This is a genomic window from Parabacteroides sp. ASF519 (genome assembly GCF_000364265.2).
Lineage (GTDB): Bacteria > Bacteroidota > Bacteroidia > Bacteroidales > Tannerellaceae > Parabacteroides > Parabacteroides goldsteinii.
Genome location: NZ_AQFV02000006.1, coordinates 2,249,187 through 2,479,872 on the forward strand (window position 1 = coordinate 2,249,187; position 230,686 = coordinate 2,479,872).

The 230,686-nt window shown below is 42.6% G+C and carries 187 protein-coding genes, 3 tRNA genes and 2 pseudogenes (2 of these 192 only partly in view); 153 read left to right on the top strand and 39 right to left on the bottom strand.

All coding sequences use genetic code 11. From position 1 onward, the window contains the following. The 10 genes from C825_RS08675 to C825_RS08720 form a co-directional block, all read left to right on the top strand. Positions 1 to 991, top strand: partial view of a sigma-54-dependent transcriptional regulator gene (locus tag C825_RS08675; RefSeq protein ID WP_010802192.1) — the 3' portion only. The gene continues 308 nt to the left of window position 1, outside the view; 991 of the gene's 1,299 nt are visible here — the last part of the coding sequence; the start codon falls outside the window, past its left edge; the stop codon is at positions 989 to 991. Between the two features lie 196 nt (positions 992 to 1,187). Then, on the top strand, positions 1,188 to 1,817 hold the full coding sequence (locus C825_RS08680; protein ID WP_010802193.1) for an RteC domain-containing protein: 630 nt from the start codon (positions 1,188 to 1,190) through the stop codon (positions 1,815 to 1,817). 112 nt (positions 1,818 to 1,929) lie between these two features. Further along, on the top strand, positions 1,930 to 2,136 hold the full coding sequence (locus C825_RS08685; RefSeq protein ID WP_010802194.1) for a hypothetical protein: 207 nt from the start codon (positions 1,930 to 1,932) through the stop codon (positions 2,134 to 2,136). A gap of 111 nt (positions 2,137 to 2,247) precedes the next feature. Beyond that, complete coding sequence (locus C825_RS08690; RefSeq protein ID WP_010802195.1) at positions 2,248 to 3,282, top strand: DUF6047 family protein; 1,035 nt, start codon at positions 2,248 to 2,250, stop codon at positions 3,280 to 3,282. A 5-nt stretch (positions 3,283 to 3,287) separates the two neighbouring features. Continuing rightward, positions 3,288 to 3,464 (top strand): hypothetical protein, encoded by a 177-nt coding sequence (locus C825_RS08695; RefSeq protein ID WP_010802196.1) that lies wholly within the window; start codon positions 3,288 to 3,290, stop codon positions 3,462 to 3,464. Continuing rightward, the gene (locus tag C825_RS08700) at positions 3,465 to 4,181 is read left to right on the top strand and encodes a DUF6047 family protein (protein ID WP_016213027.1); all 717 of its coding nucleotides are present in this window, start codon (positions 3,465 to 3,467) and stop codon (positions 4,179 to 4,181) included. An 11-nt stretch (positions 4,182 to 4,192) separates the two neighbouring features. Beyond that, positions 4,193 to 4,522, top strand: coding sequence for a hypothetical protein (locus C825_RS08705; RefSeq protein ID WP_010802198.1), 330 nt, complete (start codon positions 4,193 to 4,195; stop codon positions 4,520 to 4,522). 57 nt (positions 4,523 to 4,579) lie between these two features. After that, entirely contained in the window at positions 4,580 to 5,317 is a 738-nt protein-coding gene (locus tag C825_RS08710; protein WP_010802199.1) for a DUF6047 family protein, read from the top strand. A 295-nt stretch (positions 5,318 to 5,612) separates the two neighbouring features. Then, positions 5,613 to 5,777, top strand: a complete 165-nt coding sequence (locus C825_RS08715) for a helix-turn-helix domain-containing protein (RefSeq protein WP_044214773.1) — start codon at positions 5,613 to 5,615, stop codon at positions 5,775 to 5,777. Positions 5,778 to 5,781: 4 nt separating this feature from the next. Continuing rightward, the gene (locus C825_RS08720; protein ID WP_010802201.1) at positions 5,782 to 6,084 is read left to right on the top strand and encodes a helix-turn-helix domain-containing protein; all 303 of its coding nucleotides are present in this window, start codon (positions 5,782 to 5,784) and stop codon (positions 6,082 to 6,084) included. Between the two features lie 78 nt (positions 6,085 to 6,162). Here C825_RS08720 and C825_RS08725 read toward each other — a convergent pair whose 3' ends face one another. Then, positions 6,163 to 7,392, bottom strand: coding sequence for a site-specific integrase (locus tag C825_RS08725; RefSeq protein WP_010802202.1), 1,230 nt, complete (start codon positions 7,390 to 7,392; stop codon positions 6,163 to 6,165). 411 nt (positions 7,393 to 7,803) lie between these two features. Between C825_RS08725 and C825_RS08730 the strand changes: the two genes are divergently transcribed. The 14 genes from C825_RS08730 to C825_RS08795 all read left to right on the top strand — a co-directional run bounded on the left by C825_RS08730 (position 7,804) and on the right by C825_RS08795 (position 31,925). Then, positions 7,804 to 8,799 carry a FecR family protein gene (locus C825_RS08730; protein ID WP_010802203.1) on the top strand — a complete coding sequence of 332 codons (996 nt, stop codon included), beginning with the start codon at positions 7,804 to 7,806 and terminating at the stop codon, positions 8,797 to 8,799. Positions 8,800 to 8,957: 158 nt separating this feature from the next. Beyond that, positions 8,958 to 12,260 carry a SusC/RagA family TonB-linked outer membrane protein gene (locus tag C825_RS08735; protein ID WP_228100012.1) on the top strand — a complete coding sequence of 1,101 codons (3,303 nt, stop codon included), beginning with the start codon at positions 8,958 to 8,960 and terminating at the stop codon, positions 12,258 to 12,260. A gap of 5 nt (positions 12,261 to 12,265) precedes the next feature. Then, a complete protein-coding gene (locus C825_RS08740) occupies positions 12,266 to 13,708 on the top strand; it encodes a RagB/SusD family nutrient uptake outer membrane protein (protein WP_010802205.1) in 1,443 nt (480 codons plus the stop codon). A 71-nt stretch (positions 13,709 to 13,779) separates the two neighbouring features. Beyond that, complete coding sequence (locus C825_RS08745; protein WP_121719521.1) at positions 13,780 to 15,243, top strand: alpha-L-fucosidase; 1,464 nt, start codon at positions 13,780 to 13,782, stop codon at positions 15,241 to 15,243. Between the two features lie 1,041 nt (positions 15,244 to 16,284). Beyond that, complete coding sequence (locus C825_RS08750) at positions 16,285 to 17,493, top strand: hypothetical protein (protein ID WP_010802207.1); 1,209 nt, start codon at positions 16,285 to 16,287, stop codon at positions 17,491 to 17,493. Between the two features lie 521 nt (positions 17,494 to 18,014). Next, positions 18,015 to 18,611, top strand: a complete 597-nt coding sequence (locus C825_RS08755) for a SanA/YdcF family protein (protein ID WP_010802208.1) — start codon at positions 18,015 to 18,017, stop codon at positions 18,609 to 18,611. 75 nt (positions 18,612 to 18,686) lie between these two features. Then, positions 18,687 to 20,234 (top strand): PD-(D/E)XK nuclease domain-containing ATP-binding protein, encoded by a 1,548-nt coding sequence (locus C825_RS08760; protein ID WP_010802209.1) that lies wholly within the window; start codon positions 18,687 to 18,689, stop codon positions 20,232 to 20,234. A 320-nt stretch (positions 20,235 to 20,554) separates the two neighbouring features. Continuing rightward, positions 20,555 to 22,387 carry a dihydroxy-acid dehydratase gene (gene ilvD / locus C825_RS08765; RefSeq protein WP_007654497.1) on the top strand — a complete coding sequence of 611 codons (1,833 nt, stop codon included), beginning with the start codon at positions 20,555 to 20,557 and terminating at the stop codon, positions 22,385 to 22,387. A 26-nt stretch (positions 22,388 to 22,413) separates the two neighbouring features. Beyond that, positions 22,414 to 24,114 (top strand): biosynthetic-type acetolactate synthase large subunit, encoded by a 1,701-nt coding sequence (gene ilvB / locus C825_RS08770; RefSeq protein WP_010802210.1) that lies wholly within the window; start codon positions 22,414 to 22,416, stop codon positions 24,112 to 24,114. 12 nt (positions 24,115 to 24,126) lie between these two features. Then, positions 24,127 to 24,681, top strand: coding sequence for an acetolactate synthase small subunit (ilvN, locus tag C825_RS08775; RefSeq protein ID WP_010802211.1), 555 nt, complete (start codon positions 24,127 to 24,129; stop codon positions 24,679 to 24,681). Positions 24,682 to 24,717: 36 nt separating this feature from the next. Next, entirely contained in the window at positions 24,718 to 25,449 is a 732-nt protein-coding gene (locus C825_RS08780; protein ID WP_010802212.1) for an acyl-[acyl-carrier-protein] thioesterase, read from the top strand. A 41-nt stretch (positions 25,450 to 25,490) separates the two neighbouring features. Further along, positions 25,491 to 26,537, top strand: coding sequence for a ketol-acid reductoisomerase (ilvC, locus tag C825_RS08785; RefSeq protein WP_007654491.1), 1,047 nt, complete (start codon positions 25,491 to 25,493; stop codon positions 26,535 to 26,537). A 501-nt stretch (positions 26,538 to 27,038) separates the two neighbouring features. After that, positions 27,039 to 30,317 (top strand): SusC/RagA family TonB-linked outer membrane protein, encoded by a 3,279-nt coding sequence (locus C825_RS08790; RefSeq protein WP_010802214.1) that lies wholly within the window; start codon positions 27,039 to 27,041, stop codon positions 30,315 to 30,317. Between the two features lie 18 nt (positions 30,318 to 30,335). Beyond that, positions 30,336 to 31,925 (top strand): RagB/SusD family nutrient uptake outer membrane protein, encoded by a 1,590-nt coding sequence (locus tag C825_RS08795; protein WP_007654482.1) that lies wholly within the window; start codon positions 30,336 to 30,338, stop codon positions 31,923 to 31,925. 89 nt (positions 31,926 to 32,014) lie between these two features. Here the strand turns inward: C825_RS08795 and C825_RS27710 are convergent. Next, positions 32,015 to 32,290: pseudogene (locus C825_RS27710) on the bottom strand (helix-turn-helix domain-containing protein); the annotation flags it as partial. A gap of 1,269 nt (positions 32,291 to 33,559) precedes the next feature. On the opposite strand from C825_RS27710, the gene C825_RS08800 reads away from it, so the two are divergent. The 9 genes from C825_RS08800 (at position 33,560) to leuB (ending at position 45,558) form a co-directional block, all read left to right on the top strand. After that, a complete protein-coding gene (locus C825_RS08800) occupies positions 33,560 to 34,723 on the top strand; it encodes a purple acid phosphatase family protein (RefSeq protein WP_010802215.1) in 1,164 nt (387 codons plus the stop codon). Between the two features lie 150 nt (positions 34,724 to 34,873). Continuing rightward, positions 34,874 to 37,051: a glycosyl hydrolase gene (locus C825_RS08805; RefSeq protein WP_010802216.1), complete on the top strand. Its 2,178-nt coding sequence runs from the start codon at positions 34,874 to 34,876 to the stop codon at positions 37,049 to 37,051. A 16-nt stretch (positions 37,052 to 37,067) separates the two neighbouring features. Continuing rightward, positions 37,068 to 38,492, top strand: coding sequence for an L-fucose/L-arabinose isomerase family protein (locus C825_RS08810; RefSeq protein ID WP_010802217.1), 1,425 nt, complete (start codon positions 37,068 to 37,070; stop codon positions 38,490 to 38,492). Between the two features lie 351 nt (positions 38,493 to 38,843). Next, positions 38,844 to 40,340, top strand: coding sequence for a 2-isopropylmalate synthase (locus C825_RS08815; RefSeq protein WP_007654474.1), 1,497 nt, complete (start codon positions 38,844 to 38,846; stop codon positions 40,338 to 40,340). A gap of 18 nt (positions 40,341 to 40,358) precedes the next feature. After that, positions 40,359 to 41,756, top strand: coding sequence for a 3-isopropylmalate dehydratase large subunit (gene leuC / locus C825_RS08820; protein ID WP_007654472.1), 1,398 nt, complete (start codon positions 40,359 to 40,361; stop codon positions 41,754 to 41,756). A gap of 148 nt (positions 41,757 to 41,904) precedes the next feature. Next, positions 41,905 to 42,495, top strand: coding sequence for a 3-isopropylmalate dehydratase small subunit (gene leuD, locus C825_RS08825; protein ID WP_007654471.1), 591 nt, complete (start codon positions 41,905 to 41,907; stop codon positions 42,493 to 42,495). A gap of 1 nt (position 42,496) precedes the next feature. After that, on the top strand, positions 42,497 to 44,008 hold the full coding sequence (locus C825_RS08830) for a hydroxymethylglutaryl-CoA lyase-like TIM-barrel protein (RefSeq protein ID WP_044214770.1): 1,512 nt from the start codon (positions 42,497 to 42,499) through the stop codon (positions 44,006 to 44,008). An 18-nt stretch (positions 44,009 to 44,026) separates the two neighbouring features. Beyond that, a complete protein-coding gene (locus C825_RS08835; protein WP_007654467.1) occupies positions 44,027 to 44,473 on the top strand; it encodes a methylglyoxal synthase in 447 nt (148 codons plus the stop codon). Between the two features lie 14 nt (positions 44,474 to 44,487). Then, complete coding sequence (gene leuB, locus C825_RS08840; RefSeq protein WP_010802220.1) at positions 44,488 to 45,558, top strand: 3-isopropylmalate dehydrogenase; 1,071 nt, start codon at positions 44,488 to 44,490, stop codon at positions 45,556 to 45,558. Positions 45,559 to 45,603: 45 nt separating this feature from the next. On the opposite strand, the gene C825_RS08845 is transcribed toward leuB, so the two are convergent. The 3 genes from C825_RS08845 to C825_RS08855 form a co-directional block, all read right to left on the bottom strand. After that, positions 45,604 to 45,882 carry a Txe/YoeB family addiction module toxin gene (locus C825_RS08845; protein WP_007654453.1) on the bottom strand — a complete coding sequence of 93 codons (279 nt, stop codon included), beginning with the start codon at positions 45,880 to 45,882 and terminating at the stop codon, positions 45,604 to 45,606. Then, positions 45,879 to 46,181, bottom strand: coding sequence for a hypothetical protein (locus tag C825_RS08850; protein WP_007654451.1), 303 nt, complete (start codon positions 46,179 to 46,181; stop codon positions 45,879 to 45,881). Before C825_RS08850 ends, C825_RS08845 begins: the two co-directional genes overlap by 4 nt. A gap of 151 nt (positions 46,182 to 46,332) precedes the next feature. Next, positions 46,333 to 47,154, bottom strand: coding sequence for a tetratricopeptide repeat protein (locus tag C825_RS08855; protein ID WP_010802221.1), 822 nt, complete (start codon positions 47,152 to 47,154; stop codon positions 46,333 to 46,335). 159 nt (positions 47,155 to 47,313) lie between these two features. Between C825_RS08855 and C825_RS08860 the strand changes: the two genes are divergently transcribed. Then, on the top strand, positions 47,314 to 48,156 hold the full coding sequence (locus tag C825_RS08860) for a mechanosensitive ion channel family protein (protein ID WP_010802222.1): 843 nt from the start codon (positions 47,314 to 47,316) through the stop codon (positions 48,154 to 48,156). Between the two features lie 231 nt (positions 48,157 to 48,387). Here C825_RS08860 and C825_RS08865 read toward each other — a convergent pair whose 3' ends face one another. Further along, positions 48,388 to 50,601 carry a RelA/SpoT family protein gene (locus C825_RS08865; protein ID WP_007654446.1) on the bottom strand — a complete coding sequence of 738 codons (2,214 nt, stop codon included), beginning with the start codon at positions 50,599 to 50,601 and terminating at the stop codon, positions 48,388 to 48,390. 176 nt (positions 50,602 to 50,777) lie between these two features. On the opposite strand from C825_RS08865, the gene C825_RS08870 reads away from it, so the two are divergent. Continuing rightward, the gene (locus C825_RS08870) at positions 50,778 to 52,298 is read left to right on the top strand and encodes a DUF4301 family protein (RefSeq protein WP_007654443.1); all 1,521 of its coding nucleotides are present in this window, start codon (positions 50,778 to 50,780) and stop codon (positions 52,296 to 52,298) included. A 79-nt stretch (positions 52,299 to 52,377) separates the two neighbouring features. Here C825_RS08870 and C825_RS08875 read toward each other — a convergent pair whose 3' ends face one another. Continuing rightward, positions 52,378 to 53,691: a Gfo/Idh/MocA family protein gene (locus tag C825_RS08875; RefSeq protein WP_007654442.1), complete on the bottom strand. Its 1,314-nt coding sequence runs from the start codon at positions 53,689 to 53,691 to the stop codon at positions 52,378 to 52,380. Between the two features lie 192 nt (positions 53,692 to 53,883). On the opposite strand from C825_RS08875, the gene C825_RS08880 reads away from it, so the two are divergent. From C825_RS08880 to C825_RS08890, 3 genes are all read left to right on the top strand, one after another. After that, positions 53,884 to 54,978, top strand: coding sequence for a PCMD domain-containing protein (locus tag C825_RS08880; protein WP_007654441.1), 1,095 nt, complete (start codon positions 53,884 to 53,886; stop codon positions 54,976 to 54,978). 12 nt (positions 54,979 to 54,990) lie between these two features. Then, positions 54,991 to 55,776: a porin family protein gene (locus C825_RS08885; protein WP_007654440.1), complete on the top strand. Its 786-nt coding sequence runs from the start codon at positions 54,991 to 54,993 to the stop codon at positions 55,774 to 55,776. A 124-nt stretch (positions 55,777 to 55,900) separates the two neighbouring features. Then, a complete protein-coding gene (locus C825_RS08890; RefSeq protein ID WP_007654439.1) occupies positions 55,901 to 57,250 on the top strand; it encodes a Gfo/Idh/MocA family protein in 1,350 nt (449 codons plus the stop codon). A 166-nt stretch (positions 57,251 to 57,416) separates the two neighbouring features. Here the strand turns inward: C825_RS08890 and C825_RS08895 are convergent, their stop codons facing one another. Further along, positions 57,417 to 61,385, bottom strand: coding sequence for a hybrid sensor histidine kinase/response regulator transcription factor (locus C825_RS08895; RefSeq protein WP_010802223.1), 3,969 nt, complete (start codon positions 61,383 to 61,385; stop codon positions 57,417 to 57,419). Between the two features lie 274 nt (positions 61,386 to 61,659). Here C825_RS08895 and C825_RS08900 point away from each other — a divergent pair, with 274 nt between their 5' ends. From C825_RS08900 to C825_RS08910, 3 genes are read left to right on the top strand one after another with little or no spacing between them, the layout of a single operon-like run. Next, positions 61,660 to 64,857, top strand: coding sequence for a SusC/RagA family TonB-linked outer membrane protein (locus tag C825_RS08900; RefSeq protein WP_010802224.1), 3,198 nt, complete (start codon positions 61,660 to 61,662; stop codon positions 64,855 to 64,857). A gap of 12 nt (positions 64,858 to 64,869) precedes the next feature. Continuing rightward, a complete protein-coding gene (locus C825_RS08905; RefSeq protein ID WP_007654436.1) occupies positions 64,870 to 66,735 on the top strand; it encodes a RagB/SusD family nutrient uptake outer membrane protein in 1,866 nt (621 codons plus the stop codon). 25 nt (positions 66,736 to 66,760) lie between these two features. Next, a complete protein-coding gene (locus tag C825_RS08910; protein WP_007654434.1) occupies positions 66,761 to 68,347 on the top strand; it encodes a sulfatase family protein in 1,587 nt (528 codons plus the stop codon). A 695-nt stretch (positions 68,348 to 69,042) separates the two neighbouring features. On the opposite strand, the gene C825_RS08915 is transcribed toward C825_RS08910, so the two are convergent. The 5 genes from C825_RS08915 to C825_RS08935 form a co-directional block, all read right to left on the bottom strand. Continuing rightward, positions 69,043 to 70,152, bottom strand: coding sequence for a hypothetical protein (locus C825_RS08915; protein ID WP_010802225.1), 1,110 nt, complete (start codon positions 70,150 to 70,152; stop codon positions 69,043 to 69,045). Between the two features lie 12 nt (positions 70,153 to 70,164). After that, positions 70,165 to 70,632: a hypothetical protein gene (locus C825_RS08920; RefSeq protein WP_010802226.1), complete on the bottom strand. Its 468-nt coding sequence runs from the start codon at positions 70,630 to 70,632 to the stop codon at positions 70,165 to 70,167. After that, entirely contained in the window at positions 70,629 to 71,195 is a 567-nt protein-coding gene (locus tag C825_RS08925; protein ID WP_007654431.1) for an RNA polymerase sigma factor, read from the bottom strand. The genes C825_RS08920 and C825_RS08925 overlap by 4 nt, the downstream gene beginning before the upstream one ends. A 199-nt stretch (positions 71,196 to 71,394) precedes the next feature. Next, a complete protein-coding gene (locus C825_RS08930) occupies positions 71,395 to 71,622 on the bottom strand; it encodes a hypothetical protein (RefSeq protein ID WP_007654430.1) in 228 nt (75 codons plus the stop codon). Between the two features lie 78 nt (positions 71,623 to 71,700). Continuing rightward, complete coding sequence (locus C825_RS08935; protein WP_007654429.1) at positions 71,701 to 72,117, bottom strand: hypothetical protein; 417 nt, start codon at positions 72,115 to 72,117, stop codon at positions 71,701 to 71,703. Between the two features lie 143 nt (positions 72,118 to 72,260). On the opposite strand from C825_RS08935, the gene C825_RS08940 reads away from it, so the two are divergent. From C825_RS08940 to C825_RS09085, 30 genes are all read left to right on the top strand, one after another. Beyond that, positions 72,261 to 72,536 carry a hypothetical protein gene (locus tag C825_RS08940; protein ID WP_007654428.1) on the top strand — a complete coding sequence of 92 codons (276 nt, stop codon included), beginning with the start codon at positions 72,261 to 72,263 and terminating at the stop codon, positions 72,534 to 72,536. Then, positions 72,505 to 72,867, top strand: a complete 363-nt coding sequence (locus C825_RS08945) for a response regulator transcription factor (RefSeq protein WP_010802227.1) — start codon at positions 72,505 to 72,507, stop codon at positions 72,865 to 72,867. The genes C825_RS08940 and C825_RS08945 overlap by 32 nt, the downstream gene beginning before the upstream one ends. A 12-nt stretch (positions 72,868 to 72,879) precedes the next feature. Next, complete coding sequence (locus C825_RS08950) at positions 72,880 to 73,131, top strand: hypothetical protein (protein ID WP_007654425.1); 252 nt, start codon at positions 72,880 to 72,882, stop codon at positions 73,129 to 73,131. 6 nt (positions 73,132 to 73,137) lie between these two features. After that, the gene (locus C825_RS08955) at positions 73,138 to 73,443 is read left to right on the top strand and encodes a DUF7352 domain-containing protein (protein ID WP_007654424.1); all 306 of its coding nucleotides are present in this window, start codon (positions 73,138 to 73,140) and stop codon (positions 73,441 to 73,443) included. Positions 73,444 to 73,631: 188 nt separating this feature from the next. Then, positions 73,632 to 73,871, top strand: a complete 240-nt coding sequence (locus C825_RS08960; RefSeq protein ID WP_228100011.1) for a hypothetical protein — start codon at positions 73,632 to 73,634, stop codon at positions 73,869 to 73,871. Then, entirely contained in the window at positions 73,864 to 74,049 is a 186-nt protein-coding gene (locus tag C825_RS08965) for a hypothetical protein (RefSeq protein ID WP_007654417.1), read from the top strand. Before C825_RS08960 ends, C825_RS08965 begins: the two co-directional genes overlap by 8 nt. A 6-nt stretch (positions 74,050 to 74,055) precedes the next feature. Further along, positions 74,056 to 75,732 (top strand): DNA cytosine methyltransferase, encoded by a 1,677-nt coding sequence (locus tag C825_RS08970; RefSeq protein ID WP_007654416.1) that lies wholly within the window; start codon positions 74,056 to 74,058, stop codon positions 75,730 to 75,732. Positions 75,733 to 75,759: 27 nt separating this feature from the next. Next, positions 75,760 to 76,020: a hypothetical protein gene (locus tag C825_RS08975; RefSeq protein ID WP_010802228.1), complete on the top strand. Its 261-nt coding sequence runs from the start codon at positions 75,760 to 75,762 to the stop codon at positions 76,018 to 76,020. A 13-nt stretch (positions 76,021 to 76,033) separates the two neighbouring features. Next, positions 76,034 to 76,174 (top strand): hypothetical protein, encoded by a 141-nt coding sequence (locus C825_RS08980; RefSeq protein WP_007654414.1) that lies wholly within the window; start codon positions 76,034 to 76,036, stop codon positions 76,172 to 76,174. A gap of 156 nt (positions 76,175 to 76,330) precedes the next feature. Further along, positions 76,331 to 76,723 (top strand): hypothetical protein, encoded by a 393-nt coding sequence (locus tag C825_RS08985; protein WP_007654410.1) that lies wholly within the window; start codon positions 76,331 to 76,333, stop codon positions 76,721 to 76,723. Positions 76,724 to 76,743: 20 nt separating this feature from the next. Next, positions 76,744 to 77,073 carry a Y16D family protein gene (locus C825_RS08990; protein WP_007654409.1) on the top strand — a complete coding sequence of 110 codons (330 nt, stop codon included), beginning with the start codon at positions 76,744 to 76,746 and terminating at the stop codon, positions 77,071 to 77,073. Between the two features lie 17 nt (positions 77,074 to 77,090). Continuing rightward, positions 77,091 to 77,483, top strand: coding sequence for a hypothetical protein (locus C825_RS08995; protein ID WP_007654408.1), 393 nt, complete (start codon positions 77,091 to 77,093; stop codon positions 77,481 to 77,483). 60 nt (positions 77,484 to 77,543) lie between these two features. After that, the gene (locus C825_RS09000) at positions 77,544 to 77,825 is read left to right on the top strand and encodes an HU family DNA-binding protein (protein WP_010802229.1); all 282 of its coding nucleotides are present in this window, start codon (positions 77,544 to 77,546) and stop codon (positions 77,823 to 77,825) included. A 143-nt stretch (positions 77,826 to 77,968) separates the two neighbouring features. Continuing rightward, a complete protein-coding gene (locus C825_RS09005) occupies positions 77,969 to 78,145 on the top strand; it encodes a hypothetical protein (RefSeq protein ID WP_010802230.1) in 177 nt (58 codons plus the stop codon). Between the two features lies 1 nt (position 78,146). Further along, on the top strand, positions 78,147 to 78,332 hold the full coding sequence (locus tag C825_RS09010) for a hypothetical protein (RefSeq protein ID WP_007654404.1): 186 nt from the start codon (positions 78,147 to 78,149) through the stop codon (positions 78,330 to 78,332). Then, complete coding sequence (locus C825_RS09015) at positions 78,325 to 78,660, top strand: hypothetical protein (protein WP_147452900.1); 336 nt, start codon at positions 78,325 to 78,327, stop codon at positions 78,658 to 78,660. Before C825_RS09010 ends, C825_RS09015 begins: the two co-directional genes overlap by 8 nt. Next, the gene (locus C825_RS09020) at positions 78,587 to 79,006 is read left to right on the top strand and encodes a hypothetical protein (protein WP_007654399.1); all 420 of its coding nucleotides are present in this window, start codon (positions 78,587 to 78,589) and stop codon (positions 79,004 to 79,006) included. The genes C825_RS09015 and C825_RS09020 overlap by 74 nt, the downstream gene beginning before the upstream one ends. After that, positions 78,984 to 82,604 (top strand): DNA primase, encoded by a 3,621-nt coding sequence (gene dnaG, locus C825_RS09025; protein ID WP_010802231.1) that lies wholly within the window; start codon positions 78,984 to 78,986, stop codon positions 82,602 to 82,604. The genes C825_RS09020 and dnaG overlap by 23 nt, the downstream gene beginning before the upstream one ends. Further along, the gene (locus C825_RS09030) at positions 82,597 to 82,941 is read left to right on the top strand and encodes a hypothetical protein (protein WP_228100010.1); all 345 of its coding nucleotides are present in this window, start codon (positions 82,597 to 82,599) and stop codon (positions 82,939 to 82,941) included. The genes dnaG and C825_RS09030 overlap by 8 nt, the downstream gene beginning before the upstream one ends. 563 nt (positions 82,942 to 83,504) lie before the next feature. After that, complete coding sequence (locus C825_RS09035) at positions 83,505 to 83,975, top strand: hypothetical protein (RefSeq protein WP_007654394.1); 471 nt, start codon at positions 83,505 to 83,507, stop codon at positions 83,973 to 83,975. Positions 83,976 to 84,081: 106 nt separating this feature from the next. Beyond that, a complete protein-coding gene (locus tag C825_RS09040) occupies positions 84,082 to 84,528 on the top strand; it encodes a hypothetical protein (RefSeq protein ID WP_010802233.1) in 447 nt (148 codons plus the stop codon). A 54-nt stretch (positions 84,529 to 84,582) separates the two neighbouring features. Beyond that, on the top strand, positions 84,583 to 85,467 hold the full coding sequence (locus C825_RS09045) for a S49 family peptidase (RefSeq protein ID WP_010802234.1): 885 nt from the start codon (positions 84,583 to 84,585) through the stop codon (positions 85,465 to 85,467). A gap of 6 nt (positions 85,468 to 85,473) precedes the next feature. Beyond that, a complete protein-coding gene (locus C825_RS09050; RefSeq protein WP_010802235.1) occupies positions 85,474 to 85,881 on the top strand; it encodes a hypothetical protein in 408 nt (135 codons plus the stop codon). A gap of 5 nt (positions 85,882 to 85,886) precedes the next feature. Then, positions 85,887 to 87,152 carry a hypothetical protein gene (locus C825_RS09055; protein WP_010802236.1) on the top strand — a complete coding sequence of 422 codons (1,266 nt, stop codon included), beginning with the start codon at positions 85,887 to 85,889 and terminating at the stop codon, positions 87,150 to 87,152. 61 nt (positions 87,153 to 87,213) lie between these two features. Then, a complete protein-coding gene (locus C825_RS09060) occupies positions 87,214 to 87,879 on the top strand; it encodes a hypothetical protein (RefSeq protein ID WP_052334418.1) in 666 nt (221 codons plus the stop codon). After that, a complete protein-coding gene (locus tag C825_RS09065) occupies positions 87,879 to 88,817 on the top strand; it encodes a hypothetical protein (RefSeq protein ID WP_010802238.1) in 939 nt (312 codons plus the stop codon). The genes C825_RS09060 and C825_RS09065 overlap by 1 nt, the downstream gene beginning before the upstream one ends. Next, entirely contained in the window at positions 88,817 to 89,317 is a 501-nt protein-coding gene (locus tag C825_RS09070) for a phospholipase D-like domain-containing protein (protein ID WP_010802239.1), read from the top strand. The genes C825_RS09065 and C825_RS09070 overlap by 1 nt, the downstream gene beginning before the upstream one ends. After that, the gene (locus tag C825_RS09075; RefSeq protein ID WP_010802240.1) at positions 89,302 to 89,589 is read left to right on the top strand and encodes a hypothetical protein; all 288 of its coding nucleotides are present in this window, start codon (positions 89,302 to 89,304) and stop codon (positions 89,587 to 89,589) included. Before C825_RS09070 ends, C825_RS09075 begins: the two co-directional genes overlap by 16 nt. Then, a complete protein-coding gene (locus C825_RS09080; RefSeq protein ID WP_010802241.1) occupies positions 89,589 to 90,188 on the top strand; it encodes a hypothetical protein in 600 nt (199 codons plus the stop codon). The genes C825_RS09075 and C825_RS09080 overlap by 1 nt, the downstream gene beginning before the upstream one ends. Beyond that, a complete protein-coding gene (locus C825_RS09085; protein ID WP_228100009.1) occupies positions 90,172 to 91,869 on the top strand; it encodes a hypothetical protein in 1,698 nt (565 codons plus the stop codon). The genes C825_RS09080 and C825_RS09085 overlap by 17 nt, the downstream gene beginning before the upstream one ends. Here the strand turns inward: C825_RS09085 and C825_RS09090 are convergent. After that, the gene (locus tag C825_RS09090) at positions 91,866 to 92,006 is read right to left on the bottom strand and encodes a hypothetical protein (RefSeq protein WP_154278280.1); all 141 of its coding nucleotides are present in this window, start codon (positions 92,004 to 92,006) and stop codon (positions 91,866 to 91,868) included. The genes C825_RS09085 and C825_RS09090 overlap by 4 nt on opposite strands. Before the next feature lie 191 nt (positions 92,007 to 92,197). On the opposite strand from C825_RS09090, the gene C825_RS09095 reads away from it, so the two are divergent. The 10 genes from C825_RS09095 to C825_RS09140 all read left to right on the top strand — a co-directional run bounded on the left by C825_RS09095 (position 92,198) and on the right by C825_RS09140 (position 98,451). Next, entirely contained in the window at positions 92,198 to 92,728 is a 531-nt protein-coding gene (locus tag C825_RS09095) for a phage holin family protein (RefSeq protein ID WP_010802243.1), read from the top strand. Next, positions 92,694 to 93,107, top strand: a complete 414-nt coding sequence (locus C825_RS09100) for a hypothetical protein (protein ID WP_010802244.1) — start codon at positions 92,694 to 92,696, stop codon at positions 93,105 to 93,107. Before C825_RS09095 ends, C825_RS09100 begins: the two co-directional genes overlap by 35 nt. Positions 93,108 to 93,150: 43 nt before the next feature. After that, positions 93,151 to 93,663: a hypothetical protein gene (locus C825_RS09105; RefSeq protein WP_010802245.1), complete on the top strand. Its 513-nt coding sequence runs from the start codon at positions 93,151 to 93,153 to the stop codon at positions 93,661 to 93,663. Further along, complete coding sequence (locus tag C825_RS09110) at positions 93,638 to 93,916, top strand: hypothetical protein (protein WP_010802246.1); 279 nt, start codon at positions 93,638 to 93,640, stop codon at positions 93,914 to 93,916. Before C825_RS09105 ends, C825_RS09110 begins: the two co-directional genes overlap by 26 nt. Further along, the gene (locus C825_RS09115) at positions 93,916 to 95,334 is read left to right on the top strand and encodes a hypothetical protein (protein WP_010802247.1); all 1,419 of its coding nucleotides are present in this window, start codon (positions 93,916 to 93,918) and stop codon (positions 95,332 to 95,334) included. Before C825_RS09110 ends, C825_RS09115 begins: the two co-directional genes overlap by 1 nt. A 3-nt stretch (positions 95,335 to 95,337) precedes the next feature. Continuing rightward, complete coding sequence (locus tag C825_RS09120; protein ID WP_010802248.1) at positions 95,338 to 96,270, top strand: DUF6712 family protein; 933 nt, start codon at positions 95,338 to 95,340, stop codon at positions 96,268 to 96,270. Further along, positions 96,267 to 97,070: a hypothetical protein gene (locus C825_RS09125; RefSeq protein WP_010802249.1), complete on the top strand. Its 804-nt coding sequence runs from the start codon at positions 96,267 to 96,269 to the stop codon at positions 97,068 to 97,070. The genes C825_RS09120 and C825_RS09125 overlap by 4 nt, the downstream gene beginning before the upstream one ends. A gap of 156 nt (positions 97,071 to 97,226) precedes the next feature. Beyond that, entirely contained in the window at positions 97,227 to 97,406 is a 180-nt protein-coding gene (locus tag C825_RS09130) for a hypothetical protein (protein WP_135033529.1), read from the top strand. Positions 97,407 to 97,464: 58 nt separating this feature from the next. Then, the gene (locus C825_RS09135; RefSeq protein ID WP_010802251.1) at positions 97,465 to 97,902 is read left to right on the top strand and encodes a DUF5053 domain-containing protein; all 438 of its coding nucleotides are present in this window, start codon (positions 97,465 to 97,467) and stop codon (positions 97,900 to 97,902) included. Positions 97,903 to 98,109: 207 nt separating this feature from the next. Continuing rightward, positions 98,110 to 98,451: a hypothetical protein gene (locus C825_RS09140; protein WP_121719523.1), complete on the top strand. Its 342-nt coding sequence runs from the start codon at positions 98,110 to 98,112 to the stop codon at positions 98,449 to 98,451. On the opposite strand, the gene C825_RS09145 is transcribed toward C825_RS09140, so the two are convergent. After that, positions 98,445 to 98,627 carry a hypothetical protein gene (locus tag C825_RS09145; protein WP_010802253.1) on the bottom strand — a complete coding sequence of 61 codons (183 nt, stop codon included), beginning with the start codon at positions 98,625 to 98,627 and terminating at the stop codon, positions 98,445 to 98,447. The two genes, C825_RS09140 and C825_RS09145, sit on opposite strands and share 7 nt — an antisense overlap. 90 nt (positions 98,628 to 98,717) lie before the next feature. Between C825_RS09145 and C825_RS09150 the strand changes: the two genes are divergently transcribed. The 16 genes from C825_RS09150 (at position 98,718) to C825_RS09220 (ending at position 119,358) form a co-directional block, all read left to right on the top strand. Continuing rightward, entirely contained in the window at positions 98,718 to 99,206 is a 489-nt protein-coding gene (locus C825_RS09150) for an HIRAN domain-containing protein (RefSeq protein WP_010802254.1), read from the top strand. A 21-nt stretch (positions 99,207 to 99,227) separates the two neighbouring features. Further along, positions 99,228 to 100,010: a hypothetical protein gene (locus C825_RS09155; protein WP_010802255.1), complete on the top strand. Its 783-nt coding sequence runs from the start codon at positions 99,228 to 99,230 to the stop codon at positions 100,008 to 100,010. Between the two features lie 100 nt (positions 100,011 to 100,110). After that, complete coding sequence (locus tag C825_RS09160) at positions 100,111 to 100,683, top strand: hypothetical protein (RefSeq protein ID WP_044214767.1); 573 nt, start codon at positions 100,111 to 100,113, stop codon at positions 100,681 to 100,683. Positions 100,684 to 100,780: 97 nt separating this feature from the next. Then, positions 100,781 to 101,989: an HIRAN domain-containing protein gene (locus tag C825_RS09165; RefSeq protein WP_010802257.1), complete on the top strand. Its 1,209-nt coding sequence runs from the start codon at positions 100,781 to 100,783 to the stop codon at positions 101,987 to 101,989. 258 nt (positions 101,990 to 102,247) lie between these two features. Then, a complete protein-coding gene (locus C825_RS09170) occupies positions 102,248 to 102,499 on the top strand; it encodes a hypothetical protein (RefSeq protein WP_010802258.1) in 252 nt (83 codons plus the stop codon). Between the two features lie 190 nt (positions 102,500 to 102,689). Beyond that, positions 102,690 to 102,821, top strand: coding sequence for a hypothetical protein (locus C825_RS27625; RefSeq protein WP_007654346.1), 132 nt, complete (start codon positions 102,690 to 102,692; stop codon positions 102,819 to 102,821). 70 nt (positions 102,822 to 102,891) lie between these two features. After that, a complete protein-coding gene (locus tag C825_RS09175) occupies positions 102,892 to 103,383 on the top strand; it encodes a hypothetical protein (protein ID WP_010802260.1) in 492 nt (163 codons plus the stop codon). 10 nt (positions 103,384 to 103,393) lie between these two features. Next, positions 103,394 to 103,972 (top strand): hypothetical protein, encoded by a 579-nt coding sequence (locus tag C825_RS09180; RefSeq protein ID WP_228100008.1) that lies wholly within the window; start codon positions 103,394 to 103,396, stop codon positions 103,970 to 103,972. 2 nt (positions 103,973 to 103,974) lie between these two features. Continuing rightward, entirely contained in the window at positions 103,975 to 108,012 is a 4,038-nt protein-coding gene (locus C825_RS09185; RefSeq protein WP_010802262.1) for a phage tail tape measure protein, read from the top strand. Then, entirely contained in the window at positions 108,009 to 110,027 is a 2,019-nt protein-coding gene (locus C825_RS09190; protein WP_007654339.1) for a hypothetical protein, read from the top strand. Before C825_RS09185 ends, C825_RS09190 begins: the two co-directional genes overlap by 4 nt. A gap of 52 nt (positions 110,028 to 110,079) precedes the next feature. Further along, positions 110,080 to 115,083, top strand: coding sequence for a hypothetical protein (locus C825_RS09195; RefSeq protein WP_010802263.1), 5,004 nt, complete (start codon positions 110,080 to 110,082; stop codon positions 115,081 to 115,083). 26 nt (positions 115,084 to 115,109) lie between these two features. After that, on the top strand, positions 115,110 to 115,430 hold the full coding sequence (locus C825_RS09200) for a hypothetical protein (protein ID WP_010802264.1): 321 nt from the start codon (positions 115,110 to 115,112) through the stop codon (positions 115,428 to 115,430). A gap of 5 nt (positions 115,431 to 115,435) precedes the next feature. Next, a complete protein-coding gene (locus C825_RS09205) occupies positions 115,436 to 115,732 on the top strand; it encodes a hypothetical protein (protein WP_010802265.1) in 297 nt (98 codons plus the stop codon). Next, positions 115,729 to 118,551 (top strand): tail fiber domain-containing protein, encoded by a 2,823-nt coding sequence (locus C825_RS09210; RefSeq protein WP_010802266.1) that lies wholly within the window; start codon positions 115,729 to 115,731, stop codon positions 118,549 to 118,551. The genes C825_RS09205 and C825_RS09210 overlap by 4 nt, the downstream gene beginning before the upstream one ends. Before the next feature lies 1 nt (position 118,552). Beyond that, positions 118,553 to 118,978 (top strand): hypothetical protein, encoded by a 426-nt coding sequence (locus tag C825_RS09215; protein WP_010802267.1) that lies wholly within the window; start codon positions 118,553 to 118,555, stop codon positions 118,976 to 118,978. Between the two features lie 2 nt (positions 118,979 to 118,980). Further along, positions 118,981 to 119,358 (top strand): hypothetical protein, encoded by a 378-nt coding sequence (locus C825_RS09220; protein WP_010802268.1) that lies wholly within the window; start codon positions 118,981 to 118,983, stop codon positions 119,356 to 119,358. Between the two features lie 117 nt (positions 119,359 to 119,475). Here C825_RS09220 and C825_RS09225 read toward each other — a convergent pair whose 3' ends face one another. Further along, positions 119,476 to 120,636, bottom strand: coding sequence for a site-specific integrase (locus C825_RS09225; protein WP_010802270.1), 1,161 nt, complete (start codon positions 120,634 to 120,636; stop codon positions 119,476 to 119,478). A gap of 152 nt (positions 120,637 to 120,788) precedes the next feature. Next, positions 120,789 to 120,862 (bottom strand) — tRNA-Ala (locus tag C825_RS09230). A gap of 82 nt (positions 120,863 to 120,944) precedes the next feature. Between C825_RS09230 and C825_RS09235 the strand changes: the two genes are divergently transcribed. Then, positions 120,945 to 121,259: a DUF4286 family protein gene (locus C825_RS09235; protein WP_007657297.1), complete on the top strand. Its 315-nt coding sequence runs from the start codon at positions 120,945 to 120,947 to the stop codon at positions 121,257 to 121,259. Continuing rightward, complete coding sequence (gene ruvC, locus C825_RS09240; RefSeq protein ID WP_007657299.1) at positions 121,256 to 121,816, top strand: crossover junction endodeoxyribonuclease RuvC; 561 nt, start codon at positions 121,256 to 121,258, stop codon at positions 121,814 to 121,816. Before C825_RS09235 ends, ruvC begins: the two co-directional genes overlap by 4 nt. A 73-nt stretch (positions 121,817 to 121,889) precedes the next feature. On the opposite strand, the gene C825_RS09245 is transcribed toward ruvC, so the two are convergent. Together C825_RS09245 and gdhA are read right to left on the bottom strand one after the other, a co-directional pair. Beyond that, entirely contained in the window at positions 121,890 to 122,372 is a 483-nt protein-coding gene (locus C825_RS09245; protein WP_007657301.1) for a ferritin, read from the bottom strand. Positions 122,373 to 122,436: 64 nt separating this feature from the next. After that, the gene (gdhA, locus tag C825_RS09250) at positions 122,437 to 123,771 is read right to left on the bottom strand and encodes an NADP-specific glutamate dehydrogenase (RefSeq protein WP_010802271.1); all 1,335 of its coding nucleotides are present in this window, start codon (positions 123,769 to 123,771) and stop codon (positions 122,437 to 122,439) included. A gap of 260 nt (positions 123,772 to 124,031) precedes the next feature. On the opposite strand from gdhA, the gene C825_RS09255 reads away from it, so the two are divergent. Continuing rightward, a complete protein-coding gene (locus tag C825_RS09255) occupies positions 124,032 to 126,989 on the top strand; it encodes a PEP/pyruvate-binding domain-containing protein (protein WP_010802272.1) in 2,958 nt (985 codons plus the stop codon). 635 nt (positions 126,990 to 127,624) lie between these two features. Here C825_RS09255 and C825_RS09260 read toward each other — a convergent pair. From C825_RS09260 to C825_RS09295, 8 genes are all read right to left on the bottom strand, one after another. Continuing rightward, entirely contained in the window at positions 127,625 to 128,620 is a 996-nt protein-coding gene (locus tag C825_RS09260; protein WP_010802273.1) for a metallophosphoesterase family protein, read from the bottom strand. Between the two features lie 13 nt (positions 128,621 to 128,633). Further along, positions 128,634 to 129,536 (bottom strand): alkaline phosphatase family protein, encoded by a 903-nt coding sequence (locus C825_RS09265; RefSeq protein ID WP_007657316.1) that lies wholly within the window; start codon positions 129,534 to 129,536, stop codon positions 128,634 to 128,636. Positions 129,537 to 129,619: 83 nt separating this feature from the next. Then, complete coding sequence (locus C825_RS09270) at positions 129,620 to 130,690, bottom strand: metallophosphoesterase (protein ID WP_007657319.1); 1,071 nt, start codon at positions 130,688 to 130,690, stop codon at positions 129,620 to 129,622. A 24-nt stretch (positions 130,691 to 130,714) separates the two neighbouring features. Then, entirely contained in the window at positions 130,715 to 132,760 is a 2,046-nt protein-coding gene (locus C825_RS09275; protein ID WP_010802274.1) for a BNR-repeat neuraminidase N-terminal domain-containing protein, read from the bottom strand. Between the two features lie 11 nt (positions 132,761 to 132,771). After that, the gene (locus tag C825_RS09280) at positions 132,772 to 133,803 is read right to left on the bottom strand and encodes an endonuclease/exonuclease/phosphatase family protein (protein WP_044214764.1); all 1,032 of its coding nucleotides are present in this window, start codon (positions 133,801 to 133,803) and stop codon (positions 132,772 to 132,774) included. A 90-nt stretch (positions 133,804 to 133,893) separates the two neighbouring features. Next, a complete protein-coding gene (locus C825_RS09285) occupies positions 133,894 to 135,456 on the bottom strand; it encodes a SusD/RagB family nutrient-binding outer membrane lipoprotein (protein ID WP_010802276.1) in 1,563 nt (520 codons plus the stop codon). Between the two features lie 11 nt (positions 135,457 to 135,467). Beyond that, a complete protein-coding gene (locus C825_RS09290) occupies positions 135,468 to 138,785 on the bottom strand; it encodes a SusC/RagA family TonB-linked outer membrane protein (RefSeq protein WP_016213026.1) in 3,318 nt (1,105 codons plus the stop codon). A gap of 247 nt (positions 138,786 to 139,032) precedes the next feature. Further along, positions 139,033 to 140,049, bottom strand: coding sequence for a FecR family protein (locus tag C825_RS09295; RefSeq protein WP_010802278.1), 1,017 nt, complete (start codon positions 140,047 to 140,049; stop codon positions 139,033 to 139,035). A gap of 179 nt (positions 140,050 to 140,228) precedes the next feature. Here C825_RS09295 and C825_RS09300 point away from each other — a divergent pair, with 179 nt between their 5' ends. Continuing rightward, complete coding sequence (locus C825_RS09300; RefSeq protein ID WP_010802279.1) at positions 140,229 to 140,813, top strand: RNA polymerase sigma-70 factor; 585 nt, start codon at positions 140,229 to 140,231, stop codon at positions 140,811 to 140,813. A gap of 52 nt (positions 140,814 to 140,865) precedes the next feature. On the opposite strand, the gene C825_RS09305 is transcribed toward C825_RS09300, so the two are convergent. Both C825_RS09305 and C825_RS09310 read right to left on the bottom strand, forming a co-directional pair. Next, entirely contained in the window at positions 140,866 to 141,600 is a 735-nt protein-coding gene (locus C825_RS09305; RefSeq protein WP_010802280.1) for a nucleotidyltransferase family protein, read from the bottom strand. After that, the gene (locus C825_RS09310) at positions 141,597 to 143,027 is read right to left on the bottom strand and encodes a RapZ C-terminal domain-containing protein (protein ID WP_044214763.1); all 1,431 of its coding nucleotides are present in this window, start codon (positions 143,025 to 143,027) and stop codon (positions 141,597 to 141,599) included. Before C825_RS09310 ends, C825_RS09305 begins: the two co-directional genes overlap by 4 nt. A 458-nt stretch (positions 143,028 to 143,485) precedes the next feature. Here C825_RS09310 and C825_RS09315 point away from each other — a divergent pair, with 458 nt between their 5' ends. Beyond that, positions 143,486 to 145,996 carry a DUF6383 domain-containing protein gene (locus C825_RS09315; RefSeq protein ID WP_010802282.1) on the top strand — a complete coding sequence of 837 codons (2,511 nt, stop codon included), beginning with the start codon at positions 143,486 to 143,488 and terminating at the stop codon, positions 145,994 to 145,996. Between the two features lie 78 nt (positions 145,997 to 146,074). Here the strand turns inward: C825_RS09315 and C825_RS09320 are convergent, their stop codons facing one another. Further along, positions 146,075 to 146,911 (bottom strand): hypothetical protein, encoded by an 837-nt coding sequence (locus C825_RS09320; protein ID WP_010802283.1) that lies wholly within the window; start codon positions 146,909 to 146,911, stop codon positions 146,075 to 146,077. A 79-nt stretch (positions 146,912 to 146,990) separates the two neighbouring features. Between C825_RS09320 and C825_RS09325 the strand changes: the two genes are divergently transcribed. After that, positions 146,991 to 148,424, top strand: coding sequence for a CCA tRNA nucleotidyltransferase (locus tag C825_RS09325; RefSeq protein ID WP_010802284.1), 1,434 nt, complete (start codon positions 146,991 to 146,993; stop codon positions 148,422 to 148,424). Positions 148,425 to 148,522: 98 nt separating this feature from the next. Here C825_RS09325 and C825_RS09330 read toward each other — a convergent pair whose 3' ends face one another. Continuing rightward, a complete protein-coding gene (locus C825_RS09330; protein WP_007657339.1) occupies positions 148,523 to 148,858 on the bottom strand; it encodes a helix-turn-helix domain-containing protein in 336 nt (111 codons plus the stop codon). 558 nt (positions 148,859 to 149,416) lie between these two features. Between C825_RS09330 and C825_RS09335 the strand changes: the two genes are divergently transcribed. The 9 genes from C825_RS09335 to C825_RS09375 all read left to right on the top strand — a co-directional run bounded on the left by C825_RS09335 (position 149,417) and on the right by C825_RS09375 (position 164,343). Then, positions 149,417 to 152,560 carry a SusC/RagA family TonB-linked outer membrane protein gene (locus C825_RS09335; protein WP_229061287.1) on the top strand — a complete coding sequence of 1,048 codons (3,144 nt, stop codon included), beginning with the start codon at positions 149,417 to 149,419 and terminating at the stop codon, positions 152,558 to 152,560. A gap of 13 nt (positions 152,561 to 152,573) precedes the next feature. Further along, positions 152,574 to 154,442 (top strand): RagB/SusD family nutrient uptake outer membrane protein, encoded by a 1,869-nt coding sequence (locus C825_RS09340; protein ID WP_010802286.1) that lies wholly within the window; start codon positions 152,574 to 152,576, stop codon positions 154,440 to 154,442. A 174-nt stretch (positions 154,443 to 154,616) separates the two neighbouring features. Next, complete coding sequence (locus C825_RS09345; protein ID WP_007657342.1) at positions 154,617 to 155,783, top strand: Gfo/Idh/MocA family protein; 1,167 nt, start codon at positions 154,617 to 154,619, stop codon at positions 155,781 to 155,783. A 29-nt stretch (positions 155,784 to 155,812) separates the two neighbouring features. Beyond that, complete coding sequence (gene lacZ, locus C825_RS09350) at positions 155,813 to 158,911, top strand: beta-galactosidase, LacZ type (protein ID WP_010802287.1); 3,099 nt, start codon at positions 155,813 to 155,815, stop codon at positions 158,909 to 158,911. 158 nt (positions 158,912 to 159,069) lie between these two features. Next, the gene (locus tag C825_RS09355; RefSeq protein WP_007657344.1) at positions 159,070 to 160,653 is read left to right on the top strand and encodes an SUMF1/EgtB/PvdO family nonheme iron enzyme; all 1,584 of its coding nucleotides are present in this window, start codon (positions 159,070 to 159,072) and stop codon (positions 160,651 to 160,653) included. A 47-nt stretch (positions 160,654 to 160,700) separates the two neighbouring features. Then, complete coding sequence (locus C825_RS09360) at positions 160,701 to 162,089, top strand: Gfo/Idh/MocA family oxidoreductase (protein WP_010802289.1); 1,389 nt, start codon at positions 160,701 to 160,703, stop codon at positions 162,087 to 162,089. 4 nt (positions 162,090 to 162,093) lie between these two features. Then, positions 162,094 to 163,035 carry a sugar phosphate isomerase/epimerase family protein gene (locus C825_RS09365; RefSeq protein WP_007657351.1) on the top strand — a complete coding sequence of 314 codons (942 nt, stop codon included), beginning with the start codon at positions 162,094 to 162,096 and terminating at the stop codon, positions 163,033 to 163,035. A 24-nt stretch (positions 163,036 to 163,059) separates the two neighbouring features. Next, a complete protein-coding gene (locus tag C825_RS09370) occupies positions 163,060 to 163,749 on the top strand; it encodes a helix-turn-helix transcriptional regulator (RefSeq protein WP_173011878.1) in 690 nt (229 codons plus the stop codon). 9 nt (positions 163,750 to 163,758) lie between these two features. Continuing rightward, positions 163,759 to 164,343 (top strand): response regulator transcription factor, encoded by a 585-nt coding sequence (locus tag C825_RS09375; protein ID WP_010802290.1) that lies wholly within the window; start codon positions 163,759 to 163,761, stop codon positions 164,341 to 164,343. Positions 164,344 to 164,402: 59 nt separating this feature from the next. On the opposite strand, the pseudogene C825_RS09380 reads toward C825_RS09375, so the two are convergent. Next, positions 164,403 to 164,833 (bottom strand): annotated as a pseudogene (locus C825_RS09380) (AAA family ATPase); the annotation flags it as partial. A 416-nt stretch (positions 164,834 to 165,249) separates the two neighbouring features. On the opposite strand from C825_RS09380, the gene C825_RS09385 reads away from it, so the two are divergent. The 9 genes from C825_RS09385 to C825_RS09425 all read left to right on the top strand — a co-directional run bounded on the left by C825_RS09385 (position 165,250) and on the right by C825_RS09425 (position 178,107). Beyond that, positions 165,250 to 167,121 carry an OTU domain-containing protein gene (locus C825_RS09385; RefSeq protein WP_010802291.1) on the top strand — a complete coding sequence of 624 codons (1,872 nt, stop codon included), beginning with the start codon at positions 165,250 to 165,252 and terminating at the stop codon, positions 167,119 to 167,121. Positions 167,122 to 167,339: 218 nt separating this feature from the next. Continuing rightward, the gene (locus tag C825_RS09390; protein WP_010802292.1) at positions 167,340 to 169,655 is read left to right on the top strand and encodes a TonB-dependent receptor; all 2,316 of its coding nucleotides are present in this window, start codon (positions 167,340 to 167,342) and stop codon (positions 169,653 to 169,655) included. A 126-nt stretch (positions 169,656 to 169,781) separates the two neighbouring features. Continuing rightward, positions 169,782 to 171,854, top strand: a complete 2,073-nt coding sequence (locus C825_RS09395; protein ID WP_010802293.1) for a TonB-dependent receptor — start codon at positions 169,782 to 169,784, stop codon at positions 171,852 to 171,854. Between the two features lie 175 nt (positions 171,855 to 172,029). Then, positions 172,030 to 173,235 carry an MFS transporter gene (locus C825_RS09400; protein WP_044214761.1) on the top strand — a complete coding sequence of 402 codons (1,206 nt, stop codon included), beginning with the start codon at positions 172,030 to 172,032 and terminating at the stop codon, positions 173,233 to 173,235. A 2-nt stretch (positions 173,236 to 173,237) separates the two neighbouring features. After that, positions 173,238 to 174,605: an oxygen-independent coproporphyrinogen III oxidase gene (gene hemN, locus C825_RS09405; protein ID WP_010802295.1), complete on the top strand. Its 1,368-nt coding sequence runs from the start codon at positions 173,238 to 173,240 to the stop codon at positions 174,603 to 174,605. A 1-nt stretch (position 174,606) separates the two neighbouring features. Then, positions 174,607 to 175,980, top strand: a complete 1,374-nt coding sequence (gene hemG / locus C825_RS09410) for a protoporphyrinogen oxidase (protein ID WP_010802296.1) — start codon at positions 174,607 to 174,609, stop codon at positions 175,978 to 175,980. A gap of 35 nt (positions 175,981 to 176,015) precedes the next feature. Further along, positions 176,016 to 176,414, top strand: coding sequence for a putative signal transducing protein (locus C825_RS09415; protein ID WP_010802297.1), 399 nt, complete (start codon positions 176,016 to 176,018; stop codon positions 176,412 to 176,414). A gap of 13 nt (positions 176,415 to 176,427) precedes the next feature. Next, a complete protein-coding gene (locus C825_RS09420) occupies positions 176,428 to 176,610 on the top strand; it encodes a hypothetical protein (protein ID WP_007657367.1) in 183 nt (60 codons plus the stop codon). A 162-nt stretch (positions 176,611 to 176,772) separates the two neighbouring features. Beyond that, a complete protein-coding gene (locus tag C825_RS09425; protein ID WP_007657368.1) occupies positions 176,773 to 178,107 on the top strand; it encodes an NADP-specific glutamate dehydrogenase in 1,335 nt (444 codons plus the stop codon). Between the two features lie 99 nt (positions 178,108 to 178,206). Here the strand turns inward: C825_RS09425 and C825_RS09430 are convergent, their stop codons facing one another. The 4 genes from C825_RS09430 to C825_RS09445 form a co-directional block, all read right to left on the bottom strand. Continuing rightward, positions 178,207 to 180,063, bottom strand: coding sequence for a glycoside hydrolase family 127 protein (locus tag C825_RS09430; protein WP_010802298.1), 1,857 nt, complete (start codon positions 180,061 to 180,063; stop codon positions 178,207 to 178,209). 286 nt (positions 180,064 to 180,349) lie between these two features. Further along, complete coding sequence (locus tag C825_RS09435; RefSeq protein WP_010802299.1) at positions 180,350 to 181,534, bottom strand: class I SAM-dependent rRNA methyltransferase; 1,185 nt, start codon at positions 181,532 to 181,534, stop codon at positions 180,350 to 180,352. 2 nt (positions 181,535 to 181,536) lie between these two features. Next, positions 181,537 to 182,121 (bottom strand): 3'-5' exonuclease, encoded by a 585-nt coding sequence (locus C825_RS09440; RefSeq protein ID WP_007657374.1) that lies wholly within the window; start codon positions 182,119 to 182,121, stop codon positions 181,537 to 181,539. Further along, a complete protein-coding gene (locus tag C825_RS09445; RefSeq protein ID WP_007657376.1) occupies positions 182,118 to 182,663 on the bottom strand; it encodes a DUF5063 domain-containing protein in 546 nt (181 codons plus the stop codon). Before C825_RS09445 ends, C825_RS09440 begins: the two co-directional genes overlap by 4 nt. A 378-nt stretch (positions 182,664 to 183,041) precedes the next feature. Here C825_RS09445 and C825_RS09450 point away from each other — a divergent pair, with 378 nt between their 5' ends. The 26 genes from C825_RS09450 (at position 183,042) to C825_RS09575 (ending at position 223,837) form a co-directional block, all read left to right on the top strand. Beyond that, a complete protein-coding gene (locus tag C825_RS09450; RefSeq protein ID WP_010802300.1) occupies positions 183,042 to 183,641 on the top strand; it encodes an HU family DNA-binding protein in 600 nt (199 codons plus the stop codon). A gap of 1 nt (position 183,642) precedes the next feature. Then, positions 183,643 to 184,035, top strand: a complete 393-nt coding sequence (locus tag C825_RS09455) for an A1S_2505 family phage non-structural protein (RefSeq protein ID WP_007657380.1) — start codon at positions 183,643 to 183,645, stop codon at positions 184,033 to 184,035. 230 nt (positions 184,036 to 184,265) lie between these two features. Further along, positions 184,266 to 184,853 carry an RNA polymerase sigma factor gene (locus C825_RS09460; protein ID WP_010802301.1) on the top strand — a complete coding sequence of 196 codons (588 nt, stop codon included), beginning with the start codon at positions 184,266 to 184,268 and terminating at the stop codon, positions 184,851 to 184,853. A gap of 87 nt (positions 184,854 to 184,940) precedes the next feature. Next, positions 184,941 to 186,116, top strand: a complete 1,176-nt coding sequence (locus C825_RS09465; protein ID WP_010802302.1) for a FecR family protein — start codon at positions 184,941 to 184,943, stop codon at positions 186,114 to 186,116. Between the two features lie 147 nt (positions 186,117 to 186,263). Next, complete coding sequence (locus C825_RS09470) at positions 186,264 to 189,701, top strand: TonB-dependent receptor (RefSeq protein WP_007657392.1); 3,438 nt, start codon at positions 186,264 to 186,266, stop codon at positions 189,699 to 189,701. A gap of 135 nt (positions 189,702 to 189,836) precedes the next feature. Next, positions 189,837 to 191,564 (top strand): RagB/SusD family nutrient uptake outer membrane protein, encoded by a 1,728-nt coding sequence (locus C825_RS09475; RefSeq protein ID WP_250690575.1) that lies wholly within the window; start codon positions 189,837 to 189,839, stop codon positions 191,562 to 191,564. A gap of 27 nt (positions 191,565 to 191,591) precedes the next feature. Then, entirely contained in the window at positions 191,592 to 194,741 is a 3,150-nt protein-coding gene (locus C825_RS09480; RefSeq protein ID WP_010802304.1) for a SusC/RagA family TonB-linked outer membrane protein, read from the top strand. Positions 194,742 to 194,754: 13 nt separating this feature from the next. Next, the gene (locus C825_RS09485; RefSeq protein ID WP_007657395.1) at positions 194,755 to 196,575 is read left to right on the top strand and encodes a RagB/SusD family nutrient uptake outer membrane protein; all 1,821 of its coding nucleotides are present in this window, start codon (positions 194,755 to 194,757) and stop codon (positions 196,573 to 196,575) included. A 26-nt stretch (positions 196,576 to 196,601) separates the two neighbouring features. Then, positions 196,602 to 197,573, top strand: a complete 972-nt coding sequence (locus C825_RS09490) for a DUF1735 domain-containing protein (protein WP_007657396.1) — start codon at positions 196,602 to 196,604, stop codon at positions 197,571 to 197,573. A 44-nt stretch (positions 197,574 to 197,617) separates the two neighbouring features. After that, positions 197,618 to 200,008: a glycoside hydrolase family 88 protein gene (locus tag C825_RS09495; protein WP_010802305.1), complete on the top strand. Its 2,391-nt coding sequence runs from the start codon at positions 197,618 to 197,620 to the stop codon at positions 200,006 to 200,008. 175 nt (positions 200,009 to 200,183) lie between these two features. After that, positions 200,184 to 200,735: an RNA polymerase sigma-70 factor gene (locus C825_RS09500; RefSeq protein ID WP_007657398.1), complete on the top strand. Its 552-nt coding sequence runs from the start codon at positions 200,184 to 200,186 to the stop codon at positions 200,733 to 200,735. 76 nt (positions 200,736 to 200,811) lie between these two features. Then, positions 200,812 to 201,795 (top strand): FecR family protein, encoded by a 984-nt coding sequence (locus C825_RS09505; RefSeq protein ID WP_010802306.1) that lies wholly within the window; start codon positions 200,812 to 200,814, stop codon positions 201,793 to 201,795. A gap of 210 nt (positions 201,796 to 202,005) precedes the next feature. After that, the gene (locus C825_RS09510; protein ID WP_228100007.1) at positions 202,006 to 205,392 is read left to right on the top strand and encodes a TonB-dependent receptor; all 3,387 of its coding nucleotides are present in this window, start codon (positions 202,006 to 202,008) and stop codon (positions 205,390 to 205,392) included. A 17-nt stretch (positions 205,393 to 205,409) separates the two neighbouring features. Then, positions 205,410 to 206,891 (top strand): RagB/SusD family nutrient uptake outer membrane protein, encoded by a 1,482-nt coding sequence (locus tag C825_RS09515; protein WP_010802308.1) that lies wholly within the window; start codon positions 205,410 to 205,412, stop codon positions 206,889 to 206,891. Positions 206,892 to 207,147: 256 nt separating this feature from the next. Further along, positions 207,148 to 209,583: a family 43 glycosylhydrolase gene (locus C825_RS09520; protein WP_228100006.1), complete on the top strand. Its 2,436-nt coding sequence runs from the start codon at positions 207,148 to 207,150 to the stop codon at positions 209,581 to 209,583. A 34-nt stretch (positions 209,584 to 209,617) separates the two neighbouring features. Beyond that, a complete protein-coding gene (locus C825_RS09525) occupies positions 209,618 to 211,711 on the top strand; it encodes a beta-galactosidase (RefSeq protein ID WP_010802310.1) in 2,094 nt (697 codons plus the stop codon). A gap of 206 nt (positions 211,712 to 211,917) precedes the next feature. Further along, a complete protein-coding gene (locus C825_RS09530) occupies positions 211,918 to 214,434 on the top strand; it encodes an FtsK/SpoIIIE family DNA translocase (RefSeq protein ID WP_010802311.1) in 2,517 nt (838 codons plus the stop codon). Positions 214,435 to 214,458: 24 nt separating this feature from the next. Further along, positions 214,459 to 215,133, top strand: a complete 675-nt coding sequence (gene lolA1 / locus C825_RS09535) for an outer membrane lipoprotein periplasmic chaperone LolA1 (protein WP_010802312.1) — start codon at positions 214,459 to 214,461, stop codon at positions 215,131 to 215,133. Between the two features lie 54 nt (positions 215,134 to 215,187). Then, a complete protein-coding gene (trxB, locus tag C825_RS09540; RefSeq protein WP_007657412.1) occupies positions 215,188 to 216,141 on the top strand; it encodes a thioredoxin-disulfide reductase in 954 nt (317 codons plus the stop codon). Between the two features lie 42 nt (positions 216,142 to 216,183). Beyond that, a complete protein-coding gene (locus C825_RS09545; RefSeq protein ID WP_010802313.1) occupies positions 216,184 to 217,662 on the top strand; it encodes a glycoside hydrolase family 10-like protein in 1,479 nt (492 codons plus the stop codon). A 47-nt stretch (positions 217,663 to 217,709) separates the two neighbouring features. Next, positions 217,710 to 218,147: a hypothetical protein gene (locus tag C825_RS09550; protein WP_010802314.1), complete on the top strand. Its 438-nt coding sequence runs from the start codon at positions 217,710 to 217,712 to the stop codon at positions 218,145 to 218,147. A 318-nt stretch (positions 218,148 to 218,465) separates the two neighbouring features. Then, complete coding sequence (locus C825_RS09555; RefSeq protein ID WP_010802315.1) at positions 218,466 to 220,676, top strand: TonB-dependent receptor; 2,211 nt, start codon at positions 218,466 to 218,468, stop codon at positions 220,674 to 220,676. A gap of 37 nt (positions 220,677 to 220,713) precedes the next feature. After that, entirely contained in the window at positions 220,714 to 221,046 is a 333-nt protein-coding gene (locus C825_RS09560) for a cation transporter (RefSeq protein ID WP_007657419.1), read from the top strand. A gap of 187 nt (positions 221,047 to 221,233) precedes the next feature. Further along, positions 221,234 to 221,761 carry an RNA polymerase sigma factor gene (locus tag C825_RS09565; RefSeq protein WP_007657421.1) on the top strand — a complete coding sequence of 176 codons (528 nt, stop codon included), beginning with the start codon at positions 221,234 to 221,236 and terminating at the stop codon, positions 221,759 to 221,761. A 9-nt stretch (positions 221,762 to 221,770) separates the two neighbouring features. Further along, positions 221,771 to 223,027, top strand: coding sequence for a porin family protein (locus tag C825_RS09570; protein ID WP_010802316.1), 1,257 nt, complete (start codon positions 221,771 to 221,773; stop codon positions 223,025 to 223,027). Between the two features lie 42 nt (positions 223,028 to 223,069). Continuing rightward, positions 223,070 to 223,837: a BFO_2992 family lipoprotein gene (locus tag C825_RS09575; protein ID WP_007657423.1), complete on the top strand. Its 768-nt coding sequence runs from the start codon at positions 223,070 to 223,072 to the stop codon at positions 223,835 to 223,837. A 71-nt stretch (positions 223,838 to 223,908) separates the two neighbouring features. Here C825_RS09575 and C825_RS09580 read toward each other — a convergent pair whose 3' ends face one another. From C825_RS09580 to C825_RS09590, 3 genes are all read right to left on the bottom strand, one after another. After that, positions 223,909 to 224,568, bottom strand: coding sequence for a suppressor of fused domain protein (locus tag C825_RS09580; protein ID WP_010802317.1), 660 nt, complete (start codon positions 224,566 to 224,568; stop codon positions 223,909 to 223,911). A gap of 55 nt (positions 224,569 to 224,623) precedes the next feature. After that, on the bottom strand, positions 224,624 to 224,938 hold the full coding sequence (gene trxA, locus C825_RS09585) for a thioredoxin (protein WP_472464446.1): 315 nt from the start codon (positions 224,936 to 224,938) through the stop codon (positions 224,624 to 224,626). A gap of 584 nt (positions 224,939 to 225,522) precedes the next feature. Beyond that, entirely contained in the window at positions 225,523 to 225,816 is a 294-nt protein-coding gene (locus C825_RS09590) for a hypothetical protein (RefSeq protein ID WP_010802319.1), read from the bottom strand. A 40-nt stretch (positions 225,817 to 225,856) separates the two neighbouring features. Here C825_RS09590 and C825_RS09595 point away from each other — a divergent pair, with 40 nt between their 5' ends. The 6 genes from C825_RS09595 to hisH form a co-directional block, all read left to right on the top strand. Then, positions 225,857 to 226,609 carry a GNAT family N-acetyltransferase gene (locus tag C825_RS09595; protein WP_010802320.1) on the top strand — a complete coding sequence of 251 codons (753 nt, stop codon included), beginning with the start codon at positions 225,857 to 225,859 and terminating at the stop codon, positions 226,607 to 226,609. Between the two features lie 114 nt (positions 226,610 to 226,723). Continuing rightward, a complete protein-coding gene (locus C825_RS09600; RefSeq protein ID WP_010802321.1) occupies positions 226,724 to 228,802 on the top strand; it encodes an NHL repeat-containing protein in 2,079 nt (692 codons plus the stop codon). Between the two features lie 27 nt (positions 228,803 to 228,829). Then, on the top strand, positions 228,830 to 229,867 hold the full coding sequence (locus C825_RS09605; protein ID WP_010802322.1) for an NHL repeat-containing protein: 1,038 nt from the start codon (positions 228,830 to 228,832) through the stop codon (positions 229,865 to 229,867). Between the two features lie 181 nt (positions 229,868 to 230,048). Then, positions 230,049 to 230,122 (top strand) — tRNA-Asp (locus tag C825_RS09610). A gap of 37 nt (positions 230,123 to 230,159) precedes the next feature. Continuing rightward, positions 230,160 to 230,236, top strand: a tRNA-Asp gene (locus C825_RS09615). Positions 230,237 to 230,449: 213 nt separating this feature from the next. After that, positions 230,450 to 230,686 carry the 5' end (the start) of an imidazole glycerol phosphate synthase subunit HisH gene (gene hisH / locus C825_RS09620; protein WP_007657442.1) on the top strand. 354 nt of this gene lie beyond the right edge of the window, so only the first 237 of its 591 coding nucleotides appear in the window; its start codon is at positions 230,450 to 230,452; the stop codon falls past the right edge of the window.

Sequence of the window (230,686 nt, forward strand, 5' to 3'; positions counted from 1 at the left end):
CGTGCAGACGGAAAAGGTACTCGGTATCATCCGTGAACTGCTGGGTCGCAAGGAGAAAAAGAAAAGGCCGGAAGAGGCTTTTTACGTCTGCAAGAGTCCGTTGGCGGTAAAACTTCAGGAGCTTGTGCGTGTGGTAGCCCCCGCCGATAGCATATCCGTACTGATACGTGGCGCGTCGGGCACGGGTAAGGAATGGGTGGCACGGCAGATACACGCACTTAGTGGGCGCTCCGATGCTCCTTTCGTGGCGGTGGATTGTGGAGCATTGTTACGAGACTTGGCAACATCGGAACTGTTCGGACACAAGAAAGGTTCTTTTACGGGGGCGGCAGAGGACAAGACGGGCATGTTTGCTGCCGCCAATCACGGAACACTGTTTCTGGACGAGGTAGGCAATTTAAGTATGGAAACGCAGGTATTGCTATTGCGTGCGTTGCAGGAAAAGCGTTACAGACCTCTTGGCGGAAAAGAAGAGATACGGGCAGACATACGGCTACTGGCAGCGACCAACGAGAATTTGGAAAAGGCGATAAGCGAAGGGCGGTTCAGGGAAGATTTATTCCATCGGCTGAACGAGTTTCCGGTTCATGTTCCGCTGTTGACGGATTGCGAAGAGGATATTTTGCCGCTGGCCGGATTCTTCCTTTCCTTTGCGAATGAGGAATTGGAAAAAGAAATAAAGGGATTTGACCGGGACGTGAGAAAGGCTTTCAATACTTATTCATGGCCGGGCAATATCCGTGAGTTAAAAAGCGTGGTGAGACGTGCGTGTGTATTGGCACAGGATGACTGGATTACCCTTAAAGACCTCAGCCTTCCGGTGGACGTAAAACCCTCGGACGATTATAGATTGGATATGGAACGCACAGAATTGGAAGCGATAATAAAAGCGTTGGAAACTACGGGTAATGACCGGAAAGCAGCTGCCCGGCTGCTGGGTATATCCCGTAGTACGCTTTATTTGAGACTGAAAAAATACGGCTTGATCTGAATGTGTCTGGAAATATGGACACATCGTGTTTAATGGGGATAATAAACACGGACACGCATTTGGAACGGTGTATTGTAATTTTCTTGTTTTCAATAGATTACCATTTTTGTTTTTCATGGCACATCACTTGCCCTTCATGGTTATGATAAGTGACGGTAGAAACCGGAAACAGTTTCAAACTTTAAATTTCAATACCATGAAGACATTAACAAATACGCCGCTATTCGATATGTTCACCTTTTACGTGTCAGGCTCGGAACTTGTGCCGGAAGGACTGCCTGCCGCTTATGACGATTTCGCAAACTTGCTTGCCGGATTGCCGCAGGACGGGAACAGAATGAAGCAATTAAGGCGGTTGAACTACACAAGGATAGAACTTTCTTTTATGCAACAGACCTGCAACGCCATGAAGGAAGGGCGACATATACTCTATGATGTGTTTATCAACAAGACTCTTTCCTTATTGGAAGCGGAAATAGAAATGACGAAAGATTATTTTCGTCACCATGCAGGTGATGCCGGTATGAAAATGGAAATTCACCGACAGGACAATAAACGGAAATCTACGCTTCGCTGGAACGGTACGGATAATGACCTGATAGAATTAGTGGCTGCATTGATGGCTGCCGGGGTTGTGGACTGTGCAGAAGGGAAGAAACTTACCATTGTAGATGTCATCAGAGTGTTCGAGGACGCTTTTAATCTGAAAATAAATGCCTTATACACCAAACGGGGAAAGGTGTTTGACCGCTGTACAGCTTCTACTCCTTTCATTGACTCTATTCGTAAAAGCTATATCAGGATGCTGGACGAACGGCTGGCGTAAAGTTTGCCCGCCAACAGCCGCCAACGGGCGACTTGCATGACTCCGGTGTTGTGGTTTGGCAGTCAAAGTGTTTTCTTTGCAACTATAAAACTTCTGTAAACAAATCAAAGTTATGGGACTACTGAAAGATTGGACGGCCCGCTGGATGGCCCGTTTATCCGGGCAGGCAGCAGAAGGGCCGGGCAGCGTGTTCATTACGCTGGACGAGAAGAACACTCCGGTGGATGTGCGCACGGGGGATGCCACGCCGAAAGCGTATGAAGACTATATCAAAAAGACGGTGAAGGATTTCGACAAACGGGGCTACCTACCCGGCTGAACGGTTCTGAAAGCGGATTTCGCGGACAAAGGGAAGATACCTTCCCGACGGGGAGAACTGGCGGACTGGTATTTCCACAAGCTGGTTCCGGCTATCCATAAACACAAGGCGGTGACAGAAAGGCAGATTCCTTTGCCGGATGCGGCCTATACGCTGAAAGCGGGATTGAAACTGTTCAGCCGCCGGACATCGCCTGCGGCGCTGCAAAAAGACAAGCAGTATAAAGAGTTTATCCGGCATAACGAAGCGGAAGGCTGGAATAATGAAAAACTGTCGGGTGAGAAACAGCGGATGTATGCCGTGGCGACGGATGAGGGCGTACTGTTCTTCTCGGACAGTGAAAAGGGAATGAAAGCACGTAACAGCTACCTGCAACATCTGGCAGACGGATTCTTCAACTTCTCCAAAGGAGCGGAAACATTGAAACTGTATGAGATAGAGGCTCCCATGCGCCAAGTGGCGAAACTGGCGGATAACTGCATCGACAAGCTGGCGAAAAGCGATTTGCGCAGTGCCGGTATGCAACTGCGTAAATCGGAGTTCAGCTTTACTGAAGAGAAAATGGCAGGAAAAGAGATGCTGGAAGGTGCTGTCTGCACGGACAAATACGACCTTCGCCCGGATTACAACAACTTTGACCGATTAACCAAAGATTTCAATTTGGGCATTTCTCCACGCAATTATGATGTGGCCTCTCTGCTTTATATTTCAGAAAACGGATATGCCGGTCATGTGGCGGCAGATTATTTTCATCCGTTCAGTTATGAGTATGAGTTCCGAGATTTGGCAGAAAAGCTGGGTGACAGCATCAAGGCGCGGCAATCGGCGCCGATGTCGGCACATGATTTCGGCTATGCGGCCTTGCAGACGGAAGCGAAGGTTATGGCAAGGGATATTCTACAATCGGAGTTCCATATAACGGACGGGGAGTTTAAGTTGAGCAGAAGTATAAATCAGGTGGAAAAAACAGAAAGAATGCAAACTGCTTCCTATCAACATTCTAAAGAACAAAAGACAGGTAAATCATTCGATACAGACCCCATAGGGGAAACTCCTGTACAGAAACGGAATAACGATCAACGGCAAGCGAAGCATGTCGTCTCCATTACTCCCGACAAAAAGGAAAAGAAACAACTAATCATATAGAATTTATGGAAAAGAAGAAAATGCAAGCGGTGGAAAGCGGCAGTCTGTATATGACGCTGGATGCTTTTTACCGCCCCGTTTATTTAAGTATGCGGGGACAGGGAGAAGAAGGATTCTCCCGATATATCAGCAATAACGTACGGTTTCATACCGCAAGCAGGGAATTTGTACCCGACCACTGAATGTTCCGTTTCGACTTCAGAGACAAAAGTCTGATTCCCCCCATATTCGGAACGGATAATGCGGATTATCTGGAACGGCTCACGCCGATATTGGAACGAGAAAGGATTCATCCTTCGGGTGTGGTAAGACTGAGGGATGCGGCATTCTGTGAGGAAAGGGGCATCGTACAACTGTCATCATCGGCAGAACATACGGCCTTATTGGAGAATGATGACTACAAGCGGTTGGGGCACCGTTTCGGAATGAACGGGGACGTGATAAGGAACGGACTGGCCGTTTTTCCTACTTGTACGGCAGTGGAATACGGACAGAAGGTGTTGCTGCTGGGAAAAACGGACAAAGGGGACAAGGCATTGGAAGAATTTCTGAACGATTTGACCGGACACTTTTTCGACGGAAAACGAAAGCCGGAGGAATTGAGATTCCATGAGGTGGCACCGTTGGATGCAGAATTTCGGGCGGAAATCGGGGATTGCAAGACTGCTTCACCGGATATACTCCGATACGGGATTTGCACGAAGCGGTGCGACATGGCACCTACACTGAGAAACTTTAACCGGCTAAGAAACTTGCAACTGATGCGTGCGCCACTCTCAAAGGAGCAGGAACGGATTGTCTCGCTGCTGGTTACACAACCGGATAATGCACGGTTCCCGGAGACGGAAGTGAAGACGAGGATACCGTTTAAAAAGAAAGGACAGATTATAAACATTTAATTCTTTGATTTATGGAAAATGAACAGAACGGAACGATAAAAGGCGGCAGCGTATATATAACTGTGGACAAATTTTTCAATCCCGTGCATATCAGCATGAAAGGTACGGGAGAGGAAGGTTTTCAGGAGTTCATGCAGGAGGATGTGGAAAAGGCATTGAAAAGCGAGGAAATGCCGGCTATGGGCCTGATGTATTATAATGTGCCCGATATGGGTATCGTACCTCCCTTGCAGGAAGGAAACAATGAGGATTACCTGAAAAGGTTGGAAAAGACAATGGATGAGCATGGGATAGAGTTGCAGAGGTATCAGCGGTTGTCGGAAGTGGTGTATTGCCTGTGAAATGAAATAGACCCGTTCTCAAAGGATGAGACTTATACCCGTCTGCTTACGCCGAAAATGTGGAAAGAAATAAAGTCATCACCCGTAGCAGTGGCGGATATGTTGGATGACTTGGAACACGGGAACAAATTTTATACGGGCGTTGAAACAGACAAGGGGGTATTGCTTTTCGGCCGGGATTACAAGGGAAACCACCAATACGGTGCCTTTATGGAGGCGAATATCGAGAGGTGTTTCTTTGATCCGGACTTTGAAGGCAGGTCGCTGACGGTATATGAGCTTCGAGGATGGCCTTCGCTGATGGCGGGGAAAATAAACCGTTGTTATGATAATTACGACAGTTTGCTGCCATTGGAAAAGATTCCGGCGGATGCCTTTCTGGATAAATCGGCTCTTAAAAGTGTTACGGACAAAGAGGTGTATGACCTTTCGCCCACATGGGAGAATTATGCCCGATTGACGGACAATGAGAAAGGGCTTGGCTTAGCCCGGAGCGTGGATAACTATGATCGGATGACACTGCTCCATATCATGGACAAGGGATATCCAAGAGACGGACTTATAGACGAGTACCCGGACAATTTCAGTTTTCATGAGAAATTTGAAAGGATTGAAAACAAGCTGCTGGGTCGGGACAGATGGGATGTGTATGACGAGATGCAGGAGAAAGCGAAGAAACTGGCCGAAAAACTGTTGTATGAACATTTTCCCGATACACGGCAGAAAGAAGATGCCATTCCGAAAATGAAGGTTGAAAAAGAAATACCGAAAAAGAGTAAAGGCAGAAAGATGTAGGAAAACGAAAGACAAGGAAAAGGATGGAAGGCCCGTTGCTGCGTGGATGAGGGACGGCCTTTTGTTTTATCAGGCCAATGCACGCCAACGGGTGACTTTGATTTCAGAGGTTTGGAAGTTATGTAAGATGTGCCTTATTTTGCCACATATTTAGAAACTTAAAAGTGATTTTAGTATGGAACTGACAATTATTGAAACAAGTGCGTATCAAGAGTTGAGGAAGCTGGTCAGTACGCTGGCCGCACAAATGGGTGACTTTCATAAAAGGATTGCCCCGCCCGCACCGGACAAATGAATGGATGCGCAGGACGTGTGCCTGGCACTGGGCATATCGAAACGGTGCCTGCAAAACTATCGGGATAATGGACTTATCCCTTATTCGAATGTAGGAGGAAAATTCTTCTACCGAGAAACGGATATTCAGGAGATCTTGGAAAGCGGACTAACCAAAAGAAAATAAAGGTATGGCGGAGATTATCACAAAAGATTCGGAAGAGTTTAAGGAATTAACCGGTTGGATCAGGAGAACGGGAAAAGCGGTGGAGGATGCCACGGTACGGATACGCCCGACAATTGCGGATGAACATTACCTGACCGGGGACGATGTATGCGCCATGCTGCATATCTCACGGCGCACGCTGCAAACGTTAAGAGATGAAAAGACGATACCCTATACCACTATCGGGGGAAAGCTGCTTTATCCGGAAAGCGGATTGTATGAAGTGCTAAAAAAGAATTACAAGGATTTCAGACGATTTAGGAAATAAAGTAAGGTAAGAATAAGAAAAGAAACGTCCTTTCAGCGAGTGGCTTGGGAGGACGTTTCTTTTTATTGTCATGCTATGCTACATGGCAAGTTTGTAAACGTGGCCGATTCTCTCGCACAGCTTGTCTGTATCCTCACCGACTTTCGGGTTGATAAGTTCGGCATATATCTGTGTGGAGAGAATGGAATTATGCCCTAAAACTTTTTGCAGGGTTTCCAGCGGCATCCCTTTGAGAATCGCAAGGACAGCGAAAGTATGGCGGCCGATATGTGGGGTAACTTCGACTCGGCAATCGCATTTCTTGCCTATAATTTTGAGACTGAGGAACATGGTATTATATTCACCTACCGGGAAAACACAATCGGGGGAATCCTTCTTTTCATCCACACCTCTGTATTTTTCTATCAGTTCGATGGCAATCGGCAGCAATTTTACAACATATGCAACTCCTGTCTTTATACGGTTTCCCATCAACCATGTGCCACCGTCGGAATCGGTATGGATATTGTCATAGGTTATGGCTTTCAGGTCAGCATAAGCAAGACCGGTGAAGCACATGAATAGGAACATATCGCACATGGCACGCTGGCGCTTGTATTTCAGTTCTACATGAATTATTCTTTGCAGTTCTTCTTCTGAAAGAAAGGAACGTCTTTTGTATTCGGGCACACATTCGAAGGATACAAACGGATGGACTCTTATCCAGCCTCTTTCCTGTGCGATGTACAATAACCATTTCAGAGTGTTGACACGGCTAAAAGCCGTAGCGTTTGCATTTCCCGCTGTTCCGAGCATCCATGTGTAATAATCCTCAATGAACGGCTTTTCAAGTTCATCAATAGCTATATCTTCGATATTCTTTTTGGTTTTCATGAAAAGCAGAAGGCTTTTATAATCGGCAACCAGTCCACGGTAAGTGCTTTCCGCCTTTCCTTTACCTATCTTTTCCTTATACGATTCAAGTTGCTCTTTAAAAAGTGCCATAAGCGTGTGATAGTCCTCACCAAAACCGACGTAACGGTTATAGACCTTCTTAGCCGTGACAAAACTGTCATGGTCGCAAATATACTGATAGTGCTTGGTAATTTGGGCCTTGATATTATCAAGTTCCTGATTGAGAGTACGGGCTTCTTCGGATTTACCTTTTGCCCGGTTGGCTTTGACGTCCCACAACGTAAGGGACACTTCTTTCTTACAACTGAAACCTGCCTGGGTTCCGTTAATGGTGATACGGCCCATAATAGGTACTTTACCGTTTTTCACTGACTGGTTCTTTGTGTAAAATAACACTTTGAATGTACTTCTCATAACTCAACTTTTTTTAGTTACAAATTTAATTACTGTTGAGTTATTTGAGGTTATGCAAAAGTAGGCAACCTATTGAAAATTAATCTATTATATTCCTTTTAGGGGACTTTGGAGGTGAGTTACGATTTGGTAACGTAACTCCCTTCCAAATATGCTTTCCTTTGCTTTCTTTTCCGACCTCGCTAAAAAATATGTTTTATAACTATTTGATTTTTAGCATGGTTGCGTTATCTTTGCGCATCTTTTTAAAACACTTTGTTTCACACCGAAGAAACAACTGTTTCATTACTATGAAACACATTCAACGATAGCACCCGTTAGTACCGGAATCAAACTATTTTCAAAAAAAGTTGATTTTTGATTGTGTGTATTGTTGTCATAAACCTACATCCATATAAAGACGGATATTTTATGGAAGAGAACAACAAGATAAAACAACTCATGCAGCTCTACTTCGGAAAGCACTTTTCCCGATATGGACGTATCTTGTTTGGACGTTGGTTGAGGGCGGACGATGCAAAAGCTGAGAAAGAAGAAATGTTGCAGGATTTGTGGAAGAAATCTCAGCCGGAGGTGACGGATTCTACCCATAGTGATTGGAAGGCTTTGCAAAGGCATCTTTCCGTGCTCCCCGTTCGTGAACGTTCGGTGCCATTCTATCGCCAGTGGTTGAAATATGCGGCCGTTATTGTCTTGATGATTATGACTGCCGGAACGACCTATTGGGCAACCGACCGTTTTAAACCGGTCCGTCATGTGGAAATGGCACAGGTATTCGTCCCTTACGGAGAAAGTGAGCAGGTGGTATTGCCTGACGGTTCGAAGGTGTGGGTAGATGCCGGTACGCTGTTGGTTTATCCGAAAGATTTTACCGATACTGATACACGAACGGTTTACCTGACCGGGCAAGCATCCTTCTCTGTCCGTAAGAATCCGGAGCAACCCTTTGTTGTGAAGACGACTTACCTTGATGTCCAGGCGTTGGGTACTGTCTTTACCGTGGAGGCTTATCCGGGCGACTCCTGTTCCATGGCAACATTGGAGGAAGGAAGTGTACTGGTATCTGTTAGGAATGAAGACATTCAGCCGACTGTGCTAAAGCCTGATCAACAGTTGGTTTATTCGCATTCAGAACATACCGTGATGGTCCATTCTATCGACGCTTCCTTATATAATATGGAAAGAAACGGCTATCTGATATTTGAAAATACATCTTTCAGCCGTCTGATGGCCTCTTTGGAACGTAAGTTCAATGTGACGATTCATTATAATTCCCAAAAGTTTGCGGGAGAATATTATAATGTCAAATTCTCGCCGGATGAGAAGCTGGAAGATGTGCTGAACATTCTGCAACAACTGATTGGTATACATTATAAAATAAAAGGAAAGGTGGTATTTATAAACTAAAATATAGGAGTAAACAAATATGAACAAAAGAAAACCGGAAAGACAGAAAGTGCGAAAATCCCTCTTTCCGGAATTCGAAATCGAATCTTGAACATCTTTGGATTGACGAGTAAATCGTCATGGTTTTATTAATATTCAATTTTCAAATGTACAAATATATGAAATTAACTAATCTAATACGTATAAATAACGGAAAAAGTGTATCCAGGCTGTTGTTTATTACAGCTTTATCTTCCATCAGTTTATTTTCTTATGCGCAACATCAACAAGTGCGCCTGACCGGAAGCAATGTAACACTGAAGACAGCCTTCAAACAAATCGAGCAACAGACCAAACTGTTTGTCGATTATAACACGCAGGAAGTAAACGATTCTCGCGTCCTGACAAAGTTACCAAAGAACAGTAATGTGAAAGAGGTTATGGAACAGTTGCTGGAAGGTTCCGGTTGTTCGATAACGTTCAGTAACGGACATATTATTATCAACAAGCAAGCCCGGACTGTTTCTTCAACGAAAAATATATCAGGAGTTGTGAAGGATGAAACCGGTGAACCCGTTATTGGTGCGAATGTAGTCGTAAAGGGAACAACGAACGGAACAGTTACGGATATGAACGGACGGTATAGTCTGGAAGTCCCGGAAGGTGGTGTGTTGCAGATATCTTATATTGGTTACAACACCCAGGAAGTAAAGGTTGGAAGCGGAGATGTCGTTAATGTTTCACTTCGCGAGGATTCCGAAGCCTTGGATGAGGTTGTGGTTATCGGTTATGGTACGGTAAAGAAGAGCGACTTGACGGGAGCTGTCGGTTCCGTGCAGATGAAGGACGTGAGCCAGGTGGGTATAACCAGTGCCGACCGTGCGTTGCAGGGGCAAATAGCCGGTGTGCAGGTTAATGCCAGAACCGGTCAGCCGGGTGAATCGATGATGATTCGTGTCCGTGGAAGTAACTCCCTGGCAGGTGGTAACGAACCGCTTTATGTCATTGACGGTATGCCGGTAGAAAAGATGAATTCGGATATTAACCCGGAAGACATTCTGTCGATGGAAGTATTGAAAGATGCATCTTCTACGGCTATCTACGGTTCACGTGGTGCGAACGGTGTCGTTATGATTACGACGAAAAGAGGACGTACCGGCGATACGGTCCTTGAATATAATGGATATGTCGGTGTTTCTTCTTTAAGAAAGAAACTGGATTTACTGGGAAAAGATGATTATATCGCCATGGTAAATGAAGTTTCCCAAAATGACGGGAACGGTATTGCCATCACACCGGAGCAAGCAGCTATGCTGCCGAACAATGACTGGCAGGACCTGGCTTATCAGACTGCCTTGACGCATAGTCATCAGGTGTCTGTCTCGGGCGGTACGGATAAAACGAAGTTGTACTCCTCTCTGAACTATATGAACCAGGAAGGTATTATCAAAGGTTCTGATTATAACCGTTTTGCATTGCGTATTAATGGCGACCAGAAGCTGGCGAGAAATTTGTCGTTGAATGCCAGTATCGCTTATTCATACGGAACTCAGAATACAGCGAACAGTAATGCGGATGGCTGGGGAGCGATTGCTTATACGGCAATGGTCATGGCTCCGATACAGGAAATCAGAGATGCCGATGGCAAGTACACCAATTTCTCGGGAACTCCCTGGGGAGGAACAAACCCTGTCGGTATGGCTGAATTGTATAAGAATAAAACCGTTAATTCCCGCTTACTGGCGAATATGTCGCTTATCTATGAGATTATCGACGGATTGACTTTCCGGGTGAATGCCGGTGCTGAAGTCAATGCGGGTAGTTCCGACCGGTACATTCCGATTGGTTTGTCTGCCGGAGGTAAATTGGATGGTGATGCGTCTAAGTCAAAATCTAATTATTATACTATTATTAATGAGAATATTTTGACCTACGACAAGCGGTTCAATAAGAATCATGCATTGAACCTGATGGGTGGTGTTACTTTCCAGACCTATCAGTATAATGATTTGGGCGGCTCAGGTACAGGATTTCTGCGCGATGTCTATGAAACGAATAATTTGGGAGTAGCTTCTACACCCGGAACTCCGTCTTCCGGTTACAGCGATTACCGGATGGCTTCTTTCCTGGGACGTGCCAATTATAACCTGATGGAAAGATATCTGTTGACTGTCACCGCACGATATGACGGTTCGTCTAAATTCAGTAAGAACCATAAATTCGCTTTCTTCCCTTCCGCCGCATTGGCCTGGCGTTTGTCGGAAGAGAATTTTATGCAAGATATTGATTGGCTGAGCAATCTGAAACTGCGTGCCAGTATCGGACAGACCGGTAATCAATCTATTAGCCCGTATCAGACTTTCGCCCGTCTGGGAACTTCCGGTCCTATTTTCGGTGATGGAAAAGATATTGGTTTCGGTTTATCCTCCATGGCAAACGACGACTTGAAATGGGAAACAACTACACAAACGGATATAGGTGTCGACTTCGGATTCTTTTCCAACCGCCTGAATATCGGTTTTGACTATTATTGGAAACAAACGCGCGATTTGCTGTATAATGCGACTCTTCCCCCGTCTTCCGGATATTCTTCTATGCTGAGAAACTTAGGACGTATTGATAATAAAGGTTTTGAAATATCTATCAATACAATCAATATGAAAGGAAAAGTGAACTGGACGACTAATTTGAATATTACATCCAATAGATCAATCGTGAAAGATTTGGGTTCGGATGTGTATGGAAATAAGATTCAGCGGATAGATGCTCCTATCGGTGGCGGAAACTGGTTCCCTCTGTTTGTCGGTAAAGCTCCGTTCCAATTGTATGGCTACGAAATAGAAGGTATTTATCAGACGGATGAAGAAGCTCGTTTGAATGGCGAAGCAACCAAGAAAGCAGGTGATTACCGGTATAAAGACACGGACGGGAAAGCTGGTATTACAACAGGTGATAAAACGATTATTGCAAATACGCAGCCTAAGTTTACTTTCGGTCTGACGAATATTATCAATTGGAATAACTTCGAGTTATCATTCCTGTTAATAGGTAGTGTTGGTGGTGATATCGTTAATGAATTTAATAAAAGTATCACTAATATCGGTGGCACATGGAATATCCGCAAAGATGTCTGGGAAAACCATTGGACTCCTGAAAATCCGAATGCCAAATATGCACGTGCTTCTGTTGCGACCAAGGATTATCTGGCCTTCGGTGACCCGAGTTCGGTTTGGGTGGAAAACGGTTCGTATCTGCGATTCAAAGATATCAAACTGGCTTATACGTTGCCGTCTCAATGGTTCGCGGGTTCCCGTAAACCTAATATCTCGGTTTATCTGAGCGGACAGAATCTGATTACGATTACAAGCTATTCTCATTATGACCCGGAAGCATCCTGGACGTCTTCTGCCGTGAACGGATGGGACAGAGGGGTTTACCCGTCTGCGAAATCATTTACTTTGGGTTTACAGGTTAAATTTTAATACGTATGAAAAGAATGAAAACACTGATTAAAAATATATTGCTGGCTGTACCGGTTATTCTGTCTGCTTCTTGCTCCGATTGGCTGGAAGAAGACCCGAAAACATTTATTTCTCCCTCTTCCTTCTATCAAACGGTGGAAGATTTTGACGGAGCTTTGAAAGGGTTATATCCTCAGGGACAAAATCTGAATCTGACGGAAGTTTTTGCCGACTATAATGATAAGCCTGAATCGGCTGAACAGGTCGGGGATATCTGGGCAAATAATCCGGGATATGGTTTTTATGCCTTTAGAAATGCCTGGTCCGGCCCATACAGTACGATAAAGAATGCGAATATGATATTGGAGTCGATAGAAGATAAGGATTTTACTGCCGAAACCAAGAATCGTATTATCGGTGAGGCGAAATGTTTGCGTGCCTGGTCTTATTTTACATTGGTCCAGTTCTTTGGAGATGTCCCTTTGCGGGATAAAGTCGTGACCAGTGATGCCGACGTGGCAATAGACCGTACGCCGCAGGCTGATATCTATCAGTTTATTTTTGACGATATTCTGGATGCGGAACAAAAACTTCCGGAAGAAGCGCAGGATATGGGACGTGTAAATAAATGGGTCGTAAAAGCGATTATGGCACGTATCTATCTGACATCAGCCGGCTTCCCGATGAATCAGAAAGAAAATTATGCGAAAGCCAAAGAGAAAGCGCTTGAAGTAATCAACAGCGGTCAGTATTCTTTGATGCCTACCTTCGATAAAGTCTTTAAGACGGAACGTTATACGGCTGAAACTATCTGGGCTCAGTTGTTTTCCGCTCCCGATAGCTATAGCGGTATGCATAATGAATCTTCACCGATTGGCAGCCAGACAGCCTTGTATCTTCCGACAGATGCTTTTATCGCCAGCTTCGATAAAGGTGATATGCGTAAAGAATGGGGAATTAAACCTGAATATGTAAATGCGAAAGGAAATAAAGTCATCGCGCGTACATATTATAATAAGTATATCAATGAAGAGTATCTGGAACAGGAGTTGCCAGCATCTAATACCAATATTTTGACCTGGCAGACTCAATTGATTCGTTTGGCTGAAATGTATCTGATTGCCGCCGAAGCTGAAAATGAGATAAACGGACCGGCCGGTGCTTATCAATATATCAATGCTATCCGTAAACGTGCCCGTGTCGACCAGAACGACCCGACAAACGTGCCTGACTTGAGCGGACTTTCTCAGGACCAGTTCCGTGAAGCCGTTCTGCTGGAACGTCAGCATGAATTGTATGAAGAGGGTTTTGCCTGGTACGATTTGAAACGTACCCAGACATTCGATAAGGTACAGAAAGCGCGTGGCAGCAGATTGAATGTCCCCATCGGTGCTTACAACAATACTTGGTTGATTCCTGATACCGAAATTCTGAATAACAACATACCTCAGAATCCGGATTACAGATAATTAATGTAGAATACATGAAGGGCCGGTCTGAGTTATTATTGATTGGCCCTTCCTATATCCGTAAAATACGAATGAAAAAGCAATTTATTTATTTTTTGTCTTTGTTTGTTATGTGTCTGGCCGCTTGCAGTAATCCGGTTGATCCGACGGCATTAAACCTGGATTCGGCGAACATAAACCGGTTGATTCCTTTTCGTGGAGAACTGAATAATGGTGTGAAACAACTTTATCCGGAAGAACCTTATAAAGCATTCTGGGCGGAGAACTGGAAAACTCCCGAGCAGTCAATATCCTGGAAAGTCAATACGGACGGTGAAGACTACATGGCTGAAATGATCGTTTCTGTCAACCGGATGGGAGATGGGGAAGAAACGGAGTTGGTATTATCCAATGGAACGGACAGTGTTATTTGCCGGATAAATACAACCGGATGGCAGCGTTGCCGGTTCCCCCGTCCTTTACATTTTAATAAGGGGACTTCCGTTTTATCTTTAAAGATTGGCAAACCCGGTAAGCAGGATGATTTTAATGTGTATCTGTACTCGTTGGAAGTCACCCGGCCGGAGACTTATGAGCAGCTGCGGGCGGAAGCTACATCACTTCGCAGTAATACATCCTGGATGGCGGATTTGCCTTATGGCTTTTTCTTCCACTGGAATTCAAAGAGTATGCCTCAGTCAGGAGAGCCGTTAGCCTATGAGGATGCGGTCAATAACTTTGATGTGGACCGCTTTGCACGAACTGTTTACGAATGTGGCGGGAAGTTGATATTTTTTACAACGTCGTGGGCGGAATATTATTTCCCGGCTCCGATACAGGCAATCGATTCTATTTTGCCGGGGCGTACCACAAAGAGAGATTTAGTGGCTGATTTATCTGATGCGTTGGGTAAATACGGCATTCGTCTGATTCTGTATTACCATGTCGGTCATGGAGATAAAGAATGGTGGGACAAGCAGCATTATACACGTGATAATGCAGGAGATTTGTTTACAAATGTGGAAAAGATAGTGGGAGAGATTAGCCAGCGGTATGGAAATCGTCTGGCCGGTTTGTGGATGGATGACGGTATCGGTTATTATCCTAACGGCGCTTCGTTTGAAAAGATTGCTAAAGCCGCCAAAAGTGGAAATAAGGAGTTGGCGATTTGTTTTAATTCCTGGATATTGCCGAAACTGACGGACTTTCAGGATTATTATGCTGGCGAACTGGGTTTGTCTTTGGCCAGTGCCGGTGTTAACGATCCTTCTCTTCCGTTGGATGGGGACGGATTGTTTCACGGTGGCCCTCAGGATGGCTTACAGGCAACTTTCTCCGGAACATTGGAGCCGGGTGACTGGACGCACATTTATAAAGATTCCATTATCGGTGATCCTGTTCTTTCCATTGACGAATTGACGCAGGTAGTGAAAGAATCTAACAAACGAAAAAATCTTCCGATGATTAATGTCCGGATTTATCAGGATGGAACGATTTCTCCGAAATCGTATGCTTTGTTGAAAGAACTGAACAATCGTATCAGTAAAGGAGAATGACCGGAAATTATCGAATATGAAGCGAATGGAGGCTCAGAAATAAGAATTCAATTGATTGGGTGATGTGTCAAAATAGTAATTACTGAACGCTAACGACTCAGAACACGCAGACAGGCACAAACTTTTATTAAAAAATAATTATTGTCTGCGCTCCGTCTGCGTTCGGTAATAGTGTTTTGACACACCTTCTCGTTTTTAGGGGAAAAAATCAATCTCCCAATGGAGTTTTATAAATTTGATTTCATCTTTCAGTGTTTGTAACATATTATAGGACAGTTGTTTGCTGTGAAGGGAGATAAAATATTGTTCGAACAAAAGCGTACGTCTTTTCCCAAGAATACGTACGATTTTCCCCTATAGTCCGGCAGATTATACCCTGTAAAGTAGCGTCCGGTACCCTATACCCTATTGGTATGTACGTTATAGGGTAGGTGTACCGTCATACCGGTACTGCTATCCCATCCGGCCGGCATCGTAGTGTCAGCACTACTCACATGACTGTGTGAAGACGAGTGGTTCTTCCCCAACGGATAACTATCCGTGTCCACATAGATAACTATCTATTTCCCCACAGATGCCTACTCATCGGAAGGGTTCCTGTTACGGTTCCAAAAACAATAGTGAAAAGGCTGGTTTCACCACAAAAGGATATAATACAGTGTGTTACGAGTGTGAAGGCAGAGGTATGAAAACCATGGAGGGGGAAGATTGTTTCCGTCGCGGACTTTCTCATTGATTTTAAACTACCATTTCAATTATGTAAAACGGTGTTTTGTGTTGGCAAAAATGGCACTTATCAAAAAAAGAACATTTCCCCATCCGTTTTCTTTCGGGCGAGAACTATTTTGGTGCGGTTGCCCTGTATTTTCGCTTTCTTTCTTGCAAGTTCAAGATTTTCTTGATAACTTGCCACTGTGTTTCTTCTAAATCCGTACAATACATAATTATTTGAAACTTAGTAATTAAAAATAATTATTTTAGCAGAAAGAGGAAACACTTTATTTATTTCAAACTGTGAAATTTAAACAGGCTCTAATTATTATGGAAAAGTTGGATGATATGAAATTAACTGTATTATATATTGAATATAGAAATTTTTTTATTGATGTATTAAGTAGATTTTATGGTTTTGAAAAATATGATATATATCATTATAGTGAAATTTTGAATGTTGATGAATTGTGTAGAAATGAAGCTTTAAATTGGGATATGTATCTGATAGAATTTTGGGGTAAAGAAAAAATTAATTGGGAATATTTGAGTGGAAATAAGTGTTTGTCATGGACAGCAGATCTTTTTGATAAATATTATGATTATTGGGAATGGGATATCTTGTCTTCTAATGAGGGAATATTCTGGAATGAGTTGCTGCTTAATAAGTATAAATCTAAGTTAAATTGGAATTTGTTGAGCTTAAATAAATCGTTACCGTGGTCAATTGATTTTATAAATCGCTATGTTGATAGATTAAATTGGGTTAATTTAAGTGCTAATCTGTCATTGCCTTGGTCTGACTATTTGTTGGAATATTATGAGAATTTATGGGATTGGAACTTGATAAGTGCCAATCCATCGTTGCCTTGGACTGATGATTTAATCATTAAATATATGGATCGTTTAAATTGGGCTGGATTAAGTATGAATCCAGCGTTACCTTGGAGTTCTGAGTTTATACAAAAGTATAAATATAACTGGATCTGGGGATATTCATCAGATTGGGTAATGACCGATGATATAGGTTTATGTGGCAATTCGGGTATTCACTGGAATGAGGAATTGATAGAGATGTTTGATGGTTTTATTGATTGGGGAGAGCTTAGTTTAAATACAGGAGATATGTGGAATGAATGTTTGATTGATAAATATTTATGTAAATTGCATTGGGAAGAATGCTGGTGTCCTCCTTTGGGTATGGGAGGTCTCAGTAGTAATCCTTCATTGCCTTGGAGCTTGGACTTTGTGGATAAATATAAACCTTATTTAAATATAAAAGAAATTTGTTCTAATATGTCTTTCCCTTGGCGTGAAGAGGATTTTAGAAATAATAATGGTGGAATAATAAATGATTGTGATAAATCTTACTGGAAATTATTGAGTATGAATGAAGGTTTACCTTGGTCTGTAGGAGTACTATATGATAATAGATGTTGGTTTGATTGGAATCTAATGAAAGGAAATGTGAAAGTATACGATAACTGTTTAAGTGTTTTAGAAAAAGAAAAGATGAAATTTTTACTTGAATTAGTTTGATTGAAGTATCAAAAAATGGTCGTGGATGATTGGGTAGGATAGTTATATAAGTGACGAAGCTGAAGAAAAGAATATGCGCCTATATTTTATAGAAAAGTCTATTGCTATGCTAATACAAGTAAAGATCGTGTGTTGAAAAATATGACATCGTATTTTGGGGACAGTGAAAATATTATTAGTTAATACAGTCTGCAAAATTTATATTACTCTGATAGGTTGGAGCAATCGTTCTTTGCAGGGATGATATGTTTTATCCGGTAATGATTGGTGAAGACGGAAGCTTTCCTGTCAAATGAAATATGACATGCTTATGGCTTTGGATATGTCTGGAAATAATACCTTTGCTATATGCCTTTTACAAAAATATTCCTAAGAAGAAATAGATTGTTTTATTAGGATTGTTATTTTGTTGGTGACAATCCTTTATAATAAAAGAGCAAGTCTGTGAAAAAAAGTAATTCAAAGTAAGAAGAAAATCATACAATTAACCATTATTTCTGCTCATTTCTGTCATAAACATAGTGGTTGTAGTTTGTAACGTGTTGGTGGCAGGTTGTGCCTCAGGTAAGGTATTTGACAGGGTGGAAAAGATACCACATCGTAAAGTCGGTTTGTTGTTGGGGACTGCTCCGGTTACTCCTTGGGGAACGAAAAATCTTTATTTTACGTATCGTATTGATGCGGCAGTCAAATTGTTTCATGCAAAAAAGGTTGATTACTTTATTGTAAGTGGTGATAATCATTCAACAGATTATGATGAGCCGACTTGTATGCGTGATTCGTTAGTTGCCTGTGGTGTACCGGATGAGCGAATTATTTCGGATTATGTCGGTTTTCGAACGCTTGATTTGGAAGTGCGATGTAAAGCCATTTTTGGACAGGATAGCGTTACTGTTATTTCGCAGTCTTTTCATAACGAGCGTGCGATCTATTTGGCGGGTCATAATCAAATAGATGCGATTGCATTCAATGCCCAAGATGTGACTTCTGTGTGGACAACCTGGTTGAGGGGACATAGTCGTGAGCTTTTGGCTCGGGTTAAAATATTTATAGACTTGATTATTGGTAAGCAACCCCGTTTTTGGGGGGAGAAGGTCAAGATTCCGGAAATCCGATGAAAATGTAATATAATAAGATACTTATTGATAAAAAATAAGTTACCTTTGTCTTGATAGATAATATAAAAACGGTTTATGGCTGCACTTTATCCTATTGGCATACAAAATTTCGAGAAGATTCGTAAGGAGGGGTATCTCTATGTTGATAAAACAGCGTTGATTTATCAAATGGTGAAGACCGGGAGTTATTACTTCCTGAGTCGTCCGCGCCGTTTCGGCAAATCGTTGTTGGTTTCGACTTTGGAGGCCTATTTTCAGGGTAAGGAGGAGTTGTTCGAGGGATTGGCGATGGAGAAGCTGGAACAGGATTGGTTGGAGTATCCGATATTGCATTTGGATTTAAATGCGGAGAGGTATTCGGAGGCTTCGTCCTTGGATAGTATTTTGCAACGTCATTTGAACCTGTGGGAAGATACATGGGGAAAAGATGAACGGGAAAAGACTTTGTCCGATCGTTTTATAGGGGTGATCCGCCGGGCAAAAGCTCGATCGGGAAGGCGTGTGGTCATTTTGGTGGATGAATACGACAAACCTTTGTTGCAGGCTATTGGGGATGAGCTGTTGCAGGATGAATACCGTTCTATATTAAAACCGTTTTATGGGGTGTTGAAGACGATGGACGGTGATATCCGTTTTGCTTTGCTGACAGGTGTGACAAAGTTCGGTAAAGTAAGTGTGTTCAGTGATTTGAACAATTTGATGGATATTTCGATGGATGATCGTTATGTTGAGATTTGTGGTATGACCGAGACGGAAATCCATGCGTATATGGAACAAGGGGTGTTGGATTTGACTCGTAATCTGCAAATGGATTATGAAGAAGTTTGCATGGAATTGAAACGCCGTTATGATGGTTATCATTTTACTCATAGGTCGCAAGGCATGTACAATCCGTTCAGTTTGTTAAACACATTTGCGAAGTCTGACTTTGGAGATTACTGGTTTGAGACAGGTACCCCCTCTTACTTGGTCGAGCTGTTGAAGCATACCGACTATGACTTGTACAATATGGCACATACGGAAACGAATGCAGATGTGTTGAACAGTATCGATGCCGTTTCGCGTAACCCGATACCGGTTATTTACCAAAGTGGTTATTTGACGATCAAATCCTATAATCCTAGATTTAAAATATATACATTGGGCTTTCCAAATCAGGAAGTAGAAGAGGGGTTTCTGAATTATTTGCTTCCATATTACACTTCTGTCAATGTTATTGATACTTCCTTCCAGCTTTTTAAATTCATTAAAGAAATCGAGTCTGGGGATGTGGATGCTTTCCTTAGCCGGTTGCAAAGTTTTTTTGCCGATACGCCATATGAATTGATTCGAAATCTGGAAGTGCACTACCAGAACGTCCTGTTCATCGTCTTCAAACTGGTCGGTTTCTATGTGAAGGTGGAATATCGTACTTCCCGTGGTCGCATTGACCTGGTGTTGCAAACCGATCATTACATTTATATAATGGAGTTTAAGTTGGATGGCACGACAGAGGAGGCGATGAGGCAGATCGAAGAGAAGCAGTATGCCTTGCCTTTTGCCTCGGATGAACGGAAACTTTTTAAGATAGGGGTGAACTTTGATAATGAAACACGGAACATAGCCGGTTGGTCGGTCGATTGATGTAGATTTTAATAATACTGTTAAAATGCAAGATGAACCGCCCTCTTTTATTGATAAATGAAAGAAAAAGTAAGATTTTTCTTTTAAATCCTTTGCTCGTACAAATTATTATTCTACATTTGCAGCGTCAAACAAAATAAAGACGATAAGAAAAGATGATGAACAATGTATTACATATTATTCTCGTGGTGGTCCTTCTAGTCATTAGTAGGTAAGGAGAAAGGTGTGTAAGAAGTTGTGAAGTCGTAAAAGATATTTCTTAAGCCTTTCTCCATATAGAGAAGGGCTTTTTTATTGACTAAAAGATAAAAACAGATATGATGAAGAATCCGTTAAGAAGCTCCTATAGCACAGAAGGCAGACGTATGGCCGGAGCCCGTGCATTATGGCGTGCCAACGGCATGAAAGAAGAACAGTTCGGTAAACCGATCATTGCCATTGTGAATTCATTTACCCAGTTTGTACCGGGCCATGTGCATCTACACGAGATCGGACAGCAGGTAAAAGCGGAAATCGAAAAGCTCGGTTGCTTTGCCGCAGAATTTAATACGATCGCTATTGATGACGGTATTGCTATGGGACACGACGGAATGCTTTATTCTCTGCCTTCCCGCGACATCATTGCTGACAGTGTGGAATATATGGTGAATGCGCATAAGGCTGATGCAATGGTTTGTATCAGTAACTGCGACAAGATTACTCCGGGTATGCTGATGGCCAGTATGCGTCTGAATATTCCGACAATCTTTGTATCCGGCGGTCCGATGGAAGCCGGTAATCTGGACGGACGTGCACTCGATTTGATCGACGCCATGATTGAAGCGGCTGACGATTCTATCAGCGATGAACAAGTAGAAAAGGTGGAACGTTCCGCTTGCCCGACCTGCGGTTGCTGTTCTGGTATGTTCACGGCTAACTCTATGAACTGTCTGAACGAAGCGATTGGATTGGCTCTTCCCGGCAACGGAACAGTTGTTGCAACACATGCCAACCGTACCCGCCTGTTCAAAAAAGCCGCGAAGATGATTGTTGATAATGCCTTTAAATATTATCGTGACGGCGATGATTCCGTATTGCCTCGCAGTATTGCCACCCGTCAGGCCTTTCTGAATGCTATGTCGCTGGATATTGCCATGGGGGGATCGACGAATACAGTCCTTCACCTGTTGGCCGTGGCTCATGAAGCGGAAGTCGATTTTACAATGAAAGACATCGATATGCTTTCACGCAAAACACCGGTTATCTGTAAAGTGGCTCCGAGTTGTTCTTATCATGTGGAAGATGTGAACCGTGCCGGAGGTATTATCGGTATTATGAATGAGCTGGTAAAAGCCGGTCTGGTGGACGGTTCCGTGAAACGTGCGGATGGTCTGACTTTGAATGAGGCTATCGACCAATACTGCATTACCTCTGTAAATGTAACGGAAGAAGCAATCAATATTTATAAAAGTGCTCCGGCCCACCGTTTCAATCTGGTGCTCGGATCGCAGGAAAGTTATTATAAAGAACTGGATACCGACCGTGCAACCGGATGTATCCGCGATGTGGAACATGCTTATGTGAAAGACGGCGGTCTGGCTGTTCTGTATGGAAATATTGCACAGGACGGTTGTGTGGTTAAAACAGCCGGGGTAGATGAAAGTATCTTCCGTTTTGCCGGCCCTGCCAAAGTATTCGATTCGCAGGATGCCGCTTGCGAAGGTATCCTGAAAGATCAAGTCGTCTCCGGCGATGTCGTCGTTATCACCTATGAAGGTCCTAAGGGTGGTCCGGGTATGCAGGAAATGTTGTATCCTACCTCTTATATAAAGAGTAAACATCTGGGTAAAGAATGTGCGTTAATCACAGACGGACGCTTCAGCGGTGGAACATCGGGTTTGTCAATCGGACATATTTCTCCCGAAGCGGCTGCAGGCGGAGCGATTGGCTTAGTGAAAGACGGCGATATTATCGAAATTAATATTCCCGAAAGAACCATACATGTAAAGGTGACAGACGAAGAACTGGCCAAACGCCGTGAAGCGGAAGAAGCCCGCGGAACAAAAGCCTTTACACCTCCTTTCCGCCAACGTACGGTATCGAAAGCACTGAAAGCATATGCAAAGATGGTTGCTTCGGCCGATAAGGGCGGTGTACGAATAGTAGAAGATTAATAAACACCAAATACTATATTTTAGAGATGGACAAACAAAAGATAACCGGTTCGGAAGCTTTGCTGAAAGCGCTGATCGCTGAAGGAGTAGATACTATCTTCGGTTATCCGGGTGGGCAGGCGATACCAATTTACGATAGTTTATACGATTACAGAGATCAGTTAAAACATATTCTGGTGCGCCACGAACAAGGTGCAACACATGCTGCACAGGGATATGCCCGTGTTTCCGGAAAAGTGGGAGTAACGGTGGTTACTTCGGGTCCCGGGGCAACCAATACCATCACTGGTATTGCCGATGCGCTGATGGACAGTACACCGATGGTGGTGATTGCCGGCCAGGTTCCGTCTCCGCTGCTTGGAACAGATGCTTTCCAGGAAGTTGATGTGATCGGTATCACACAACCGATTACCAAATGGGCTTACCAGATACGCCGCCCGGAAGAAATTGCTTGGGCCGTTTCCCGTGCTTTCTATATCGCATCGACCGGTCGCCCGGGACCTGTGGTACTGGATTTGGCGAAAGATGCACAGGTGGGTTTGGTAGATTATGAGTATCAGAAAGTGGATTATGTTCGTAGTTACCAACCTGAACCGGATATCAGGGAGGAACGTATCGAGGCGGCTGCTTCATTGATAAATAATGCCAAAAAGCCATTCTGTCTGGTAGGGCAGGGGGTTATCCTGGGAGGAGCTGAAGAAGAACTGAAAGAATTCTTGTTGAAAAACGATATACCAGCCGGTTCTACCGTATTGGGCTTGTCTGCATTACCTTCGGACTTCCCATTAAATAAAGGTATGTTGGGGATGCATGGAAATGTCGGACCGAACCGCAAGACAAACGAATGTGACGTGCTGATTGCTATCGGTATGCGTTTCGATGATCGCGTAACCGGCGACCTGAAGACTTATGCCAAGCAGGCAAAGATTATCCACCTGGATATCGACAATTCGGAGATCGGAAAGAATGTGCCGGTCGACGTGAAAGTGCTGGGAAATGCCAAGCATACGATTCCGATGATTACGGCTTTACTGGAAGAACGGAAGCGTCCGGAATGGAATGCTGAATTCGAACCGGATGAAAAAGAGGAATATAATAAGGTAATAGAAAAAGAACTCTATCCTACCGAAGGCCAACTGAAAATGGGCGAAGTAGTCCGTAAGGTTTCCGAAGCAACCGATAATGATGCGATTCTGGTTACGGATGTAGGTCAGAACCAGATGATGGGTGTTCGCTATTTCAAATATAAACAAACACGCAGCGTAGTTACTTCAGGAGGTTTGGGAACGATGGGCTTTGGCCTTCCCGCCGCCATTGGAGCGAAGCTGGGAGCGCCTGACCGTACGGTCTGTTTCTTTACCGGCGACGGTGGTATCCAGATGACTATCCAGGAGTTGGGAACTATCATGCAGGAAAATCTGAATGTAAAGATCATCGTTCTTAACAACAATTTCCTGGGAATGGTACGCCAGTGGCAGGAGCTGTTCTTCAACGAACGGTATTCGAATACCATCATGAAGAATCCGGATTTTGTAGCGATAGCCAAGGCTTTTGGTATTGCTTCCCGTGCGGTAGATAAACGGGAAGACTTGGATGAGGCGATTGCTGAAATGTTGAATCACGATGGTGCCTATATGTTGGTTGCCAATGTGGAAACTTGTGGTATGGTATATCCGATGGTTCCGGCCGGAGGAAGCGTGACAAACATGATTTTGGGTGATAAGTAAGGAGGAGAAACTATGAATACAAAACAATTATATACCGTTATTATCTTTTCGGAAAACACTGTTGGTCTTCTGAATCAGATAACTGTTATCTTTACGCGCCGGCAACTGAACATTGAGACGCTTTCTGTTTCTCCCTCTGCTATAAAGGGAATACATAAGTTTACAATTACTACCTTTGCCGACGAGGATACGATCGACAAGGTCGTAAAACAGATCGACAAGCGTGTGGATATCCTGAAAGCCTATTATAATACGGATGAAGACCTGGTTTACCAGGAAATCGCTCTTTATAAACTGAGTACCGAACTCTTTATCAAGATGGGGACGGTTGAGGATCTGATCCGTAAGTACAATGCCCGTATCCTTGAAATGAATGAGGATTGTGTGGTGTTGGAAAAGAGTGGTCATTATGATGAGACACAGGCTTTGTTTAAAGAATTGAGTGAGACGATCGGTGTCCTGCAATTTATCCGTTCCGGACGCGTTGCTATAACGAAGAGTAAGGTAGAACGTCTGAGCGACATGTTATCTGCAATGGAAAAGAAGTTGCAGGAAAAACATGTCTGAGAATAATAAGGAAACATTTTGTAAATAAAGTAAATTATGGAGAAGAACAAAGTAGGAGAATTTCATTTCGTAACAGAGTCTTATCTGACGGACTTCCGGGGACGTATTACAATCCCTATGATCGGAACTTATTTGTTGCATGCTGCTTCTTGCCATGCCGCCGACCGTGGATTCGGATATAACGATATGACCGAAAGGCATACCGCCTGGGTTCTTTCCCGTCTGGCTATCGAGATGACTTCTTATCCTGCCATGTCTGAATCCGTAACTTTATATACCTGGGTGGATGAGGTCGGTAAGTTGTTTACCAGCCGTTGCTTTGAACTGGTGAACGGCGAAGGCAAGACCTTTGGCTTTGCCCGCTCTATCTGGGCGGCTATCGATATGGAAACCCGCCGCCCGACCTTGCTCGATGTGGAGGGCCTGAGTGCTTATATCACCGACCGTCCCTGTCCGATTGAAAAACCGGGTAAAATTGCTCCGGTGGAAAACAACACTTCCGGCGAACCTTACCGTGTGAAGTATAGTGACCTGGACGTAAACGGCCACCTGAACAGTATCAAATACATGGAACACCTGCTCGACTTGTTCGATATCAGTCTGTTCCGAGAAAAAGAGATAAGCCGTTTCGAAATAGCTTATCAGTCCGAAGGAAAGTATGGGATGGAGCTGACTCTCCATAACCAGGAAGTATCCCTCGATAAATATAATATGGCAATCTGTAACGACGGCAAAGCCATCAGCCGCGCTGCCGTTACCTGGATCTGAAAAACAAATTATTTTATATACATTTTAATAGTAAAAAGAAAATGGCAGTAATGAATTTTGGCGGCGTTGACGAAAACGTAGTAACCCGCGAAGAATTTCCGTTGGAAAAGGCAAGAGAAGTATTGAAAGACGAAACAATCGCTGTAATAGGTTACGGCGTACAAGGTCCTGGCCAGAGCCTGAACCTGCGCGACAACGGTTTTAACGTAATTGTAGGACAACGTAAAGGTGGTAAGACCTGGGAAAAGGCCGTTGCTGACGGTTGGGTACCGGGCGAAACACTGTTCGATATCGAAGAAGCATGCGAAAAAGCAACTATCATCCAGTATCTGCTTTCAGATGCTGCTCAGATTGAAGTTTGGCCGCGCATCAAAAAATACCTGACTCCGGGTAAGGCTTTGTATTTCTCTCACGGATTCGGTATCACTTACAAAGAACGTACAAACATCATCCCTCCTGCTGATGTAGACGTAATCCTGGTTGCTCCGAAAGGTTCAGGTACTTCACTGCGCCGTATGTTCTTGCAGGGTCGTGGTCTGAACTCAAGCTACGCAATCTTCCAGGATGCAACAGGCAAAGCATGGGATCGCGTGATTGCACTGGGTATCGGTGTTGGTTCTGGTTACTTGTTTGAAACAACATTCAAGAAAGAAGTTTATTCTGACCTGACCGGCGAACGTGGTACTTTGATGGGAGCTATCCAGGGATTACTGTTGGCTCAGTACGAAACTTTGCGTGAAAACGGTCACGAACCTTCTGAAGCATTCAATGAAACAGTAGAAGAACTGACTCAGTCATTGATGCCGTTGTTCGCAGAAAACGGTATGGACTGGATGTATGCAAACTGTTCAACAACTGCACAGCGTGGTGCTTTGGACTGGATGGGCCCGTTCCACGATGCTACAAAACCGGTGTTCCAGAAGTTGTATAGCGAAGTTGCCTGCGGTAACGAAGCACAGCGTTCTATCGACACAAACAGCAAGCCTGACTATCGTGAAGGTCTGGAAAAAGAACTGGCTGCTCTTCGCGAAAGTGAAATGTGGCGTGCAGGTGCTGTTGTTCGTAAACTTCGTCCTGAAAACAACTAATAAATGGTGATACATTAATAGTTAAACATTTTGTGATATAAAAACGGCAATCCGGCTTTTCGGGTTGCCGTTTTTTTATGGTTTATGTAATGCGTTAATGGTTAAAAAATGTTTTTGATTGCAACTGTTATTGATTTTTCATCCCAATATGTATGTCATTGTTTGAATGTGGATTTTAGATAAAAAAATCAATTAAATGGTGGTTAAAATATATTTATTAGAGCAATAAATATACATAATTATGCTTGTATTAAATAATGATAAGTTATATTTGCTGATGGAGATACTGTAGTTTGTAGAGTGGAAATATAGAAGGATGTTGTGTGTAATGATCAGTATATCTTTGTTTTAGTTAACTTTATTTTATTGAAATGTATGCCAGTCACTTTTATCTTAGAAAAGTGTAACCTCTAATGAAATGAACGCTATTGTGATTAATTTTATTTAATTAAAGACTTGAATTTAGCTATGTGGACCAACTCAAAACTAATTAGATCACTAATGATTTCTGTATTATTAGGTGCGGCAGGTGCGATTGCTGCCAATCCTACAGGTCCGGAAACGATGGTAGTACAACAGGGTAATAAGGTAACCGGCCTGGTAGAGGACCAGATGGGACCTGTCGCCGGAGCTTCTGTTGTAGTGAAAGGAACCACTATCGGTACGATAACCGATATCGATGGAAAGTTTACGCTGGATAATGTTCGGCGGGGAGCGGTTATTGTTATTTCCTTTGTCGGCCTGGCCACTCAGGAGATCACTTGGAACGGACAATCTATTTTAAATGTAAAATTAAGTGATGCGACACAGGACCTGGATGAAGTCGTTGTCGTAGCCTATGGAACGGCTAAGAAATCAACCTTCACCGGATCGGCCTCCGTTGTAAAAGCTGAAAAACTCGAAAAGATCATGGGCTCCGGCTTTGCGGAAGCATTGCAGGGGATGAGTGCCGGTGTGAATGTTGTGAATGTACAGGGTAACCCCGGAGCTGATGCCCGTGTGGAGATCCGTGGTATTGCTTCCATGTCCGGAAAGGCCGATCCGTTATATATTGTGGACGGGATGCCTTACGATGGAAAACTGAATCAGATCAATCCTACGGACATAGAATCGATGACGGTGCTGAAGGATGCGGCGGCCACTTCGCTCTACGGTTCGCGTGCAGCAAACGGCGTCGTAATGATTACAACCAAGCGGGGTAAATCAGAAAAACCGCGTATTAACTTCCGCGGAGGTTGGGGTACTTCGGATAATGCTGTCAAGAATCCGAAAAAAGCCGATCCGTACCAGCAGCTGGAAAATACCTGGTATGCCTTGTATTATGATGCCCTTCTTTATGACGGCATGAATATGCAACAGGCGGGCGATTATGCTTCGTCGCAGGCATTGACCAAACAGGTAAAGGCTACAAAAGATTCGAATGGTAATCTGATTTATGTCACTCCGTTCAGACATATCAATGAAAATTACGTATTGCATGACGGCAATGGGAATCCTTACATGAATCCTAATCTGGAATATGTCTGGGATGAAGATGATTGGGATGTCTACAAAGCTATCTTCTCCCGTAAACTGCGCCAGGATTATAGTGTGGATATAAGTGGTCAGGCCAATGGTGGAAAAACAGCCTATTTCTTCTCCGGCGGTTATCTGGACGACCAGGGATATGGTAACCGGCAGTATTATAAACGTTATTCTTTCCGTACCAACCTGAGTACAGAGTTGTTCGATTGGTGGAAAGTGGCCGGTAGCCTTTCTTATTCGCGTCATCGCCAGAACCTTTCCGGTGGTGCCAGCCGTGCGGCTAACTTTACGACGACTTTGTCTTCACCCTGGTTACGTAATGAAGATAATACCGGTTGGGTCGTTTCTGAAAAAACAGGGGAACGGATGTACAGTTACGGTAAATATACCAATAACTTCTTTGGTGCCCATATCCTGAATAACTCGGGTGATTATTGGGATAATCCGAACGATGACAGTTTCGATAACAATATGGGGCATATCCTGTCTGCTCAGGTAAATACAGAGTTTACTCTTCCTTTCAACCTGAAATTCCGTTCGGCTTTGAATATTGACGATTACTGGTATCGTACCATGCAATATACTTCCGCCGTACATGGCAGCGGACAGACTGCACCTTATGGTATTTCTATACTGGCAGACGGTGGTTATGCCAGCCGTTATAATTTCAATAAACGTTCCACCACCTGGAATAATGTATTGTCTGGTGAATGGATGATTGGTGACCATACGATTTCAGGTCTGGTCGGACATGAGTGGTATACCTGGGACTCCCACTACGAACAAGGTTGGGGTGAAGGTATCATGGAACTGGGTAAATATGAATTATCGAATACCACCAAGAACTTCGGTGTTTCCGGCGGACGTGATAAATACTCTCTGCTTTCGTTCTTTGGTAAGGTCGATTATAACTTCTTGAATAAGTATTACTTGTCCGCTTCACTTCGTGAGGATGGTTCTTCCCGTTTCAGCTCCGATCATCGCTGGGGTACATTCTGGTCGACAGGCGGTTCATGGCGAATATCGAAAGAAGGTTTTATGGAAGACCTGAAATGGATTGATAACCTTTCGTTGCGTGGTAGTTACGGTACGACTGGTAATGATAAGCTGATCGTGCGTGAATCGAATGGTAAGGCAGGGGATGAAGTCCTTTACGGATACCAGGGTACTTATGAAAGTGATGACCTGTATCTGAAATCCGGTTTAAAACCATCTACCTATCCGACACCGGACTTGAAGTGGGAAAGTAATCAGCAATGGAATATCGGTTTAGATTTTTCCGTATTCAACCGACTTAGCGGTACAGTGGAATATTATTCCCGTACTTCCCATGACTTGTTGTATTATAAGGAACTGCCTCTCTCTGCCCAGGTTGGTAGTGCATCCGGGTATAATATGAATATCGGTGACCTGCGTAATAGCGGGATTGAAATCACATTGAATGCGAATATCCTTACAACGAAAGATTTCAGATGGGATATCGATGCCAACATGAGTACGCTGAAAAATGAGGTGACTTATTTGCCTACAGGTCCTTACACTTATTCTGGTACCGCCTGTACCTACAAGATGGAGGAAGGCAAGTCTCTGTATGAATTTATCGCTCCCCAGTACGACGGTGTTAATCCGGAAACCGGAGTACCCGGCTGGTTGATCCGCGATGGTAACGGCGGTTGGAAACGTACGGAAAAGCAGGAAGAAGTAACGACAGACGATTTTGTGTACTGTGGCTCCGCGATTCCCAAAGTGTTCGGTGCTATCACCAATAACTTCCAGTTCAAAGGGATCGACCTGTCGTTCATGTTCTATTATTCTTATGGTTCCAAAATATCGGACTATACATATAAAGAACGTATCATGAACCGTCCGGGTGTCGGTGTGATACAGGAGTTGGTTGAGGACAGATGGCGTCAGCCGGGCGATGCGGATGTGCTTATCCCACGTTGGTCGTACAACCAGTATGGCGCGACGGTAAAATATGCAGATAACTTCGTATTCGACAACCACTACTGGCGTCTGAGAAACCTGACATTAGGCTATACGCTGCCTAAGAGCCTTACCCGCAAGGCCCTGGTAGAAAACCTGCGTGTTTATGTAACCGGTAATAACCTGTTGACTTTCGGTCCTGCCAAAAAACGCTACACAGACCCCGAAACAGGTATAATGGGTAACAGTTATAACGGTAATGCTGAAACCGATAACGGTATTCAGGGTTCGAGAAGACTGTATATGGTCGGTATTCAAATCACATTGTAAACGTAAAAAATGATATTTATGAAACGATTTATAAATATATCCTTCCTGTCCCTGGTTTTTGCTGGTATGGCCCTGACCGGATGTAACGACGACCTGACAACCAGCTCCTACGTGAAAGTAAACGATGAAGATGTACTGGGGAATGTCTCCCAGTTGGAAAAAGTATTGACTTCAGCCTATAAGCAGCTGTATTTTAATACTGATAAAGGAGACCGTGTGTATGCCGGTCTTCCCGGATTCCAGATGTATGTCGATGCGAGTGGTGCCGACGTGATCAGCCATACCAATATGGGAGGTGATCAGGTAACAGCATACCAGTATTCCAACTCAAAAACACAGGCTGACGGAAATGCCTCAAAAATCTGGTCGATGTGCTATAATGTGATCAACCGTGCCAATATCATCCTGACCAATGTGGATGCCGCCGCCGGTGATGAAACACAGAAAAAACATATCAAAGGCCAGGCGTTGGCGATGCGTGGAATCCAGTATTTCCATCTGATCCAGAATTACCAGCAGACGTATGCGATAGCTAAAAGCAAGCGTGGGGTGATCCTGCGTACCTCTTCCGATGATGAATCCCATAAAGGTTTTTCTACTGTAGAGGAAGTCTATACCCAGATTGTGTCCGACCTGACGACGGCTAAAACATTGCTTGCCGATTATAATCCGGACGATATGTGGCTGATCAACTCCAAAATATGTTCGGGAATCCTGGCCCGTGTTTATCTGGTGATGCAGAACTGGGACGGCGCTTACAATGAAGCCAAGATCGTCTACGACCAGCACAGCCAGTTGATGACCCGCGAACAATACCGTTCCGGTTTCGACGATATGATCTCCGGCAATTATGCGGAAGTGGTATGGGCCATGAAATATACCGCCGATAATAACCTGGGCGGTAGTACGCAGTTCAATTTCTGGTATAACCAGGATGCCAGCTACGGCGAGGGTTATGCCGATGGTCCTATCTACTCGTTCCTTGACTACTTCGTGGATGAGCAGTTTGTGAAACTATTTGAAGAAAAAGAAGACCGTTACCAGTTCTGGAAACGTACGAACAATGCGAATACGGAAATCAATACAAAATGGGCTTTCGACAAATACAAGCATTATGGTGAAGACGGCGGAAGCGTTATTCAAAGCGCCACCCGTCCGGAAGTCTGCCTGATGCGCGGAGCCGAAATGCTGCTGATTATGGCGGAGGCTGCTGCCCAAAAGGGTAACTCCGGCGAGGCTCTGAATCTGCTGAACCGTTTGCAGGTGGCGCGTAATGCTACCCCGACAACCAATGCCGGAGGCGAAGCTTTGCTGGAAGACATCTATGTGGAACGCCGTAAAGAGTTGATCTGTGAAGGACAAGCCGGTTTTTATGACCTGGTGCGCCTGCAAAAGAGATTGGTTCGTATCGGTGAATCAACTACCAATCCTGCCGGACATTACGTATGGGGCATGCAGTATCTGAACGGATATAATGCGCTCGATCCGCAACCGATAGGGACGCTGGAGTCGAACGATTACCGTTTCTTCTGCCAAATCCCGCAAATGGAAATCCTGAATAATGATGCGATCTCCGAATCAGATCAGAATCCGTGGAGCGGGCAGTAAGTTTCATCTGTTGTAAATAAATAAAAGAGAGGGAGGTGTTTATTACATGCCTCCCTCTCTTTTATTTGTAACATTTGATGTTCACTGTTTTACTTTTTGTCCTTTAGCACTTCCTGTAACATGGCCACCTTCTCCTGCTCCGCTTTCAATAAACGTTCGTATAATTCAACGACTTTTTCTAAGGGGTTAAATGTAGGATTATAATTCTGGCAATTAGCATTATCTTGCCAGGTGCCGGAAAAGATATTAATGGAAGTGGCTTCGCCTAGTTCCGTAATTGCTTCTTCGGGTATATCTAATGCTTTGGCAATCTTTTCGATTACTTCCGGCTCCAGATTACTTCTTTTTTCGTATGTCGAAAGGGTTAGTAGAAAATAAATCCGGTTTATCTCTCATAATAAATATCGGAAAGAGTTGCCTGATAATATTTGTACCACAGAAAAAACACATCAAAGGTCAGGCGCTGGCGATGCGTGGAATCCAGTATTTTCACCTGATCCAGAATTACCAGTAAACGTATGTCATTGCGAAAAATAGTTTCTCTTTCAACCGATAATAGTGGACATGATATCAGTGAAACGGTTGATGCAAATCAGTGTCGTATGGAAACTTCACTTCCTGTAACCAAACAGACGGCAAAATCAAAATGATATAAAAATGAATGATATATGAATATTATGAGTGTAAATGGCCTTTGGAGGAAACAGACTTATTTTTTATTTGTTCATTCTAGAAAAGGGAAGCATACATTTATTAACATAACAGATATCTGATATCGACTTTTTATCTCGTTTAAACCGAAGAAAATTTTAGTTTAAACAGATTTCAATTTCGTTTAAACTGAGATAAATTTCTATTGTAGTGGAGTTTTTATTCGTTTAGAGAAGAAAAACACCTCAATTAGTGCTTTTAAAAAAGAAAATCATATGTTTTTAGACAGTTTTTATTTCCAGAGCAACCGCTTTTTGATGTGTGTGTAAAATAGCAATATGTTAATAAATTATGAATAGATGTGGTATATGGGTAACAATCATAGATAATATACATTTTTTGTGATATGAATATTGCAACAATCAGGTCAAAGCGAACAAAGGTAAGTCGGCGAGATTTCTATAAAAACAGATCGACATTTCCCTTTGCCCGTACAATTCCTTCAGCACATACATAAAATATCATTTTGACAATCCTTTAACTTCCAGGAACTCTCCTGACGCTTTGTATCCAATAGTATGTTCTCCGGATAGGACTTGGCTTTTATATCCCAAAAAGTAAATCATCAATAGTAAACAAGGCAACCGCAGCAAAAGGATGTTTCAATATAGAAATATTTGAACTATCCCGTTCCCGTGCTCGACACGGGATCGCAAAAGCACAAACCGTATCCTATATGTATCTTTTGATACTGCCTGTTCTTCTGCGGCCCCGTGTCAAGCACGGGGACAGGATAGTTCATATCTGATAAGAAATGAATCAAATTCTTTTGGTATAGTTTAATCAGTCATAAAAGGAGAGGCGTGTCTGTGAAGGTGTGCTTCTTTCCTGTAGATAACGGGATTTAATCCCGGTAGGGTTTGCCGGAATAAATGAAGAATGTATCTTTGTAGGAGATCGTTAACAACTTAAAAAGATATACCATGAATAAAATCAGTTTGCTGTTTATTTTGTCTGTATTAATCACTTTTTCTGCTTATGCCCAGGATGATATAAAGATAACGCATGCCCCTTATCTGCAAAATCTGGGAGAAAATGAAGTCACTGTTGTATGGACTGCAAACAAGCCTTCGATCGGCTGGGTGGAACTGGCTCCTGATGACGGAACTCATTATTATCAGACGGAGCGTCCGAAGTTCTTTAATGCGAAGAATGGCATCAAGCTGACCTCTACCGTCCATTCTGTGCATCTGACAGGGTTAAAGCCCGGCACACGTTATCGCTACCGGGTGTATTCGCAGGAAGTGTTAAGCCATGTCGGCTGGCGGGTGATTTACGGGAATGTGGCGGCAACGTCTGTTTACGGCAAGCAACCGCTGACGTTCCTGACCAGCGATCATGGCAGGCAATCCGTGAACTTTGCCATGGTCAACGATATCCACGGAAAAAGTGATGTGCTGGAAAAACTGGTTTCCCATTGTGATCTGAAAAAGACCGATATGTTTCTGTTCAATGGCGATATGGTCTCTATTTTCAACAATGAAAAGGAAATATTCGAAGGCTTTATGGATAAGGCAACCGAGCTTTTCGCCTCCGAGATACCGATGTACTATACCCGTGGAAACCATGAAACCCGCGGTTCCTTTGCTACCGCATTCCAGGACTATTTCTCTCCGAAACAGGAGCACATCTATTATATGTTCCGCCAGGGATCTGTCTGCTTTGTTATCCTGGACAGTGGCGAAGATAAACCGGATTCGGATCTTGAATATGCCGGCATAACAGTCTATGACCAGTATCGTACGGAACAGGCGGAATGGTTGAAGAAGGTACTTGAAAGCAAGGAGTATAAAGAAGCACCGTTTAAAGTCGTAGTTTGCCATATGCCTCCGTTCGGTGGTTGGCATGGTGAGCAGGAAGTTGCCGAAAAGTTTATCCCCTTACTCAATAATGCCGGTGTCGATCTCATGCTTTGCGGCCACCTTCACCGGTATATGCGGAATGAACCGAAAGACGGTGTTCGTTTTCCGGTTATTGTAAACTCCAATAATACGGTATTGAAAGCGGAAGCAGGCGTAAAAGAATTAAACATCAGGATACTGGACATGGAGGGGAAAGAGGTGGATAAGCTGACAATAACCAAATAAGACATATAGATGGGAGAAACATCCTCCGGCTGAACTATCAAAAATAGGAAGAATAGAATCAGTTTTGAAAATAACCTGTTGAAGCAGAGGTTCTATATTTGTACAATCATAAAAACGGTAATCATTGGTATAACCTAAATAGAATCTTTAATGAAAGGTATTTTCTTTGTCATATGTATGTGTTTTGTCTCGTTTGGAGTATCTGCCCAGGTCAGTGAGTCAGCTTTTGTAAATCCGGAGAATAAATATAAGCCTGTTCCTTTGTGGTTTTGGAATAATGCGACGGTCAATGAAAACGAATTGCTGGACCAATTCCGTCAGATGATCCGAAAAGACGGGTATGGCGGTTGTGCAATCCTTCCTTTCGGGCAAGACTTCAAGCCGGAATATCTGTCAGACGATTATTTCAATCTTTATAGCAAGATTATAGAGGAAGCCAAGAAACTGGATGTGCATATGTCCCTGTATGATGAGTATGGTTTTCCGAGTGGAAGTATGGGAGCCATCAACGCGGATGGGGTACCTCGCTTCATGAACAAATATCCGGATGCCACGATCAAGCGGCTGGACAAAATGGAGTATAAAGTAGCTGTCGGCGAATCATTCGAACAGGTCGTTCCTGCCGGAAAACTGATGTCGGTCGTTGCAATGGACACGCTGACGAAGCATCGGATTTCGCTGGAACAATATATTCGTTCCGGTAAACTCAACTGGAAAGTTCCGGAAGGAGCCTGGAAGATCATGTTTTTCGTCTGTGTGAAAGATGGCGACCCGAATGTGGATTATCTGGACCCTGAAGCCGTCAGGCTGTTTGTAAAAGAAACTCATCAGGCATATTATGACCGTTTCTCTCCCTATTTCGGGAATACGATCATAGAAACTTTTTTTGATGAACCGACCCTGTACCGGGCTAAGGGACGTATCTGGACAGACGCGTTTAACGAGAAATTTATCTCCCGTTACGGGGAATCTCCCGAATTACTGTATCCGGCATTATGGTATGACATCGGGGAGGAAACGCAATCTGCGCGGAACCGTCTGTTTGGCTTGCGTGCCCATTTGTATTCCGAAGGTTTTATGAAAATAATCGGTGAATGGGCTTCTGCCCATGGCATTTACTCTACCGGTCATCAGGATCAGGAAGAGATTGCGAATCCGGTGGGAACTTCTGGTGACTTGATGTTGTGCGGGAAATATATGGGGATTCCCGGTATTGACAAAATTGGCGGAGGCCGTCCGACCGAATTGTTTTATAAAGTGGTTTCTTCTTCTGCCTATAACTGGGACAAACGCCAGGTAATGTCCGAAACATACGGCGCTATGGGGAATATCAGTGTAAAAGAGCTTTACCACATAGCCATGGAACAATATACGAAAGGGGTCAATACGCTTATCCCACATGCTGTCTGGTATAATGATCGGAATGTTACTTTCCTGCCTGAGTTATCCTGGCGGAACGAACTGTACCGCGATTCACTTCCGGCATTTAATAAGTTCCTGTCCCGTCTCAACTATATTTTGCGGCAGGAAGGAAGACATGTCGCCGATATAGCAGTCCTTTATCCGATCGAATCTCTTCAGGGAGAACATGTGATGGATGGGGAACTGGGATTTTATGAAGGCGGGGTAATGATCCCGAATACGGATTATACACATGTCTCGGCTTTATTGACTGATACCCTCGGGCGTGATTTCACTTATCTGCATCCGGAGGTCTTATCTACAAAATGCCGTGTGAAAAAAGGATTGTTGCACCTCGACAATCAGGTGAACAAAGAAACTTTCCGGTTGATTATTATTCCCGGAGTAAAAACAATATCGTTAACGGCTTTACGACAGGTCGAGTCTTTCTTTAAATCCGGGGGGAATGTCATATTTACAACCCAGTTGCCGGAGAAATCGGTAGAACCGGGACAGGACAAGGAGGTGAAAGACATCATTTCCCGTATATTAGGTGTCAATGCTTCCTACGCAACTGCGGGTAAAGCCTTTTTCGTAGAGAAACCTGGACCGGATGCTTTAAAGACTGCAATCGAGGATTCCTATCCTGTTCCTGACGTGGCCTTTGAAGCAGGGCATGAATTGAATTACATTCATAAGGAACTGAAAAATCAGTCTGTTTATTATTTTGCCAATTTGAAAGATCAACCCTATCAGGCAAATGTCGTGTTGCGAGGGAAGCTGAAACCTGTCTTATTGAACCCTCATACCGGACAGCGGATGAAGGTGGCATATGAACATAAACGTGTTTCCGGCATGGAAACGACAACGGTTACGTTACCGGTAGAAAAGCATTCGTCCGTATTCCTTATTGATAACATTTTATAATAGAAAAATAGATACCATGAAAACAGGAAAAACTAAAGTCGGCCTGATTGGGCTGGGCCTGGATACGTATTGGCCCCAATTTGAAGGACTATACACACGTCTTTGCGGGTACCAGGACTGGATCGCATCGGAGATGTCCCGTCCGGACACCGAAGTCGTTAACGCCGGGATTGCTGATAACCCGGTAAAAGCTGTTGAGGCAGCTGAAGATCTGAAGAAAGAAGAGATCAGCCTTCTGTTTGTCTTTATCTCTACTTATGCTTTATCTTCGACGGTCCTGCCGTTGGCCCAGCGTGTGAAGGTCCCGGTTATTCTCTTGAATATCCAGCCTGTTGCGGCAATCGACTATGAATATATAAACGGATTGGGTGACAGGGGGAAAATGACCGGTGAATGGTTGGCACATTGCCAGGCCTGTTCCGTCCCTGAATTTGCCAGCGTGTTCAACCGCGCCGGTATTCCTTATGAAATCGTAAGTGGCTATTTGCAGGAAGAATATGTGTGGAAGCAGATAAACGGCTGGATCGATGCCGCCCGTGTGGTAAATGGGATGAAGAATAACCGCATGGGAATCCTGGGCCATTATTATTGCGGGATGCTCGATGTGTATACCGACCTGACCCGGCAGTCGTCTGTTTTCGGTACGCATGTGGAAATCGTAGAGATGTGCGAACTGAAAGCCTACCGCGACAACGTTACCGATGAAGATGTAAAAGACAAACTGGATGAATTCAATGCTTGTTTTGAGATCGACGAGCAATGCGAAGCCGGTGAGCTGGAACGTGCCGCCCGGACATCCATAGCCCTCGACAGGCTGATCGAGGCGCACGACCTGGGTTCGATGGCCTATTATTATGAAGGCTATGCCGGAAATGATTATGAGAATATTGTGACTTCCGTCATTGCCGGGAACACGTTGCTGACCGGACGCGAGATCCCTGTTGCCGGCGAATGTGAAGTGAAGAATGTACAGGCAATGAAGATCCTGTCTTTGTTGGGCTCAGGCGGCTCTTTCTCTGAATTTTATGCCCTCGACTTCAAGGATGATATCGTTATGTTGGGGCATGACGGTCCGGCTCATTTTGCCATAGCGGAAGGAAAAGTCCGGTTGGTGCCGCTTCCGGTTTATCATGGCAAACCGGGTAAAGGATTGTCTATTCAGATGACGGTCAAACATGGCCCTGTTACTTTACTGTCCGTCTGCGAAGGGAAAGACGGCGTTTTCCTGCTGGCAGCTGAAGGGGAGTCGGTGGAAGGACCAACTTTGAAGATCGGAAATACGAACAGCCGCTATCGTTTTGCCTGTGGTGCCCGTGCTTTTATCGACGCCTGGAGCAAGGCGGGACCTTCCCATCATTGTGCGATAGGGCTTGGACATCAGGTAGATAAACTGGAGAAAATCGCATTCCTGCTGGATATACCGATTATCAGGGTAGGATAGGTGGGAGACTGTTATAGGAAGGAAGTCTGAGTAATGATTTATTAATTCGAAAGCCTTTCCTCTTTCAGTTTATAAGAGAATATGTATAAAAAATATCGTTTTATATTTGGTGGTTTAGAAAAAGGCTGTATCTTTGCAGCGTTAAATAAAAATGACAATGAAACAGAACATAGCAAATAGTCTCATTATTTCTCTAAACATTATTCTACTCTGGGAACGGGATAGGAAGTGAGACTGTACGTGCTTTTCTGATGCATGAAGATATAAAAGAGCCTTTCTCACTTCCTTGTGAGAGAGGCTTTTTTTATGAATGAACAAAAGAATATTAACAAATTTAAGATGATAAAAACTATGTCAGACAGATTATTTATTTTCGACACCACATTACGGGATGGTGAGCAAGTGCCGGGTTGCCAGTTAAACAGTATTGAAAAGATTCAGGTTGCCAGAGCACTCGAAGAACTGGGCGTCGATGTGATTGAGGCAGGATTTCCTGTATCGAGTCCGGGCGATTTCAACAGTGTGGTTGAAATATCCAAGGCCGTTACCTGGCCGACTATCTGTGCTTTGACCCGTGCGGTTGAAAAAGATATAGATGTGGCTGCCGAAGCATTGAAGTTCGCCAAACGCGGACGTATCCATACCGGTATCGGTACTTCCGATTACCATATCCGTTATAAGTTCAACTCCAACCAGGACGAGATACTGGAGCGTGCCATCGCTGCCACCAAATATGCCAAAAGATATGTGGAAGATATCGAATTCTACTGCGAAGATGCCGGACGTACGGACAATGCCTATCTGGCACGTGTCGTGGAGGCGGTGATCAAAGCGGGTGCAACCGTTGTGAATATCCCGGATACGACCGGTTACTGTCTGCCCGACGAATATGGTGAAAAGATCAAATATCTGATGGAACATGTGGATGGTATCCAGCATGCAATCATCTCCACCCACTGCCATAATGACCTGGGTATGGCAACAGCCAATACCGTGCAGGGTGTCCTGAACGGTGCCCGCCAGGTGGAAGTGACCATCAACGGTATCGGTGAACGTGCCGGTAATACTTCGCTGGAAGAAGTAGCCATGATCTTCCGTAGCCACAAAGAACGTGGTATCGAAACCAATATAAACACAACCAAAATCTATGGCATCAGCCGTACGGTTTCCAGCCTGATGAACATGCCGGTTCAGCCGAACAAGGCGATTGTCGGACGTAATGCTTTCGCCCATTCTTCCGGTATCCACCAGGACGGTGTATTGAAAAACCGTGAAAGCTATGAGATTATCGACCCGAAGGATGTCGGTATCGACGATAACGCAATCGTATTGACCGCCCGTAGCGGACGTGCCGCATTGAAACACCGCCTGAGTGTTTTAGGTGTGGAACTGGATCAGGAAAAACTGGATAAGGTATATCAGGAATTCCTGAAACTGGCTGACCGCAAGAAAGATATCAATGACGACGACGTGTTGATGCTGGCCGGAAAAGACCGTACTGCCATGCACCGTATCAAACTGGAATATTTGCAGGTTACATCGGGGGTCGGCTTACAGTCTGTTGCCAGCGTCTGCCTGAATATCGCCGGTGAAAAGTTTGAAGCAGCCGCTTCCGGCAACGGTCCGGTGGATGCAGCCATCAAAGCCGTGAAGTCGATTATCCACCGCACGATGACCATCCAGGAATTTCTCATCCAGGCTATTAATAAAGGTAGTGACGACATGGGTAAAGTCCATATGCAGGTGGAATACGACGGAAACAATTATTACGGTTTTGCCGCCAATACCGATATCATCGCTGCTTCCGTAGAAGCCTTCATCGACGCAATCAACAAGTTCGTAAAATAACATAATACATAATTAGCAATGAGCAAGACATTATTCGAAAAGATTTGGGAGAAACATGTGGTGGATACCCTGCCCGACGGAACGATCCAGTTTTATATCGACCGTCTGTATTGCCACGAAGTAACCAGTCCGCAGGCTTTTGCGGGGTTACGTGCTCGTGGTCTGAAGCCGTTCCGACCGGAGCAGATCACTTGTATGCCGGACCACAATATCCCGACATTGAATCAGGAAAAACCGATCGAAGACCCTGTCTCCAAGAATCAGGTGGATACATTGGAAAAGAACGCGAAGGATTTTAATCTGACTTATTACGGTCTGCAGCACCCTAAAAACGGTATCATCCATGTAGTAGGACCGGAAACAGGTCTGACTCAGCCGGGTATGACGATCGTTTGCGGTGACTCTCATACCTCTACCCACGGTGCCATGGGCGCGATTGCTTTCGGTATCGGTACCAGCGAGGTAGAAATGACATTGGCTACTCAGTGTATTATGCAGCGCAAGCCGAAGACGATGCGTATCACCATCGACGGCAAACGCAAACCGGGTGTAACGGCAAAAGATTTCGCCCTATACATTATAAGTAAGATGACGACAGGCGGTGCTACCGGTTATTTCGTTGAATATGCCGGCGAAGCGATTCGCAACACGACAATGGAAGAACGTCTGACCATCTGCAACCTGTCTATCGAAATGGGTGCCCGCGGTGGTATGATCGCTCCCGACCAGGTCACTTTCGACTATCTGAAAGACCGTGAATTCTCTCCCCGTGCCGAAGCCTGGGAAAAGAAACTGGCTGAATGGCGCGAACTTTACAGTGACCCCGATGCCAAATTCGACAAGGAAGTCGTTTTCCATGCAGAAGACATCGATCCGATGGTTACATACGGAACCAATCCGGGAATGGGAATGGGTATCCGCGAAAACATCCCGACAATGGAGAGCGTAGACGAGGCCGGCCGTATCTCTTACAAGAAATCTCTGGACTATATGGGCTTCACTGCCGGTGAACCGGTATTGGGCAAAAAGATCGACTATGTCTTCCTGGGAAGTTGTACGAACGGCCGTATCGAGGACTTCCGTGCTTTTGCCTCCCTGGTGAAAGGAAAGAAGAAAGCCGACGATGTGATCGTATGGCTGGTTCCGGGTAGCTGGCAGGTGGAACGCCAGATCCGTGCGGAAGGTATCGACAAGGTATTGACGGAAGCCGGTTTCGAACTGCGTCAGCCGGGTTGCTCGGCTTGCCTGGCCATGAATGAAGATAAGGTTCCGGCAGGCAAATATGCCGTATCTACTTCAAACCGTAACTTCGAAGGCCGTCAGGGACCGGGTGCACGTACTATCCTGGCCGGGCCGTTGGTGGCAGCGGCTGCGGCAGTAACGGGTAAGATCACCGATCCCCGGGAGTTGATGTAGTCTCCGATGCGGTAACCAGGGACGGTCTCCGGTGCGGCGACAGAGGTGTCGTTGATGTGGAGACAGTGGTGTCGCCGGTGCCGCGAAAGGGCTTTCGCGGGTAGCGCGAATAATTACAATAAATAAACCGATAAATTAAGAGAACGAAATGAAAGAAAAATTCACGATAGTAACATCGACCTGTGTCCCTCTTCCTCTGGAAAATGTCGACACAGACCAGATCATCCCGGCCCGCTTCCTGAAAGCAACCACACGCGAGGGCTTCGGCGATAATCTTTTCCGCGACTGGCGTTATGACAAAGCCGGTAACCCTAATCCCAACTTTGTATTGAACCAGGATACTTATAAAGGTCAGATTCTTGTTGCCGGGAAGAACTTCGGTAGCGGTTCCAGCCGCGAACATGCTGCCTGGGCGATTGCCGGATATGGTTTCCGGGCGGTAGTCAGCAGTTTCTTCGCCGATATCTTCAAGAACAATTCGATGAACAACGGCCTTGTTCCGGTTGTTGTTTCTCCAGAGTTCCTGGCGGAGATATTCGCTTCTGTCGAAGCCGATCCGAAAGCAACGTTGACAATCGACCTGCCCGCGCAGACAATCACCAACAACGCAACCGGCAAAAGCGAATCCTTTGACATCAATGCCTATAAAAAAGATTGCCTGGTAAATGGCCTGGACGATATCGATTACCTGCTGGCTAATAAGTCGAAGATAGAAGCGTACGAAGCAAATAGAAAGTAAGATGGTAGAAATAATGGATACAACCCTTCGGGACGGGGAACAAACATCGGGTGTCTCTTTTGCGGCTCACGAAAAGCTCAGTATTGCACAGATGCTGCTGGGGGATCTGGGAGTAAACCGCGTGGAGATTGCCTCTGCTCGCGTATCGGACGGAGAGTTCGAAGCCGTGAAGCGAGTGGCTGCCTGGGCCGAACGTACCGGAAATCTGCATAAGCTCGAAGTATTGGGCTTTGTGGATGGCGACGCCTCGCTCAACTGGATCGAATCGGCCGGTTGCCGCGTGGTAAACCTTCTCTGTAAAGGTTCGTATAAACACGTAACCGAACAACTCCGCAAATTGCCCGAACAGCATATTGCAGATATCCGTTCTGTTGTATCGCTGGCTACCGAAAGAGGTATTGAGGTTAATATATATCTGGAAGACTGGTCGAACGGGATCAAAAACTCTCCCGATTACGTCTTCCAGCTGATCGATGCGTTGAAAGACCTGCCGATCCGACGTTTTATGCTGCCCGATACGTTGGGCATCCTGAATCCGGGCAATACGTACGAGTTCTGCAAACAGATGCTTGACCGTTATCCCGAACTGCATTTTGATTTCCATGCCCACAACGATTACGACCTGGCGGTAGCCAATGTCTATTCGGCAGTCCGGGCAGGAATACACGGTGTCCACACCACGATCAACGGCCTGGGCGAACGGGCGGGAAATGCACCGCTCAGCAGCGTGATCGCCGTGATAAAAGATCATCTGAACGGTCAGACCAGCGTGCGGGAAGAGAAGATCAACGCCGCAAGCCGCCTGGTCGAGACCTATTCCGGCATCCATATCGCCCCGAACCGCCCGATCATCGGCGAACATGTCTTTACGCAATGTGCCGGCGTTCATGCCGATGGCGACAGCAAAAACAACCTGTATTGCAACGACCTGATCCCCGAACGTTTCGGCCGTGTCCGCGAATATGCCCTCGGAAAGACTTCCGGCAAGGCGAATATCCGCATGAACCTGGAATCGTTGGGAATCGACGTGGACGACGAGTCCATGCGTAAGATCACCGAGCGTATCATCGAACTGGGCGACAAGAAGGAAATGGTGACGACGGAAGACCTGCCATATATTATCAGCGATGTGCTTCATCACGATGCAATGGCGGACCAACGTATCCGTATATTAAATTATTCCTTATCTTTGGCGCAGGGACTGAGGCCGGTAGCCACGCTGAAAATAGAGATCGACGGCGAGGCATACGAAGAGTCGGCATCCGGCGACGGCCAGTACGACGCGTTCGTCCGTGCCCTTCGCAAGATCTATTCCGACCTGGGTCGTCCGTTCCCGATGCTGACGAACTATTCCGTATCCATTCCCCCCGGAGGTCGTACCGATGCCTTTGTGCAGACGATCATCAGCTGGAATTATGCCGGGATAGATTTCAAAACCCGCGGCCTCGATGCCGACCAGACGGAAGCCGCCATCAAGGCGACGCTGAAGATGCTGAATAAGATTGAACAATAAATATAGGAGGTATTAGTTATGAACAGAAAACTGACCATTGCGCTGGTAGCGCACGACAATCGTAAAGCTGACATGGTAGAATGGGCTGTACACAATGCAGAATTCCTTTCCCACCATCTTTTAGTATGTACCGGTACAACCGGCGGACTGATACGTAATGCTTTCGACGAGAAAGGTATTGCTGCCGAAGTAATCTGTATGCATTCCGGGCCGTTAGGCGGTGATGCAGAAATTGCTGCCATGGTGGTACGCAAGGAGGTGGATCTGGCGGTTTTCCTGATCGATGACCTGAACGCGCAACCGCACGAAGCTGATATTCAGATGTTGCTTCGCCAGTGTCGTGTTCATAATGTGCCTATTGCTTGTAACCGTTACAGTGCCGACCTGATGATTACGAGCACCCTGTGGGACGATGATAGTTACGTCCCTATGGAACCCAAATATGTGCTATTTAAAAGAGACTAAAATAACAAACTGAAATGAAATTAAACATCGCAGTCCTTCCCGGCGACGGTATCGGTCCCGAGATTGTAGAACAAGGCATGAAAGCCGTTAAAGCCGTATGCGAAAAATATGGCCACGAACTAAGTTATAAACACGCTCTGGTGGGAGCGGTTGCCATCGATGAGACCGGTAACCCGTATCCGGATGAAACGCACGAACTTTGTATGCAGAGCGACGCCGTTTATTTTGGTGCGATCGGTTCTCCGAAATATGATAATAACCCTTCCGCAAAGGTACGCCCCGAACAAGGACTGCTGGGAATGCGTAAGAAGCTGGGACTTTTTGCCAATATCCGTCCGGTAACAACGTTCCCGTCGCTGTTGCATAAATCTCCGCTTCGTGCCGAACTGATCGAGGGAGCAGACTTTATGTGTATCCGTGAATTGACGGGTGGTATGTATTTCGGTCGTCCGCAGGGTAGAAGCGAAGATGGGAACACGGCTTACGATACCTGTGTTTATACCCGTGAAGAGATCGAACGTATCGTTCGCCTGGCTTACCAGTATGCACAGAAACGCCGCAAGAAAGTAACGGTAGTCGATAAGGCGAATGTGTTGGCTACTTCTCGTCTGTGGCGTCAGGTAGCACAGGAGATTGAAAAGGAATATCCGGATGTGGAGACAGAATATATGTTTGTCGACAACGCCGCCATGCGTTTGGTTCAATGGCCGAAGAGTTTCGACGTGATGGTTACCGAAAACATGTTCGGTGATATCCTGACAGACGAGGCTTCGGTAATTACCGGTTCATTGGGCATGCTGCCTTCTGCTTCTATCGGTGTGCATACTTCCGTATTCGAACCGATCCACGGTTCTTATCCGCAGGCTGCCGGAAAGAATATAGCCAATCCGCTGGCTACTATCCTGAGTGCCGCCCTGATGTTCGAATATGCTTTCAACGGGATGGAAGAAGGCGCATTGATCCGCGAAGCCGTTGCCGCTTCCATGGATGCCAATATTGTAACCGAAGATATCGCTGAAAATGGCAAAGCCTACAAGACCAGCGAAGTAGGGGACTGGATTGCTGAATATATTGCGAAGAAGTAATTTGATTAAAACATCCGATGGGGCGAAACATTTTTCGTCCCATTTTTATTTATCGCCATAATGACTTTTTACAGAAACGACTTCAACAGTTACAATCTCTTCATGTATGGCGTAGATGATACGATAATGTTTGTCTATACGTCTACTCCAAAAACCGGAAAGGTTGCCTTTTAATTGCTCTACCTGTCCGGTTCCGGTGGTCGGATGCTCTTCTAACTCCTGGAATAGTGAAAAAATTTTGGCTAGATCTTTCTTCTTTCCTGATTTCTTCCATTGGAGTAGCTGTTTTTGGGCTTCATCCGTTAACTTCAGTTTATAGCTCATACGCCTAACAAATTTTTGATATCATCTATTGTATAAGCTGTAACTCTGCCCTGTTTTGCATCTTCAATGCCACGCATGACAGATGCCATATTCTCCGGATCATCAAACCACGGGTCACCGCTTGGGCTCGGATTTGTTGAAACTTCTATACTCAAAGAATTTGCTTTGGTTTCCAACAGATTTTCTATGAAAGCCTTTACGCTTTTACCTTGTGAAGCAGCCATAATGGACAGCTTTTTCAAAGTGTCTACAGACAAATCTATATTTTTCCTTTTCTTTTCGATTGCTATTGTTGCCATAATCTTTTATATTTTCCACAAAGGTAGAAAATATACATCATATATACAATGTATACATATTGAGCCACTCAATATCTTGCGAAGAAATAGGTTGTAACCCATTGGAACTGACATAAAAAGTCGGAATGAAGGAATGCTGATTGTGAGTTTATCATTTTGTCATCTTCATCAACTCGTCGATGATTGTCTGGTCATAGCCCATCTCCTGTGCTTTCAGGAAATCTTTTGCGGCGGATTCTTTTTCATACTGGGCCAGCTTCACTTTTCCTCTCAGCACATATAGAGAAGCGCTGGGAGTACTTTCAATAAATACCTTGTTAATATCTGCCATGGCACGGGCGTTCTTGCCCATCATGAAATACACATCGGCACGACCTTCATACAATAGCCAGTCACGGGGCATCTGGCTGATCAGGTAGTTGAAGATTCTTTCACTTTCCTCATAGTTACCACGCATCTTTTCAAGAATGGCATGTCCCAGACGGGCACGGACGGACTTTTCGTTCATCTCGAGTATTTTATCGAAATCCTGTTCCGCCCAGATATAATTCTTTTTTTGGATATAGATCAGTCCGCGGCAGTAAAGAGCCTCTTCGTTTGTCGGTTCCACGATCAGTAAGGCATCGTAATCATTCAGCGCTTTCTCCGTTTCTCCCAGCTCGGAGTAGAGAGAGGCGCGGTTCTCCAGGATAGTCGGATTGTTGGGACGTCCGCTGAGTGCGGCCGTATAGGAAAGCAGCGCATCCTGGAGCTTGCCCTGGCGGCGTTGGATACTGCCGAGGTTTGTCAACAAGGCATAGTTCATAGGATTTCCCGGTTCCAGGCGCATGGCGGCCCTCAGGCTTTCTTCGGCAGACACCAGGTCTTTCTTATCCAGAAAGTCGTAACTTTTTTCAATCAGTTCCTCATACGATTGGGCAAAACAGTTAGCTGTTGCCAGGATAAAAGTGATGAATATTAGCAGTAATCTCATTCTCTTGTTTTTATCTGTTATTTGATCGTCGCAAAGCTACGCAAATATCTTGTTCTGTCGCCGGATTAAAAAAACTTTATACCTTTGCCACATTTTATAAGACTTTTCGATGCTTTGATTGTTATAAGATAAAAGTGTTTAATTAAAATAGATAGAAATATGATATTATTAGATGTGTTGGCTTCCAATCCGAAATTGGAAGGTTTTATCAATTCCCTGATAGAGCAGGGTAGTCATTTAGGGTGGACAATTATTAAAGCGATCATTGTTTTCGTTGTAGGACGGTTTATTATCCGCGTGATTAACAAACTCGTTCGCCGTATTTTAACGAAACGTGATTTTGATCCGTCTGTTAAAACATTCGTAGGAAGTCTGGTGAATGTTACGTTGATGATCCTGTTGATCATTTCCGTTGTAGGGGCGTTGGGAGTACAGACGACTTCGTTTGCTGCATTGCTTGCTTCTGCCGGTGTCGCTATCGGTATGGCGTTGAGCGGAAACCTGTCGAACTTCGCCGGCGGGTTGATTATCCTTTTGTTTAAACCGTATAAGGTCGGTGATTATATCGAATCGCAGGGTGTAGGCGGTACGGTGAGGGAGATTCAGATCTTCCATACTATTTTGCTTACGGCAGACAATAAAAATATCTTTATTCCGAACGGCTCATTGAGCAGCGGCGTGGTAACCAATATCGGTAATGAGCCGACGCGTCGTGTGGAATGGACTTTCGGTGTGGAATACGGAAGCGATTACGAGCATGTAAAGAGAGTGATCGAATCCGTTCTTGCACAGGATGCACGTGTTTTGAACGAACCGGCTCCTTTCATAGCCTTGAGTGCGCTGGCTGATAGCAGTGTCAATGTCGTTGTGCGTGTATGGGTAAAAAGTTCCGATTACTGGGGCGTTTATTTTGATACCAATAAAGCTATTTATGCAACCTTCAATGCTGAGGGTATCGGGTTCCCGTTCCCGCAACTGACGGTGCATCAGGCAAAAGACTGATTTTGTCCTTAAAATAAATCTTTTTGTTCAATAACCGTTGGGGTTCGTCTGACGGGCGGTAATACGTTTAATAGTTGAACAAAAAGATTTATCTTTGTCTATCAATTTAAAAGTGAATAACAGAAAATGTTTTTAAGGTAAAAATACAAAGAACTTTATTTTATTACTTTAGTATTAATTATTTGATTATAAAAAAAGAAAAAGGCTCGACCGTTATGGCGAGCCTTTTTCTTATGAATTCAGACGGTCTACCGTCTTGACTCCTTTGACTGATTTTATTTTCTTGACCAGCATATTCAGCGAATTGGTATCTCTCACCAGTACGGCAAAGTTACCCTGGAATATCCCGTCTACCGAATCTATGTTCAACGAACGGAGCGTGACGCCATTCTCTTTTCCGATCACCGAGGTGATGTTGGTGACGATCGCGATATCGTCCCTGCCGACAACGCGAAGGGTTACCACATATCCGTTGTCACCTTTTCCGCTCCATTTTGCACGGATGATACGGTAACCGAAACGGCTGAACATCTCCTGCGCGTTCGGGCAATCCATCCGGTGGATCTTGATGCCCTGGGTGGAAACGAATCCGAATACTTCGTCGCCGTAGATCGGGTTACAGCATTTTGCCAACTTGTATTCAATCCCTGTCAGGTTCTTGTCGATGACCAGAACATCCTTGTTGGTGGATATTTCCTCCACTTCGGTGGTCGTGATGTATTCGCCGGCACTACGGGTTTCCGAACGGTCGTTGGTCTCGGTTTCCTTGCGGACAAACTCCTGATATTCGTCGATCACATTGTTCGGGTCGAGGCGTTCTTCGGCTATTTCGATGTAGAAGTCGGTGACGGTCTTGAATCCTTTCTTCTTGATGTAACGCATCAGATGAGGTTCTTCCATCTCGATCTTCCGGTTTTTGAAACGGCGTTGGAGCATCTCCTTGGCAAAGTCGACCGCCTTGGCTGTCTCTTCACGGAGGGCCTGTTTGATCTTTACACGGGCTTTGGAGGTGACGACGATGTTCAGCCAGTCGCGTTTAGGCGTCTGAGTTGGAGAGGTGACAACCGAAACCGTATCCCCGTTGTTCAGTACATATTTAATAGGTACGTTCTTTTCATTTACCTTGGCGGAAACGCATTTGCATCCCAGCTTTGAATGGATGGCAAAGGCAAAGTCGAGCACGGTGGCCCCTTTCGCCAGTTTGATCAGTTCGCCGGTCGGTGTGAAGACATAGATTTCGTCCTTATACAGGTCCATCTTGAAGTCCTGCATCAGGTCGAGCGGGTTGTTCTCCTTCTCTTCCAGGGCGGCACGCACGGTATTGAGGAATTCGTCCAGTCCGCTTTCGGCTTTCACGCCTTTGTATTTCCAGTGGGCTGCCAGTCCGCGTTCGGCGATCTCATCCATCCGGCGGGTACGGATCTGCACTTCCACCCATTTGTTTTGCGGGCCCATGACCGTGATATGCAGACTCTCGTATCCATTCGTCTTCGGAATGGAAATCCAGTCTTTCATACGGTTGGGGTTAGGCTGGTACATGTCGGTAATGATCGAATATACCTGCCAGCATTCCGAACGTTCTTTTTTAAGTGGAGTATCCAGCACGACACGGATCGCGAACAGGTCGTATATGCCTTCAAACTCGATCTTCTGCTTTTTCAGTTTGTTGTTGATCGAGTGAATGGATTTGGTACGTCCTTTGATATCGAACTGTAAGCCGGCTTCCTGCAACTTTTTCTTGATAGGTGCGATGAATTCGGCTATATAAATGTCACGTGAACGTTTGGTCTCATTCAGCTTTTTCTTGATGAAATCATACTGTTTGGGATCGGTATACTTCAGCGACAAGTCTTCGAGTTCGCTCTTTATTTTGTATAGACCCAGGCGATGAGCCAGGGGAGCATACAGATATGAGGCTTCGGTGGCTAGCCGCAGGCGGTCGTCTTCCTTCAACTGTTTGCCCAGGCGCATCAGGCAGAGGCGGTCGGCAATCATGATCAGTATCACCCTGACATCTTCTGCAAAAGAGAAGAGCAGGTGATGGAAGTTCTCAGAATTGACGGCCGTATTGCGGGCATACAGATCGGAAGTCTTCAGCAGGCGCTGAATGATCAGCGTGACATCTGCGTCGAACGTCTTTTCGACCTCTTCCAGTGTAATGACCTTTTTCAGCACCGGGCGATAGAGCAGGAGGGCGATGACCGAAGTCCGTTTCAGTCCGATCTCCGTTGTTGCGATCAGTGCAGTATTAATATTGCGAATCAATCCGTTGATGCCGTTCTTGTCTCTTCCGTAACAGTCGAGTGCGACAACGCGCTGCATCAACTCTCTCATTTTCCGTATATCCTCTCTATGTAAAAAGGAGTAGAGGCTACGTACCAATTGTCTGTATTTAGAGAAGAAATCTTTTCTTTCTTCTTCCGTAAAGAATGGTTGTATGTCCATAGTTGCATCTTCTTTTTTACTGCCCATTTGAGGACAGGCGGTAAAACATACTGTAAAAGTATCTTTTTTCCTCGAATATCAATGCTATTCTAACAGTATTTTTATACATTTGCGAGAAGCATAGACGGAAAATGCTATGCCACAATGCGAAGAGTACTAATTTTAAAAGATATACTATGTTAAACGCAAACGATTTAAAGCAATTGGCTGATAAAGGAATCAGCGAACAGCAGATTGAAGAACAACTGGCTTGCTTCGTCAAAGGTTTCCCTTATCTGGAAATAGCCGCATCCGCATCGGTAGAAAAAGGTATAATGGTTGTATCGCAGGAGGACCAGGCAACTTATATGGATGCATGGGATGCCTATCTTGCTAAAAATAAACGGATCCTGAAATTTGTACCTGCTTCGGGTGCTGCCAGCCGTATGTTTAAGAACCTGTACGAGTTTCTGTCAGCCTCTTACGATGTGCCGACCAGTGATTTTGAAAAGAAATTCTTCAGCGAGATTACCCGTTTCGCTTTTTATAATGCATTGAATGCGGTTTGCCTGGCAAACGAAGAGAAAGATATCCCGGCACTGATCGCTGCCGGCAATTATAAGGCGGTGGTTTCCAATTTACTGGATGCCAAAGGGTTGAATTACGGACAGTTGCCTAAAGGTCTGTTGTTGTTCCACCGGGCAGGTGAAACGATCCGTACTGCCATGGAAGAACATCTGGCTGAAGGTGCCATGTATGCCAAGAACAATGCCGGTGAAGTAAATATCCATTTTACCGTATCTCCCGAACATAAGGCATTGTTTGAACAGTTGGTGTCAGAAAAGAAACAGGCATACGAAGAAAAGTTCTCGGTAGGCTATGATCTTTCCTTCAGTGTACAGAAGCCGAGTACGGATACGGTTGCCGCCGATATGGAGAACAATCCTTTCCGCGACAAGAATGGAAAATTGTTGTTCCGTCCGGGCGGTCATGGTGCTTTGATCGAGAATCTCAATGATATCGATGCAGATGTCGTTTTCGTAAAGAATATCGACAATGTCGTTCCCGACAGTTTCAAATGTTCGACTGTTATCTTTAAGAAAGTGATAGCCGGTGTACTGGTTACTTTGCAGGAACGTATATTCAATTATCTGAACCTGATCGAAACAGGAAAATATTCACATGACCAGGTAGAAGAAATGATTCATTTCCTACAGGATGACCTGTGTATCAAGAATCCGGATACGAAGTTGCTGGAAGATGCCGAACTGATTCTCTATATCAAGAGCAAACTGCTCCGTCCGTTGCGTGTTTGCGGTATGGTGAAGAATGTAGGCGAACCGGGTGGCGGTCCGTTCCTGGCACAGAATCCGGATGGCACTGTCTCTCCGCAAATCCTGGAAAGTTCGCAGATCGACCTGAAAGATCCGGCAAAGAAAGCGATGTTCGAACAAGGTACCCACTTCAATCCGGTTGACCTGGTATGTGCATTGAAGAATCATAAAGGAGAAAAATATAATCTGCCTGATTATGTAGATAAAAATACCGGTTTCATCTCTTACAAGAGTAAAGATGGCCGCGATTTGAAGGCATTGGAACTTCCCGGTTTGTGGAATGGTGCAATGAGCGACTGGAATACCGTATTTGTAGAAGTTCCTATCGAGACTTTCAATCCGGTAAAGACGGTAAACGACTTACTACGGTCCGAGCATCAATGATCGGATCGATATCATAGTTAGTATTTAAATTAAACATTCGAAAAGGCGGACTTGTGAGAGCCCGCCTTTTTCATTCTGCTTATATTTTCGGTAACTCCCAGGGGGCGCGATACTCTTTGCAGAGATATTTATCAGCTTCTGCATCATGGAAACTTGTTCCGTCCCACGAAAGTTTCTTTCCGGTCCGGTAAGCAATGTTACCCAATTGAGAGAATTTGGCGATATGTGCGCCGATCTCGATGCTAGCATTACAATTACGGTTGCGCGATTTGATACATTCCAGATGGTTCTTGACGTGCAGGTTCAAGCCGCCTTCTCCGTAAGCCTTATTCAGGGCGACTGCTTCCATGCGGGCCTTGCCGTTCACCTTTTCAGGGATGACTTCCCAACCGCCGCGGTCGATAACCAGTGTGCCGTTTTCTCCTACAAAACCGAGTCCGTGGTTACGTCCGTAAGCACCGTCGTCGATACCGATGGCATGGTCCCACATCACGGTGAAGTCATCGAATGTATAGATCGTTTGCAGAAGGTCGGGTGTTTCGCAGGCATCGTCCGGATAACCGAATTTGCCGCCCGAAGCCATGATAGAGTTCGGTGCCGTCACATTCATGCCATAGAGGGCGTAATCGAGCAGGTGGACACCCCAGTCTGTCATCAGTCCTCCGGCATAGTCCCAGAACCAACGGAAAGTGAAATGGAAACGGTTACGGTTGAACGGGCGTCTGGGTGCCGGACCAAGCCACATGTCATAATCAACACCTGCCGGAACCGGTTCGTCGGCAACAACCGGAATGGAAGGACACCATCCCTGATAAGAGAATACACGTACAGTACGTATCTTTCCCAACTGCCCGCTATGTACGAAAGCCATTGCGTCCTGCCAGTGAGGGTCGCTGCGTTGCCATTGTCCGACCTGTACGACACGGTTGTATTTCTCGGCAGCACGTACCATGATATTACATTCTTCGATACTGTTTCCCAGCGGTTTTTCGCAATAAACATCTTTTCCGGCTTCGCAGGCGGCAACCATCTGGAGGCAGTGCCAATGGTCGGGAGTACCGATGATAACGACGTCCACATCTTTGTTGTCGATCAGCTTCCGCCAGTCTTTATAAAGGTGTTTTACCTTCTTTCCGGTTAGTTTTTCCGTCTCGGCAGCCCTGTTATTTAACACATTTTCATCAATATCCGCTAAAGCGATACATTCGACTTCCGGATTGCGGAGGAAAGCCTGTAGGTCGGAATACCCCATCCCTTTGCAACCGATCAGTCCGACCCTGATCTTATCGTTTGCACCGACTGAGTTACTACTAGCTTTAATAAAGAAAGGGTTCATCGAGAGGCCGGCTCCCAGAAGGGCGGCCTGCCGGATAAAATCTCTGCGTGTTGTCATGGTCTGAATGAATTAATGGTGATGATACACAATTGTTTGTAAAACACCAAAAATAGGAAGAAAGCCTGGGTTTGCCCAATAAAATATGTAATAAAAACATAATATTGCAGACAAATCCGAAAAAGGGAAGTAAATTTGCAGTCACTTTATGGAAAAAGTAATTATTGGATTATTCACTAAAAAAGAAACAAAATGAAGCTGACACGCTTATTAACCTGTCTTTTTTTAAGTATTATGGGAATGTCCTGTATCCAGGACGAGGCGCCGAATGCAGAAGCTGATATTCTGACTTGTACAGTACCAGCCGACATATTGCGTCGCGATCCTATTATTACAAATGATAAGATTACATTGATGGTTAAATCAAATACTGATTTGTTGAAACAATCGCCTGAATTTACCCTGACGCCAGGGGCCTCTATTTCACCGGCTAGCGGAACGACGCTCGATTTCAGCGAACCGCAGTATTACACTGTCGTTTCGGAAGACGGACAATGGAAGAAACGCTATGAGGTGAGTTATGTGATAACCGGTATCGGTACACAATATAGTTTTGAAAAGGTCAGACATGAAGGTAAAGCTGGCTATGATGTTTTCTATGAAACAGATGACAATGGAAACACTATAATGGATTGGGCAAGCGGTAACCCCGGATTTGCTCTGACAGATGTAAATGCCCCCCGTGATACCTTTCCGACACTTTCTTCAGATAAAGGCTATAAGGATAATTGTGTAAGATTAGTAACCCGCTCAACCGGTGACTTTGGAAGTCGGTTAGGTATGCCGATTGCTGCCGGAAACTTGTTTATGGGGACATTCGATATTCTCAGTGCTGTAACAAATGCCTTGAAAGCAACTAAATTCGGTATGCCGTTCGAGTATGTACCGACTTATCTGACCGGATATTATAAGTACAAGGCAGGACCGGATTTCTCCGAATCAGGAAAGATCGTTCCCGGTAAAAAAGATATGTTCGATATCTATGCGATCTTTTATGAGACGACCGATGATGTGAAGATGCTGGATGGAACTAACAAATTCAGCCATCCCAACTTGATCTCCGTCGCACGGATCGAAGATGCAAAAGAGACGGATGAATGGACACAGTTCTATCTGCCGTTTAATATGCGACCAGGTAAAACTATCGACCGGGATAAGTTGAAAGCAGGAAAATATAATGTGGCGATTGTGTTTTCTTCCAGTATAGAAGGTGATTTGTTCAACGGAGCAGTTGGCAGTACATTATATATAGATGAAGTCGAACTGATCCATTCAGTGGAAGAATAAACATAAAACAGTATGAAAAAACAATTAATTATAAGTATCCTGGGTTTATTATTGCTGACTAGCCATAGTCTGTTTGCCCAGAAAGACCGGAATGCCGGTATCATCAATTCATATCTGATCGGGTTGGAATATGAGGTAAAAGCCGGATTCAGTATCGGAGGTACGTCTCCATTGCCATTGCCGAAAGAGATACGTTCTATTGACAGTTATAACCCGACATTGCAGATTGCTATCGAGGGGAATGTAACGAAGTGGCTTAATCCGGCGCGTACCTGGGGTATTATGCTTGCTTTACGCCTTGAAACGAAAGGTATGAAAACAGATGCCCGTGTAAAGAATTACAGCATGGAGATCATCGGTGACGGTGGTGAACGTATGAAAGGCTTTTGGACCGGACAGGTAAAGACAAAAGTAAATAACTCGTATCTGACTGTTCCTGTGCTGGCTGCCTGGCGGGTTTCTCCACGTTGGAAGTTGAATGCCGGACCGTATGTTTCCTATCGGATGGAAGGCGATTTTACGGGTGATGTGTACGACGGCTACTTGCGTGAACTCGATCCGACCGGTAACAAAGTCGTATTTGAAGACGGTAAAAGTGCTCCTTACGATTTTTCCAAAGACCTGCGTCGTTTTGCATGGGGGCTACAGCTGGGAGGCGAATGGAAAGCCTTCAAACACTTGAATGTGTATGCCGATCTGACTTGGGGTATGAACGATATATTCAAGAAAGATTTTAATACGATTACTTTCGCCATGTATCCGATCTATCTGAATATGGGGTTCGGTTATGCATTTTAAGTTATAATACAATATCATATCAGCGGGAATATTTCATCAAATATTCCCGCTTTTTTTTTATTTATTTCAATAAATTCTATACATTTGCAGTATTGATTTTTTAAGACCAATATAATTTAATACCATGAAAGAGAACGAGAAGAAAGGAATTTCCCGAAGAAAATTCCTCGGCTTGTCCGCACTGGGACTAGCCAGTTTTACAATCCTTCCCAGCTGGTCGATCAATGGAGTGCGCATCGCACCGAGTGATCGGGTTGTTTTAGGCTTTATCGGACTGGGGCAGCAAGGTTTATCCGATTTTACCAGTTTTTCCAATTGTCCGGGCGTGCAGGTCGCTGCCGGTTGTGACGTAGATTCCATGAAACGCGAGCGTTTTGTGCGTAGAATTACGGCCTGGCAGAAGCAACAGGGCGTAGCGCCGCGTTGCGACAGCTATGAGTTTTATGAGGAAATGCTGGAACGTAAGGACATCGATGCGATCGAGGTGGCAACTCCCGACCACTGGCATGCTTTGACTACTATTCATGCCTGTCAGGCGGGAAAAGATGTTTATTGCCAGAAACCGCTGGCTTATACAATTGCCGAAGGTCTGGCGATGGTAAAAGCCGTCCGCGATAACAAGCGGGTGCTACAGGTGGGAAGCCAGCAACGTTCGAGCGAAGAGTTTCAGAAAGCGATCGAGTTGGTTCGTAATGGAGCGATCGGTCATGTAGAGAAAATATATGCCCGTGTCGGTGCACCTCCAAAACCGTTGGATCTGCCGGAAATGCCTGTGCCGGGAAATCTGAACTTCAATCAATGGATGGGACCGCTGAATGATCCGAAGGTACACTATCATCCGGATCTTTGTCCTCCGATCTCTCTCGATCCGGAGCAGAACGAACAGTTGTGGGGAGCCTGGCGTTGGTATCAGGAAACCGGTAATGGCTTTACGGCCGACTGGGGTGCCCATATGTTTGACATCGCTCAGGCTGCTATCGGTATGGACGGTTCCGGCCCGGTAGAATTTACTCCGGCTGGTTATAACGGACAGAAATATGCATCCATGAAATATGCTAACGGTATTGTGATGACCGAACAGCCTTATCGGGAAGATAATGAGAATGCTCAGGGTATCCAGTTTATCGGTGATAAAGGATGGCTGAAGGTAGCACGCGGTTATATCGAATGTTCGGATCCTTCCTTGTTGAAAGCTAAGAAGAAAGAAGTCGGTAAAGGAGAGTATGAAGTAAGTTCGCCTCATATGCAGAACTTTATCGATTGCGTTCGTTCACGTGAGAATCCGATTGCTCCGGTAGAGGTAGGTTGCAGCACTAATACGCTTTGTTGTCTGGCAAATATTTCCCGCGAACTGAACCGTCCGGTAAAATGGGATCCGGCTACATTAAGTTTCGTGAATGATAAGGAAGCCGCTGCACATCGGTTGTACTGGTATCAGTATCGCAATCCTTATACATTGCCTTACTGGAAATAAATGGGGGGTAATTATAGAAAAAGGTGAGCTATCCCGTTCCCGTGCTTGACACGGGATCGCAAAGGCACAAACCGTATCCTATATGTATCTTTTGATACTGCCTGTTCTTCTGCGTCCCCGTGTCAAGCACGGGGACAAGATAGCTCACTTTTGATAAATATCGAATCTAATCTTCTCTTTCGCTATCGCATTCTTTTGTTGTAGCCTTACTATTCCTGTATTGCGATGGCGGCATGCCTTTGAGCTGTTTGAATAGCGTGCTGAAATGGCGGGGATACTCGAATCCTACAGTTTCGGATATCTCTGTGATATTCATGGAAGAGCCAACCAGTAGCTGGCAGGCTTTATCTATGCGGATCATATTGATATAATCGTTAACTCCCATATTGGTTAAGGCCTTTAGCTTGGCGTAGAGTGGCGTACGGCTCATTCCCATCTGCGTGGTAAGGAACTTGACATCGAGTTCACGCGATGAAAGGTTGTCGTAAATCAGCTTGTTCAGTTTCAGCATGAACTCCTCGTCCAGGTTGTTTGTCTGTAAAGGGGTTGCTTCCGGAGGAAGTAAATGGCTTTCTTTATACTTCTGCCTGATCGCTTCCCTGTTTTTTAGCTGGTTACTGATGACTGCCAGTAATAATTCCATATCGAAAGGCTTTGCCAGATAAGCGTCCGCTCCCAGTTTGTATCCTATTGTCGTGCTGTCCAGATCACCCCTGGCAGTTAAGAGTATAACGGGAATATGGCTGGTTGCTATATCTTCCTTGATCTTTTTACACAATTCATAACCGTTCATCTTCGGCATCATAATGTCGCTGACGATGATGTCCGGATGCTTCTGGTTAATTATTTCAATGGCCTCTTCTCCGTCGCCTGCCACATAGACATTTTTGAATGATTCCTGTAAGGACTCTTTCAGGAACGAACTTAATTCCTTCTTGTCTTCTACGATGATGATAGAATAATGGTTTGTAGAGAATGTCTCCGCTTCGGATGGTGTTTCAACCGGGAACCATACGTCTTGCTGGTTTTCCTTTTCTATGTTTTCATTCTCTGCATCGAGTGGCAATTCAAAGAAGAAAGTGGCTCCGCAGTCTTCATTGTTCATGGCTCCGATCGTTCCCTTATGCCTTTCTATCAGTACTTTGGAGAAAGAGAGCCCTATCCCGCTTCCCGACTGGTCGTGGTTACCCTGATAGTAGCGGGTAAAGAGTTTATTGGCATCGAGATTGCCCAGACCGATTCCCTGGTCGGCTACGCTTACCCGGATTTTATCATTCAGTAATTCGCTGGATACGGTGATCGTTGTGTCCGAAGGGCTGAACTTCAGCGCATTCATTAATAGGTTCGATAAGACGGTCGTACATTTGGGACCGTCGAACGAAACTTGTCCGATATGTTCATCCAGTTGGTAGTCTATCCGGATATGGCGGGCTTCCAGTTCGCTTTCAAAATCTTTGGCGACGGAAATAATCCATTCGTTCAGTTGATGGGGCGTTTTATGCAACGTATTCTTCGCCTCCTTCAGGCTGCTCATATCCAATACCATATTGATGGTGTTCCGCATGTCCAGCACCTGTTTGTATATGCCGGATAATTGTCCTTTCAGATTTTCCGGTTCATTCCAGCTGTTTTTGTCGAGTATCCTTTTCAGAGGTGCGTAAATCAGTGTTAGCGGGGTACGCAGTTCATGGCTGATGTTGATGAGGAAGCGTACCTTTTCTTCATTCATCTTATTGGTGTGCTCTTTCATCTGCCATTTCATTTTCCGGTTTCTGCGCCGCCTTGCTATGCGTTCGGACCAGAAAAGAAAGAGGATTAACAGGATGATGAAAATGACAAAGACGTAGGGGCGTTGATACCAGGGAGGTGTTACCGTGATATGAAGTACTTCGACCGATTCGCTCCATTCCCCGCTTTTTGAGTTGCAGGACACCAGGATGGAGTAGTTGCCCGGAGCCAGCATACGCAGTGAAAGGACATGGTTGTATGTTTCGGTGTATTGTTGATCGGTTCCGTTAATCATATAACGGTATAGTTTGCTGCGGAACACATCTTTTTCCATCGAGATGACTTTTATTTCAATGGAGCTGTGCGTATGAGGAATCGTTATCCGGTTACGGCCGTTTTCCAACTGGTCGATACAGGAGTTCCCGTTCAGCAACACATCCATCAGCCTGACTTCGGGCAGCGGCTCTTCTTTGGTCGGTATGTTTTTATTGATACGCAGCAATCCGGAGGCGCCACCCAGATAGATATAATCGGAGATGGACGAAACCTGGTATTTATAGATGAACTCATTCGTCGTATAACCGTCCGATTCTCCCCAGGAGGCGAAACGTTTCTTTTTGAGATCGTATGAGAATAACATGTTGCGGGCACCGATCCAAAGACGTTCCTGTTCGTCCAGTAGTAAGGTAGAGACACTGTTGAACAGTTTGGTTTCAATCTTGGTGAATTCCTTTGTGTTAGAATCGAAATAACCGAAACCATACTCCGTCCCGATCCAGAAAATACCGTTCTTGTCGCGTGCTACCGCTTTGATCGCTTCATGTCCACCGATACTGAGGAGGACATGAAGCGTGTCGCTGCCGTGATATACTTCATACAGGTTGTTGCTTTGGATGATAAAGGCTGATTTATCGTCGGCACAAACCATTTTCATCGGACCTACGGCCAGCTTCTTCCCGTCTATCTTCAGGAAAGAGAACTTCCCGGTCCGGAAACTATGGCTGACTGCATTTTTACCCAGAAAATAAGCCCATTCGTCGGTAACCCTATAAGCCAGTGAGGCGTTTCCTCCGTGAAACTGGTCGACCGTCGTGGCTTCGTCGATCAGATAGAAAGGACGGTGATAGTGTCCTGTTTCTTTATTAAAGAGATACATACCTTTGGTATATAGGGAAACGAGCAATTCTGAGTCCGAATAATCTGTAATAGATACGACTTTATCTCCGTAAGTGGATGGATAATGTTTGAAGGTATCGGTATAAGGATCATATTGGTTGATACCGCCTCCGTCTGTCCCCAGCCACAAGCGTCCCCGTTTGTCTTCGTGGATACTGATGACTGATATATCGCTCAATCCGTTGGTATTGTTGCGCGGAACATCCGTATATGTTTTCATGAAAACTTCTTTGATACCGATCATACCGCCTCTGACTGTCCCTACCCAGATATTATCCTGTTTGTCTTTATAGATGCATTTGACGGAATTTACCGGAAGCGTGTTCCTGTCTCCCGGCGTATGGACAATGGCTGTAATATCGGAGGTGTTTTCCAGATCCATAATATTGATTCCTCCGCCATCGGTCGTTATCCAGAGTTTGTTATTTATCTCCAGAAAGTCAAGTACCAGGTTATTATTTAATTTGGAATTTCCCGTATGGATATGGTAAAGCTTTTTTCCATCCGGAGCGTAACAAACGAAGCCTTTATTATAGGAGGAAAGATAAAGCCTTTTCTTACTATCCAGATAAACCGCATTCAGGTCTCCCGTTTGGATCGGATAATCGGTAGGAGTTATCTGATCGGTAACCGGGTTGTATCTGAGGATACCGTTTCTGCGTGAGATAAGCAATACTTCGTCTTTGTCCCAGGGACGAATATAATAAGGTATAAAATCGGATGAGTCTTTTTGAAGGACGGGCCTTTTATGAAGAGTCCGACTTTTGCCGTCATAGATATATACTCCTTCATCAGCTGTGAAAAGGATGGAACCGGAGAATGTATGGAATGAATTTGTTGTGATTATCTTATCTTCGAATTTGACAGGGCGGAATGAGTCGCTGCTTTTATCGTATAAGGTTAATCCGTTATTGGTGGAAACCCAGATATTGTTCAATGAATCTTCCGCAATGAAATAAATCGTATTTCCCGGCAGGGAATAAGGGTTATCCTTTTCATGGAAATAACTTTTCATACCGTAACGGTCGAAACAACTCAATCCGGAGGCCGTCCCGATCCATATCAATCCTTTATTGTCTGCCAGGATACAATTCACTGTTGTTTGCGATAAACCTTTGTCCAGATTCAGCTGCTGGAAAAAATAGCTGGGGGTTGCTCCTTTTGTATATCCTATACAGAAGTAAAACAAAAACAGGAATTGTAATAATTTTATAATAGGGATGCTTCTCATCGTACTTTATTTCTAATAAGTGCAAATGTAATAAAACCGATCTAAAATAGAAAACATTCAGTGTAAACAGAACTTTGGGATGGTTTTTGACATGAAAAGTACGATTGTTGACATCGGTATGTCTCGGAAAGTGCAACTTTGCCTTTGCAAATATTAACTAAACAGAGCGTGCTTATGAAATAGGGTTAATTCGATGTTATTGGATATAGGTGAATTTGAAAAAACTTACCTGTCTTGAGAATTAAATTATGTTGTTTACTAAATTTATTGTTTTATGAAAAAATCTTTTCTAACATTCTTACTGATGTTGTTTTGCTTGGCAGGTTTTGCTCAGCAGACAGTAACGGGGGTTATCCTCGAAGAGGCAACTTCCGAACCTTTGGCCGGAGCAGCTGTTCAGGTGAAAGATTCACAGAACGGTACGATTGCCGATGCCGATGGCCGTTTTTCTATCTCGGTATCACCCGGACAAACATTATTAATATCTTATATTGGTCTGATCCCTCAGGAAATCCTGATAAAGGAAGGCATGAAGGATTTAACGATCAAGATGCTTAGTGATGCGGTTGATATTAATGAAGTAGTTGTTGTCGGTTATGGCGTGCAGAAGAAAGTGAATCTGACCGGTTCCGTATCTTCCGTTAAGGGAGATGTGCTGGAACGTCGTCCTGTTGCCGATGCCGTACAGAGTTTACAAGGGATGGTTCCGGGTTTGCTGGTAAGCAATTCCGATGGTGGCCGTCCGGGTGGAGCCGGTACTTTGACATTACGCGGACAAGGTAATCTGGATAATAATGCGGCCCCTTACGTCCTGGTCGATGGTGTGGAAATGAGCCTCACCGATGTAAACCCCAGTGATATTGAAAATATATCCGTATTAAAAGATGCGGCTGCTTGTGCTATCTACGGTGCACGTGCCGCTTACGGTGTGATTCTTGTCACGACAAAGAAAGGGGAAGAAGGTAAAACGCGCATCAACTACCAGGGTACGGTCGGTTGGAGTACACCGACTGTTCTGCCGGATATGGTCAATTCGTATGATTTTGCACAATACTGGAATGCCGGTGTAACCAATGCCGGTTCTCCGCGTTTGTACAGCGATGAGAAACTAGTTTTGTTACAGCAGTATATCAATGATCCGAGCAGTGTCGATCCGTGGTTCGAACTGCCTGCCAATTCCAATATGAACCCGGCTTTCGAAAACTCGGAGTCTGGTGTCGGTAATGTGAACTATTTTGATTTGCATTATAAGAACTGGGCGTTTAAACAGAATCATAATATCAGCCTGAGCGGTGGTGGTAAGGCTGCACAATATTATATTTCAGGTGGTTACTATTCGGAAGACGGAATCCTCCGTTATGCCGATATGGATTATAAACGGTATAATTTTGCTGCCAATGTTACTTCGCAGCTGACTAGTTGGATGAAGTTGAAAGTGAATACCAAATTCATGCATTCCGACCAGAATACTCCGTTTGGTGACGGTGGTATCAGCGAAGGTTTCTATCATTCACTGGCTCGTTTCCGTCCCACAGTTTCTCCGGTCGACCCGAACGGTCATTTCACGGAACTGACAATGATTCCTTATCTGCAGAGCGGAACCTATACAAATACACAGCGTGATAATATGAATATCACTGCCGGTTTGGATATTCAACCTGTTAAGAACTGGTTTATATTCTTCGACTATACCTATAAATTAGGAAATAAAGAATACGAAGCACTAAATGTCAGTCCGCTTATTTATGGTGCCGACGGTGTCAGTACTTCAAAAGGTGTTCGTGCGGAATTGGGTATGTCTCCTGATGGTAAGTTTACCCGTAGCTATGACCGTACACGTTATCAGTCGATCAATTTGTATACAAATTATCTTTTCAGCTTGGCTGAAAAGCACAACTTTACAGTAATGGCTGGTTTTCAGGAAGAAGATTATGAGTTCAGTCTGATGAAGAACTCCATTACCGGCCTGTATTCGACCAGCAATCCGAATGTCGGTATGGGAACCGGCGACAAGACTGTCATCGATACCCGTAACGGTTGGGCAACCCGCGGTTTCTTCGGACGTATCAATTATGATTATGACGGACGTTATCTGGTTGAACTGAACGGACGTTATGACGGCTCTTCCCGTTTTGCCTCAGGCAATCGTTGGGGATTCTTCCCTTCCGTCTCTTTGGGATGGAACATTACCCGCGAACAATTCATGAGTTCTGTGACTGATGTACTGTCAAACCTGAAACTGCGTGCTTCCTATGGTTTGCTGGGTAACCAGGCCGGTGCTGCCTTATATACTTTTGCCGCAACAATGGAGTTGAATAATAAGTTGGGCAATTATATTTTTTCTGACGGACGTCATATCTTTACCCGGGCTCCGGGTGTTGTGAATCCGACTACTACCTGGGAAAAGGTGGAAAGTAAGAATATCGGTCTCGACTTTGGATTCTTAGGGAACTCTTTGACCGGTACACTCGATGTTTTCCAGCGTGATACAAAGGATATGTTAGGGCCCGGCGTCGACTTTCCGGATATTTTCGGAGCAGATGCACCTAAGACCAATAATGCACGGATGAGAAACCGCGGTTGGGAGCTTGCCCTGAATTATCGCGGACAGATCGGTAGCGATATTCAGTATACGATCGGTGGTTCATTGTCGGATGCAACTTCAGAAGTAACGGAATATGCCAACCCGACCGGAACAAATCCGAAAGAAAACTGGTATACCGGTAAAAAGGTTGGCGAAATCTGGGGGTATCGTGCTGACGGTCTGATCCAGACACAGGAAGAAGCAGATGCTTATAATGAAAAGTATGACTTGTCATTTATTAGTGGTAAACCCTGGACTCCGGGTGATGTGAAATATCGTGACCTGAATAATGATAATAAGATCAATAACGGGACAAATACATTGGATGATATGGGCGATATGACGGTAATCGGTAATACGACTCCGCGTTATCAGTACACAGTTAACGGTTCTATCAGTTGGAAAGGCATCAGCCTGAGCATGATGTTCCAAGGAGTTGGCAAACGTGATTGGGATCCGGGAACAGGCGCTTACTTCTGGGGAAGCGGTCCCTATGCACAGGTAACTGTGTTTAAGGAACATCTGGATTTCTGGAGTGAATCGAATCCGGGAGCTTATTATCCGAAGCCCTATATCCATACGGCAGGCGGTGTTGTTCCGTTCCGTGATAAAACAATGACTACCAGCGACCGGTATATTCAGAGTGGTGCTTATTGCCGTTTGAAAAACCTGACAATCAGCTATGACCTTCCTGCTATCTGGACGAATAAAGTAGGTATGCAGAAAGTTCAGGTATTCTTCTCTGGTGAAAACCTGCTGACCTTTACAAAACTGAAAGGTATGTTTGACCCGGAAGCGATCTATACAAAGAACGACTACACCAGTGAGGGGGGTAAGAACTATCCGATGAACCGTGTAGTATCTGTAGGTTTGGTTGTTAACTTATAATTTAGAGATCATATGAAAAAAAGAAATATATTTTTAGGCGTGATTCTGGCTTTCAGCCTAACATCCTGCTTCGATATGGATAAAATGCCGGAAGGCGTACTTTCGACTGCGCAGCCTTTCAGCAGTACAGGTGAAATGAGAAATTATCTGGACATGTTTTATCAGATAGGCAATCCGAAATATGAAGATGATAAAATAAAAGTAAATTTTGGTAACGGCTTGCGGGGACAAGACTTCGGTGCCGGTGGTAGTGGTGACGGTATTGCCGGTTCTGATATAAATAGTGATAATATGTCATCCAGTTCTGTTAGCTCGCGTCTGGTAGGGGAGACTACTTTGAGCGGTGCAGCCAAACTGACCAATTATACGGCTATCCGTAATTTGAACTTTTTATTAGCCAATTTAGATAACTGTGTGGAACAGGGAAGTCCCGATTATGATCAGTATGTCGGCGAAGCCTATTACTTCCGGGCCTGGTACTATTACAGGATGTTTGTGGATTATGGGCCATTGACATGGGTAAGTACTCCGCTTGACCCTAATGAAGAAGAGATGCAGTTACCTCGGGATAGCCGGACCGTAGTGGCGGATAGCATTTTGGCCGACCTGGACAAGGCTATTTCTTATTTGGGTATACAGAATAATAGTGCTTCCATGCGTGTCCATAAGGATGTTGCCCGTGCATTGAAGAGTGAAGTGGCTCTTTTCGAGGGTACCTGGGAGAAATATCATAAGGCAAAAGGCGATAAGTTTTTTGATCCTTCCGTAACGGATGAAAAGATTCGCGGGTACTTTACACAGGCTGCCGATGCCGCCAAAGATGTAATGGATCGCGGAGTATGGAAAATATATTCTACTGGTAACGAACTGGATGACTACCGCCAGATGTTTCAAACCACCGACTTATCGGCTAATTCCGAAGTACTTTGGTTTAAAATGTATGATGGCGATCAGGTGGGTAACAGTGTAAATCGTTATCTGAACCAGGGAGGAGGTAGCATCGGTGTTACTGCTTCTTTGATCGATGATTATCTGACAAAAGATGGCAAACCGTTTATCGGTGCAGCATTGGTAAATGCAAAGAAGGTGTTTGGTGATGAGTTATTGCCTACCGTACGTGATCCGCGTTTGTCGCAGACGATCTGTACGCCCGGACAACAACTGCGTCCGGATGATTTGCCTCCTTACTATGTCGTTCCGCCACTGATTGGTACTTCGTCTTACAATCAGAATATGACAGGTTATTCTTTACTGAAATATGTACAGATCGATTATACCGGTAGCCTGGATGCTGAAGCTAAAGGAGCAACCCCGGCAATCCAGTTCCGTTATGCCGATATCCTGTTAAATTATGCCGAAGCGTTGGCCGAGTTGGACGGAGCGGCCAATTCTCAGAAAATAATTGTAGCTTTGCAACCGTTACGTGACCGTGTTGGTATGCCTGCCGTAGATTTTGATCGGGAGTATAATCAGGAGGCTGATTATCCGTTCCGTCATCTGGATAAATATATTCAGGCTGTCCGTCGTGAACGTCGTATCGAGAAAGCCTGTGAAGGCCGTCGTCTGGAAGATATTCTTCGTTGGGCTGCTGCCGAAGAACTGATCGTTGGCAAATGGCCGAAAGGTGCCTTATTTACTGGAAGTAACCTGGAAAACCATCCCGCATTTGGCGGTAAGTTGGTTTACGACCAGGCTTCCGGAAACAATCTCTTCCTGACAGGTAAACCGGGTGACGCACTTCGTTATGTTGTGCCCAGCAATCCGGCAGGTTATGAGCAGGGATGGCGGTTTAATGTAGGTCGCGACTATTTGTTGCCTATTCAACCTCGTATGTTGTCTTTGACAGGAGGTAAATGGGAACAGAACCCGGGATGGTAATCTAATTTATACAAGTATATAGAATATGAAGAACATTAGGTCTAAAGTATTATTCTCATTAACAGGAGCAGCGGTGTTAGCATCGCTGCCTTCCTGCAAAGAGAAAAAAGCAGGGGCAGAGGAGGCTAAGAAGCCAATGAATATCCTCTACATTATGTGCGATGATCATTCGTTTCAGACAATCAGTGCGTATGATCATCGGTTCATCGAGACTCCGAACATCGACCGCATCGCCAAAGAGGGAGTCCGTTTTACCAACAGTTTCGTTGCCAACTCGTTGAGTGGTCCCAGCCGTGCCTGTCTGCTGACCGGTAAGCATAGCCATGCAAATGGCTTTACCGACAACACGAAAACATTCGACGGCGGACAACAGACGTTCCCGAAACTATTGAAGCAAGCCGGTTACCAGACCGCTATTGTCGGTAAATGGCACCTGACATCCGAACCTACCGGGTTCGATTACTGGAACATATTGATAGGACAGGGCGATTATTACAATCCTTATTTTATCGATAACGGAGAAAAGAAACAAATAGAAGGATACGCCACCAATATAACAACCGATCTGGCTATCGACTGGATGGACCAGAAAAGAGATAAGAACAAACCGTTCTGCCTGCTCCTGCATCATAAGGCTCCGCACCGTACCTGGATGCCGGATACCTGTGATCTGGAATTGTATAAGGATGTTGTTTTCCCGATACCGGAAACTTTCTACGACAAATATGAAGGCCGTATTGCCGCTTCGCAGCAGGAAATGAGTGTCATTAAAGACATGGATCTGGTGTATGACCTGAAACTGGCAGACAAAGAAAACGAGATCCACTCCAATCCGGGATTGGAAAAAGCCGGACGTAATATGTACAACCGGATGACTCCGGAACAGAAAGCCGCCTGGGACAAGCATTATGACCCGATCATCAAAGAGTTCAAGGAAAAGAAACTTTCCGGCAAGGCGTTGGCTGAATGGAAATACCAGCAGTATATGCACGATTATATTCGTGTCATCCATTCGGTAGACCGTAATGTAGGTCGTGTATTGGATTATCTGGAAAAGAACGATCTGCTGGATAATACGATTATCGTTTATACATCCGATCAGGGATTCTATATGGGTGAACACGGTTGGTTTGACAAACGTTTCATGTATGAAGAGTCTTTCCGCACACCGATGTTGGTTCGCTATCCGGGTGGCATAAAGGGTGATATTCCTGAAATGGTTCAGAATATCGACCATGCCGCTACCTTCCTCGAACTGGCAGGCGCTCCGGTTCCTGAAGATATCCAGGGTGATTCTTACCTGCCGTTGCTGAAAGGCGAGCATCCGAAAGACTGGCGTACTTCCTTGTATTACCATTATTATGAGTTCCCGGCCGAACACATGGTAAAACGTCATTATGGCGTACGTACAGACCGTTATAAATTAATGCATTTCTATAATGACATCGACGTATGGGAACTTTACGACCTGCAAAACGACCCGATGGAAATGAATAACATTTATAATAAACCCGGTACGGAAGAAATCACCAAACAGTTGATGGACGAACTGCACAAATTGCAGAAACAATATAACGATCCTATCGAATCGGAATTAGCAAAGAAAAGCTAACAGAATAAGTGAAATAGGTAAAGGAGATGTGGATAGTTGAACCCCTGGAGTCGAACAAAAAGGCTTCAGGGGTTCTTTTTATATATATCGTATAAATGCTTTATTCGCTTAAACATCTCAATAAAAGTTTATCAAAATAAATCCTTCATTCCTTCATCTATATGATATTTTGTTGGTTATCTTTATGTTACTGATAATAAATGATGAACAAGATGAAGGAAATGGCTTTGTTAACAGGTAGAAAAGAAGTAGGAGTCCGGTAATAGATAATTAGGTATATCCTAATAGTCTGCTATTCTGTAGGTTATATATGCGTTGTTGTTTGTCATATGTCGAACGCTTATCGCACAATTATCGAACAAGCGTTCGACAGATGGCAAACAAGTGTCAGATAATTGAAAAACAAGAAAGAAGAAAGCATATCAGGACTAAGGGTTCACTGGCTCTGTATTAGAATAAGATATGCTGACAGATAATCTTCCGGTAGATATTTACTTTTTTATGGTATTGGAAGCTATCAATTATTAGCTAAAAATCAGGGATTGAAAAGCGTTTCCTTCATTTTGTTCATTATTTATAAGTTGTAACACAAAGATAACCAATAAGATATCATATAGATGAAGGAATGAAGGATTTATTTTGATGAACTTTTATTGAGGGAATATGTCAATATTTATGATATGACTCACTTCTTATCAAAAGTGAGCTATCTTGTCCCCGTGCTTGACACGGGACCGCAGAAGAACGGGCAGTATCCCAAGTAGTCCCGTGACAATAAATGCCCAGATATTAGGTACACGCGATTGGGCTTCCAAAGTATAATCACCAGGTAACAGCCGGTAGGCGTCTATCTTCCAATAAGGAGTTTCTCCTTCATGTAGGGTGGTATTGGTTGTTATCAACTGGCCTGGCATATTGAGTTCGTATTTTATCTGGTGGTTGAATAATTCTATCGGACGGCATTTCTCTTCAAATAACCGGTTTATCTGATCTTTGTCTTTCTGCTGATATGCAGTGGTGAAATGGTCCGTCTGGTAGAAAGTGTCGAGTAGCCGATACATATCTATCGAGTCAAGGTCTGTATCTTCTCCTTTACTCATGGCTGATTTTTTGATGGCATCTTTGTCTGCCTTCAGCTTTGAGATAAAGGTTTTATTACCGGACTTAGCTTCCCATTCCTCAATAGTTTCAAGGCGGATTTCAAACAAACTCTCATTATACCATTTCACGAAACGATCTGTCAAGTCATTCAGCTTATCGTTTAGCTCAAGTCCGTTCATTCCCCTGACTTGAGTCAGGTCACCTTGAAAGAGCAGTTCTTGTTCTTGTTTACTCAGGTAATGTTCAAGGGGGATGGGGCCTCTTTCTTCAATTTGACGGTAGTTGCAGGTGAATGTATAATAGGTATAAAACCATCTGAAATGTTTTTCCAGCTTTTCCTGCGGAACGGCTAACGGTTCCATCCATTTCTTTTCAGGAGTGAGCCGGAGAGGGGTATCCCATATTTTCCATGTGCGTTTGACTTTTACATTCAATTGCTCCTCTTTACCGAATGAGTCGCTTTTCTTTCCTAAGATGACAAAAGGGATGTTGGGATTCAAAGGAATCTGTTGCCAGTCCTGGATGGAGAACAGGAAAGGAGAGTGTGAGCCGTCGCCCGCCATAAAAGCGGAATCTCCGTGTGCATATACTTCACGGTCAATTTGTCCGTCCGGATAAATATGGGTCACCATCCGGTGGTTGGAAGAACAGGAGGCCATAAGAAGCAGTCCTGAAATGATTGATATATATCCTTTAGTTTTCATCTTTTGTTCGTTTTAGTGAATGATGGTTTCTATAGAAATTCTCTTGGACAGGAAGGAGGCTTTTCTTTTTGATAGTTTCTCTATATATTCCTTCCATTGTTCGGATAGATAGCGGCTTTTTTCGAGTAAGCTACTTTCTGGGTTCCAACTATCGGGTAGGGAGTAGGCTTTTCCTTGCCAGATAGCATTATTCGCATAAGATTGCTCCGGATACTGTTTGTCTTGTGAAAAGAAAATGGTTTCGCTTATCAGAAAACAAAGCAGGAGAGCTGCTGCAATACCGGATATTTTGCTGACCGATAGTAATATCCTGTTTGTTTTACTTTTTCCTTTTGCTTCTTTCAAAAGGGACGTTCCGGAAGGTAAGGTCTTTATTTTGTTCAAAATATCATTTGTCAGCTCTTCCGGAGCATTCAAGACTGGTTCGGTATTTTTTAGTTTGTCCAGCCATTTTTCGTATGTTTGATCTTCTCTTTTCATAGGTTGTTCTCCATCTGATTTATTTTCATTCGTATCTGTTTGCGTGCCTGGTAAAGATTGCTTTTGATCTTTTCGGCAGACATACCGGTGATAGCTTCTACTTCGGATACTTCAAGACCCTCGACTTCCCTTAGGGTAAACACCAGTTTTTGTTTCGGAGTGAGTTCCTCAGTGAACCGAAGTATCAGGTTCTTTAAGTCTTTGTTTATAAGACTTTGTTCCATGTTCTCATCAGAAGATAAGGAGAGATTGTCGACGGATGGCCCTTGCATACTTCCCGAAGGGGTATGTTGCAGAAAGCGCAGGCGGTCGTAACAAATGTTTCCGGTAATTTTATAGAGCCAGGTTGAGAAACGGTATTCCCGGTTATACTTGTCTAGATTCAACCAAACTTTTATAAATGTTTCCTGTACCATGTCTCTAGCCTCTTCTTCATTACAGAGTAAGCGAAATGCCAGTCGGAATACAAGTTGCCGGTATTCTGTGACTAATAGGGCAAAAGCGGTCATGTCCTGCTTTTTGCTTTTATCTATTAGTACTTGTATTTCTTCTTCATTCATCATACTTCTTGTCCGTTTATAATATGATACGTAAAAAAGGGGAGATGGTCGAATTATTTTAAATAAAAAAAGAGACCCACTTCTAAAGTGAACCTCTTTGCCTTTGTGTGGAGCATATCGGACCGCATTGCTTATTTGTATATTAGTTGTTTATATGAGTCTGTTCCCTACATTTTCCCTACATACAGGGAACAGACATATATTATTCCTTATAAAAAGATGCATCTTCAGCTATATGAAGAAGCTCATTGATTTCGTGTCGTTTTTCTAAATCAAGCATGTAGGTTTCTACGACCTTATAGAGATCAAAACCACCAACTGATCCTGCGGCCATGTGTAAATTATCTACTACCTGTTTCATCTCTTTTTGAATATCTGATTGCTTCAGCATATGATATTCGTTACTGTGAATAAGTTTTTTATTTTCCATAAATTGCATTAATGTTTAAATTGAAATTTCAATCAATATCATCCCCGCCTGTATTCCACTTCCCTCCATAAGTAATCGTCATACTGCTTGATCTGCCTTTGCTGATGGTTCGTACTTATCTAATCGTTCCTTATATCGGCCTAGCTCCACAAGAACTTTTTCATATCTTTCTTGTAGCTCTAGATTTGTTTTGTTAAGCCTTTTTAACTCATTGACAAGTTCTTGTTCTGGCTTTTCTTCATTGGTCAATAACATATTACCATCTCCTTTTATAATCCATGAAGGATTTAATTCAGTATGGTGTGTAAGAATTATAACTACATCACCGAGAGTGAAATTTGCTTTTTTCCTTTTTATATCACTAAGCTTAGTTCTAGCGGTAGCCAATCCAAGTTTTTTGATAAAGTCAGCTTCAGACCTATACTGGTTAGACTGTATTGAATAATCTATCCAATATAATATACGATTGTTGATATTTGTTAAATCAATAGTCATGTAGTAAAAAATCTTACCAAATGTTTTGTATGTTGGATAAAATCCAGCATATTTGCACCTGTATTAAACATTCAATGTTTCAAAGGTAGCGAAAGCAATTTTATAAATCAATAGGGTAAACACCCTATAAAATACACACTAGTATGGCAGTAAAGAATTTAAATTACTCTTTTTTAAAGGGAATTCGTAAGGTTAAGTATGAAGATTATATGCCTCTGCAGAATGAATTAATAGAGGCTTTAGGTATTAAAACCAAGCAACACTATTACCAAAAGCGAAAGCGTATCCCGAATATTTCTGTACAGGAGAAGGAAGCAGTAGAGCAGGTGTTTTCAAAATATGGTATAACTGATCCTAATGAGATATGGGATATAACAGAAGTAAAAAATGAATCCACAAGCTCATTTATCCCCTCGTGAAATACAACTTGCAGAAAGATTAGCCTGGGGAGCATCCGTAAAAGAAGCTGCGTATGCATTATCTATGACATACAAAACAGCAGTTAATCATGTACAAAATATTTATCAGAAAACTGGTTGTAATAAGATAAATCAACTTTCTGCTTGGTGGTTTTGTACTCGTTTTAATATATCGTTGGATCTTTCACCAATGGCCCGTTCTGCTATAGCCTCTGTTTTGTTATGTATTTTCCTCTCAAATGAAATACTATGTGCAAAAGATTTTTGCCGATACAGAGCTCGTATGACGAGGAGATATCGAGTTGAGTGTGTAAGGCTGAGAAGAATTTAAATAGAGAAAACTATGATTGATGATAAAATAGATGTGGATGTATATCCCAATAAAAAAGGCTGGAATGTCGTGGTGTCTTATTGGTATTATAATAGAAACAAGAATAAAAAGCGACTTAGTTCTTCAGTTACATACACTTGGTTTACGGATTGCTTAGAAATAGTAGAGTTTTTGCAACGGAAGCAAACTAAGGTATTTTATTCTCAAGTGAAAGCATTAGCAAGACAATTTGGGGAAAAGGAAAAAATCAGTTATAAAAAGTGATGAATCATGGAGAAAATTTATAAATATCCTCTTGCACTAGAGGATAAACAAACGATAGAAATGCCGATAGGCTCTCAAATATTATGCGTCCAGACACAATTCAACCAACCTTACATCTGGGCCATGGTCAATCCCAATTTGCCTCCAATTGGGGTAAAGATCGAAATCTACGGGACAGGTGAAAGTATCACAAATCCATTTCCTAGCTATCTGAAATATATAGGTACATTCCAAATTAATAACGGACATGAAGTGTATCATGTGTTTTTGAATGAATTAGTGTCGGTTCCTATCAACCCAAATAATAGTTGAGTCATGAAACCTCAAAAAATGTGGATGCTTTTTGACCCTCAGGACAGACCTAATTATCTTACTTTAAGATATTGCAAGAAAGATAGTATTGCTGCTTTCTTTAGGTATGAATATTGGTCAGAAGCTCGGAAATTTGGATGGAGATGTAAGAAAGTACTTATTACAGCAACTTTAATAACTAAAAACACATGAAAACTATGGTAGACCTGATAGAATATCTCAACCAGTCCGGATTTACAGATTTGATACGCATGTTTTTGATAATAGGAGGACTTTTGTCTTTGGTCGTATTTTTCCTGTCAATATGGTTTTTTATTAAAATATCACGTAGCATTTTTAAGCATAGGGAACAATCCATGCAGTATTATTATCAACGTAAAGAAGAAAGAAAACAAACATTTAAAAAGAAAGGAGCTAAAAATGGCTAAAGAGTATGCAATAGGTGAGACATTCTTGCATGAAGAAGTGAAGCTAAAAGTAGAGAAGGGCTATTGTCCAGACTGCTATTTCTTGGATAAACCGGGTTGCCATTTATACGAATGCCATCCTGATGAACGTGTGGATGAAGAAGGAGTTATGTTCGTAGAAGAAATGATTAACAATTAAAAAGGTATGAAACATAGTTATCTAACAATAACAGATCAATTCTGTGGTGCTGGTGGATCATCACAAGGTGCCAGAAGACTCTCTCGTAAGATGGGAGGTGGTCTTGAAATTGTACTGGCAATGAACCATTGGCGTTTGGCCATTGAAACACACAACACCAATTTTCCTCAGACGGATCATGATTGCGCCGACATTTCAGCTTGTGATCCTCGGAGATATCAAAGTACAGATATTCTCATCACTTCTCCAGAGTGTACAAATCATTCACTGGCTAAAGGGGTAAAGAGAAAATATCAACAGACAAATAATCTGTTCGGTAATTTGACAATTGATCCTGCTGCAGAGAGATCACGCGCTACAATGTGGGACGTTCCTCGGTTTGCGGAAATCCATAAATACAATCTGATTATTGTCGAAAATGTAGTAGAAGCCCGTCAGTGGGTGATGTGGGATGCCTGGTTACATGCGATGCACAATTTGGGATATGATCATAAATGTGTGTACCTTAATTCTATGCACGCATTACCCACACCTCAAAGCCGGGATAGGATGTATGTAATGTTCTGGAAAAAAGGTAATAAGTCGCCTAATTTGGATTTATGTCCTAAAGCGTACTGCTCGTGTTGTGGTCAGGAAGTAGAAGCGATTCAGAGTTGGAAGAACCCTAAAAAGAAATTTGGGAAATATCGCCAACAGTATATTTACCGATGTCCGAGATGTACTAATGAGGTTGAACCATATTATTATTCAGCATTCAATGTAATTGACTGGTCGAAGCCTGGAGAGAGAATTGGTGACAGAAAAAAGCCATTGGCCGCAAATACAATGAAACGGATAGAATGGGGCTTAAAACGATGTTCAGACTCCAGTTTCGTTATCTATACAGATAATTCAAGTATTTTAAATCGAGCTTCTGGAATCTCTGATCCAATGTATACTCAAACTACCCGGCAAGTTGCAGCATTGGTAACGAAAGGTTCTTATGGTGGTGGTATTGAGCCTGTAACTTCTCCGGAATATACCATGACTACCCAGCACAATTATGGAGTCGTGGGAATGCCTATGCTGATTGATGAACAAAACAAAAACGGAAAAAGCCGACCTTTATCAGAATATGTGTCGACTGTTCTTTCTGGTGGAAATCATCATGGATTTGTTGGTATTCCAATGCTAATAAAGAACTATGGAGGTGGTTTTGATCCAAGAAATGCGCCTATACCGATTGAAAAAACATTAGGAACACTAACAACTGTAGACTCTCATGCTCTATTAGGGGTTCCCTTTGTAGTTGAAAACAGAGGACAGTCTAATACAAGAGCTATCGACCAGGCAATGAGCACGCAGACATCCATGATAACTCACGGAATTGCATCCACAGAAGCAGTGAACGCTTTCCTGGCTTATTACTACGGCAATAATCAGGCATCAGGAATGTTTGATCCTGTAGGGACAATTTCGACAAAAGATCGAATAGCTCTCGTTTTATCGGCCCCCAAAAACATAGATATAAACGATTGTACGTATCGGATGCTTTTCCCTCATGAAGTACAAGCGGCTATGGCTTTCGAATCGGATTACATAGTATGCGGAACCGGAAAGGATAAAGTGAAGCAATTAGGAAACGCAGTTACTCCGCCGGCAATGGAATGGTTACTAGAGAGAGGTATGGCAACATTTAATTAGACTCAAACACTAAAAAATACTGAAGATATGGATGAAGAAAGGTTTGAACAGTTATACAATAAAATACTGGATGGAGAAAATTGGGATTATTCAACTCTTGATGAACTCATTTGCTTGTCAGAGTCAGGTGCCCGTGAAGAAGGTAGGCAAGAAATGAAAGTCAAAGCAATAAAAGCACGTATAGCAACATGCCCTTATCAATCAGGTGATAAACAAGGTATTTGTGTTAATGGCATACATTGTGACGAATGCTGCGATGAAATAAAAAAGTTTATAGCACAAATTTAAATAATAACGAGTTATGACAGTAGAAGAACTTATAGGCGTATTGGAAGAATATAATCCTAACGCCACAGTCTTGATGGATTCAGGGGACATAAACCAAGTAGAGGTTGATGATGCTTCGCAGACGAAAGATAAACGGTATGTAGTAATTAGCTAACAATTAAAAAAAGGTGAGCTATCCCGTTCCCGTGCTTGACACGGGATCGCAAAGGCACAAACCGTATCCTATATGTATCTTTTGATACTGCCTGTTCTTCTGCGGCCCCGTGTCAAGCACGGGGACAAGATAGTTCACTTTAAAAAAGAAATGAGTATGATAAAAGAAATAATCAATCAATGGGAGGACAGAAAGGAAGTCCTAAGAAACTATTTTAGAACTACACCCCAGTCAGAATATGGAGAATATATAGATATAGTTAAGGCGATATTTAGGTATGTTATTGAAGGATATAATATAGATAAGATTACTGTGGTAGATGATGGTGATTGGCAAGGAACCCAATTGTTTCTAATACCTCTTAAAACTTATCAACCTTGCGCCAGCGAATATTTGATCACACACACCTATTATGGCTCATGTTCAGGATGTGATACATTGCTGGGTATACGGGATTTTGGCCATGGTTTACCAAGTGAAGCTCAAGTAAAAGAGTATATGACATTAGCTCTTCATTTGGTTCAGAAGCTACAAAGAATACAAGACTAATAACTAAAAAAATGTGAGTCATGGACAAGAAGAGATTGGAAGCTCATATGAATGATGGGAAAACAGAATACGTGATGTGCGCAGCAATTCATGTGAATGATGAAGAATCTTATTCGTATCAGCCATACAATATTGATACTGGCATTGTGCTATGTGGGTGGAGGCATCCTGGAATATTCCAACAGGCAGCACTTTTAAAAATGCCAGATAGCAGTAATGTGGTACAAGGATTTCTTACTACTAAGAATAGATTTTTAACCAGAAAAGAAGCTTATGCGTTGGTTAAAGAAACGGGACAATTAAAGCAGCCTCTTATAGGTGGTATGTTAACTTCAGAGGATTTGTGGTAACAAATAACTTAAAAAACATGATATGTAAAAAATGCGGTCACGAAAACAGTGATATTAAAAGATGTTGTGAATCTTGTGGTTCTATCCTCGAAGGATGGACTATCAATAACACAACGGGGAAATATGGGTATAGAACAAGTGCAGGAGAGTTTCTTCCTTCTGACAAAGCGAAGGAAAAAGAAAAGTTACTTGACGACACCAAGCTGCAGATAGAAGTATTTGTCAATAAAAAGCATTTTGAATTATTTGATGAGATTATAAAAGAGTGTAATATACAGATTATAAAGCAAAATACTTGCGTTGATGATATTGGTATCTTCTATACCCTGCAATTGGTAAATGCTGATGAAGTATATTGGTTCGGCAGGAACTTTCAAGAAGCAATTAGCAAATATCATAAAACAGTATGATCTTACTTAGAGGGATACATTATTATTAAATACATTATTAATTATCAAACAATTAAAGTTATGAACAAAGCAGAACTAATTGAAGCCTTAGCAGATAAGGCAGGTGTACAGAAACAGAGTGCTAAACAGTTGTTAGATGCCTATATTGACATCGTAACCGAAAAAATATCTCAAAAAGAAGAAATTGTAATCGTTGGTTTCGGGACATTAACACCTAGATCGCAGAACACACGCCTTGCGCGTAATCCTAAGACCGGGACACCGGTTCAAATCCCTGCTAGGACAACGGTAAAATTTAAGCCTGGCAAGTTCTTATTGCAAGCAATGAACGGAAAGAAGTGAGACTGGGCGTTTCGGCAGAGCCGTCAGGCTATTCGTTCCAATCGCTATGCGGATTTCCTCTGCTATCCCTTCCTATCAAGGGGCAACTTTAAAGCCTTGTAGCTTATAAGGTAAGTATGTACGATTAAATTAATTAGGTAAATATGTATGCAGAGAAGGATAAGGATGGAAATATCATCATCCAACAAATAACGGAAGAGGAAGCGTCATGGTTAGATGACTCTATTTGTTGTTACCTGGCTGGTAAACAGGCTTGCGATCGGACGGATATTGATAAGAAGATGATGAGTTTAAAACGACAACTTGAAACTCTATTTTAGTATGATAGCAAAATTGACTTATGAAGTTGAATGCCCGATGGACTGTGATAAGGAAGATTTTCTGAAGTGGCTGGAATTTCATTTAGGGGTTCCCGGTGCTTGTATCATGGAAGATAATCCTCTTTATGATAAAATGTTTAATCTGGATAGTTCTGAATTTGATAATCTGGAGGTAGTAGATGGATAGTTATGCTTCGTTTCGGTTGACGGATTGGGATTGGATCTCCAGATATAAAGAAAAGATGGGGACTGATCATTTTCGTGATTATGTAAATGGTGTTTACAGCGAATTGATGAAAATGAGAGTAGGGGGTGTGTTTTCTCTTGACAATGAAGTGAGAGAGGAGAATCGGGAACTCTTTATTAAGATTGTCTGCATGTTTATCTTAGAGGGTAACAGCGATTATGATTTTAGTTCGGATTATAAAACAATTAGGCGACATGAAAAAGCAACACTGGTCAGAAAGCCAAGAAAGCTTCCTTCGGGAGAACCTGGGGAAAAAGACATTGAATGAAATAGCTAAGGAGTTGGGTAAAACGGAACTTGCTGTTAAGTTATACATACATCGTAAGAATATTGTTTATCGTCCTTCTGTAAAACGTAATCTTGTCTTAGAATTGTTCCGGATTAAGCTAGTAAACCCGGAATATTTTGCTGTGACAAAGGAATTTCTTCGCGCTGTAAATATTAATCAGGTACGATTTTGGAAGTTATATCGAGGGGAGGAATCCCCTACTGATGCGGAGTATCTAAGACTAGCTACAACTTTGAAAGTTTCTTTACAAGAGGCATTTGAAGCCCGGCAACTAAGTTTGTTTAACGATAATATTAAAATAGATGATACCTCAAAATGTGATTGAAAGCATTATCAGTGCTACTGATATTGTCGATGTGATTAGTGATTACGTAAAACTGCGTAAAGCCGGTGTAAATTATAAAGGCGTATGTCCGTTTCATGGGGATAAAGATGCGAGCCTGGTCGTTAGTCCTGCTAAAAATATTTGGAAATGTTTTGGTTGTGGTAAGGCTGGAAATGTGATCGGGTTTGTCATGGAGCATGAAGCACTGTCTTTCTTCGAAGCGGCTAAGTTGATCGCATCCAAATATAATATAACAGTTCCGGAACGAGAACTGACAGATGAAGAAAAAGTAAAGGCTAAAGAACGTGAAGCACTGCAGATCTGTTTGTCGTTTTCCGGAGAATCCTTTATTTCACAATTAAAAGAAAAGGCACCGGCGGAGTATCTTAGAACTCGACATATTGATCCGGAGATACTTTCTATGTATGGTGCAGGATATGCACCGGCCGGTTATTCTTGGTTGGCTAATGAGGCAAGGCTAAAAGGTTATGATCTATCAATTTTGGAAAAGGCAGGGCTTGTTTCCATTAAAGAGAACGGGAAGGTGTATGACCGTTTTGTGGATCGGATAGTGTTCCCCTTTTACTCTTTGTCCGGACAAGTAATAGGCTTTACCGGTAGAGCTCTTGGGACAGACCCACAGTGTAAGTATCTTAATTCTCCGGAGACCTCTCTTTTTCATAAAGGCAAAACGCTATTCGGCATATATCAGGCACGGCCCGAGATCTCAAAGGCTGATAAATGCTATTTGGTTGAAGGGCAATTTGACGTTTTATCCTTTGTTCAGTACTCGCTTTCTAATACAGTATGCGGAAGCGGTACGGCATTAACATTGGATCAGGTACGGATGATTAAAAAATTTACCCGTAATGTCACGGCAATTTATGACGGGGATGCTGCTGGAATGAAAGCATCTGTCAGGAATATGGATATTCTTCTGGCTGAAGGAATGAATGTTCGCGCCGTATTGCTTCCGGATGGAGAAGATCCCGATAGCTTTGCTCATAAAATGGGTAAGGATAAACTGACTAAATATATCAAGAAAAATGAAACAGATTTCATATCCTTCATATATAAGGCTTTTGAAGGTGAAATGGATGATCCGATACGAAAGACAGAAGTACTTCGTGTTATTGCCCAGAGTATTTCTGTTGTTCCGAATAAACTGCAACGGCAAGCATTTATAACATCGCTAGCTGAAAAGTTTAAGGCTGATGGTGAGCTGATCACTTCACTAGTGGGAGAGTTGCAGGCGATGGGAAAGAAAGAAGCTCCGAAGCAGTCGGAAGATGTCGGTTTTACCGGTTTGGAGGATGCTGCCAAATTGATCGGTACAGATGGCAAGCAGATAACAATCACCTGGTCGATCGAACGCTTTACTGAGAGTTGGGGAGAGCGTCCAACAGTTTTAGTAACCGGAATACCCGGAGTACCGGAAATACAGGAACTTCGTAGAGTCTCCTCTGTGATCCGCTGCCGTGATCGTTTTACAATAGATAAAGATACTGTTCAGGAACCGGTAGAACTTACATTTATCCGATCCCTCACTTGTACCGGCTTTACAGTTAGTATGAGCCGATATATAAAATCGACAGAAATGTATGTTGATGATGAAGGAAAGGATAGGAGGAAAACAGTAGAGACGGAAAAAGAAATTGGTTTTAATGAATACTATGTCGGTCTGTACAGTGCTTTCAAAGATGCTCCGGAAAATCAAAAGAAGATTGCACTTGAACGATGTGCTGAATTGATCTCTTATGCCGATGCGACAACGCGGGCGTTCCAAGCTACTGACTATGCTCGATTGTTAGGGGTTACAAAAACCGCCCTCGAACATGTACTAAAGCCTTATCTGGATATTCGTAAATCAGCTGCTCGATTTAATAGTGATGCCCTGCAGGTAGATGGTGCCTCATTAATGTTTGATCCTTCCAAATTGCCTGATTATGTAGAAGATGATCCGGAGATAAACCGTTTATGGAAAGCTTATCAGTTCTTCCCTTATGTTGATAGGGGTGGGAGAAAAGTTGCCTATATATTTGCAAATGGAAAGAAATCATTCATGCGAGTCGGAAACTTTTATATTGAACCCTTGTTGCATGTGTATGATAAGGAGAGCCAGGCTAATAAGCGTATCGTCCAACTTACTCAAGCAAATTATCCATACCCGGTCTTCATGGAGTGGATTAGTGCGGAAATGATTACATTGCAAACATTTCGGAAGCGGTTGTGGGAGGAAGGAGATATAAATTTCAGTAATGGAAACCAAAATCATTTGGATCTGATCATGGATAGCTGGGCCGGTAAATTCAAAAAGTGCTATGAGCTCCGTATGTTTGGCTGGTATGACGAAGGCTTTTTCGCTTTTAGTAACGCGATTGTGCATGAGATCGACGGGAAGCAACAGTTACAGTATGTCTCTGATTTAGGGCTTGTTGAACATAATAAGCAATATTATTATATACCTGCTTTTTCAAAAATCTATGCCAGCGAACGTCGGGATAGTGACCGTTACTTTTTGGATCGCTTCATTAAATATCGGGAGCCTAAAAAGAAAATTGACTTTAAACGCTGGTCTACCTTGATGAATGAAGTTTATACATTGAACAACAACGGGAAATGGGCTATCTTGTATTCTATTATGAGTGCTTTCCGTAGCGATATTTATAATGTTCGCAGAACATTTACCGCTTTGTTCTTTATCGGGCCTACCGGTTCCGGTAAATCTCAGGTCGGTTATTCGATTCGGTCGCTGTCAATGCCGCCGGATACACCGACATTTAACCTAAATTCCGGTACTCCCGCCGCGCTGTTTTCTTGGCTTGAACGTTATCGGAATATTCCAATAATGCTTGAAGAATACAATGACAGGGATATCAATCCGGTAATCTTCCAAGCGTTGAAATCTGCTGTCTATGACGGAGAGGGAAAGCAGAAGCGTAAGGATGCTGTAAGCAAGGAGATTGACAGTAGTCAGGTAAACGCAGCACTGGTTATAATGGGGCAGGAGAGTCCCCAGCAGGATGATAATTCACTGGCTAACCGTTGTATCATTTGTGATGTCCCGAAGCGTGACGATCGAACGGAGCAAGAAGAAGAAATCTTCAATGAATTGAAAGCCTATGAAGAAAGCGGACTACATAGCGTGCTACTTGAAATACTTGCCTGCCGGCAATCTCTGCTTGATAATTACGTAAAAGTCTATGGTGAAGTATTCAAAGAGTTGAAAGATAATGTTCGTGTATTAGTGACGAACACCGATGGATTATCTCGTATCTTAGAAACTGTATCAATGTTCCTGGCTGTATGCAAAATAGTAGAAGAACATACTGTATTACAGCTACCATTTACGTATGAAGAGTTCTTCCGGATCGCGGTAGAAAAAGTAGCTAAACAGGTGGAATCGATCAGTACATCAAATAGAATGTATAATTTCTTCAGTAATATTAATTATCTTATTGATACAGGTAGTATTATGCCTGGTCGAGATTACAAGATTGAGGTACCGGTTAAACTTACTCTTAAAACAAAGGGTAAAGATACAGAAATAAGAGTCCTAGATCCGGCCGATACTCGCGTTTTATATTTATATGACTAATATTTATCCGATGTACGCTGCACTGGCAAGAAATGAAGCCTTGTCACAGCAATCGTTGAATACTTATTTTGAAAGTAATGAGTCTTATATCGGTCGTGTCCGGTCTACCCGTTTTCGGTGGCAGGAAGTGAAAGAAGTTCCGAAAGGTGATATCGCTACCGGGATAGATGGGGAAATGATCACAGATAATACCATGAAACGGATCATGACCAACAAAGAAAGTAATACTTCCGCTGTCACGTTTAATTATGACAAACTGAAGGAACTGTTGGATATTGATTTTGAGAGAGAAGAAAGGATTGAAGAAAAGGAGGAAACGCCTTCTTATCGTTTTTAGATACTGATAGTATTTTAAAATCCGGAGAACCGGCTTTATGGGATAGAACTGTCTTTGTTGGATGAGACAATACGGATCGATCAACCCTGGGAAGCCGGTTCTCCCTTTTTATATATTTCCCCCCGCACCCCCCTAACCTTGAAAAAGAAATAAAGGAAGTTTTGCGATTTTGAAATGAAATCTTTGTTTAAAAAGCGACCAACAGACCAACAGACCAACAAGCGCAAAACGATTTTGAAATACATAGAATATAAATATATAATAATCAATAATATATATAATAATAAACAGGATTGTTCTCTGTTGGTCGTTGTTGTTTTAGTTCTATTTTTGTTGGACGCTGTTGGTCGAGTAGGTTTTGTTGGTCGTTGACGCCATGACCAACAAAAGTATTTTTCTGTTGGTCGCTTTTTTCTAATTATAATTTGTTATATGGTTGAAAATTAGTAAATTAGCGTTGTTTTTGCTCATCCTTGTTGGTCTGTTGGTCTGTTGGTCGCAAAAACATACATATTTATAGAGTAAAAAATAGCGAATTGACGGTCTAATTCTTCAAAATTGATATGGTAACTATAAAGATAAACATAAAAAAACACTTGGAACAGTATCTTCGTGGAAAATTCAACGGTTGTCGTGATGGGGCTATTGTTTTACCCGATCACTTAGATTTGTACCATGTGCTATTTGATTTGATGTCACGACGGCCGGAGGAATGCCCTTTGGATTGTGGTACGTTTGAAATTGCTTTGCCAGACCGGAGGTGTGGTAAAGATCCTGCCTATTATAATTATTTGAGCGAACGATCTCAGAGAATATTTGAACGTAAGGTTGAAGTGATGTTTTTTGCAGAGATACATGATTATGCAGATGCTAAGAAACACATCGAAGGAGTTGAGTATGCTGAAAGTATTTTTCGTTTTATGCGAATTTATGATATTACGGAGATTTCTGAGGATGCCCTGCTTAAGAATTATTATCGGTGGCGGAAGAAGGTACGAAGGGATAGTAAGAAACGATCGTATAATAGATGTTAAATCTATCTGTATTTTACTCCGACCAAATGCATTGATTTGTCCACTTTGGTGACAAAATGTTGACAAAAATGGCTAATGATTGATTATCAATTAATTATAGTTTGTTATGGCTGATAATATGGGTGGCATTTCAAATGCCTGGTTTATTTTCTCTACGAAAGTGGAAAGAGTAGTTGAAACAGAGCTATCTGCTTCTGTTATTTTAAAGTCCGGAAATGATTGGATGCAGATTAAACCGGGACGTTATGGAGCGACAGTGAAGGTTGATCCGCAGGATTCCGAATCAGGTATGCTCTATAATATTACTGTAACAATCCAGATTCCAAAGCAGAATCTGGATAATGATGGTATTGAATATTGTAAACGATTGAATCGGTTGACTGCTGTAATGAAGTATCAAAATTATAATGGGGACATTTTTGTACTCGGTTCCCCGCGCTTTCCTCTCAGATGCCGGTTTGAAATTTTACATCCATCTAGCCCGGGGGGATTTTCTGGGTATAAATTAACAGTAACGGGAAAACAGCTTTCGCCACAACTACTTTTGAGCTAACAAGTCCTTTATACCTTATATATATAGGTATATCATTGCACAAAAAACAGTGATATGCTTTATTTGCACAATATTTTAGGGGGAGTTTGGTTTGTCGAAGAAACCTTCGCTGCAAACTATCTTCCCCTTGTTACATCTTATCTCACTACTCCGATTGCTCTTACCGGCCATCCGCGTAACGCTCTTCAGGAAGAAGAACGCACTGGTGATAACTCTGTACAGTTTGCTGCCGTTAAGAACGGAGCCTACCAAATCAGCGATTATGGTGGATGGAGTGCTCCGGAGGATGCCCCGAAGAACTCAATAGCCATCATAAGTATTAATGGTGCAATCACCAAATACGATCAGGATTGTGGGCCTTCGGGTATGTTAACCAAAGCGAATCTGTTGGCGCGTTGTTATGCCGAGGATAATATCAAGGCCATCGTTTTGAACATTGATTCGGGCGGTGGTGAAGGTATGGGGTGCCGGATATTGCAGGAAGCGATCAGCCAGCGAAACAAGCCGGTAGTTGCTTTTTGTAACGATTTTGTAGCATCTGCCGCCTATGGTATTGCTGCCTCATGTGATCGGGTGGTAGCAAATTCGACTGTTTGCCGAATCGGATCTGTTGGTACTTATATGACGATTGTGGATGCTAGTAAGCGATTGGAAAATATGGGTGTCAAACTGGTTGAAGTGTATGCAACCAAATCGACTGACAAAAATCAAGAATTTTACAAAGCTATACAGGGTGATACAGCCCCTCTCAAAAAGGTGTGTGATACCTACAACGAGAATTTTATCTCCAGTATCGCGAATGCGCGTGCTGGAGTGATTGACGAAGATCAGAGCACCTGGGCTACCGGTAAGATGTTTTTTGCTCCTGAAGCGATCAGCCTGGGGATGATTGATGAGATAGATACTTTTGAAAATGTACTTAATTATTTTAATACATAGTAATTTATGAAGTGGTTGAAAGATGATGCGTATAACGCAATGAAACAGGCTGCTGACAACTGGAACAAGCTTCTTAATCAGGTTCTGGGGGATGCTCCGGAAATGAAAGTGGAAGAAGTCACAGTTGAAGTATTGCTTGAAGCATTTGAGAAAGGCAGTGCGGATGCCGGGTTGCAGGAACAACTGGCTACTGCACAGAATGAATTGAAACAGAAGAACCAGCAGGTTGAACAGCTTCAATCTGATCTGGCAGAACTAAAGGGGACACCGGTTACAAAACAATCGGAAGCTAAGGTTAATAATGAACCGGGAGCCGGAGCAGAGGACATCAAAGACTTTGCGGAAAAGCACGACGGAGATACGCTTGCTATCATGGCTAAAGCGCAGGAAACAGGATTTTTTACACATAAGTAACAGACATGGCAAAACAAGGATTGTTAGATATTGAAAAGCTGAAACGTTATGCTATTGATTATGACGGCGTACTTCGTACGTTGCCGTATTTCACGTTTCAGAAGTTCGCGGCAGACATGAAGCTGAACGTGATTGAAATAGAGAACGAGGATGTAATTACGAACGCCCGTCGCAAAGCCGGACATACTGGCCCATACAAAGCAGGTGCAGAAATTAATTATCCGAATGAGATCGGTAAGATTGTAGAAATGTCCATCAAACCGGAACTGACAGTTGCCCGTCTGAAAGATAATATTCTGAACTACTCAGAAAAGAAAATTCTTTCTAACGCTGGACAACGTGTAGATCACACGACGAAAAAACATCCGATGGAAAAGTTTGTAGTAGATAGCCACATTATCAGTCATTCTGAAGATGTGACTTTCTCCGCTTTTTTCGCTGAACGTAATGATAATGTATTCAGTCCGATGACATCATTTACCGGCTTCTTTCCGTGGATTGATCATTTTAAGACGACGAATGATATTAATATGGCTAATCGCAACTTAGTACGAACTGGCTTTTTCGCCGGTGGTGATGGGGTGAATGATTATGATCGCCTTGTTAACTTCCTTCGTGCAGCGCATCCGTTCCTGAAACGCAGTGCGATACTTTATTATTCCGATCAGGTCGAAATGATTTGTAAGGAAGCCTATCGTCAGAAGGTCGATGCTTTTGCCCGTCCATCGACAGAAGATTTCTGGAAGGCAGTCAAGGATGATGCAAAGTTCCCTGGTTTGCAACCCATTACGCATGAAGCTTATGGTACCGGTCATGCATTAATTCTGATCCGCCCAGGCATGATGGACTTTGGAGCAAACACACAAAAGGCAACCCGGTTTGTTCAGATCCGTGATATTTTCGAAGATCCGAACGAACTTCAGTTCTGGCTTCAGGCTGGTTATGGTACCCGTTTCCAGGATATTCATCAAAAAGTATTCCAGGTAAATGAATTTACCAATGAGGGAGTAGACTTAGCAGGTGATTATGTAACCGGTGCAGCTGTAACTGTAACCATTACATCTGCAGAAGCAGTTGAAGCTGGTGCCGAATGGAAATTGGGAGAGAATGGTGAATGGATGAAGAGTAATGATACTTTACTTGGTGTTCCGGATGGTACACATACCATCTACTATAAAGAAGTGACAGGCTATACAAAACCAGAAAACGGTAGTGTGACAGTTGCTGAAGGTAAAGACTTTACTGCGTCTGGTATTTATACCAAGTCCTGATAACTAATAAGGAAGGGCATTCGTGCCCTTTCGTTTGTTTTACATAATATATACATATACAATGAAAAATATCAATAAGATTCTAGCGTTGTTGTTCTTTATCGTACTGATATGTGCCTTTTGTGTGCCTGATATGTCAATAGAGGGTGTAATGTGTGCCGCATTTGCTCCGGTATTCTGGCCGGCTGGATCAGATAATATGGGGGGATATAAAGGACGTGTAGCCTTTATACCTGAAAGTAGTGTAACAAAAGTACCTGCTTTACCGAAAGTGCCAAAAGAGGTGGCCGATTTTGTAACGGCAGAAGGTGCTTTTACTTTCGTTAAGAGTGGTGATAAACCTACACCTATCTATGCAACTCGTGCCACGGTAGGTTATAAAGCAGAAATACAGGGAGAAACGGACTGTAAAAGCTATAAGATTACCGGCGAGTTCTTCCATCCGGGTAGTAAAATCGATGCGGCCGCTTTTGCCCGTCAGATTTGTAATACTCCGGGTTATCTGCTTATTGAGAATGATGAACATCAGCAGTTGATCGGTCAGGAAGGTTATCCCTGTATGGTTACAGCTTCTTTCGATGGGGGGAAAGCTCCTGCCGATAAACGCGGTTGGTCTTTCACCTTTGAGGCTGACAGTGTAGCACCAATGATCGTGATGGGTACTCCTGTCGACCTTTCCGAATTGTTTACAGGAGTAGCTTCTACTCCGGAAAATCCTGGTTCTTAATGGAAAAGATAACATTACAAAACTGGTTAGCCAACCGTCAGCGTAGATATGCAGACGGTGTGGCTCTCTTCCGTTCTTTAGCTCCGGAAGAAATGAAAAGTAAATACCTTTCGTTTTTTAGTGAAGTTTCCGACGCACCTCAGTTTGATAACCATTACACAGTACTGGTTAATAAACTGACATCCATTACCCGCATGGCAGGAGCTAGACCGCAAATGATGGCGGTTGAAGTAGCTGCAAAAACGATGGTCACGGCTGTTGCCGTTGCGAAAGCTGCTGATGCAAAGGCGAATGAAGTACTAGGTGACAAAGTGCTGAAGGAAATACTGGTAAAAGAAACAGAATTGTTTGCCCTTCAGGACAAAATCACTGCTTTGGAAGATGATAACGAGGATAAATCGGAGGAAATAGCCGCTTTAGAATCCGATTTGGAAGAAGCACAAGAGGAACTACAAGAGTTGCAGGATCGTTTGGCCGTACTTCGTCCGGGTGCAAAGATTGTAACTTATACATCCTTGCCGGATAATATTCGTTTGATCTTTGATCGTGTTCGCTATATTACCCCGCTTTATGCTTCTCTTTTTACTGAGATGCAAAATGAATCACTCACTCCGGAACAACGGGCACCTATTGCCAATCAAGTACATGATCTTTGGATAGAGCGCGCCGGTTTATGGGATCAGATTGATGCCTGGGCAGAAGGTAAACATGTTGCTTTGAAACTTCAAGAGAAACGGACTGAAGAATTACCGACCGATCAAGTTCTAAAGGGGATGCAGATTGCAAACCGTATCGAGCGACTGAAAGAAAATATACGTCGTACGGAGGTGTCTATTTCCAATCATGACAAGAATGGAAAAAAGAACCTAAAGCAAAAAGCAGAGCAGCGTCTGGAAGTGTATCGCAAAGAACTGGCTGAACTGGAAGGTATGAAATAATGAGTGCTAAGGCTTTTGAAGAACTGCTCACTGCTGGATTAGATTTAGGAGTGAAAGGTTTTCATCATAAAGGAGAATGGGCAATACATGAAGCATTGACTGTTCTCCTTTCTCGTACAGGGCCAGCCTGCGTGATGATGGAGACGTTTAATGTGTCTGAAGATGTACTTCGACCTATGTTCTTTGAGGTTGAAAAAGGGAATATCACAGATTTACGGATGATCCTGGATATGAATGTGAAAAGGCATAAGCTTGAAATGTTGCTTTTTGCTGCCGGAATAACAACCGATATTCGCCTTGCTTCCTGCCATGCAAAAGTTTTGTTGATTAGTAATGAACGTTACCGTATAGGTATAGTAGGTAGTGCAAATGCAAATCAACCTGTTCGTTACGAAGCGGGTTTCTTGTTTTCTGATCCGGGATTATTCTCGTTTTTTGAATCACAATTTAATCAGGTGTTTAACGAAGATTCGATACCATTTGAATGGAACTCACAGTAGAACAATTAAAGGAACTGGAAGAAATGTCGTCCGCACTGTTACCGCCTTCGGAGATTGCAATTTTAATTAATATCCCGGCTGATCAGCGCGGTTTGTTTTGTGAAATATGCAAAACACATAAGTTATCTCCTATTTATTCAGCTTATCAAAAAGGTAAACTGAAGACAAAATATGAATTGCGTAAAACGGTTGTCAAATTGGCAAAGGCGGGTTCACCTGCAGCCGAACCACTCGCAGACAAGTATATACTTGAACAATTATCAAAAGAATAATGGCAAAGGAACTTACATCATACGATAAGATTGAAATGGTCTTGTTCAAAGGTCGGGAAGATGCAGCTCAATTTCTTTCCGATCGAGAGATGCAGCAAAAGGAACGCTGGATGCTGTGTGTGTCAAAGTTATTGGAAGATCCGGTTACTCAGGATAAAGATCTGGTAACATTTCTGACCGGCGGGTGTGGTGGTTCTTGTTATCCTGTTTCGCCGGCTACTGCTTATCGGGATATTGCAGCTATTAAACGACTAGTTGGAAATATTCAACTAGCGAGCAAAAACTGGTATCGCCATATAATTATTGAGTCGGCAAAAGAAGGTATTAAAATAGCCAAAGATGCAAAAGATCCGAAGGGCATAGCCGCCAATGCAGACAAGATTGGTAAATATACCAGGGCTGATAAAGAAGATGATGAAATTGATCGTACCGGCTGGCAGCCGCCAGTGTTTGAACCTTCAGATGATGTTACCTTATTAGGTGATGAATTTAAACCTATCCCGAACTTGGAGGATGAACGTAAAGCATTCCGGGCCTTATTTAAAAATGATCGTGATATAATTGATGTAGAACCGATAACCGATGGTACTAATGACTGAAGCTTTTGTCAGGAAAGGACAGGACATACAACAGAAGTTCTTTAACCGTATGCAACGCATGGGAATGGCTATTGCTGCTCATGATGAGTATTGGGTATGTTCACGCGGTACAGGTAAATCTGAGGGACTGGATGCGCGATTTATACTCCGAAATGTTTGGGCTATGCCTGGCAGTACTGGAGCGTTGATATCCCCGTCTTATGCTAAAGCTTGGGGCAATACCTTACCTGCTATCATTCACGCTTTAGCGGAATGGGGATATGTCGAAGGTGTACACTTTTTTGTAGGTCGTAAAGCTCCTCAATCAGTCAATTTTGGTAAACCAAAACGATCACCACTCCGTGATGCATGGGGAAACTGTATACATTTTTGGAATGGAACAGTCATGGTTGTTCTTTCTTTTAGTCAGGGAATGTCAGCTAACTCCATGTCGCTTGATTGGGTTATAGGGCCAGAAGCTAAGTTTTTAGATTATGACAAAATCAAAACAGAGGTCAATCCGGCCAATCGTGGTAATGTGCAAGATTATGGTCATTGTCCCTGGCATCACTCTGTAATGTATAGTACTGATATGCCGACTGTGAAATCTGGTCGCTGGATATTGGATAAGATAAACGAAATGAACCCGGTTCATATCAACCTGATCCGAAATCTATACCGAGAAATGAAACTCACAGAATGCTTTCCGGAGCAGAATGAATATACAAGACGTAAGTATAAAGAATTACGACGTGACTTGATGCTTGCAAGAAGATATCAGCCGCCAGTAAAGCAAACCAGAGGAAAGACACGTGAATATACTGTGTATTATGGAGAATACGATATATTCGATAATATGGAGGTTGTAGGTAAAGACTATATCTGGCAAATGTACCGTGACTCTCCAACATTGGTATGGCGTACTGCCTTTATGAACGAGCGCCTGTTCCGCGTGGCCAATGGCTTTTATTCTGGATTGGGAGAACACCACTTCTATACACCAGGTGACACGCGGTATATGGGGAGTATGGGAGCGGACTGGAATAAGCTACAAACAGCCGGTTGCCTGGCCGATGGTGATCTCGACATGGATGCCCCGCTTATTATCGCCTTCGATAGTAACTCCGCTATCAATACCGCTTGTGTGTGTCAGGTGCAAGGTCGCCAGCTGCGAACGTTGAAGAGCTTTTTTGTTAAGACACCTGCAAAACTGGAAGAGTTGGTGCGCCAGGTATGTGAGTATTATAAATACAAAATCAAGCGTGATATTATATTCTTCTATGACCATACATTTGTCTGGACTACCGGTAATAATGCTGAGTCCTACAAAGACACTATCATTCGTGTGCTGAATGAATATAGATGGGATGTGACAGATGTTTATATAGGTCAGACCAGCCGCCATGACTGGCGACATGAACAGATAGACCGTGCATTAAAGAATGATCCGGATCTACTCTATCCTGTATTCAATATGTACCACAACGAGTTTTTAAAATTGGCAATGGAACAGACAGCCGTTAAGGTTGGTAAGAACGGCTTTGAAAAAGATAAGAGCCCGGAAGCCACCGAAGATAGTCCTGATGCACCGGACGAATACAAGACACACGTTACTGATGCCTGGGACACGGCTTTTGTTGGTGCAAACTTCTTTATGCCGGATCTAGCGGTTGCAAGTGGTGGCATCATCTTTTTACATTAAATCGGTAGGCGCAATTCATGCGCGATCCGTTTGAGGGCGGCAGCAGATAAGGTGAAAAATCGAATCTGCTGCCGCATTTTTTTTGGAGGGCGTCGCGTGGTCTGTTGCCAGACAATGAGAAAACTACGTTTTCCCATACCCCCTTTCCTTTTAAAAGTCAATTTATTGACTTTTTTCTTGTGAGAATACCGAGAGAAACTGCCTGAATTTATCGTTATTGATATAGGCTCTAAGGTAGCTTGTTTCTCTTCGGCTCCACTGGGGGAAAGGACTTTGTCCTTTATATCAATCAAACATCCCGGCATCTTTGCAGAAAATATTGATCACGATGATAATAGAAACATTTGCCCCGATCGTGGAGCGTATTTTGGTGAAGCTTCAGGGAGTTCTTAATTCTTCCTGGGGATGGCTGATGAGCTTTGCTGCTTTTTTGTTGAACTTCATGGCACCGGTTAAATATGCTTTCGCAGCTATGGGGTTGGCTATATTGATGGATATGGCTTTCGGAATGCTTTCGGCCAGAAAACAAGGTAAATTCCTGCTTTCTCAGAGTGGGAGAGATACACCGGCAAAGGTTATCGTATATGGTGGTTTTATGCTGGTTGTGTATGCCACTGAACGGATATTTGGTGATGATGCTTCGCTATTAACAAAAGGAGGGTGCGCTCTGGCTTGTGCATGTGAACTGTGGAGTATGTTAGGGAGTGTATTGATTATTTGGCCCAAAATGTTGTTTCCGAAGTTACTGAAACTACAACTTCGGGGAGAAATAGAATCGAAATTAGGTAAGAACATCAGTAATATTTTAGATAAGGAGGATAAAAATGACAAAACAAGCCAGGGGAATCCGGAACAATAATCCGGGTAATATCCGTAATTCGGAACGTAACGACTGGAAAGGCGAAGTATCAAAAGCTGATAAGAAAGATCAAGTTTTTGAAGAGTTTGAAACAATGTCAGATGGTGTACGGGCCATGATGAGACTGTTACAGAAATATCAGCGTTCGTATAATCTGCATACAGTTAAAGAGATCGTGGAACGCTGGGCACCACGAAATGAGAATGATACAGCGGCATATGTGCGTACAGTTTGTAAGGAAATGCAGATGCCGGAATGTTGCGGACTGGATCTTACTGATAAAGGAACCATGTGTGCTTTAGTGGATGCAATGTGTTATGTGGAGAATGGAGTGCATATTGATATGGCTGATATTGAAGCCGGTTGGGAGAAAATGTGAATGAGGTATTGTATTTATGAACTTCCTTTTGGATGGTAATAACATGAAATATGTACGAATACTTACGATTTCCGGAATTTTGGTTGCTTGTTTGCTGGGTTGTGCTGTTCGTCGTTCTGACGGTGTACACGATAGTGAAAAATCGCAGGAACGAAATGAGCTTGTTTGGCTTACAGCTCGAACTGATGCGAAGATTACCGCCACCACCACCGTCGTCGACCGGTGGAGAAATCTTCGGATACACTGGAAGGATTACGATCTTAGCAAGCCCCCCGATCAGAACGGGAACTATCCCGTTAAAAATGAAGGATGGGCAGAAGGTAGTGAGCAGGAATCTCAAAATGAAAAGTCCGATATATCGGAAAATACGAAAGAGGACTCGAACGGTAAGGTTAAAACGGATCGGGAGACAAGCTATGAGAAAACAGAGAATACGGATCTGGATATTAAAGCCGGAACGCAGCCGCTCTGGTGGTGGCTGATCGGCGTGTTGATGGCAGTGGCTGGTTTAATTTATCTGTGGTGGAAGTATGGAAAAAAGGATAAAACAAAGTGATGTCTGGGATGTGATGCAAACGAAGGATGAACGGGGACGCTACAAGATGTTTTCTTTCTCGTATGTGCGGTTGAATGAGAGTCGGGAGGGCAATGGCTCACCCGGCTCTATTGAACACTATGAAGCGGCTGTATTCAGCTCGATACATGCAAAAGGAAGTACGGTGAATATCCGAATAAAAGGAGAACGGTTCCCGCGTAAATTTGTGCGTTGTATGATCATCCGGATTAATGGTAAAAAAATATATGCGTAATGGCTCGGAAACATGTATATGAGTTTGGCAATACCGCATTCCTTCAGGGAGCCGGTGCTGCTGTCGTAATGACGGAAGATGTCGGGTTTCTGGAAGATAAAAAGTTTACGGTTACTACCGTAATTCCAGCGAAAGGTTCGACAGTAGCCAAGAAAGAAATAGATTTTGTTCCGTTCGGTCATGATAATAAATTACCGCTTATTATCATGAAGAAAATACACGAGAACACGATCGTGGGAAGTAATATTGAGTTTAAATCTAACATGGCCTACGGCGATGGCCTTACAGTATTTCGCAGAACGAAAAGCGAAGGAGAGATTAAGATCGACGAATTGCTACCTGACGACGCTCCGGAAATATTTCAATTCCTGTCTGATAGCAATTATATGAGAGTCATGCAGGAGGTTGCTGCCGACCTGGTCGTGTTTGGAGATGCTTTTGTACACTTATCCTTTGGAAAACGTTTAAAAAACGATAAACCGCGGGTTGTACAGATATGGCACCGAGAAATGTGTTTCAGTCGGATAAGTAAGCAGGATGATGTTACAAAACGTATCGAATATCACGGTTATTCGTCGCAATGGGGAGAGCAGAGTGCTCCGGATGATGTGATAGTAACCCGGTTGCTTGATCGAAAATCACCTCTTTATGATTTGAAAGTTCGTACAGGACTGGCAATTAATCCTGATACCGGTGAGAAGGATGATGAAGGAGAAAGCGGTTATACTGTCAGCCTAAATATGCCGGTTCCCGGTCGATATTATTACAATCGACCGTACTGGTGGAGTATTTTCCTGGATTGGTACGAGTTCAGTTGTGCTATACCGAAATTTAAGAAAGCCCTTTTGAAGAACCAGATGGTATTGAAATATCATGTGTCGATCAATATGAGTTTTTGGCCGAAACTCTATAAATCTGAAGGTATTACTGATGCAGAAGCTGATAAACAAGTTGCTTGTAAAAAGAAATTTTTGCAAAACCTGAATGACTTTCTTTCCGGAGAAGAGAATGCGGGCAAGAGTTTTGTTTCGCATTTCCAGTATGACCGGATCAATAAATATGAGGAAAATGATATTATTATCAAACCGTTGGAGTCGTTTATTAAAGGAGGCGAATACATTGAGGACAGCGAGGAGGCTACAAACGTGATTTGCAACACTATGGCGGTACATCCGTCGCTAAAAGGTGCATCACCCGGCAAGTCAAAGAATATAAATGGTACTGAGACCCGTGAGTTATTTATCATCGCACAGGTGTTGTTTAAACCGCTTCGGGATATGATGTTATTGCCGCTTTATTTAGCCAAAGAGATCAACGGATGGGATAAAAACATTGAGTTCGGGGTTAAGAATATCATGTTGACCACGCTGGATAAAAATACGGGATCGGAAAAGAGTATTGGAAACGAAAAAGTCTAAACCATGATACAACAATTTATAAAGACGATTGATGATTTGAGACAGACTGTAAAAGTAAATGCTTCGCTTACTTTTACGGTCATGGTCCCCTATCTGGATGATGCTTATGATAAGTATATTCTTCCTTATTTGGGTGAAGCATTAGTTAAAAGGTTATCTGGTAACTCGGATAATACCAGCGATTTAAAGCTTTTCGTCTTGGTCGCCCGTGCATTAGGTCCATTAGCTTTATCGCTGGCCAGTCCGGAACTGGGGGTGTTAATTGGTGACAGTGGCCATACTGTAACACGCAATGATAAATTGACTGTTGCCAGCGACCAAAAGATTGCCAGGTCTGAACAAAGTATGCAGGAACGTGGGTGGAGAAATCTCGATCAGTTGCTCGAATATTTGACCGGTCATTTAGAAGAATATCCAGAGTGGAAGGATAGCCGGTATTATAGCCGAATGGCTACCGGCAGGTATCTGAACACTGCAAAAGAGTTTCAGGATTTTGGAAAAGTAAATATCAATTACTCACAATTGACATTTGAACACTTTCGGCCGTTGCTGGATGCGCTTGAAATGAAGTTGCAGCGGTGGATCGGCCGGGCATTGGATAAATCGTTACGTGAAGAGTTGATAACGCCGACTGATCCGGTACGGCAGGAGCTTATAGAATATATCCGTGTCTGGCTGGCCATGAATGTGGCGAAACTGCATACCAGCCAGACGACCCGTGTTCAGCGTACAGCAGCCGGACAACTGGAGTTTAATCCGTTTATCTATCCGCTTTATGCAGATCCGGTAGATAACGGCAATTTCTATGCTGAACAGGTGACCGCGATGGAAGCAATGATAACGGATTTTATGGTTGCAAATGCTATTGATTTGGGTATACCGGCACCGATGACGTTCGATTTTAATTCAAAAGACAAGCACATATTCGTATTATGAGAAAGATTACAATTAAAGGAAAAAACTATTTTGTTCCTGGGGATTGGAACGAAATGACGGCGGAGCAACTTTGTTTTCTTGCTGTCATATTAACGCAACGGTGTACGGTGCAGGAAGCTAAACTGAAAATGTTGCTGTTCTGTCTGAGGGGGCGTATTCGTGCATATCGTAGAGCGACCGGCAATGGTTATGCTGTTTCTCTTCCTGGCATGAATGTTTATCTAACTCCTGAACAACTGACAGTATTAAGTGCTGTGTATGATTTCCTATTTTGTGAGACTGATAAAGGGTGTGACCTGGATATCCGTTTAACCCGGAATCCGTTCCCTGTCTATGTTTTGAAAGATCGGACACTGGCCGGTCCGGAGGATGGTTTGACAAATGTTAGTTACGGTCAGTTTATCATGTTGCAGAGCTGGCAGCAACAAATGAAGAGTGATTTCAATACGGCACTGGATAATTTTCTATCTGTGATTTGGAAAGATGGCAATTTCACTATATCTGAGGATGGACCGGCGGACCTTTTCAAAGAGGTAGATCCGGCAGTGAAAACCGTTATGTTTTGGTTTTTTCTGGGTAGTATGCGTTTTATTCAAGAGAAATTTTCCCGTGTGTTTCCCGGTACTGGCGATAGTGGCGGGGGAGATATATTCGATATACAACAGCGTATTGTTGATGAAATGGCATCCGGCGATGTAACCAAGAAAGAACAGGTAAAGCATTGTTTGCTTTACGATGCGCTTTACACACTTGAAATGGCGATCGAGAGAGACGAGAAGATGAAACAAAGAAATAAATAGTTTGAGTTACTTTTTCGTGTTTTGGTTTATAGATTGGTTTAATCAACCGCTTTGCCTGTGATAGGTGGAGCGGTTTTGCTTTTATTAACTAATATAAAGCTCTTATTTGTTGTGTAATATACAAACGTATATTATATTTGTGGTGTCAGTTAAACAATGATGAACCAAGAACAAGAGCTAAAGGCTCAAATAAAACAAATAGATAGGAATCTATTGTTTTATTCTTCTTACTGGGATCTTTTGTCAGAACAGGGGGTACGGAAAGAAGAACTCTTTAGAAGATTAGATGTTTTGTTAGACAAGCGTTTATCCTTGACAAAAGAGTTGAAAGGTTAATCAAGCTCCCCCATTGTGGGGGAGCAAACTGACTAATTTTTATCAAAAAGGAGGTTATATGGCTAATTATGAAGAGTTAAAGAAAGAGTTCCTTTCACAGCGAGCAGAGTTTAATCAAAGTGAAGAGATCGATGAAAGTGCTTTCCAGGAACGCATCAGGCGATATTTGGCCACGAAAACGCCGGAAGAGGCTCAGATGTTAGCTGATATCATGCTGGAATGTGTGAATGAAGATATTGAAAAGACTGATAATCTAATTCATGAGGCTCGGTTAAGAAAGGTGCTGTCAAAAGTTTATGATGCGGTTTCATGGTCTTATATAGCTAAGGCTTATTTTGGGAAAAGCCGTTCCTGGCTGAATCAGCGTTTGAATAGTTTTATTGTAAATGGGAAAGAAGCTCAATTTACTCCGGAAGAATTAAAGCAATTACAAAGAGCTCTACTGGATCTAAGTGGAGATATAAAGAATACCGCTCTTGAATTGGGCGTTCATTGATAACTGACATTATCAATCTGGAGAAGGCTTGGCAGTTTGTCAGGCCTTTTTTTTGTTATATCAGAAACTATCCTCATATTTGCTGTACGATAAGAAGCTGAAAGGATCTGAGGGCATGCAGTGAGTTTCAGAAAAGATATACCAATTGGTCAAAAATGCCTGCAAAGTACGGGAATGCCCTCCTGGAAATGTAGGCTTTGTTTATTTATGGAACTAAAAGAATTTATTAAGTCTACGATAACTCAGTTATCTGAGGCTGTATATGAATTAAATGATGAATTGAAAGACAAAGGAGTAGTGGTAAATCCATGTTCTGTGGCAAATTCAAGCTTTGATACACTTGATTTTGGTGGTGGTATTATTGTTTCATCTGTTGATTTTGATTTACAAGTTAACACTTCTGAGGTGAAGGAAAATAGTGGCAAGATTGGTATATTAGCCAGTGTAGTTGGTATAGGTGCTTCAACCAAGGAGGGTAGTAATGGAAATGAAGCGAGCCGAATAAGGTTCAAACTTCCTGTGGTGTTGCCTTATAAGATACCTTATTGACGCATTCTTTCTTGAAATATAATACCTTTTTTTATATACAATTCAATATCTTGGGCGGATGAACTGACTGTAAATCCTTTTTCTTTTCCTTCATGGGCTTTAATGGCATACTTTACACAACGCTCGTGAAGGTGTTGCTCTCTGAGGGTACGGATATAGTTGAAGATTGATTTCATATTTCAGTTCTTTTTTACAAAGATACATGGTTTCTTGGCTATCTCAAAAAACTTTTATCTAATAGTGTTAATATTAAATCTATAACTTGAATGGATGTTCTGATTGTTATTTTTGAAATGAATAATTGTTTGTTTACTTTGAGAGAGTATATCTCCAATAGTGAAAGCAATGAAGAATTGCAAGATAGAGTAAACTTGAATGTAATAGCTAGGAAAGAAGAAAAGGAGCAATATGAGTCAAGATATGAAAATAAAGATTCATCCAATTACTGTTCTTTCAATGTTGCAGGGTTGAGATATTTTAATGCTAAGACTAAAAAGTTAATTGCTGAATTGGTTCCCGGTGATATTTTGTTTTTAGAGCGAGACTCTGATGATGAGTATAATAATATGATAAAGGTTACATTTTTTGATATTATAAAAAGTGATGAGATTTTGTTAGGATATGTTCCAGCTGATAAAACTCTTTCAATAGGAGAAATAATTGATGACAATCCTCAATATCAATGCTATGTAGATGATATATCCTGTAACTTTGCTGATGATGATTTTTCAATATTTGCAGAAATAAGGTATTAATAATTTTATTAAAACAAAAAGATGAAGGCATTCCCTCAAAAAATAGGAGTAGTTGTTATTTTGTTCTTGCCAGTACTTCAACAACAGTATTTTGCAAATCAAATACTAGGGTATAATGTATTTAAAAAGGGATCGATCCCGGTCGATTTGTATTGTGTTCAAACTAAAAATGAATTTTTAAAACTTTTGGAATTATTGACGGATAGAATTGTAAATGAACAGTATTATTTTTTTCTCCATCTTGTAACACATGGGAATAAAGATGGTCTTGGATCGAGCCTTTCTGAATTTATATCTTGGAATAAACTCTTTTCTTATACACGTAAAATGAATATACTGTTTAAGGGAGGGTTAATGATGTTGTTAGGTATTTGTGTCGGTAATTCAATGATTCAAAGTATTGATCCCTCTTTACGTGCTCCATTTAAAACTATTATTGGTTCTTTTGAGCCTCTTTATATCAAAGACGCAATAAATGCTTTTCGTGAGTTTTATGCTTCTCCATTTCCTGATCCTATTTTTTTACATGATTGTGTGGATAGAATGAATATCGTAGTGGGAAAGACTGATCCTCATTTATTTCATATGATAACTGATAAGTTTTGTTTTGATAAAATCTGTGATCCTGATAGAGATCCTGCTTTTTATAAGAATATGGTCTATCAACATGTTCAGCGTATTACTATTCAAGGAAAACAAGGTAATCGTTCTTTTGCGGAGTTATTTAACGATGTAGATCGAAATATCAGAGGGTTGTTAAAGTATGCTCGTAGCCGTGAAGATTATTTTTTATTTAAAAAATAGTAGTGTTATTATTAGTTGATAATCTTGATATATTTTTATGTATAAATCAGAAGATGGGTATATTCGATATTTTTATCGAATAATAGGACAATGGGAGTCAATGGAGACAACTTTTAAAAGTTATGTTCGGGTAGGAGAGTGGTTTATAAATAACAAAAAAATAGAACTATCTCGGATTCCTGAGGAACATAGAATTGGTGATGAAGAGGTGGATATTATGTTTTTGGAGAAAGCAGTTTATAATAGTTCTTTAATTTATCTGTTCTCGCAATTTGAATATTATATTAATAACTTAAGAATAGAAATTGAAAAATTATATGCTAAACCATATGAGAAAAAAGATTGTCGAGATATAATAAAAGGAGAACTAGGAAATATCTATAGAATATCTAAGGTTTCTACAGATAGTTCAAAGCTACTTAAAACGAAATGGCATAAAATTAGCTTATATAAGAGGATTAGAAATAAGTTTGTTCATTCAAATGGACTTACAAATGAGATCGATTTAGTGAATGAGGTGTTAGAGCAACTTGAAAATGAAATTAAAATAATACGATCCAATGATGAATATTTTGAATTTTTACTGTCAAAGGATTTTTTATTTAAGATTGTTGATGATATGAGAATATTTCTAAATGAGTTGATGAAGCTTGTATATGAAAATAAGAAATAGAATGTTTGTCTGGGGACATTGATGTTTTACCATGCTTTTTTGCCATCTCGAAAATTTCGCCTACTTGCGCTCGTATTAATGTTAAACTTTATATGATATGAATGTACTTGTCATTATAATTGTGGTTGTTACTGTTTTTGTTGTTATCAGAGCTTATGCTTTAAGAAACGATGAACAAAGAAAACAAGTAAGGTCTGAAATAGCTGATCGAATAGAAGAAAGAGATAATTTAAATGTTGAAGTTCAACCGAAAGAAGAAATATCGACTTGCAATTCACTGTTTAATCGAAGTTCCTCATTGGAAGAATATAATTTTATAAATGAATTAGGGGGCAGTATAGAAGTTGAGATAAAAGGTCTTTCATATAGAATGCTACAGGAAAGACAACGAGCTAAATTATTAAGATCTGGAGAAAATTTAATGTTAAAAAGAGAATATAATAACCCTGTTGATAAACATGCTGTTGCTATATACAGCAATGATAATTATCAATTAGGGTATATTCCTGCAAATTTGGCAGAAGGAGTTTCTAACCTTCTTGAAAAAAAATATGATTTGGAGTGTATGGTTAGTTCAAAAACAAACCATGAGTTACCCTATGTTCATATACAATTGTCATACACATCCGACAAGAGAATAAAGATAAATGAAATATTTAATGAGAAATGGAAAAAGCTGGATTTGAAGGAGACATTTAGACGAAGATTAGGAAATGCTTGGAGTAAACAACTTAATGATTCGTATTTGGACACTATATCCATTTATGGGGAATATGTAAATGTAGAGTTATTTCTGGTAAAGGAAGTTGTTAGAACAAAAGCCAATGAAGAAAAAGAATTACAATACTATTATAACAATAATATTTCATATGAAAATATCGAAATGGCTAAAGAATATGAAAATTGCCGGATGTATGATGAAGCCATACAATTATATAAAACAAATATTTCACTAAAAGAGAGTTTGTCCAAATCTGCTTTAAGATTAAGTGTACTATACAACAAGAGACATCAATATGACGAGTCAATCAATGTTCTTCAGGAAACCATTTCGTTGTTAGACATTATTAGAGAACAATATGATAACACAGAGAAGCTAAAAGATCGATTAGATAGATTGAAAAATAAAGAACATATCAAAGTGAATGAACATGTGAAATATAAAGTGGAAAGACTAAAAGAAAACATTAAGCGAACAGAAAGGGCTATTGTGTCTTTAGAAGAAAAAGGGAAAGATAGTCTTGCTGAAAAAGCGAGATTACGTCTTCAACAATACAAGAGCGAACTGATTGAAATCGAAAAATGAACATTAATTTTTGTCATATCAAAAACTTTCCCCATCTTTGCAATGCTAAACACGTGGCGCAAGCTACAACACCGGGAGCAACGGATAATGCTCAACTTTTGTTAGGGCTTTTTTTATGCCCAAATTGTACGATATAGGCGGCTGCCATTTCTTTGTGATTTTTGCTCCTCGGAGTAGCTCACGTGTTTAGCGACGGGAAATGTGTGGCCGTCTTTCTTTTTAGAAAAACCACACTATAAAAGCTAAACACGTGATTTTATGAAAACAAATTCATTAACCGTACCTGTATCTGGAAGCCGGAAGCATGTACAAGTATCTAATCCATCAGCCTGGGAATCAATTGCCCGTATGTATAATTACTTTCCGAAGGCTGTTACTCCCTGTAAAAATGTTTATGAAGCAAAGATGTACACGGCCTCTTTATTGGCTGTTCTCTCTATGTGCTTTTTACCGCTTGTGATCGCGGCTTGTTGGGTGTATTTCTCTGCAAAGAAAGGAGGCCAGGCATGACCCAGGTTAATAATTTGGAAGAAGCTATGGTTGAAATCAGAAATCTCGAAAAAAACTTAATTGAATGTACAAAGCGTTGTGAAAGAGCGTGGGAAGAAGTAGGGCGATTGCAATATAGATTATCGAATTATGAGAATAAATATTCTGTAAGTGCTCGACATTTAACTGTTTCGAAAGGAGGAAAGGCCGTATGACACAGAAAGAAGCTATTGATTTGCTCGATATCGTAACCGATGTGAATGAGCAATATGCGAAAGAAGAGCGCATCCGTGCCGCGATGCGATTGGAAGAGTTGCTTCGTTTACTCCTTCCGGAAGATTGAACCTACATAAATGTCCTTTAGAAGCTCCCTTCGGGGGCTTTTTTTGTATCCGTAAATTAACGGATGCTGTATGTATAAACATTTTGAATATTCCGAATTTCTAGCCCGGCACTTGGCTCCGATCAGGCACACAGATACCGACTGTCACTTTTTACGAAGCGATGAAGTAGAAGAAATCTCCGATCTGGAAGCGCGGATATCTTCCATCCGGGACTATGTGCTTGTTGCCATCGACGGGCACAACTCCGATTTTTCGTGGATCAATAGTGATAATCTGGTGAATATCCCTCAGTACTTTATTGCTGTACTCAAACAGAGTGAGACAGGGAACATTGACGCTGTACATAAGTCGAAGGCTGACTGTAAAGAAATCCTGATGCAGATCGTTTGCCGGATGATGGTAGACCGGGAAGAAGAACGAAACGAACTCCAGTTCTTAGAGGTTGACAGTATGACCATGCGCGGCGTGGGCCCCATGTCGGAAAACTTCTATGGTGTGATGTTGGGCTTCAATCTCCGGAGGCCGGTACAGTATTTTATCAACGAATCGATGTGGGTGTGATATGGGGGTGATGAAGAAACTTAGCGATCAGATGCGGACACCTAAACGGAAAAACTCCCTTTTAGGTGCCCGCGAAGGGTTGCCTTTTGAAATATCGCTGGAGTCGGTCAGTGCTGTTGCCCGTTACGAACGACGGCAGGACAAAGAGAAGTTGAAGCAATTCAATGATGATGTGAAGGCCTGGAGTATTGATGTAACCCGACAATTGCGGAGTAATGTCCGTATGCTGGTGAAGCAGGATGAACAACTATCAGAATCAATTGAACCGAATGTGTATTCTCGGAACGGTGAAGCTGAACGGATTGGTTTTAGTTTTGCCCGTGAAGGAGTTTATATACATAAGGGGGCCGGTCGTGGTCAGGGTGGTTTTCGTGGTGGATCGCGATGGACTGATAAACATGGAAAATTAAAGGAGACGAATCCGCTTTCTTTCTTTAAAATGGGAACCGGGAACCGGAAGCCGATCCGGTGGTTTGATCCGGTGATTGATAAGAACTTGCCGTTTTTGGCAGATGTGGTAGCGGAATATGCCGCTGATATGCAGATCGATGCGACGCGAATTTTTGTAGACAAGGAGGATAGAGAATAGGTATGGCGAATGATTTGAACAGGAGTATAAAGATTTATCTGGATAATAGTGCGGCAATGACCAGCGCGGACGAACTCCAGAAGCGGATCGGTGAATTGGAAGGTAAGTTGTTGGATTTGCAGACGGCAGGAAAAGGCAATTCCGACCAGTCCAAAAAGATCGAAAAGGAACTAACGGCTCAGAAGAAAAAGTATGAAGATTATAAACGTGAAGTAGCGGATACAGAACGTGTGCTGAAGAATCTTAGTGGTGCGACATATAATGAATTATTGCGTGCAAAGAAGGAAGTAGATAAACAATTACGATCTTCTACCCGGAACACAGATTTGTATAATAAAAGGTTAGAGGTTCAGAAAAATATCAGCCGTGAGCTTTTGGTTGCACAAAAGGAAATGCGGCTGGAAATTGCTAGCCAGGCATCGGTTTTTTCTCGTGCCAACGATTTCATTGGTAAATACATGGGACTGATCGGAACGGGTATTGCAGCTATTACCGGTATCACGATGGCATTTTCCAAGTTCCGGGACGAACGGGATAAATTGGAATCTTCATCTGCGAACCTTAAAGCCTTGACGGGGTTGGATGATGATAATGTAAAGAAGCTGGAAGATGGTGCAAAACGGTTATCGACGACTGTAACAGAGGAAGGTGTTCGGATCAGGCAGAGTGCCGTGGAAATTGATGATTCGTTTGCGATCATTGGTAGCCAGCGACCGGAATTGCTCAAAAATGCAGAAGCGTTGGAAAAGGTTGCTCAGGATGCCATATACCTTTCGATTGCCGGTAAGGATAAGCTAGAACCGGCAGCTAAAGCTCTTACTACTGTCATGAATCAAATGAACCTCGGTGCAGAGAACAGCCGACGGATCATTAACGCCATTGCTGCCGGTAGCCAGGCTGGTGCAGGTAATATCCAGTATATTACGGATGCTTTTGAAAAGTCGGGAACAACTGCCAAGCTTATGAATATTGAACTGGAACAGCATATAGGTTTGATCGAAGCGGTTGCGCCGAAGTACTCCGAGGCTTCTATTGCCGGTAACAGCTTAGACAAGGTGTTACTGAAGATGAAAGAGAAGGGGATCGGTTATAAGAATGGAGTGTTCGATCTTTCCCTGGCAATTAGTGAACTGGAAACTAAATTCAAGAACGGGGAGTCGGCTGCAACCTTGTTCGGTGCCGAACATGCGAAGATGGCTGAGATCCTTGTTATGAATAAAAAGGAGATCGAAGATTATACGGCCGCCGTGACTGGTACGAATAAGGCTGTCGTACAGGCTCAGATCAATTCGGATACGAATGAAGCGAAACGCGCTCAGGCTCGTAATAAAATGAATTTGCTCGCTATCGACCTAATGGAAAAACTTAACCCGGCGATCATTGGAGCCATGAACCAAACGGTACACTGGACGGGAAAGCTGGTCACATTAGCAACATGGGTAAGCGAAAATACAACTGAAATACTGGCTGTTGTTATAGGCTTATCGGCTTACACTGTGGCTGTAAAGTCTGCAATTATAGTTGATAAATTACAGGTATTGTGGAATGAGAAGATTATCTCTTCTTTGAAAACAATGTATGCAACTATGTTGAAAAATCCTTATGCACTGATGGGAGCCGTGGTACTGACCTGGTTGCTTTATATGCGCAAAGCAAATCAGGAATTGACAAAGATGGAGGTTGTTCAGAGGCGTTTGAATAAGGTTGAAACTGAAGCTGCTCAAAATATTGCCGAACAAAAGACCGAATTGGAGCAATTTTTACGTGTCGCTCGTGATGAGTCGGAATCGAAAGAACGTCGTTTGTCTGCCTTAAAAAAGATCAATGAATTATCACCTGAATACCTGGGGAATTTGACATTGGAGGAGATCAATACAGACAAGGCAACGACTGCTATCAACAGATATATTGATAGTATATATGCGATGGCGAAAGCTCAGGCGGCTAAAGAACAGCTTGTCGAAATTGAAAAGGAGAAAATCAGACTGGATACTGATCCGGAGGCTTTTCAGGAACAAATATCCTGGTTGGAAGAAATGGAAGTCGGTTTTGCCGGTTTATTCAGCAAAGATAAGTCTGATAGAATGTTAGCTGATATGGTTGCTCGCGGAAGGGAAAGACGTGATAAAGCTAAAGAGTTACTAGATGCTCAGGCGGAGGCTCTACGTGGAATTGTAATGGATAGCAGTAAGACTATCAATGATATATTAGCCGACGATACTTCAGAGTCGGGTGGTTCCAGTAAGAATATGAAGGACTCCGAATTTAAAGCGGCGATGGATTTGAAGTTGAAAGAAATGGAGAATACCCATTCGTCGGAGCTTGCCCTTTTGAAAAAACAGAAGCTGGAGTCTGAACAGACTGAACAGTTCTACAATCTTCAGGTACTTTCTTTCGATGCTATTTATTACCAGAAGCGTCTTGAACAGTTGCAGGACTATTTGAAGAAAGCCGGTAGCAAGAAGATGCAGGCGGAGATCAATAAGCAAATCGTTGACGTACAGACGAAACAGTTAGAGATAGAGCAGAAGCGGGATAAAGAAGTTATTGCCGCTTTGCAGGATAACCGGGATAAGCAATTGAGAATAGTCGAGAATGGTTATACCCAACAGAAAACGGTATTGGAGAAGGCCGTGGCAGAACAGAAGATGACACGTGAGCAGGCAGATGCTTTATCTCTTTCTTTAGATGCGGAAACGGCTGAAAAACGACTGGATATTTATCTGGCTTATCAGAACGACATTCTTTCTCTTGAACTGAATAATGGGCCGGAAAAGGCCAAAGCGATCGAGGATGCAAATAAAGCTGTATTGGATGCTGATTTGAAAGCTTCACAATCCCGTGCTAATCAGCAAAAAGCTTTACAGGATTTGCTGAAGGATTTCAAAGGACAATTCAATCTAACAACAGTTGGTGAAGATACTGAATTACAGCTGAAAGTACTGGAAGACGTTTATAACGCCAAGAAGGAAATGGCTATTAAAGACGGATTGGATACGACAGAACTGGATGCTGCCTATGAGAAAGCAAAAACCAATATCCTGCAACAGGAAGAGGATAAGCGTTATCAGATCCGTCAGCAGTACGGCTTGGTTTCTCTGCAAGAAGAGTATGAAAAGGAAATGCAATGGTTACAGCAACAACGTGATCAGGAGTTGCTGAGTTTAGAAGAATTTGAAAAAGCCAAAGTCCAGGTAAAAATCAAATATCTGAAAAGTAGTTTTGATTACTATTCGGATATGTTTTCCGGCGCTGTATCAGCTTTGCAGGAGGCAGAACTGGCGAATATTGATGCAAAATATGACGCGGAGATCCAACGGGCAGGGGATAACTCGGAAGAGGTTGCCCGGCTGGAAAAGGAGAAAGAGAATAAGAAACTTGCCGTACAGAAAAAATATGCCAATGTTCAGTTTGCTATTAAAGTTTCAGAGATCATTGCAAATACGGCTGTAGCAATCATGCAGGCTTTTGCTCAGATGGGTCCCATTGCCGGGGCTATTGCTGCTGCTGTAATGACAACGACAGGGGCGGCTCAGATTGCGGTTGCTAATGCTGAACGCAAGAAAGTAATGAACATGACTGTGGACGGTTCCGGAAGTAGTGGTGGTAGTGGAACGCGGGTTGCTACCGGTAGTAGCTCCAATGCCGGGTACTATGTCGGAGGCTGGTCTGGTGATGGCAGTCCGTATGAGGTGGCTGGTCCGGTTCATAAGAAAGAATATGTTGTACCATCTTTTGTCATGAGTGAACCGGCGGCCATGAACCATGTTGTTGCTCTCGAAGCTATGCGTAGGCAGAAAACAAATGCTAACCCGTTACCCGGTTCTGTCGTGGGAATGGCAACCGGTGGTTATAGCGGCAATACGCCAAAGGAACCGGATGATACGTCTGTTGGTATCCCTCTGTCAATAATCAAGATGCTAGTATCATTACTTACACAGTTGAATAAGGGGCCGCTGAAAGCATACGTTGTGCAATCTGAATTACAGGCAGAGCAAGATAAGTTAAATGAATCCCGTAAAATTGGTAGTAAGTCATGAAAATAGTGCATTCATCCGGGCAAGAACTGAAACTGAATCCCGGTACCGTGTTGGAAATGGAACGTAGTAATCCGTTTTTTAATGAATATGGAGAGCAATCGCTTCCGGTAAAACTTCCTTCGGATGAGTATAATCGTAAGATACTTGGTTTTCCAGATGATATGGCGGGAGTAAATAAAATGCCCTCACGGGCAGATGCGACGATTCAGGATGGTCTTTTCTCAATCCGTTGCCGGCAGGCTATATTGTCTGCCAGCCGGAAAGATGGGATTGATACATCTTTTTTCCTTAACATCGGATCTTTTTATGAGAAAATGAAAGATGTACAATTAACAACTGTCTTTAAAGATAAAGTCGTTAAATTTTCATCACTTACCACTGCGATCAACTTTGTCCGCTCGTTAATGATTACTCCAGATCCTCGCTTTTCCTGTTTTCCAGTCTTGGCAGAAAGTCATGATAATGGCGAGATAATTTGCCTGAACAGGGTTGGTGGCCCTATTAAGCCGGACGGTTATTATACCCTGTGGAATGAACAGTACCGGGAAGAGACTGTTGATGATAAGACTGTCTCAACTCCGGCCGGGTATTATATTACTCCGTTTATTAAAGCAATGCATTTATTGGAGGAGGTTTTTAAGTATTTGGGGTATACGCTTGAAGAAAGTTTCTTTTCTCGGACAGAACCGTTTAAGTCGATGGTATTTTTGAATAACAACATTGATACTATAGTCAATGCCGAAATACGTTACGATCAGATTGTTCCGAGTTGTAATATTTCGACGATATTAGATATATTTCGTTACAAATTTTGTTGTGAGTTTATTCCGGACGAAGCCCGGCGAAGTGTCAGAATTGTACTGTTTAACGAGATCGCTGACGGTAATGCAAGTCAGGACCTAACAAGATTGCTGACGGCTCCGATTAGTATCAACCACGGAGGAAAATACAAGCAGGTGAAGTTGTCGGCAGAGAAAGGCCCTGTATTATCATATAGTAATGATGAAGGAAAGTTGGTTTCTTTAACTCCTGATTATCTTTCGAAGTCAATGTATGAAATAGCGGCTATGTATCCGGAAGCCTTTATTGATCTTACACGGGGATGGATTATTCGGGAAGGCTTTTCTGCGGTTGATTACGTGATAGAAAAAGTAGGAACCTTAAATTGTGGTTATTATGCCGGTGGCACTCTGGAGGCTGAAAAAAAGGAGTCTCCTGATACACTTGTCAGCATAGAATTTGAAACGCTATCAAGTGGTGTTGCACCTTACATTGGTACGACCAGAGCAATAAATTCGAAAATAGTCTGGAACAATGATCCTACACAAGGTAGTAATACTGAAAACTCGACTCAGGAAAAATCGGAATTGAAACCTATGCTATGCTTTACGGCTCATAGAACTTCACGGTTTGACTCTGGAACGATCTATGCCTATCTTGATACACGAGAAAGGATATGGGATTATTCACTGGCATATAACGGTCCGGATGGATTGTATGAAAAGTTTTGGCGTAAATATGATGATATGCTCCGTAACTCGATGCGCCCTGTTACAACGAAAATGCTTTTGTCGGATATTGACAAACTCAATATATCGGCCCATGAAAAAGTAATAATAAACAATCAGGAACTATTACCAAATGTAATCAAATATAACATAGGTAAGAATGTTCCAACTGAATGTACTTTTTTGACAACAAAATTGTATAACCCAGTTTCTTCTGCTAAATCTGAATCAGAACATTTTCCATCCTCTAAGTATCGCTGGAACCGTCGCTGGTCGAATAGCGTAGGAAGTCAATACAATTGGATGCAGTTGAAAGAACAAGCTCCGATATCGTTTTTTCCACCTCCCACAGAAGAAGAATACAGGCGCGGAGGAAGGTACCATGTGGAGACGCATGCCTGTTGGTTTGCTATAGAGATTCGTTTAGCAGGGAAAATTCCTATTCTGGTTGATAAAATAGAAGGAACATTAACTGTATGGTTAGAGCCTGTTCTAAGGGAGTGGTAATTGTCCTTTACCTATCTGTTAGTCACAAATACATTTGCTGAAAAAATGAATAATGGCAGGAGTTTTAAATAAACCTGATGCGCTGAATCTCTCCGGTAACATGAATCAATTTCTGTTATCCTCGACCGGTTTGATATCCTTTATTTTGAAAAAAGGGAATCAAACTTTATTGGAGCAGAGTTATGAGCCAGGTCCCGACCTCATGGTCCGGATTGATTTGAAAGAGGTTATCGAAGGACAATTGAGTTACAATCTGGATGCCGGATCGTTATTTTATGTTCAGCCAAACTTGGCAGAAACATTTACAGCCGTAATTGATGGAACAGAATATAACTTTAGGGTTGTTCGTGGTGGTGTGGCCAATCTGGCGGATACGGCATCGAACTGGTTGAAGCTACATTTTCTGACTTGGCAACCGCGTGTTAAGCCTGTTACCTATTATTCACCTGAATGGCTGACCTATTATGCTGTAGAAGAATGTACCGCGAAACTCAAAGCGACGTATCCGGACAAATCAACAAAAGTAATTTCGCTGGGAACTTGTGTTGCCGGTCATGTTACGACAATGAACCTGCAATACTCGGTAATAGCCGGTAAACTTGGAAACACCTATCCGTCTTATTACGAAGTATGGATAGAGAGGTCCGGTACAAAATTGTCCGAATCTCAGGTATATGCTTTTTCCGATCCTATATCTGATGATGAACAGTGGTATCTTTTTGAAAATAGCTTAGGAGGTTTAGATACTTTCCGGGCGACAGGAACAAACAGCCTGAATGCCGAACATGAACATAATATAGCTGAATTTGGCGATGTGCGGGAGGAGTATCAGGTAGACACCCAGCGAAAGTATACGAAAAATACTGGCTACCTGGATGAATACTCTCGCCGTTGGCTGCTTGACTTTTTTCCCAGCCGTGCAAAATACGTATATGAAGCAACTGCTATCCGGAAGATTGTTGTAACAGAGAGCAATGCGACATATGTTTCGAACGAATTACCAAGCAGTTATACTTTTACCTGGCAGCTGGCCGAAATATCGACCTATTTAAACCTTGTTAAAAACGAGAACGATATCCCGGACAACTTAGTCGCTCCCGATCTGTCATCGCCGGATTTTATTTTACCCCCTCGGTTAGCTGAGTTTCCGAGGGTACAACTTACTGAGGGGGTACTTATTCCGGCCTTCGATCCGAATAATCCAAAACCGACTGTCACGACCTATGGAGCGATCCATAATACAATCAAAAATGCCGTAGTTAAAGAACTGGAAGAAGAGATCGGAAATATCGGAACTGGTCCGGGCGGCGGTGATTGTATTGAAATAATTAAACTAAATGATCTAACTTTACCTACAGATGAAAATGTTTTTTCGGCTTCTCGAACTTTAGATGAAATTAGAAGGAAGATAGAGGACAACACCGTTACACTTGATGCCCGTTATCTCCGTAAGGATATAGATGATACTGGAGAGGGGAACTATGAATTTATGAAAAATATCTTCGTTCATGGTGAAGCCGGTTTGACCAATGCTTTGATTGTCGAGGCTCTCTACTCTGATATCCATGCCGCCGATTTTGATGTTGTAGGTTTTCACCTGTCAGCCGAAGGTGATGCTTGGTTGAATAACATCTATGCTAAGAAGGATTCTTATTTCGCAGGAAATCTATCATCTCCAAACTTTTCGTCTGGATTCCCGGCCGGCTACGGATGGGCAATTACCTGGCGCGATGTAGTTAATGCAGCTGGTGTGATAGCAAAGAAAACACATCTTGAGATTGACGATGCGACTTTCCGTGGTGTTTTACGCGTGTATGAGATGGTAATCTCTCAATTGTTAGGTGAGAACGGAACTCATTTGACTACCGATATGATGAAGATCAAATCGGTAGACATTGCGAATAAGATCATTTATCTGGACACAGAAGAAAACGTGTTGTATAATCCGTTTTGGACAGACGATGTATTAATGGTACAGCGTTTTAATGGAATGCCGACACCGGAGAATGACTATTATGTCACGAAGCAGTACGAATTTGCTGTTGAAGAAACGCATATCGGTAGTGTTGATGAAGAAGGGAATCGGGTTGACTGGATTAAATACAAGAATTTTGTCGGTGACGAATCTCTCATGGAGGCCCGTGATACATTGGTCCGAGTGGATAATCTAACCAATCCGGATCGTAAGGGGATCATTAAACAGACAAGTGTGGAACCTGGCAGTCCGTACATGGATATTATCTACGCGATGAAGACGGACCCTGAAAACGCAATCCGTGCTCGTTATGGCATGTTAGATGGACTTATAACATCTTATTGGGGACAGCTATATGGACCTGGAATCATGTGTGACAACGCCTATCTGAAGGGGCACTTTATGTTACACACTGGTGAAGACGTGAAGACAAAGTTTGAGATCATGGAAGGTTTGTTCCGCTCCGAAATCTCTTCGATCAAGACTCAGATATCAACTAAGGACAACTACCTGTCTAATGCTTCATTCGCGACCAATACTGATAAATGGTCGACGGTCAACGAACAGAATGTATTCGCTGTGAACGGTCGGATACTGATGTTTAACAACAACCTGTATGCGAATAAGAAAAAGATAGCCGCTATCGTCTCCGATGCCGGCCAGCGGGTATTACGTATTAAAAACAGCGTGGTCCGGCAGGCTAACGCAGATCTGGCGAACAAACCTTCGCTTGACATAACCGGTGAGACAGTAGTGATTCCGACGTTTTACGTGTCGTTCAAGTACCGTTGCCTGGTTCCCGGCTTGCTGAAGGTCGGTTTTGCGGGCAAGGAACTGTATACCGAGGAAAACGTGTCGGTGTCGAACGATTATGTTTTGAAAGAGTTTAGCGGCAAATGGGACGGAACCGGTGACTTTATCGTTGAATGTACCGGAGATATCTACGTCACCATGCTGGCTCTTACTACGGATGCCCTGGCTGATTTTAAGCTGGAGATGAAAACGATCATCGAGCAGACCGACGAACATATTAAGCTGCTGGGTGAGAAGATAGACAAGAATGCCGGTACGATCACCAATCTGGGTATTGAACTTGATAACGTCAACGAATCACTGATGCTGTACGCGACCAAAGCAACAGTTAATGATTTAGAGAGTCGTTATCAGTCATCCATGCTTGAACTGACTCCGGCAAAGATTAATGCGACGGTTAGCGAACAGATCACCCGCGTCTCCGAATCGGCCAAAGCAGCTGCGATCGCGGTAGCTAACAAGGCTCAGGAGTCAGCGAATAAAGGTATTGCCGATGCTAAGGCTGCCAGCGACCGGTTGACCGGTTGGGCTAGCGATGGCGTAATCTCTCCGCCAGAGAAGTTGACATTGAAACAGGAGGCAAAAGATTTAGCCTCTGAAAAGGTAGAGATCATCGCCAATGCCGGCAAGTACGGAATCGCTACGACTGGTTATGTGAATGCTTACAACGCTTATCTAGGCGAACTCAATTATCATAGTACCGCTACACCGGAGAACATTGCGATCCGGACCACATTTGCAACCTATCAGACGGCTTATTATAATGCCCGTCAGTCTATCTTGGATCAGATCGCAGCTAAGACTAAGCAGTCAGCTCAGGACTATGCAGACAATGTCGGTAAGACGATAAGTGCTAGCCTAAACATAGAGAAAGGTAGAATTGACGCTCTTGCCGGTAAGTTTGACGCGAACGGCAAATTGATAGAGGGGGCCGGTTGGATCACAACAACCCAGGGTAATACGCTGTGGGCTAACAAATCCGCCTTTGACTCTTTAACTCAGACCGTTTCTGATCATTCCTCCAAATTCAATGTCAATTCATCTTGGATTTCAGGTCTTGTCTCTCGTGTTACAGTGGCAGAAAACGGAATCAGAAGCCTTAATAATGCAGGCTTCATAACAAAATCTGACGGTAATAATTGGTGGGTAGCTTCAACGGATTATACCGGGACGTCTATTGTAAATAAGATAAATCAAAGTTCTACTACAACGAAAATATTAGCTTCAAAAGTAGACATTCAGGCTTATAATTTGAATCTGATCAGGAACTCTGGTAATTGTCGAAATACAGCTTACTGGCAGGCCGATGGTAATGCATCTAATTTGTCAGTATCCAACGGTTCCATATCAATCAACTTTTCAAATTCTTATGGACGACTATACAATCGAAGTCTGGCTGGCATAAGGTTAATGGGAGGTCGAAAGTATACATTAAGATTTAGTCTGTATTCATCAATTACAACAAGCGTTCCTATTTGGATAGGCTCGTATCAAAAAGATATATCGGTTGTATCAGGTGATAGAGAGTATACTTGGACATTCACTGTATCTAGTAATACAGATGCACAATTCTTTTGCTTGTATTGCCAAACATCTTGCCGAATGATGATCAACTGGATAAAATTAGAAGAGGGCGAGTATGCAACAGCTTGGACTCCTAATCCGAATGACTCTATTTATTCTCTTGATTCAGATTTGGTCGCCGCTTTGAATGGGACTACTATTTCCGGAGGACTACAGCTTACAACAAAAATAAAATTAGGGTTACTATCCGGTGGGGCTTGGACGGAACAGGGTGGTATCTCTGCTAACATTGATAATATCATGTTATGGGCAGGTGGAACCTATGATCAGGCGAAGACAGGAACGGCTAAGACTATTCTATATCATGATGGATCAGGTAAGTGGACTGGAAAGTTAGAAAGTAATTCAGATGGTAATAGAATAATTATTGATCCATTAGAAAGAGGGCTTAAAATGATGTCGTCTACTTTAGAAGTCGCAAAATTACACTGGATGGATACGGGAGCTGTAAGCGTACCATTTTTAACTATGGCACAATATGTCAATGGACAGGAAACTTATAGAGCAGGTTTAAGTCCGGCTGGATTGTCTATTACTTATGAAGGAACTGAATTCGCAACCTTTATGGCTGGAAGGACACAACTCAAACTTGGTAGATCTATTTTCAATTACGAGCCACAAGGTACAGTTTATCAGGGTACATTATGGTATGATTCTTCTGGATATGTACGAATAAAATTATAGTGACTAACAATTAAAACAACACAATCATGAAAGTAAATTTTAATCAAGCATTTAAGAGTTTCGATGGAACGACGATCACCGAAACAGTCGAAGACGATAAGGGTGTAAAAACTAAGGACAAGATGATTTCTACGATGGTAGCATCATTTCTCTTTTTGGGTGAGGGGTTAACCTCGGTAGAAGAAAAAATGATGGCTGCAAATTTGTCCCAACGTATTTACACAGCTAAAGAGCCGATCGAAATCAGTTTAGAAGAAGCGGCCCTTATCAAAAAATTGGCAGGAAATCTCATCGCCGGGGCATATGCTCAGGTTGTAAACCTATTAGAAAATAGCTCTAAAAAATAAACGACATGCAAATCAGTAGTGATAAAAGAGAACGAATAGGGGTAACAGAGGTGTCAGCTGGAGTAATTAACACCTATACATTTACCCAGGAAGCCGGGCAGGAAGTGACAGATATCAATATCGTTTCGTCCAAATCTGGAAATAAAGTAGCTGGAACTCATTACATGGGTACCTCCAACCGGTTGTTGATTGACGTGACGGATTATAAGTATCTGACGAAAGACGAGCGTAAAGCTATCATATCCACCTTGCTGGGTGATATTGATAATATCCTGGCAGAGAATAAAACAAATGAAGAATGATGAATCTAACGGACAACGAAATACAAGAGCTGGGCCGGTTGATCCTTGATTGGCTCCAAGCGCAAGCGCAGGGCGTAGGAGATGGCGATGTTGAAGTGGTCGGTACCCTGGCAAACATTAACTCTCTGCTAGCTTATCAGAAAACCGGTACGCTGGTTAAAATCGTCGAGGCGCCGCTATCCCTGTTAGGCGTCGGCATGCAACGAACGGAAACACATCTTCAGTGGAAATTGGGGGCGGGTGCCTGGCAGAACATTATTCCACTCTCTGACCTGATGGGTAAGGATTTTAAGTTTTCAGACTTTACTCCGGAACAATTGGCTTTGCTTACGTTGACCTTCGAAAAGCTGACTCCGGAAGAAAAGGAAAGTTTGAAACTGAAATTTGCCGACCTGTCAGAAGCCGACATTGCTCTGCTCCAGAAGCCGGCTACCGATGCCGCCAAAATTGTCACCGACAAGATGGCTCAGATCGAGCAAACCGCTGATCGGAAAATAGCAGACTTGACAACCTTTGAAACTACGGCCAAAGAACAGGAAGCTGATCGTGTTGACGCAGAGAAGAAACGAAAAGCCGAGGAAGGAATACGGAAGACCGACGAAGCTACCCGTAAATCAGACTTTGAGAAGATTAAAACGGATGCTGGAGAAGCGACAGAAAATGCTAATGCCTCTGCTGCGAATGCCGATGAAAAAGCAGGATTGGCGAATACCGCTGCTGATTTGGCAGATAAAGCAACAAAGAACGCTGATGATGCTGCCGGAGCCGCGAATAGAGCCGCCGAACAGGCTATTACTGAAGCCGGGAAAGCTACCGACGCTGCTGAGTTAGCCGAAGAAAAAGCTGGATTGGCGAATACAGCTGCTGAGCTGGCGAAAAGGTCCGCTGTGAATGCCGATGAAAAAGCGAAAGAAGCTGAAAAACAGGCAGATTTAGCAAGTAAGGCTACAGAGAATACGGAGAAAGCAACAAAGAATGCCAACGACGCTACTGGAGTCGCAAATGATGCAGCGGAATTGGCTAAAACTGCTGCCAGGAATGCCACAGATGCCGCTGTTCTAGCGGAAGAAAAAGCGGGAGTCGCGAATGCCGCTGCAGAATTAGCTACTTCGTCTGCCGTGGCCGCTCAAGAAACCGCTGATCATCCGACTTATGTCGGTGACAATTTCTATGTCTACAAATGGAACAAGGAGACAAAGGCTTATGATAAGACAAATGTCTTTGTAAAGGGAGATGGTTTCTCAGTCAAGAAAGTGTATCCTTCCATTTCAGTCATGAACGCTGACCTGGATAATCCTGATATCAAGGAAGGCGACTTCGTCCTTATCAATACCAATGATGTAGAAGATCCGGATAACGCTCAATTGTACAGTCGTACCGAAACGGGGTTCAATTTTCTCGTTGATATGTCAGGGCCAATAGGGTTTACCGGTAAGACACCACAGTTCTCGATCGGAAATGTATCAAAAGGTGATGATCCTGCAGTATCCCTATCTCTTGACGGAACCGATCCGGATGGTAATCCCAAAAACAAATTGAATTTCGTATTACCGAAGGGAGATACTGGTAATGTCGGTCCCGTTGGCCCGGTAGGCCCAGAAGGCAAACAAGGGCCAATAGGTCCGAAAGGTGATACCGGTGCCGCATTTACCTATGACATGTTTACTCCGGAACAGCTAGCCTTATTGGTAGGTCCTGTCGGTCCAATTGGCCCGAAGGGTGAAAAGGGTGACAAAGGTGATAAAGGTGACAAGGGAGATCAGGGGATACAAGGTATTCAGGGGCCAATCGGTCCCAAAGGTGAGATCGGCTTAACTGGCTCGGCAGGAGTAAAAGGCGATAAAGGAGATACTGGTGCCCAGGGTCCGCAGGGCTTACGCGGTGAAAACGGTATATCCTGCGACTGGCAGTGGTCCGGCACCAGTTTGCGTATCTACGGAGCTTCCGGGTGGAGTAGCTATGTAAATTTACTTGGCCCTCAAGGTCCGAAGGGCGACACTGGAGCGACTGGACCCGCTGGCGCTAAAGGAGCAACCGGAGCAACTGGTCCGCAAGGTCCTGCCGGTGCTCGTGGAGCGACTGGTCCAGCCGGGTCAAATGGCTCTAATGGAGTTTCCTGCGACTGGCAGTGGTCAGGAACCAGCTTGCGGATTTACGGTGCATCCGGTTGGAGCAGCTACGTAAACCTTAAAGGCGCAACGGGGGATAGAGGCGCTACAGGTGCAACCGGTCCTCAAGGTCCCAAAGGAGATACAGGTGCACGCGGTGCAACTGGAGCAACCGGACCGCAAGGCCCTAAAGGGGATTCTGGTGTATTTGATGGGGGTACGGTAAGTAGTACTATCTATTTTAACTTTTCGGGAGCTATGATTTATAGCCGGTATACAAATGGAGGATGTGGTGTTCAGGCAACACAGACATCAATGCAGTTATATACGGGGCAAGGATCGGCTAAAGTCTCAATGGTAAATGGTGGTACTGAAATGTTTTATACGACATCATCTATTGTAGCTGCTGCCAAATCCGTTACGGTAGTATCTGATATGCGGTACAAAAACATGATACGTCCGTTCGAATCCGTACTGGATAAGATCAATAGGCTTAATCCATTTTACTTTTACTATAAAGGAGATGAGCCAGACAATGTGTATGGAGGTTTGTCGGCGCAAGAGTTGTTGACCGTTTATCCTGAATTTGTCAGACACTTAGACGATCATTATTCGGTCGATTATGGGAGCCTCACAACCTGTATAGCCATTAGGGGGATACAGGAACTACTTGAAAGAATAGAAAGTTTAGAACAAAAAATATCAGCGTAAAATGAAGAAAGAAGAAATTGTGAATTTGAATCGTACACTATTGTATGTGTCGTTCGGAAACATGAGTAAGGCTGGCAAATCAGCCATGATGCGTAATTTGGTCCGGTTGGGAAAACACTCGAAGGAAATCGAGGAAGCTATGAAGATCGCTTTCGATAAGTTCAAACCGGCCGGCTTGGATGATCTTATGAAGAAGAAAGATCGGTCCGAAAAAGAACAGAAAGAACTTGATGGCCTGACAAAGAAATTTGACAATGATATCAGGGAATACACATCTGAGTTTCTGGCCGAGGAGGTTGAGATCGAGATGCACTATATTTCAGAGGTTGACTTCGATGACCTGGTTGATGCCACTTCTAAAGCAACGAAAGAATTGACTGCCGGTAATTTTATGTACTTACACGAATATTTAGTAAAGGAGGGATAACGATGGAAGATAAAGATAAAAGATACGCGTATTTCGTGATGTCTCATACAGTTGATACGGATAGAGGACGTCAGTTTATTTGGCCGATTGAACCTGATCCGGCCATGGGTAAAGATTTTTGTGAAAAGATTAAGCAAGAACATGATGATATTCGTAAGTGGATGAGAGATAATCCGGACAAAGTAACCTTAGCAGAACATGGTTTTTATCTGAATAAAATTCAGAAGTGCTGTTGGTTACATAAATGCGCTAGTCACCGTTGTTTCTCATTGAATGAGTGCTACGGTGACGGAAATCATCCAGGGTGTTATGCTGGTCCCGGTCCAGAGGGTCCAGCAGGACGAGTAAGTGGTCCTGGTTTAAAAGGATTAGCAGAATGATCTTAGGCTTTATCATATTCGAAATAGTATTCTGGGTACTGCACTATATAGGTACCCGGAATATCAAATCTGATGTTGATTTGTGGAATGATGAACAAGAATAACGTAATACTTGTATTAAGCAAAAGAATCAAACACCTTGATTCCTTGTTGTCGATCTTGATCAAGAACATGGGCATAAACTAATGTTTGTCTGATATTACTATGTCCCATGATTTCTTTTAAAGTATTGATATCTTTCGTTTTTCGTAAAAAAATGGTTGCGAAAGTATGACGTCCGAATTTTGCACAAAGTTCTCTTTTTATACCGGCAGCAGAAGCTATAATCTTTAATTTCTCGTTTATTTTTTGGTCAGAGATCATGCCTTCCCATAAAGTTCCGGATTTTCTGTTCTTGCGTTTATGGTTAATTATTTGTCGGAGTGGTTCTGAAATAGGGACTCTTACTACTCGTGGTCGTATGTTTACCATTTTACCGCGCATGTACCAAAATTCAGAATCCCCAATCTGATCAATCTGTAAGGATTTAGCATCAGATATATGTAATGAACTGAAGCACATGAAAAGGAAAAATTCTAATACATCGTGAGTTGTTCCTGTAAATATATGTTGATGATACATCTTAACAAGTGTAACTAATTCTTGCTCTTCTAAGGATTCTGCATTGGTGTCCATTGCACCTCGGAGTTTAACATTTTTGATAGGACTCTCTTTTATGATCTCTTTTTTTATGGCTTCATTGATATATACAGCAATGATTCCGATTGTTTTATTAATAGTGATTTCTTCATTACCTCGTTTGTTTCTAAGGTAAAGAACAAAACGGCGAAACAGGTCAGTTGTTAGTTGGTCGAATGATAACTCTTGTTGAAATGCTTTTAGTTTATTTATACTGGAACGATGTTTCTTTTGTGTGGCACTGGCTACTTCCTGAAACCGTAATCGTTGATATTCCTCACAAAATTCATAAAAATCCTGATGATTTCTGGGAGAGTTATATTCTTTCCAGAATAAATCAGGTGTTAAGCGTTCTTTCCGTAAACGATAGCAGACGAGTATATCATTGATAGTTGCTTTTATGTTTGATATGATCAGGTTCTTATCAGATGCAAATTCATATGATTTTTTGATTATACCGCTCTCCTTATCGAAATAAGTAGGGGGGACACTAATGCGTGTCGGAACCTCTATTTTTTCACGATTGATATAAAAACTAATGTAAACAGGAGCTTCTCCATGTTTGTTAACTCTTTTCTGTGATACGTTAAATGTTGCCATATATTTACCTACAATATTAGTTTTACCTACATTGAATAATGAATATTTGTGAATTTATTTTATGAACATGCTTGTATGTGATTGATATGCCATAAAACAACAAGGGCGACATCCCTTGCGGAATGTCGCCTTTGTGAATAGCTGTTAAATTGTGGAGCATATCGGACTCGAACCGATCACCTTTAGACTGCCAGTCTAACGCTCTAGCCAGATGAGCTAATGCCCCGTTGTTTTATTTTCGAGTGCAAATATAGAGTTTTTCCTGATATTAGCACTATCTTTGTGTAAGAAATTTAGAGAAAAAGAATATGATCGTTTATAATACAACATTTAATATAGAGAATGATATCCTTGCCGAGTGTATTGAGTATCTGAAAAAGAGTTATATACCCCGTGCGGCAGCTAGCGGGTTTCTGCGGACACCTTATCTGCGTCGTATTTTACAGGACGAGACGGAGGATGCAACCAGCTATTCGGTTCAGTTTCATGTAAAGAATCCGGAAACGCTGGAGTATTGGATGCAGTCCGAAGGCCGTGACCTGCAACAGGAGCTAGTGAACCGTTTCGGAACAAAGCTGGTGGGCTTCAGTACCTTATTGGAGGAAATAGACCTGGAGTCATGACGAAAGACCGTGTCATATTGGGTATCGACCCCGGAACAATCGTGATGGGATACGGCGTTCTGAAGATTGAAGGAAATAAACCGAAGCTCGAAGCCATGGGCGTTCTTCAACTGAATAAGTACGAAGACCATTACTTGCGTTTGAAAAAGATATTCGAACGGGTACTGGCCCTTATCGACCAGTATCACCCTGACGAATTGGCAATCGAAGCACCGTTCTTTGGGAAGAACGTACAGAGTATGTTGAAGCTGGGAAGGGCGCAAGGTGTTGCTATGGCAGCAGCATTGGAACGCGAAATTCCTATCTTTGAATATGCACCGTTGAAGATCAAGATGTCTATTACCGGTAACGGAAATGCAGCCAAAGAACAGGTGGCGGGAATGTTGCAACGTTTTCTGCATATCCCTCAGGAGTCGATGTTGCCTCAGCTGGATGCAACCGACGGATTGGCAGCTGCTGTTTGTCATTATTTCCAGACAAATAATCCGATTTCGGAGAAGAAGTATAGCGGATGGAAAGATTTCATGGCAAAGAATCCCGGTAAAGTACGGAAGTAAGTAGAGATTACAGCATAAAAAAACTCCGGTCCTTGGTTAACAGGAACCGGAGTTTTTTTATTGGGGAAAGAAATTATCTTTTGCCAAGTTCATGATCCAGAAGGATGGCATGATGTTCGCCGTACATCTTCAACTTGTCGACGATTGCTTTTGCTGTCGATTCTTCTTCTACCTGTTCGCGAACGAAACCATATAAAAAGTCTTTAGCTGCATGATCGTTGTCTGCTTCAGCAATATCGACCATCTTGTCAATCAGTTCTGATACATGTACTTCGTGTTTGTAGACATGTTCGAATACTTCCAGTGGAGTACCCCATGCAGTCGGAACGACATTGATCTGGTTGATGACGATGTCGCCTCCGCGGTCGATAGCGAAATCGATCATTTTGTGGGCATGTTCCATCTCTTCTTCAGCCTGTTTCCGCATCCAGTGTGCACAACCGTTCAGTCCTGCTTTCTGGAAATAGATCGACATCGACAGGTACAGGTTTGAAGACCACATTTCAGCTTCTACCTGTTCATTGAAAGCCTTTGATAAGTTCTTACTTAAGATCATAATATTTTACTTTTATTGAGTTGTATTTGTATAAAATTGGTCACAAAAAGTGTGCCAGACTATTTTATACAATACCTTGTGCCATCATGGCTTTGGCAACTTTCATGAAGCCGGCAATGTTGGCACCTTTCACATAGTTCACATAATTACCGTCTTTACCGTGGGCGACACATTGTTCGTGGATGGCGCCCATGATCTGATGCAATCTGGCATCCACTTCATCGGCAGTCCAGGAGATATGCATGGCATTCTGTGTCATTTCCAGTCCAGAAGTAGCTACGCCGCCGGCATTAACCGCTTTGCCCGGGGCAAATAGTTGTTTGTGTTCGATAAACAGGTCGACTGCTTCGGCTGTACATCCCATGTTGGAAACTTCGGCAACGCATAATGTTTTGTTCTCGATCAGCTTACGTGCATCGTCGGCATCCAGTTCGTTCTGTGTGGCGCAGGGTAGGGCGATATCCACTTTCTGTTCCCAGGGCTTCTTACCGGGATAGAAAGTAGCGTTGGGATATTCGTCGGCATAAGGAGCTACGATATCGTTGCCACTGTTACGCAGTTCCAGCATGTATTCGATTTTATCACCCGAAATACCGTCCGGATCATAAACATATCCGTCCGGACCGGAGATGGTTACGACTTTGGCTCCCAATTCGGTCGCTTTCTTCGTTGCTCCCCAGGCCACATTTCCGAAACCGGAAACGGCAATTGTCTTACCTTTTATATCTATGCCGTGAGTTTCAAGCATTTGATGTACGAAATATAAAGCACCGTATCCGGTTGCTTCCGGACGAAGGATCGAACCTCCGAACTCCATGCCTTTACCTGTAAAAGTACCGGTGTTTTCGCGGGCCAGTTTTTTGTACATGCCATACATATAACCGACTTCACGTCCGCCAACGCCAATGTCGCCTGCCGGAACATCGCGGTCCGGTCCCAGGTTACGCCACAGTTCCATGATGAAAGCCTGGCAGAAACGCATGATTTCTGCGTCGCTCTTGCCACGGGGAGCAAAATCGGAACCACCTTTACCGCCGCCCATCGGCAGAGTTGTCAGCGCATTTTTGAATGTTTGCTCGAAGCCCAGGAACTTCAGGATAGATAAGTTTACCGACGGGTGGAAACGGATTCCTCCCTTATACGGGCCAATCGCATTATTAAATTGTACGCGATATCCTAAATTAACTTGCACTTCACCTTTATCGTCTACCCAAGGTACACGGAAAGTAAAAATGCGTTCGGGTTCAACCAACCGTTCGATGATTTTGGCTTTCTCGAACTCTGGATGCTGGTTATAAACCTCTTCTATTGATAAAAGAACTTCTTTCACGGCCTGCAAGTACTCTTTTTCACCCGGGTGCTTTGCTTCCAGTGCAGATAAAATAACTTCTGTCTTCATAGCGTTTCTTGCTTTTAGGAATAACAATGTGTAGGCAAATGTAGCGAATCCTATGGAATGACCAAGTGTTTTGCTTACTTTTTGATAGTGAAAATTATGTTTTTGATGCATATTTTGGAATAGAGAGAGGAAGTAGAGCTTCTGAAAGTGGTTGTTCGTTTGAAGTTTTTCGGTTATTTGTGGTGATTGGGATATGATTATGTAACCTACCTAGCATATTTTTCCTTATTTTTGGGCGCATATAATTCTATGAAATCATTATGAGCGGAATACCGGACTTTCAGAACCTTGTGTTTAAAGACACATCATTCGCCAATCTAATGAATAAGCGTATATATAATGTACTGCTTATCGCTACAAAATACGACGCCTTTATGCTGGAAGACGACGGACGGGTAGATGAACAGATATTCAATGAATATACCTCACTCAGCCTGCGTTATCCTCCCCGTTTTACTCAGGTGACAACGGAAGAAGAGGCGCTTGCCGAACTAAAAGATCGTAATTTCGAATTAATCATCTGCATGCCGAATATGGATAACCGCGATATTTTTGCGGCGGCAAAGGAGATAAAGATACATTATCCGAATATCCCGATCGTGGTGCTCACGCCTTTCTCGAAAGAGGTCTCCAAACGTATTGCCAATGAAGACCTGAGTGCGATAGATTACGTATTCAGTTGGCTGGGTAATGCCGAGCTGCTGTTGGCTATTATCAAACTGATTGAGGATAAGATGAATGCACCCGACGATACGGCAAGTGTCGGGGTACAGATCATCTTGCTGGTGGAAGACTCCATCCGTTTCTATTCGTCCGCTTTGCCCCATCTGTATAAATTCGTCTTGGAACAGAGCCAGATGTTTGCAAAGGAAGCGCTGAACGGTCATCAGCAGACGCTTCGTATGCGTGGTCGTCCCAAAATCAAGCTGGCCCGTACTTATGAAGAGGCTGTCCGTATTTTCAATCAATACCGGGATAATATGCTCGGTATCGTTTCGGATATGAGCTTTATGCACGACGGGGTGAAAGATCCCTATGCCGGGTACAAGTTCGGACAGTATGTCCGCAAGACCGGATTGATCATTCCTTTTGTGCTGGAATCGTCCGAGTCGAGTAATAAAGTATATGCCAAAGAGTTGGGAGCCTCGTTTATCGATAAGAATTCAAAAAGCTACCCGCAGGATTTGCGTAAGAAGATCATGCAGCGTTTCGGGTTCGGTGACTTTGTGATCCTGAATCCGCAGACGAAGGAAGAGATTATGCGTATCAAAGATTTGAAGGACTTGCAAAAGAAAGTGTATCAGATTCCCGACGATTCGCTGGTCTATCACCTTTCGCGCAACCATTTCTCCCGTTTCTTTTATTCGCGTGCCATGTTTCCGCCGGCAGAAGTGTTGAAGCGGGTCGATGTAAGCGATTATAAGGATATGGATGAAGCACGTAAGCTGATATTCGACCTGATTGTACAGTACCGTCGCATGAAGAACTCCGGTGTCGTGGCTATTTATCAGAAAGACCGTTTCGACGAATACAGTAACTTTGCCCGTATCGGTGACGGTTCGTTGGGAGGAAAGGGTAGAGGACTGGCCTTTATGGGCGCTATGGTCAAGCGTTATCCCAAACTGGAGACGGAGAACTTTAACACGAATATTCCGAAGACCGTTGTGATCTGTACGGATATTTTCGATGAGTTCATGGAGACAAACGAACTTCTGCCCGTCGCCCTGAGTGATGCGGATGACGAAACGATACTGAAATACTTTCTCCGTGCCAGTCTGCCGGCCAGTTTGATCGATGATCTGATGGCATTCTTCGATGTGGTGAAAAGCCCGATAGCCGTCCGTTCGTCCAGTTTGCTGGAAGATTCGCATTATCAACCTTTCGCCGGGATTTATTCTACCTATATGATTCCCCGGTTGGAAGATAAATATGAAATGCTCCGCCTGCTGAGCGATGCGATCAAGGCGGTTTATGCTTCCGTCTTTTACCGTGACAGTAAGGGATATATGACTGCTACGTCCAACCTGATCGATCAGGAAAAGATGGCGATCGTTTTGCAGGAAGTGGTGGGAAACCGTTACAACGATCATTTCTACCCGACTATCTCCGGCGTGGCCCGTTCGCTGAATTTCTACCCGATCGGTAACGAAAAGGCGGAAGACGGAATTGCTAATATTGCCCTCGGTCTGGGTAAATATATCGTAGATGGCGGACAGACGTTGCGTTTCTCTCCCCGTCATCCGCACAATATCTTGCAGATGAGTACGATGGATTTTGCTCTCCGTGAGACGCAAACCCGTTTCTATGCACTCGACCTGAAGAACCTGGCAGAACAGTTCTCTATCGATGATTCGTTTAACTTGCAACGATTGGGACTGAAGGAAGCCGATGCGGACGGTTCCCTGAAATATATTGTTTCCACTTATGATCCGTATGACCAGATTATCCGTGACGGTTATTATCCCGGTGGTCGTAAGATCCTGTCGTTCGTAAATATTCTCCAACACGACGTTTTCCCTCTGGCGAAGACGTTGGATGAGTTACTTCGCATCGGGCAGGCCGAGATGGGACGTCCTGTTGAAATAGAGTTTGCGGTAAATGTCGATCCGAACAACCACGACAAGGCAACTTTCTATCTCCTTCAAATTCGTCCGATTGTCGATAATAAGGAAATCATGGATGAAGACCTGACGCAAGTCGGTAATGAGGAAACGATCCTTTCGTCTACCAGTGTGCTCGGTCATGGCATCGTGACGGATGTGCAGGATATTATCTATGTAAAGAGCGGTGCTTTCAACTCGTCGAACAACCAGTTGATTGCCTATGAAATAGAAAAACTGAACCGTCGTTTTACGGAAGAAGAGAAGAATTACGTGCTGGTCGGTCCCGGACGTTGGGGAAGCAGTGATCATTGGCTGGGGATTCCGGTGAAGTGGCCGCATATCAGCAATGCCCGTGTAATCGTGGAGTGTGGTTTGGAAAATTATCGTGTCGACCCGAGCCAGGGAACGCATTTCTTCCAGAACCTGACATCCTTTGGTGTCGGATATTTCACCATCAACCCGTTCAAAGGAGACGGCTGGTTTGACGAGGAGTATCTGAATGCCTTGCCGGCTGTCGAGGATACCGAATATCTGCGGCATATCCATTTCGACAAGCCGATCGTCATTAAGATGGACGGGAAGAAGAGTTTGGGTGTGGTACTTAAGCCGGAATGATAAAAGGAAGACGGAGCTTTGCTATAAGGCTCCGTTTTTTATCGTATTTTGACTACTTCGTGAAGAATAGGAGTCTCACAAGTCTCAAGAGTCTCACCCCCATTTTTGAAAATGCGTCTTTTTTCGAAATGATGCGTAATTTATTCATATATAATAATATAAGGTCTATTTTGAGGATGAAAATCAAGCATGGAAATCTTTTTTTACTGTTTGCTCCGGACATTTTCAATGAGTAGTTACCCGTTCTTTCACCGATGCCTATCCGTTATCTCACCGGTGCCTACCCGTTTTGTTTCCGGTGCTTATTCGTTCTTCATACTATGCTTACTCAATATGACTGTAATAACCATATTCCAATAAAAGAAATTTGTCCAGGACTTTAATAAAAAAAGGAACAAATTGAAGAGGTAAAGAAAGAAAAAGTGAATGTAATATATTGTGTTTTAGGAGTATAAGTAAATTTGTGTTTGTGCGGACGAGAATGCGTAAAAAGAAAAAGGGGGGGTGAGACTGATGAGACTTGTGAGACTCTTTTCAATTACTCCTTTGTTTTTGTAACGAAGAAAGTGTGTCATCTGTGTGCATGTTTAGTGCATTTTTGACACAATTCCTTCGTTGAATATAATGTAGATCGGTTAGTCTTTCTTTTTAATAAAGTCTGACGGATAATTCACCTTGTTGATGATTTCATTGCCTTTCAGGCGTATCCAGGTTTTGAAACCATTCTCACCTTCTGTCATTTCGATCACGCGGGCACCGTTTGTCAGGTTGTTGTAAACAGTGTTGCCACCGGTATAACGACCGTAAGCCAGCAGGATGCCTTTCCAGTAAACGGCATAATCGTCGTCGTGGTCGTGACCAACGAATACTCCCTGTATATCGCCCATTTCTTTCATGGAAGCGAACAGTCCGGAGTTGAGTTGCGGGGCGCAAGCCTTTTCCTTACGTGTTCCTACCAGAATGGCTGTTTCGTCGGAAGCCGCCTGGTTGTATTCCGGCAGAGCGATATGGAAGAATGCCAGTGAAGGAATCGGGGTACCTCCGTTCTGTTTGGTGTATTTGGCACTGTTCTCACGATACCATTGGATCTGGTCGAATTTGATATAATCGTATCCGCCGATGCCGTTGATCTGGGAGTATGAATGTGAATCCATGCAATAGAGGATGGTAGCATCCTTACTTCCATCCGATGATTTGATCGGTAGGATATAATTGCTTGCTCCCGATACACCTTTTACAGAATCTGTCAGGTTGTAAGGGATCGTTTTAATGATGTCGAATAGCTCGGTGCGTGTCAGACCCTGCTCGTTGTCGTGATTACCGAATGTGATTCCAAAAGGAATCTTACGGTCGGAGGCCAGTTTTAAGACTTTCCGCATGCCTTCTTCGGCTGGTTTTCCGTAGATCACATCGCCGGTGAAAAGAACCAGGTCCGGTTTTTCAGCATCCAGCACTTCATTGATCCTTTCAATCGAAATGGCCGATTTAGGATTCTCATATATATAATGTACGTCAGTAAACTGGACGATCTTGAACTTTCCGTCTTTATTGAACTTCAGTGACGGCTGTTGGGCATTACCGTTCAACAGGCCACCCAACAGGAATAATGCACTTATAAATAACTGTTTCATTGTTTTCTCTTATTTATTTGAATACCGGCATCGGACGTCCGATCCATACCTGAGGCTGAGTCAGACCTAATAATTTAGCCAGTGTGGAGGCACAGTCGAATTGCATCATGCTGATGTCGTCAAAGCAATAGCCTTTCTTTACGTTCTTTCCTGCAATGATGAACGGAGTTTCCATCTCCTGCATAGTCTTGCCTCCGTGTCCTTTGTTGATACCGCCGTGGTCGGCTGTGATAACGAAAATAGTTTCATCCATCATGCCGGCTTTTTTTACTGCTTCAACGATCTGTCCGATATAGCCGTCCAGTTCTTTCAGCGTTTTGTAGTAAGAAGGGGTGTCATGTCCGTCTGCATGACCTACATGATCCGGATTATCAAAAATTACGGCAAACAAATTGGGCTTTTTTTCAGTAATATATTTAACAGCCATTTCAGTCAGAGCCGTTGGATTTTTATTGTAATCCGGTCCCTGGGCATGATAACTGAGTGCCAGTGTGTCTACCAGATATTTGATGCCGTCCCAGTCATAGATACAACCGATCTCTGCTTTCGGGGCGGCGTCGCGGTATAGCTGGAATACTGTCGGGAAGATGCCGTGCTGATTCAGTTCGCGTGAAGGAAGTTCAGGTGTTTTAGAGCCCCATTCGGTATATCCGTGAATCTCCGGACCTGCTCCCATAAACATGGAAGCCCAGTTCACTGCACTGGATGAAGGTAAAACGGAACGTTTTTTCAAGGTATAAGAACCGTCTTTCATAAACTGCTTGGTGACGGGCATCTCTGCTTTTTCCACACTATAAGCACCCCAGCCGTCCAGGCCGATCCAGATTACGTGTTTGGCTTTTGGTTTGGCAGCAAAAGCCGAACTGATTGTAACGATGGCTAAAACCAGAATAAGTAATAAATTTCTTTGTTTCATGATATGTGTTTAAATTTTGTATTAGTTCACCAAAGGTATGTATAATTGGCTCGAATACCCAATTATCATAAGTTCTTTTATCATTATTTTATAGTAATATCGAATTGATCGTACGACTCGGTTCTCCAGGATTTATCAGCTGTTGTCGGGGAGATAGCGAAGAGGGGAGAGAATGTTTTTATCTTGATCGTCTGTCCGTCAGGCATAAACTCCATAATCCGTAACCAACCGTCACCTCCGTTGCCATGCCAGAAACCGTCTGCGGTCTGGGCGTTGAACATCATCTGTGGAATATCTTTGCCGGCTGCATTCTTTTCGATACTGAAACCTACATTATCTTTATACGGAGCAATTTCACATTCATGTCCGCAAATGACCATGCATATGTTTTTGGACGGATAGACCAGCTTTTGCCAGATGGCTTCCCCATAGTTTGCCGGAGATATTTTATAGTTCTCTTTCAGGCGCCGTTTTCCTTCGGCGGTCAGATAGGAGTGAGTCAATAGGATCACTTTATGATCGGTATATTTGGGTTTCTCCGTTACTGCTTTTGCCCATTCGATAGCTTCGTCACGTGGGGCGAACTCTAAAGAGATCACCAGGATTTTGCCCCATGTTTCCGTATTGAATTCATAAGCAGCATTTTCGAGTGTCGGGATTCCCTGGTAGTTGTTTCCTACTTCGACCAGTGAGTTTCTCCAGCAGGAGTTTCTTTCTGACGGGAAGTATTCCGGTAGACGGCACAGACGGTTCTCTGCTTTTTCATATCCGTAATCATGGTTTCCGGTACAGACAACATAAGGCAGTTTATTATCCAGTCGGGCAAAGGCTTGCGAAGCAGCTTTCCATTGTTCTTCGCTGGTCTGGTTGCCGTTCACTCCGTCAGGGATACGGATTTCGTTCTGCTCTACCAGATCGCCGGTACAGAGCACAGCTTCGATATTGAGTCTCTCCTTATTGTTTGCCGTCCACGCGGTCATCAGTTCGAACAAAGGCTGGTTGACATCGAATTTCGTGTAACTTTGCGGATCAGGGAACAGAATCATGGAAAATGATTTGTCGTCCGTTAATTTGGGTTGCACAGGCTGAACCTGTGCGGTAATTGCTGCCAGATTGAATAGGCCGGCGGCGAATAAAAGAAGTCCTTTTTTCATGTGTATTTAGTTTTTAAATTGTAGTTATTTCTCGGATGGTGATATTATTTCAAAGACAGTCAGGACAGCAGCATGATCGGAAGCCCAGACATCATCGATCTCCGGTGCTGTTTTTACTATTTTGGAAGAAACAGCTTTGATATTCTTTCCTTTGTAATAGAGAAAGTCAATACGGCTGACCTGTAGTTGTCCGTAAATAACGGCAAATGTCCCTTCCGGGCGGGCTACTTCATCCGGATTGATTTCACGGAAGCTGTCTTTAAATCCTTCGTCCAACATATATTGCGAGATAGGGAAAGGTACGGGACCATATCCGAAATGTATGGGTGCAGCTGCTTGGGTCCAGTCCAGATGGCTGCAAGAGTTAAAGTCACCTCCGATAATAATGGGAGTATCGTCATCCGTCAGATAAGGTTTCGTATCCTTTTCCATAATATGTTGCATATCCGCCAAACCGCGTAGGGCATCTTCTGCCACCCAAACCGAAGTGTTATGTCCTATATTGGGGTAATTGCAGGAATATTCCGGGTTATAAGCATAACGTAACCAGCAGGCGTTAACTAATAGTTGTCGGTTGCCGGGTAATGTCAGTTTCACAGGGTTGGAGTTGAAACTCTTCTTTGTCGGTATAACTTCAGTTATAGGATAACGGCTGAAGAGAACCAGATTGTCTTTCAGGGAAGGTGTTTGCATGTAATATCCCAGTGAGTCTTTGATCCGTTGCTGACCTCCGTAGCCTTCCTGCATGGTAACAATATCGGCATTGGATGCCTTTACGAGATCTATAACCCGGCTGAGACCGTCATTCCCGACATGAACACCTCCGTGCCAGATATTCCATTGCAGGACTTTCACGATGTTGGGATTGTTTTTGCTGCTTTCCGTGATTCTTTTTTCAATGATACCGTCACTAACTTCCGGAGTATATCCGGTTTTTTCCAGTTTGAAAGAAGGTACGGATATTTTTATTTTGTTACCGGCGATGGCTTTTTCTGCTATATCGGCTGTGACCAATAAATAATTGATACCAGGAGTCAGTGTTACGACACCCTGTTCGTCTTTAAAAGTCATTTTCTTTTGAGGCTTTTCTCCTTTGCCGAATAATTCGGTTTTGACTCCTGACCGGGCAGTTTTTCCCGTATAATATACGTGAAGACTGTTTATATCGGATAAAGCAGTCGTTTCAGATAAATCAAGAGAAAGTTCTGTCAGGCGTAACGGGGCCTGGCTTCCGATAACGGCTATTCTTAATTTAAGGATCTGATCATCCAGACTTCCCTGGTCGACGTCCCATTCGCTATCGATGACGACTGCGTTGAATAATTCCTGTTGTTTATCCGGTTTTATGAATTTGGGGTTATCGTTTACTACGGTATAGGCCAGTGGAACAGTACCGTTATATTTGTTTCTGCCGTTTCTCAGGTGGTATCCCAAGTCACCTTTTCCCACCCAGTTGGTTGAAACATCTTCGATACCGTCATCGAAGTTATAGTAGGCAACCAGCGTGCCAAACTGGGGATGAGTCGGTTCAAGCGGTTTCCCCATCCACTCTTTTAATGTTTCGGTTGATACTGCCGAGTTCCATATGCGGACTTCATCCATTAACCCGCCGAACGTAGTCGGTTCACCTTCATTTACACCAATTGCTCCAGGCAATACGGATATGGCAGTCGTTTTACTGTCGACAACTTCTCCATCCAGATACAGCTTGGTGACAACTCCGTCACAACTTAATGCCACATGATGCCACTGGTCATCCAATACATCTTCCGACCATAAATCAGCCCATGTGTTATGCAGCCTGCCATTCTCGATAACAAGCGGCAGATAATCCGCTATATTCAACAGGCTGTATTCTCCTCCCCCGAAGATAACTTCAAGATCTTTCCATGAATTATCATCGCCCTTGATCCAAGTCTCCAGTGTCCATGAGTCTTTCAGGATACCGATGCCGGTACGGACATTGTTATCTTGCCCGTCCAGGTGAAGGGCAAGATTATCGTTTGAGGCGTGTATAAAAGATAAATTTGTAAAAAGGCTGATAAATAAAAGAGTGAATATGTATTTCATGGTATTTTATTTTAATGTTTTAGTTTGAAGGTCGCCAGGACTACTTTATGATCTGTTGGCCATGTTCCCGCAGGTTGTATAAATTTGTCCTTGCTGTTTTCTTTAGCACGTTCACCTCGGATTATAGATTTCCGGGGACCTACCACGGCGGCATCTATTAACTTTAATTTTTTGTTAGGTTTGAAATAGATAAAATCAATACGGTCTCTTTCATCGGCTTCCGGAGCCCAGGCCAGTTTTTTTACATCGACATCGGGATTGTCTGAAGGAAATGTGAAACCGGGATGTGTCACAGGATCAGGATATACTTCACGATAAGCATCTTTAAACCCGTTTTCCTCCAAAAGGACAGAACAATCCCAGCGTACGACCGTTCCATTGTGATCCCACAGGTCTTTTGTGTTATCCTTCCAATCCAGATGGGACGGTTCATTGAAGTCTCCTCCCAGGAGGATGATATTCCCTTTTTCATTTTCGACATCTTCGATTACTCCCCGGATAGCTTCGTCCCGTAAGGATTCATTATTGGCCTTTTCTATTTCCTGGGAGTCAAGAACCGGTGCGTCCAGTTTTTTCCAGGTAACGCCACTGTATCCGCGTGGCAGATAACAGGCGTAATGCGTATAATCCAAATGGGCGGAATAGACGACAATGGTCTGCCCTTCGATTTCGATACGGGCTTTGAGAACTGACCCTGCATCATTTTTGAGAGGATAATTTGGCCGTTGTTCCTGTATTTTGTATTTAGAAAGTATACCGACATCCAAAGTACTGGTTTCACCGTAATAATTAACACCTCTGTCTTTTAATGCCTGCAAAATGCGCGGAATAAATTGTTTACCGTGGTAGTTTCTTACTTCACTGAACAGGACAATATCTGGAGACAACCGACTGACTTCGTCTGCTATGGCATCGAACCCACCATCCACCATCGTACCTTCCTGCCAGATATTCATTTGCAGAACAGTCAATTCTTTACTTTTTCCATAAAGCGTACAAGAACAAATCAATAGAATTAGAAGTATAAAATTGTATTTTCTCATGATATTCAAAGTGTATAATAAAGATGTACTCTATGAAAAATAGAGCGACCTATATTCAAAGAGTACATCAAAAGTAGTAATATAAATTGATTATTTAATTATCCACATAATTTTGTTTACATCCTCGGAACCTCCCCATTGGCGGTTAACAGCATTGATCAGTTGCTCTTTATTGTAGTTTGTCTCAGATTCAGGATATAACCATCTTACTGGTATTTTATATTTGTCGTCATTCAAGTTTGTTTCCGGGTTGATCGGTAATTCCGGATAACCTGTACGTCTGTAATCATAATAAGAGTCCCAAGCAAGGTGGAAATAAGAAGCTAAGAATGCTTGCATCCATATTTGTTTAAGCCGGTCGAGTGATGTTCCGTTTGTAGCATAGGCTACATCTTCTCCTTTTAGATATTGGGTGATATACTCGTCTGTGATGGTCATTCCTTGATTATATTCAGGAGAAGAAACCGTTGTGCGAACGAATTCAAAAGAGGCGCGGATACCTTTTTCATAATAATTTTGAGCAGAACCGCTGATCCATCCTCTTTCAGCAGCTTCAGCCAATACAAAATTCATATCAGCATATCCCAATCGTATAGAAGGTACTCCGACATAATCTGTGCGATAAATATCGTTGGGGCGGCAATGCATTTTGTTAGAGATCTTTTTCTGTTCCGTGTTGAATAATCCTGCGGCTTCAACTCCCTGATACGCATTCCAATCATTTTTTTCCAACAGGGTTTCGCCTTTCGGCAGATATATTGGATCTGTCAGAGCCTGCATCGGGGCAAAATAAGAGAATAACCGATAATCTTTGTACTTTTTCAGCGGATCGATTAAAGTGGTTGTTCCTGCATACACATTGATACTTCTTGTTAGATCCTGATGAAAAGGATTTTTCTGACCATCTTTATTGGAATAAGTAACCTGGAGGTTGTCATCATTTCCTTCAAAAAGATTTCCTTCTTTTACAATTTGTGCAAATTTTTCTTTGATCTGTAATTCAGGTGTGTCATCCGCTCTTTTCTGTAAAGCCATTAATACTTTCAGGCGGAGCACATTGGTCGCTTTTCTCCATTTAGCAGGATCGCCATTGTAAAATGGATCGCCGCTGATACCTTCCGTCGCTTTGGCAAAATGACTGTCAGCCTGTTCCAGATCATCGAGTATCCCTTTGAATACCTCTTTTTGTTCATCATATTTAGGATATCTGAACTCATTGACTTGAAGCGCTTCACTATAGGGTATGTCTCCCATATCCATTGTTGTCCGGTAAAATGCCCAACCTTTTAAATAATAATAGAGTCCGGTATAAGCATCTTTATTGGATTCAGAGGCTAATTCAACCATTTTCTGTGCATTGGTAAGTCCCTGTATGGCGCTGAAGCTCCCTTTTTCCACACGATTGTATTGATAATTATCCATTTGTTCTCCCCAGAACATGCGTTTGCACATGAATTCATTATTGTCGCTACTTGCAGATTTTACATGATCCAGTATCACTTTAGTGGCAAGCAGTGCCGGGGTAACTTTTGTTGTGGCGTCAGGATTGGTATTCAGATCATCAAAAGATGATGTACATCCATTCCAGATTATAGATATTCCTATTGCACTGAAAGCAAATAAAGATTGCTTTATATATTTCATTGTTTTCATATATTTTACCTTTAGAAGTTTGCTTTTATGTTAAAACCGATGTATCGTTGAGAAGGTGAATTCAAACTTTCATAACCACTGCTGTCTCCTCCTTTGTCAGGATCTGCATATTTGTATTCTTTCGCCCATAAAAATAAATTCTGACCTGTAAGACTGACTGATGCTGATTTCATTCCTATTTTTCCACACCACAATTGAGGTATGTCATAAGTAAATGTCAGATTTCTTAGTTTGAAAAATGTTTCATCCAATACATTCTGACGGCTGGGGCGGCTTGTTGAATCGTGATATTTTGAAATATATGCTTCATAAGATACAACGACATCATTAGGAGCGAACACGCGGGTGTCACTGATGATATTTCCATCTGGATCACGTTCAACACTACCGGATACCACTTTTACACCTTCTCCGATGAATGTTTTGTTTCCATTGACCACTTCTTCATATCGCCATTGATTGTCAGAATCTTTATGTGCTCCGGAGTTCCATAACATTTGGTGGGTACGTGAATATGACATGCCACCAATACGTCCATCGATAGTGAAGTTAAGTGTAAAGTTTTTATATCTGAAAGTATTAGTAATACCCCAAACCAAGTCAGGTGTCAGGTTTCCTACTTTGGTCTTGAAGTTTTGTTTTACCGGAATACCTCCGTTATGTATAATATTTCCGTCTGGATCTCTGTCCCAGTCGTAGATGTCGAACCAATCCCAGCTTTCTCCTTTTTTTACCCAGGGTTTTTTAGTTGAATAATCTGGGTCGATTTTGAAGTAAGAATATTTATCATGTCCCCAGTTTGTAAGGATGTCCCACTGGAAATCTTTGTTTTTTATAGGACTTCCCCCTATCGTTAATTCATAACCGTTTCTCAATCTTTCTTCTTTAAAGTTGACTTGCACAGAACTGAAACCTGTTGCAGAACTTATACCTCCGGAAATAATGAAGTCCGATTCAAGTTTTCTGAAATATGCTAAGTCTGCATATAATCTATTATTAAAGAAGTTTGCGGCTGTTCCGACTTCATATACCATTGATTTTTTTGGATGTACATTACCTCCGATTAGAGATGAAGGATAAGAAGCGGTACCAAGTCCGTCCCAAACATTCGTAGAGACAGAGTAAACATTATTGTTGTCATAGACGCCTGCATCCTGTTTGGAGGTTGTCCATGAACCTCTTATCTTCCAGAAATTCCAAGCTTCGGGTAAAGTGATGATCTCTGATAATACCACACTTCCGGCGACGGAAGGATAGAAGTAAGAACGTGTCTCTTTGGATAATGTGGATGACCAGTCGTTACGTCCGGTTACATCAAGGAAATAGGTACTGGCCCATGATAATGACAATTTACCATATAAGCTGTTTACTCTTTTCCTTTTCAATTCACTGCTGGCATCGATAGGATCGACGCTGGCTTTTAGAGAATAAAATCCGGGAATAGTCAGACCGCCGGAGGTGGTGCTTCTCATTTTGTCATCCGAATAGAAATAAATATTACCACCGGCTAATACATTCATATTTAGTTTTCCCCATGTCTTGTCTGCCATTAACATGGCGTCTGTATTGATACTGTAACCGGAAGTGCGACTGATACCGAAGAATCCGTTTTTATCCCATGCATAATTGGCACTTTTCGCATTTCTCCATTCATTTTTCTTGGAATAAAAGTCCAATCCGCCTCTTAACATGGCTTTCAGCCAAGGAGTAATTTCATAGGACGAATTCATATACACATTCAATATATCAGTATCATAAGCATCGACAACTTCGTTGGCTTTAAACCACGGATTGTCATACCAGCTATTATCGTACCAGTTTTGCTGTTCATTTTCTTTACCTTCAACCCAATAATTTTTATAATCGCGTACATCATATTCCGTACCACCCCAAATTACCATGTCATAAATATAGCTGCCGCTATAACCTGAACCGTTGTCGTTTGATGACACACGTTTGTTGTATGACGCTGATCCTTCCAGTTTGAAATTTTTGTAACTCATTTCACCTCCGGCAGTATAAGTTATTTTGTTCAGTTTTTGGTTAGGATATTGTCCCTTGTTGAACACGTGGGTCAATGATGTTCTGAACGAGCCGTACTTTCCTTTTTGCGAGACACTGACATTGTTGTTTGTAATCGCACTGAATTGGAGGAAGTTTTTAAAGTTATTTTTTCCTTTGGATGTTAACTCCATTTCTCTCCACTCGAATGTTTCCGGGTCGTATTGAATAGCCGTTCTTCCGATATCCAATTTGTCTCCCCATACATAATCGCTGTTGTATTTTCCGCCGTAGCCTCTACTATAAGATGATTGTACTTCAGGGAATGCCAGATATCCTGCGAAAAACATTGTGTTACTGTTGATCTCTACATTAATACCTTCATTTTGTGAACCTCTCTTGGTAGTGATCATGATCGCACCGGTAGTACCGCGTGCTCCGTATAAAGCAGAAGCGGTGGCACCTTTTAAGACATCGATGGATTCGATATCGTCAGGTGCAATTTCGTTCAATGTCATATTTCCATATGGGATACCGTCGATGATCAATATGGGAGTTTCTCCTCTTAATTTCAAAGAGGGAGCTTCATTGAATTCGGTACTGTTTTTAACATTTAAACCTGCCACTTTTCCGGTTAATGAAGTTCCGACATCGATACTTTTTGCTGAGGTTAATGCTTTCGCATCTACTTTTTGAACCGCATATCCCAAAGCTTTTTCTTCACGTTTGATACCTAACGCTGTTACAACTACTTCATTTAAGTTTTGAGTGTCTTCTGTCAATTGTATGTTGAAGACTGTCTGGTTTCCTACGACAATAGCTTTGGATACATATCCGATATAGGAGATTACCAATGTCGATTTATTGGGTACGGATAAACTAAATTTGCCGTTGATATCGGTTACGGTACCGTTTGTAGATCCTTTCTCCAATACATTTGCTCCGATGATTGGTTCGCCATTGCTATCGGTAATAGTGCCGGATATATTTTTTATGGATTGCTGTACGACAGCACTCATCAGCATCTCTTTGGGAGAGAGGATAATGCTTTTATCCAAAACCTTATAACTGATATCCGTTCCATTGAATAATTGTTCAAGAACGTTGAATACATCCTTTTTTTTACTTTTAATAGAAACAACACGATTCGTATTTACCTGCTTGTTGTTATAGAAGAAGTGAAACTCAGATTGTTTCTCAATTTCATCCAGGACCTCTTGTACCGTTTTGTTGTTAACGTTCAGAGTTAGTGTTGTAGATTGACTGTAACTTTCGGAGGCATATGCCAGTCCGATGCATACAAATAACATTATTGCGGTGAGTCTCATACATAATGGTATTTTTTTCAGGACAATAAACGATAAATTCACCATCCTGAAATGTTGGATGCTAAAATAATTTGTCATAGATTTGTAAGTGATTTTAGAGTTAAAAAAATTCATTTGCTGGAGCTTGTCGCCAAACAAGCTTACAGTTGTTTTTCATACGGAGAAATACGCCAATATTTTTCCGTATGTTTTTTCTAAGGAGGCTTCTTTCTTTTCATGCTGTACTTAATTTAGGTTACACAAAAGATTAATATAATTCGACAATTGTCTTTTCGGATATTTTATTTTGACTGATATCCGGATCAATGAATTTGTATTGAATATCAGTTGATAAGCGAAAATGTTCAAGTATCAGATGGAGATGTTGTCCACTAAATGTACCAGTAAACGAATTGTTATACAATAGGTCGTTCTTTACGATGAAGTTTGTATTGAATCGTTTACTCAATATTTTTAGAACTTCTTCAAATGGTGTGTTTCTTAAAATAACCAGTCCATCTTTCCAGGCTATTTGTGTTGGAATATAGGATGTATGAAGTTTAATCTTTTTATTTTTAATGTTATATGAAATTTCCTCATCAGGTTTCATTATTACAGATTCTTCTTTGTTGTCCTTATTTAGGAATGAAAGTCTAACTGAACCAGAGACCAAAGTTGTAGTTACTTGATTTTTCTTCTTATAGGCTTCAATATTAAATTCTGTGCCTAATACTTCAGCTTTTATATCAAAAGGTGTATTTACTATAAATTTTTTGGTTTTATCCTTTTGGATGGAGAAGTAGGCTTCCCCGTTAATTTCTACATAACGCGTATCTCCTGTAAATTTTTGTGGATATTTCAAGTAAGATTGGGAGTTTAGCCATACTTTACTTTTGTCTGGCAGATCGACTTTAGCCACCATACCCGGATTTGTCCTGATTTCAATGTATTCAACCGGATCTTCTTTGAGAGCAAAATAAAGTGTGCTGATTAGTAAAGGTAAAACCAATATAGCAGCGATTCTTTGAAGCCAGACAAAGTAATGTTTTTTTTCGGGCTTAATGATCCTTTTCTTTACCTGGACAAGAGCCTGGTCGGAGTTTATTCCTTTTATTGTCTGAAGTGTGTCGGTTGCTAAATAAATATATTGAATGTCACGAGCTATTTTTCTGTTTTCCTCAGATTGGTTCAGCCATTCTTCTACTTCTTGTTTTTGAGTAGCGGATAGTGAACCTGAAAAGTAGTCCAGAAGCATATGTTCGTCTATGTTTTTTTGTGTATCCATTTTGTCTCTTTTATAATTAAGACTAATGAGCGGGAAAACCTCCTAAACGAAAAAGCATTTTTTGTGATATTTTTTTGAAAAAGTTAATCGTGTTGTAATAGGTTGATATGTTGAAAAATGTTATTTTTGCACAGACTCACATTAGTATCACTGGAATTTAATACATTATAGGTCTTAATATGCTTTCAACTACTACAGACAACACAAACGATGAGATTCTTTTTCAAAGGATTCAAGCAGGCGATGTGAAAGCATTCGATGTATTGTTTATGCGTTATTATCCTCTTTTGTGTGCTTATGCCAAACAATTTGTAAATGTAGATGACGGTCAGGAGATCGTACAAGATGTGATGGTTTGGTTTTGGGAAAACAGTAGCATGCAGGTTATCGAATCCTCTCCGAAGAATTATCTATTTAAAGCCGTAAAGAACAGATGCCTGACCCTGATCAATCGGAATGAACTGAAACAACAGATTGTAAATACGTTGTATGCAGATTGGCAGTCACAGTATGAAGATCCGGACTTTTATGTGGTTGAAGAGTTGACGAGGAATATTGAAGCTGCTTTGTCACGTTTGCCGGAAAGTTACCGGGAGGCTTTTGAAATGAATCGCTTCCAGAATATGACTTACAATGAGATAGCACAGAAGCTGAATGTTTCATCTAAAACGGTCGATTATCGTATTCAACAGGCATTGAAACTTTTGCGTGTCGAGTTGAAAGACTATCTGCCATTATTAATGGCCTTAGTCAGAATTGTCTGAAAGACATTTCCGGCTAAAGCCATCCTGATGTATTATTGTCTTTATCTTCGTATTATAAAACTTTCATCCATTTTTCCGCTTTGGCTAAAGCCTCCGGCTTGCCTATATCCAGCAACTGTAAGTTTTCGGCTGCATAGGCATGGATATTTGTTTTAGCACAGATAGCCAGATAGAAATTGATGATCGAGAATTTACCCGTCCATTCTTCCATCCAGTCGAATATTTTCGGTGATATTACATGGATACCGCTAAAAGCGTATTCATTATATTGTTTGGGGTCGAAATCCGGATAATAAGATTTTACTTCTCCGGTTTCATGATTTCTCCATCCGCACAACCGGCTCTCTTTGTTGAACAGGAGATAACGCGATGTGTTACGTTTACTGACCAGCAAAGTAGCGACCGGATTGGTTTCCAGATGGCAATCGTATAACTTTTTCAGATCCACATTCGACATGATGTCGACATTGTGTACCAGAAACGGTTCGTTTCCCTGAAGGAATTTGGCCGCTTTTTTGATGCCTCCTCCCGTGTCGAGCAGGTAATCCCGTTCGTCGGAGATATGGATCTGAACTCCGAAGTTGTTGTTGGCTGCCAGGAAATCGATGATCTGGTCTCCCAGGTGGTGAACGTTGATAACGATCTGATGAAACCCTGCATCCTTCAGCTTCAGAATTACATGTTCCAACATTGGTCTTCCATTTATTGGTATCAATGCTTTTGGTGTATTGTCAGTCATCGGTTTGAGGCGGGTCCCCATACCGGCTGCAAAAATCATAGCTTTCATAATATTGCGTCAAAGATTTGTTCTATATTTTGTTCCCTGTGGGTAAGGTCTACTTTTACTCCGAATTTGGCATGCAGATGCTCTGCCAGATGTTGTGCCGAATAGACGGAACGATGCTGTCCGCCGGTACAACCGAAAGAGATCATCAGATTCGTGAAACCACGGTCCAGATAACGTTTCACCGAAGCATCCACGATCGTATATACATGTTCCAGGAATTGCGTGATTTCCCCGTCTTCTTCCAGGAAGTGGATCACTGGCTCGTCCAGTCCTGTAAAATGGTTGTATCGTTCATATTTTCCCGGGTTGTTGATGGCCCGGCAATCGAATACGAAACCACCGCCGTTTCCGCTCGGATCGTTCGGTATTCCTTTTTTGTAGGCAAAGCTGACGATCTTAACTTCCAGCATCCGTTTTTGTATGTCGTCCCTGAACTGCGTCAGGCCGGTCAGTTCTCTCAGAACGGCGCACAAGTACGGATATTCCGGATAATCATTCTTTAATAACTGCCGCAGATTGTTGATGGCGAAAGGTACGCTTTGGATAAAATGCGGTTTCTTTTCAAAGTATCCCCTGAAACCGTAGGCTCCCAGCACCTGTAGTGTGCGGAACAACACGAAATGGCGTAGCTGGCAGAAGAAATGTTCTTCGTCTACATCAGTATATTTTCGTAATGCTTGCAAATAATCGGCAAGCAATTCGTTTCTCAAATCTTCCGGGTAATTGGCTTTAGCCTGCCAAAGGAAAGAGGCTACGTCATAATAGACCGGACCTTTTCGTCCTCCCTGAAAATCAATAAACCAGGGTTCGCCGTCTTTGATCATGACGTTGCGTGACTGGAAATCCCGATAAAGGAAAGTGGGAGAGGTGTCTTGAAGCAATACATCGCTCATTTTCTGGAAATCATCTTCCAGGCGGTCTTCCTGAAACTCCATCCCCGTCGCTTTCAGAAAGCAATATTTGAAGTAATTCAGGTCCCAAAGAATAGAACGTTGGTTGAATTCCGGTTGAGGATAACAGTTCTCATACTCGAATCCTTCGGCGCCGGCATACTGGATAGAAGGAAGTTGCGTGATTGTTTTGTGTAACAACCGGCGTTCCTCTTCATCGAATACACAGCTTTTGCGTCCTTTTTCTATGGCATTGAAAAGCATGGTGTCGCCCAGGTCTTCCTGCAAATAAAAAAAATAATCGTCCGAATGAAAATGCACTTCCGGGACGGAAATACCTTTTCCCCTGAAAAATCCGGACATATAAATAAACGCTTTGTTCTCCTCCTGGGAAGAGCCGCTGACCCCTATCAATGTTTTCGGGCCGGATATTCTGAAATACCGGCGGTTAGAACCGGATGAAGGTAGTTCTATAATATCTTCGGCCTGCGAACCGGTATATTCGTAGTAGAGTCTTTTTAATTCTTCTGTTACCATGTTTTTTTGAATTACGGCACTAAGGTAAGCCTTTTTTGTTAGGGAAGGAAACTTCTCAAAAACATTCGCAATTGTATTTGCTTTTTGTACTGATGTCTGTGGAATTACTATACGTACTAAATTATATAGCAAGCTTTCGGTGTAGTACATATAAACAATCTATAAATGTTTAACAAAAGCAGTATCATCGATATTGTTTCATCCTAAAGAAACAAGTGTTTCTACATAATGAAACAACTGTTCCATTACTATGAAACAGATTCTCTTAAGGAGGTATTGGGAATGTGAAAAGAGTAAAGGTGATAAGATGCATTGTTCCAGTATGATTTTGCATGAAAAGTCGTCTCTTTTGTACAATATACTTGATTATTAGCGTTTGTTATAGTAATTTCGGATTTAAAATATTCTATCTTTGTACTTAGTATGGGTTAATATGTAAATCAAAAGTGAAATAATATATGAATAGAAAATCTACATTATTGGCTGTGGCGTTGATGGCGGTAAGTTCTTTCACGATGAATGCAGCTAAAGTCACAGATTTGGGGACTACAGATAATTTCTATTATTTGGAGTCTGGAGGTGTTTATCTGTCACTGGCTGGTGTCAAATCGGACTCTGTTGTGGTGAAATCGATTGATGAAACATCGATGACTAAAGCTGCTCTAGATTCGGCTTTGTGGCAAATAGTAGATGAGCAGGTGGAGCAAGGAGTATATTCTTATTTGATTAGAAATAAGGCAACACTACAATATTTGGCTTTTGCATCAGCAGAAAAACCTGTTCCGAATTTGGTTTCGGTAGTAGATGGAGTAGCTCATAGATGGATTTTTGATGAAAAAGACGGTTTAAAGGCCTATTATAGTGGGGAGAAGTATTTGTCATTCTCTATTTCTGATAAAGATCTGTCAATGCTTGATTCTAAATCAGGTAACGTCTTTTCTGTAGAAGCTCCTGCTGAGAAGTTTGTTTTGAAAGCCGATCAATTGGGTGATGGTTTTACAACTTTTCAATTAAAGTTCGGTGCAGCTTATGAGGGAGATATCTTTTCAGGCAAAGATCTGATAGCAAAAGATGTTCCGGGAAAAGCAGGCTACGTTGCGTTACAGTCTAAAGAAGATAGAGCTTATCCGAATGGTGTTGCTAAATATTTTGGAATCGATACATTGAAAACTACAATATCCGGTGCGAAAGATGTATTCGGATATAGGTTCTCTTTAGACTCTACCCGTACGGTGCAGAGGCCGAATGCTGCATGGCAACAATTCAAATTTACAATCGATTTGAAAAATGATTCGCTGGCTATGTTCGTTGCTGCTACTCCATTGGCTGCTGAAACTCCGTTGGATGCTGACACTGTTCAGGTTGTGGTAGCAAGTGTAGATACAAAGCAGGTTTTGACAGTATCAAAGATTGACGAGACTGGCAAGGTGTTGCAAGGGGCTGTTCCTTATGTCGTACTCTCTAAAGGAACTCATGCTAATATACCAACCGGTTCGGGTGTTTATTTTCTCCAGAGTGCAAGCAAAGGAGCCAATGGCGGTAAATATTATGTTAAGAAAAACTCCTTTATGGGGGGAGACAGTGTTCCTTCTGTGAACTTGCCGAGAGGGCAATGGTATATTAAAACTGAAAATGGCAAATATTCCGTTGTCGACCGTGAATCTGATGATGCTTTTATCTTGAATCAGGAAATATTTGAAGTGGCAGAAATGGAGGATACCTATTTACTCGATGGAGACTCTGTAAAAGTTACTCCGGTGTCTGTTGATTTGAAAGATAAATATCTAGGTTCGCGGGCTTATACAGAGAAAGAATTGGCCGAGAAAGGATTTACGCTTCATCTGATACCCGGAATTCCGATAGGTCCTGCTTATCTGTCTACATTTACGAACGATTCTATCTTGAAAGGAACAGGTGATATTTCTAACCAGATTATGTTTAAACTGGTACCGAAGGATACGCAAGTAGTAGCTGGTGCTAAACAGTTAGGCGATGAAATCTCTATTATTTCTTATCAGCTACGTACGTTGTTCGGAACTGATAGAATCGCAGCCCAAAGTGATAGTTTGAAATTGTCCGAGACAAGTGAGCCTCTTTCATTCCACTTTGTTTTCAATGAGACAAGACAATGGTCTACAATGAAAGTTGTGGGTGATGCTGAAGGCCGTTACGTTGGAATGGATATACAGACTGGTTGTCTTCAGTTGACAAAAAATCCGGCTAATGTTATGATCCTGTCTGCTGATGCTCCTGAATATGCTCCTCAGGAAGTTGGTCATAAGCGTTTTTCTACTGCTAATAATTCGTTGGTGATGAACCCGAATACATTCCTGGCTGAACTGAAGATCGAAGGCAATGAGATTACGAAGTCTGGCTATACGGAAGATAATTTTAGTCTTTGGGTTGAGAAAGCTGAAAAGAGTCCGTTGGGTAAACAGTTGTATTATATCTCTTGCAAGGCCATAGGCGCGAAAGAGGGTGACGAAACTCGTTATTATTTGGCAGCTAGTGATACTTTAGGCGGACGTGCCGTATTCATTTCCGATGAATCTGTTAAAACGATGGAAAACAGTCCGGCTCTCTTTGCATTCAAGATGGTAGAGGGTGGTACTTATTATCTGGAAAACCAGAGTGAGTTCAAAAAGGATGATGCTAAACCTTATGTTGGTATGGTGAATGGATTTGCTGTGATGCAGCCTGTTCCGATGGCAGAGTTTACTATTGAGAATGCTCCGGCTCCTGTTGCCAACGAAGAAATCGAAGCGCCTACGACTATTCAGGTAATCGGAAGTACAGGTGAATTCCAAATCCGTAATGCAGGAGGTAAGAAAATTACTTTATCGAATATTCTGGGGCAGACAATCGGTTCCCGCTTTGTATCTTCTGATAATGAATCAATTCAGACAGCAAGAGGTGTTGTGATTGTGTCCGTTGAAGGTGACAAGGCTTATAAGGTGATCGTGAAGTAAAAAAAGATACTCTCAAATAAAAATCCGGTTCTCATATTCAATTGGGAACCGGATTTTTTATGGAGAAAATCAGACCGTTTATTCTTCTGTATTACTTTCCAATTTGCTTTTCAAATAAGCAATTCGCTTGGTTGCTTTTTCTTTCTCTTTCTGAAGATTTTCCAGATCGCTTAATACAGTAGCCAGTTCAAAAGTCGCGGCAATCGCTTTTTTATCCCCGTCAGCTATATATAATGTATAGGGTTTGCCACCTGTGTACTCGGCTTTGACACGTTCTTTTACGTTTGTAGAAATGAACTTGGCAGCATCGAGTCCTTTTTCGCCTTTGTAGGTGACGACTTCAGTTGTTTTTCCCAGATCTTTAAAACGGTAGTTTACTCCGCCGTCGTACGGGATTGCGGCTGTTTCGGCAAACTGGCCGTCTTTCGTACTGACCTTGATGCCTGTATGGTTGATCGGTGCGCCGCCGTAGAAAACACTGGCAAGATAAATCTCGCCCTTTTCGTTTACTCCGCTGCGGATATAACAGCGTTGCACATTCCGCTCCACTGTCTGCTGTTTCCATATATAATTACCGATCTCTTCGTAGACGCTGTCTTTTTCAAAAACGAATCCTTTTTTCAGTCCTTCCGCTTCTTCTGTCTTGATGGGAATAAGGCTATCGCAAAAAGCGATATTCCGTTCCGCCTCTTTCATCTCGACCATACGCATCAGGGAAAGTCCTTCTTTCAATACTTTGAATTCTTTCGGATAGAGTGCGCGGATAGAGTCTATTTCGCTTTTTGCGGCGAAGAGCTCGTTTCGTTCGTACATACTTTTTGCATTGTTCAACCGGGCCCGGGCTTCTTTCTCCGTATTATTGCATGCTGCCAGGGTTACGGCTGCCAATGCGATACATATTACAGACTTCTTCATGTTGTTTATCTTATTCGTTCTGTCTGCAAAGATATATTTTTTATCTTTGCAGTCTCAATGAGTGAGATAAATAAAGCGAATGTATATAGAACAGGAAGATATTTTAAATCATATATCGGCAAAACCGTTCCACATAATTTCAGAGGCCGCAGACGAATTAGGTGTTGAGGCTTATGTGATTGGCGGTTACGTCAGAGATATTTTTTTATACCGTCCATCAAAAGATATTGATGTTGTTGCAGTAGGCAGCGGGATAGAGTTGGCAAAAGTTGTTGCCGGCAAGTTGGGGAAAAAGACGCATTTGTCCGTATTTAAGAATTTCGGAACGGCGCAGGTGAAATCAGGCGACCTTGAGATCGAGTTTGTCGGAGCACGGAAAGAGTCGTATAATCGCGATAGCCGGAAGCCGATTGTGGAAGACGGGACTCTGGAGGATGATCAAAACCGGCGCGATTTTACGATCAATGCACTGGCTTTATGTCTGAATAAAGAACGTTACGGGGAGTTGGTCGATCCTTTTGGAGGATTGGATGATATGGATAATCTGATTATCCGTACGCCACTCGATCCTGATATAACGTTCAGTGATGACCCGTTGCGTATGATGCGTGCAGTCCGCTTCGCTTCACAGCTGGGATTTTTTATTCATCCCGATACATTTGATGCGATTGAGCGCAATAAGGAACGCATCTCCATTATATCCAAAGAACGGATTGTGGATGAATTGAACAAGATCGTACTTTCGCCAAAACCCTCCATCGGTTTTGAATTGCTTGAAAAGAGTGGATTGTTGCAGCTGATTTTTCCGGAACTGTGTGCTCTGAAAGGAGTGGAAACAAAAGAAGGCATCGGTCATAAGGATAATTTTGCCCATACCTTAATGGTGTTGGACCGTTTGAGTAAAACAACGGATAATCTGTGGCTTCGGTGGAGTGCGATTTTCCATGATATAGGAAAACCGGCAACTAAACGTTTTGATCCTCGTCTGGGATGGACGTTCCACAATCATAATTTTATCGGCGAGCGTATGCTGCCGGGTATTTTCCGTCGGATGAAGTTGCCGATGAATGAGAAAATGAAGTATGTACAGAAAATGGTAACCCTTCATATGCGTCCCATAGCTTTGGCAGACGATGAAGTGACAGATTCTGCCATCCGTCGTTTGTTGTTCGATGCCGGTGACGATATCGATGACTTGATGAAGCTTTGTGAGGCGGATATCACCAGTAAGAATCCGGAAAAAGTCCGCCGTTTTCTGAATAACTTCCGGTTGGTTCGTGAGAAGTTGGCAGAAATAGAAGAGAAAGACCGGGTACGGAATTTCCAGCCGCCTGTCTCGGGTGAGGAAATTATGGAAACATTCTCCCTGCCTCCTTCACAGCCGGTAGGCGTCATAAAAGAAGCCATCAAGAATGCTATTCTGGACGGCATAATTCCTAATGAATATGAGGCAGCTAAACAGTTTATGCTGGAACGGGCTGCAAAGATGGGGTTGAAGCCAGTTAGGGGATAATTCCTTTAAGTATAAATAGTTACAGAGTAAATATAATTAATTAGATCCGGTTTTTATATTCAATAAGCCGGATCTGATCTTTTCAATAGATAAAAATATCACTTTCCTTTTAGCAATTCTGCTGCTTCATCTCCGAAAACGATTTTTAGCACCTGCTCTTTTTTATCGTTGTCCAGCTTGATTTGTAATACTGTTTCTGTTGATATATTACTTTCCTTGCTCAGAACATATTTATCCGGATATGCAATAATGTTTATTACTGATTCTTGCAGAGCGTTTGCAATTTGTAATAATGTGTTGTATTTAAGTTCCCGCTCTCCTGACATAATAAGACTTAACCCAGCTTGTTTTAAGCCGATCTGACTAGCTAAATATTCTTGCGAATATCCTTTGTTTCTGCGAATTGCATCTATATTCCTTAGTATATCGTTCATGTAAGCAATTTAGTGTTTGTGGTTTGAATAAATAAATGATATTTGTAATAAAAAATTGCACTTATGTTTGCTAATATAACAAAATGTAATATCTTTGCTGCTGTGATTTTCTTAATTCTCTTAATAGATTTTGTGTTCCCATTTTGAAACATTTTGCTATTAAGTCTAATAGTTAACCTAATTTGTCTGAAGATTATGTTGATCTATAGAAGGTTATGTTTGTTTGGTAAATGAGGTGTCCGGTATGTGTATGAAGGGGACTGTTTTCCTTTGTAATACGGTTTTCAAGATATATGCCAGTTGTTTCTCTGTAATAAAGATTGCACTTTGTTAAGTAATGGAGAAGATAAAATTTAAGTTTATATAATTCACTAGTATTCATTTTAATATTGCTTGCCTATGATTATGAATTTTTAATTCCAATGTTTTCTATTCGGATATGTAGTCATATCCATTGTGTTTTTTAACCTTATATTCATTTAATAACAGAAGGAAATGAAAGAATCTTTTTTAGACATACATTTAAAAGGATGTCGTGTTAAAAGCAATTTATTCAGAATGTTAACCTTATTGCTTTTAATTTTTTGTACGACAAATGTATTTGCACAGCAGAAAAATGTCAGGGGAACGGTTGTTGATGCTTCGGGGGATCCTCTTATTGGTGTAAATGTTTCAGTAAAAGGAATGACAATCGGTATAATTACCGATATGGAGGGTAGATATCAACTGGAAGTACCGGCCAATGCTACGCTTCTCTTTTCTTATATCGGATATCGTTCGCAGGAGATTGCGGTAGGTAATCAGTTATCGATCAATATTACGATGCAGGAAGATACTCAAAATATAGATGAGGTTGTGGTTGTCGGATATGGAGTTCAGAAAAAAGAAACTGTTACAGGTGCTGTCTCCACATTGAAGGGGGATGATTTAATAAAAACACCAGTAGCGAATCTATCAAATGCCATAGCTGGTAAAATGTCGGGAGTGGTAACATTTCAGCGTTCCGGTGAACCGGGTTACGATGGAGCAACAATTCGTATTCGCGGTTCAAATACATTAGGAAATAATGATCCGTTGGTTGTCATTGACGGAGTAGCGGCGAGAACTGGTGGTTTGGAGCGTCTTGACCCAAACGAGATTGAAACGATGTCTGTACTGAAAGATGCGTCTGCGGCTATCTATGGGGCACGTGCAGCCAATGGTGTAATCTTGATAACTACTAAAAAAGGACGTGCGGGCAAGAAACCGGTGTTTTCTTATTCTTTTAACCAAGGATGGTCTAAGCCTACCAATCTACCGGAAATGTGTGATGCTCCTCAATATGCAGAGTTGATGAATGAATTGTATATGAATAAAGCCATGAAAAATCCGGCTAAGAATAATGGTGTCGGTATGGGAGATTATACTTTGTTTGCAACTCAGGAAGAAATTCAGAAATATCGTGATGGTTCTGATCCTTGGAGATATCCGAATACGGATTGGTATGCGGCAACCTTTAAAGATTGGTCTCCACAGCGAATCCATAATGCATCGCTGGAAGGTGGTTCTGATAAATATCAATACTTTGTAAACTTCGGACATAAATATACAGACGGGCTTTATCATAAATCAGCGAACAACTACAAACAGTTCAACCTGCGTATGAATGTTGATGCACAACTCAATGATTTTATTAAGGTGGGAACTCAATTAATGGGACGTCAGGAAAACCGTAATTTCCCAAGTCAGGGAGCAGGTGATTTGTTATGGTTCACATCCAGAGGCCGTCCAACTGACCAGGCTTACTGGCCTAACGGACTTCCCGGACCGGCACAGGAATATGGGCGTAATCCGGTTGTTGCCTGTACAGATGAAACCGGTTATACGCATGATAAGCGTTATTATATACAAACTAATGCTAATGTAGAAATTACCCAGCCCTGGATTGAAGGCTTGAAACTTGTAGCTTCCGTCTCTTATGATAAATACTTAAAGCAAAGTAAAACATGGTTTCAGCCATGGACTTTATATGATTGGGATAAAGTGAGTTATGAATCAGATGGCACAACACCTAAATTAACGCCGATGTTGAGTTACCCGAACCATGAGGATCCGGACTTGTCTATGGAGTCTACAGACCAGACAAATACAGTCTTAAGCGGTATTATGACATATAATCGGGTTTTCGGAGATCATGGAGTCGATTTTTTGATAGGTATGGAACGCGACTGGTCCGATGCTGAATCGTTTAACGGATACCGGAGGTATTTCCTTTCTACGGCTCTTCATCATTTTAATGCAGGTGGTGATAAAGAGAAAAATGCCAAGAGTGACGGAGATAACTGGGAACGTGCCCGTATGAATTATTTCGGACGTTTTGCTTATAACTATAAAGAGAAATATCTGGCTGAATTTGTATGGCGTTATGATGGTTCTTATATGTTCGCAGCAGGCGAGCGTTTTGGCTTTTTCCCCGGTGTTTTGCTTGGATACCGTATTTCGGAAGAGGACTTTTGGAAAGAAAATCTCTCTTTTATTAATTACTTTAAGTTACGTGCATCCTGGGGGCAGATGGGGAACGACCAGGTTTATTATGATGATAAATTAAGGGAATACCAATTTGCACCTACCTATTATTATGAATGGGGATATATCATTGATAATGCGGATGAAAAGGGATTGCGCATCAGTCGTTTTCCGAATCCTGCTATTTCGTGGGAACGTGCTAATAACTTCAATGTTGGTATTGAAGCCCGGACATTCGATAATCGCTTATATTTAGAGGCAGATTATTTTTATAATAAACGTTCAAATATTTTATGGCGTAGAAATGCATCTATTCCTACAACTTCCGGCTTAACATTGCCTGCTGAAAATATAGGTAAGGTTAATAATACCGGTTTTGATTTTAAGATTGAATGGAATGACAATATCGGTAAAGATTGGCGCTATAGTATATCTGCAACCGGAGGCTATGCAAAAAATACCATTAAGTTCTGGGACGAAGCTCCGGGTGCTCCTGAGTGGCAAAAGTCGACAGGTCATCCGATGAATACTTCTTTGTATTATGAGTATGACGGTGTATTTAAGGATTGGGATGAAATCAACGATATAGCTAATCGTCCAAATTATGACGGTATAACAAAGGATGCGGACTTAAAACCGGGTGATATGAAATTTAAGGATCTCGATGGGGATGGTAAAATAACCCCGGATGACCGTTATCGTTCGGACCGTACCAATGAACCGAAATGGACATATGGCATTACAGGATATTTGCAATGGAAAAACTTTGACATGAATATCTTATTTCAAGGTGCGGCTGATTCATGGACTAAAGTTTACTGGGAAGCCGGTGATATTGGTAATTATCCGAAAACAGTTTATGACAAGCATTGGTCTATTGATAATCCATCTGACAAATATCCGCGTGTAAACGAACGCAGTCAGTATTATTGGGATGGAACGGCGGCCGGTAACAACACTTACTGGATGGTCAATACGAATTATATCCGTTTGAAAAATCTTGAAGTAGGATGGAGTATCCCCAAAGCATGGTTGCTGCAAACAAAGTTTATCTCGTATGCCCGTTTGTATGTGAGTGGGGTAAACTTGCTGACTTTCTCGCCAAGTAAAGATATTGACCCGGAAAGTACAAGTTCCAATGCGACAAACTATCCTCAGTCAAAAATTATTAATGTAGGTTTTACTGTAACATTCTAAACTTGATATGAACATGAAAAAAGCGAATATATTATGTCTTTTATCTGTAGCTTTGCTTACTGTGTCTTGCAGTACGGATTTTCTGGATACAAAATCACAGACAGAAATCATGGCAGATGATATATGGAAAGAAAAGAGTCTGGCAGAAGCTTATATGTATGATATTTATTTTGCATTTCAGGATGCCGGTTTTACGGAAGAACTACAGGCTTCGGCTTGCGACGAGGCGATGTTTACACATGGGAGAGAATTTGTTGAGACAAACGCAGGTGCTGTGACTGATGTGAATTTAGGCTGGTTTTCAAAGACTCAGAGTGGGCATCAATGGCAACGTTTATACCTGAATATCCGTTCCTGCAATGATTTTATCGAACATGTGGATGACGCAACATTTGCTGACGATGCAAAAAAGCAGTTGAAGGGGGAGGCTTATTTTTTGAGAGCCTATTTCCTGCATCGTTTAACACGTGGATTTGGCGGTGTTCCTATTCAGTTAAAGGTAACCCAGCTGACTGACGATCCGGAGTCGTTTTTATTATCCCGTTCTTCTTATACGGATTGTATCGGGCAGGTTCTGGATGATATTGACAAAGCTGCGGAGTGTTTAAAGGATCATACGTTTGATAATACGCAGAAGGGCAGGGCTACATTGGCTGCTGTTAAGGCTTTGAAAGTTCGTGTGTTGACGGATGCTGCCAGTGATTTGCATGACCAGGCTACAGCTTCGGCAAAATCGTCTCTGCTTGCTTCTTATAAAAATCCGGAATTGTTGTTTTACACGCAAGGGTCACGAACGGAGCGTTGGCAAGCCGTTAAAGTCGCAGCAAAAGATTTGTTGGATAATCCGATGGGACATGCTATTCCGACCTATGGAGGTACAGGACTTTCTACAGAAGAAAAAGCTCAGGCTATCTGGCGTTTCTTTCTGGCAGAAAGTGCAGATCATATTTTTTCTCGCTATTTTATCGATACAAAAGACGAAAGTGGTACTAAGATGCCGATATTTAATGGCCCTTCCGGTTATCATGGATGGGGAGGGAATACTCCTGTTCAAGATTTGGTAGATGCATTTGCAATGGAGGACGGGAGCAAATTTGATTGGAATAATTCTCAACATGCAAACAATCCATATGGTAATCGCGAACCCCGCTTTTATGCAACCATCATGTATGATGGCATGCAATGGATACAGAGACCCGATGATTATGCTTCTATTGAACCGACCGGAAAAATACAGACAGGTTATTATCAGTTGGATCCGTCTGTAACTGATGACTCAAAGTTTTATGCAGGAATGGATAGCCGTAGTGGCGGTGGGGAAAATTGGAATGCTACATACACTGGTTATTATTTAAAGAAATATATCAATCCTGCCGATGGGGATCACCGTAACAAGATCAATGCGGTTTTTCCGTTCATTCGTTTGTCAGAGGTTTATTTCTGCTATATTGAAGCTTGCATTGAGTTGGGTGAATTGGACGAGGCGAAAAAGTATCTGAATGAATATCGTGAACATGTGAATTTACCGGCTGTTACAACCAATAATAAAGATGAATTACGGAAAATTTATCAGAATGAGCGTCGTCTGGAATTTTCTTTTGAAGAAATTCGCTATTGGGATGTCCGCCGTTGGATGACTGCCCCTGATCTTCCGGGTTTAAATAGTTTGAAAGGTATTCGTGTTACTGCTACATTGAAGTCAGGAGCTGGTGTTCAATACAAGTATACTGCGGATCCGGATATCTGGAATATGCATTATAAAGTTATAGACCTGAATAATGAAGGGCGTCAGTTTGTTGACAAATGCTATTTTTTACCTATAATGCGTGATGAGAAAAACAGTAATCCAAATTTAATTCAAAATCCAGGTTATGAAAATTAAATAAGTTACTAGTTCTTTTTTTATAAAGTACCGTCTTTGTATTAGAGTATAGACGGTACTTTATTCAGCCTTTTGTTGAGCGATTTGCATTAAATCGGATTTATCATTTGTCTATATAACGAAATAAATCCTATCTTTAGGGTCTCAATTCGTAATTGTAAAAATAGTATTATCATGAAAAACAGAAAATTAAGAATGGGCATGGTAGGCGGTGGAAGTGACGCCTTTATCGGTGCAATCCATCGTCGTGCGGCTTTTATGGACAATCAGATCGAACTGGTATGCGGATGTTTCAGCGTAGACCCTGAAATTTCTAAGAGTTCCGGTCTGTCTTATTACTTGCCGGAAGATCGCATTTACAGTACTTATCAGGAAATGTTCGAGCATGAAATGACGTTGCCGGAAGGTGAACGGATGGATTTTGTGACTATCGTGACACCTAACCGCTGGCATTTTGAACCGGCTATGATGGCTTTGGAAAGAGGATTCCATGTTGTAGTGGATAAACCGATGACCTTCTCGCTGGAAGAAGCTAAACAACTTCAGAAGAAAGTGGAAGAAACAGGACTGATCCTGGCTCTGACCCATGTATATTCTGCCTATCCGGCAGTAAAAGAAGCCAAAGAACGTATCGCCAGAGGTGAACTGGGAACGCTCCGCCGTGTTTATGTGGAATATCTCCAGGGATGGCTTTCCGATCGGATCGAACTACAGGGTGGAAATAACGCCGGATGGCGTACAGACCCGAAACGCTCCGGAAAAGCCGGTTGTATCGGAGATATCGGTACGCATGCCTGGCATCTGAGTGAATATATAACCGGTTTGAAGGTGCTGGAAGTTTGTGCCGACCTGAATGCTTTTGTGCCCGGACGTCCGATCGATGATGATGGCGCAGCATTCCTTCGTTATGAGAACGGTGTGGTCGGAACTTTAACCGCATCGCAGGTCGCTGTCGGAGAAGAAAACAATATCCGGATCCGTATTTACGGAGATAAGGGCGGTCTGGAATGGCAGCAGCAGGAACCGAATACTTTATATGCTAAATGGTCGAATAAACCGACAGAAGTGATCCGTATGGGAAATAACGGTTTTATCGGTGATATGGCCAAAATGAATACCCGCACTCCAGGGGGGCATCCGGAAGGTTTCATCGAAGCTTTTGCCAATATTTACAGGAACTTTGCTCATACTGTCATGAGTATCAAGAAAGGAGAAAAGCCATGTGAGGAATGTCTGGACTTCCCGACTGTTTATGATGGCGTAAGAGGCATGCAGTTCATTGAAACGATGGTGGAAGCCGGATACAATGAAAATGTAAAGTGGCAGAAGTGGGTAGATTGATGATCGCACATTAGTAAATCAATATAGGAATGAAATTAAAAATGTTAGCTTGCTGTTGTTCCTTGCTGGGAGTGACAGCATTTGCTCAAAAAAATGAGTGGAAAGATCCGAACGTAAATGAAGTTAACCGTGCCCCGATGCATACCAACTATTTTGCGTTTGAAACAGAGGATGCGGCGTTGAAGGGATGCAAAGAATCGTCAGTCAATTTTATGACTTTGAACGGAACCTGGAAATTTAACTGGGTGAAGGATGCCGATGCCCGTCCGACAGATTTTTATCAGGTAGGATTTAATGATAAAGGTTGGGCGAATATGCCCGTTCCCGGCATCTGGGAATTGAATGGTTTCGGTGATCCTATTTATGTGAATGTGGGATATGCCTGGAGAAACCAGTTCAAGAATAATCCGCCGGAAGTGCCGGTCGAAAATAACCATGTCGGTTCATACCGTAGAGAAATCGTTATTCCGGCAGACTGGAAAGGAAAAGAAATATTTGCTCATTTCGGTTCGGTAACATCCAATATGTATCTTTGGGTAAACGGACAGTATGTAGGGTATAGCGAAGACAGCAAACTCGAAGCGGAATTCAATCTGACCAAATACCTGAAACCCGGCAAGAACCTGATTGCATTCCAGACATTCCGCTGGTGCGACGGTACGTATCTGGAAGACCAGGATTTTCTGCGTCTGTGCGGTGTCGGACGTGATTGTTATCTGTATACCCGTAATCCTAAATATATCCAGGATATCCGCGTAACTCCGGATCTGGATGCACAGTATAAGGATGCCACGTTAAATGTAAGCGTTAACCTGAAAGGTAGTGGTGTTGTGGATGTGAAATTGTTGGATAAACAAGGCAATTCCGTTGCAACAACTACGCTGAAAGGCTCAGGCAAAGTGTCTGCGGATATCGCTGTTTCCAATCCGTTGAAGTGGACGGCTGAAACGCCTAACCTGTATACCCTGGTCGCTACGCTGAAAGAAGGCAATAAAGAACTGGAAGTTATCCCGGTGAAAGTCGGTTTCCGTAAGATAGAACTGAAAAACAGCCAGATCCTGGTAAACGGGCAGCCGGTACTGTTTAAGGGAGCAGACCGTCATGAAATGGATCCGGACGGCGGATATGTGGTTTCCCGCGAACGTATGTTGCAGGACATCAAGGTGATGAAGGAATACAACCTTAATGCGGTTCGTACCTGTCACTATCCGGATGCAAACCTGTGGTATGATCTGTGTGACGAATACGGTATTTATGTCGTAGCCGAGGCTAATGTGGAATCCCACGGTATGGGGTATGGTGAACAAACCCTGGCTAAGAATCCGGCGTATGCAAAAGCACATATGGAACGTAACCAGCGTAATGTACAACGTGGTTTCAACCATCCGTCTATTATTTTCTGGTCATTGGGTAATGAAGCCGGTTTCGGACCGAACTTTGAAGCATGTTACACCTGGATCAAGAATGAAGATAAGAGCCGTGCCGTTCAGTATGAGCAGGCAGGAAAGAATGAATTTACCGATATCTATTGTCCGATGTATCTGGGGTATAAAGGATGCGAAGACTATTGTAATAGTAATGTCGACAAACCGCTTATCCAGTGCGAGTATGCGCATGCAATGGGTAATTCACAGGGTGGATTCAAAGAATACTGGGATCTTGTCCGTAAATATCCGAAATATCAGGGTGGTTTCATCTGGGACTTTGTGGATCAGTCATTGCGTATGAAAAATAAGGAAGGTGTGGAATATTATGGATACGGTGGCGACTTTAACCGCTACGATGCATCTGATAATAACTTCCTGGACAATGGTTTGATCAGTCCGGACCGTAAGCCTAATCCTCATATGCATGAGGTCGGACATATTTACCAGTCGATCTGGGTAACTCCTTCGGACCTGGCAAGCGGTGTCGTGAATGTTTATAACGAAAACTTCTTCCGTGATTTGAGTGGTTATTATGCAGAATGGGAATTGCTGGCTGATGGCGAAGTAGTTCAGACAGGCATGGTCAAAGATCTGGAAGTGGCTCCGCAACAGACCAAATCTGTAAAGTTGAACTATACTACGGACGGAATCTGCAAATGCAAGGAATTGCTGTTGAATGTCGCTTTCAAACTGAAAAAAGCGGAAACAATGCTTCCGGCGGGATATACGGTTGCTAAAAACCAGTTGGTTGTCCGCCCGTATAAGGCTCCGGAATTGAAACTGGCAAATGTTGAAAAGGTAAATGTTGCCACGGTAACCCCGGTAATTACAGAAAATGATTACAACTATCTGATCGTTACAGGTGAAAACTTCCGTATCGAGTTCAATAAACATGACGGTTTCCTTTGCAAATATGATGTAAAGGGCCAGGCTTTGATCGATGAAGGCGGCAAGCTGACTCCAAACTTCTGGCGTGCTCCGACCGATAACGATATGGGAGCCGGTTTGCAGAACAGATATGCAGCATGGAAAAAGCCGGGACTGAAACTGACCTCTTTGACAAATAAGATGGAAAACGGTCAGGCGGTAGTAAATGCAGAATATACAATGGAAGCCGTATCGGCTAAGTTGTCCGTTTCTTATACCATTAATAATGAAGGTGCCGTAAAAGTAACACAGAAGATGATTGCCGATAAGTCGGCTAAAGTATCGGATATGTTCCGTTTCGGTATGCAGATGCAGATGCCGAAAGAAATGGCATTGATCAAATATTATGGTCGTGGTCCGTGGGAAAACTATTCAGACCGTAACAATGTGACCGATCTGGGTAAATTCTGCCAGACAGTGGATGAACAATTCTACTCTTATATCCGTCCGCAGGAAACCGGTACAAAAACGGATATCCGCTGGTGGAAACAGACAAACAAAGGTGGCAACGGTCTGATGTTTGTTGCCGAGGCTCCTTTCTCTGCTTCTGCATTGAACTACTCGATCGAATCACTGGACGACGGTGTGCAGAAAGACCAGAGACATTCAGAATTAGTCCCGAAAGTGGACTATGCCAACCTTTGTATCGACAAGGTACAGATGGGACTGGGCTGTGTGAACAGCTGGGGCGCATTGCCTTTGGAGCAATATCGTTTGCCTTACGGTGATTATGAATTTACTTTCATTATGACACCGATGCAGTCAAATCTTTAAGGGATACTGAAAATAATTAAAAAAAGCATAATCTGCTTACTTATTACGTTAAATAGGTGGGTTATGCTTTCTTTATATTAAGGAAAACGCTACTTTTATTGCCGATTTTTAAATCTAATTCTCAGACTAAGTGTAAATATTGAATACCATAAAAACAGATGGCTACTAACAAGAATTCTAATCGATACTCATCAGGCCTGAAGAAGAATTTTTTTAAAGGAAAGACCTTTATGCTTCTTTTGGGCGTAATTTTTGGTGCCGGGGTAATGATTCTGGCTTATAATACTTCCGTTTATTTTTCCAGTGACGAATCCTGTATGATGTGTCATGTGCATCCGCATGTGGAAGGCAGCTGGAAACTATCCAAGCACGTAAATAACGGGAGCGGGGTGAAAGTGCATTGCGTGGACTGCCACCTTCCGCCTAAAAACGATACCTGGAACCATTATACGGCAAAAGCAAAACTGGGCTTAAAAGATGTCTGGTCTTTTATGACCAAAGACAGTGCCGACTTTGACTGGGATGTAAAGTCAGAACTGGATCATGCCGTTAAATATATCCCGAACGAATCATGTAAAGAATGCCACCAGAATTTGTTTCCGGAAGGAATTACGAACGACGGTATTACAGCACACCTTTATTATGATGAAAATGAAAAGAAACTGGACTTGCAGTGTATCAGTTGTCACCTGGATGCCGGGCATTATAATCCCAACTACAACCATTCCAAGTTGACTGGTATTCCTGGCATGGCTTCCGGATCTTCGGCGGTCGATACAAGCCTTTATTTCAAGGAACCTGCACAGGTAACAAGTTTTGCCGATTATGTAGAACAGATACCCGGAACACCGGTGTCTTTCAAAATGGTTGCCGTGCCGGGCGGTACGTTCAAAATGGGTAGCACCAGCAAGGAACCGTTCCATAAACCGGATGAAGCACCTGTTCGTAACGTAACGGTCAGCCCGTTCTTTATGGCTGAGGTGGAAGTTACCTGGGACCAGTACTGGTCGTTCTATGGAAATACGATGAGCGAGGGGCGTACTCCTCCTGAAACAGTTTATGCGAATAACAGCAATCCGGATGTGGATGCTATTTCCGGTCCGACACCTCCATTCGGATTCCCCGACCAGGGATGGGGTGGCGGCGATCGTCCGGCTATCACAATGACACATTATGCAGCTGAAACATTCTGCCAGTGGTTATCGAAGAAGACCGGCAAGAAATACCGTCTGCCGACCGAAGCCGAATGGGAATATGCAGCCCGCGGAGGTACGGAAACTCCTTACTTCTTCAGCGGCAGCCCGAAAGACTTCTCCGACCAGGGATTCTGGCGTAAGTTCTTCGATGCAAAAACCGACAGTATCAGTTCGTTCGTCATTTACAGCAAGAACAGTAAGAATAAGACACAAGAACCGGAACTGGTGAAAGCCAATCCGTTCGGATTAAAGAATATGTTGGGTAATGTCATGGAATATTGTGCAGATAAGTATGATCCCGAAGCCTATAGCAAGGGAGGCGAGTCTGTTACGAATCCGTTGGTAACCGAAGGAACGGAATGGGTAGTGCGCGGAGGTAATTATACTTCTGACGCGGCAGACCTTCGTTCGGCAGCCCGCGACTATACCAAACATGAAGCGTGGTTAAAGACCGACCCGCAGCAACCTAAAAGTATCTGGTGGTATTCTGACATACGTGGCATTGGCTTCCGTGTGGTATGCGAGCCGGATTCATCCATTCAATAAAGTAGACTAGTGTAAAAATTATATCAATTCTTTAAATTTGCTATATCATGAAAAAGGAAAACAGTATCAGTAGAAGATCATTTTTAAAAAGTTCAGCGATGGCCGGTGCACTGGGTGCAATCGGTACAGGTAGTGCAGCAAGTGTGGTTCTGACTTCATGCGGCGGGGGAGAAAAAGCCGCTGCTTTGAAACCGCTGAAAGAACCGGGTACTTATTATATTCCGGAATTGCCGGATCTGGCAACCGACGGCCAGGAACTGAAAGCCGGTGTTATCGGTTGCGGCGGACGTGGTTCCGGTGCCGCTTTCAACTTCCTGAACGCAGCAAATGGCGTAACTATTGTTGCGTTGGGTGATACTTTCCAGGAAAGAGTTGACGAACTGGCCGGTAAGCTGAAAAAAGATAAGAATATAGATATTCCTGCCGACAAACGTTTTGTAGGTCTGGATGCATATAAACAAGTAATAGACAGTGGCGTGGATGTTGTGATCATTGCAACACCTCCCGTGTTCCGTCCGGTACATTTCCAGTATGCGACAGAAAAAGGGAAACATTCATTCCTTGAAAAACCGATCTGCGTGGATCCGGTAGGTTATCGTACGATCATGGCTACAGCCAAACAGGCGGAAGCGAAGAATCTTCGCGTAATCACAGGTACACAACGTCATCATCAGCGTTCTTATGTAGAATCTTACAAAAAGATCATGGAAGGTATGATCGGTGAGATCACTGGCGGTACGGTTTACTGGAACCAGAGTATGTTATGGTTCCGCGAACGTCAGAAAGAATGGAACGATTGCGAATATATGATCAAAGACTGGGTGAACTGGAAATGGTTATCCGGCGACCATATTGTTGAGCAGCATGTACATAATATCGACGTATTTACTTGGTTCAGCGGGCTGAAACCTGTTAAGGCTGTCGGTTTCGGTTCTCGCCAGCGCCGTATTACCGGTGACCAGTATGATAATTTCAGTATCGACTTCACTATGGAGAACGGTATCCATATGCATAGTATGTGTCGTCAGATTGACGGTTGCGTGAGCAATGTAAGTGAATTTATTCAGGGAACCAAAGGTTCATGGGACAGCTCTACGATGGAGATCAAAGACCTTGCCGGTAATGTGGTATGGAAATACGATTATGAAGCAGAAAAAGCAAACTTCAAACAGACCGACCCGTATACATTGGAACATGTTAACTGGATCAACAGTATTCGTGGTAACAAACCGCTTCAGCAGGCTTCCGAAACAGCTATTTCGAATATGGCAGCTATTATGGGACGTGAATCGGCTTATTCCGGTGCTGAGACAACCTGGGATGCTATGACCGCTTCTCCGCTGGATTATACTCCGAAAGACCTGAATCTGGGTAAGATGGATATGAGTACATTTACTGTACCGGTTCCGGGAAAACCTCGTGATCAAAATAAATAAAGATATGACATTAAACAGAAGAAACTTTTTAAGAACAACTTTGTCCGGTGCTGCGGTAGCAGCCGTTAGTACCGGCACGTTGGCATCCTGTGCATCGAAGGCTTCTTCGGATGAGAAATGTCCGGAAACGAAGTCTTGCTGCAACACCAAGGCGAAACTGAACCTCTCTTTCCAGGAAGGCATCGCTCCGGGTGAAAACCTGAACCAGAAGCTGGACTATATGGAAAAGCTGGGAGTTGTCGGTTTCGAGCCGGGCGGACGTGGTTTGAAAGACCGTGTAAGCGAGATCAAGCAAGCTCTGAATGGTCGTGATATCAAAGTCAGTGCCATTTGTGCCGGTTTCGACGGTTTTATTCTTTCTACCGATCCGGCTATCCGCAAGCAATGTATGGATACGATGAAGGAAATCATCACGGCTGCCGGCGAACTGGGGTCGACTGGTGTTATCATCGTTCCTGCTTTCAACGGCCAGGTTCCTGCGCTTCCTCATAACCAGGAAACCCGCGACTTCCTGTGCGAACAGTTCACGGAGATGGGTAACCATGCTGCACAGAACGGAACGACAGTAATTTTTGAACCTCTGAACCGCAAAGAATGTTTCTATATGCGCCAGGTGGCCGATGCTGCTTCCGTATGCCGGGATATCAATAATCCGGGTGTGCGTTGCATGGGTGATTTCTGGCACATGACCTGGGAAGAAACTTCTGATATGGGAGCGTTCATTTCGGGTGGCGACTATCTGCAACACGTGCATGTGGCAAGCCGCAAACGTCGCAGCATGCCGGGTGAAGACGGGGAAGCAGATAACTACGTAGATGGCTTCAAGGGCCTGAAGATGCTGGGTTATGACAAATACGTAAGTTTCGAGTGCGGATGCCAGGGCGATCGTAACATCGTTGTCCCTGCCGCGGTAGAACTCTTGCGCAAACAATGGGAAGAAGCATAAATTATGCCTTTAGTATATCCAAATATGCAAATGAGTGAGGTGGTGGAAGAACATCCCTCACTCATTCCTGTAATCAACCGGTTCGGTATCCGCCTCGGGTTGGGCGATAAATCGGTGAAGACGATCTGTGACGAATATCAGCTGGATACGGATTTCCTGCTGACAGTGATCAACACCTTTCTGAATGAGGAATATTTCCCGGAGAGGAAGTTGCAGACATTCCATACGACACAGATTATCGATTACCTGACCAAGACCAATCTTTACTATCTGCGTTATCAGTTGCCGAACATAGAGCGGCACCTAACTTCTTTCATCTCTATGAGCACGCCGGGAAACAATACGTTGAACCTGATCGGCAAATTCTTCTCCTCTTTCAAGGAAGAGCTTACGGCACGTATCGAACATGATGATAAGGAATGGTTCCCTTACTGCCTGGCGTTGAGTGAAAAAATAAAAGGGTGTTGTAATTCCGATGAAAAGGAGGCACTCCATCTGGGTGACGAGCAGCGTTCGGAAGATGCTATAGAAGCGTTGTTATCCGACCTGAAAGGCATCATGATCAAGCATCTTTCCGGCGATTACAACGAGAATCTGTGTTATGCCGTGATCTTTGGGATCAGCAGCCTTGAAAAAGACATCAAGCAGCATAACCGTATCCGTTACCGTATCCTGACTCCGATGGTCTCTGCCATGGAGAAATTATGTAAATAACCCCTGTCGATGCACCGGAACAAACAAATAGCGATTATCTTACCCGACACTCTACAAAGTATAGGTCTTCAGAGTCTGCTGACCGACTACTTTCCTCCGGTCGAGGTCTGCTATTTCCCTGCATTCGAGATTTTTAATGCGGCAGGTGGCAATGATGCGTTCGATTATTATTTTACCTCTCCGGACATCATGGTGTTGAACGCCGATTTTTTCCTTCCCCGCCGTAGCAAAACCACGGTACTGATTGATGGGGGAGAGGATACTGGCGGTATTTCCACCACCAACCATATAACCATCAAGGCATCGCAGGAGATTATCATCGAGCAATTGCAGCAATTGTTTACTAGCGACAGTTCCGCTTACACAGTCGGTGAAAACAGCAAAGACCTTTCTTCCCGCGAGACTGACGTCCTCCAACTGATCGTCAAAGGCATCACGAATAAGGAGATTGCCGACAAACTGAATATCAGCCTGAACACCGTCCTGACCCACCGCAAGAATATCACAGCCAAGCTAGGCATCAAGACCGTCTCCGGTTTAACATTCTATGCCATCATGAACGGGATTATTTCGGGGGATGATATTGAGTTATAAGTTTCTTTCCACCACCTTCCACGTCTCTATATTCCGTGTTTTGTTACTGAAGTTTACGCCTATTTTGAATAGTTTGCGGGTATTGCTGGCGAAGGGGTGTGCATAACCTTTCTCTTCTGGAAAGGTGAATCCACCTTGTCCGTATTGGCATAAAAAGGTAACAGGAATTTCATAAATCCATCTTCCTCTTCGCGGTTGGGAAATCCCAGCCGGTAAAAATACCAAAGAGACGATCATAATCTTTGATAGTCTGGTATCCGCTCTGATAGATAACTGGTATTGGGTTCGTAGAAGTCGAGTCAATACTGTTTAACACGTCTGCGTCGGTTTCCGTATGAGCCATGTTGAGATTGTAGTTGGAACGTTTAAGCAACATAACCAAATAAGTTGGCGTACCTGTTTCAAATCAGTAACTTCCGAATTGCATGTACTTGAATGTATTTAACATACTGAACGGATTATATATTCCTGGACTGTCGGGCACGAAATATAACTGCCTGTCTTGACCAATTGGTAGATCAATTCCGTTTTATCAATATAAAAAAACCATCCTTTCTGATTTTCTCGAAGTTCTGTATGCCGATGGGATAAAGCTGTGTCATAATTAACCTGATTGAAAATGATACTTTCACAAAGGTTGAGAATTATTCCTAATAATATGCCTTTTCACCGAATCCGGGATACAAGCACTGTCATCCTTATGCATTATATATGTAGCAAGTTCTCCGTGCCAAGTCGCCAGCCATATTTTTTCTACCAATACCTACTTCCTCTGCGGTATAAGATTATGCCGGTTATTGGCAAAGTAATGTCGTTTGCAAACAATGCCTGTCGTTTGTGGAAATAAATTGCATAATCATTCTACAATCTTTAGCTTTGGGTAATTGTAAAATAGTATTTACTGCTATGGGCAAAAAAAAAGCGAAAGAAAGAAAGCCGGGTGGAACACAAGTTAGCAGTGTCTCGTCCCAAAAAGGGAAACCCAAAGATAAGGCCAAAGGTCAAACACAAAAGGAAGAACCAACTCATGTGGATAATAGTCCTAAATCTGAGCATGACCGAATACTGAAAGAGAAGATAGAAAAAGGGGAGAAGAAAAAAAGAGCACAGGAAAACCTAAAGAAAGTGAAGGATCTACCAGCCAAAGAGAGAATGGCTTTTATTGCACAAATCATGAAAAAGTATGAATGTTCTGAAGACGATTGTATTGGTTATATTAGCCAAAGTCTTCAGGATCTTAAGCCGGGAGAATATGATAGGACCCGGTTTGAACAAACGTTAGCTTTTGATATACGGCATATTAGATTTGCTCCTGAACCCCAAACCTTGCATCAACAATATCTAACTAAAAGCGGATGGGATAGGAAATTGTTAGAGAAAGAAGGAAAATCAGTTGTACCAAGAAGACAGGCAACGAAAGAAGAACTGGCAGAAGATCAGCTATGCATTTACAGAACGATGTCTTTGGCTGAATGGGAAGGGTTGAAAGGGAAGCCATCATCGTTGAAAAATCATTTGGGCGATTTTAAAGAGGCAGTAGAATATTTATATTTAAAAAGTTCTGATGTTCCGATTAAAGTGTTGGTTGAATTCCCTATAAAGAGAGGTCGGGAAGCAAATTTGTTCTCCCCGAATCTCATAGGCTTCCCTTCTAAGATCGCTTATAATATAAAATCAATGTCTAAAGTTCTTTTGGATGTAGAGCATTCAAGTAATTTTTCAGAAAACGAAGCAAAGGACAAGACGGGAGAAAAGGTTGGAATAAAATCGGAAGACCATGGCGATGCAAAATTCAGTTTTTCATTGCCTTCCAGCAACAATCCGACGAAAAACAAAAAATGCGTTGAAAATTTAATGAGTCTGATTGATATACCGCAAATAGGTGTTTTAGCTTATAATATCAATGGAAAGATAACATTTCTGGAAGAGAAAAAAATAGATTTTGTGAAGGCTGATGTGAATGACTCGGAAAAAGCTACCGACAAAACGATATCTGCCGAATCTGACATTCCGCAACCAGAGAAACAAACACCTGATGCCACTCCGTCAAAAGAATCCCAACCTGTAACGCAGGTTCCGCCAGAAATGCCCCAATCCGAAGATGAAATTTCCGTTGTCTCAGTCATTGCCTCTGAGATACGATCAATGCTTCAATCCGCTGATGAAGACGAACAAGTATATCCGGATGTGCCGGACCTTACTCCTGAAGAACTCCGGAGGCTCGATATGCCGGCAGCGTCAGATCCCGAAAGAAAAATGATACCCGAAGCCCAATATGTAGCAGAAAAGAATTGGATTATAGAAGATTACGGAGGAGGTGGTGATTGTTTGTTCCGTGCCCTTTCGGCTTCTTCAGATCCTGAGGTATTCTTAAAATTGCGTCAGGAGATAGTAATAGAAGAACAAGAGGCGGGTTTGGTACAGAAAGGATTTGTAGATGCCAACCTTATGGGTATGTTAGAAAACAGCCTCTATCCCGAACTTAGAGATCTGTCGGTTGAAGCAATTCATAAACAGAATATTCCCATTGAAGCCTATCATAAACTTATGGCACTCCAAGGTACATGGGGTGGGGATATGGAAATTTTGGCATTTACTCGATTGGGTCATCAAATCGTGTATGTGATAGACGAAAATGGGACTATGTTTTGTTATGAGGAAGGTGAGAGCCAGAGAATTGATGAAATACCGGATGAGGTATGGGAGAATGAATCTATTGTTCTTTACAAAACTCGTGATCATTGGCGTAGAGTTACCGGTCGATACCATACACAATAGCAGACCTATTCAATTATATACTGAAGAAGGCGGATTTCAAAATGGTTTAGATAAACTTAATAATAGACAAAGTTTGTGATACATCTCTTTTATCCAGGATAAAGGAATTCGCGAAAAGATCGCAAAGGCTCTTTGTTAAAATCACTACATCTAGTGATTGATCGCCTTGTTTCTTTCCTGTTCCTTTGCAATCGTAATATACTAATAGTGAAAATACGATGAAACAACGCTACTTGTTTGTTCTGATTGCAGGGGCTGTCTCTGGATTACAACCGTTGATGGCTGATGAAGTAAATGTAAATGAAAATGACACCATCAAGACGTATAATATCGATGAGGTCATTATAACATCTTCTACAAAGGAAACGAATGACTTACGGTTATTGCCCGGTTCTGTTTCCATCCTTTCCCCCCAAGCGATATCAGGACGCCAGATCGATGCGTTGAAAGATATCAGTTCGTTTGTTCCTAACCTGTATATGCCGGATTACGGCTCCAAGATGACTTCGGCTATCTATATCCGCGGTATCGGTGCACGAAGCAGCGGACAGTCGATCGGACTTTATGTCGATAATGTGCCGTATCTGGATAAGAGTACCTTTGATTTTGAATTGAACGATATACAGCGCATGGAAGTGTTGCGTGGTCCGCAGGGTACTTTGTATGGCCGTAATGCGATGGGAGGAATTGTGAATATTTATACATTGTCACCCTTCAATTATCAGGGAACAAAGTTTTCGATGTCGACAGGTAACTATGGTGCTTCCAAGATCAAAGCGTCCCATTATCGAAAACTGAGCGAGCATGTCGGTATTTCCCTTAGCGGTTACTACGACAGGAATGACGGTTTTTTCATGAACGAATATTCCGATACGAAAGCAGATAAGGAGAAGTCTGCCGGCGGACGTTTTAAACTGGATTGGCTGATCAATCCGGCAATGAAACTGCAATATGCATTCAATTATGATTATGTCGACCAGGGAGCCTTTCCTTACGGACAATATAACACGGAGACAGGAAAGGTGGAGCCTGTACGTATAAATGATCCCAGCACCTATTGGCGGCGGATGCTGAATAACAGCATTTATTATGAGTGGAAAACGGATAAATTCCTGCTGTCCTCTACCACCGCCTACCAGTATCTGAAAGACGATATGAAGATGGACCAGGATTATACGGAGAAGTCTATTTTCACACTGAACCAGAAGCAAAAGCAATATGCCTGGAGTGAAGAGGTGGCGATCCGGTCGAATCACCAGAAGAATTATCAATGGAGCTTCGGTGCATACGGCTTTTATAATAGTCTGAAAACGGATGGTCCGGTGATGTTTAAGGAGGATGGTCTGAAAGATGTCCTGCAGAAAGCCTTTGATGAGATCGTGGCCGGTAACCCCAAGGCTCCGCAATTGACCGTATATGGTGATGATAAGAATCAGATTTATTTCCCCGGATATTTTGAAACGCCGACATTCGGTTTTGCTGTCTTCCACCAGTCCACTTATAACAACTTATTTACGGACGGACTGTCTGTAACGGCAGGTATCCGGCTGGATTATGAAAAGGCAAAGCTGAATTACGACTCTTCGGTAGATAGTATGAAGATAGGTGTGTCGATGGGAGGACGTCCTGTGGGTGTTCTGCCTGTCGAGACAAGATTGGAAGGTAAAACATCGCAGGACTTTTTGCAGGTGCTGCCTAAGGTATCAGTGAGGTATCAATGTTCGCCGGGTACGTTTACGTATGTGTCGGTTGCCAAAGGATATAAGACGGGAGGCTACAATGTGCAGATGTTTGGTGACCTGGTACAGGAATATGCCCGGTACGATCTGATGTCGAAGTTCATGCCCAACCAGGCAAAGAAGCCGGCAGAGGTGGAAGAGGTGGCTGCCTATAAACCGGAGCACAGCTGGAATTATGAAATGGGTATCCGCAGTGAATTGATCAAGGACCGTCTGCATGCCGAACTGACACTCTTTTATATGGATATTCAGGATATCCAGTTGACGACATTTGCCAAAGGGGGAAGCGGGCGCATGATCACCAATGGAGGCAAGGCCGACAGTTATGGGGTGGAGGTAAGCCTTCGCAGCCGTATTGCCGAGGGCCTGACGGCTGATTTGAATTATGGTTTCACCCGTGCTACCTTCCGCGATTATAAGACGTTGGATAAAAACGAAACGGAGATAAATTATAAGGATAACTTCATCCCGTACACTCCGCGCCACACTGTCAGTCTGGGATTGAACTATACCAAACTGTTGCGGAACAGTTGGCTCGACCAGTTTACTGCTTCCGTCCAGTATGCCGGAGCCGGGAAGATTTTCTGGACCGAAAAGAATGATATCAGTCAGGACTTTTACGGTGTGTTGAATGGCAAAGTGGGAGTGCGTAAGGGGATTGTTAACCTGAATGTATGGAGCCGCAATATGACTGACACTGACTACCAGGCATTTTATTTCGAATCATTCGATAATTCATTTATACAAAAAGGCAAACCCTTCCAGATCGGGGCGGAAGTGGCTGTGACGTTTTAATTCAGTATTTATCAAATATGAACTATCCGATTATTGACCGGTTGTACCTGGCTCCCCTCTCAAGAGGGGAATTGGTTACTCCCGTCACTATAAGCAGATAGTTCATATTTTTCTAAAATAACTTATATGAAAGTATTATTCTTATTTGTTTGTTTGTGCTTGTCCGCATCAGCGGTTAAAGCGGACGATCCGGATACAACGAAAGTTCGTCAGGTTGAGTTGAACGAGGTGGTGGTCCGGTCGTTTAAGCAAAACAGGGATTTGCGCCTGGAACCGCTGTCGGCTTCCTCCGTTACCGGCACAGCCATACAAAACAAGAATATTACAGGAATTAAGGAGTTCAGTTCCTTTATCCCGAACCTGTTTATGCCAGATTATGGGTCGAAGCTGACTTCGCCTGTGTATATCCGTGGGATCGGTTCGAAGATCAATGCGCCTTCCGTCGGGCTTTATGTGGACGGTATCCCTTATTTTGAAAAGTCGGCGTTCGATTTCGATTTTGCGGAGATCGACCGTGTCGAAGTGTTGCGCGGTCCGCAGGGAACTCTATACGGACGCAATACGATGGGGGGAATCATCAATGTCTATACCAAATCTCCCTTGAAATTTCAGGGAACGAATGCTTCGATCTCTAACGGTACCTACGGTGCCCGCGAGTATGCCCTTTCCCGCTATGCGAAAATAGGGGAGAAGTTCGGCTACTCCCTTTCCGCCAATTATAACAGGAATGACGGATATTTTACCAATCTGTTTACCGACAAGAAAGCGGATGACCTGAAAAGCGGCTCCGGCCGTATCCGGTTGGAATGGCAGCCGACGCAGCGGTTGTCGCTCGGCCTGATGAGTTCGTATGACAATTCCAGGCAGGGAGGTTATCCATATGCCGTCTGCGATTCGGTGACACACCGGCCGGGCGATGTCAACTACAACGATTACAGTTTTTATAAACGGGCCATGTCTACCACCGGCCTGACGGTGGAATATAAAGGTACAGGATACAGTCTCAGCAGCAAAACGGCTTTCCAGTACCTGTCGGATCATCAGGGGATCGACCAGGACTTTTCTCCGGCAAGTATTTATTTTGCCCGGCAGGATCAGAAACAGAAGATGTTTTCGGAAGAGTTTAATATAAAATCGACGACAGACGGGCGGTATAAATGGCTGTTCGGCGCCTTCGGTTTCTGGCAGGGAATAGATAATACGGTGATAATGGATTATCTGTCGGCTGCCTACAGTTCGCGTAAGTTGTACGACACGCCCACCTACGGAATAGCCTTTTATCATCAGTCTACCTTCGATGACCTGCTGGTCGACGGCCTTTCCGCAACGATCGGCATACGTTATGATTACGAACGTGCTTCTACCGATTATCTTAGCTTCAAAGATACGGAGGAGGAGAGTAAGGAGTTGGATGCCTTTTACAGCAAACTTAAATTCAGCCAGGTTACACCTAAATTTGCCTTGCAATATATGTTTCCCTCTTCCGGGATTATCTACGCCACTGTAACGAAAGGATATAAGACCGGTGGCTTCAACACCTCCTTCGAACGGGAAGAGGACCGCTCTTTCCGGCCGGAGAGCAGCTGGAATTATGAAGTGGGAGGCAAGCATCCTTTCCTCGATAACCGCCTGCGTGCCGAGATCGCTCTTTTCTGGATCGACTGGAAAAACCAGCAGATCAGCCAGTCGCTTACGGTAGGTTCCATGCTTAACAATGCGGGGCGGAGCGAAAGCAAAGGGGTGGAAGTCAGCTTGCAGGGAAATCCGGTAAACGGCCTGATGGTACAGTTGAATTACGGGTTTACCCATGCCACATTCAAGGATTATACAGACAAGAAGAAAGACAAAGTGTATGACTATTCGGGCAATTATCTGCCGCTGGTCCCCTCGCATACTTTCTCTGCCGGGGCTGATTATACCATTTCAAATCCTTGTTCCCATATCGACCGCATCCTGATCAGTGCGAACTTTACCGGTGCGGGCCGGATATATTGGAAAGAAGATAACGTTGTTTCCCAACCTTTTTACGGACAATTGAACGGAAAGGTTTCTGCAACGAAAGGATTTGCTACCTTTGCAATCTGGGCTAAGAATATCACCAACACACAATATACCGCTTTTTATTTTGAGATGGGAAAAGGTCTGGCACAAGCGGGCCGCCCTTTCACGATCGGAGGAAGTGTAGCGGTGGCCTTTTAATCGGGTGTAAAATGCTTTCGCATCGTGCGCCGGGACTTTACAGGGGTGTAAAATGCTTTCCCAATCTGGGAAACGACTTTACAAGGGTGTAAAATGCTTTCCCAACATGGGAAACGACTTTACAAGGATGAAAAATGCTTTCCCAACATGGGAAACCATATTACAAAGAAAACGAATGGAACAAAAAAATAAAATATTCAATCTCGGGACCTTTTTCTGCCTCTACATTGCGCAGACTATCCCGATGAGTTTTTTCTCTACCGTCATCCCGGTAATGATGCGGCAGGAGAATTTTTCTTTATCAGCCATCGGTTTGCTGCAACTGATCAAGCTGCCTTGGATACTGAAATTCCTCTGGTCGCCGATGGTGGATCGCCATGCCCGGACAACGGGCGATTATAAACGGTGGATCTTCTCGTCCGAACTGATATATGCCGTCCTGATCTTTGCCGTCGCTTTCCTTGATTTTAAAACGGATTTCTATACCATTATCGCCCTGATCATCGTATCGTTCGTAGCCTCTGCCACCCAGGATATTGCGACCGATGCGCTGGCTGTCCTTTCCTTTAGCCGGAAAGACAAGAGCCTGGTGAACAGTATGCAGTCGATGGGGAGTTTCGGCGGCTCGATGATCGGGGGAGGCGTGTTGCTGCTGTTGTTCAAACAGCTGGGATGGAACAGCCTGTTGCCTTGCGTAGCCTTGTTCGTGATCGTTGCTTTATTGCCGTTACTGTTCAACCGCGGACTGGAGATTGCACCGAAAGATACGCATGAACGGGCGAAGAAAGCAGATGTCTTTTACTTCTTTACCCAAAAGAATATATGGAAACAGATCGGTTTCCTTTTCCTTTACTATTCCGGCCTGATCGGTACGCTGGCGATGTTGAAGCCTTACCTGGTCGACCTGGGATACTCGATGAAAGAGATCGGGGTGATGAGCGGTGTGATAGGGACCTCTTTCGGGTTCATCTTTTCTTTTGTCGGGGGCTTTATCGTGCGCCGCATCGGACGGCATTGGGCACGCATCCTGTTTGCCGTGCTTGTGCTGCTTGCCACGCTTTATTTCCTCGGATTGTCTTATGTCACTCCGACACTCGGACTCTTGCATGCCGGCATTGCCCTGCTCTGGGGTAGTTATGGGATGGCAACGATCGTGGTCTATACAACGGCGATGGATTGTGTTCGTCCCGGACGGGAAGGCACGGACTTTACGATACAGACGGTTATAACCCATCTGAGCGGAATGGTGATGGCGATATTGAGCGGAAAGATTGCCGATCATACCGGCTACCACGGCTTGTTTTTCTTTGAAGTCAGCCTGGCGGCCTTATCGTTGGTTTATATATTGATCGTATTCAGGAAAGAGAAAGAAACAGTATAATTATGATACAGGATTTATTACAAAAATATAATGTGCCGGTGCCGAGATACACTAGTTATCCGCCGGCCAACTATTTTACGGAAGCGTTTGCCAATAAGGAATACGAATCGGCCATAGAGGCATCCAATACGGCACGGCCCGAACACATCTCTTTTTATGTGCATATCCCGTTCTGCCGCCATCTTTGCCATTATTGCGGGTGTAATTCATTCCCGATGATGAAGCGGGGCGTGATAGAACGTTATTTCTCAGCGTTGCACAGGGAAATAGAACTGGTAAAGACACGGCTGGCTCCCGGACGGAAGATTTCCCAAATACATTATGGCGGGGGAAGTCCGACATCCATGCCTGTGTATTATCTGAGAGAACTGAACGAGCATTTGTTGGCAGGCTTCGAAACGATCGACCAGCCCGAAATAGCCGTCGAGTGCCATCCGGGGTATCTGGATGAAGAGTCTTGGCAGTCGTTGACGGAGGCGGGTTTCAATCGCTTCAGCCTCGGCGTGCAGGATTTCAATGAAAAGGTGTTGAAGACAGTCAACCGCCGCCCGTCATTGTTGCCGGCGGAGATGATCTTTCAGATTCTTCGTAGCAAAGGGGCGCGCATCAATATGGACTTTATCTATGGCTTGCCGTTCCAGACGGCCGAAAGTTTTGCGGAAACCATTACGCGGGCGGCAGTTCTGTGTCCTGATCGCCTGGTTACTTTCTCGTATGCCCATGTCCCTTGGGTGAACAAACAGCAACTTATCCTGGAAAAAGCCGGTTTGCCGCCCAGTGAGGAGAAAAGCCGCATGTATGAATCGGCAAAGAAACTTTTGTCAACAGCCGGTTACAAGACGATCGGCCTGGACCATTTTGTCCGGCAGGATGATGAATTGTATACGGCGTTGAAGAACGGCCGTTTGCATCGTAACTTCCAGGGCTATTGTACCCGCCGTACAACCGGACAGGTGTATGCTTTCGGTGTGACCGGAATCAGCCAGCTGAATACCGCCTATACCCAGAACAGCAAGGACATTAATCAATATATGGAACGGATCGAAAACGATACGTTTGCCGTATCGAAAGGATATGAGTTGAGCCGGGACGAACAGATTACCCGTGAGGTGATCGAAACGCTGATGTGTAACTATTCTTTGGACTGGCAGGAGATGGCCGCTCGTTTCTCCCTGTCTGCGGAAGAGGTAAAATCGGCAACTGCCTATAATGACAATCGTCTGAATGAATTTGCCGCCGACGGCCTGATCGAGTATGACGACAATCATATCCGTATGACTTCCGGCGGAGCTCTCTTTGTCCGTAACGTTGCCGCTTCGCTGGATAAACTGATGCTTCATTCCAATAAATCATTTTCAAAACCAGTCTGATATGGAACAACATAATACGGATATTCTGGTCATCGGAGCCGGACTGACCGGTCTGACTACCGCCTTCCGGCTGACCCGCGGAGGAAAACAGGTACATATCCTGGAATGCAGTAACCGGGTAGGCGGGCAAATACATACATTCCGTGAAGACGGGTTCGTTTTTGAAAGCGGACCGAATACCGGAGTGATATCCTATCCCGAGGTCGCCGAACTGTTTGAAGCCTTGTCGCCTGCCTGCCAATTGGAAACGGCCCATGAAGAGGCCAAACGCCGCCTGATCTGGAAAGGAAACTCTTTCCGTGCATTACCTTCCGGCTTGTTCAGTGCAATAACAACCCCGTTGTTTACCCTCGGTGATAAATTCCGTATCCTGGGCGAACCTTTCCGGGCAAAAGGTACGAATCCCGATGAATCGGTCGGTGAACTGGCTGCCCGCCGTTTGGGAAAGTCATTCCTGAATTATGCCGTAGACCCGTTCCTCTCCGGTGTTTATGCCGGCGATCCGCTGAAACTTATTACCCGTTATGCTTTACCTAAATTGTATAACCTGGAACAGCAATACGGAGGATTTATCAAAGGCACGATTGCCAAAGCCCGGCTGCCTAAAACAGAGCGTGACCGGTTGGCAACCAAAAAGGTTTTCTCCGCTGCCGGTGGTTTGGAGAATCTGGCGAAAGCGATGGCAGAGGCTATCGGTTCCCGGAATATCACCTTGTCGGCTTCCGGTGTGACGGTCCGTCCGTCCGAAAAAGGCTGGCTGGCTACTTATACAACTTCCGAAGGCGAACAACTTATGCATGCCAATAAGGTCGTAACGACGAGCGGTGCCTATACCTTGCCTGACCTGCTGCCGTTCATTCCCCGGGAAGATATGGATAAGATCAGTAACCTGCAATATGCTCCGGTGGTACAGGCGAGTGTCGGCATTCGTAATACCGGGAGTTTGCGTTTTAACGCTTTTGGCGGATTGGTCCCTTCCTGCGAAAAGAAAGATGTGCTGGGGATTCTTTTCCCGGCTGCCTGTTTCGATAATCGCGCACCGAAAGAAGGAGCGCTCTTTTCTTTCTTTATCGGTGGCGTCAAGCGGGCGGAACTGACCCGTTTAACCGATGATGAACTAAAGGGGCTGATCACACATGAATTTCATGCAATGCTGAAATTTCCTATTCAGGTGCAACCGGATATGATCCGTATTTTTCGCCACCCGCATGCAATACCGCAGTATGGCCTGAGCAGCGGCGAACGTTTTGCTACGATCGATCAGTTGGAGGCACGTTATCCCGGACTGATACTGGCCGGTAATATGAAAGGTGGTATCGGCATGGCCGACCGTATCCGGCAGGCAACTGGTATTGCTGAAAACTTGCTCATGTAAGTCAAAATCCTTTTCTTTGCAGAAAAGATCTATTCATGGATGATACGGATAAAATGGTCGAAATAGCCCGGTTTCAATATCCGGCAGAGGCCCAGACACTGATCGCTTTGCTCAGGTCGGAAGATATCGAATGTTATTTGAGGAACGAATATAGCAGTCAACTGATGGCGGGTTATATAGATGTTGGCGGTGCCCGTGTAGAGGTGCTTGAAAGCGATGTGCCCCGGGCGTTGGAGGTGATGGAAGCCGGTGGGTACGACATTCCTGCGGAGGATGAAGAACCAGAGCAGATACAGGTCGTAGCCGGATGGGCTCGTCATATCCCTTTTCTTCGTAATTACACGTTAGAGAAGCAAATTGTCATCTTATTTGTGATTATTGCTGTGTTTTTGGTATTATTGATCTTTTTTGGATCACAAATCTCGTCTAACTAAAAAAATGTAACCGATGGCCCGTAGAAAGATAACAAATAGTCAGGCGGTGTGTCTCACTCTTTTATGGGGTGTTTTGGCCTACATGCTGCTTGTTTACAGTGAAAAGATAACCTTTGATGTGGTTTTTGCCCTGGTGGCGTCCGCTATCATTGTGTTCGTTCCTGTCTATAAAAACATAAAACGTAGAAATGAGTGACATTTAGTCACGTTTGCCTCTTTAAAATATCATTTCGATATTTTTTTATCATTTTTTCTTTCAAATATTTGCTGGTTTGAAAAAATGGCTTACCTTTGCGACGTTCTTAAAAGAAGAACGCTAACTAGCAAATTGGTATAACATTCTAAATAAACAGTTCTTATGAAGGCAAATGAAGTTTTAGACAACTTAAAGAGAAGATTTCCTAACGAACCCGAGTATCATCAGGCAGTTGCTGAAGTTTTAGGCACAATTGAAGAAGCCTATAACGAACATCCTGAATTTGAAAAGAGCAACCTGATCGAACGTCTTTGTATTCCTGATCGTATTTTCTCATTCCGCGTAACATGGGTAGACGATAAAGGACAGGTACAGACAAACATGGGTTACCGTATCCAGCATAACAACGTGATCGGCCCGTACAAAGGCGGTATCCGTTTCCATGCTTCTGTAAATCAATCGATCCTTAAGTTCCTGGCTTTCGAACAGACTTTCAAGAACTCATTGACAACCCTGCCGATGGGTGGTGGTAAAGGTGGTGCCGACTTCAGCCCGCGTGGCAAATCAAATGCTGAAATCATGCGTTTCTGCCAGGCTTTCGTTATGGAATTGTGGCGTCACATTGGTCCGGATACAGACGTTCCTGCCGGTGATATAGGTGTTGGCGGACGTGAAGTTGCTTATATGTATGGTATGTACAAAAAGCTGGCCCGCGAAAACACAGGTACATTCACTGGTAAAGGTATCGAATTCGGTGGTTCACTGATTCGTCCGGAAGCAACAGGTTACGGTAACGTTTACTTCCTGCTGGAAATGCTGAAGACTCGTAACATCGACATTAAAGGTAAAGTGGTTGCTGTTTCAGGTTCGGGTAACGTTGCTCAGTATACGGTTGAAAAACTGATCGAACTGGGTGCTAAACCGATTACTATGTCTGATTCTGACGGTTATATCTATGATCCGGACGGTATCGACCGTGAGAAACTGGATTATATCATGGAATTGAAGAACCTCTATCGTGGACGTATCCGCGAATATGCAGAAAAATATGGCTGCAAATATGTTCAGGGTGGCCGTCCCTGGGGCGAAAAATGTGACATCGCCATGCCGAGTGCAACTCAGAACGAATTGAACGGTGACGATGCCAAGACGCTGTTGGCTAACGGTTGTTTCGCTGTATCGGAAGGTGCAAACATGCCTTCTACTCCGGAAGCTATCGATGCATTCCTGGAAGCTAAGATCCTGTATGCTCCGGGTAAGGCAGCTAACGCCGGTGGTGTTTCCGTATCAGGTCTGGAAATGACTCAGAATGCAATGAAGCTGAGCTGGACAAGAGAAGAAGTAGACGAAAAGCTGAAAGGCATCATGAAGTCTATCCACGAACAGTGTGTAAAATACGGTACACAGGCTGACGGAACTGTAAATTATGTGAAGGGTGCAAATGTGGCCGGCTTCATGAAGGTTGCAAAAGCTATGATGGCTCAGGGTATCCTGTAATTATAAAAGTCGGTATTTAGTAATTGAAACTGATACAGACCATAAAAGAAAAAGCCGCATCGTACCAATGTACGATGCGGCTTTTTCTTTTATGGCTTGTTATTCTTTATAATCTATCCATACTTTCATTTTTCCTGCTTCCCGGTTGTCCCAGGCATAATAGGGTATGAAGGTGATTGATTGTTGCTCGTTTTTAGCATTGATAGTTTTCACACCGTTCAGAAGACCGGCTTCGAAGGAGGTGTGGTATTCAGTGTCGGAGGTAAGTGTCAACCGGTCGAAATAGGCAGAGTTGTCTGTCTCTTCCGCACAGTAAACAAGGGGACCACGTTGAATGGCTCGTTTACCGATGTTTTCCGTTACCAGGGGATCGGCAGATTCAACTTCGACAGGCATATCCATATCTAATGAGATCATGTCGCCCGGTTTCCAGTCGTAGACGATAGCGTATCCTTTTTCTTGAGACAGACCCACTTCCTTTCCGTTTATTGTTATGGTATAATTTTTGCACCAACCGGGTATACGGAGTCGGATTTCCTTGTCCAGGTCTTTGGTTGAAGATACGGTGAGTTTGACGGAGCCGTCCCAAGGATAATTCGTTTCTTGCCGTAGGATGACGTTGTCGCCGTTAAGGGTAAATCGGGTCGTATTGCCGATGTAAAGGTTGACCCAGAGTGCATCGTCGGAAATAGCATAGATATAATTACCGATGGTCGGCAGGAAACGGGAGAGTTGACTGGGACAACAGGCGCAGCCATACCACTCTTGCCGATGATGGTCTCCTTTTGACTCCAAAGGATTCACATAGAAGAATCGGTCGCCGCTTAGGGAGATACCGGCAAGCACACCGTTGTACATGGAGCGTTCCAGTATATCGATGTATTTCGCATCGCCTGTAATCTGATTCATACGATGGTTCCAAAATACCATGCCTACCGAAGCACAGGTTTCACAATATGCCTCCAAGTTCGGTAAATCATAATCTTTCGTGACCCCTTCGTTATGCTTGGATGAACCGATACCTCCGGTGATGTACATGTTTCGTAATGTGACATCATTCCATAAACGGTTTAATGCGTCAATGTACTCTGTGTTATTTCTCAATGCAGCCACGTCAGTCATGCCGCAGTATAGATACATGCATCGTACGGCATGTCCTGAGATGTCTGTCAGTTTTCGAACAGGTTCACTATCTTGATAATAAGCAGGATTCCATATTCCTTCGTTACCCATACTTCCGTAGCCATGCCCACGCTCTTCCAGCAACCAATAAGCAAAATCCAGATATTTATCCTCCAAGGTAATTTGGTAAAGTTTGACAAGAGCCAACTCGATTTCCTCGTGTCCCGGCACCCAGTGTGCCTTTTCCGGTCCGAATTGTCTCATCATATGGTCTGCCATCCGGATACATACGTCAAGTAGCTTGCGTTTGCCGGTAGCTTGGAAATAAGCTACTCCAGCTTCAATCAGGTGTCCGGCACAATACATTTCATGCTTATCCATGTTTGTCCACCGTTTTTCGAGGTTGGTAAGCGTGTAAAAGGTGTTGATATATCCATCGGATTGTTGTGCGGCTTCGATTTTGTCGATCCATTCATCGGCCTTTTTTTCCAGTTCTGGGTTAGGATTGTTGATCAGACTGTAAGCAATGCCTTCTAACGCCTTGTAAACGTCGGAGTCGTCAAAGAAGATGCCGGAGTGTTCTCCTTCTCCTTTAGCTGCATTTTCGAAATTGCGGATGCGTCCGGTTTGATTCTCTATTTGATCTATGCAAACAAGTAGAGTGGTAGAAATATGTTTGCTGAGTCTGGGAGACCAAAAATTATCATTGATTTTCACCTGGGAGAAATCAATATGATGAATAGTTTTTAAAGATTGCTCTTTTATATCCTCTTTAGAGCTTTGACAACCTAGCAAAAATAAGGTTGATGTAATGAGTATTAGATAATGCTTCATATAGCTTTAGAGATTGAAATTAATTGTTTACAGGGGATAAAGTTAAAAAAATATTCTTTGTTTCAAGTAATTATAAGGTGGTGTTTTATGAAAAAGGTGGGAGAAGAAATCAATTTTTGAATAGTTATGGGGCGTTGGTTGCAAGTATAAAAACGGGACTGTCTAAAAAGTATTTTTGACTCTGGTTTATTCGGATACCTATCTGAGATTGAGTTCAAATATTCAATTCTTAAGGACGAATGAGTGACTTTTTAGATACTCCCGTTTTAGTTAGAGTTTTATATTTTTATTCAACGTATAAAACTAATCCTTTCAGATATTCCCCTTCCGGATGATAGATGTTTACCGGATGATCGGCCGGTTGCGTCAGTTGATGCAGGATACGGACGCTACGTCCGGATTGTGCAGCGGCACTGAATACGGCCAGACGGAAATTTTCTTTACTGACAACCTGCGAACAGGAGAAAGTAAATAAAATACCACCCGGTTTAATCTTTTCAAAAGCGATCGCGTTTAGTTTACGGTATCCTTGCAAAGCATTGCGGAGCACGTTCTTATGCTTGGCAAAGGCCGGCGGGTCCAGAATGATCAGGTCGTAATTGCTTCCCATCTTTTCCAGATATTTGAAGGCATCTTCCGCAAAAGCCTTATGTCGCAGGTCGCCAGGGAAGTTCAATTCCACATTTTTATTTGTCAGCGAAATCGCTTTGGCCGAACTGTCTACCGAATGAACCACTTCGGCACCGCCACGCATCGCATAGAACGAAAATCCTCCGGTGTAGCAAAACATGTTCAGCACCGAATGACCTTTGGCATACCGCTCCAGCAAAGAACGGTTTTCGCGCTGGTCCACAAAGAAACCGGTCTTTTGGCCTTTCTGCCAGTCCACACAGAACTTCAGTCCGTTTTCTGTTGCAATATCCTCTACTTCTCCGCCATATAGGTAACCGTCCTCACTGCCGAGATTGGCTTTATAAGGAAGAGTCGCTTCCGATTTACAATAAATGTTCTGTAAAGTATCTCCCAGTACCGTTTTTAACGCTTCGGCAATTTCGTGGCGGGCATAATGCATACCGACCGAATGCGCCTGCATAACAGCCGTATGGGCATACATGTCGATAACGAGTCCCGGAAGATTATCTCCTTCCCCATGAATCAGGCGAAAAGTATTATTGTTTTCCACACCTGCCAGTCCCAGTTCGCGGCGAATAGCATAAGCCACGCGGATACGTTCTACCCAGAAATCCGCATCGATCGTAATCGGTTTGAACGATAAGATACGTACGGCAATGCTGCCTATCTGATAATGGCCGATAGCCAGAAAACGCTGGTTCGTTCCGTACACCTCTACCAGGTCGCCCTCTTCAGGATTCCCTTCAATGCTTTGGATAGCTCCGGAGAATACCCACGGATGGAAGCGCAACAACGATTCTTCCTTTTTCGGTTTGAGAAAGATTTTACAATAGTTCATTCTTATTTATCTTGATTCAATTGGTTGTAAATTTTCAAACAAGCCCAGGCGTCCAGGGCTGCATATTTCTTTTGTTGTTCGGTCAGCACATCGGCTTCCCAGTTGCTCAGGCGCTGGCCTTTCGATATTTTCTTATCGAAAAGGATTGCATAAATCTTTTGCAAGCTGGCATCCTCGATACCGAATTGTCCCACATAATTCTGCAAATCCAGAAAGTTCGCCGGTTTGATATCCGTCCGCTTCCGCATGGCACCGAAATCGTCACGCAGGGATAACCCGATTTTTAATATTTTATCGTTAACCAGAAAATCTTCAAGCGATTGCGGAATACCGATTCTGTTCAACCGGAACAGGAAGCAAGCCTCATCTGTCGAAATCTGCATCAACGAAATCTTATAGCGTGTCCCCTTTTTAAAACTGGGACGTGTTTCCGTATCGAAGCCAACCGCTTCGAACTGGGTTAAATAGCTGACGGCTTTATCGGCATCCTTTTCGGTGTCGATAACAAGGATCCGTCCCGGAAATTCTTCTATTTCAAGAAGTGATATCTCTTCTTTTGTTATTGTGTGTGTGTATTGTGTCATCATTCCTCGTTCGTTTCAATAATTTCTTCATCGCTGTAACGGATAGCGTGAAGCGCTTTCAGTGCATTTAAGAGTTGCTGTCCCCAGAACTCCTGGAAATTGGCGCGGCATAAAGCAATAGCCTGAAGCATGACTTCCTCATTTCCCTGTCGGAAAAGTGAAACAAAATTTCCTGTGTCCTGGTAAACATCCGCCAGGTTTTCCGAGATAAATGCAGCGATTGGCGTGTCGCTGTATTGCATATCCGGATGAAATGTCTCCAGGTAAGAGTCTTTTTCTCCCAGCAGGGCGGCAATACGGGTCCGCACGGCTTCGTACATATCTTCCGTAACAGTCAGTTCCGGTTCGTCATCTTCGTCGTCCACTTCCGCTTCCGGTAATAGTGTCGCCTTCAGATAGAGCAGAGGTAACAGCTTGATTCCTTTATCTATAAAATCAAAAAGGCCGTTTTGTCCGGCTGTTTCAACAAATGTACAAAATTCCAGCGCTACAGTTACAAACTCCAGCGTATTGCGTTCATATATGGGATTATTCTCCTTTTCCATGCTACTTCTTATAGTATACCTATGATTTCTAACTTGCAAAAGTAAGAAATATATTGCGATAATCAGAATTATTAATTCTTATTAAGGTCTAATAAGAGAATGTCGATGAGAAAATTTTCGTGTGTGTTAAAGAGAATACGTGGGAAACAATAAAATATAAGCGTTCAGGAGAATAATTTCTCCCTTTCTGTTGTATCTTTGATGCTAATGGATTTAGCGGCTGATAATTGTCGGCCGTTTGGTTGATAATTATGTGCCAATCGGTCGATAATTGTGAGCCAAACGGCCGAGGATTATCAACCATTGATTACCTGCCGTACTAATTCAAATTAGTAAGGCATATAGATGAAAAGAGTATGTAACCAAATAAATAATACCATGTCAATAAAATTTAAAGCTTACTACACGCCGAAGCCCAATGGACGTAAAGGCATGCGGTTGACACATGCCCGTGCGATCAGCAGGGGAACTTATAATCTGGAAAAAGTTTGCAGGTTGATAAGCGAACGTTCTGCTGTGTCGTCGGCGGAAGTCAAAAGTGTATTGGATTCATTTGCCTGGGTGGTCGAACTGGCCCTGGAGGACGGCTGCCATATCGAGTTGGATGATCTGGGGTATTTCTCGCCATCATTGAAAACTACTCCGAATAAAGAAAACGGAAACAAGGGAACGGTTTATGTAGATGGAATTAATTACCGTTGTTCCACTTCTCTACGAAAAAAGTTAAGAAAAATCGATCTGGAGTTTGAAAAAGATAAAAAGAAACTTGATAACTGGGAGACACGAAAAGATAAATTGTTGAAATACATGAAAGATTGGGAAAGTGTGACTCCGCGTGCTTATGCTAAAGAATTTGGTTGTAGCCGTTACCGGGCGGAAATAGATTTGAAGAAGTTCGTGGAGGAAGGCGTACTTGTCAAGGTAGGCTATCGGAATAAGGTGATGTATTTGCTGGCGGCGGATAAGCAGAAAGAATAGTATGTATAAACAGCGCATAACAAACAATCGGATACAGGACTTGAAGCCGGATGAGATTTTTGTATTTGGTAGTAATTTGGCAGGGGCTCATGGTGGAGGTGCCACTCTCCTGGCTTATCGTAAATGGGGAGCCGTATGGGGACAAGGTGCCGGTTTACAGGGACAAACGTATGCTATACCAACGATGCATGGCGGTGTGGATAAAATCGATCCTTATGTAAAGGATTTTATCTGTTTTGCAAAACAACATCCGGAAATGACTTTTCTGGTAACAGAAATCGGTTGTGGAATTGCTGGCTTTCTTCCGGAAGAAATCGCTCCTTTGTTTAATGAGGCTATTTTGGTCGGGAACATTTATCTTCCGGAAAGGTTTTGGATGGTTTTGATGAGTTAGTAGATTGATTAACATAGTAAAAACAAATAATATACCATTGGTTGTGCTCGTTTTCCGAATTGTGGCTATCTGTATTGGAGGTATTAACTGCATATGAAGTATTTGTTTGTTATAGGTAAGTATTATATGCTTTTTGCTCAATAAAAAAGCATATAATAAAAAAATAGCTATATTTGGCAGTTGAAGTTAACCAGGTGCAGGTAGACACAGGTTAGTCTATTAATGCTTTTATGAATGTAGCTGAAGAAGATATTATAAAAAAATTAGTTCAGGGAGATCGAGAGAGTTTTGACTATATTTATACTTGTTATGTGAATAATTTGTATGCTTATGGGAAAGGGTTCGGTCTTTCGGACGATGAATTGTATGATGTTCTTCATGACCTTTTCCTGTCATTGTTATCTAATACGAAAATTTTTGAAGGTGTTAGAAATATAAAATCTTTTTTGTTTACTTGTTTTAAGAACAGACTTTTGAATGTCTTAAAAATCCCCTATGAATATAGTGACATAGAACAGTGTGAACATTTATTTGTTGTTGAAGTCGATTTGCTGGATGAACTGATAGACCGTGAACAAGCTGCTATGAGAGTACAGATAGTAAAATCTCTGCTGAATACTTTAACGGACCGGCAACGCGAAGCCATCTATTTAAGGTATATGCAAAAACTTTCCTATGATGAGATTGCAGATATGTTAGGTCTGACCCAGAAAGGTGCACGAAAGTTGGTGGCGAGGGGAATTGAACATATGCGTGAGGAGGCAACCTCATCTGTTATTCTGTTATTTTTGGTAATCTTTCCTCCTGATTGGATATAAAAAATTATTTTTTTTAATTATTTGAATTTTTGTGGGGGCAAAAAATGAATGAGGTTGTCTTAATAGTAACAACACTTGTTTTCTTATATGAAAAAGAAAGTAAATAATGATTTTTGGCAAGATGAGCGCTTTGTCCGTAACAGACTGTTGTCGGATGAAGAATCTACTGCATATTGGGAAACCTATTTGAAGGAATATCCTGATAATCAGGAGCTTTATGAGGAAGCGTGCCATGATTTTGAAAAAATACAATTGAACAATTATTCTTTATCGGAGGAAAAGCAAAAGGAATTATTGGACAAGGTTTATAGAAGCCATAATGCACAAAAGAAAAAACAAAAACAACATAACCTTTATTTATATGGGGCACTGGTTGCAGCCTGCCTGATCGGAGTTTTGTTTTTGATTCCGGTTTATATGAGTCATAATTCATCTGTCGGTCAAGATAGTTTGACTGTTCTCCCAGTAAGCGATACTGTTCATACGGAAGTTACTTTAATCACAGATCGAGCAGAAACAATTGAGATTGAAGATAATGCTATTATTGCCTACGATTCTACTGTTTATGTACAGAATGCCAAAGGGCAGAAAAATTATTTATCAGAATCGAAGGTGGACCCGAAGGAAAAAATGGTTTACAATACCTTAGTCGTTCCCCGTGGAAAACGTTCCTCATTGCAATTGCCGGACGGATCGAAAGTATGGGTCAATGCCGGATCTGTTTTACGTTTCCCTTCAACGTTTGCTTCTGAAAAGCGAATGATTCAAGTGCAGGGTGAAATTTATATAGAGGTGGTCAGAGACGAGTCGAAACCTTTTTATGTGCAAACTCCTAAATTTACAGTCAATGTGCTAGGGACGAGTTTTAATGTCTCTGCTTATTCTGATGAAGAACTTCAGTCTGTCGTTTTGGTTAAAGGGCAGGTCGCTGTAAAAACAGAGATGAATGAAGAAATAAAATTAATTCCTAATCAGAAACTAGAGATGAACGATCACAAGAATAAAGTCGTACCAGTCGATGTGTACGACTACACTTCATGGAAAGATGGAATTCTTCAGTTTAAGGGAGAAACTGTTGCCGAAGTATTGAAACGGTTGAGCCGTTATTATAATGTAGAGATAAAGTGTGATCCATCAGTGGCCGGCAGGCGATGTGGTGGTGAGTTGATTCTTTTTGATGATGTAAATCAGGTGATGAAGTCTCTTTCTTTGTTATATGAATTTACTTATCGGTTTGAATCGGAGACTATTATAATTGAATAATAACTAAAAATGAAAAGCCTATGTAAAATGTAAAGAGAGTCATTGTTAATCAGTAAAGAATAAGCCCGGATAACGGCAATTATCCAGGCTTGATTGAATTTAAATTTTCCAGTAGTAAATTGAAAAACCTAAAATGTATACAAATGTATGAAAAAAGTAAGTCGTAACAATACAAATCGGTTACGTTCTCTTCTTAAAATGTTTGAAAGTGTGGGATTTATTGTAGTTCTATTATTAGGAGCTACTAATATTCATGCTCACACGGATCATGTTTTCGTATCGATAGAACAACTAGTTAAAGCTAGAAAAACAACCATGTTGGATGTCTTTAAAACGATAAAGGAAAAGACCGGGTATATATTCTTTTATTCGGAAGACATAAAAGCTGAGTTAGAGAAAGAAGTTACTCTAAAGACTACCTCCGGTTCCATAGAGGATATTTTAAAGCCTCTTTTTGTAAATTCTAATCTGACTTTTGAAATTAACGAAAAGCAGGTTATTATTAAACAGAAAATGGATAGATCCGTAACTCCTTCCATACAACAACAACCGATTGAATTGACGGGTGTTGTGGTGGATGAGACAGGAGTACCTGTTATCGGAGCCAATGTGTTGGTTAAAGGAACGACAATGGGTATAATAACGGATGTCGATGGTAAATTTATATTGAAAGTGCCTGCTAACAGTACGTTGGTTGTTTCTTTTATCGGATATAAAACGGTAGAGATAAAACCGGGTAAAAGGAATCATGTCTCTGTAGAACTGGTAGAGGATACGGAACATCTGGAAGAGGTAGTGATCGTTGGATACGGAGTCCAAGAAAAAGAAAGTGTTGTGGGTGCGATCACACAGGTTGGAAATAAGAGTTTGGTGCAATCTGGAGTGTCTGATGTGACTGCAGCAATTGCCGGTAAACTATCCGGTGTATTAACTATGCAGCAATCTGGTCAACCGGGACAGACAACGAATGATATTATTATTCGTGGTGTTTCCAGTTGGAACAGCTCTAAACCTTTGGTTATGGTGGACGGAGTGGAACGTGATTTTGCAGATCTCGACCCGAATGAAATCAATACGATTTCTGTTTTGAAAGATGCATCGGCGACAGCCGTTTTCGGTGCAAAAGGGGCTAATGGAGTTATTTTGGTAACAACTAAGCGCGGCGTGGAATCTAAACCCAAGTTGGATTTTTCTGCCTCTTACGGCATTGAACTTCCAACCCGTATCCCTAAACATATCGATTCTTATACGACAATGAGTATGTATAATGTCGGATTGATGAATGCCGGGACTTTTCAGAGCCTAACCCCTCAGAATGTACTTGATGAGTACCGGAATCCTTCTACCCCTTTGAATTCAATCCGCTATCCGGATGTCGATTGGTTTGATGTACTGGCCCGTGATTTTGCGCCGGTAACGAATGCCAATTTTAATATACGCGGCGGTACGAATTTTGTGAAATACTTCGCTTCTTTAGGATATTATCATCAGGGTTCATTCTTTAATTCTTTGAATGAAGGTTATTGCGATACGAGATATAAGTATGATCGTTTTAATTTTCGTGGAAACCTGGATTTTGATTTGACAAAGTCGACTGTTCTATCCTTTAATATCGGAGGAGATATCAGTATACAGAATACGCCGGGTGAAGATCCTTGGAGGCCGGTTTATCAGGCTAGTACAACATTATATCCAGCTTATTATCCGGCATGGGTTTTGGAGCAGGTTCCGGATCTGGATTATCCGGATGCGTCCGGAGATCGCCTGGCGGCAGCACAGAATGATGCAAGAGGAAATCCTTATTCCGCTCTTCACCAGGGGAAATTTAATGAATATACATCTTCTAAATTATTTACCGATCTTATTCTTAAACAGAATTTGGATATGGTAACGAAAGGACTGTCCGTCCAGGCAAAAGTGTCATTAAGTACGTATTATAAAAATAAATCTCTGACAGCTGATTGGTCGGTTCCTCAATATACGCTTAATTTTGATAAAATAGGGACAGGAATGAATCCTTGGTTCAGGGAAGGTGAGGGAAACGAAAGTTGGACGCAGCCTCCGTTGGATATTAATGTGGGCGGATTGGAAAATGGCTATTACAGTAATTTGTATTATGAGTTTTCATTGGATTATAAACGTTCATTTGGAAAACATAATGTAACGGCACTGGCATTAATGAGCCGTCATCAGAAAAATTCAGGAACAGATTTTGCCTACTATAACGAGAGTTGGGTAGGTCGTGCTACTTATAATTTTGATAAAAGATATTTATTGGAGGTCAATATTGGGTACACTGGTTCCGAACGGTTTGCCCCTTCTAATCGTTTTGGTTTTTTCCCTTCCGGTGCTGTCGGTTGGGTTGTTTCGGAAGAAAAGTTCTTTAAAGATAATATCTCCTGGATGAACAAATTGAAATTCCGTTATTCTGATGGAAAAGTAGGTAGTGATTCCGCTAGTGAACGATGGCTTTACATTGGCGAATATAGTGCTAACGGAAACTATATTTACGAGGATAAAGTACCAAATATATATGCTCAGTGGGAAGAGGCCAGAAAAAGAGACTTGGGTATTGAAATGGCTTTTTTAGATAATATGATAACTGTAGGAGTTGATTTTTTCGATGAAAAAAGAACACACATGCTGTTAAATCCTCAAAGTAATACTATGTTGATTGGTAATAACGGGTTTAAACAATTAAACAAAGGTTCCATGAAAAAGCATGGTCTGGAAGTTGAACTGGGATTTAACAAAACAACTTCGTATGGATTGAGTTATAATTTGAAGGGAATTTTCGGTTTCAATGAAAACCGGATTGTAGATAAAGATGATTTACCCTATGCCCCGGAATATAAAAAAGCGGCTGGAAAACCTTATGGAGCTCAGCTTGATGGGGCTTTATTAACGGGGTCCGGATATTATACGTCAGTGGATGATATTCATAATAATCCGGCTCCAACAACTATAGGCAATATAAATGTAGGTGATTATAAATTTTTGGATTATACGGCTGACGGAAAAATAGATACTTATGATAAGTATGCAATCGACGGAACTCTTTATCCGCCGATAACTTTTTCTTTATCCGGAGGATTTTCCTATAAAAATTTTGATTTTAGTATTTTGTTTCAGGGAAATTCCGGTAAATATGTTGAGTATAATGAAGCATTTGAGGCAGAGTTCACCAGTGGTTCTCTTCGGGTTCATGAGTCTCAATTGGATTATTGGACGCCGATTAATCCTAATGCAAATCACTCGACTTTGCATTATGTGGGACAGGGAAATCCCCCTATGTTATCTTGGGGAGGAGGAGATGCTTATGCCGGATATGGTATAATGATTAAAGATCGTTTCTGGAGAAAAGCAGACTATATTCGGTTGAAAGAGATTTATCTGGGTTATAACATAAAACCGAAATACTTGAAGAAGTGGGTTGGTATTTCTGCCGTTACAGTATATGCTTCGGGGAATAACCTTTTTACGATTACGAGTTTGTTAGAAGGTGATCCGGAAAGAAAAGATTTCGCTCGCGGATTCTATCCTCAGATGAGTACTTATAAAGTTGGTTTGAAAGTCGCTTTTTAAAACTTAAATCAATATGAAGAAATGTATATTATTATTTATTGCAATAATTGGTTTGTCAACACAATTTTCTTGTACGGATTATTTGGATAAAGCCCGGAGTCTGGTTTGTCAGAAGAAGATGTGTTTACTAAACATGTGAATTTTAAGAAATTCTTTTATACCGTTTATGGGGGTAAAGAGAACAAGAATATTACATGTGCTCATGCATTGAGTATGGCGAATTGGGATCAACGTTATGGGCTGGAGGCATTAACAGAACTGGCTGATAATGGACGTTTACTAGGTGGTCAAAGGATAAAAGGCGGAGTGATGGGAACAGATATCAATTTTTTTACCTATCAAACTTCGGCAACCAGAAGACCTATCCTTGATGCTATGTTTAAAGTAATACGGGTCTCGAATATCGCATTGGAAAAAGTTGATCAGATCAAAGATGCTACTCAGGAAGATATTGAAGATTTGAGAGGACAAGCTTATTTCATACGAGGATATGCACATTTTGTATTAAATCGTTATTGGGGTCCGATGCCGTATCTGAATCAGTCGATCGGTGCTTATGATGAATGGGATATTCCGCGTCTTTCCAAAAATGAAAGTTTGAGGTGCGTTGCATTGGATATGGATTCAGCTTTTGTCGCTTTCGAGAAAGCTGGAAAAATACGCCGTGATCCGGGACCAGGAGAACCAGGACATTTGAATGACCCGGATTTGGAGAAACCCAATGGCGTAGCTGCTAAGGCTATGAAAGCCAGAGCGCTATTGTATGCGGCAAGTCCGTTGAATAATGCGAATGGTTCGAAAGATTGGGAAGATGCAGCTGTTGCCAGTTGGGAGGCGATCCAATTGGCACAAAAATATCAGTATGCTTTGATTGACGGAGACAGGTATACGGATAATATGTACGGTGTAAAATATACAAATGAGCAGATATGGGCCTGGCATGCGGGAAATAAAAATTATGGAAATGCTCCGACTGCATTACAAAATGGAATATTTTCTAATAAGAAAACAATTGTATCCGGCGAAAATCCAACACAGAATTTTGTGGATATGTTCGAAACGCAGTGGGGAGATCCTTTGAATACGGAAGAGGATAGAAAAGAGGCAATCAAATTAGGACATTATAATGAGCAAGATCCTTATGTAAATCGAGATCCTCGTTTTTATCATTGCGTTATCTATAATCAGGCAAATATAATATGGGCGAAAGTGGCAGATGGGGAAGTGAAAAATAAGGCAAATATCTATTATGAGAATGATAATGGAAAATTTAAATATTCTACACTTTTAGATCAGAGTTATGCAGGTGTTAGTCATACAGGGTATTATACCCGGAAATATTTTGGCGATATGAGTGTTCAGAATCAGGTAAATACTTTGACGACAGACCCGTTGATTCGTTTGACTGAATTATATCTTAATTATGCCGAGGCAACAAATGAAGCTTATGGTCCGTCCGGAAAAGCCCCCGGGGCTTCTATGTCTGCCATAGATGCTATCAACCTGATTAGAGAACGTGTTGATATGGTTCCGGTGAAATCAATTTATACGAAGGATACGGAAACGTTCAGAAAGCATATTAAAAATGAGCGTACAATCGAATTATATGGTGAGGGTCATCATTATTTTGATATCCGACGCTGGAAGGATGCTCCGGTAATCATGTCGACAAAATTATATGGAATGGATATTGAGAAAGTGGAGAAAAGCGCTGAATATCCTACCGGATTTAAATATACACGGCAGCCGTTGGAAGAAGGACGTCAGGTCAGATGGCATGATGCTATGTATTATTTCCCGTTCCACTCAGATGATTATTATAAATTGAAAAACTTTGATACCAGTTTGAATCCAATTTGGTGATAAGAACCATAAAAAAAGAAGAAATATATGAATCTATATAAACGACTATATGTCATAACAAGATGCGTAGGTTTGATTTTACTTTTTCTGGCCGGCTATGGTAATCTGTCTGCGCAGGAAAAAGAAAAATCGAAAGTGTTAGAACTCACCATACGAGTTGTGGATGAGACTGATGAGGCTGTTTCTGATGCGAAAATAGTAGTTGGTGAAGGTTTTACCCATGGGGTAACAGACCAAAACGGTGAATATAAACTGAAAGCGAAACCAACCGATTTTATCACTGTTTCTAAACCGGGATTTGAAAAAGTAGTTACTTCAATGCCTCTGTTGAATAACGACCCTTCGGTTGTATTGAAACATTCCTTACTCTATCGTTCGGAAGATGATCGTATTCAGTTGCCGTACACCTATAACTTTAAAAGGAATACGACGGGCGATTATATTGTTATTACAGGCAAGGAACTGGAAAAATATCCTTCCAATGATCTCCGTAATGCGTTGGTTGGACTGATTCCCGGCTTAATGATAACGGAAGGGGAAGGATCGACCGGTACGAGTGCGGAAGAAACACGCGGCCAGTTCGGGGTAAAGACGAAAGTTTCTGCTAATATGCGTGGTTTCAGTCCGATTTATGTCATAGACGATATGCAGATCGATATTACGGAAATGCAGCTGGATCCTTCAGAAATAGAAACGGTTACATTTGTTAAAGATGTGGTTGGTAAAGCAATGTACGGACCGCGGGCGGCAAATGGAATTATTTTTATCAAGACAAAAAAAGGACAGGCTAATGACCGGATATTGAATGTGAATGTAGAAGGCGGGGTCAGCACGGTAGATCGTTTCCCGAAATGGGCGACAGCCGGAGAATATGCCCGCTTGAATAATCAGGCACGTATCAACGATGGTTTGTCTCCTTTGTATGATGACGTGGCACTTGCCGGTTATGATAGAAATGATCCGTATGATAAAATGTATCCGGCTGTTAACTATCAGGATATGATGTTTAATGATCTGAAATCTTATCAGCGGGCTAATGTGTCTTCTTCGGGTGGCAATAACTTTATTAAGTATTATGCTTATCTGGGATATTCGGGTGAAGGTGATAATTTCAAGATTGGAAATAATGCGGATTATAACCGGTTGAATGCTCGGGCTAATCTGGATATGAATGTGAATGATTTTATTAATGTGGAATTCGGCTTTTTCGGAGGACTGACAATTCGCCGCTCTCCCAACTATGGATATGATAAAGATTATGGGAAGGATAATAGTGATGATGCGGAACTGGATATTTTTGAATTTAATTCGGCTATAGAAGATGCGACGACAATTGCTCCCAATGCATTTCCTGTATATGCGGCTTTTGATGAAGAATCGGGTTTGCCTTGGTATGGAGTAAGTTCCACTTTTAAAAGAAATCCGATTGGTCATTTGGTAGATAATGGTTACTATAATGAAACGGGGCGTTTGGGCGCTGCTAATGTAGCTTTGAACTATGATATGAATCATTTGGTTAAGGGGCTGAAATCCAGAACGTATGTTGGGTTTAATGCTTATAACCTGACCCGTATCGGAAAGGCGGAACAGTTTGCAGCTTATATTGCCACCCCGAATGCTGATAAAACAGATGTAACTTTGGAAAAAGTGTGGGATTTGACGGAAATGTCCGGACAGGCAAAATTGCATGATTATTATTTCCAACAGTTTTCCGGCTATCAGACATTTTCTTATGACCGACTATTTAATGATGTACATGGAATCAACACTGCATTGACTTATCATATTTCCAAATTGACGCGTAACCAGGTAGAGAATCCTTTATGCCAACAAAATGTGAACTGGACGGGTAGTTATACCTATGATAATAAGTATACGCTGCAAGCGGCTGTGACTTTTGCCGGAACACAGAGCCTGATTAGTTCATATCAATATCAGTTCTTCCCTTCTGTCGGTGCCAGCTGGATCATCTCGGATGAACAGTTTATGAAAAACTTAAAATTTATTGATTTTCTTAAATTGAGGGCAGAATATGGAGAACTCGGCTATCAGGCGTTGACTCCGACGCTTTTCATGTATGAAGATAAATGGGGGGTAGACAATAAAGGTACTGCATTTGGACCTCATACGAATAATCAGTGGTTTGGAAGTAATACGGATAACAATATTTACCGTTCGACCTATAACAAACTGGGTAATCCTGATTTGAATTGGGAAACACGTAAAGAGTTTAGTGTCGGTTTGGATGCTCTTATGTTGGATCGTAAATTGTCTGTCAGTGTTAGTTATTATAATACTCTTCGTACTAATGAATGGGTGAAACCGACTAACCGGTATCCGTTGGCTATCGGTTTGCTGGCAACACCTTATGTGAATTTTAATAAAACGCGTTATTACGGAGCGGAACTCTCTGCAAAATATACAGATAAAATAGGTGATTTCCGGTATTCAATCGGTGCGATGGCTACTTTACCGAGAACTGAGCGCATCCAATTCGATCAACCTGATTATCGTAATGAATACCAAAGTCGTATCGGAAAACCGACAGATGCTTATTTTGGATTGGTTCATCAGGGACGGTTTAGTTCGGATGAAGAAGCAAATAAAATACCTCAACTGTTCGATGAAAAATTGAAAGCTGGAGATTTTAAATATGCAGATTTGAATAATGACGGAGTTGTGGATGGTAATGATATGAAACAGATAGGGAATACATCTCCTCGTTTGTTTTATGCATTGAATATTAATCTGGCTTATAAAAATATCGAGTTAACGATTATCGGAGACGGTCGTTCTGGTTTTGATATTCCCTTGACCAGCAAATATTTCCATAACGGTTGGGGTGATAATAATTATTCAAAATATTTAGTGGAGAATGTAGGTACTGATAAGTTACCTCGGCAGACATATTATAAAGTGGAAAACAATTATCAGGCATCTACATTTTGGTTGAAAAAAGGTGATTATTTTAAAATTCAGAATATTGAAATTGCTTATAATCTACCTTTGGCAGCCTCCGCTTTCATGGGTATCCGTAAGGCTCGTATCTTTGTTCGCGGTGCTAATCTGGCAACAATTTCCGGAATAAAAGATATTGATCCTGAATCTGCAACCTCGGGGATAGATCGTTATCCGCTGAATAGAACGTTTACGGGCGGAGTCAAATTAACTTTCTAAAATTAAGAGTAAGATGAAAAATATAGTAAAAACAAGTCTTTTTGCAGTAGTAGTTATGATGAGCACATCCTGTGCGGATTTTCTGGATCCTTATCCTTACGGCAGATTATCGGAAGAAGATTTTTGGGAGCGCCAGGATGCTGTACAAGGATTAGTTGGACAGTGCTATGACTATATGCAGCGTAATTATAACCATAATAATGGCTTTTTTCTAGATGGGGCGACCGATGATGCGGTAGTAACGAGCTCTACACATGCGATGGCAAAGTTGGCTACCGGAGCTTTAACTCCGTCAAAGGATCCTTTTGAGGCTTATTGGATAGAGGATTATAAAGGAATCGCTTTAGTCAACAAATTCTTGAAAGATCAACATGGGTTTAATACTCGTTTTATGGTAGATGCCCATTTTAACGATTTGGTACGTTATCGTTTACAGGGAGAAGCTTTTGCGTTGCGTGCCTGGTTCCAGTGGGATTTACTTCGGCGTTATGGTGGTATCGGTATAAAGAGTGGCGAGTTGCTGGGGTTCCCTATTATTACCGAACCGGTAAATGTTTTTGAGGACAATATGAACCTTGCACGAGATACGTATGCCGCGTGCGTAAAACAAATAGAGAGTGATTGCGATTCCGCATACGCTTATTTGCCGATCGCGCATCGCGATTTTTTAGTGGAAAATGCGGGCGATCTGGTTTATGCCGGTTCTCGTTATTGGGGCCGTTTAGACGGTATCACAATGACTGCCCTCAAATCGCAAATGTATCTTACATATGCCAGTCCGCTGTTTAATCCGGAGAATGATATGACACGTTGGGAGAAGGCTGCTATATATGCCAAACAGGTGATCGACTTTAAACTAAATGTGGATAATGTAAAAAACGGATTTAATCCGGTAAATAGAGTTGATTGGACTGATCCGAATTTTCCGGGTATAGTTTATGGTTCTCGCTATGATAATAATAATGATGCAATGGAACGTGCTTTGTATCCGGGTGGTTTCCAGGGAAATGGTGCGCTAGGGGCTACTCAGGACCTGGTGGATGCTTTTCCAATGAAGAACGGTTATCCGAAAGATCATCCGGAAGGAGCAAAACTATATGACCCGAAAAATCCGTATGCCAATCGCGATCCTCGTTTTTACAGTGTGATTTTTTATAATAATTCGAAAGCCAACAGAGATAATAATGAGACAAAGCCTATGTATACTTTTGAATGTTGGGAAAATCAAGATGCATTGGGAAAAGATGCCGCAGGAAATAAAGCGACCAGCCGTACGAACTATCATATAAAGAAATATATTTATATGGGACTAAACTGGAGTGATGCGACTGTAAAGAAGATGCCGCATTCCCGTTTCTATATTCGTTGGGCCCATATGGTTCTGAACTTCGCAGAAGCAGCTAATGAAATTGGAGGACCTAATCATACGATTGACGGATTGTCGGCAAAGGAGGCCATGAAATATTTGCGTACCAGAAAAACTTATGATGGGAAAGAACTTTATACGGACGATGATCCTTATCTGGATGAGGTCGCTACAATGGGAAAAGATCAGTTCAGAAAGTTTATACAGAATGAACGGCGTCTGGAAACTTGTTTCGAGGGTATGCGTTTTTATGATCTTAGGAGATGGTCGAAAGATGGGAGCATTGAAATGTTGAATCAACCTGTCTATAAAGCAAAAATTTTGAAGAATGCGGAGAATACTTTTGATTATGATAAGGATGTTGTAGAAAATAGAATTTATACATCACCTTATCTTCCGTTACCCTATGATGATATCTTGAGAATGGATAAATTGGAACAGAATAAAGGCTGGGATAACTGGCAGTAAAATGAATTTAATAAAAACATAGAAGCATGAAAAAGATAGGAGTTTTTATATTATTGGCTGCGGCTTTGACTTCTTGCTATGACGAATATGTGAAAGATTATGATTATGATGGGGTTTATTTTCCTTATCAGGAGAATGTCAGGACTTTTGTCGTTGGTGAGGGGTTGAAGATCGATGTAGGGGCTGTATTGGCCGGGGTTTTGGAAAATAATAAGGACCGTGTTGTTCGTTATCAGATAAAGAATGATCTGGTGACACCGGATGCTTTGGCCCGGATGAAAAGCGGACAGAATTATATAAAGAATTCTGTCGTGGGTGTAAATGAACTGTTGCCTATGCCAGCAGATTATTATTCATTAAGTAATTCGGAAGAGATGTTGATTCGTAAAGGTTCACATGGCGGAACCGTTACTGTCTATGCGGATTCTGCTAAATTTCTTTCTGATCCGAAGACATTGAAAGCAGCTTATGCATTACCTTTTTATATAGAGTCGGCTGATGCGGATTCTATCATAGAGCCCATGCGGTATGCTGTGATCGGATTGAAATATGAAAATATGCTTTTCGGTAATTATTGGCATGGAGGAGTTCGGGTTGTAAAGGATGCGGCTGGTAATACGTTGAATACGGTTGCTTACTATACCCAGATACCACAGCCGGAATCTAAAGTCTGGACTTTATCTACAGTCGCTCCTTTCGAACTGGAGACAAACGGTCTGGCAGATGATGCGGATAAAGGTTCTATGAAGTTGACTTTAAATTCGGACGGGACTATTACGGTGGGAAAATCTTCTTCCTCTGATATAAATGTATTGCCGGACGGAGAATCCCGTTTTAATCAGGCCAAACTGCTTCAGGATAGAAAAATATTCCTTAAGTATAAATACGATAATGGAGATGGTACTATCTCTTATGTAACGGATACATTAACTTTCAGAAACCGTGTAAGAGATGGGGTGAATGAATGGCAGGATGAAAATCCTGGAAACTATGAGTGACTTTTTTAATTTGTGTTTTATAATATCTAATATCAAAAAACTATATGATTACAAGAAATGTACGAAAAGTTTGGAATACGGCTTTTCTGGCGTGTTGTTTATTTGCAGGAGGTATGAATGCCCAACAATATAAATGGGACACGCCTCCTTATGCTGAAGATTATGCCTTTATCACAAACGATGGTGCCTGGTGTTGGTTTTCGGATCCCCGTGCGATTTATGTCAATGATAAGATGATTGGCGGTTTTGTAGATAAAGAGGGAAGTATCTGGGCTTTTAGTTATGATCCTGCAACTCAGGAAAGACAGCAGTATAAACTGAAAGATAAGTTTGATTACGATGACCATGCGAATCCATCGGTGATGGCGCTTCCGGACAATCGAATTGCCATTTTCTTCTCTGCTCACGGCGGAACCAAGAATTCTCCCATTTATTATGCGATATCGAAAAATCCGGCCGATATATTATCGTGGAATGAATTACAACAAGTCGATCCTGATATGCCCGGAAAATTAGGTGTTTGTTATTCCAATCCGGCAATGCTTTCTTCAGAAAATAACCGGACGTATCTTTTTTTCAGAGGACGTAATTTTAAACCGACTTTTATAGCGACAGAAGATTTTAAAACCTGGAGTGATCCGGTAACGATTGTTGTTAATGATACGATCTTTGGAGAGAGTGGCCGTCCTTATATGAAAGTTACGACTAATCATAAAGATAAAATTTTCTTTGCTTTTACAGATGCCCATCCTCGTGATAGAGCAACGAATTCGATTTATTTTATGATGTATGAAAAAGGGAAACTGACCAAGGCAAACGGAGAAATTATTTCGGATAGCTTTGATAAGCCTGTGATGCCAAGTCAGACCGATAAAGTCTACGATGCAACAAAAACATTCGATAAGGCCTGGATTTGGGATGTGGCTTTCGATCAGGAAGAGAATCCGGTTCTGGTCTATGCCCGTTTTTCTCATGCCAGAAGTACTCATTCTTATTGGTATGCCCGTTGGAATGGGAAAGAATGGGAGAATCATAAAATAACGGATGCCGCTCAGTGTTTTATGCGTAATGATTATAATAATAAAAACTATATGGAAACCGAAGAAAATTATTCGGGAGGAGTTTATCTGGACCATCAGAATCCTTCGGTTGTTTATACCTCGCGGCCCATTAATAATGTATTTGAAATAGAGAAATGGACATTTGTTGGAGGAAAGGATAAATGGAAGACAGAGGCGGTAACCCGGGATTCGGAACGTGACAATATTCGTCCTTTTGTTGTTCGTAATTATTCCGGTGATCAACCGAATCTCTTATGGGCTTATAATTATAAATATCCAGGCTTTAAGTCTTATGAAAGTGCTATTCGCGTGAATCAAAAGGCGAAAGGATTCGATAGCGGCCTGAATAAAGAAGCGATTAAAACAGTTGCCGCAAAGGTTGCGGATTGGCAGCTTCGTGATTATAAAACAGCGCCGTTTAGTAGTGGTGTCGCCCGTGGCTGGAGGAATGGAGTTCTATATAACGGAATGTTCGACTGGGCGGAATTGAGTGGTGATAATAAATATTTTAAGTATTTGGAGAATATCTTCAATAAAGAATATTGGCAGGTCGGTAACCGTATGTATAATGCGGATGATATTTGTGTGGCTCAGGCGTATTTGGATATGTATGTGAAGTACAAGAAGGACAATATGCTTATTCCTACATTGGCTCGTGCGGAATGGGTACTCGAATATCAGCCACAAGGAAATATAGATATATCGAAAGGAAAAAGTGATCGTTGGTGGTGGTGTGACGCTTTGTATATGGCGCCGGCAGTTTATTCCCGTTTGTATGCAATTACCGGTAATAAGACGTTTATGAAGTTTGCAGATAAGGAGTTCAAAGCGACTTACGAACATTTATATGATAAAGAAGAGAGGTTATTTTTCCGTGATGGGAATTATCTTGATAAACGTGAGGCAAACGGAAAGAAGGTTTTCTGGGGGCGTGGTAACGGTTGGGTGATGGGTGGCCTGGCTGAAATATTGAAAACATTACCGGCTGGGGATAAAAAATATCGTCCGTATTATCTTCAACTATTCCGTGAAATGAGTGACCGGGTAGCTGAGTTGCAATGTGAAGATGGTTTTTGGCGGACTAGTATGCTGGATATAGAAACATATCCTGATCCGGAAACGAGTAGTACGGGATTGTTTGTTTATGCACTGGCTTACGGTATAAATCAGGGATATCTGCCGAAAGATAAATTTTTACCGGTGGTAACAAAAGGTTGGGAAGCGCTAGTCGCTTCAGTAGATACAGAGGGAAAAGTCTGTTGGGTACAACCGGTAGGACAAGCTCCGAAGAGAATCGAAAAAAGAATGACGCAGGTGTATGGGACCGGAGGTTTTCTGATGGCTGCTTGTGAAATGTACAAATTGACAGAATGATAGCTACTTGTTTAGAAGTAGCTGTTACATGATTAGTAGTATGATTGTAAACCTCGAAAGTTTTTATTTACTTTCGAGGTTTATTTGGTTTATAAATAATGACTTTTGCATATTCGATGTTTTTATTTACTTTTGTTTATAGTAAGGAGTTTGTTTTGAGATATCGGATATATTGATGGATTTTGAGAATTTTTACATAACATGGTATTCGCGTGTCAAATATTTTGCACGCGACTATGTCCTTTCTGATGAGGAGGCTGAAAATATCGCACAGGATGTTTTTCTGGAGTTCTATCAAAAGAGAGAGGAACTGGGTTTCCATATAAACCTGGTTGCCTATTTATTTACCTCTGTGAAAAATAAATGTATCGATTATTTACGGCGGAGATTGATGGAACAGGAAGCTGCTGTTAAAATGCAGGAGGAGTTCGATCTGTCTTTCCGTATGAAATTTGATTCATTGGAGGCATTCAATATAGAAGGCCTTTCTGAAGACAATATAAAAGACATCATAGAGAAAGCACTTGATACGTTACCCGAACGGTGCCGGGAAATTTTTGTAATGAGTAAAATAGAAGGGAAAAAGCAGAAAGAAATAGCAGAAGAATTGAATGTCTCTGTGAAAACCATTGAAAGCCAAATGACTATAGCCTATAAGAAGTTGAGGGAGGAACTGAAAAACCACTTACCGCTACTCTTGTTCCTTTTATCTTCCTGGGAAAATTGAGATAAACAGAAAAAAATTGATTTTGTTTAGGGGGATTATTTTTCCTGTTCGTTTACTATATAAAGAATCGTACACGATGGATGAAAGAATAATAAAATATTGTCAGGGAAATTTATCAAAAGAAGAACAGGATCAGCTTCTGAAAGAAGCCTACAAAGACCCAGTGCTGAAATCCCGGATAATAGATTATCAACATTTACATAGCTTGCTCGAATTGACTCCCGAACGGATGGACAAGGAGCAGGGCCGGATAAATTATGCCTGTTTCAGAAAGCTGGTTAATGTTCAAAAACGAAAAGTAATGCTGATCTCTTTCAGTCGGTATGCTGCGATCATTGTAATTGCTTTTGTTTCTGCATGGATGCTGGCCTCTTACTATTTTTCGGGGAATCTGGCAGAACAGAAAGAATTGATCGCTTTTCAGCAGGAACTGCTTGTCCCTGCCGGACAGCGTGCGGAACTGACGTTGCCTGACGGAACGAAAGTGTGGCTGAATGCCGGTTCGAAATTATCTTATCCTTCTTTTTTTGAAAAGGAACGAAAGGTTTTTTTATCGGGGGAAGGCTTTTTCAATGTGGCTAAAAACGAAAAAGTACCTTTTATTGTTTCTACCGGAACGATCGATGTAAAGGCTTTGGGTACTCAGTTCAATGTGTTCTGTTATCCGGGGAGTGATTATACCGGTGTTTATCTTCAGCAAGGGTCTGTAAAAGCTTATTTCCCGTCTTTAGAGTCGGAAGGAGTTGTACTTTCTCCGGAACAGTATCTGGTTCAGAAAGGGAAACGGCTGAAACTGTCGACGAAGGATCCGGATGAATTGTTGTGGCGCCAAGGTATTTATACATTTAAAAGGCAAAAGTTAGGAAGCATCATAAAGAAACTCGAGTTATATTATGATGTAAAAATAATTGTGAAAGACCCGGAAATATTAAATTATGAATATGTCGGAAAGTTCCGTCAAAGGGATGGCGTGCTGGAAATACTCCGGTTGATCCAGCGGATACATAAATTTAATATTAAAAAAGATGATGAGTTGAATCAGATCGTTCTGAGTAAGTAAAAAGAAGTATTAACCTTTAAATGTAATATGTATGAGCCCATGACAAATTAAAAAAATCGGCAGATATTGGCGTATCTACCGATTTAGCGAAAAGCAAACCCATTCGTGATCAAAAAAATAGTATTTACTTAACAAAACAAAGATATGAAAATAAATCCTTTGTTAACGCATAAGTTATGCCCTAAATTAATCAAAAAAGCATTCAGGATTATGAAGATGACCTTTTTATGTATGTTTATTTTCGTTTCACAGTTATTTGCTTTCAACGGTGAGGCACAAAATAAAGTTGTAAACCTTCAGTCTGAAAACTTATCAATAGAAGAACTCTTTAAAGAAATCGAGCAGCAGACTGATTATCTGATTATTTATAGTACGAGTGAAATCAAATCAAACTTTGATATTTCATTGAATAGAAAAAAAGCGAAAGTTGATGAATTATTGAACGAAGCCTTACAAGGGAGGAATTTGAAATACGAACTCTCTGATAACTATATCATCTTGTCGCCTTTAACAAAATCTGAAAAAGATCAACAGACTGGTCGCGTTATTTCCGGAATAGTGAAAGATCGGAAAGGCGAACCGGTAATAGGTGCTAATGTCATGGAAAAGGGAACGACAAATGGTATCATTACAGATTCAGAAGGTCGGTTTACTCTGAAAGTCTCTTCGAATGCAGTATTGACCATATCTTTTATTGGATATCGGGCAATTGAAGTAAAGGTTGGCAACCAACAATCTCTGTCGGTTACTCTTGATGAGGATATGGAGGTATTGGACGAAGTGGTAGTTGTTGGTTACGGTTCACAATTGAAAAAGACGGTAACGGGCGCAATTTCTTCTGTTAAAGCCAAAGAATTGGAAGCTCCGAATGCCGTAAGTGCAGATAATTTGTTACAAGGGAAAGTAGCAGGTTTGAGTATCACACAAAATTCCGCACAACCGGGGTCAGGCATGTCTGTTAATATTCGAGGTGCACTTTCTCCAAATGGTTCTAACAGCCCGTTGTATGTGATCGACGGAGTGATTATCAGTTCCGAATCAAACAAAGCGTCAAAGGTCGGGCCGTCCGGTTTGTTAGGTACGGCTTTGAGAGATGGTTCGGATCGTAGTCCTTTGGCAACATTGAACCCTAACGATATTGCTTCGATCGATGTTTTGAAGGATGCGAGTGCTACGGCCATTTATGGTTCGTCGGCTGCAAACGGCGTGATTTTAATTACGACGAAGAAAGGGCAGAGCGGACGTCCGAAAGTGACATACAGCGGTTCATTCTCTGTACAAGGCGTAAATAAGTATTTCGACATGCTGAATGCTCAGGATTTCATGAACGTGGCAAATTTGGGTATGAAAGAGCAATGGCTGTATATCAATAAATATTATCCGTATGGTCCGACACCGGCTCCTGCTTCCGGTTGGGCTGTGTTGTATGATGAGAATCAGTTGAAGCAGACCGAGTCGTATGATCATTTTGACGAAATAAGCCGTACCGGCCTGATCCATAATCACAACGTTTCTTTCAATGCTGGTAGCGAGCGGTTTAAGGTCTACGCCTCCTTCAATTACTACGATCATAAGTCGGTTATGAAAACGAACGATCTGGAACGTTTCAGTGGACGTATCAATGTGGAGGCTGATTTCAGCAAATATTTGAAATTGAATGTGGCAAGTATGTATTCGCTCTTGAGCGCGAACAACCCGTCTTCGGGGCATTGGAGAGCGAATGCCAATGAGGCGAACCAAACGAATGCAGCCTTATATTTTTCTCCGCGCCTTCCGTTGGAGGATGAAAACGGCAACCTGACATTGCCAGAAAATGCGATGACGGCGAATCCGTTGGCCTGGAGCTATATGAGAGACAAGACAACGACCAAACGTTTGATGTTTGCTCCGAATCTGGAAATCAGAATTTTACCGGAATTGAAAGCGAATATGCAGATTTCTGTCGATAAGACAGACGAAAATCGTGATGTATTCTCACCGACTAAATCGATTTTACCTCAACAGACACAGCGTAACTTCGGTGGTTATTCCAACGCATACAATAATAATTATGGTATCGAAGAATATTTGAGCTACGACAAACAGTTCGGACGGGATCACCGTTTGAATGTTGTGCTCGGTACGGGATATTATGTGACATCCGGCAACAATTATTCTGTTACCGTCTTTAATTTCCCGTCAGATGCACTTGAAAACAATTATCTGGAATTGTCGTCTGATGTAGATGAAACGACTTACAACTCGGGGAGATGGGAACGGAACAAATTGTCTTATTTCGGACGTTTCAATTATACGTTCAAAGATCGGTACACGATTGGTGGTACATTACGTAACGATGGTTCTTCCGTATTTGCTGCCAATCACAAATGGGGATGGTTCCCGGGTGTTTCTGCAGCATGGACTGTTTCGGAAGAGAATTTTATGAAACAGCAGAAGGTGGTGGATTTCCTGAAAGTGAGAGCCGGTATCGGTACTTCCGGTAATGAAAGTATTTTGACGGGTGGAAACTATAGCCTGACGACTTATGGCATGGCGACCGGTGCATTCTATTATTACAATGGACTTTTACATAAGGGAATCGTTCAGAAGCAGAAAGGAAACAAAGACTTGAAATGGGAAACGGATGTGACGGTTAATGCCGGGTTGGATTTCGGATTGTTCAATGATCGTTTGAGCGGTAGTTTCGATTATTATGTACGTACGGCGAAGGATTTGCTTGATTTTACATCTTTGCCTGTGACTGATATGGTGGCTACTTTGGCAAAGAACATCGGCTCGACACGAAGTACCGGATTTGAAATCGGCCTGAAAGGGGTGATTATGGAGAAGAAAAACTTCGACTGGACGGCTTATCTGAACATGAGTCACAACCATTCATACTGGGTGGAACGGAATCCGGAAGTAGACATTGCCCCTTGGATTAAGGAGAAGGATGATTTGAGTCCGATTTACGGTTGGAAGACAAACGGTATTTTCCAGTCGCCAGAGGAGGTACAACAATATACTTCCAATGGAAAGGTTCTTCAACCGGATTCTTATGCCGGAAACAAGAAATTTGTCGATATCAACGGTGACGGTGTACTAAATGATGACGATATCGTGAAGCTGGGTAACAATGAGCCTAAGATGCATTTCGGCTTGGGTACGAGTTTCCGGATCAAAAATGTGATGGTCGATCTCGATACCTATGGTGTGTTGGGACGAAAAACGTATGACCAGTGGATACATCGTGGTTTGTGCGACAGCAAGATCAATACGAGTTATCGGTATAAGGAAGTCTGGACTTCGTTTAATACATCGGGTTGGTGGCCGGGTATTGCACCTAATGCGGCAGCAAACAGCAATAAGTCGGGAACCGATGATTTTTCTTTGCAGAACACGCATTATTGGCGCTTTAAGAATATCAAAGTGACTTATTTGTTGCCGAAAGATTGGATGAAAAAGAGCAAGATTGCTTCGAATGCTTCGGTTTATCTGGATTTGCAGAATACATTGTTGTTGACGAATTACGAGGGACTGGATCCGGAAATGGAACAAAACGCGTCTCCGCTCCCCATTCCGTTTACAGTCGTTTTAGGTGTCGATATTACTTTTTAATTTAATTTGAATGAATCATGAAAACGAAAATAATAGCTTTTTTATTGGCTTTGTGCATGACCGCATGGTTTAATTCGTGCGATTTGGATTCCAAGGTTTACTCTTCGTTTTCGGAAACGAACTTTCCGAAAACGGAAGAGGATGCGCGCTCTATGTTGACTGGGTTGTATGCCTATTTTAAATGTAATTCGGGGGCGGTGAATGATAATAGCAATGGTGCTTGGGTTTGGCCGCTCTTCACGACCGGTTATGGCGGATGGATCGGACTATCAGAGATGACGACCGATGAAATCTTTAATATTGAACATCAGGAAATCCACTTCAATTGGGGTAGCGCATTCGATACCTATTCGACTTATGCGGTAAGTCGTAATATTACGCGTGCGACTTATATACTGGATGTTTTCAGCAAACTGACGGATATGGATAAGGACGTGAAGAATGAACTGATGGCCGAGACGAAATGTTTGAGAGCCTGGATGATGTTTTGCTTTTACGATATGTATGGACCGATACCGGTTGTTACCGATCCGGCCAAAATCGACAATATCGTATATGAACCGCGTCCTTCGAAAGAAGAATACTTCAACCAGATGGTCAAGGACCTGACGGAAGCACTTCCGTATTTGTATGACAAGACCAATAATACAGAAAACTGGGGACGAGTGAACAAAGGGGTTGCTGCCATGCTGCTGATGAAGTTATATATGAACGATCACCAGTACGATAAGGCACTCCCGTATGCCGAAAGCCTGACACAGATGGGATATACGCTGTCCGACGATTACAGCAAAGTGTTCAGCGAAGAGCACAATAATGAAAATATATGGTCGGTTCCGAGTGGGCAGCAGATGGGGAACGAATGGTTTTTTTATATGATTCCTCCTTCTTGTGCCGAGGTTTGCGGGATAAAGGTTGCGCCTTACTGGGGGGTGACGTTGATGCCGTGGGAGTTTTACGATACGTATGCGAAAGAAGACAAGCGTTTGGCTGGTATTGCTGACCGCTATATCGGTACGGACGGAACTTTGTATTCGCGTGAAGGCAATCAGGGAGAGCGTTTGCCGTATGGTGCAGTTATCGTCAAGTATCTGTTACCGAAGGAACAGACGCAAGCCGGTAATATACCGTTGGTGGTTTGCCGTTATGCAGATGTCATTTTATCATTGGCAGAGATTGAAAATGAGTTGAACGGACCAACCGATAAGGCTTTGGGATATTTGAAGCAGATTACCGACCGTTCGGGCGTCACGCATACGATTCCGGCAGACATTCGGACAAGCAAGGATAAGTTTAAGGAGTTCCTGTTGGCTGAACGTGGACGTGAACTTTATTTTGAAGGTTGGAGACGTCAGGATATGATCCGTTTCGGCAAATATATTGAATATGGCTTGAGTAAGGGATATCCGGCCAAGGATTATATGACTTTGTTCCCGATTCCGCCGAAGGTCATTATCGAATCAGGAGGTATTGTTAAAAACAATCCCGGATATGAATAAATGTTTGTTGAGGAAAGAAGAATAGATCGTTTGCGATGAAGTGAACATTTATTTTTAGGCAGAAGAACAGAAGATACATCAGAGGCATTTGTTTGTTATTATAATTCTTTTGTTCTTCTGCTATTTTGTTTAAAACTTATTTAGAGGTAACTCCTCCATTATTTAAATACAAAGTTTAATCATCATGATAAAAAAAGCAGGGAATTCCTTTTTTTTATTATTTTTTCTTTTGGGTTTCTCCATACAACTTTGGGGAATGGAAAATATCGGGATAAAAAATGATATTATTTCTGTTATTCGGTTCGGAATCAAAAATGACGGTTCGGTTATTGGTGCAGAACTTAATCGGTTGGTAAAGGATAGTTATGGAAAAACGTTATATTTTCCCGCAGGAACTTATAATTTGTCGGAACCGATCGTATTACCGTTCGATTATACGAAAAATGTAAATATCGTATTTGATAAAAATGCGTTAATCAAAAGTGATTTTAGATTAGATGCTTTGCTGAAAGTCGGTTATTCTGAAATGTCGACACCGGATGTCACTCATCGACGTTTTTCTTATATAGAAGGAGGCATGTTCGATTGTTCTAATGTTGACAACGGTATCATGGTGAATGGCTTAAAACAATTAGTGTCTTTAAAGTATATCAGTTTGTTTAAAGGACGTAAAACCCATATCAGAATTTGTGTCTCAGATGATTTTAAAGGAACTGGAAGTAGCGATACTAAAATTGACAATATCACCATACAAGGAATTTCTTCCAACGAAGAAGTCTATGGTATCTATATTGATCATTCTTGTTGTGACTGTAAAATTTCCAATACGTTTATATATGGTACAAAATATGGTCTCGTTACAAAATCGGCTGGACATATATTGAATAATGTACATATTCTTTCTATGCATACAGGAGGAGGTTTGGATCTTGGTACTGATAATTATCGTCGGACGGAAGGTATACGTGTGGAAAGTGATGGCTTTTTTGTTTTTAATGAGATTTATTATGATACAATCGACAAATCGATAGTCATTGAAGCGGATAAGAATCCTACTTTGATTCTGGATAAAAATATATTTTATTCTTATTTGAAAAATTTCGGAACATCCTTTCTTTATAAAGATTCGTCTTCCATGACACCATTTCAGGTAAAAGTTTCTAATAGTATTATTGAAGTGGCAAATAAAGGGTATAAAATATTCGATATAAACCCCTCTCTTATAAGTGAGGATATTGAAGGCAATTTTTCATTTGTAAATTGTGCGTTAAGAAATTCCCGGTTATTGAACACATTGGATGTTTCTTTGGCACAACGGGTGAGAGGAAGAAGACAAGATGTTGTGTTACCGGGAAATCAATCTGTTATTGCTGGCGAATGGATGCCTGTAGGTGCAATTTTGGCATCTGGGGAGCATAGTTTATTGAGACTCGATCTTTCGAAAGATTGCGCTGTCGAGTTGGATCTTTTTTTCAGGAAAGGGGAAGATCCTCTAATTAAAAGCTATCGTAGGGAAGATTCGGAAACTGTATTTTTCGAAATTGGATATGTGGTTAAGGATTCTTATTGTATATTATTGGTGAAATCTGAAGAAAGTCAAATATCCCCTGTTGTCAGTGACCTGTTAGGGACAGGCTTGTTTATGCCTACTCCTTCTAAGGAAACCCGCTATTCTTTGTCAGATTATGAGATAAAAGAAGAGTCCGAAATTATATCTTTACTCTCTTGCTTCAAAAAAGAAAGAACCTATACGAATCCTTTGAGAACGACAGACAGCACTTACGTGTATGTGGCTGATCCATTTGTTTATAAGGCAGGGAATTTATATTATCTGACCGGTACGAGCACTTTGCCGGAAGGAGAAGGTTTTGTTTGTTACACCTCTTCTGATCTGATCACCTGGGAATATAAAGGACTTTTGTATCGCAAGCCGGAGAATCATATCGGTAGTTTTGGTTTTTGGGCGCCTGAGGTGGAATACTACAAAGGAAAGTTTTATATGACGTATAGTTGTTATGTGAAAGAATATGACCGTATGCTAACCTGTCTGGCTGTCAGCGAAAACCCTGGTGGACCTTTTGTTGATCTCCATACTCCCTGGTTCGATTTGGGATATTCGGCCATTGATGCAGATATATTTGTGGATGATGACGGAACCCCTTATGTTTATTTCAGCAAAAACGGCATGCAGGATACTTTAGCTACGGGTGAACTTTACGGTGCAAAACTGAAAGATGATCTTTCCGGTTTTGTTGGCGAGCCCGTTTTTATTTCCGGTGCTTCTCAGCCCTGGGAGAAAGTAAACTGGGGCAGGAACAGGTGTAACGAAGGCGCTTATGTATTTAAGAGAAACGGGACTTATTATATGACTTATTCCGCAAATGATACGGGATATGAGTCGTACGGAGTAGGAGTCTCTTATGCGGACAATCCGTTGGGACCCTGGACGAAAAGTGGAGATAACCCGCTACTGGCTACCGACATATCAAATGGTATTTCAGCACCGGGGCACAACTCGGTAGTGGAAGCTCCGGATGGAGACCTTTATATCATTTACCATCGCCATGCCGATGCGTCTTGTCAAAAGCCGAACTGGGATCGGGTTGTATGTATGGACCGATTATTTTTTGATGAAGAAGGTAAATTGCATACAGACGGCCCTTCGGCTATGCCCCGGCAAGTTTACTGGTGATTTATAAAGGAGTTGAATATGTAATTAATGAAAAATGAAAAAACTGATTTTATTATTATCTCTGTGTTTGTGTTGGCAGGTTTATGCCCAATCACCGGTTGAAATATCTTTTCCTAAAGAGAATATGTTTGCTTTAGGTTCCTATTATTATCCGGAGCAATGGGATTCTTCCCAGTGGGAGAGAGATCTGAAAAAAATGTCGGAAATAGGAATCCGGTTTACCCATTTTGCTGAATTTGCCTGGGGAACACTGGAACCGGAAGAAGGTATATACGATTTTGAATGGTTGGATCGTGCAGTTGCCTTGGCAGGAAAATATGGATTAAAAGTGATAATGTGCACACCGAGTCCGACACCTCCGGTTTGGCTGTCGAAAAAATATCCGGATATTCTTATCCGGAGGGATAATGGAGTAAATATTCAACACGGACGTCGGCAGCATGCATCATGGAGCAGCGAACGTTATTGTGATTTTGTGAAAAATATAGTCACGAAGCTGGCGGAACGTTATGGTAAAAATCCGACAGTTATAGGTTGGCAAATCGATAATGAGCCGGGACACTATGGTTTAGTCGATTATAGCGAGAATGCTCAACAGAAATTTCGTCTTTGGCTCCGTCGGAAGTATAAAACCATAGATCAGTTGAATGCAACCTGGGGGAATACTTTCTGGAGTGAAAGCTACCAGCATTTTGACCAGATCCGTTTACCGAATCAACAGGAATTGCCGGAGAAACCGAATCCGCATGCCATGCTTGATATGAATCGGTTTATGGCAGACGAGTTAGCCGGATTTGTTAATATGCAAGCGGATGTTTTACATAAAAATATTAGTGAAAAACAATGGATAACGACCAATTTGATACCGGTCTTTAATCCTGTGGATCCTGTGCGGATGGACCATTTGGACTTTACTACCTATACACGTTATTTGGTAACAGGCCATAAAATGGGAATAGGAAAACAGGGATTTCGGCTGGGAATTCCGGAAGATATCGGTTTCCCGAATGATCAGTTCCGAAACTTTGCCGGGAAAACATTTGGAGTTATGGAATTACAACCGGGGCAGGTGAACTGGGGCGTTTACAATCCTCAACCCATGCCGGGGGCTGTTCGCATGTGGATATATCATGTATTTGCCGGAGGAGGAAAATTCGTATGTAATTATCGTTTCAGGCAACCGTTGAAAGGAAGCGAACAGTATCATTACGGAATGGTCATGACAGACGGGGTTACCTTATCTCCCGGAGGTGAAGAGTATCGGCAGGTGGCTGGAGAAATGGAGCAGTTACGAATGGCTTATGATCCGGATAGCGAAATGCCGGAATATTTGGCGGCACGTCGCATCGGAATGCTTTTCGATATGAATAATTATTGGGAAACAGATTTCCAGAAACAAACGGATCAATGGAACACGATGTCGCATATTCATAAATATTATAACCTGTTGAAAACCTTCGCCGCCCCTGTCGATATTATATCCGAAAAAGAAGACTTTTCCGATTATCCTTTTTTAATCGTACCGGCTTATCAATTACTGGACAGTATGTTGGTGGAGCGATGGGTGAAATATGTAGAACAGGGAGGACATTTGATTTTGACCTGCCGTACGGGACAAAAAGACCGGAATGGCAAACTCTGGGAGGCTCCCTTGGCTGCACCTGTTCATTTTTTAGCCGGAATAGATAACCTCTTTTATGATCATTTGCCTGAAAGCCTGCAAGGCGGGGTGAACTTCGGTACGGAAAAGTACGATTGGAACAATTGGGCTGATGTCATCACGCCGAAAAAGGGGACGGAAGTGTGGGCTACTTATGCAGATCAGTTTTATAAAGGATCGGCTTCTGTTGTTCACCATAAGCTGGGAAAGGGAACTGTTACTTATATTGGAACAGATACGGATGACGGAAAGTTGGAAAAGGATGTGATGCGCCGTGTCTACGAAGAAGCGAAGGTGACTGTCGATGACCTTCCCTATGGGGTTGTGAAAGAATGGCGCGATGGATTTTATGTGGCTTTGAATTACACTTCGACTACTCAGGATATCGCAATCCCTTCTCATGCTAAAATATTAATAGGCAGCAGGGTGCTGGAGCCGGCAGGCGTTGTGGTATGGAAAGAAAAATAGCGGACTGAATCTGATATTTTATAAAATAAATCGATCCTATTGAGGAAGGATCGGAGATATAAACCGTTTAATTTAGCAAAAAGTATTAAACCAGAATAAAAGATTTTTTTTTGTGGCAGTTTGGAGAAATCCCGTATATTTGCATGTTATAAAATAAGGAGAGGGGGATAAATCTCTCTTTACTTAAAATATATACGAGGATTTATATGGCAAAGAAAGCAACTACAACAAAACAAAATAATAATAACGAACCGGGTAAGTTCGCAATGATGAAAATGTTTTTCACTAATGAGCGTACCCGTTTCATTACAGGATTGGTAATAGCAATTATCACCATTTATATAGGATTAGCTCTTATTTCTTTCTTCTTTACGGGAGGGGCCGATCAGAGTAAGATAGAAAACGTTCCGTTGGCAGACTTGCTGACCAACAGAGGGTCCGTCGAGAACTGGACGGGAGTGCGGGGAGCTGTCCTGGCAGATCTGCTGATGAACCGGTGGTTTGGGATATCTTCTTTTATGATTCTGTTTTTCCTGGGGTCGGTAGGAGCTAAATTGATGAACCTGCGCCGGGTATCGCTGTTGAAACGGTTTTTGTTTTGTGCAGCCATGCTGATTTGGGGGTCTATGTTTTTTGCCTTTGTCTTTATCAGCGGATATGAAGATACATTCATTTATCTGGGAGGACAGCATGGGTATTACCTGTCGGAGGTGATGATTACGAATGTCGGTATTCCAGGAACGATATTGTTGTTGGCGGGGGGGGGGCTGATCATCGCCATATTCTCCAGCAAGCGGACGATACCGTTTCTACAAAGTGTCCTTTCTTTCGGATGGTTGAAGAACCGTTTGAAGAGGGAGAAAAAAGAAGTATCGGAAGAAGAGGATATTCATGAAGATGATGAGGAAGAGGTCGCAGACCCGGTAGTGACAGACCAGCCGGACGAACGCCCGGAAACAGAAGAATTTGTTTTCGATACTGAAAAAGAAATAGAAACAGCCCGCAAGGAAGAGAGCCGGAAGAAGACAGAGGTTTATTCAACGATCTCCCATGATGATGCTTTTGAAGTGACTGTACCGCAGGAAGAAGAAGTGTATGATGCTCCGAATGCGGAAAATCAGCCTGATGAGCCGGAAGATCTTCCCGGAGATCCTCGCTTTACGGTGGAAGTCCCGGCAGGAGACGATGAAGTGTATGATGCTTCTTCATTAGGTGAGTACGATCCGAAACTGGACTTGTCCGGCTTTCGTAATCCACCAATCGAATTGCTGAAAAAATATGATGTGAGCGATCATCAGGTCGATATGGATGAGCAGATGGCTAACCAGAAACGTATCAAGCAGACGCTGGAAAGTTTCGGTATCAGCATTGCCTCTATCAAAGCAACCGTCGGTCCGACTATTACCTTATATGAAGTGATACCCGATACCGGGGTCCGTATTTCAAAAATTAAGAATCTGGAAGACGATATTGCCCTGAACTTGTCGGCTTTGGGTATCCGTATCATAGCCCCGATGCCGGGTAAAGGTACGATCGGTATCGAGGTGCCGAATAAGGATCCGCAGATTGTATCTATGCAGTCGGTCGTTGCTTCACGTAAATTCCAGGAATCGAAATATGACCTGCCGGTTGTGCTGGGTAAGACGATTACGAATGAAATCTTTATGTTCGACCTTTGTAAGATGCCTCACTTGCTGGTGGCCGGTGCTACCGGACAAGGTAAGTCCGTCGGGTTGAATGCCGTGATCACTTCTTTATTGTACAGGAAGCATCCGTCGGAACTGAAGTTTGTCATGGTCGACCCGAAGATGGTAGAGTTCGGTATCTATTCCGATCTGGAACGTCATTATCTGGCGAAATTGCCGGATGCGGACAAAGCGGTAATTACGGACTGTACAAAAGTTATTATGACGCTGAACTCCGTTTGTAAGGAAATGGATGACCGTTATGAATTGCTTATGAAAGCGCATGTGCGTAATATCAAGGAATATAATGCCAAATTTATTTCCCGTCATCTGAATCCGGAGAAGGGGCATAAATTTATGCCGTTTATCGTGGTGATCATCGACGAGTTCGGTGATTTGATCATGCAGGCCGGTAAGGAGATTGAAACACCGATCGCCCGTATTGCCCAGAAAGCACGTGCCGTCGGTATCCATATGATCATTGCAACGCAGCGTCCGTCTACCAATATCATTACCGGTATTATCAAGGCAAACTTCCCGGCCCGTATGGCATTCCGTGTGATGCAGATGGTCGATTCGCGTACGATTCTGGATGCACCGGGTGCCAATCAGTTGATTGGTCGTGGTGACTTGCTGTTCTCACAGGGAGGCGATACAAATCGTGTGCAATGTGCGTTTGTCGATACTCCGGAAGTGGAACAGATCGTCAATTTTATCTCCGGTCAGGCCGGTTATCCGACTGCTTTCCTGTTGCCTGAATATGTAGGTGAAGGTGGTGAAGACAAGGCTCCGGGATCAGTGGATCTGTCAGACCGTGATCCGTTGTTTGATGAAGCTGCCCGTCTGATTGTGATTCAGCAGCAAGGTTCAACATCTCTGATCCAGCGTAAGTTTGCCATCGGTTATAACCGTGCCGGTCGTTTGATGGACCAGTTGGAGGCTGCCGGAATCGTCGGACCGTTTGAGGGTAGTAAGGCCCGTCAGGTCTTGATCCAGGATGAGTATAATCTGGAACAGTTACTGAATTCTCTGAAATAATATGTCCTTTAGTAAATGTAGTTTATGGAAAGAGAGAGAAAAATAAGAATATGGCGGGGAATCGCGTTTGTGGGATTTCTGTTGTGCCTTCTTTTTGGAACAAGAGTGATAAGCCAGGCTCAGAATCCGGTATCTATCCTCGATAAAGCGGCTTCTGCCTACGAAAACTCGAATGGTATAACAGCCTCTTTTGAACTGAATACCCGTTCGGATGTACAGAAAGTATCGGAAAGTTTTGAAGGAACGATCAATATGAAAGGCGATAAATTTACGTTGGTCACTCCTGATATGATAACCTGGTTCGACGGGACTACCCAGTGGACTTATGTGGAACGGAATGACGAAGTGAATGTGAGTACGCCGAGCGGAGAGGAATTGCAATTTACCAATCCGGCTTTGTTGTTACGTGTATATAAGAAAGGGTTTATTCCTAAGTATATAGGGGAAAGCACTGCGTCGAACGGAAAAACAGCCTATGATATCGAACTGACACCAAAGAAAAAAGGCGATATCATCAAAGTCGTGTTGCAAATCGAGAAGTTCTCCAATTTCCCTGCATCGATCAGGATCGAAGCGAAGAACGGAGTCAGCAACACGATTCATATTAGCCAATTGAAGACAGGGATAAACCAACCGGATGACTTTTTTGTTTTTAAAGAAAGCGAATATCCGGATGCAGAGGTGATAGACCTCCGGTAAAATAGAAGCGATGAAATAACAGCCAATTATCAATATTCAATTAACATAAAAAGTATGAGCGATTCAATAAATGAAAAGGTTCGTTGCCTTATAATAGGTTCCGGTCCTGCAGGATATACAGCAGCAATCTATGCTTCCCGTGCTAACTTGTCTCCGGTATTGTATGAAGGTATTCAACCGGGCGGCCAGCTTACTACAACAACAGAAGTGGAAAATTTTCCGGGATATCCCGAAGGAATCACTGGTCCGGAACTGATGGAAGACCTGAAACAGCAGGCGCTTCGTTTTGGTGCAGATATTCGTTTTGGTATCGCGACGGAAACGGATCTTTCGGCTGCTCCATACAAAATTACAATTGACGGGGAAAAGGTTATTGAAGCGGAAACGGTAATTATTGCAACCGGAGCAACTGCTAAATACCTGGGTATTCCGGATGAGAATAAATATGCTGGAATGGGTGTATCTGCTTGTGCTACCTGTGATGGTTTCTTCTATCGCAAGAAAGTGGTAGCTGTTGTCGGTGGCGGTGATACGGCTTGTGAAGAGGCTATCTATCTGGCAGGACTGGCTAAACAGGTTTATCTGATTGTGCGTAAGCCTTTTCTGCGTGCTTCGAAAGTTATGCAGGAACGTGTATTTAACACGCCGAATATTATGGTATTGTTTGAACATAATACAATTGGTCTGTTTGGTGAGAACGGGGTGGAAGGTGCCCATCTGGTAAAACGCATGGGCGAATCGGATGAAGAAAAGGTGGATATCGCTATTGACGGTTTCTTCCTGGCTATCGGACATAAACCGAATTCCGATATTTTCAAACCGTGGATCGATACGGATGAAGTAGGATATATCAAAACCGTACCCGGTACGCCACGTACGAAAGTTCCGGGAGTTTTTGCTGCGGGCGATGTGGCTGATCCGCATTACCGCCAGGCGATTACGGCTGCCGGAACTGGTTGCCAGGCCGCTATAGAAGCAGAGCGCTACTTGTCCGAAATTGGAAAATAACGAAAAAGTAGTACCTTTGCGCCACTCAATAAATAAGTGGAAATGAGAAAGTATTGCCTGTTATTTCTGGTCTTTTTCCTGCTTCAAGCGATTGGAGCGGTTGAATCTCCTAAGCACGAAATCCGTGCGGTTTGGCTGACTACCATCTATGGTCTCGACTGGCCGAAGAAGCTGGCTACAACGGAAGCGGGGAGAAAAGCACAGCAACAGGAGTTATGTTCTATGCTGGATAAATTGGCTGATGCCAATTTCAATACAGTGTTTTTGCAGGTTCGTTTGAGGGGTGATGTTATTTATCGCTCGGCTATTGAGCCTGCTTCCAAAACTTTCTCAGGAAAATACGGAACGATGCCCGGATATGATCCGCTGGCATTTGCAATAGAAGAATGTCACAAACGGGGGATGGAATGCCATGCCTGGTTTGTGACATTTCCTGTTGGTACGGATAAGGCTGTGAAGGAACAGGGGAAACTGTCCGTTGTGAAGCGCAAACCCAAACTGTGCAAGCGTCATAATGGCGAATGGTATCTTGATCCGGGTGTGCCGGAGACAGCCGATTATATTTTGTCGCTGGTGAAAGAGCTGGTAAACGGATATGATATCGATGGTATCCAGTTCGATTACATCCGTTATCCGGAGCAGGCAAAGACGTTTCCGGATAAAGCGGTTCATCAGAAGTATGGCAAGTCTACCCGTTTGGCGGATTGGCGGCGTGAGAATATCAATAAAATGGTATACCGTATTTATGACTGGGTGAAACTGGCAAAACCCTGGGTTCAGGTCAGCAGTTCGCCGTTGGGTAAATATAACCGTATCGAACGGGTTCCTAATGCCGGATGGACGGCGTACGAAAGTGTTTTCCAGGATCCTAAAATGTGGATGCAGAAAGGAAAACAGGATATGATTGTTCCGATGATGTATTACCTGCATGATAACTTTTTCCCCTTTGTGGATAACTGGGTGGAAAATTGTAACGGACGTTTGGTTGTTCCTGGTTTGGGAGCTTACCGGATGGATAAGTCGGAGGCGGACTGGACGGTAAATGATATCACAGACCAGATAGATTATAGTCGTTATTATGGTGGTGCCGGTGCTACTTTTTTCCGTTGTGAGAATGTTCTGGATAATACAAAAGGACTGTATAATGAACTGAAAGATAATTATTATAAATATCCTGCTCAGCTATTTCCGCTGACCTGGCTGAATGACCGTGTCCCTGTTGCTCCGGGTGAAATTCGTGTGGACCGGGAAGGGGATGAATTGAAATTGTCCTGGCAGAAGCCGTCGGAAGAAAAAGAGGATTTAACCTATACGGTTTATTATTCATTGACGGATTCGATCGATACGGCAGCAGCCAAATGTATGCTGGCGACAGGGATAAGGGATACGGTTCTGTACCTGCCTGTCGGCCCGAATGAAGAAAGAGGATATAGTTTCAGTGTCTCGGCCTCTACCCGCTATCATATAGAGAGCCAGCCGTCTCCGGAAACGTATTATTACCTTTCCAGATTTCCTAAATAATATTAACGATTAGGAGCGGATTTACGAAAGCACTATCTTTGTGCTGAATGAAAAAAGCTGTAACATATTTGTTTATCGTTTTTCTGGCGTCTCTTATTTTTTATGGAGGGGCCGGAGTGAACTTTATTACCTACTGTTGTGGCGATTGCCGTACGGAAGGTGTTGCAGTTTTATTGAATGATAATTGCTGTGAAGTGCATGGTCATGGCTGTTGTGATGAGGCGGCAGAAGCACCTGTATGTTCTTCCGGCTGCTGTGAAGATGACTGTTGTGACCTGGAACGCATCAGTTTTGACTGGAGCAGTTTTAATAACCCCATTGTAGAATTACAGCCGGTAGTGGTCGACCTCTTGTCGTTTGGCTCTTCCTTAGCCTCACTCGTGCCGGTTCCTTCCATAAAAGAATTTATAGCACAGAATCAGGATGGACCACCTTTTGTCTGTCCCCGTATTTATTTGAATTTATTGACTACACTTTTGATTTAGCAGGTCTTTATCTACTTTTCCCTTGATGGAAAAGTAGTCAAAAGATCAAGGCTGCACCGGCTTCACTGCTTCGGTGAAAGATTCCGCTGTCGCATCTGAACTCGCTTCGCTCAAACAGCAGATGCTCCTACCGCTCCATCTTTCCCCTTCGCGGACGTTCATCCGCTGAGGCCTTGACAAGAACGCAACGCGTTCTCTTAGGATGGCCGATACAGATAGTTGTGTAAGAGACTGATACCTATATAACAGGTGGTTTTGGCGATCCCAAAAGGAAGCTCTGCTTCCTCTGAATTAATGATTATAACTCAAATGTAAGACATGTTGAAACAACTCTATCTTATTATAATATTGACTTTCTGCGCAGTTTTTGCCCAGGCGGAGGAAGTAAAAGGGCATGTGTTTGATGATAACAACCAGCCGATCATCGGGGCGAATGTTTATTGGGAAGGGACCCAACAAGGCACGACTACCGATGTAGACGGCGCATTTGAACTGAAAACAAGAAAAAGTACAAACAAACTGGTTGTAAGTTATATCGGTTATGAAACGTTTGTCATGCCGGTAACGAATACAGATGAACCTCTGGTTATAAAGCTGAAAGGCGAAGTAGCCTTAGAGGAAGTCGTGATCAGCGAGCGTAAAATAGGAACAATCGCTTCGCGTACCAGTGTGTTGCAAACTCAGAAGATCACCTATGATGAACTTTGCCGTGCTGCCTGTTGTAATCTGGCGGAAAGTTTTGAGACAAATCCTTCTGTGGATGTGTCTTATGCCGATGCAGCAACCGGAGCTCGCCAGATTAAGCTGTTGGGATTGGCCGGAACATATGTGCAGATGCTGACGGAAAACTATCCGAATTTCCGTGGAGCAGCTTCCTTATACGGCTTGGATTATGTTCCGGGTGCCTGGATGGAAAGTATCCAGGTCTCCAAAGGAACCTCTTCCGTAAAGAACGGATATGAGGCATTAGCCGGGCAGATCAATGTTGAATTTAAGAAACCGCCTACGGCTGATATTTTTTCTGTAAACCTGTTCGGTAGTGATGCCGGACGGTACGAAGGAAATGCGGATGCTTCCTGGCATATCAATGATAAGGTTTCGACCGGTTTATTAGTGCATTATTCGAATGATAAGAAACAGCATGACGGTAATGATGACGGTTTTCTGGATACACCTTTAAGAGAACAGGTCAACCTGATGAACCGCTGGTATCACAAACTGGATAACTATGTAGCCCAGTATGGGGTTCGTTATCTGCACGAAAGCCGTACGGGAGGGCAGGCCACCAAACATCATGATTTTACGGATCCGTATCGTGTGCAGTTGAATACGAACCGGGCGGAGTTATATACCAAACAGGCTTATATCATTGATAAGGAAAAGGTGGAGAGCGTAGCCTTGATCCTGTCCGGTTCTTATCATGAACAAAAGTCCATGTATGACCGTACTCCTTATAATGTATATCAGAACAATGTCTATGCGAGCCTGCTCTATGAAAAGGAATTTTCTCCGGCCCATAGCCTGAGTACCGGTTTGAGCATGAACTACGATGGTTTTAACGAGAACCTGTTGCAGAATGATGTGCGTAGAGTGTTCGACCGTACGGAAGTTGTTCCGGGTGCCTATGTACAATATACTTACAACCTGAATGATAAGCTTATACTATTAGGCGGCATCAGGGCAGATTACAGTTCTTTGTACGATTTCTTTGTTACGCCTCGCGTACATATTAAATATAATCCGTTCGACTGGTTTCATGTCCGTGCTTCTGCCGGTAAGGGGTTCCGTACGGCTAATATTCTTGCAGAAAACAATTTCCTGTTATCCAGTAGCCGTAAAATGAATATTGCGGATAATCTGGATCAGGAAGAAGCCTGGAACACTGGCGTTAATTTGTCATTCTACATTCCTCTGTTTGGAAAAGAACTGACGCTGACCGGCGAATGGTATTATACCAACTTCCTGAAGCAGGTAGTTGTCGATATGGATAGCGATGCCCATGCCGTCAGTTTTTATAATCTGGACGGTAAATCCTATTCAAACAGTTTCCAGGTGGAAGCGACCTATCCTTTCTTCCGTGGGTTTACACTGACTGCCGCCTACCGTTATACGGATGCTAAAACCGATTACCGGAATGCAGAGGGTGTGACACAGCGCTTGAAGAAACCGTTGGTAAGTGATTATAAAGCATTGGCAACCGCATCTTATCAAACCCCGCTGAAGAAATGGCAGTTCGATTTGACCGGACAGTTCAACGGAGGAGGCCGGATGCCGACACCGGATGCGACAAATCCGCTGTGGAAGCCTAATTTTAATGCTTATACAGTTGTGAATGCGCAAATTACAAAGTATTTTCGCAGATGGTCCGTCTATGTCGGCGCGGAGAACTTGTTTGACTATAAGCAATCTCATCCGATCATAGATGCGGAAAATCCGCGGGGAGACAATTTTGACGGTTCGATGGTCTGGGGACCGGTTCACGGACGGAAGATATATGCCGGCCTGCGTTTCAACATCAGCCGTGATTAAATAACAGATAATATTTACCAATTAATACAGATACATTATGAAACAGTTAGTAGTAGCATTGATTTGTGCCGTTTTTACTCTTTCTACGGTTTATGCACAGGATGCAAAAAAGAAAAAAGACACCGTTACTTTCTTCGTTGAAGGGATGGAATGTGCCAATTGCCAGAAAAAAGTAGAAAAGAATATCTCATTCGAAAAAGGAGTGACCGATATGAAATGTGACCTGACTACCCGTACGGTAGTTGTCACTTACAAACCGGATAAAACCTCGAAAACCAAACTGGCATCAGCCTTTAAAAAGATCGGGATGGAGGCTGTGCCTGTAGACGATGGAGCCGGATGCCCTGTCGATCCTGCGAAAAAAAAGTAAGCAGTCTATATCCGTTAACACGGAAATTCGTTAGAACATCTTATCTTTGCAAAGCATACCTGTAGGGGGCGGATCTATGTGTCCGCCTCTTTTATGAAAAAAAGTTCGTAAAACATGCAGCGTTTTGCACGAGAATAACATCATAATATTTGTACGGCCTCGTAAGAGGTGAGAAGGCACACACTGAATGGATGAGACGCAACTGATAAATGGTTGTAGGAAGGGAGACAGGCTGGCTCAGAAAGAGCTTTACGAGAGGTATTCCCGCAAAATGATGGGAGTTTGTCTGCGTTATGTGAACGACAGGGAGACTGCTCGTGATTTGCTGCAGGATGGATTCGTTAAAGTTTTTACCAGTATGGACTCCTATTCGGGAATTGGCTCATTCGAGGGGTGGATGCGAAAGATCTTTGTAAATTGTGCATTGGAATATTTGCGTAAATCAGATGTGCTGCGCGAATCGACTGATCTGGATAATACGGCGGAGCTGATCCAACCGGATGCTTCGGCTATCTCCAATATGTCGGCGGCTGAACTGATGCAGCTGGTACAGGAGTTACCTGCCGGTTTCCGTACGGTATTCAACCTGTTCGCAATTGAAGGGTATTCGCATAAGGAGATCAGCGACATGTTGAATATAACGGAGAGTACGTCACGTTCACAGTTTACGCGCGCCAAACAGATGTTACAAAAGAGGATTAACGCATTGTATTAAGAGGAAAGAATGGAAAAGGAAAGAGATACATTTGATGATTTGTTCCGCTCGAAATTGCAGGATTTTGAGGTGGATACAATGCCGGGGGACTGGGAGGCCATAGCCGATCGTTTGCCGGTAAAAGCGCCGGTACCTTTCCGCCGGACATTACGCTACTGGGCTGCGGCAGCCGTAGTTTCGCTGTTGATGATAACAAGTGGCGTTTATTTATTCAAGTCAGAGAAGGAAGCGACTCCTTTGGCTGAAAAGATCGAACAGGAAACAAAGAAAATAGAGACGGAACTGGCAAAAGAGACGGAAGCGTCTGTTACTCAGGTACAGCCTGTCGAGGAAAGAATTACTGCATCACCGGTTGCAGCAGTGCAACAGCCGGTGATGCAGGCAACATATAAGGCGACTGTAAAGGTTGCTGAAAATGAACCTGCCGTTATTTCTTCAGATGATGATATGGAGGAGAATGCAGAAGTTATAACACTACCGGATAATACTGCTGTTGTTGAAACAGAAGAAGTTGCGCAGGATTATCCGGAAGTGGGTTCTGCTGATGATACCCGTTCGTTGATAGCGGATGCGGCTCCTGTCGGTAAGAAAGATAAAGAAGTATCTCCACGCAGATGGGGATTTGGCATGGGAGGCGGAAGTGTAACTGCCGGAACAAGTAATTCACTGAATACATATGCTTTGAAGAATACATCGCTTACGGATCAGGAGTTATTGTTTTTGAATTCTGCTAATTTTGAGAATTCAGCGCGAAAGACAAATGTAAAACATAAGACACCGGTTTCTTTGGGGATGTCAGTGAGTTATTCTTTAAATAACCGGTTTGCTTTAGTAACCGGTTTAAATTATTCGTTATTGTCTTCTTCGTGGGAAACATCCGATGCATACCATAATAAAACGAGTCAGAAACTTCATTTTATAGGTATTCCGTTGTCTTTGACATATAGAATAGCTGAATGGAAACGTTTCCAGGTTTATGCGGCAGCGGGAGTCATGACAGAAGTGAATGTGGCGGGTAAATTGGTTACGAAAAAATACATGCATAATGAATTATATGAAAAGGAAGCTGATCATATTCGTATGAAAGAATGGTTCTGGTCGGTGAATGCCCGTGCCGGTGTAAGCTATCCTTTGCTTCGTTTTGTAAGTCTTTATGCGGAAGTAGGGGCTGATTATTATTTCGATAATGGCAGTTCGATCGAAACTGTCCGTTCCGAAAAACCATTTAATGTAAATCTGCAGGCCGGTTTCCGGTTTGGCTTTTAATAAGAAACAAATACTAATAACATAAAAATTAAAAGACAGAAAATGAAGAAGCTAAAATCTTTAGGCGTGGTTGCCGCAGCAACTATTTTGTTGACCTCTTGTTTGGATGGTAATAATGAGAGTAGTTTAAACGGTTTTGGAGTTATAGATTATTCGGATGATTTTAGGATGGTGGCTTATATAGATGATTATACACCTGTATATTCTCCTGTATTCAAAGATTATCAACCGGATGATTGTATTTATTTTACTAGTACTTACAGTTCTGATGATCCAGCGAATAATGGTTCGAATAAATATGCAACGGTTTCTAATGCTGTAGTCACAAATAAATTGGATAATAAAGGACATTTTTCAAGTAGTGTTGATACTGCAAATATAATGCCTAATGAGATAGCTGCTTTGGATGCAACTCTCATGTTCATGACTCCATATTCATTTACTCTTAAAAACTTTATGTTTTTGGGTTCAAGTCATGAAAAAGTAGCAGCAGATCAGGATAATCAATATATTTTACAATATAATCCAAGTCAAGAGCCTCAGACCGTGGATGGAAAACGTGTTTATGATTTCTTTTTGCGTGTTGTGAAGAATGCTGATGGTAAAGGTGTCGTAGGTAATAACGCTTTTTATTATGCGTTTAAAACAAATGGTCATTTTAAAACTTTACAGTCAAGAGAAACAGCAGCAGGAAATGAGACGTTGAATATCCGTATTAACTATATCAAAGAGTTTAATAAAGATACAACCGCTGCAACATGGGGTAAGTCTCAGATTTTCCAAACTCAGATACTAAAGGAAACTAATTAAAAAAGATTGCGATTATAATAAAAAGGGATTGTCTAATAAATAAAAGGCGATCCCTTTTTGTTTGTATATATTTAGAGGAAATTTATAGTACGAGTAAGATTTGTAATGAGCATTGGATTATCCTTTCTCATTAACTCTATTAATACCGATGCTTTTGACGGATCGGTTTTTATTGCTTGTAATTCCTGTTCTGTGATACCAACCTGCTGCATAAAGTCCAGTTTTCCGTGGATTGTATTTACGCCGGGGACTTCTGTGTCATTTACAATCAGTAAGGCTGTAATGGCTGATTCGACATCCCAATTAATGGATTGTCCGTTACCTGCTATGAATTGCAGTGGCTCGAACCAACGTTCCTGAGTAAAGGTGTAGCGAGCCAGGTTGCTCATCATGCTGATGGCCCATTGACATTCTTCACTCGTTTTGACCGGTAGTTTTATGGTCATCTCGTATCCCCATTTGCTAAATTCGTTTTCCAGTGCTTCTTCGTTGGAATATAATTCGTTCATGCCATAGGTGACAAGATGTTTGTAGCCGTTGGGGGAGGTGTAGATACTGTATCCGTCAAGATACTCGTCACCACCCATCATCGCTCTGGAAATGATGTTGGTGCCGAAATGTTCCGGCTCTTGTCCGGGATAAAGTTTTTCGAAACATTCGTCGATAGCATCCCATCCGGGAGCCCAGTCTTCATGTTCCTCTGCATATTTTTTATATTCTTCTTTGTTCATAACCGTATGTGTTTGTTATGAACAAAGATAGAAATAGTTTCCGGGAATAAAGATTTTAGTCAATAAACTTCTTGATTTGTTCCAGAAGGACTCCTTTTTCCATTACTCCGGAAGTACGCCAGACTATTTCCCCCTTTTTGAAAATGATTAAAGTCGGAACGGACTGAATCCGGTACAGGTTGGCGACAGCTTCGTTTTTATCGACATCGATTTTCAGAATACGTGCCTGACCGACCAGTTCCTTGCCTAACGCTTCCACAGTCGGACTCATTACTTTACAGGGACCACACCAAGTGGCAAAGAAGTCAACCAAAACCGGTTTATCTCCATGTATGATATCTTTGAAAGTTTCCATATTGCTAGTATTTATGATTGCAACAAACAATTATTTATCTTTATTTATAACAGTTACCTTGTAGTGGTTGTTCATTAGCCAGTGTGGTAGAGCTATGACGAAAGACATCGGTAGGTAGAGAGTGTTTAATAGGTGAGTTTTATTAACTTTGTATGAATAAACTGCGTTATAGGCAAATGTCGGGTGAAAGTTTATACATTAGGTTTAATTCATTAAATGTACTATCATACTATCATACTATCATTTTCTAGTGTATGATATTGTTTTCCAGTTGATTAATGTATGATAGTAGATGCTTTTAACTATCACTTATCTATCATTTAACTGTCATTTTAACAGGGTTTTAACTAACGGTTAGTCTTTTTTTGACTATAAAAGCTGTTCATTACTGCTGTATACGGTACCTTATCATTCGTCGGCTTACCAGCTTTTTATACCAAAACTATGATTTAACTTCACTCGGATAAAGACTTTTTGTTGCCAGGATGCCCGTCTCACCTGGTTTTACACCCCCATCCTGACGATGCTTACACCCGGGTGTCGATGATATCAAGACCCGGGTGTCAAGCAATAGTTTTTACTATCTTGCTGAAAATTAGTTATATATTTACTGAAAATAGCAAACTGTCTTCCCTGCTTTTTAAGCAGGGTAAGCTGGTTACTCCCTCCAAGGTTTCATTATTGACATCTGTTACTTTACTGGAAACTTTGATTTCTGTTTGCTGTGCATATAAAGGATAAGCTAGTAACCCTAAAAGCAGTATCTGAATGATCTTTTTCGTCTTTATATTTTTGTCGTTTAATAATTTATCAGCAAAGCTATGGGGGGGGGAAGCGGGTTTCAAATAAGATTGACGAATTGCTTGTTTTTTGAGGTGAATTGCAGAATTCATATAAGTTCACTACATTTACACTATTGAAACGAAGATACACATGGATACTGATTTTATAAACATAACAACAGAAAATCTTGCCGATGAGCATTTATGCTGCATTATCCGCACTAAAAAGCTACATCCGGGTGTTGAGGCAAAGCGTCAATGGCTTTCTGACCGGCTGAATGAAGGTCATGTCTTTAGAAAGTTAAATGCGAAGGCAACGGTTTTTATCGAATATGCTCCTTTGGAAACAGCCTGGGTTCCCATAATCGGGGATAACTATTATTACCTCTATTGTTTATGGACTTTGGGTAGTTGCAAAGGGAAGGGGTATGGAAAATCATTGATGGAATATTGTATAGCCGATGCCAAAGAAAAAGGTAAATCCGGTATCTGTATGCTCGGGGCAGAAAAACAAAAATCCTGGCTTTCCGACCAGTCATTTGCGAAAAAGTTTGGTTTTGAGGTAGTCGATACTACCGATAACGGATATGAATTGCTCGCACTTTCTTTTGACGGAACAATGCCGAAGTTCGCGCAAAATGCAAAAAAGCTGGAAATAGAAAGCAAAGAGCTGACAATTTATTATGATATGCAGTGTCCTTATATCGATCAAAAAATTGGGATTGTCAGACAATATTGCGAAATGAATGATGTCCCTCTATCATTGATTCAGGTGGATACATTACAAAAAGCGAAGGAATTGCCTTGTGTTTTCAATAACTGGGCTGTGTTTTATAAAGGAAAATTTGAAACGGTGAATTTAATACAAGACGTTACCCACCTGAAGAGAATACTTAAGAAATGAAAGTATAATTTTGACTACCTTGCAATAAGAATACTGGTAAAACACATCGAAAATAATTAATTTTGCACCCTTTTTCGGAAGAGCATTATATTTAATTATAAACAAAGACAGACGATGAAAAGATTATTTCCCACTAGCCTGTTTGTGTTGGCTGGTATGCTTTTGCAGCTGGTTGGCTGTAAAGATGATGAAGTATCCCTACCCGATGAAGGTGGTCTTGTAATTGAAGAATTGCCCGTCAGGATGACGGAAGCTGCCTATAATGAGGATAATACGTATTATTTGTTGAACGATGAAGAATCGCCGGATATTTATTTCGATTCGAGCCAGCGCAGTTTCTATGTCACTCAGCCGTTGCAGATTCAATTGGACGACGATCATAATTTCCAACTCCGCTTTTATAGCCCCAGAGCGTTGAAAAACGTAACCATCTGGGCGACTATTGATGGATATGATGAAGAGTTCATGTTTATGTCGCTCGAAAAGGTGCTGCCATTTCAGCAACTTCGGGTATGTATTCCGTTTGCCACTCAAGACTTGACGGCTTATACCCGTAGCGGAAAAAAGATCCGTATCATGGCAAACCCGTATCTGACGGGAGAAAACATTTCTTTCACGGTAGAGTCTGACGATCCTTATTGGGACAGGTTGCAATCTATTCGTTGCAAATGGCGCATCGCTTTTGGCAGATATAGTGATACTCAGGCTAGCTGGAAATATAAAATGAAGGCTTCGCATACACGTGAAGCTGTGGCTATTGCGCTGAACATGAGTTATATGTTCTCGTCGCAAAAGTTCGAGAAAGCATTGTATGAGTTTGGACCGTTGCATAGTAACAATGACAGGGTGGAGATCGACAAAAGCGCCCTGTTGACGAGAGTACTTAATCATGCTGGACTGGTTTTCGGATATACGACAGGAGTCATGGGGCTGGGGGGAGGAACTACCTTCGGTATGCATGAGGTGTGTTATTTGGAACATTATGCCGACGATAAAAGTATTACGGAGACTATCTTTCACGAATTTGCACACTGTCTCGGATATGGCCATGCCGGAAATATGACATACGAACAAACCGGACCAGGCTGGCCTACTTTGTGTAATAATGTATATGTGGATTTATCGCTGGAGAAAGAACTGCCGGTTTATTCTCGCCGTTTCTTACATACCCGCCGGAGTAAAAACAGGTATTTTGACGATATCTATGTAGCTTCTAAGTATATTATTGAAGATCCGGAACTGGATGCCCTCGATGGTGGGTTGTCACCGCTACGCGAAGAGAATACTTCTGAGGGAAACGATGGAGAACCTGTTACTTTCAAGTTGGATTATTCAGATGTGCCGGGAGCAACGGCAGCTACTTTCCGTCCGAAAGATGTGTTTGCATATGGTGATACGTTGTATGTCGTGAATGATGCCGATAATAACTATAGCCTGGAAGTATTCAGTATAGCGAACGGTGGTAAGAAGCACTTGGGAAGTATCAAGGAATGGACCTGGGAGGATACCCAGGAAAAATTTGCAGGTCGACCGAATGGGGTTACACGTGCTAACGGAAAGATTTACGTTACTCATGAGGGTAGCCGAACGGAGATTTTTGATGCGACAGACCATCAGTTTATCACTTGTATCGGTACCGGTAGTTGGGGAACAGGGCCTTCGCAGACTGTTCATGCTTTTGATGTGCTATGTTATAAGGGACTGATTGTGATTCATGATAAACGTTATATCGATATTGTGGAAGAACGAATTTTGGAACCGGGGAAAAAGGCTCCGCGTATCTATATCCGTTCCGAACATTTGGGTGAAACCGCCGGTACTTATGGTATGGCAGTAGATGAACAGAGCGGACTATTGTATTCTACTCATCCGTCCAAACGTATAGATATCTTTACCCCTGATGCTATCCGTGAAGGAGTAACATTTAAACGTGTCGATCAGCTGACGTATGCAAATATTCCTTATGCCTTGGATTTTTATGAAGGTCGGTTGTTTGTTAGTTCAAACGGCAAGGAGAAGTTTTGCGAAGTCGATCCGGTGACAGGCGAAATCTTGAAAGATTACACGGTTGTGGGAGATGTCACCTTGCAGGTTCCGGAAAAATTCTGTATTCGCCGTAATACCTTGTTTATTATAGACCGTACAAAGAGCGGAGCGTGTATCTATGCAATCCCTATGAATGAATTAAACTAAGTTGATCCCATAAAAATGAAAGTGAATATGAAAATGTATGTTTATATCTGGTTGGTATTGTTGGGTATACTGACCGTTCGGTGCAGCAGTGATGATATAGGGAACCTGGAGGAGGATTCGCCCGAATATGATAGTTATTGGTATTATTCTTATGAGGCTGCACAGTTAGTTAATGCGGAAACTTTAGGAATGGAAGCCTTGGAGGACTTCTCGCCTTATACTGTAGCACATCTGGGAGATACTCTTTTTATTGCTAACATAGGAAAGGAAGGAAACAGTTTGTTGGTATTCAATACAAAGGAGGGGCGATTGCTGGATGTGGTGAAATCATGGCAATTCGACAATGAGGAAAAGAATTTCGGGAGTTCGATCGAAGCTATTGTTCCGGCAGGAAATCGATTATATGTTGCTGAGCGGCAGTCGCGCATTCATGTGTTCGAACTACCGGATCTGACTTATGTCACTTGCATTGGAAATGGACAATGGAGTGGTCCGGTATTTCAGGCACAAGCGCTTGCGGTGAAAGATGGCCTTATCTTTGCACGCGACAAGAACGGAAAGGTCAGTATTTATAAAGAGTCGGATGTTACTCAAGAAAATTATCAGAAGATAAACCGTCATTGGCAAGTTTCCGGAAATAACAGTCCGGGTAACAATGGTTTTGCTCCCCATTATATGCAGTTCAATGCAGAAGGGAATATTCTGCTTACAGATTATGAGGGAAAGAAAATACGTGTACTCGATCCGACATTGGTAAATGATGATTTGGTAAACGGAACTTCCATCGATATGGACGAACTGTCTCTTTCTCTTGATTTTAAACCCAAGACGCTTGCTTTGTGTAACGAACGTTGGTATGCAACCGGTGATAACGATGCTATCAATATATATGATAGCCAACAAGGTGAATGGGTGAAAAAAATAAAGACCATCAAAGGATACTCTTTTTTACTGCCTGTTCGTATTTATGCGCAGAACGATTCGGTGTTATGGGTTTCGGATACACATAAATCGATGCAGACATTGGTAAAAATGGTTGTGCATAAAGGAGAGATACGCGAGTAAGTATCTAAGCGTGACAAGCATGTGTTTAGTGGATATTTTCTTAAAAATATATGCTTTCTAATTTGTTGTCTATCAGGTATGGTTGAAATATTGGTGTATTTTTTTTGCTTAAAGTATTGCAGAATTAAAAATAATATCTACCTTTGCACCGCAATCGAGAGAGATTGATTATCCAAGAAGAGGTTCGGTAGTTCAGTTGGTTAGAATACATGCCTGTCACGCATGGGGTCGCGGGTTCGAGTCCCGTCCGGACCGCCTCTTTTGAATAATGTTTTGTCTTTTTATTTTATTTGGTTCGGTAGTTCAGTTGGTTAGAATACATGCCTGTCACGCATGGGGTCGCGGGTTCGAGTCCCGTCCGGACCGCCAAAAAAGTCTGTTAGTCGTTAGATTAGCAGACTTTTTTTATGTTTGGGCGTTTCGTGTGTTATGGCTTTTTTCATTTTCCAATTACGTATTTATAAAACAGGTTTGTTACAAATCTATACTGTTTGGCAACTTTTCATAAACCATACGGTGATATGTTATGATAATTTGTTACTTTTGCAACTCAATATAAAAAAAGAAAACGGAGAAAGAAAAATGGACGTCGCCATTATTAAGTATAATGCCGGAAATATCTACTCAGTGAATTATGCACTGAAACGATTGGGCGTAAGTCCTGTGATAACAGCGGACCCGGAAGTATTAAGTAAAGCAGATAAAGTGATCTTCCCAGGTGTAGGGGAGGCACAAACGACAATGGCTCATCTGCAGGAACATAAACTGGATGCTGTTATTAAGGATCTGAAACAACCCGTATTGGGTATTTGTCTGGGT

Bases quoted from the DNA above. Each gene is read 5' to 3' on its own strand.
- C825_RS09600 (WP_010802321.1), top strand. From the start codon at position 226,724: ATGAAAAGATTATTTCCCACTAGCCTGTTTGTGTTGGCTGGTATGCTT.
- C825_RS08715 (WP_044214773.1), top strand. From the start codon at position 5,613: ATGGATGCGCAGGACGTGTGCCTGGCACTGGGCATATCGAAACGGTGC.
- dnaG (WP_010802231.1), top strand. From the start codon at position 78,984: ATGATACCTCAAAATGTGATTGAAAGCATTATCAGTGCTACTGATATT.
- C825_RS09210 (WP_010802266.1), top strand. From the start codon at position 115,729: ATGATGAATCTAACGGACAACGAAATACAAGAGCTGGGCCGGTTGATC.
- C825_RS08890 (WP_007654439.1), top strand. From the start codon at position 55,901: ATGAAAGAGAACGAGAAGAAAGGAATTTCCCGAAGAAAATTCCTCGGC.
- C825_RS08810 (WP_010802217.1), top strand. From the start codon at position 37,068: ATGAAAACAGGAAAAACTAAAGTCGGCCTGATTGGGCTGGGCCTGGAT.
- C825_RS08740 (WP_010802205.1), top strand. From the start codon at position 12,266: ATGAAAAGAATGAAAACACTGATTAAAAATATATTGCTGGCTGTACCG.
- C825_RS08780 (WP_010802212.1), top strand. From the start codon at position 24,718: ATGGAGAAGAACAAAGTAGGAGAATTTCATTTCGTAACAGAGTCTTAT.
- C825_RS08800 (WP_010802215.1), top strand. From the start codon at position 33,560: ATGAATAAAATCAGTTTGCTGTTTATTTTGTCTGTATTAATCACTTTT.
- C825_RS09195 (WP_010802263.1), top strand. From the start codon at position 110,080: ATGGCAGGAGTTTTAAATAAACCTGATGCGCTGAATCTCTCCGGTAAC.
- C825_RS08870 (WP_007654443.1), top strand. From the start codon at position 50,778: ATGTTAAACGCAAACGATTTAAAGCAATTGGCTGATAAAGGAATCAGC.
- C825_RS09150 (WP_010802254.1), top strand. From the start codon at position 98,718: ATGGATGTTCTGATTGTTATTTTTGAAATGAATAATTGTTTGTTTACT.
- C825_RS09355 (WP_007657344.1), top strand. From the start codon at position 159,070: ATGGCTACTAACAAGAATTCTAATCGATACTCATCAGGCCTGAAGAAG.
- C825_RS09120 (WP_010802248.1), top strand. From the start codon at position 95,338: ATGATACAACAATTTATAAAGACGATTGATGATTTGAGACAGACTGTA.
- C825_RS08900 (WP_010802224.1), top strand. From the start codon at position 61,660: ATGAAAAAATCTTTTCTAACATTCTTACTGATGTTGTTTTGCTTGGCA.
- C825_RS09340 (WP_010802286.1), top strand. From the start codon at position 152,574: ATGAAAAAAGCGAATATATTATGTCTTTTATCTGTAGCTTTGCTTACT.
- gdhA (WP_010802271.1), bottom strand. From the start codon at position 123,771: ATGAAGACAGAAGTTATTTTATCTGCACTGGAAGCAAAGCACCCGGGT.
- C825_RS09160 (WP_044214767.1), top strand. From the start codon at position 100,111: ATGGAGACAACTTTTAAAAGTTATGTTCGGGTAGGAGAGTGGTTTATA.
- C825_RS08700 (WP_016213027.1), top strand. From the start codon at position 3,465: ATGTTCCGTTTCGACTTCAGAGACAAAAGTCTGATTCCCCCCATATTC.
- C825_RS09305 (WP_010802280.1), bottom strand. From the start codon at position 141,600: ATGAAAGCTATGATTTTTGCAGCCGGTATGGGGACCCGCCTCAAACCG.
- C825_RS09260 (WP_010802273.1), bottom strand. From the start codon at position 128,620: ATGAAACAGTTATTTATAAGTGCATTATTCCTGTTGGGTGGCCTGTTG.
- C825_RS09110 (WP_010802246.1), top strand. From the start codon at position 93,638: ATGGAAAAAAGGATAAAACAAAGTGATGTCTGGGATGTGATGCAAACG.
- C825_RS09065 (WP_010802238.1), top strand. From the start codon at position 87,879: ATGGAAAAGATAACATTACAAAACTGGTTAGCCAACCGTCAGCGTAGA.
- C825_RS08895 (WP_010802223.1), bottom strand. From the start codon at position 61,385: ATGAGAAGCATCCCTATTATAAAATTATTACAATTCCTGTTTTTGTTT.
- leuD (WP_007654471.1), top strand. From the start codon at position 41,905: ATGAAAGAAAAATTCACGATAGTAACATCGACCTGTGTCCCTCTTCCT.
- C825_RS09365 (WP_007657351.1), top strand. From the start codon at position 162,094: ATGACATTAAACAGAAGAAACTTTTTAAGAACAACTTTGTCCGGTGCT.
- C825_RS08790 (WP_010802214.1), top strand. From the start codon at position 27,039: ATGATTTCTGTATTATTAGGTGCGGCAGGTGCGATTGCTGCCAATCCT.
- C825_RS09330 (WP_007657339.1), bottom strand. From the start codon at position 148,858: ATGAACGATATACTAAGGAATATAGATGCAATTCGCAGAAACAAAGGA.
- lacZ (WP_010802287.1), top strand. From the start codon at position 155,813: ATGAAATTAAAAATGTTAGCTTGCTGTTGTTCCTTGCTGGGAGTGACA.
- C825_RS09315 (WP_010802282.1), top strand. From the start codon at position 143,486: ATGAATAGAAAATCTACATTATTGGCTGTGGCGTTGATGGCGGTAAGT.
- C825_RS09470 (WP_007657392.1), top strand. From the start codon at position 186,264: ATGAAAAAAGTAAGTCGTAACAATACAAATCGGTTACGTTCTCTTCTT.
- C825_RS08805 (WP_010802216.1), top strand. From the start codon at position 34,874: ATGAAAGGTATTTTCTTTGTCATATGTATGTGTTTTGTCTCGTTTGGA.
- C825_RS09480 (WP_010802304.1), top strand. From the start codon at position 191,592: ATGAATCTATATAAACGACTATATGTCATAACAAGATGCGTAGGTTTG.
- C825_RS09010 (WP_007654404.1), top strand. From the start codon at position 78,147: ATGATAGCAAAATTGACTTATGAAGTTGAATGCCCGATGGACTGTGAT.
- C825_RS08960 (WP_228100011.1), top strand. From the start codon at position 73,632: ATGAAAACTATGGTAGACCTGATAGAATATCTCAACCAGTCCGGATTT.
- C825_RS09175 (WP_010802260.1), top strand. From the start codon at position 102,892: ATGTATAAACATTTTGAATATTCCGAATTTCTAGCCCGGCACTTGGCT.
- C825_RS09520 (WP_228100006.1), top strand. From the start codon at position 207,148: ATGGAAAATATCGGGATAAAAAATGATATTATTTCTGTTATTCGGTTC.
- C825_RS09575 (WP_007657423.1), top strand. From the start codon at position 223,070: ATGAAGAAGCTAAAATCTTTAGGCGTGGTTGCCGCAGCAACTATTTTG.
- C825_RS09500 (WP_007657398.1), top strand. From the start codon at position 200,184: ATGGATTTTGAGAATTTTTACATAACATGGTATTCGCGTGTCAAATAT.
- C825_RS09155 (WP_010802255.1), top strand. From the start codon at position 99,228: ATGAAGGCATTCCCTCAAAAAATAGGAGTAGTTGTTATTTTGTTCTTG.
- C825_RS09515 (WP_010802308.1), top strand. From the start codon at position 205,410: ATGAAAACGAAAATAATAGCTTTTTTATTGGCTTTGTGCATGACCGCA.
- C825_RS08760 (WP_010802209.1), top strand. From the start codon at position 18,687: ATGGCTGCACTTTATCCTATTGGCATACAAAATTTCGAGAAGATTCGT.
- C825_RS09245 (WP_007657301.1), bottom strand. From the start codon at position 122,372: ATGATCTTAAGTAAGAACTTATCAAAGGCTTTCAATGAACAGGTAGAA.
- C825_RS08950 (WP_007654425.1), top strand. From the start codon at position 72,880: ATGATTGATGATAAAATAGATGTGGATGTATATCCCAATAAAAAAGGC.
- C825_RS09265 (WP_007657316.1), bottom strand. From the start codon at position 129,536: ATGAAACAAAGAAATTTATTACTTATTCTGGTTTTAGCCATCGTTACA.
- C825_RS09145 (WP_010802253.1), bottom strand. From the start codon at position 98,627: ATGAAATCAATCTTCAACTATATCCGTACCCTCAGAGAGCAACACCTT.
- C825_RS09180 (WP_228100008.1), top strand. From the start codon at position 103,394: ATGAAGAAACTTAGCGATCAGATGCGGACACCTAAACGGAAAAACTCC.
- C825_RS09455 (WP_007657380.1), top strand. From the start codon at position 183,643: ATGTATAAACAGCGCATAACAAACAATCGGATACAGGACTTGAAGCCG.
- C825_RS09015 (WP_147452900.1), top strand. From the start codon at position 78,325: ATGGATAGTTATGCTTCGTTTCGGTTGACGGATTGGGATTGGATCTCC.
- C825_RS09415 (WP_010802297.1), top strand. From the start codon at position 176,016: ATGGATGATACGGATAAAATGGTCGAAATAGCCCGGTTTCAATATCCG.
- C825_RS09200 (WP_010802264.1), top strand. From the start codon at position 115,110: ATGAAAGTAAATTTTAATCAAGCATTTAAGAGTTTCGATGGAACGACG.
- C825_RS08680 (WP_010802193.1), top strand. From the start codon at position 1,188: ATGAAGACATTAACAAATACGCCGCTATTCGATATGTTCACCTTTTAC.
- C825_RS08865 (WP_007654446.1), bottom strand. From the start codon at position 50,601: ATGGACATACAACCATTCTTTACGGAAGAAGAAAGAAAAGATTTCTTC.
- C825_RS09185 (WP_010802262.1), top strand. From the start codon at position 103,975: ATGGCGAATGATTTGAACAGGAGTATAAAGATTTATCTGGATAATAGT.
- C825_RS09235 (WP_007657297.1), top strand. From the start codon at position 120,945: ATGATCGTTTATAATACAACATTTAATATAGAGAATGATATCCTTGCC.
- C825_RS08910 (WP_007654434.1), top strand. From the start codon at position 66,761: ATGAAGAACATTAGGTCTAAAGTATTATTCTCATTAACAGGAGCAGCG.
- C825_RS09285 (WP_010802276.1), bottom strand. From the start codon at position 135,456: ATGAAAACAATGAAATATATAAAGCAATCTTTATTTGCTTTCAGTGCA.
- C825_RS09255 (WP_010802272.1), top strand. From the start codon at position 124,032: ATGAGCGGAATACCGGACTTTCAGAACCTTGTGTTTAAAGACACATCA.
- C825_RS09165 (WP_010802257.1), top strand. From the start codon at position 100,781: ATGAATGTACTTGTCATTATAATTGTGGTTGTTACTGTTTTTGTTGTT.
- C825_RS09090 (WP_154278280.1), bottom strand. From the start codon at position 92,006: ATGGGAAAACGTAGTTTTCTCATTGTCTGGCAACAGACCACGCGACGC.
- C825_RS09000 (WP_010802229.1), top strand. From the start codon at position 77,544: ATGAACAAAGCAGAACTAATTGAAGCCTTAGCAGATAAGGCAGGTGTA.
- C825_RS09430 (WP_010802298.1), bottom strand. From the start codon at position 180,063: ATGAAGCATTATCTAATACTCATTACATCAACCTTATTTTTGCTAGGT.
- C825_RS09590 (WP_010802319.1), bottom strand. From the start codon at position 225,816: ATGAATTCTGCAATTCACCTCAAAAAACAAGCAATTCGTCAATCTTAT.
- C825_RS09495 (WP_010802305.1), top strand. From the start codon at position 197,618: ATGATTACAAGAAATGTACGAAAAGTTTGGAATACGGCTTTTCTGGCG.
- C825_RS08850 (WP_007654451.1), bottom strand. From the start codon at position 46,181: ATGGCAACAATAGCAATCGAAAAGAAAAGGAAAAATATAGATTTGTCT.
- C825_RS09030 (WP_228100010.1), top strand. From the start codon at position 82,597: ATGACTAATATTTATCCGATGTACGCTGCACTGGCAAGAAATGAAGCC.
- C825_RS08965 (WP_007654417.1), top strand. From the start codon at position 73,864: ATGGCTAAAGAGTATGCAATAGGTGAGACATTCTTGCATGAAGAAGTG.
- leuB (WP_010802220.1), top strand. From the start codon at position 44,488: ATGAAATTAAACATCGCAGTCCTTCCCGGCGACGGTATCGGTCCCGAG.
- C825_RS09530 (WP_010802311.1), top strand. From the start codon at position 211,918: ATGGCAAAGAAAGCAACTACAACAAAACAAAATAATAATAACGAACCG.
- C825_RS09450 (WP_010802300.1), top strand. From the start codon at position 183,042: ATGTCAATAAAATTTAAAGCTTACTACACGCCGAAGCCCAATGGACGT.
- C825_RS09425 (WP_007657368.1), top strand. From the start codon at position 176,773: ATGAAGGCAAATGAAGTTTTAGACAACTTAAAGAGAAGATTTCCTAAC.
- C825_RS09525 (WP_010802310.1), top strand. From the start codon at position 209,618: ATGAAAAAACTGATTTTATTATTATCTCTGTGTTTGTGTTGGCAGGTT.
- C825_RS09345 (WP_007657342.1), top strand. From the start codon at position 154,617: ATGAAAAACAGAAAATTAAGAATGGGCATGGTAGGCGGTGGAAGTGAC.
- C825_RS08925 (WP_007654431.1), bottom strand. From the start codon at position 71,195: ATGATGAATGAAGAAGAAATACAAGTACTAATAGATAAAAGCAAAAAG.
- C825_RS09055 (WP_010802236.1), top strand. From the start codon at position 85,887: ATGGCAAAACAAGGATTGTTAGATATTGAAAAGCTGAAACGTTATGCT.
- C825_RS09100 (WP_010802244.1), top strand. From the start codon at position 92,694: ATGACAAAACAAGCCAGGGGAATCCGGAACAATAATCCGGGTAATATC.
- C825_RS08835 (WP_007654467.1), top strand. From the start codon at position 44,027: ATGAACAGAAAACTGACCATTGCGCTGGTAGCGCACGACAATCGTAAA.
- C825_RS09095 (WP_010802243.1), top strand. From the start codon at position 92,198: ATGATAATAGAAACATTTGCCCCGATCGTGGAGCGTATTTTGGTGAAG.
- C825_RS09170 (WP_010802258.1), top strand. From the start codon at position 102,248: ATGAAAACAAATTCATTAACCGTACCTGTATCTGGAAGCCGGAAGCAT.
- C825_RS09275 (WP_010802274.1), bottom strand. From the start codon at position 132,760: ATGAAATACATATTCACTCTTTTATTTATCAGCCTTTTTACAAATTTA.
- C825_RS09135 (WP_010802251.1), top strand. From the start codon at position 97,465: ATGGCTAATTATGAAGAGTTAAAGAAAGAGTTCCTTTCACAGCGAGCA.
- C825_RS08695 (WP_010802196.1), top strand. From the start codon at position 3,288: ATGGAAAAGAAGAAAATGCAAGCGGTGGAAAGCGGCAGTCTGTATATG.
- C825_RS09390 (WP_010802292.1), top strand. From the start codon at position 167,340: ATGAAACAACGCTACTTGTTTGTTCTGATTGCAGGGGCTGTCTCTGGA.
- C825_RS09270 (WP_007657319.1), bottom strand. From the start codon at position 130,690: ATGAAAAAAGGACTTCTTTTATTCGCCGCCGGCCTATTCAATCTGGCA.
- C825_RS08705 (WP_010802198.1), top strand. From the start codon at position 4,193: ATGGAAAATGAACAGAACGGAACGATAAAAGGCGGCAGCGTATATATA.
- ilvC (WP_007654491.1), top strand. From the start codon at position 25,491: ATGGCAGTAATGAATTTTGGCGGCGTTGACGAAAACGTAGTAACCCGC.
- C825_RS09280 (WP_044214764.1), bottom strand. From the start codon at position 133,803: ATGAGAAAATACAATTTTATACTTCTAATTCTATTGATTTGTTCTTGT.
- C825_RS09510 (WP_228100007.1), top strand. From the start codon at position 202,006: ATGAAGATGACCTTTTTATGTATGTTTATTTTCGTTTCACAGTTATTT.
- C825_RS09125 (WP_010802249.1), top strand. From the start codon at position 96,267: ATGAGAAAGATTACAATTAAAGGAAAAAACTATTTTGTTCCTGGGGAT.
- C825_RS09420 (WP_007657367.1), top strand. From the start codon at position 176,428: ATGGCCCGTAGAAAGATAACAAATAGTCAGGCGGTGTGTCTCACTCTT.
- C825_RS09360 (WP_010802289.1), top strand. From the start codon at position 160,701: ATGAAAAAGGAAAACAGTATCAGTAGAAGATCATTTTTAAAAAGTTCA.
- C825_RS09220 (WP_010802268.1), top strand. From the start codon at position 118,981: ATGGAAGATAAAGATAAAAGATACGCGTATTTCGTGATGTCTCATACA.
- C825_RS09595 (WP_010802320.1), top strand. From the start codon at position 225,857: ATGGATACTGATTTTATAAACATAACAACAGAAAATCTTGCCGATGAG.
- trxB (WP_007657412.1), top strand. From the start codon at position 215,188: ATGAGCGATTCAATAAATGAAAAGGTTCGTTGCCTTATAATAGGTTCC.
- leuC (WP_007654472.1), top strand. From the start codon at position 40,359: ATGAGCAAGACATTATTCGAAAAGATTTGGGAGAAACATGTGGTGGAT.
- C825_RS08970 (WP_007654416.1), top strand. From the start codon at position 74,056: ATGAAACATAGTTATCTAACAATAACAGATCAATTCTGTGGTGCTGGT.
- C825_RS08730 (WP_010802203.1), top strand. From the start codon at position 7,804: ATGGAAGAGAACAACAAGATAAAACAACTCATGCAGCTCTACTTCGGA.
- C825_RS09075 (WP_010802240.1), top strand. From the start codon at position 89,302: ATGGAACTCACAGTAGAACAATTAAAGGAACTGGAAGAAATGTCGTCC.
- C825_RS09375 (WP_010802290.1), top strand. From the start codon at position 163,759: ATGCACCGGAACAAACAAATAGCGATTATCTTACCCGACACTCTACAA.
- C825_RS09085 (WP_228100009.1), top strand. From the start codon at position 90,172: ATGGTACTAATGACTGAAGCTTTTGTCAGGAAAGGACAGGACATACAA.
- C825_RS08720 (WP_010802201.1), top strand. From the start codon at position 5,782: ATGGCGGAGATTATCACAAAAGATTCGGAAGAGTTTAAGGAATTAACC.
- C825_RS09295 (WP_010802278.1), bottom strand. From the start codon at position 140,049: ATGGATACACAAAAAAACATAGACGAACATATGCTTCTGGACTACTTT.
- C825_RS08945 (WP_010802227.1), top strand. From the start codon at position 72,505: ATGAATCCACAAGCTCATTTATCCCCTCGTGAAATACAACTTGCAGAA.
- C825_RS09505 (WP_010802306.1), top strand. From the start codon at position 200,812: ATGGATGAAAGAATAATAAAATATTGTCAGGGAAATTTATCAAAAGAA.
- C825_RS08955 (WP_007654424.1), top strand. From the start codon at position 73,138: ATGGAGAAAATTTATAAATATCCTCTTGCACTAGAGGATAAACAAACG.
- C825_RS08845 (WP_007654453.1), bottom strand. From the start codon at position 45,882: ATGAGCTATAAACTGAAGTTAACGGATGAAGCCCAAAAACAGCTACTC.
- C825_RS09205 (WP_010802265.1), top strand. From the start codon at position 115,436: ATGCAAATCAGTAGTGATAAAAGAGAACGAATAGGGGTAACAGAGGTG.
- C825_RS08975 (WP_010802228.1), top strand. From the start codon at position 75,760: ATGGATGAAGAAAGGTTTGAACAGTTATACAATAAAATACTGGATGGA.
- C825_RS09310 (WP_044214763.1), bottom strand. From the start codon at position 143,027: ATGGTAACAGAAGAATTAAAAAGACTCTACTACGAATATACCGGTTCG.
- C825_RS08725 (WP_010802202.1), bottom strand. From the start codon at position 7,392: ATGAGAAGTACATTCAAAGTGTTATTTTACACAAAGAACCAGTCAGTG.
- C825_RS09490 (WP_007657396.1), top strand. From the start codon at position 196,602: ATGAAAAAGATAGGAGTTTTTATATTATTGGCTGCGGCTTTGACTTCT.
- C825_RS08935 (WP_007654429.1), bottom strand. From the start codon at position 72,117: ATGACTATTGATTTAACAAATATCAACAATCGTATATTATATTGGATA.
- C825_RS08915 (WP_010802225.1), bottom strand. From the start codon at position 70,152: ATGAAAACTAAAGGATATATATCAATCATTTCAGGACTGCTTCTTATG.
- C825_RS09555 (WP_010802315.1), top strand. From the start codon at position 218,466: ATGTTGAAACAACTCTATCTTATTATAATATTGACTTTCTGCGCAGTT.
- C825_RS08860 (WP_010802222.1), top strand. From the start codon at position 47,314: ATGATATTATTAGATGTGTTGGCTTCCAATCCGAAATTGGAAGGTTTT.
- C825_RS09440 (WP_007657374.1), bottom strand. From the start codon at position 182,121: ATGATGACACAATACACACACACAATAACAAAAGAAGAGATATCACTT.
- C825_RS08795 (WP_007654482.1), top strand. From the start codon at position 30,336: ATGAAACGATTTATAAATATATCCTTCCTGTCCCTGGTTTTTGCTGGT.
- ilvB (WP_010802210.1), top strand. From the start codon at position 22,414: ATGGACAAACAAAAGATAACCGGTTCGGAAGCTTTGCTGAAAGCGCTG.
- C825_RS09465 (WP_010802302.1), top strand. From the start codon at position 184,941: ATGAAAAAGAAAGTAAATAATGATTTTTGGCAAGATGAGCGCTTTGTC.
- C825_RS08750 (WP_010802207.1), top strand. From the start codon at position 16,285: ATGGAAAAGTTGGATGATATGAAATTAACTGTATTATATATTGAATAT.
- C825_RS09460 (WP_010802301.1), top strand. From the start codon at position 184,266: ATGAATGTAGCTGAAGAAGATATTATAAAAAAATTAGTTCAGGGAGAT.
- C825_RS09115 (WP_010802247.1), top strand. From the start codon at position 93,916: ATGGCTCGGAAACATGTATATGAGTTTGGCAATACCGCATTCCTTCAG.
- C825_RS09005 (WP_010802230.1), top strand. From the start codon at position 77,969: ATGTATGCAGAGAAGGATAAGGATGGAAATATCATCATCCAACAAATA.
- C825_RS08990 (WP_007654409.1), top strand. From the start codon at position 76,744: ATGGACAAGAAGAGATTGGAAGCTCATATGAATGATGGGAAAACAGAA.
- C825_RS09290 (WP_016213026.1), bottom strand. From the start codon at position 138,785: ATGAGACTCACCGCAATAATGTTATTTGTATGCATCGGACTGGCATAT.
- C825_RS09565 (WP_007657421.1), top strand. From the start codon at position 221,234: ATGGATGAGACGCAACTGATAAATGGTTGTAGGAAGGGAGACAGGCTG.
- ilvD (WP_007654497.1), top strand. From the start codon at position 20,555: ATGAAGAATCCGTTAAGAAGCTCCTATAGCACAGAAGGCAGACGTATG.
- C825_RS09070 (WP_010802239.1), top strand. From the start codon at position 88,817: ATGAGTGCTAAGGCTTTTGAAGAACTGCTCACTGCTGGATTAGATTTA.
- C825_RS09215 (WP_010802267.1), top strand. From the start codon at position 118,553: ATGAAGAAAGAAGAAATTGTGAATTTGAATCGTACACTATTGTATGTG.
- C825_RS09485 (WP_007657395.1), top strand. From the start codon at position 194,755: ATGAAAAATATAGTAAAAACAAGTCTTTTTGCAGTAGTAGTTATGATG.
- C825_RS09580 (WP_010802317.1), bottom strand. From the start codon at position 224,568: ATGAACAAAGAAGAATATAAAAAATATGCAGAGGAACATGAAGACTGG.
- C825_RS09560 (WP_007657419.1), top strand. From the start codon at position 220,714: ATGAAACAGTTAGTAGTAGCATTGATTTGTGCCGTTTTTACTCTTTCT.
- lolA1 (WP_010802312.1), top strand. From the start codon at position 214,459: ATGGAAAGAGAGAGAAAAATAAGAATATGGCGGGGAATCGCGTTTGTG.
- C825_RS08815 (WP_007654474.1), top strand. From the start codon at position 38,844: ATGTCAGACAGATTATTTATTTTCGACACCACATTACGGGATGGTGAG.
- C825_RS09035 (WP_007654394.1), top strand. From the start codon at position 83,505: ATGGTAACTATAAAGATAAACATAAAAAAACACTTGGAACAGTATCTT.
- C825_RS09395 (WP_010802293.1), top strand. From the start codon at position 169,782: ATGAAAGTATTATTCTTATTTGTTTGTTTGTGCTTGTCCGCATCAGCG.
- ruvC (WP_007657299.1), top strand. From the start codon at position 121,256: ATGACGAAAGACCGTGTCATATTGGGTATCGACCCCGGAACAATCGTG.
- C825_RS09130 (WP_135033529.1), top strand. From the start codon at position 97,227: ATGATGAACCAAGAACAAGAGCTAAAGGCTCAAATAAAACAAATAGAT.
- C825_RS09040 (WP_010802233.1), top strand. From the start codon at position 84,082: ATGGCTGATAATATGGGTGGCATTTCAAATGCCTGGTTTATTTTCTCT.
- C825_RS08875 (WP_007654442.1), bottom strand. From the start codon at position 53,691: ATGACAACACGCAGAGATTTTATCCGGCAGGCCGCCCTTCTGGGAGCC.
- C825_RS08735 (WP_228100012.1), top strand. From the start codon at position 8,958: ATGAAATTAACTAATCTAATACGTATAAATAACGGAAAAAGTGTATCC.
- C825_RS09050 (WP_010802235.1), top strand. From the start codon at position 85,474: ATGAAGTGGTTGAAAGATGATGCGTATAACGCAATGAAACAGGCTGCT.
- C825_RS09435 (WP_010802299.1), bottom strand. From the start codon at position 181,534: ATGAACTATTGTAAAATCTTTCTCAAACCGAAAAAGGAAGAATCGTTG.
- C825_RS09385 (WP_010802291.1), top strand. From the start codon at position 165,250: ATGGGCAAAAAAAAAGCGAAAGAAAGAAAGCCGGGTGGAACACAAGTT.
- C825_RS08855 (WP_010802221.1), bottom strand. From the start codon at position 47,154: ATGAGATTACTGCTAATATTCATCACTTTTATCCTGGCAACAGCTAAC.
- C825_RS09550 (WP_010802314.1), top strand. From the start codon at position 217,710: ATGAAAAAAGCTGTAACATATTTGTTTATCGTTTTTCTGGCGTCTCTT.
- C825_RS08995 (WP_007654408.1), top strand. From the start codon at position 77,091: ATGATATGTAAAAAATGCGGTCACGAAAACAGTGATATTAAAAGATGT.
- C825_RS08985 (WP_007654410.1), top strand. From the start codon at position 76,331: ATGATAAAAGAAATAATCAATCAATGGGAGGACAGAAAGGAAGTCCTA.
- C825_RS09400 (WP_044214761.1), top strand. From the start codon at position 172,030: ATGGAACAAAAAAATAAAATATTCAATCTCGGGACCTTTTTCTGCCTC.
- C825_RS09320 (WP_010802283.1), bottom strand. From the start codon at position 146,911: ATGAAGAAGTCTGTAATATGTATCGCATTGGCAGCCGTAACCCTGGCA.
- C825_RS09325 (WP_010802284.1), top strand. From the start codon at position 146,991: ATGTATATAGAACAGGAAGATATTTTAAATCATATATCGGCAAAACCG.
- C825_RS09080 (WP_010802241.1), top strand. From the start codon at position 89,589: ATGGCAAAGGAACTTACATCATACGATAAGATTGAAATGGTCTTGTTC.
- hemN (WP_010802295.1), top strand. From the start codon at position 173,238: ATGATACAGGATTTATTACAAAAATATAATGTGCCGGTGCCGAGATAC.
- C825_RS09060 (WP_052334418.1), top strand. From the start codon at position 87,214: ATGAAAAATATCAATAAGATTCTAGCGTTGTTGTTCTTTATCGTACTG.
- C825_RS08885 (WP_007654440.1), top strand. From the start codon at position 54,991: ATGAAAAAACAATTAATTATAAGTATCCTGGGTTTATTATTGCTGACT.
- C825_RS09605 (WP_010802322.1), top strand. From the start codon at position 228,830: ATGAAAATGTATGTTTATATCTGGTTGGTATTGTTGGGTATACTGACC.
- hemG (WP_010802296.1), top strand. From the start codon at position 174,607: ATGGAACAACATAATACGGATATTCTGGTCATCGGAGCCGGACTGACC.
- ilvN (WP_010802211.1), top strand. From the start codon at position 24,127: ATGAATACAAAACAATTATATACCGTTATTATCTTTTCGGAAAACACT.
- C825_RS08685 (WP_010802194.1), top strand. From the start codon at position 1,930: ATGGGACTACTGAAAGATTGGACGGCCCGCTGGATGGCCCGTTTATCC.
- C825_RS09105 (WP_010802245.1), top strand. From the start codon at position 93,151: ATGAAATATGTACGAATACTTACGATTTCCGGAATTTTGGTTGCTTGT.
- C825_RS09190 (WP_007654339.1), top strand. From the start codon at position 108,009: ATGAAAATAGTGCATTCATCCGGGCAAGAACTGAAACTGAATCCCGGT.
- C825_RS08745 (WP_121719521.1), top strand. From the start codon at position 13,780: ATGAAAAAGCAATTTATTTATTTTTTGTCTTTGTTTGTTATGTGTCTG.
- C825_RS08940 (WP_007654428.1), top strand. From the start codon at position 72,261: ATGGCAGTAAAGAATTTAAATTACTCTTTTTTAAAGGGAATTCGTAAG.
- C825_RS08930 (WP_007654430.1), bottom strand. From the start codon at position 71,622: ATGGAAAATAAAAAACTTATTCACAGTAACGAATATCATATGCTGAAG.
- C825_RS09300 (WP_010802279.1), top strand. From the start codon at position 140,229: ATGCTTTCAACTACTACAGACAACACAAACGATGAGATTCTTTTTCAA.
- C825_RS09045 (WP_010802234.1), top strand. From the start codon at position 84,583: ATGCTTTATTTGCACAATATTTTAGGGGGAGTTTGGTTTGTCGAAGAA.
- C825_RS08880 (WP_007654441.1), top strand. From the start codon at position 53,884: ATGAAGCTGACACGCTTATTAACCTGTCTTTTTTTAAGTATTATGGGA.
- C825_RS08920 (WP_010802226.1), bottom strand. From the start codon at position 70,632: ATGAAAAGAGAAGATCAAACATACGAAAAATGGCTGGACAAACTAAAA.
- C825_RS09140 (WP_121719523.1), top strand. From the start codon at position 98,110: ATGGAACTAAAAGAATTTATTAAGTCTACGATAACTCAGTTATCTGAG.
- C825_RS08980 (WP_007654414.1), top strand. From the start codon at position 76,034: ATGACAGTAGAAGAACTTATAGGCGTATTGGAAGAATATAATCCTAAC.
- C825_RS09570 (WP_010802316.1), top strand. From the start codon at position 221,771: ATGGAAAAGGAAAGAGATACATTTGATGATTTGTTCCGCTCGAAATTG.
- C825_RS27625 (WP_007654346.1), top strand. From the start codon at position 102,690: ATGACACAGAAAGAAGCTATTGATTTGCTCGATATCGTAACCGATGTG.
- C825_RS08830 (WP_044214770.1), top strand. From the start codon at position 42,497: ATGGTAGAAATAATGGATACAACCCTTCGGGACGGGGAACAAACATCG.
- C825_RS09370 (WP_173011878.1), top strand. From the start codon at position 163,060: ATGCAAATGAGTGAGGTGGTGGAAGAACATCCCTCACTCATTCCTGTA.
- C825_RS09335 (WP_229061287.1), top strand. From the start codon at position 149,417: ATGTTAACCTTATTGCTTTTAATTTTTTGTACGACAAATGTATTTGCA.
- C825_RS08710 (WP_010802199.1), top strand. From the start codon at position 4,580: ATGTGGAAAGAAATAAAGTCATCACCCGTAGCAGTGGCGGATATGTTG.
- C825_RS09020 (WP_007654399.1), top strand. From the start codon at position 78,587: ATGAAAAAGCAACACTGGTCAGAAAGCCAAGAAAGCTTCCTTCGGGAG.
- C825_RS09545 (WP_010802313.1), top strand. From the start codon at position 216,184: ATGAGAAAGTATTGCCTGTTATTTCTGGTCTTTTTCCTGCTTCAAGCG.
- C825_RS09225 (WP_010802270.1), bottom strand. From the start codon at position 120,636: ATGGCAACATTTAACGTATCACAGAAAAGAGTTAACAAACATGGAGAA.
- C825_RS09445 (WP_007657376.1), bottom strand. From the start codon at position 182,663: ATGGAAAAGGAGAATAATCCCATATATGAACGCAATACGCTGGAGTTT.
- C825_RS08905 (WP_007654436.1), top strand. From the start codon at position 64,870: ATGAAAAAAAGAAATATATTTTTAGGCGTGATTCTGGCTTTCAGCCTA.